General features: G+C 34.9%; 231 protein-coding genes and 3 riboswitches (1 of these 234 cut by a window edge). Of the genes, 43 read left to right on the top strand and 188 right to left on the bottom strand.

Translation table 11 applies throughout. The features are described from left to right. From I0Q91_RS01160 to I0Q91_RS01135, 6 genes are all read right to left on the bottom strand, one after another. Positions 1-62: the 5' portion of a potassium channel family protein gene (locus tag I0Q91_RS01160; protein ID WP_270452321.1), read on the bottom strand. The gene continues 607 nt to the left of window position 1, outside the view; 62 of the gene's 669 nt are visible here — the first part of the coding sequence; its start codon is at positions 60-62; its stop codon lies beyond the left edge, outside the window. A gap of 95 nt (positions 63-157) precedes the next feature. Next, positions 158-391 (bottom strand): hypothetical protein, encoded by a 234-nt coding sequence (locus I0Q91_RS01155; protein ID WP_270452320.1) that lies wholly within the window; start codon positions 389-391, stop codon positions 158-160. A gap of 29 nt (positions 392-420) precedes the next feature. Beyond that, positions 421-1,167, bottom strand: a complete 747-nt coding sequence (locus I0Q91_RS01150) for a M48 family metallopeptidase (RefSeq protein WP_270452319.1) — start codon at positions 1,165-1,167, stop codon at positions 421-423. Between the two features lie 65 nt (positions 1,168-1,232). Further along, positions 1,233-1,946: an ABC transporter permease gene (locus I0Q91_RS01145; protein ID WP_270452317.1), complete on the bottom strand. Its 714-nt coding sequence runs from the start codon at positions 1,944-1,946 to the stop codon at positions 1,233-1,235. Then, on the bottom strand, positions 1,933-2,808 hold the full coding sequence (locus tag I0Q91_RS01140) for an ABC transporter ATP-binding protein (protein WP_270452316.1): 876 nt from the start codon (positions 2,806-2,808) through the stop codon (positions 1,933-1,935). Before I0Q91_RS01140 ends, I0Q91_RS01145 begins: the two co-directional genes overlap by 14 nt. A 3-nt stretch (positions 2,809-2,811) precedes the next feature. Next, positions 2,812-3,135: a hypothetical protein gene (locus I0Q91_RS01135; RefSeq protein WP_270452314.1), complete on the bottom strand. Its 324-nt coding sequence runs from the start codon at positions 3,133-3,135 to the stop codon at positions 2,812-2,814. Between the two features lie 155 nt (positions 3,136-3,290). Between I0Q91_RS01135 and I0Q91_RS01130 the strand changes: the two genes are divergently transcribed. Genes I0Q91_RS01130 through I0Q91_RS01115 form a run of 4 tightly spaced genes read left to right on the top strand, consistent with a single transcriptional unit; the run spans position 3,291 to position 6,701 of the window. Beyond that, on the top strand, positions 3,291-4,433 hold the full coding sequence (locus I0Q91_RS01130; protein WP_270452312.1) for a betaine/proline/choline family ABC transporter ATP-binding protein: 1,143 nt from the start codon (positions 3,291-3,293) through the stop codon (positions 4,431-4,433). Further along, complete coding sequence (locus tag I0Q91_RS01125; protein WP_270452311.1) at positions 4,434-5,096, top strand: ABC transporter permease; 663 nt, start codon at positions 4,434-4,436, stop codon at positions 5,094-5,096. Between the two features lies 1 nt (position 5,097). Then, a complete protein-coding gene (locus I0Q91_RS01120) occupies positions 5,098-5,733 on the top strand; it encodes an ABC transporter permease (RefSeq protein WP_270452310.1) in 636 nt (211 codons plus the stop codon). A 23-nt stretch (positions 5,734-5,756) separates the two neighbouring features. Then, positions 5,757-6,701 carry an ABC transporter substrate-binding protein gene (locus I0Q91_RS01115; protein ID WP_270452309.1) on the top strand — a complete coding sequence of 315 codons (945 nt, stop codon included), beginning with the start codon at positions 5,757-5,759 and terminating at the stop codon, positions 6,699-6,701. 60 nt (positions 6,702-6,761) lie between these two features. On the opposite strand, the gene I0Q91_RS01110 is transcribed toward I0Q91_RS01115, so the two are convergent. The 5 genes from I0Q91_RS01110 to fdhF are packed head-to-tail and all read right to left on the bottom strand — an operon-like array spanning position 6,762 to position 14,344. Further along, the gene (locus I0Q91_RS01110) at positions 6,762-7,793 is read right to left on the bottom strand and encodes an FMN-binding protein (RefSeq protein WP_270452308.1); all 1,032 of its coding nucleotides are present in this window, start codon (positions 7,791-7,793) and stop codon (positions 6,762-6,764) included. 21 nt (positions 7,794-7,814) lie between these two features. Further along, the gene (locus I0Q91_RS01105) at positions 7,815-8,549 is read right to left on the bottom strand and encodes a 2Fe-2S iron-sulfur cluster-binding protein (protein WP_270452307.1); all 735 of its coding nucleotides are present in this window, start codon (positions 8,547-8,549) and stop codon (positions 7,815-7,817) included. A 23-nt stretch (positions 8,550-8,572) separates the two neighbouring features. Next, positions 8,573-10,447 carry an NADH-quinone oxidoreductase subunit NuoF gene (locus I0Q91_RS01100; protein WP_270452306.1) on the bottom strand — a complete coding sequence of 625 codons (1,875 nt, stop codon included), beginning with the start codon at positions 10,445-10,447 and terminating at the stop codon, positions 8,573-8,575. Beyond that, positions 10,434-10,934, bottom strand: coding sequence for an NADH-quinone oxidoreductase subunit NuoE family protein (locus tag I0Q91_RS01095; RefSeq protein ID WP_270452305.1), 501 nt, complete (start codon positions 10,932-10,934; stop codon positions 10,434-10,436). The genes I0Q91_RS01100 and I0Q91_RS01095 overlap by 14 nt, the downstream gene beginning before the upstream one ends. A 20-nt stretch (positions 10,935-10,954) precedes the next feature. After that, complete coding sequence (gene fdhF / locus I0Q91_RS01090; RefSeq protein ID WP_270452303.1) at positions 10,955-14,344, bottom strand: formate dehydrogenase subunit alpha; 3,390 nt, start codon at positions 14,342-14,344, stop codon at positions 10,955-10,957. A 190-nt stretch (positions 14,345-14,534) separates the two neighbouring features. Here fdhF and I0Q91_RS01085 point away from each other — a divergent pair, with 190 nt between their 5' ends. Continuing rightward, entirely contained in the window at positions 14,535-15,146 is a 612-nt protein-coding gene (locus I0Q91_RS01085; RefSeq protein WP_270452301.1) for a TetR/AcrR family transcriptional regulator, read from the top strand. Between the two features lie 119 nt (positions 15,147-15,265). On the opposite strand, the gene I0Q91_RS01080 is transcribed toward I0Q91_RS01085, so the two are convergent. The 14 genes from I0Q91_RS01080 to I0Q91_RS01015 form a co-directional block, all read right to left on the bottom strand. Beyond that, the gene (locus tag I0Q91_RS01080) at positions 15,266-16,243 is read right to left on the bottom strand and encodes a polysaccharide deacetylase family protein (protein WP_270452300.1); all 978 of its coding nucleotides are present in this window, start codon (positions 16,241-16,243) and stop codon (positions 15,266-15,268) included. A 21-nt stretch (positions 16,244-16,264) separates the two neighbouring features. Then, positions 16,265-16,906, bottom strand: coding sequence for a nitroreductase family protein (locus I0Q91_RS01075; protein WP_270452298.1), 642 nt, complete (start codon positions 16,904-16,906; stop codon positions 16,265-16,267). Positions 16,907-16,934: 28 nt separating this feature from the next. Further along, positions 16,935-17,636: a metal-dependent hydrolase gene (locus I0Q91_RS01070; protein ID WP_270452297.1), complete on the bottom strand. Its 702-nt coding sequence runs from the start codon at positions 17,634-17,636 to the stop codon at positions 16,935-16,937. A gap of 73 nt (positions 17,637-17,709) precedes the next feature. Beyond that, positions 17,710-21,768, bottom strand: coding sequence for a DUF445 family protein (locus I0Q91_RS01065; protein WP_270452296.1), 4,059 nt, complete (start codon positions 21,766-21,768; stop codon positions 17,710-17,712). A 100-nt stretch (positions 21,769-21,868) separates the two neighbouring features. Next, the gene (locus I0Q91_RS01060) at positions 21,869-23,086 is read right to left on the bottom strand and encodes a CD0519/CD1768 family membrane protein (RefSeq protein ID WP_270452295.1); all 1,218 of its coding nucleotides are present in this window, start codon (positions 23,084-23,086) and stop codon (positions 21,869-21,871) included. A gap of 85 nt (positions 23,087-23,171) precedes the next feature. Then, positions 23,172-24,392: an aspartate kinase gene (locus I0Q91_RS01055; RefSeq protein WP_270452294.1), complete on the bottom strand. Its 1,221-nt coding sequence runs from the start codon at positions 24,390-24,392 to the stop codon at positions 23,172-23,174. 72 nt (positions 24,393-24,464) lie between these two features. Continuing rightward, the gene (gene pyrE / locus I0Q91_RS01050; protein ID WP_270452293.1) at positions 24,465-25,040 is read right to left on the bottom strand and encodes an orotate phosphoribosyltransferase; all 576 of its coding nucleotides are present in this window, start codon (positions 25,038-25,040) and stop codon (positions 24,465-24,467) included. Beyond that, positions 25,037-25,972 carry a dihydroorotate dehydrogenase gene (locus I0Q91_RS01045; RefSeq protein ID WP_270452292.1) on the bottom strand — a complete coding sequence of 312 codons (936 nt, stop codon included), beginning with the start codon at positions 25,970-25,972 and terminating at the stop codon, positions 25,037-25,039. Before I0Q91_RS01045 ends, pyrE begins: the two co-directional genes overlap by 4 nt. Next, complete coding sequence (locus tag I0Q91_RS14380; RefSeq protein ID WP_270452291.1) at positions 25,962-26,738, bottom strand: dihydroorotate dehydrogenase electron transfer subunit; 777 nt, start codon at positions 26,736-26,738, stop codon at positions 25,962-25,964. Before I0Q91_RS14380 ends, I0Q91_RS01045 begins: the two co-directional genes overlap by 11 nt. Beyond that, the gene (gene pyrF / locus I0Q91_RS01035) at positions 26,731-27,696 is read right to left on the bottom strand and encodes an orotidine-5'-phosphate decarboxylase (RefSeq protein ID WP_270452290.1); all 966 of its coding nucleotides are present in this window, start codon (positions 27,694-27,696) and stop codon (positions 26,731-26,733) included. The genes I0Q91_RS14380 and pyrF overlap by 8 nt, the downstream gene beginning before the upstream one ends. Then, positions 27,680-28,978 (bottom strand): dihydroorotase, encoded by a 1,299-nt coding sequence (locus I0Q91_RS01030; protein ID WP_270452289.1) that lies wholly within the window; start codon positions 28,976-28,978, stop codon positions 27,680-27,682. The genes pyrF and I0Q91_RS01030 overlap by 17 nt, the downstream gene beginning before the upstream one ends. Beyond that, positions 28,962-29,903, bottom strand: a complete 942-nt coding sequence (locus I0Q91_RS01025; RefSeq protein ID WP_270452288.1) for an aspartate carbamoyltransferase catalytic subunit — start codon at positions 29,901-29,903, stop codon at positions 28,962-28,964. The genes I0Q91_RS01030 and I0Q91_RS01025 overlap by 17 nt, the downstream gene beginning before the upstream one ends. Before the next feature lie 252 nt (positions 29,904-30,155). Then, positions 30,156-32,480, bottom strand: a complete 2,325-nt coding sequence (locus I0Q91_RS01020) for an alpha amylase N-terminal ig-like domain-containing protein (protein ID WP_270452287.1) — start codon at positions 32,478-32,480, stop codon at positions 30,156-30,158. A 56-nt stretch (positions 32,481-32,536) separates the two neighbouring features. Continuing rightward, positions 32,537-33,160, bottom strand: a complete 624-nt coding sequence (locus I0Q91_RS01015; RefSeq protein WP_270452286.1) for a cyclase family protein — start codon at positions 33,158-33,160, stop codon at positions 32,537-32,539. A 175-nt stretch (positions 33,161-33,335) separates the two neighbouring features. On the opposite strand from I0Q91_RS01015, the gene I0Q91_RS01010 reads away from it, so the two are divergent. Then, on the top strand, positions 33,336-34,007 hold the full coding sequence (locus tag I0Q91_RS01010) for a TVP38/TMEM64 family protein (RefSeq protein ID WP_270452285.1): 672 nt from the start codon (positions 33,336-33,338) through the stop codon (positions 34,005-34,007). A 49-nt stretch (positions 34,008-34,056) separates the two neighbouring features. Here the strand turns inward: I0Q91_RS01010 and I0Q91_RS01005 are convergent, their stop codons facing one another. From I0Q91_RS01005 to I0Q91_RS00950, 12 genes are all read right to left on the bottom strand, one after another. After that, the gene (locus tag I0Q91_RS01005) at positions 34,057-34,266 is read right to left on the bottom strand and encodes a heavy-metal-associated domain-containing protein (RefSeq protein WP_270452284.1); all 210 of its coding nucleotides are present in this window, start codon (positions 34,264-34,266) and stop codon (positions 34,057-34,059) included. 118 nt (positions 34,267-34,384) lie between these two features. Beyond that, entirely contained in the window at positions 34,385-36,205 is a 1,821-nt protein-coding gene (locus I0Q91_RS14375) for an OmpA family protein (RefSeq protein WP_270452283.1), read from the bottom strand. A gap of 90 nt (positions 36,206-36,295) precedes the next feature. Beyond that, positions 36,296-36,559, bottom strand: coding sequence for a hypothetical protein (locus I0Q91_RS00995; protein WP_270452282.1), 264 nt, complete (start codon positions 36,557-36,559; stop codon positions 36,296-36,298). A 46-nt stretch (positions 36,560-36,605) separates the two neighbouring features. Further along, positions 36,606-37,376: a YdcF family protein gene (locus tag I0Q91_RS00990; protein WP_270452281.1), complete on the bottom strand. Its 771-nt coding sequence runs from the start codon at positions 37,374-37,376 to the stop codon at positions 36,606-36,608. Beyond that, positions 37,376-38,710, bottom strand: a complete 1,335-nt coding sequence (locus I0Q91_RS00985; RefSeq protein WP_270452280.1) for a mechanosensitive ion channel family protein — start codon at positions 38,708-38,710, stop codon at positions 37,376-37,378. The genes I0Q91_RS00990 and I0Q91_RS00985 overlap by 1 nt, the downstream gene beginning before the upstream one ends. A gap of 130 nt (positions 38,711-38,840) precedes the next feature. Then, positions 38,841-39,737 (bottom strand): aldo/keto reductase, encoded by an 897-nt coding sequence (locus tag I0Q91_RS00980; protein ID WP_270452279.1) that lies wholly within the window; start codon positions 39,735-39,737, stop codon positions 38,841-38,843. Positions 39,738-39,946: 209 nt separating this feature from the next. Next, positions 39,947-40,744 (bottom strand): sirohydrochlorin cobaltochelatase, encoded by a 798-nt coding sequence (locus tag I0Q91_RS00975; RefSeq protein WP_270452278.1) that lies wholly within the window; start codon positions 40,742-40,744, stop codon positions 39,947-39,949. A gap of 27 nt (positions 40,745-40,771) precedes the next feature. Further along, the gene (locus I0Q91_RS00970) at positions 40,772-41,506 is read right to left on the bottom strand and encodes a GNAT family N-acetyltransferase (RefSeq protein ID WP_270452277.1); all 735 of its coding nucleotides are present in this window, start codon (positions 41,504-41,506) and stop codon (positions 40,772-40,774) included. 90 nt (positions 41,507-41,596) lie between these two features. Next, positions 41,597-43,123, bottom strand: coding sequence for an ABC transporter substrate-binding protein (locus I0Q91_RS00965; RefSeq protein WP_270452276.1), 1,527 nt, complete (start codon positions 43,121-43,123; stop codon positions 41,597-41,599). Between the two features lie 62 nt (positions 43,124-43,185). Then, on the bottom strand, positions 43,186-43,884 hold the full coding sequence (locus I0Q91_RS00960) for a hypothetical protein (protein ID WP_270452275.1): 699 nt from the start codon (positions 43,882-43,884) through the stop codon (positions 43,186-43,188). Between the two features lie 34 nt (positions 43,885-43,918). Further along, positions 43,919-45,199 (bottom strand): MFS transporter, encoded by a 1,281-nt coding sequence (locus I0Q91_RS00955; protein WP_270452274.1) that lies wholly within the window; start codon positions 45,197-45,199, stop codon positions 43,919-43,921. Positions 45,200-45,322: 123 nt separating this feature from the next. Continuing rightward, on the bottom strand, positions 45,323-46,267 hold the full coding sequence (locus I0Q91_RS00950; protein WP_270452273.1) for a leucine-rich repeat domain-containing protein: 945 nt from the start codon (positions 46,265-46,267) through the stop codon (positions 45,323-45,325). Between the two features lie 111 nt (positions 46,268-46,378). Between I0Q91_RS00950 and I0Q91_RS00945 the strand changes: the two genes are divergently transcribed. After that, positions 46,379-47,245 carry a pirin family protein gene (locus I0Q91_RS00945; RefSeq protein ID WP_345790917.1) on the top strand — a complete coding sequence of 289 codons (867 nt, stop codon included), beginning with the start codon at positions 46,379-46,381 and terminating at the stop codon, positions 47,243-47,245. A gap of 28 nt (positions 47,246-47,273) precedes the next feature. Further along, complete coding sequence (locus tag I0Q91_RS00940) at positions 47,274-47,891, top strand: dimethylsulfonioproprionate lyase family protein (protein WP_270452271.1); 618 nt, start codon at positions 47,274-47,276, stop codon at positions 47,889-47,891. Positions 47,892-47,924: 33 nt separating this feature from the next. On the opposite strand, the gene I0Q91_RS00935 is transcribed toward I0Q91_RS00940, so the two are convergent. Continuing rightward, entirely contained in the window at positions 47,925-48,800 is an 876-nt protein-coding gene (locus tag I0Q91_RS00935; RefSeq protein WP_270452270.1) for a GLUG motif-containing protein, read from the bottom strand. A gap of 133 nt (positions 48,801-48,933) precedes the next feature. On the opposite strand from I0Q91_RS00935, the gene I0Q91_RS00930 reads away from it, so the two are divergent. Together I0Q91_RS00930 and I0Q91_RS00925 are read left to right on the top strand one after the other, a co-directional pair. Next, positions 48,934-50,964, top strand: coding sequence for a thioredoxin domain-containing protein (locus tag I0Q91_RS00930; protein WP_270452269.1), 2,031 nt, complete (start codon positions 48,934-48,936; stop codon positions 50,962-50,964). A gap of 23 nt (positions 50,965-50,987) precedes the next feature. Then, complete coding sequence (locus I0Q91_RS00925; RefSeq protein ID WP_270452268.1) at positions 50,988-51,752, top strand: 4Fe-4S binding protein; 765 nt, start codon at positions 50,988-50,990, stop codon at positions 51,750-51,752. 66 nt (positions 51,753-51,818) lie between these two features. Here I0Q91_RS00925 and I0Q91_RS00920 read toward each other — a convergent pair whose 3' ends face one another. Continuing rightward, complete coding sequence (locus I0Q91_RS00920; protein ID WP_270452267.1) at positions 51,819-52,703, bottom strand: formyl transferase; 885 nt, start codon at positions 52,701-52,703, stop codon at positions 51,819-51,821. 106 nt (positions 52,704-52,809) lie between these two features. Here I0Q91_RS00920 and I0Q91_RS00915 point away from each other — a divergent pair, with 106 nt between their 5' ends. Next, positions 52,810-53,784 carry a homocysteine S-methyltransferase family protein gene (locus I0Q91_RS00915; protein WP_270452266.1) on the top strand — a complete coding sequence of 325 codons (975 nt, stop codon included), beginning with the start codon at positions 52,810-52,812 and terminating at the stop codon, positions 53,782-53,784. A gap of 14 nt (positions 53,785-53,798) precedes the next feature. Here the strand turns inward: I0Q91_RS00915 and I0Q91_RS00910 are convergent, their stop codons facing one another. Continuing rightward, the gene (locus I0Q91_RS00910; protein WP_270452265.1) at positions 53,799-54,311 is read right to left on the bottom strand and encodes a cob(I)yrinic acid a,c-diamide adenosyltransferase; all 513 of its coding nucleotides are present in this window, start codon (positions 54,309-54,311) and stop codon (positions 53,799-53,801) included. 152 nt (positions 54,312-54,463) lie between these two features. Continuing rightward, a riboswitch (cobalamin riboswitch) is annotated at positions 54,464-54,624 on the bottom strand. 91 nt (positions 54,625-54,715) lie between these two features. Between I0Q91_RS00910 and I0Q91_RS00905 the strand changes: the two genes are divergently transcribed. From I0Q91_RS00905 to I0Q91_RS00895, 3 genes are all read left to right on the top strand, one after another. Further along, positions 54,716-55,540: a type 1 glutamine amidotransferase domain-containing protein gene (locus I0Q91_RS00905; RefSeq protein ID WP_270452264.1), complete on the top strand. Its 825-nt coding sequence runs from the start codon at positions 54,716-54,718 to the stop codon at positions 55,538-55,540. A 103-nt stretch (positions 55,541-55,643) separates the two neighbouring features. Further along, positions 55,644-56,204: a hypothetical protein gene (locus I0Q91_RS00900; protein WP_270452263.1), complete on the top strand. Its 561-nt coding sequence runs from the start codon at positions 55,644-55,646 to the stop codon at positions 56,202-56,204. 253 nt (positions 56,205-56,457) lie between these two features. Next, positions 56,458-57,999, top strand: a complete 1,542-nt coding sequence (locus I0Q91_RS00895; RefSeq protein ID WP_270452262.1) for a glutathione ABC transporter substrate-binding protein — start codon at positions 56,458-56,460, stop codon at positions 57,997-57,999. Positions 58,000-58,050: 51 nt separating this feature from the next. On the opposite strand, the gene scpC is transcribed toward I0Q91_RS00895, so the two are convergent. The 6 genes from scpC to I0Q91_RS00865 all read right to left on the bottom strand — a co-directional run bounded on the left by scpC (position 58,051) and on the right by I0Q91_RS00865 (position 64,507). Then, on the bottom strand, positions 58,051-59,535 hold the full coding sequence (scpC, locus tag I0Q91_RS00890) for a succinyl-CoA:acetate CoA-transferase ScpC (RefSeq protein WP_270452261.1): 1,485 nt from the start codon (positions 59,533-59,535) through the stop codon (positions 58,051-58,053). Further along, entirely contained in the window at positions 59,525-60,973 is a 1,449-nt protein-coding gene (locus tag I0Q91_RS00885) for an MFS transporter (protein WP_270452260.1), read from the bottom strand. The genes scpC and I0Q91_RS00885 overlap by 11 nt, the downstream gene beginning before the upstream one ends. 137 nt (positions 60,974-61,110) lie before the next feature. After that, on the bottom strand, positions 61,111-61,701 hold the full coding sequence (yedF, locus tag I0Q91_RS00880; protein ID WP_270452259.1) for a sulfurtransferase-like selenium metabolism protein YedF: 591 nt from the start codon (positions 61,699-61,701) through the stop codon (positions 61,111-61,113). A gap of 85 nt (positions 61,702-61,786) precedes the next feature. Continuing rightward, positions 61,787-62,548 (bottom strand): acyl-CoA dehydratase activase, encoded by a 762-nt coding sequence (locus I0Q91_RS00875; protein WP_270452258.1) that lies wholly within the window; start codon positions 62,546-62,548, stop codon positions 61,787-61,789. Between the two features lie 22 nt (positions 62,549-62,570). Then, on the bottom strand, positions 62,571-63,728 hold the full coding sequence (locus I0Q91_RS00870) for a double-cubane-cluster-containing anaerobic reductase (protein ID WP_270452257.1): 1,158 nt from the start codon (positions 63,726-63,728) through the stop codon (positions 62,571-62,573). 134 nt (positions 63,729-63,862) lie between these two features. After that, positions 63,863-64,507, bottom strand: a complete 645-nt coding sequence (locus I0Q91_RS00865) for a peroxiredoxin (protein WP_270452256.1) — start codon at positions 64,505-64,507, stop codon at positions 63,863-63,865. 223 nt (positions 64,508-64,730) lie between these two features. Here I0Q91_RS00865 and I0Q91_RS00860 point away from each other — a divergent pair, with 223 nt between their 5' ends. From I0Q91_RS00860 to I0Q91_RS00845, 4 genes are read left to right on the top strand one after another with little or no spacing between them, the layout of a single operon-like run. Next, positions 64,731-65,624 carry a carbohydrate ABC transporter permease gene (locus I0Q91_RS00860; protein WP_270452255.1) on the top strand — a complete coding sequence of 298 codons (894 nt, stop codon included), beginning with the start codon at positions 64,731-64,733 and terminating at the stop codon, positions 65,622-65,624. A gap of 23 nt (positions 65,625-65,647) precedes the next feature. Continuing rightward, positions 65,648-66,463, top strand: coding sequence for a carbohydrate ABC transporter permease (locus I0Q91_RS00855; RefSeq protein ID WP_270452254.1), 816 nt, complete (start codon positions 65,648-65,650; stop codon positions 66,461-66,463). A 36-nt stretch (positions 66,464-66,499) separates the two neighbouring features. Further along, on the top strand, positions 66,500-67,768 hold the full coding sequence (locus tag I0Q91_RS00850; RefSeq protein ID WP_270452253.1) for an ABC transporter substrate-binding protein: 1,269 nt from the start codon (positions 66,500-66,502) through the stop codon (positions 67,766-67,768). Between the two features lie 2 nt (positions 67,769-67,770). Beyond that, a complete protein-coding gene (locus tag I0Q91_RS00845; RefSeq protein ID WP_270452252.1) occupies positions 67,771-68,286 on the top strand; it encodes a CD3072 family TudS-related putative desulfidase in 516 nt (171 codons plus the stop codon). A 43-nt stretch (positions 68,287-68,329) separates the two neighbouring features. Here I0Q91_RS00845 and I0Q91_RS00840 read toward each other — a convergent pair whose 3' ends face one another. The 11 genes from I0Q91_RS00840 to arsB all read right to left on the bottom strand — a co-directional run bounded on the left by I0Q91_RS00840 (position 68,330) and on the right by arsB (position 79,714). Further along, positions 68,330-70,018: an EAL domain-containing protein gene (locus I0Q91_RS00840; RefSeq protein WP_270452251.1), complete on the bottom strand. Its 1,689-nt coding sequence runs from the start codon at positions 70,016-70,018 to the stop codon at positions 68,330-68,332. Positions 70,019-70,121: 103 nt separating this feature from the next. Continuing rightward, the gene (locus tag I0Q91_RS00835; RefSeq protein WP_270452250.1) at positions 70,122-70,925 is read right to left on the bottom strand and encodes a hypothetical protein; all 804 of its coding nucleotides are present in this window, start codon (positions 70,923-70,925) and stop codon (positions 70,122-70,124) included. A 145-nt stretch (positions 70,926-71,070) separates the two neighbouring features. Next, complete coding sequence (locus I0Q91_RS00830) at positions 71,071-71,829, bottom strand: alpha/beta fold hydrolase (RefSeq protein WP_270452249.1); 759 nt, start codon at positions 71,827-71,829, stop codon at positions 71,071-71,073. Between the two features lie 429 nt (positions 71,830-72,258). Further along, a complete protein-coding gene (locus tag I0Q91_RS00825; RefSeq protein ID WP_270452248.1) occupies positions 72,259-73,572 on the bottom strand; it encodes an acyl-CoA thioester hydrolase/BAAT C-terminal domain-containing protein in 1,314 nt (437 codons plus the stop codon). A gap of 17 nt (positions 73,573-73,589) precedes the next feature. Then, positions 73,590-74,894 (bottom strand): acyl-CoA thioester hydrolase/BAAT C-terminal domain-containing protein, encoded by a 1,305-nt coding sequence (locus tag I0Q91_RS00820; RefSeq protein ID WP_270452247.1) that lies wholly within the window; start codon positions 74,892-74,894, stop codon positions 73,590-73,592. A gap of 121 nt (positions 74,895-75,015) precedes the next feature. Next, positions 75,016-75,786 (bottom strand): ZIP family metal transporter, encoded by a 771-nt coding sequence (locus I0Q91_RS00815; protein ID WP_270452246.1) that lies wholly within the window; start codon positions 75,784-75,786, stop codon positions 75,016-75,018. Between the two features lie 29 nt (positions 75,787-75,815). After that, the gene (locus tag I0Q91_RS00810) at positions 75,816-76,424 is read right to left on the bottom strand and encodes a hypothetical protein (protein ID WP_270452245.1); all 609 of its coding nucleotides are present in this window, start codon (positions 76,422-76,424) and stop codon (positions 75,816-75,818) included. A 167-nt stretch (positions 76,425-76,591) separates the two neighbouring features. Then, entirely contained in the window at positions 76,592-76,759 is a 168-nt protein-coding gene (gene tatA, locus I0Q91_RS00805) for a twin-arginine translocase TatA/TatE family subunit (protein WP_270452244.1), read from the bottom strand. 19 nt (positions 76,760-76,778) lie between these two features. Continuing rightward, a complete protein-coding gene (locus I0Q91_RS00800; protein ID WP_270452242.1) occupies positions 76,779-78,011 on the bottom strand; it encodes a molybdopterin molybdotransferase MoeA in 1,233 nt (410 codons plus the stop codon). A 166-nt stretch (positions 78,012-78,177) separates the two neighbouring features. Continuing rightward, the gene (locus I0Q91_RS00795; protein WP_270452241.1) at positions 78,178-78,594 is read right to left on the bottom strand and encodes an arsenate reductase ArsC; all 417 of its coding nucleotides are present in this window, start codon (positions 78,592-78,594) and stop codon (positions 78,178-78,180) included. A 34-nt stretch (positions 78,595-78,628) separates the two neighbouring features. Then, positions 78,629-79,714 carry an ACR3 family arsenite efflux transporter gene (gene arsB / locus I0Q91_RS00790; protein ID WP_270452240.1) on the bottom strand — a complete coding sequence of 362 codons (1,086 nt, stop codon included), beginning with the start codon at positions 79,712-79,714 and terminating at the stop codon, positions 78,629-78,631. Between the two features lie 158 nt (positions 79,715-79,872). Here arsB and I0Q91_RS00785 point away from each other — a divergent pair, with 158 nt between their 5' ends. Continuing rightward, positions 79,873-80,136: a zinc ribbon domain-containing protein gene (locus tag I0Q91_RS00785; protein WP_270452239.1), complete on the top strand. Its 264-nt coding sequence runs from the start codon at positions 79,873-79,875 to the stop codon at positions 80,134-80,136. On the opposite strand, the gene I0Q91_RS00780 is transcribed toward I0Q91_RS00785, so the two are convergent. From I0Q91_RS00780 to thiD, 53 genes are all read right to left on the bottom strand, one after another. After that, the gene (locus I0Q91_RS00780; protein ID WP_270452238.1) at positions 80,137-82,668 is read right to left on the bottom strand and encodes an HD domain-containing phosphohydrolase; all 2,532 of its coding nucleotides are present in this window, start codon (positions 82,666-82,668) and stop codon (positions 80,137-80,139) included. Positions 82,669-83,254: 586 nt separating this feature from the next. Beyond that, positions 83,255-83,989 (bottom strand): DUF429 domain-containing protein, encoded by a 735-nt coding sequence (locus I0Q91_RS00775; RefSeq protein WP_270452237.1) that lies wholly within the window; start codon positions 83,987-83,989, stop codon positions 83,255-83,257. Between the two features lie 73 nt (positions 83,990-84,062). Further along, positions 84,063-84,944 carry a carbohydrate ABC transporter permease gene (locus I0Q91_RS00770; RefSeq protein WP_270452235.1) on the bottom strand — a complete coding sequence of 294 codons (882 nt, stop codon included), beginning with the start codon at positions 84,942-84,944 and terminating at the stop codon, positions 84,063-84,065. After that, entirely contained in the window at positions 84,934-85,818 is an 885-nt protein-coding gene (locus tag I0Q91_RS00765) for a carbohydrate ABC transporter permease (protein WP_270452233.1), read from the bottom strand. The genes I0Q91_RS00770 and I0Q91_RS00765 overlap by 11 nt, the downstream gene beginning before the upstream one ends. 95 nt (positions 85,819-85,913) lie before the next feature. After that, positions 85,914-87,224, bottom strand: a complete 1,311-nt coding sequence (locus I0Q91_RS00760; protein WP_270452232.1) for an ABC transporter substrate-binding protein — start codon at positions 87,222-87,224, stop codon at positions 85,914-85,916. A gap of 398 nt (positions 87,225-87,622) precedes the next feature. Further along, the gene (locus I0Q91_RS00755) at positions 87,623-88,183 is read right to left on the bottom strand and encodes a glycerol-3-phosphate responsive antiterminator (RefSeq protein WP_270452230.1); all 561 of its coding nucleotides are present in this window, start codon (positions 88,181-88,183) and stop codon (positions 87,623-87,625) included. Between the two features lie 10 nt (positions 88,184-88,193). Further along, entirely contained in the window at positions 88,194-89,144 is a 951-nt protein-coding gene (gene rnhC / locus I0Q91_RS00750) for a ribonuclease HIII (RefSeq protein WP_270452228.1), read from the bottom strand. Positions 89,145-89,170: 26 nt separating this feature from the next. Continuing rightward, positions 89,171-89,593 (bottom strand): type VII toxin-antitoxin system HepT family RNase toxin, encoded by a 423-nt coding sequence (gene hepT, locus I0Q91_RS00745; protein ID WP_270452227.1) that lies wholly within the window; start codon positions 89,591-89,593, stop codon positions 89,171-89,173. Further along, complete coding sequence (gene mntA / locus I0Q91_RS00740; RefSeq protein ID WP_270452226.1) at positions 89,556-90,017, bottom strand: type VII toxin-antitoxin system MntA family adenylyltransferase antitoxin; 462 nt, start codon at positions 90,015-90,017, stop codon at positions 89,556-89,558. The genes hepT and mntA (I0Q91_RS00740) overlap by 38 nt, the downstream gene beginning before the upstream one ends. Before the next feature lie 38 nt (positions 90,018-90,055). Further along, a complete protein-coding gene (locus I0Q91_RS00735) occupies positions 90,056-90,589 on the bottom strand; it encodes a hypothetical protein (protein ID WP_270452225.1) in 534 nt (177 codons plus the stop codon). Positions 90,590-90,799: 210 nt separating this feature from the next. Continuing rightward, a complete protein-coding gene (locus tag I0Q91_RS00730) occupies positions 90,800-91,576 on the bottom strand; it encodes an IclR family transcriptional regulator (protein ID WP_270452224.1) in 777 nt (258 codons plus the stop codon). A 23-nt stretch (positions 91,577-91,599) separates the two neighbouring features. After that, positions 91,600-93,393: an L-fucose isomerase gene (locus I0Q91_RS00725; RefSeq protein ID WP_270452223.1), complete on the bottom strand. Its 1,794-nt coding sequence runs from the start codon at positions 93,391-93,393 to the stop codon at positions 91,600-91,602. A 19-nt stretch (positions 93,394-93,412) separates the two neighbouring features. Further along, positions 93,413-94,945 carry an FGGY-family carbohydrate kinase gene (locus tag I0Q91_RS14370; RefSeq protein ID WP_345790926.1) on the bottom strand — a complete coding sequence of 511 codons (1,533 nt, stop codon included), beginning with the start codon at positions 94,943-94,945 and terminating at the stop codon, positions 93,413-93,415. Between the two features lie 61 nt (positions 94,946-95,006). Further along, positions 95,007-95,672, bottom strand: coding sequence for a deoxyribose-phosphate aldolase (gene deoC / locus I0Q91_RS00715; protein ID WP_270452221.1), 666 nt, complete (start codon positions 95,670-95,672; stop codon positions 95,007-95,009). 19 nt (positions 95,673-95,691) lie between these two features. Further along, positions 95,692-96,645, bottom strand: coding sequence for a phosphoglycerate dehydrogenase (locus I0Q91_RS00710; RefSeq protein WP_270452220.1), 954 nt, complete (start codon positions 96,643-96,645; stop codon positions 95,692-95,694). Between the two features lie 42 nt (positions 96,646-96,687). Then, positions 96,688-97,266, bottom strand: coding sequence for a glucose-6-phosphate isomerase family protein (locus I0Q91_RS00705; protein WP_270452219.1), 579 nt, complete (start codon positions 97,264-97,266; stop codon positions 96,688-96,690). A gap of 20 nt (positions 97,267-97,286) precedes the next feature. Then, positions 97,287-98,228, bottom strand: coding sequence for a shikimate dehydrogenase family protein (locus I0Q91_RS00700; RefSeq protein WP_270452218.1), 942 nt, complete (start codon positions 98,226-98,228; stop codon positions 97,287-97,289). 184 nt (positions 98,229-98,412) lie between these two features. After that, positions 98,413-99,384, bottom strand: coding sequence for an aldo/keto reductase (locus tag I0Q91_RS00695; protein WP_270452217.1), 972 nt, complete (start codon positions 99,382-99,384; stop codon positions 98,413-98,415). A gap of 6 nt (positions 99,385-99,390) precedes the next feature. Then, complete coding sequence (locus tag I0Q91_RS00690) at positions 99,391-100,077, bottom strand: transaldolase family protein (protein WP_270452216.1); 687 nt, start codon at positions 100,075-100,077, stop codon at positions 99,391-99,393. 31 nt (positions 100,078-100,108) lie between these two features. Continuing rightward, positions 100,109-101,635 (bottom strand): xylulokinase, encoded by a 1,527-nt coding sequence (xylB, locus tag I0Q91_RS00685; RefSeq protein WP_270452215.1) that lies wholly within the window; start codon positions 101,633-101,635, stop codon positions 100,109-100,111. 15 nt (positions 101,636-101,650) lie between these two features. Further along, entirely contained in the window at positions 101,651-102,577 is a 927-nt protein-coding gene (gene rbsK / locus I0Q91_RS00680) for a ribokinase (RefSeq protein ID WP_270452214.1), read from the bottom strand. A gap of 23 nt (positions 102,578-102,600) precedes the next feature. Beyond that, the gene (gene rbsD / locus I0Q91_RS00675) at positions 102,601-103,008 is read right to left on the bottom strand and encodes a D-ribose pyranase (protein WP_270452213.1); all 408 of its coding nucleotides are present in this window, start codon (positions 103,006-103,008) and stop codon (positions 102,601-102,603) included. Positions 103,009-103,024: 16 nt separating this feature from the next. After that, the gene (locus I0Q91_RS00670) at positions 103,025-103,978 is read right to left on the bottom strand and encodes an ABC transporter permease (protein ID WP_270452212.1); all 954 of its coding nucleotides are present in this window, start codon (positions 103,976-103,978) and stop codon (positions 103,025-103,027) included. Between the two features lie 37 nt (positions 103,979-104,015). Next, on the bottom strand, positions 104,016-105,506 hold the full coding sequence (locus I0Q91_RS14365; protein ID WP_270452211.1) for a sugar ABC transporter ATP-binding protein: 1,491 nt from the start codon (positions 105,504-105,506) through the stop codon (positions 104,016-104,018). 96 nt (positions 105,507-105,602) lie between these two features. Beyond that, positions 105,603-106,637, bottom strand: coding sequence for an ABC transporter substrate-binding protein (locus I0Q91_RS00660; protein WP_270452210.1), 1,035 nt, complete (start codon positions 106,635-106,637; stop codon positions 105,603-105,605). Positions 106,638-106,764: 127 nt separating this feature from the next. Continuing rightward, on the bottom strand, positions 106,765-107,790 hold the full coding sequence (locus tag I0Q91_RS00655; protein ID WP_270452209.1) for a sugar kinase: 1,026 nt from the start codon (positions 107,788-107,790) through the stop codon (positions 106,765-106,767). A gap of 16 nt (positions 107,791-107,806) precedes the next feature. Next, positions 107,807-108,454, bottom strand: coding sequence for a bifunctional 2-keto-4-hydroxyglutarate aldolase/2-keto-3-deoxy-6-phosphogluconate aldolase (locus I0Q91_RS00650; protein WP_270452208.1), 648 nt, complete (start codon positions 108,452-108,454; stop codon positions 107,807-107,809). 79 nt (positions 108,455-108,533) lie between these two features. Then, positions 108,534-109,289, bottom strand: a complete 756-nt coding sequence (locus I0Q91_RS00645; protein ID WP_270452207.1) for a GntR family transcriptional regulator — start codon at positions 109,287-109,289, stop codon at positions 108,534-108,536. A gap of 202 nt (positions 109,290-109,491) precedes the next feature. After that, positions 109,492-110,886, bottom strand: coding sequence for a phospholipase D-like domain-containing protein (locus tag I0Q91_RS00640; protein ID WP_270452206.1), 1,395 nt, complete (start codon positions 110,884-110,886; stop codon positions 109,492-109,494). Positions 110,887-110,909: 23 nt separating this feature from the next. Then, positions 110,910-111,995 carry a GGDEF domain-containing protein gene (locus tag I0Q91_RS00635; protein WP_270452205.1) on the bottom strand — a complete coding sequence of 362 codons (1,086 nt, stop codon included), beginning with the start codon at positions 111,993-111,995 and terminating at the stop codon, positions 110,910-110,912. 192 nt (positions 111,996-112,187) lie between these two features. Continuing rightward, positions 112,188-112,733 carry a peroxidase-related enzyme gene (locus I0Q91_RS14240; protein ID WP_282550528.1) on the bottom strand — a complete coding sequence of 182 codons (546 nt, stop codon included), beginning with the start codon at positions 112,731-112,733 and terminating at the stop codon, positions 112,188-112,190. Positions 112,734-112,744: 11 nt separating this feature from the next. Then, positions 112,745-113,164: an RrF2 family transcriptional regulator gene (locus I0Q91_RS00620; RefSeq protein ID WP_270452202.1), complete on the bottom strand. Its 420-nt coding sequence runs from the start codon at positions 113,162-113,164 to the stop codon at positions 112,745-112,747. Beyond that, positions 113,142-113,804, bottom strand: a complete 663-nt coding sequence (locus I0Q91_RS00615) for a flavodoxin family protein (protein ID WP_270452201.1) — start codon at positions 113,802-113,804, stop codon at positions 113,142-113,144. Before I0Q91_RS00615 ends, I0Q91_RS00620 begins: the two co-directional genes overlap by 23 nt. 14 nt (positions 113,805-113,818) lie before the next feature. Then, entirely contained in the window at positions 113,819-115,234 is a 1,416-nt protein-coding gene (locus I0Q91_RS00610) for a dihydrolipoyl dehydrogenase family protein (RefSeq protein ID WP_270452200.1), read from the bottom strand. 44 nt (positions 115,235-115,278) lie between these two features. Beyond that, entirely contained in the window at positions 115,279-115,770 is a 492-nt protein-coding gene (locus tag I0Q91_RS00605; protein ID WP_270452199.1) for a sterol desaturase family protein, read from the bottom strand. Between the two features lie 50 nt (positions 115,771-115,820). Then, the gene (locus I0Q91_RS00600) at positions 115,821-116,414 is read right to left on the bottom strand and encodes a CDP-alcohol phosphatidyltransferase family protein (protein WP_270452198.1); all 594 of its coding nucleotides are present in this window, start codon (positions 116,412-116,414) and stop codon (positions 115,821-115,823) included. 20 nt (positions 116,415-116,434) lie between these two features. Beyond that, entirely contained in the window at positions 116,435-117,124 is a 690-nt protein-coding gene (locus tag I0Q91_RS00595) for a TVP38/TMEM64 family protein (protein WP_270452197.1), read from the bottom strand. 69 nt (positions 117,125-117,193) lie between these two features. Continuing rightward, complete coding sequence (locus tag I0Q91_RS00590) at positions 117,194-117,352, bottom strand: hypothetical protein (protein WP_270452196.1); 159 nt, start codon at positions 117,350-117,352, stop codon at positions 117,194-117,196. Positions 117,353-117,574: 222 nt separating this feature from the next. Further along, positions 117,575-119,374, bottom strand: a complete 1,800-nt coding sequence (locus I0Q91_RS00585) for an aldehyde ferredoxin oxidoreductase family protein (protein WP_270452194.1) — start codon at positions 119,372-119,374, stop codon at positions 117,575-117,577. Then, on the bottom strand, positions 119,371-119,778 hold the full coding sequence (locus I0Q91_RS00580) for a 4Fe-4S dicluster domain-containing protein (protein WP_270452193.1): 408 nt from the start codon (positions 119,776-119,778) through the stop codon (positions 119,371-119,373). Before I0Q91_RS00580 ends, I0Q91_RS00585 begins: the two co-directional genes overlap by 4 nt. Positions 119,779-119,870: 92 nt before the next feature. After that, positions 119,871-121,151, bottom strand: coding sequence for an ABC transporter substrate-binding protein (locus I0Q91_RS00575; protein ID WP_270452192.1), 1,281 nt, complete (start codon positions 121,149-121,151; stop codon positions 119,871-119,873). 48 nt (positions 121,152-121,199) lie between these two features. Beyond that, the gene (locus I0Q91_RS00570) at positions 121,200-122,060 is read right to left on the bottom strand and encodes a carbohydrate ABC transporter permease (protein WP_270452191.1); all 861 of its coding nucleotides are present in this window, start codon (positions 122,058-122,060) and stop codon (positions 121,200-121,202) included. 29 nt (positions 122,061-122,089) lie between these two features. Next, a complete protein-coding gene (locus tag I0Q91_RS00565) occupies positions 122,090-123,004 on the bottom strand; it encodes a carbohydrate ABC transporter permease (protein ID WP_270452190.1) in 915 nt (304 codons plus the stop codon). A gap of 23 nt (positions 123,005-123,027) precedes the next feature. Beyond that, complete coding sequence (gbsB, locus tag I0Q91_RS00560; protein ID WP_270452189.1) at positions 123,028-124,200, bottom strand: choline dehydrogenase; 1,173 nt, start codon at positions 124,198-124,200, stop codon at positions 123,028-123,030. Positions 124,201-124,369: 169 nt separating this feature from the next. Further along, entirely contained in the window at positions 124,370-125,554 is a 1,185-nt protein-coding gene (locus I0Q91_RS00555) for a Zn-dependent hydrolase (protein ID WP_270452188.1), read from the bottom strand. Positions 125,555-125,605: 51 nt separating this feature from the next. Continuing rightward, the gene (locus tag I0Q91_RS00550; RefSeq protein WP_270452187.1) at positions 125,606-126,859 is read right to left on the bottom strand and encodes a metal-dependent hydrolase family protein; all 1,254 of its coding nucleotides are present in this window, start codon (positions 126,857-126,859) and stop codon (positions 125,606-125,608) included. Then, a complete protein-coding gene (locus tag I0Q91_RS00545; RefSeq protein ID WP_270452186.1) occupies positions 126,849-128,057 on the bottom strand; it encodes a M20 metallopeptidase family protein in 1,209 nt (402 codons plus the stop codon). The genes I0Q91_RS00550 and I0Q91_RS00545 overlap by 11 nt, the downstream gene beginning before the upstream one ends. Positions 128,058-128,096: 39 nt before the next feature. Then, positions 128,097-130,031, bottom strand: coding sequence for a TRAP transporter permease (locus I0Q91_RS00540; protein WP_270452185.1), 1,935 nt, complete (start codon positions 130,029-130,031; stop codon positions 128,097-128,099). Between the two features lie 70 nt (positions 130,032-130,101). Further along, complete coding sequence (locus I0Q91_RS00535) at positions 130,102-131,100, bottom strand: TAXI family TRAP transporter solute-binding subunit (protein WP_270452184.1); 999 nt, start codon at positions 131,098-131,100, stop codon at positions 130,102-130,104. 277 nt (positions 131,101-131,377) lie between these two features. Beyond that, positions 131,378-132,457, bottom strand: a complete 1,080-nt coding sequence (locus tag I0Q91_RS00530; protein WP_270452183.1) for an AI-2E family transporter — start codon at positions 132,455-132,457, stop codon at positions 131,378-131,380. A 233-nt stretch (positions 132,458-132,690) separates the two neighbouring features. After that, entirely contained in the window at positions 132,691-133,500 is an 810-nt protein-coding gene (gene thiM, locus I0Q91_RS00525) for a hydroxyethylthiazole kinase (protein WP_270452181.1), read from the bottom strand. After that, positions 133,487-134,152, bottom strand: a complete 666-nt coding sequence (gene thiE / locus I0Q91_RS00520; RefSeq protein ID WP_270452180.1) for a thiamine phosphate synthase — start codon at positions 134,150-134,152, stop codon at positions 133,487-133,489. The genes thiM and thiE overlap by 14 nt, the downstream gene beginning before the upstream one ends. After that, entirely contained in the window at positions 134,149-134,976 is an 828-nt protein-coding gene (thiD, locus tag I0Q91_RS00515) for a bifunctional hydroxymethylpyrimidine kinase/phosphomethylpyrimidine kinase (protein WP_270452179.1), read from the bottom strand. Before thiD ends, thiE begins: the two co-directional genes overlap by 4 nt. Positions 134,977-135,083: 107 nt before the next feature. Continuing rightward, positions 135,084-135,191: riboswitch (TPP riboswitch) on the bottom strand. 122 nt (positions 135,192-135,313) lie between these two features. On the opposite strand from thiD, the gene mntA (I0Q91_RS00510) reads away from it, so the two are divergent. Next, on the top strand, positions 135,314-135,745 hold the full coding sequence (gene mntA / locus I0Q91_RS00510; protein ID WP_270452178.1) for a type VII toxin-antitoxin system MntA family adenylyltransferase antitoxin: 432 nt from the start codon (positions 135,314-135,316) through the stop codon (positions 135,743-135,745). Here the strand turns inward: mntA (I0Q91_RS00510) and I0Q91_RS00505 are convergent. From I0Q91_RS00505 to arsM, 8 genes are all read right to left on the bottom strand, one after another. Next, a complete protein-coding gene (locus tag I0Q91_RS00505) occupies positions 135,727-135,849 on the bottom strand; it encodes a TrmO family methyltransferase domain-containing protein (RefSeq protein ID WP_270452177.1) in 123 nt (40 codons plus the stop codon). The genes mntA (I0Q91_RS00510) and I0Q91_RS00505 overlap by 19 nt on opposite strands. Then, positions 135,839-136,348, bottom strand: a complete 510-nt coding sequence (locus tag I0Q91_RS00500; protein ID WP_270452175.1) for a VOC family protein — start codon at positions 136,346-136,348, stop codon at positions 135,839-135,841. The genes I0Q91_RS00505 and I0Q91_RS00500 overlap by 11 nt, the downstream gene beginning before the upstream one ends. A 47-nt stretch (positions 136,349-136,395) precedes the next feature. Continuing rightward, positions 136,396-138,012, bottom strand: a complete 1,617-nt coding sequence (locus I0Q91_RS00495; RefSeq protein WP_270452174.1) for a proton-conducting transporter transmembrane domain-containing protein — start codon at positions 138,010-138,012, stop codon at positions 136,396-136,398. 58 nt (positions 138,013-138,070) lie between these two features. Continuing rightward, the gene (locus I0Q91_RS00490; RefSeq protein ID WP_270452173.1) at positions 138,071-139,225 is read right to left on the bottom strand and encodes a M20 family metallopeptidase; all 1,155 of its coding nucleotides are present in this window, start codon (positions 139,223-139,225) and stop codon (positions 138,071-138,073) included. Positions 139,226-139,297: 72 nt separating this feature from the next. Then, positions 139,298-140,242, bottom strand: coding sequence for an EamA family transporter RarD (gene rarD / locus I0Q91_RS00485; protein WP_270452172.1), 945 nt, complete (start codon positions 140,240-140,242; stop codon positions 139,298-139,300). 95 nt (positions 140,243-140,337) lie between these two features. Continuing rightward, positions 140,338-140,637 (bottom strand): HepT-like ribonuclease domain-containing protein, encoded by a 300-nt coding sequence (locus I0Q91_RS00480; protein WP_270452815.1) that lies wholly within the window; start codon positions 140,635-140,637, stop codon positions 140,338-140,340. A 43-nt stretch (positions 140,638-140,680) separates the two neighbouring features. After that, positions 140,681-140,974, bottom strand: coding sequence for a nucleotidyltransferase family protein (locus I0Q91_RS00475; protein ID WP_270452171.1), 294 nt, complete (start codon positions 140,972-140,974; stop codon positions 140,681-140,683). A 112-nt stretch (positions 140,975-141,086) separates the two neighbouring features. Continuing rightward, the gene (gene arsM, locus I0Q91_RS00470) at positions 141,087-142,220 is read right to left on the bottom strand and encodes an arsenite methyltransferase (RefSeq protein ID WP_270452169.1); all 1,134 of its coding nucleotides are present in this window, start codon (positions 142,218-142,220) and stop codon (positions 141,087-141,089) included. 178 nt (positions 142,221-142,398) lie between these two features. Here arsM and I0Q91_RS00465 point away from each other — a divergent pair, with 178 nt between their 5' ends. Both I0Q91_RS00465 and I0Q91_RS00460 read left to right on the top strand, forming a co-directional pair. Then, complete coding sequence (locus I0Q91_RS00465; RefSeq protein WP_270452167.1) at positions 142,399-142,665, top strand: type II toxin-antitoxin system Phd/YefM family antitoxin; 267 nt, start codon at positions 142,399-142,401, stop codon at positions 142,663-142,665. After that, the gene (locus I0Q91_RS00460) at positions 142,658-142,972 is read left to right on the top strand and encodes a type II toxin-antitoxin system RelE/ParE family toxin (protein ID WP_270452166.1); all 315 of its coding nucleotides are present in this window, start codon (positions 142,658-142,660) and stop codon (positions 142,970-142,972) included. The genes I0Q91_RS00465 and I0Q91_RS00460 overlap by 8 nt, the downstream gene beginning before the upstream one ends. Before the next feature lie 55 nt (positions 142,973-143,027). On the opposite strand, the gene I0Q91_RS00455 is transcribed toward I0Q91_RS00460, so the two are convergent. The 24 genes from I0Q91_RS00455 to I0Q91_RS00340 form a co-directional block, all read right to left on the bottom strand. Next, a complete protein-coding gene (locus tag I0Q91_RS00455) occupies positions 143,028-143,912 on the bottom strand; it encodes a class I SAM-dependent methyltransferase (RefSeq protein WP_270452164.1) in 885 nt (294 codons plus the stop codon). A gap of 21 nt (positions 143,913-143,933) precedes the next feature. After that, positions 143,934-144,542, bottom strand: coding sequence for a histidine phosphatase family protein (locus I0Q91_RS00450; RefSeq protein ID WP_270452163.1), 609 nt, complete (start codon positions 144,540-144,542; stop codon positions 143,934-143,936). A gap of 12 nt (positions 144,543-144,554) precedes the next feature. Continuing rightward, positions 144,555-144,755 (bottom strand): hypothetical protein, encoded by a 201-nt coding sequence (locus tag I0Q91_RS00445; protein ID WP_270452162.1) that lies wholly within the window; start codon positions 144,753-144,755, stop codon positions 144,555-144,557. A gap of 84 nt (positions 144,756-144,839) precedes the next feature. Continuing rightward, on the bottom strand, positions 144,840-145,235 hold the full coding sequence (locus I0Q91_RS00440; RefSeq protein ID WP_270452161.1) for a TspO/MBR family protein: 396 nt from the start codon (positions 145,233-145,235) through the stop codon (positions 144,840-144,842). 43 nt (positions 145,236-145,278) lie between these two features. Further along, positions 145,279-147,426: an HD domain-containing phosphohydrolase gene (locus I0Q91_RS00435; protein WP_270452160.1), complete on the bottom strand. Its 2,148-nt coding sequence runs from the start codon at positions 147,424-147,426 to the stop codon at positions 145,279-145,281. Further along, complete coding sequence (locus I0Q91_RS00430) at positions 147,416-150,163, bottom strand: chemotaxis protein CheB (RefSeq protein ID WP_270452158.1); 2,748 nt, start codon at positions 150,161-150,163, stop codon at positions 147,416-147,418. The genes I0Q91_RS00435 and I0Q91_RS00430 overlap by 11 nt, the downstream gene beginning before the upstream one ends. Before the next feature lie 144 nt (positions 150,164-150,307). Further along, positions 150,308-151,549 carry a GNAT family N-acetyltransferase gene (locus I0Q91_RS00425; protein WP_270452156.1) on the bottom strand — a complete coding sequence of 414 codons (1,242 nt, stop codon included), beginning with the start codon at positions 151,547-151,549 and terminating at the stop codon, positions 150,308-150,310. Between the two features lie 81 nt (positions 151,550-151,630). After that, positions 151,631-151,927, bottom strand: coding sequence for a putative quinol monooxygenase (locus I0Q91_RS00420; protein ID WP_270452155.1), 297 nt, complete (start codon positions 151,925-151,927; stop codon positions 151,631-151,633). 45 nt (positions 151,928-151,972) lie between these two features. Then, positions 151,973-152,290, bottom strand: a complete 318-nt coding sequence (locus tag I0Q91_RS00415; protein ID WP_270452153.1) for a nucleoside triphosphate pyrophosphohydrolase — start codon at positions 152,288-152,290, stop codon at positions 151,973-151,975. 28 nt (positions 152,291-152,318) lie between these two features. Continuing rightward, positions 152,319-154,727: a DEAD/DEAH box helicase family protein gene (locus tag I0Q91_RS00410; protein WP_270452152.1), complete on the bottom strand. Its 2,409-nt coding sequence runs from the start codon at positions 154,725-154,727 to the stop codon at positions 152,319-152,321. Between the two features lie 116 nt (positions 154,728-154,843). Continuing rightward, positions 154,844-156,196, bottom strand: a complete 1,353-nt coding sequence (locus I0Q91_RS00405) for an ATP-binding protein (protein WP_270452151.1) — start codon at positions 156,194-156,196, stop codon at positions 154,844-154,846. Positions 156,197-156,216: 20 nt separating this feature from the next. Further along, positions 156,217-158,190, bottom strand: coding sequence for a radical SAM protein (locus I0Q91_RS00400; protein ID WP_270452149.1), 1,974 nt, complete (start codon positions 158,188-158,190; stop codon positions 156,217-156,219). A gap of 124 nt (positions 158,191-158,314) precedes the next feature. Continuing rightward, the gene (locus tag I0Q91_RS00395; protein ID WP_270452148.1) at positions 158,315-159,964 is read right to left on the bottom strand and encodes a nuclease-related domain-containing DEAD/DEAH box helicase; all 1,650 of its coding nucleotides are present in this window, start codon (positions 159,962-159,964) and stop codon (positions 158,315-158,317) included. A 1-nt stretch (position 159,965) separates the two neighbouring features. After that, complete coding sequence (locus I0Q91_RS00390) at positions 159,966-161,837, bottom strand: DUF1998 domain-containing protein (protein ID WP_270452146.1); 1,872 nt, start codon at positions 161,835-161,837, stop codon at positions 159,966-159,968. A gap of 17 nt (positions 161,838-161,854) precedes the next feature. Continuing rightward, positions 161,855-165,229 carry a DEAD/DEAH box helicase family protein gene (locus I0Q91_RS00385; protein ID WP_270452145.1) on the bottom strand — a complete coding sequence of 1,125 codons (3,375 nt, stop codon included), beginning with the start codon at positions 165,227-165,229 and terminating at the stop codon, positions 161,855-161,857. 22 nt (positions 165,230-165,251) lie between these two features. Next, entirely contained in the window at positions 165,252-166,175 is a 924-nt protein-coding gene (locus tag I0Q91_RS00380; protein ID WP_270452144.1) for a hypothetical protein, read from the bottom strand. Positions 166,176-166,191: 16 nt separating this feature from the next. Next, positions 166,192-168,126 (bottom strand): DEAD/DEAH box helicase, encoded by a 1,935-nt coding sequence (locus I0Q91_RS00375; RefSeq protein ID WP_270452142.1) that lies wholly within the window; start codon positions 168,124-168,126, stop codon positions 166,192-166,194. A 408-nt stretch (positions 168,127-168,534) separates the two neighbouring features. Continuing rightward, positions 168,535-169,467, bottom strand: a complete 933-nt coding sequence (locus I0Q91_RS00370; protein ID WP_270452140.1) for an ADP-ribosylglycohydrolase family protein — start codon at positions 169,465-169,467, stop codon at positions 168,535-168,537. Positions 169,468-169,559: 92 nt separating this feature from the next. Continuing rightward, positions 169,560-169,634, bottom strand: a riboswitch (cyclic di-GMP riboswitch). 467 nt (positions 169,635-170,101) lie between these two features. Then, entirely contained in the window at positions 170,102-170,557 is a 456-nt protein-coding gene (locus I0Q91_RS00365) for a helix-hairpin-helix domain-containing protein (RefSeq protein ID WP_270452139.1), read from the bottom strand. Between the two features lie 168 nt (positions 170,558-170,725). Continuing rightward, positions 170,726-172,018 carry an NUMOD3 domain-containing DNA-binding protein gene (locus I0Q91_RS00360; protein ID WP_270452138.1) on the bottom strand — a complete coding sequence of 431 codons (1,293 nt, stop codon included), beginning with the start codon at positions 172,016-172,018 and terminating at the stop codon, positions 170,726-170,728. A 459-nt stretch (positions 172,019-172,477) separates the two neighbouring features. After that, positions 172,478-172,606 carry a hypothetical protein gene (locus I0Q91_RS00355; protein ID WP_270452137.1) on the bottom strand — a complete coding sequence of 43 codons (129 nt, stop codon included), beginning with the start codon at positions 172,604-172,606 and terminating at the stop codon, positions 172,478-172,480. Between the two features lie 214 nt (positions 172,607-172,820). After that, entirely contained in the window at positions 172,821-173,750 is a 930-nt protein-coding gene (locus tag I0Q91_RS00350) for an ADP-ribosylglycohydrolase family protein (protein ID WP_270452135.1), read from the bottom strand. Between the two features lie 23 nt (positions 173,751-173,773). Next, positions 173,774-174,625, bottom strand: a complete 852-nt coding sequence (locus I0Q91_RS00345; protein WP_270452134.1) for a CPBP family intramembrane glutamic endopeptidase — start codon at positions 174,623-174,625, stop codon at positions 173,774-173,776. Between the two features lie 124 nt (positions 174,626-174,749). Then, positions 174,750-175,370, bottom strand: a complete 621-nt coding sequence (locus I0Q91_RS00340) for a hypothetical protein (RefSeq protein ID WP_270452133.1) — start codon at positions 175,368-175,370, stop codon at positions 174,750-174,752. Positions 175,371-175,568: 198 nt separating this feature from the next. Between I0Q91_RS00340 and I0Q91_RS00335 the strand changes: the two genes are divergently transcribed. The 5 genes from I0Q91_RS00335 (at position 175,569) to I0Q91_RS00315 (ending at position 178,555) form a co-directional block, all read left to right on the top strand. Beyond that, positions 175,569-175,847, top strand: a complete 279-nt coding sequence (locus I0Q91_RS00335; protein WP_270452132.1) for a helix-turn-helix transcriptional regulator — start codon at positions 175,569-175,571, stop codon at positions 175,845-175,847. Positions 175,848-175,952: 105 nt separating this feature from the next. After that, on the top strand, positions 175,953-176,312 hold the full coding sequence (locus tag I0Q91_RS00330) for a nucleotidyltransferase family protein (RefSeq protein WP_270452131.1): 360 nt from the start codon (positions 175,953-175,955) through the stop codon (positions 176,310-176,312). Further along, complete coding sequence (locus I0Q91_RS00325) at positions 176,309-176,788, top strand: ribonuclease toxin HepT-like protein (protein WP_270452129.1); 480 nt, start codon at positions 176,309-176,311, stop codon at positions 176,786-176,788. The genes I0Q91_RS00330 and I0Q91_RS00325 overlap by 4 nt, the downstream gene beginning before the upstream one ends. Positions 176,789-176,860: 72 nt before the next feature. Further along, a complete protein-coding gene (locus I0Q91_RS00320; protein ID WP_270452128.1) occupies positions 176,861-177,265 on the top strand; it encodes a type IV toxin-antitoxin system AbiEi family antitoxin domain-containing protein in 405 nt (134 codons plus the stop codon). Between the two features lie 201 nt (positions 177,266-177,466). Next, positions 177,467-178,555, top strand: coding sequence for a Fic family protein (locus I0Q91_RS00315; protein ID WP_270452127.1), 1,089 nt, complete (start codon positions 177,467-177,469; stop codon positions 178,553-178,555). A 151-nt stretch (positions 178,556-178,706) separates the two neighbouring features. Here the strand turns inward: I0Q91_RS00315 and I0Q91_RS00310 are convergent, their stop codons facing one another. The 7 genes from I0Q91_RS00310 to I0Q91_RS00280 form a co-directional block, all read right to left on the bottom strand. Continuing rightward, on the bottom strand, positions 178,707-179,090 hold the full coding sequence (locus I0Q91_RS00310) for a hypothetical protein (protein ID WP_270452126.1): 384 nt from the start codon (positions 179,088-179,090) through the stop codon (positions 178,707-178,709). A 43-nt stretch (positions 179,091-179,133) separates the two neighbouring features. Beyond that, positions 179,134-179,499 carry a hypothetical protein gene (locus I0Q91_RS00305; RefSeq protein ID WP_270452125.1) on the bottom strand — a complete coding sequence of 122 codons (366 nt, stop codon included), beginning with the start codon at positions 179,497-179,499 and terminating at the stop codon, positions 179,134-179,136. A gap of 1 nt (position 179,500) precedes the next feature. Further along, positions 179,501-179,794 carry a hypothetical protein gene (locus I0Q91_RS00300; protein WP_270452124.1) on the bottom strand — a complete coding sequence of 98 codons (294 nt, stop codon included), beginning with the start codon at positions 179,792-179,794 and terminating at the stop codon, positions 179,501-179,503. Further along, positions 179,794-180,351 (bottom strand): N-acetylmuramoyl-L-alanine amidase, encoded by a 558-nt coding sequence (locus I0Q91_RS00295; RefSeq protein WP_270452123.1) that lies wholly within the window; start codon positions 180,349-180,351, stop codon positions 179,794-179,796. Before I0Q91_RS00295 ends, I0Q91_RS00300 begins: the two co-directional genes overlap by 1 nt. A gap of 175 nt (positions 180,352-180,526) precedes the next feature. Beyond that, a complete protein-coding gene (locus I0Q91_RS00290) occupies positions 180,527-181,081 on the bottom strand; it encodes a PIN domain-containing protein (RefSeq protein WP_270452122.1) in 555 nt (184 codons plus the stop codon). Beyond that, entirely contained in the window at positions 181,053-181,820 is a 768-nt protein-coding gene (locus tag I0Q91_RS00285) for an ImmA/IrrE family metallo-endopeptidase (RefSeq protein ID WP_270452120.1), read from the bottom strand. Before I0Q91_RS00285 ends, I0Q91_RS00290 begins: the two co-directional genes overlap by 29 nt. Positions 181,821-181,823: 3 nt before the next feature. After that, positions 181,824-182,174 (bottom strand): helix-turn-helix transcriptional regulator, encoded by a 351-nt coding sequence (locus tag I0Q91_RS00280; protein WP_270452119.1) that lies wholly within the window; start codon positions 182,172-182,174, stop codon positions 181,824-181,826. A gap of 318 nt (positions 182,175-182,492) precedes the next feature. Here I0Q91_RS00280 and I0Q91_RS00275 point away from each other — a divergent pair, with 318 nt between their 5' ends. The 3 genes from I0Q91_RS00275 to I0Q91_RS00265 all read left to right on the top strand — a co-directional run bounded on the left by I0Q91_RS00275 (position 182,493) and on the right by I0Q91_RS00265 (position 183,890). After that, positions 182,493-182,627 carry a hypothetical protein gene (locus I0Q91_RS00275; protein ID WP_270452117.1) on the top strand — a complete coding sequence of 45 codons (135 nt, stop codon included), beginning with the start codon at positions 182,493-182,495 and terminating at the stop codon, positions 182,625-182,627. Between the two features lie 62 nt (positions 182,628-182,689). Then, positions 182,690-182,872 (top strand): hypothetical protein, encoded by a 183-nt coding sequence (locus I0Q91_RS00270; RefSeq protein WP_270452116.1) that lies wholly within the window; start codon positions 182,690-182,692, stop codon positions 182,870-182,872. Positions 182,873-182,981: 109 nt separating this feature from the next. Further along, complete coding sequence (locus I0Q91_RS00265) at positions 182,982-183,890, top strand: hypothetical protein (protein WP_270452115.1); 909 nt, start codon at positions 182,982-182,984, stop codon at positions 183,888-183,890. A gap of 166 nt (positions 183,891-184,056) precedes the next feature. Here I0Q91_RS00265 and I0Q91_RS00260 read toward each other — a convergent pair whose 3' ends face one another. From I0Q91_RS00260 to I0Q91_RS00230, 7 genes are all read right to left on the bottom strand, one after another. Beyond that, positions 184,057-184,359, bottom strand: coding sequence for a homing endonuclease associated repeat-containing protein (locus I0Q91_RS00260; RefSeq protein ID WP_270452114.1), 303 nt, complete (start codon positions 184,357-184,359; stop codon positions 184,057-184,059). After that, positions 184,337-184,624: a hypothetical protein gene (locus I0Q91_RS00255; RefSeq protein ID WP_270452113.1), complete on the bottom strand. Its 288-nt coding sequence runs from the start codon at positions 184,622-184,624 to the stop codon at positions 184,337-184,339. The genes I0Q91_RS00260 and I0Q91_RS00255 overlap by 23 nt, the downstream gene beginning before the upstream one ends. A gap of 85 nt (positions 184,625-184,709) precedes the next feature. Then, positions 184,710-185,072: a single-stranded DNA-binding protein gene (locus tag I0Q91_RS00250; RefSeq protein ID WP_270452112.1), complete on the bottom strand. Its 363-nt coding sequence runs from the start codon at positions 185,070-185,072 to the stop codon at positions 184,710-184,712. An 89-nt stretch (positions 185,073-185,161) separates the two neighbouring features. Continuing rightward, positions 185,162-185,980, bottom strand: a complete 819-nt coding sequence (locus tag I0Q91_RS00245) for an ATP-binding protein (RefSeq protein ID WP_270452110.1) — start codon at positions 185,978-185,980, stop codon at positions 185,162-185,164. After that, positions 185,907-186,764, bottom strand: a complete 858-nt coding sequence (locus I0Q91_RS00240) for a DnaD domain-containing protein (RefSeq protein WP_270452109.1) — start codon at positions 186,762-186,764, stop codon at positions 185,907-185,909. The genes I0Q91_RS00245 and I0Q91_RS00240 overlap by 74 nt, the downstream gene beginning before the upstream one ends. Before the next feature lie 11 nt (positions 186,765-186,775). Continuing rightward, positions 186,776-187,216, bottom strand: coding sequence for a hypothetical protein (locus tag I0Q91_RS00235; RefSeq protein ID WP_270452108.1), 441 nt, complete (start codon positions 187,214-187,216; stop codon positions 186,776-186,778). A gap of 16 nt (positions 187,217-187,232) precedes the next feature. Then, entirely contained in the window at positions 187,233-187,838 is a 606-nt protein-coding gene (locus I0Q91_RS00230; RefSeq protein WP_270452106.1) for an ERF family protein, read from the bottom strand. 169 nt (positions 187,839-188,007) lie between these two features. Between I0Q91_RS00230 and I0Q91_RS00225 the strand changes: the two genes are divergently transcribed. Together I0Q91_RS00225 and I0Q91_RS00220 are read left to right on the top strand one after the other, a co-directional pair. Continuing rightward, positions 188,008-188,376, top strand: coding sequence for a helix-turn-helix domain-containing protein (locus tag I0Q91_RS00225; RefSeq protein ID WP_270452105.1), 369 nt, complete (start codon positions 188,008-188,010; stop codon positions 188,374-188,376). A gap of 95 nt (positions 188,377-188,471) precedes the next feature. Further along, positions 188,472-188,753, top strand: coding sequence for an ImmA/IrrE family metallo-endopeptidase (locus tag I0Q91_RS00220; RefSeq protein WP_270452104.1), 282 nt, complete (start codon positions 188,472-188,474; stop codon positions 188,751-188,753). A 344-nt stretch (positions 188,754-189,097) separates the two neighbouring features. Here the strand turns inward: I0Q91_RS00220 and I0Q91_RS14360 are convergent, their stop codons facing one another. The 3 genes from I0Q91_RS14360 to I0Q91_RS00205 form a co-directional block, all read right to left on the bottom strand. After that, entirely contained in the window at positions 189,098-190,186 is a 1,089-nt protein-coding gene (locus I0Q91_RS14360; RefSeq protein ID WP_270452103.1) for a M23 family metallopeptidase, read from the bottom strand. A gap of 295 nt (positions 190,187-190,481) precedes the next feature. Further along, a complete protein-coding gene (locus I0Q91_RS00210) occupies positions 190,482-192,035 on the bottom strand; it encodes an ABC transporter substrate-binding protein (RefSeq protein WP_270452102.1) in 1,554 nt (517 codons plus the stop codon). A gap of 155 nt (positions 192,036-192,190) precedes the next feature. Continuing rightward, positions 192,191-192,946 (bottom strand): gamma-glutamyl-gamma-aminobutyrate hydrolase family protein, encoded by a 756-nt coding sequence (locus tag I0Q91_RS00205; RefSeq protein ID WP_270452101.1) that lies wholly within the window; start codon positions 192,944-192,946, stop codon positions 192,191-192,193. A 340-nt stretch (positions 192,947-193,286) separates the two neighbouring features. On the opposite strand from I0Q91_RS00205, the gene I0Q91_RS00200 reads away from it, so the two are divergent. Together I0Q91_RS00200 and I0Q91_RS00195 are read left to right on the top strand one after the other, a co-directional pair. Next, the gene (locus tag I0Q91_RS00200; RefSeq protein WP_270452100.1) at positions 193,287-194,486 is read left to right on the top strand and encodes a trans-sulfuration enzyme family protein; all 1,200 of its coding nucleotides are present in this window, start codon (positions 193,287-193,289) and stop codon (positions 194,484-194,486) included. Positions 194,487-194,628: 142 nt separating this feature from the next. Next, positions 194,629-194,832, top strand: coding sequence for a cold shock domain-containing protein (locus I0Q91_RS00195; protein ID WP_270452099.1), 204 nt, complete (start codon positions 194,629-194,631; stop codon positions 194,830-194,832). Positions 194,833-195,141: 309 nt separating this feature from the next. Here I0Q91_RS00195 and I0Q91_RS00190 read toward each other — a convergent pair whose 3' ends face one another. Further along, complete coding sequence (locus I0Q91_RS00190) at positions 195,142-195,741, bottom strand: CDP-alcohol phosphatidyltransferase family protein (RefSeq protein ID WP_270452098.1); 600 nt, start codon at positions 195,739-195,741, stop codon at positions 195,142-195,144. A 385-nt stretch (positions 195,742-196,126) separates the two neighbouring features. Between I0Q91_RS00190 and I0Q91_RS00185 the strand changes: the two genes are divergently transcribed. From I0Q91_RS00185 to I0Q91_RS00165, 5 genes are read left to right on the top strand one after another with little or no spacing between them, the layout of a single operon-like run. Beyond that, positions 196,127-197,362: a rhodanese-like domain-containing protein gene (locus I0Q91_RS00185; protein ID WP_270452097.1), complete on the top strand. Its 1,236-nt coding sequence runs from the start codon at positions 196,127-196,129 to the stop codon at positions 197,360-197,362. Between the two features lies 1 nt (position 197,363). Continuing rightward, positions 197,364-197,786 carry a hypothetical protein gene (locus tag I0Q91_RS00180; RefSeq protein WP_270452096.1) on the top strand — a complete coding sequence of 141 codons (423 nt, stop codon included), beginning with the start codon at positions 197,364-197,366 and terminating at the stop codon, positions 197,784-197,786. Continuing rightward, positions 197,767-198,177 (top strand): CGGC domain-containing protein, encoded by a 411-nt coding sequence (locus I0Q91_RS00175; RefSeq protein ID WP_270452095.1) that lies wholly within the window; start codon positions 197,767-197,769, stop codon positions 198,175-198,177. Before I0Q91_RS00180 ends, I0Q91_RS00175 begins: the two co-directional genes overlap by 20 nt. Next, complete coding sequence (locus tag I0Q91_RS00170) at positions 198,177-198,545, top strand: CGGC domain-containing protein (RefSeq protein ID WP_270452094.1); 369 nt, start codon at positions 198,177-198,179, stop codon at positions 198,543-198,545. Before I0Q91_RS00175 ends, I0Q91_RS00170 begins: the two co-directional genes overlap by 1 nt. Continuing rightward, positions 198,535-199,233 (top strand): TVP38/TMEM64 family protein, encoded by a 699-nt coding sequence (locus I0Q91_RS00165; RefSeq protein ID WP_270452093.1) that lies wholly within the window; start codon positions 198,535-198,537, stop codon positions 199,231-199,233. The genes I0Q91_RS00170 and I0Q91_RS00165 overlap by 11 nt, the downstream gene beginning before the upstream one ends. 158 nt (positions 199,234-199,391) lie before the next feature. Here I0Q91_RS00165 and I0Q91_RS00160 read toward each other — a convergent pair whose 3' ends face one another. Then, a complete protein-coding gene (locus tag I0Q91_RS00160) occupies positions 199,392-199,664 on the bottom strand; it encodes a hypothetical protein (RefSeq protein WP_270452092.1) in 273 nt (90 codons plus the stop codon). A 224-nt stretch (positions 199,665-199,888) separates the two neighbouring features. Then, positions 199,889-200,383 carry a PIN domain-containing protein gene (locus tag I0Q91_RS00155; RefSeq protein WP_270452091.1) on the bottom strand — a complete coding sequence of 165 codons (495 nt, stop codon included), beginning with the start codon at positions 200,381-200,383 and terminating at the stop codon, positions 199,889-199,891. A 402-nt stretch (positions 200,384-200,785) separates the two neighbouring features. On the opposite strand from I0Q91_RS00155, the gene I0Q91_RS00150 reads away from it, so the two are divergent. Continuing rightward, positions 200,786-201,589 (top strand): methyltransferase domain-containing protein, encoded by an 804-nt coding sequence (locus I0Q91_RS00150; protein WP_270452090.1) that lies wholly within the window; start codon positions 200,786-200,788, stop codon positions 201,587-201,589. A gap of 110 nt (positions 201,590-201,699) precedes the next feature. On the opposite strand, the gene I0Q91_RS00145 is transcribed toward I0Q91_RS00150, so the two are convergent. From I0Q91_RS00145 to I0Q91_RS00090, 12 genes are all read right to left on the bottom strand, one after another. After that, on the bottom strand, positions 201,700-202,140 hold the full coding sequence (locus I0Q91_RS00145) for a VOC family protein (RefSeq protein WP_270452088.1): 441 nt from the start codon (positions 202,138-202,140) through the stop codon (positions 201,700-201,702). Continuing rightward, positions 202,137-203,042, bottom strand: coding sequence for a VOC family protein (locus tag I0Q91_RS00140; RefSeq protein WP_270452087.1), 906 nt, complete (start codon positions 203,040-203,042; stop codon positions 202,137-202,139). The genes I0Q91_RS00145 and I0Q91_RS00140 overlap by 4 nt, the downstream gene beginning before the upstream one ends. Positions 203,043-203,181: 139 nt before the next feature. Beyond that, on the bottom strand, positions 203,182-203,556 hold the full coding sequence (locus I0Q91_RS00135) for an iron chaperone (RefSeq protein ID WP_270452086.1): 375 nt from the start codon (positions 203,554-203,556) through the stop codon (positions 203,182-203,184). A gap of 340 nt (positions 203,557-203,896) precedes the next feature. After that, positions 203,897-204,910, bottom strand: coding sequence for an ester cyclase (locus I0Q91_RS00130; protein ID WP_270452085.1), 1,014 nt, complete (start codon positions 204,908-204,910; stop codon positions 203,897-203,899). 63 nt (positions 204,911-204,973) lie between these two features. Further along, positions 204,974-206,272 carry an MFS transporter gene (locus tag I0Q91_RS00125; protein WP_270452084.1) on the bottom strand — a complete coding sequence of 433 codons (1,299 nt, stop codon included), beginning with the start codon at positions 206,270-206,272 and terminating at the stop codon, positions 204,974-204,976. Positions 206,273-206,344: 72 nt separating this feature from the next. Further along, the gene (locus I0Q91_RS00120) at positions 206,345-207,556 is read right to left on the bottom strand and encodes an ester cyclase (protein ID WP_270452083.1); all 1,212 of its coding nucleotides are present in this window, start codon (positions 207,554-207,556) and stop codon (positions 206,345-206,347) included. A 24-nt stretch (positions 207,557-207,580) separates the two neighbouring features. Then, positions 207,581-209,125: a sodium:solute symporter family transporter gene (locus I0Q91_RS00115; RefSeq protein ID WP_270452814.1), complete on the bottom strand. Its 1,545-nt coding sequence runs from the start codon at positions 209,123-209,125 to the stop codon at positions 207,581-207,583. 141 nt (positions 209,126-209,266) lie between these two features. After that, entirely contained in the window at positions 209,267-210,274 is a 1,008-nt protein-coding gene (locus I0Q91_RS00110) for a LacI family DNA-binding transcriptional regulator (protein WP_270452082.1), read from the bottom strand. Between the two features lie 179 nt (positions 210,275-210,453). Beyond that, the gene (locus tag I0Q91_RS00105) at positions 210,454-211,335 is read right to left on the bottom strand and encodes an ABC transporter permease (RefSeq protein ID WP_270452081.1); all 882 of its coding nucleotides are present in this window, start codon (positions 211,333-211,335) and stop codon (positions 210,454-210,456) included. A 56-nt stretch (positions 211,336-211,391) separates the two neighbouring features. Continuing rightward, entirely contained in the window at positions 211,392-212,321 is a 930-nt protein-coding gene (gene nikB / locus I0Q91_RS00100; RefSeq protein WP_270452080.1) for a nickel ABC transporter permease, read from the bottom strand. Positions 212,322-212,451: 130 nt separating this feature from the next. Continuing rightward, on the bottom strand, positions 212,452-213,975 hold the full coding sequence (locus I0Q91_RS00095) for a glutathione ABC transporter substrate-binding protein (RefSeq protein ID WP_270452079.1): 1,524 nt from the start codon (positions 213,973-213,975) through the stop codon (positions 212,452-212,454). A gap of 176 nt (positions 213,976-214,151) precedes the next feature. After that, on the bottom strand, positions 214,152-214,532 hold the full coding sequence (locus tag I0Q91_RS00090) for an AIM24 family protein (RefSeq protein ID WP_270452078.1): 381 nt from the start codon (positions 214,530-214,532) through the stop codon (positions 214,152-214,154). A 297-nt stretch (positions 214,533-214,829) separates the two neighbouring features. Between I0Q91_RS00090 and I0Q91_RS00085 the strand changes: the two genes are divergently transcribed. Both I0Q91_RS00085 and I0Q91_RS00080 read left to right on the top strand, forming a co-directional pair. After that, on the top strand, positions 214,830-215,762 hold the full coding sequence (locus I0Q91_RS00085; protein WP_270452077.1) for an ATP-binding cassette domain-containing protein: 933 nt from the start codon (positions 214,830-214,832) through the stop codon (positions 215,760-215,762). A 34-nt stretch (positions 215,763-215,796) separates the two neighbouring features. Then, on the top strand, positions 215,797-216,501 hold the full coding sequence (locus I0Q91_RS00080) for an ATP-binding cassette domain-containing protein (protein ID WP_270452812.1): 705 nt from the start codon (positions 215,797-215,799) through the stop codon (positions 216,499-216,501). 255 nt (positions 216,502-216,756) lie between these two features. On the opposite strand, the gene mntA (I0Q91_RS00075) is transcribed toward I0Q91_RS00080, so the two are convergent. From mntA (I0Q91_RS00075) to I0Q91_RS00065, 3 genes are all read right to left on the bottom strand, one after another. Beyond that, on the bottom strand, positions 216,757-217,182 hold the full coding sequence (gene mntA, locus I0Q91_RS00075) for a type VII toxin-antitoxin system MntA family adenylyltransferase antitoxin (RefSeq protein WP_270452076.1): 426 nt from the start codon (positions 217,180-217,182) through the stop codon (positions 216,757-216,759). Positions 217,183-217,313: 131 nt separating this feature from the next. Then, on the bottom strand, positions 217,314-217,685 hold the full coding sequence (locus I0Q91_RS00070) for a helix-turn-helix domain-containing protein (protein WP_270452075.1): 372 nt from the start codon (positions 217,683-217,685) through the stop codon (positions 217,314-217,316). 553 nt (positions 217,686-218,238) lie between these two features. After that, positions 218,239-218,502 carry a hypothetical protein gene (locus I0Q91_RS00065; RefSeq protein ID WP_270452074.1) on the bottom strand — a complete coding sequence of 88 codons (264 nt, stop codon included), beginning with the start codon at positions 218,500-218,502 and terminating at the stop codon, positions 218,239-218,241. 417 nt (positions 218,503-218,919) lie between these two features. Here I0Q91_RS00065 and I0Q91_RS00060 point away from each other — a divergent pair, with 417 nt between their 5' ends. Next, complete coding sequence (locus I0Q91_RS00060; protein ID WP_270452073.1) at positions 218,920-220,713, top strand: SLC13 family permease; 1,794 nt, start codon at positions 218,920-218,922, stop codon at positions 220,711-220,713. 13 nt (positions 220,714-220,726) lie between these two features. Here the strand turns inward: I0Q91_RS00060 and I0Q91_RS00055 are convergent, their stop codons facing one another. The 11 genes from I0Q91_RS00055 to I0Q91_RS00005 all read right to left on the bottom strand — a co-directional run bounded on the left by I0Q91_RS00055 (position 220,727) and on the right by I0Q91_RS00005 (position 230,317). Beyond that, the gene (locus I0Q91_RS00055) at positions 220,727-221,377 is read right to left on the bottom strand and encodes a DUF47 domain-containing protein (RefSeq protein ID WP_270452072.1); all 651 of its coding nucleotides are present in this window, start codon (positions 221,375-221,377) and stop codon (positions 220,727-220,729) included. 59 nt (positions 221,378-221,436) lie between these two features. Continuing rightward, positions 221,437-222,216: a phosphatase gene (locus tag I0Q91_RS00050; RefSeq protein ID WP_270452071.1), complete on the bottom strand. Its 780-nt coding sequence runs from the start codon at positions 222,214-222,216 to the stop codon at positions 221,437-221,439. A 143-nt stretch (positions 222,217-222,359) separates the two neighbouring features. Next, positions 222,360-223,160: a phosphonate ABC transporter, permease protein PhnE gene (phnE, locus tag I0Q91_RS00045; protein ID WP_270452070.1), complete on the bottom strand. Its 801-nt coding sequence runs from the start codon at positions 223,158-223,160 to the stop codon at positions 222,360-222,362. Positions 223,161-223,190: 30 nt separating this feature from the next. Continuing rightward, positions 223,191-223,997 carry a phosphonate ABC transporter, permease protein PhnE gene (gene phnE, locus I0Q91_RS00040; RefSeq protein ID WP_345790915.1) on the bottom strand — a complete coding sequence of 269 codons (807 nt, stop codon included), beginning with the start codon at positions 223,995-223,997 and terminating at the stop codon, positions 223,191-223,193. Beyond that, a complete protein-coding gene (phnC, locus tag I0Q91_RS00035; protein WP_270452067.1) occupies positions 223,948-224,808 on the bottom strand; it encodes a phosphonate ABC transporter ATP-binding protein in 861 nt (286 codons plus the stop codon). The genes phnE (I0Q91_RS00040) and phnC overlap by 50 nt, the downstream gene beginning before the upstream one ends. 87 nt (positions 224,809-224,895) lie before the next feature. Continuing rightward, a complete protein-coding gene (gene phnD / locus I0Q91_RS00030) occupies positions 224,896-225,852 on the bottom strand; it encodes a phosphate/phosphite/phosphonate ABC transporter substrate-binding protein (RefSeq protein ID WP_270452066.1) in 957 nt (318 codons plus the stop codon). Between the two features lie 192 nt (positions 225,853-226,044). Next, positions 226,045-228,441, bottom strand: coding sequence for a response regulator (locus I0Q91_RS00025; protein WP_270452065.1), 2,397 nt, complete (start codon positions 228,439-228,441; stop codon positions 226,045-226,047). Continuing rightward, positions 228,434-228,736 carry an Hpt domain-containing protein gene (locus I0Q91_RS00020; RefSeq protein ID WP_270452064.1) on the bottom strand — a complete coding sequence of 101 codons (303 nt, stop codon included), beginning with the start codon at positions 228,734-228,736 and terminating at the stop codon, positions 228,434-228,436. The genes I0Q91_RS00025 and I0Q91_RS00020 overlap by 8 nt, the downstream gene beginning before the upstream one ends. A gap of 11 nt (positions 228,737-228,747) precedes the next feature. After that, a complete protein-coding gene (locus I0Q91_RS00015) occupies positions 228,748-229,731 on the bottom strand; it encodes a GGDEF domain-containing response regulator (protein ID WP_270452063.1) in 984 nt (327 codons plus the stop codon). A 303-nt stretch (positions 229,732-230,034) separates the two neighbouring features. Continuing rightward, positions 230,035-230,160 (bottom strand): hypothetical protein, encoded by a 126-nt coding sequence (locus I0Q91_RS00010; protein ID WP_270452062.1) that lies wholly within the window; start codon positions 230,158-230,160, stop codon positions 230,035-230,037. A gap of 31 nt (positions 230,161-230,191) precedes the next feature. After that, positions 230,192-230,317, bottom strand: a complete 126-nt coding sequence (locus I0Q91_RS00005) for a hypothetical protein (RefSeq protein ID WP_270452061.1) — start codon at positions 230,315-230,317, stop codon at positions 230,192-230,194. Between the last annotated feature and the right edge of the window lie 369 nt (positions 230,318-230,686).

Here is a 230,686-nt window from a genome sequence, read left to right as displayed (position 1 = left end):
TCAGAAAATAATTTAATTAAATTCTGCCCACTCTTATCTCCACCAGCAATAATTATCTTCAATAATAACACTCCTTCATTTAAATTTTATCATCGTGATATTTATTTCAATATTAAATAGTAATCTCCTCTATAATCTAAAAAACTTCACAGTTATTTTAACTTATTAACTCAAATAAATAACTGAATAGCCCAATCTCATTAACTATAAAAAAGACCCAGAATATAATAGAAGCCTGAATTGCAGAATCTTTGGCTTTACTTCTAGCTTTATCATCATCTGTGCCATCAGAAATCAATCTTTTTTTCTTAAAAAAATACCAGATCAAGCCAAATATAACAACTGCTATAACTAACTGAAATACGCCAACTGCATTAAAAGATCCAATCATAATTAAAAACCTCCTATTAAATTAGTTGTTTAATTTCCTGACTCAAGCTCAGCAATCCTTTCCCTGGTATATTCAAGCCTATTTTCTGGATAAGGGTGGGTATTAAAGAGCTCAAGTATCTGAGGGTCTCTTCTCCCCCTTAAATCATCTAAGGTTTCTAAAAGCCTAATCATTCCATCAGTACTATATTCAGAAGTTCTATGCAATAACTCTACAGCATAAATATCAGCTTCTCTCTCCTGCTCTCTAGAAAAACCTCTATCCATAAGATTCATAGCCAGACCTACGAAACGTTGGTAAAACTCAGACGAAGCAGCTTCTTCACCAAAAAGCCTATCTAATAAGAACCTCCCGGCAAATAAACCTAAATTATTCCTTAAATTCTCCTCTAAATGTTCATGAACACCATGACCCATCTCATGGGCTATCAGGGCCGCCAGTTCTTCTTCATCTAAAAGATCTGCCAGACCTGCAAAGATAACTATATTGCCATCGCCAATGTAGAGCCCATTTACTTCCTCGCTATCTGCATAGTGGAGACTAAATTCTAAATCAACACCATCTGCCCTGGCCTGTCTTGCAAGATTATCCAGCACATACCATTCAAAATCTCCATCTTCCATTTTTCTTAGATCATACTCTTCATGTAACCGCTCCAGATTTTCTTCAGCAACAGCCTGTTCATATGAAGAAGTGGCATCAACCCTGTGGCCGATTAGAAAAGGAGCAATTAAAACCAGCATTACCAAAACAGGTATATATATTCTTTTAAACATTTATTTTCACCTCAATAACATTATACCTGTTTTCGAGCAGAATTTAAATATAGAATTTAACAATTCTAGTCCAACAAACCCTTCCTTCGATAAACCAATAACAGCAATGCAAAAATCAAAGCTGCACTAATAGCTATTATAGAAAACTGTAAATATAAATCTGTAATTGCAACTCTTTCAATCAAAGTCAATTCTAAAACATTCAAATAATAATATGTTGGCAAAAATCTAGCTATAAAGTCTACTGCAGTAATACCCATTCCAGCAAGCTGAGGAATAAGCAATAATAATAAATATATCGGAAGTCCAACTACACCGGTAGACATCTGATTTGGCGATATTAAACCTACAATCATCCCAACAAATATAGCAAATAATGAAGTAAGCGCTGTAGCAAAAACAATAATCAGCTGAATATTAATACTTAACCCAACCATTATACTTAAAACCAGTGAAATTAATATGATAGAAACAAAGGTTAATAGTCCTTTACCAATAAATATTTCTACAGGTCTGGCTGGAGAAAGCATTAATACTTCCATAGTATTTTTCTCTTTTTCCTCTGCTATCATCATAGATGGAACATACATCCCAACCATCACAACTAAAAATATTAATCCAAAGGCTGCCCCAAAACCATCAGGCATTTCAGGAATAAGATTCTCCCAGATATAAGTAAATAAAATCGGCATCAGATACATAACTAAAAGGTTTGAATTCGATCTTATATCCTGAGCCTCTTTAATTAAAATCGCCAGAATCCTATTAAGAGCCATCATCTTCAAGATTCCTCCCGGTCAGTTTAACAAATATATCAGCAAGTGTCGGTTCCAGAGAATGGATTGATTTCATTCTTCCACTTTTAATTAAATCAGCAATAAACTCTCCTGCCTCAGGATCATCTAATTGCATGGTCTTTTCAATCAAATTCTGTTCACTCGACTTTTGATAGTAATATAAAACCCTAACCCTATTTTCACTATAATTCAGCTTTAAATCAAAGGGCCTGCCTGATGCAACTAATTCACCCTGATTCAAGAACCCAACTCTATCACAGAGCTTATCAACTTCCTCCATATTATGAGAGGTTAAAAGAATAGTAATCCCTTCCTCTTTCAGCTCAAGAAGTATATTGTGTAACGAATCAGCAGATGCCGGGTCCAATCCAGAAGTTGGTTCATCTAAAATCAATATTTCTGGCCGATGAATTAGAGCCCTGACCAGTAAAACTTTCTGCTTCATCCCTTTAGACAAATCCTTAACCTTAGTCTTCTTCTCACCGAGTAAACTGACTTTCTCCAAATAAAAATCAATTAACTCACCAGAACATTGGTATAACCTCTTAAAAAAATTTAAATTCTGCTCGATAGTTAAGCGTTCATAAAGATTAGCATCTTCAGGAACAATCCCAACATTACTTAATACTTCTTCCTGTCTCCCAAAGACCTTTTCGCCAAACAATAAAGCCTGACCAGAATCTGCCCTTAATTGCCCTGTTAATATTTTTATTGTAGTTGTCTTACCAGCCCCATTGGGACCTAATAAACCATAAATTTGCCCTGCTTCCAACTCAAAAGATATTCCCTTGAGAGCAGTCCTTTTACCAAACGACTTCTTTAAGTCCTCAACTTTTATTAACATAGATCAATCAGCCAGAAGTCCGCCAACAATAGCACCTACAAGTATCGGTCCTGCCTGAGTTAAACCAGCAGCCGCACCTCCAGCCCCGGCTAAAACACCAAATAATGGGATCCCGGTTAATAAAGAAGATACCAAAAACAGGAAAACACCTAGTAAGAATGCAGGTAAAAAAGCTGCCATAATTGCTGAACCAACACCGCCAGCTTTCTTGCCTCCAACGATTCCAGCTAATAATGGACCTGCAACTGGTAACCAGAACAATAATGTTGATATAATTAGCATCCAGATCATACCTCTAGTAATACTGTTTTTCCTTTCAGCTTTCATATAAATCAACCCCTTTATAGTTAAGTAAAATAATTAACTTTCATCTTTTATCCTACCATATTTTCACCATCAATACAAAGAAACAACCAGTAATTTGAAGTTGACAGAATTTTATGTTATAATTTTATGCTGGTAATTAATGGAGGTGGGATGCAATGATTGAATTAAAAAATATCAGTAAAACCTATCCTGGAGAAAAAACTCCAGCGGTAGACAATCTCTCACTCAAAGTTGAAAAAGGGGAAATCTGTGTTTTAGTAGGACCATCTGGCTGTGGCAAGACAACTACATTAAAGATGATAAATCGCCTAATTGAACCAAGCTCAGGGAAAATATTTATTAATGGAAAAGATGCTATTAAGCAAAACCCAAATGAATTAAGACAGGATATTGGTTATGTAATCCAGGATATTGGGCTTTTCCCCCACATGACAGTTGCAGAAAATATTGCAACTGTACCAAAACTTAAAGATTGGGAACAATCTAAAATAGATCAAAGAGTAGATGAGTTACTAAACCTGATAGGACTTGACCCTGAAAATACTAAAGACAACTACCCGGCCCAGCTCTCAGGTGGCCAGAAACAGCGAATCGGTGTAGCCAGAGCTATGGCTGTTGACCCACCAATCATGTTAATGGACGAACCTTTTGCTGCTGTTGACCCAATAACAAGAACTCAACTCCAGAATGAATTTCTCAGTCTTCAAAAAAAGATTCAAAAAACAATCTGTTTTGTAACCCATGATATCGATGAAGCTATCAAAATGGGTGATAAAATCGCAATTCTCAATCAAGGAAAGCTAGTCCAGTATGATACTCCAGAAAACATCTTATTTAACCCCAAAAATGAATTCGTTGAAGATTTTGTAGGACCAGACCGCTCTTTGAAAGTTTTAAATCTATTAAAAGTGAATGAAATCATGAAAGAAAATATTCCTACAGCAACAACTGATTCTTCAGCTGAAGAAGTTCTAGAAAAAATTAATGTATCAAGACAGAGTTATATTCTAATTATAGATAAAGAAGAAAAACTGGTTGGTTATGTCAATAAAGAAAGAATCAAAAATAACAACAAAGATAAGAACTGGAAAGACAATATAAAATTCAGTCAGGTTATCAGTTCTGATGCAAGCTTAATTGACGCTCTAACCAGGCTAATCCAGAATAATCAATCTATCCTGCCAGTAACATCAGATGAAAATAATTTAATAGGAATAGTTAGACTTGAAGATATCCAGGATAGAATCGCAGATAGCTATCAGGCTGAAGCTGAACTGGAAGAACCAGAGGTGGTATAAATGGATACCATTGAATATTTTATCGATAATTCAAGTCATATTGCAGATTTAACTATTCAACACCTCATATTAATTGGCATAGCTATCATCCTGGCTTTAATAATCTGGGTTAGTGTTGGAGTTGCAATCAGAAATAAAGACAAAACAGCAAATACAATCCTGAGTATAGGTAGTCTCTTTATGTCTATACCAAGTGTTGCTCTATATGGTATTCTAGTAACTATTCCTTTCTTTGGACTAAGAACTAGAAGTGCAGTTTTTGGCCTAATATTATATTCAATGATCCCTATAGTAAGAAATGTATACACTGCATTAAATGAAGTCGATCCATCTATTATAGAAGCTGCAAAGGGAATGGGGATGTCAGAAAAACAGATACTTAAAGAGATACAATTACCCCTTGCCTTACCTGTTATATTTGCAGGAGTTCGAGTTGCCCTGGTAATGATGGTTGGAATAGCGACACTTGCAGTCTTTATCGGCGAGCAAAATTTAGGTCAATTAATCCAACAGGGTATTAGCCGAACTAGAAACGATATGGTAATCACAGGTGCAATAATGGTTTCAATAATTGCAATCGGAGTAGATTTATTAATAGGCTATCTAAAAAAGAAAATCGTCTCACCTGGCTTACTTTTCAATGAAAATCAGGAAGGGAGATAATATGACTCTTCAGGAGATAATAGATACACTTATTAATAATGCCCCTTCATTAGTAGTAGAACATTTGCAACTCGTATTTTTATCAGTGGGATTAGCAGTCCTTATAGCTCTTCCTCTTGGTATTTTGCTCTCAAGAGAAAAATTTAAGCCCTATTTGCCAACTATAATAAGTTTCTTTAATATCGCTCAGGGAGTACCTAGCCTGGCTGTAATAGCTATTTTCATGCCAATTCTAGGTATCGGTTTTACATCTGCAGTAGTAGCCCTAACAATCTATGCATTACTCCCAATTATTAGAAATACATTAGCTGGTTTAGGAAATCTGGATCAGGATATCATAGAAGCAGCAAAAGGGATGGGCATGCCGGCTGGTAAAGTACTTTTAAAGATAGAACTGCCCTTAGCCCTTCCAGTTATAATTGCTGGAATTCAAACCGCAACAGTTGTAACTGTTGGAACTGCCATCCTTGCTGATTTAATAGGGGCTGGTGGTTTAGGAAGAATGATTTTTGCTGGCATCTCAATGTTTGAACCAGCTAGAATTCTTGTAGGTTCTTTGCTATCTGCTATAATTGCAATATCTCTAGATCAAGCATTAAAGTATATTAAGACAAAATTAACTGTTCAATTTCAATAATTAATAACTAAGGAGGGAGTTAAATGATTAATATCAGTAAAAAAATTACCATCCTAACAATTTTGATAATTTCTTTTGCAATAATCTTTACCGGTTGCGGAAATGGTCAGGAAGACATGTTAGAACTTGCTGCTTCCATTGAGTTTTTAGAGAGGGATGACGGAATTCATGCTCTAGAAGAAGAGTACGGTTTTGAATTTGGTGATGATAATATTCAAACAATGGAAGTTGGTTTAAGCTATTCTTCCTTAGATGAAGAAGAAGTTGATGTTGCAATGGGTTTTGCTACTGATGGAAGAATTCCTGCATTTGACCTTGTAATTTTAGAAGATGATAAAAATTTCTTCCCGGTATATAATCCAGCTCCAACCATAAATAATGAAATTTTAGAAGAATATCCAGAATTAGAAGAAATAATTAATCAATTGCCCCCTCTACTTGACGAAGAAAAATTACCTCAATTAAATCAGGAAGTAGATATTGAAGAAAGAGAACCAGTTGATGTTGCAAGAGAATTTTTAGAGGAAAATGAGTTATTAGGAGATTATGAGGATGAGAGAGATGGACCAACGATTGGAATTGGCTCAAAAGCCTGGACAGAACAACTTATCTTAGGCAACCTTCTGGTTGAACTTTTAGAAAGCCATGGTTATCCAGTTGATGATAGAACCGGTTTAGGTGAAACTCCCGTCTTAAGAAATGCAATGGAAAGTGGTGAAATTGATTTATACTGGGAATATACTGGAACTGTCTTAATGACTGTTATGGAAGACGAGGAAATAACAGAAGCGGAAGAAGCATATCAGCGTGTTAAAGACTGGGATGAAGCTGAAAATGATATCATCTGGCTTGATTATGCATCAGCAAATAATACCTGGACATTAATGATGCTAGAAGAAAAAGCTGAAGAATTAGGTATAGAATCCATTTCTGATCTTGCTGACCATATTAATGAACTCAGAAATTAAATAAAAATAATTAAAGCTGCCCGGTTAAGGGCAGCTTTAAATTTTTCTAATAATCAGTTTTTATTCTAAGGCAGATTTGACTGCTTCCATAATAGCCTCACTGGTTTCTGTAACTCCAGTCACTATATCAACATCAGTTGATTGAGCTTCTATAATAGCATCAGGAATTTCTTCAAATGCCGGGTCAGCAAATCCATCAGTTTCATTATGCTCAATAATATTTATTGCCAGGATTTCGTCACCAGGACCTAATTCAACCTCGACTATTATATCGCCACCATAACCTTCTGCAACTCCCTCTACAATTCTTGTTTCCTCTTCAGCTTCTTCCGGCTCTTCATCAACATCTTCAGCTTCACCTAATTCTATTCCTTCATCTTCAAGAGCATTAGCTACTGCTACCATGATTGCTTCACTGGTTTCTGTTACACCAGTTACTATATCTACATCTGTTGATTGGGCTTCTATAATAGCAGCAGGAATCTCTTCTAATGCTTCATCAGCAAAATCATCAGTCTCATTATGCTCAATAATATTAATCGCAATTATCTTATTATCGGCATCCAACTCAACTTCAACTACTAAATCTCCACCATAGCCCTCTGCTACACCTTCTATAACCCTTGATTCCTCTTCAGGTTCTTCAGCAGGCTCTTCATCTTCAACAGCATCAGGATCAAATCCTGCCTCTTCTAAGGCCTTTGAGACAGCTTCCATAATAGCCTCACTTGTAACTGTAACACCTGAAACAATATCAACATCTGTACTCTGGCTATCAACTATAGCTGCAGGTACATCTTCAATTGCAGGATCTGCTAGCCCATCAGTCTCACTGTGCTCTGTAACTCTAACAGCTATTATTTGATTATCAGCGATCTCAACTTCTACAGTTAATTCTCCACCATAACCTTCAGCAGAAGCAGTAAATATCTCACCTTCTTCATCTACCTCTTCAACCTCAGCTACCTCTTCATCAGGGTCTCCTGGAGATACAGCCCCATATTCAACACCTTCAATAACAAAGATAAATACGAAGGCAAAGATCAAAACTGCTGTAAAGAAGACAGCTGATTTCATATTTTTTTCAAACATTAAAGTTCACCTCCAACAATTTTATTTTGATTTTACCTTATCTTCTTTATAAAAGAAATCTGGTATTTTAATTCTTCCAGGACAGACAAAGGAGCAAAGACCACAATTGATACAATCATCAGGTGATAAACCTTTATATAACTCAGGCTGGTCATAAGCAACAGCCTCCATTATTAATACAGGATATAGATCATTTGGGCAGGCTTCTACACAATAACCACATCTGATACAATCTTTAGGTTCTCCTGAGTAAGAAGCGGTTTTTCTAGTTTCAGTCTGCTCATTTTCATCAGAATCATAAGTTAAATATTTTAATAATGGTAATTTCTTATGTTTCCCACTCACATCACCATATATTTTACGAAATTTTTCCGGGCTTAAACCCATTAATCCATATCTATAACCTAACTCCTGAAGTTCGCAATCACCAGCAGTATCACACATTACACAATCACACTCATGCCTACTTAACATGAGATCTAAAAGATTCGTTCTATGCCTCTCAATATCTGGATCAAATGCAGTAATATTCATATCTTTTTCGACTGTTAAAGTACATGCTGGTACAAGACCATCCTTATCATTAACCTTAACAACACATAGCCTACAACTAGCAGTAAAGGTTAATCTGGGATGATAACAGAGTCCAGGTATATCAATATCATTCTCCCACGCAACTTTTAGAAGATTTTCTCCTTCAGCTGCATATATATTTTTCCCATCTATTATTAAATTAACCATATTCTTTTCAGCCATTTATATTCCTCCTTTCATTTTCACTATTTATCTTCCTGACCAGGAATAATCTCTATAGCGTCAAATGGGCATTCTTCAATACATGTTCCACAACAGATACATATATCATTATCAATAATATATGGATCGCCTCCTGGTTCACCAGAAATAGCATCAACTGGACATGCCTTCCGGCAACGATCACAGGATTTACAGGCTTCATCCTGAACTTCATAATAGATTAAATCAGCACAGACACCTGCCGGACAGGCTTTATCATGTATATGAGCCCTGTATTCATCTTCAAAATATTCAAGAGTTGAAAGAACAGGATTTGGAGATGAATCGCCTAAACCACATAAAGCAGTGCTTTTAATTGTTTCAGCAATACTTCTTAAATTAGCAATATCGCCATCTGTGCCTTCACCTTTAGTGATTTTTTCTAATATTTTATACATTTCAGGCACACCGTCTCTACATGGCAAACATTTTCCGCAAGATTCATCTTTCAAAAAGTCTAGGAAAAACTTAGCTACATCTACCATGCAGGTATCTTCATCCATTACAACCATTCCACCAGAGCCCATCATTGATCCAGCTTTATATAATTCATCAAAATCTACAGGAAGATCGAATAAATCTTCAGGTATACAACCACCAGATGGACCTCCTGTCTGAATAGCTTTAACTTTTTTACCATTAGGAATACCTCCTCCAATATCAAATACAATTTCACGGAGTGTTATCCCCATTGGAACCTCAATCAAACCAGTATTTTTTACTTTACCTACTAATGAGAAAATTTTGCAACCTGTACTATTTTCAGTACCAATAGATTTAAACCAATCAGCACCATTCTGCATAATCAAAGGAACATTAGCAAAGGTTTCTACATTATTTAAAACTGTTGGTTTTCCAAATAAACCTTTCTGTACTGACCGGGGAGGAGTCTGTCTTGGCATAGGTCTTTTTCCTTCTATAGAATACATTAAGGCTGTAGACTCACCGGCTACAAATGCCCCTGCTCCTTCAACTACCTCTAAATCAAAGTCAAAGCCAGAGCCCATAATATTTTCGCCTAAAAGACCATATTTTTCAGCAATTTCTATGGCATGTTTAGTATGCTTAACTGCTAACGGATACTCAGCTCTAACATAAATATAACCTTTATTACATCCAATAGCATAAGCTGCTATAATCATACCTTCAATAACAAGATGGGGATTACCTTCTAAAATACTTCTATCCATATATGCTCCTGGATCACCTTCATCAGCATTACATGCTAGGTACTTTGGCTCAGCCTCTTCTATCCGGCAATACTTCCATTTCTTACCTGCCGGGAAGCCTGCTCCACCTCGTCCTCTTAAGTTAGCCTCAATTGTTTCATCAATAACTTCATCTGGGCTCATTTCATAAAGTACTTTAGCAAGACCGGAATAACCATCAACATTAAAGTAATCATCAATTGAAGTAGGTTCTATAAAACCATTATTTTTAAATACAAGTCTTTTCTGATTTTTATAGAAAGGTATATCCTCTTCTTTAGTTATCTTTTCAGAAGTTGATTGATCAACATAAAGCAATTCTTCAACAATACTATCCTGTTCAATTGTTTCATCAAGTATTTTTGAAATATCTTCAGGTTCTATTTGAACATAATAAATACCTTGCGGTCTTATAACCATTAAAGGCCCCTGTTCACAGAAACCCTGACATCCAGTTACTTTTACACCAACTCTATCTTCTAAACCTCTTTCTTTAATACCGGTTTTTAATGCATCTATAACTTTCTGGCATCCTGAGCCCTGACACCCAGTACCACCGCAAATTGTAATAAAAAGCTCTTTACTCTTTGCTGCTTTTTTAGCTTTATCCTGGAATTTTTTTAAAACTTCCGGGGAATCAATTTTCTTCATTTTCTCCCTCCTCCCTGAGTTCTTTCACTAAACTCTGTATCTCTTTTTTAGTTGCTTTTCCATGATACTCTCCATCAACTATTATGACTGGTGCAACTGCACAGGTACCTACACACCTTGCATCTTCAAGTGAAAACATTTCATCTGGAGTTACTTCACCAGTATTAATACCTAGCATTCTTTCTAATTCAGATATTAATAAAGGAGCTCCCCTTACATGGCAGGCTGTTCCTGTACAGACAACAAAATGATATTTACCGAGTGGTTTTAATCTAAATTCATTATAAAATGAAGCTACACCGTATAAAGATACAAGTGGAACTGATAGTTCCTGAGAAGCTCTAATAAGAGCTTTCTCAGGTAACCATCCATAGAATTTTTGAATATCCTGTAGAACAGGTAACAACGGAGATCTATTCTGCTTTTTTGCAATTTCTTTGTTTTTCTTAATTATATTATCTATACTTTTTGCTTCTTCTTTTTTCAATTAAGATCACCTCCAAATATTTATGAATACATCAAGGATTTTTCTTCTTCTGAAATTTTCTCAACCTGACAGATAGCACGTTTTAATGCAGGTGTTCCAGATTTTTTATCAAACTTAACATCTGTCAACTTATTTGCAGCTGATTCAGAAAAGTGAATCGGCAAGAAAACGCTACCTGGTTTAACTTTATGAGATAATTTTGCTTTAACAACAATTTCGCCAATTTTTGAACTCACTTTAATATCTTCATTATCTGATATATCAAGTCTTTCAGCATCTTCTGGATTTATCTCAAGATATGCTGTATTGACCTGAGCCTTTAAAACTTCTGATTTCCTTGTCATTGACCCAGTTCTAACATGGAATAAACTACGACCAGTTAGTAATAGATATGGGAAATCTTTTGTAGGCTGTACTTCAGGCTCTTTATAATTCACAGTTTTGAATTTAGCCTTTCCATTTTCTGTTAAGAAACGATCTTTGTAGAGATAAGGGGTTCCTTCAAAGCCATCTTTAATTGGCCATTGGATACCTTCAAGCCCTAACTTTCTATAACTAACACCTCTATACAATGGTGTGACACTGGCTATTTCATCCATTATATTTTCTGGTGCATTATAGTTTAATGGATAACCTAAAGCCTTGCTCATTGCAGCAATAATTTCCCAGTCAGCTTTAACTTTTCCTGGCTTATTCATTGCCTGTGATAATTTTTGAATTCTTCTCTCAGTATTTGTAAAAGTACCTTCCTTCTCCAGTGAAATTGCTGCAGGCAATATTAGATCTGCTTTTTCTGCAGTTTCTGTCATAAATGGATCAACTACTACTAAGAAATCCAGATTATCAAGGGCCATTTCTGTTTTAACTCTATTAGGCTCTGATAAGAGCAGGTTACTTCCCATAACAATCATTGATTTTAGATTTCCAGCTGCAGCTTCATCCATCATATCAATGAGAGTTAAGCCTGGCTCTTCTGGAAGTTTTATATCCCATTTATTACTGAAGGTAGAAAGAACCTCTTGTTTAGAGATATTGATATAACCTGGTAAATGATCAGGAAGGGCCCCCATATCATTTATACCCTGAATATTATTCTGACCCTGTAACTGATTTAAACCAGTTGATTCTTTACCAATATTCCCAGTCATTAGTGATAGGTTTGCTAAAGCTCTAACATTATCTGTACCGTTCTCCTGCTGAGTCATACCAGTTGCAAAAACTATTGAACTCTTTTCAGCTCCAGCAAATAATTTAGCAGTTTCTTCAAGCTCTTCAACTGGTACTTCTGACATTTCCGAAACTTTTTCAGGTGTATATTCGCTCAGACTATCAATAAAGTCTGCATAACCTTCAGTTTTTGAGTCTATAAACTCTTGATCTTCTAAACCAGATTCCTTAATAACATTCATCATACCATTAATAACAGCAAGATCAGAACCATTTTTTGGCCTTATCCATTTAGTTGCCCACTTAGTCAACTCAATTTCTTTTGGATCAATAACTATTAAGTCTGCCCCATGCTGGCGAACAGCTTTTTTAATATACTGAGCAACTACAGGATGAGAAGCTGTTGTATTAGAACCAATTACTAATATACAGTCAGCATATTCTAACTCTGTAATCGAATTAGTCATAGCACCACAACCAAAAGCTTCTTCTAACGCTTTAGCTGACGGAATATCACATAATCTGGTAGATGAATCTATATTATTTGTTCCAATAGCAGTTCTCATAAACTTCTGGAATAAATAACTTTCTTCATTAGTACTTTTAGCAGAAGCAACACCTGCTATAGCATCTGGTCCAAATTCTTCTTTAATTGAACTTAATTTTGAAGAGATAATATCTAAAGCTTTATCCCAGGTTACTGGAACAAATTCATCTCCTCTTTTCATCATTGGATACAATAATCTGTCAGTTGAATCAACATAGGTATTTCCAAACCTACCTTTTATGCATAAAGATCCATTATTAGGATCAGTAACAACTGATTCTACCCTTGTTAAGCGATTATTCTGTACGTAAGCTCTAATATTACAACCTGTTCCACAATTACTACAGATTGTATTAACTACATTTTCTGCCTCCCATTTTCTTGCTAAATTATCTGTATGTTTTTGAGCAAGAGCTCCAGTTGGGCATAATTCAAAGCACTGACCGTCTCCATCACATTCAGAAAAACCACGTTCACCTAAGCCAGCAGTTGTAAAAATATTAGAGCCTCTATCAGCCAGGCCTAATATACCCTTTTCATGGATCTCATCACATGCTTTAACACAACGCTGACACATAATACATTTAGACTCATCATAGGTCATAACTGGAGAGGTCTCATCTTTCTCCCTTGGCAAATTCTTGCCAGGACTAAATACATTTTTGCCTTTAGGAAATGGATCTTTCAATCCTATTCTATCTATATAAGGTGCATATGGATTTAAGATTACAAGAGCAACAAAAGATGCCCCATATAAACCTACCAGAGTTAAACCCATTGTTAATATTGCTAAGATACCACCAAATATATACTGGCCTTTAAAAGTAGATGGTGTCGTCTGAGGTTCAGTAGCCATATAAAAGGCAAGGAAGATAACACTACCTGCAAAAACATGGAAAGCTACTCTGTCAACAACAGAACCTCCATTAATTAATGCAATAGCTGTGGCCAGAACTGCCATACCGCCAAGAAAACTAACAGTTATACGCCATTTTAATTTTATCCAGTAGGCAAGTAAAACACCAGAAGCTATTACTGCTACACTGGATGCTCCACCAATCCAACCATGGCTTTTGAATAACAATAAACTCTCTGGAACACTTAGATTAGCTGTACCATATAAGCCCATTGCTTCAGTTAATGCTAGAGCTCCTTCAAAGCCTTCTTTTGTTAGAAGATTATAATCTAAATGTTCTGGATAAAAAAGCATTCCTGCAGACAAATTGTCTGGCAAAAACCACATAAATGTAATAAGTAATAAGACAAGCATTTTGGCTCCAGCAGCCGGATTAATAATCTTCCGACCAAAATATTTCTCCTGCCCCCATTTAAATCCAACCATGGTTACAGCAGAAACGATAGCTGTTATCCAGTATGGTGAAAACTCCCCCATACAGAGACCTACTATCATACCCGCCACTAGTGCAGAATATGGCGATTGATAAGTACTCTCATCTAGTTTTGTGTTATCCTGTAACTCTAACTTCTTAATAATATAATGACAAACTACTGCGGTTATAACTGCTGCTAAAATATTAAATAATGCCATTGTACCCATAGCAAATACTGCAAGTATTGCCGGGATACACATAGCAATAAATGTGCGCAGCATAACCTGGTCTTCTGTTAATTCTGAATAACTCAATGGATCTGGTTTTCTCTTAACAGAAGGTGTTACTCCAGTTGGTTCTTTCATCAATAATCCCTCCCAAATAATATTAAATAATAACTCCACTTGTGAATATTTAAACTTAACTTCACATATACATTTCTAGATAAAAGCCATAAATCCTTTTTTTAATGAGAAAAAATTAATTTATTTTGCAATTAATTTTTCTTGTATGTATGATATAATTATATTATGTTTTCAAAGGAGGATAAATATTATGGCACAAAGAACTGATATGGATAAAAAAATATTAAAAACATCATTGCATGCTTTTGCTGCTAAAGGATATGATGGAACTTCTATGAGGGATATAGCCTCATCTGTCGGGATTCAACAGAGTTCGATTTATAATCATTTTAAAAATAAAGAAGATATATTATTAAAACTATTTAAAAAATATGGTCCTGTAACTATCGCCACCAGACTCAGACAAGAAAAACTAATCAGAGATATGAAAGATGGTCGCGATTTTCTTGAAAAAGTTATAGAAGAATATTACAGGTTAAGCCTTGATAAAGACGAACGAGATTTCTTTAGAATTTTAATAAGAGAACATACTAGAGAACCTGTTCGTTCTATCTTGAGAAGGCGATTTTTAAAAGATCTGCGTTACTTTTTTAACAGAGCATTCAATAAAATGAAAGATTTTGGAGATATTAAAGATATTGAAACTGAAATCTTAACTGAAGAGTTTTTAGGCTATTTAATCTTTAATGAATTCGAACATATTCTTAGAAATTATTCTTTAGAAGAAAGCGAAAAATTAAAAAGAAAAACAGAGCAACATTTAGATTTTTTCTGGAATGCAATCAAGAAAACCGGGAATTAATCCCCGGTTTTCCCCTCTTTACCATATTCATCACTGTATCTAATTCTTATATCCTCTAGTTTAATTAAACTACTATATATTAACCATGGAGATAACCTTATAGAGAATACTTTACAGTATTAATCATCCTGTAATAATTCAGATACAGTAACCAATTCATAACCAAATTCTTCAATATATTCAATTAAATCAGGTAATACTTTAACTGTATTTGTCCTATCTCCACCGCCATCATGTAAAAGTATAATTGCTCCAGGATGTAATAATCTTTTAACCCTTGATGCCATTATTTCAGGATCATTAACATCTTCGTTCCAATCCATAGTATCAAGAGACCAATTAACAAACTTATAATTTTTATCACTAAAATAATCCAACTGAGAATCATTTATAGATCCATAGGGAGGCCTAATAATTTCAGGCCTATAACCTATTTGCCTTTCAATTATATCATTAGTTCTCTCTATTTCTTGAGTTACCTGCTCAATTGTAATACTGGCAAAATTAGCATGTGTATATGAATGGTTGGCAACCTCATGACCATTATGGTGAATATCTCTTAAGATTTCTGGATGATATTCAACCTGAGAACCTAAGACAAAAAAAGTTGCAGGGACATTATAATGATTTAAAACTTCTAAAATACCAGGAGTATGATGAGGATTAGGACCATCATCAAAACTAATTGCGACTTTTGGTTTAAAGCCTCCCTGAAGATAAAATATATCAGGAAATTCTTCAGCCTGTCTTCTTACTCTATCAACAAATTCATTTTCTCTATCTTCAGGCATAATAGCTTCTTCCAATATCTCATCTTCATCTGAACTAGTCATAACCTCATCAGCGGAACCATTACTCTTATTATTATCAGACATCTCTTTTTCTATAGTTTCTGTTTCCTTATTATCCTCTTTTTCAATAGCTGTATCATTACTACTATCAACAGCCTCATTAGAAAGGCTGGAGTTATAAACATTTTTCTCAGCCTCTTGAAAACGCTGAAACCTATAAGCCTGAATAAAATAGGTTGTAGTTGCAGCAATAAATATTGTGATAGTAAATATAATGAAAACTAATATAATTTTATTTTTATTCATCTAATACCTATCCTTTACAATTTAATATTCAGTAACTATCTGTTCATAACTAAGCCTTTCTTCCCTGGGCTTTAATTGGTGTGTAGAGTCATGATAGCCAACTGAAATCAACATATTGATTTCTATTTTATCTTCAATCTCAAATATCTCCCTAATTTTATCTGGCTTAAAACCAATCATTGGATGAGTATCAACTCCAAATGCTTTAGCTGTAAGCATTATTGACATTGCTAATAAAGAACTATTTCTAATAGCAAATGCTAGTTTTTTTTCTGGAGTGTTATAGGTTACATTATCATTATGCTTTATGATCTTTTCTATCTTATCCTCATCCACTTTTCCTAACTCTTTTTTCACTTCCCAGGCAGGATTTTCCCTGAAATAACCATCTTTATCTCCTAAAACAACTAATAAAACCGGTGCATCTAAGACTTTTTGCTGAGAACAGGCTTTTTCATAAACTTTCTCTCTCATCCTCTGGCTCTTTACAGCTAAAACTCTCCAGGGCTGAAGATTATAACTGGAAGGTGCTAATGTTGCTTTATTAATTATTTTCCGGAGTAAATCATCCTCTAAGTCTTTATCAGGATCAAAAGAAAAGACTGAACGCCTATTATTTAATACATCAAAGTAATCTATTTGAGGTAATTTTGACTGACTCATAAAATGCCATCTCCCTAATTATCTCTTTTTATTTTAATAAATAGCTCTCTCCAGGATTAATCGGTTCTACTACTGTTTCCGGGGCTTCTCTCTTAACCATCTCAATAAAACTATCTGCACTCTCAACAAGAATTGGGAAAGTGCCATAATGCATGGGTATTACAACATCAGCTTGCAACAAGCGAGTAGCAACAGCTGCTTGAGCAGGATCCATTGTAAAAACAGATCCTATTGGCAATAAAGCAAGGTTGATATCATAAAGTTCGTTAAACAGTTCCATACTTGAGAATACGCCAGTATCTCCTGCATAATAAATTGTCTTTCCATCGGTCAATCTAATTACAAAACCAGCCGGACTTCCTTCACCTGATGAATGGAAGGCCTGTACCATAGTTATTTTTATTCCTTCATGCTCAACAGTGCCACCAATATTCATACCAATACCTTCATTAACAAAATTACTATCTTCTAATTCCGGGTTTTCATTTTGAATTTTAGTTATAATTTCAGGTTGAGCAAAGATTATACCTTCAGGACCTAATAAAGATGCTACAGATTCAAGATGATCAAAATGGTCATGAGTAATTAGAATCATGTCAGCTTCATCTGGTATAACACCTTCTGGAGTTGCAGGATTCTCTTCAATGTAAGGATCAATCAATATTGTCTTATCATGTTGAGTCGTTATTTCAAAAAAAGCATGTCCTAACCATCTTACTTTAGTTGCCATAATAATCGCCTCCCTTTATAATTATTTCTTGATAAATATAATTAATCCTGCTATAAAGTACTAATTATTAATCTTAGATGCCAGTAATTAAACCAGTTAATAATCCAAAAACTGATCCTGACCAGCCATACATTTTAAGTCTAATAAGATACGAACCGGCAAAACTATTAAATAAATCCTCAATAGCCTCTGCTTCCATTAATTGTACCTGATTTATAGCAACATCTTTAATTGCAATGGAATTAAGTAATGATTGAAAATGATTTTCTAGACTATTAAAGCCTGCTTCAATAAAATAATCAGATAAATGATTTATTGTCTCAACAGAAAAATATCGATTTAAATGGCCTGCTTCATTAGAAATATAATTATCAAGTGAATCTATTATAGAAAGTTCTAGTTCATGATTTTTTGATATAATTTTACTCATAGCAAGAATGTCATCAATTAATTCTTCCTCTATAAACAAATTAGTTGGGCTTTTTAGTTTTTCTATATTCGCTATTGTTTTTATTGTATTATCTGAAACCATTTTAATTTCATTATTCCTTTTTTCAATTATTGGCTGTATAATCCGCTTTAAATTGCCTTTATTTAAGGGATTCAAGCCTGTCAGAGAGCTAAAAATTACGGCAGGGCTTTGACTATTAAAAATAGAACCAGATATTATTTCAAAAAGATTGATAATATGATTTTTAGATACCTGCTCATTATCTATTATATTAAAAACCAACCTGTTTTTAAAATCATTTAAAAAGTCTTCATAATTCCTCTCTGAATCAGCAAAATCAAATTCAAATTCCGGGAGTCTTATATTCCAGCAATTAGCAATAAATTCTTTAGTGTATACTGTGATTGTTCTTGCTAGTTCAGGCCTGACAAATAATTTATCTATCAATATTTGCCAGTCATCCCTGTTAGTTAAGTCCCAGAAATTTTTTGCCAGTCTATTTATTCCGTTAAAAATCAAAGGCCTAAAATTATTTTCTAATTCTTTTTGATTTTCATAAATAAAATAAGGCAATTTTTCATCTATTAGAATATCAACTAATTCATCAACTGTCTCTTTACTACCAGTAAATCGATAGGCACCTCTAAACAATGCCTGTGATAACCAATTACTTTCTTCATCTCCCGCTATTAATTCCTCTTCTAAAATCTCAGTAGAAAATTCTTTAAGCTGTCCTCTATATGATTTTATTAATCCTATTATTCTTTCAATAATAAATATTTGGATAGAGCTATATTCATCAGTAAGAAATTTATCAAGGCTTAATTTAAAAGCTCTCTCATTTTCACCTGCTGATCTATCCTTAATTTTCAAATTTGAAATAAGTTTAATTAATCCACCACTTCTTATAATGTTTAAGACATAATCTGTAATAAAATTATTTAAACTCCTCCGGGTACTTAATGGAAAAATTTCTTTTAATGATTTATTTGAGAAATAATCTTTGATTAACATCTCAATTCGATAATCCTTTTTGAAATTAGTAAAATCTAAAAACATTTCTTCTGAATTAAAATCATATTTTATTTGATCAAAAATATCATCTACTAAATTTTTTGTTATTTCATTCATAAAATCTTTATCAAAATACAAGCTCAAATTGTTATCATTATTCAAAATCGATTCAAGTAATTTTGATAAATAAGCTGCAATTTTCCCATCAGTATTTATAAATTCACTAAAAAAATCTCTTAAAAAATTATTTATTTCATCTGAACTAAACTCTAAATTATTAAATTCCTGTACTAACAATTCAAGATTACTATTAATAATAAATTCAAATTTATCTGTAATTTTTTCTGAAATTTTTAATGCAAAATCTGAGCTTAAAAGCTTTAAAATTGCTCTTAATCTTCTATAGTCTTTATCTATTATATTTTCCTTAAAAGCTTTCTGGTATTCATCTCTATCTTCTTTCAATAATCTATTTATTCGATATGGTTCCAGTAATTCGTTTTGAACAAAATCACCTAATGTTTCTGCAAATCTATCCTGATTCCTTGCAAACAAACCAGGTGTAAAGGGCATCTTTTTACCGGCTAAGCTTACAGGTTTATATGGCCTAAAAATCATCCAGATAGCTATAACGTTAGTTATATAGCCAACAAATCCAAATAAAAGCATAGCTGGTAAGATAGAGGTAATGCCTGCACCAGAGAAAATACCTCCACCAAAAATATTTAATATTAACCCTGCTAAGCCTCCAAGCATTCCTCCAAAATAAGTCAACGGTTTAAGCTCTTTCCCTATAAAACCTTCAACCACTTCTCTCATATCTTCTGCAGATAAATCTATTAAATTATCAGATACAACCTGGCTTATTTTGCCTGATAATAATTGATCAAGATTATTTTCTGCCATATCTATCAATGAATTTGCTAACTTGTCTGCAATTTGGTGATAACTATTACTCAACTTTGTTTTATCTAAGATATCGTTAATTTCTTCTGAACTATATTGATCAAAAATATCATTAACTCTATTATTTATATGAAAACTAATTTTTCTTGATAAATTAGAATAGGTTTGATCTGGTATTATAGAATCTAAATTATAAGTTCCAGACTTTTCATAAAGTTTAAAACTTAAGTCCTCAAAATTTTTGCCCCTTAAAATACTTTTAAAATCAATGTTTATAACAAAATTCTTTAACCACTTATAAATATCTATTTCATTTAAAAACTCAATCATAAATTCTTTGAATCTTTCACCTTGGAAAAATCCAGTTATCAAATTAATCATTAAATTATCAATTTGGTTAATAAAAAGTTGCAGTGGCGCAGGACCTAAAATGTTTTTTAAAGATAAACTAGTATATACTTTGTTAGAGGGGCTATTTTTAAACCATTTATAAATTATATTAATTATTTTATCATACCAATCGCCGGCATCTCCTAATTCTAATTTATTAATTCTGCTAACATACCAGCCTAATTCCCTATTTGATAGGACTACCCTGATTTTTTCTGCCAGTTCGAATGCTATTTTATCTAAATTATCATCTTCAGAAAATGATTTAAGCAATCTACCGATCAAACCATATCTCGAGGCTACTTTTCCTGATAAAGCCTTATATAAAACCTGTTTTAAATTATTTTTTAAACCTCTATTATTCTCTAATATTTCTCCAATTGTTTCATCCACTAAATCTTCCAGTTCATCTTTATGTTCCTGTAACCATTTTAAAAATTCATGAATTATAACTGGCAATTCATTTGCTAATAAAGGTGTCAACTCTTCATCCCATGTTTCTCCAAATATTTCTGGTAATGTCAGGTTAACTTTTTCTAATGAATTAATAAAAGCAGAGCTAACTTCAACTCCTAACTCTTTACCTTCCGGGCTTATCAAAAATTCATAAATATTATCCATTATGCCAAAGTCTGTTTCTTCATTTTCTTTTCTAAAATCATTAATAATAGAATCTAAAGGTCTTTCATAAACTTCATGTAATTTAGTTTCTATTATCTTTCTAATACCCAGTTCTTTTATTAAAGAATTTAAAGCTCTTTTTATTTCAACCTCATTTTTAATTAATTCTTCTTGAAAATCATCAATCAATACTCCATACTCAGAATCTTTTACTTTTATATCCAATAAAAATCCCCTTATAAAATCAACATATTCATTCATTAATTCTTCATCATTAGTAAGTTCTGCAAGAATTAAAAGAAATTCTTTGAAAATGTTATCAAACTGCTTATAACTAATAAATTGATCAAAACTGGTATTTTTAGATATACTAATCAATAAGTCAAAAATCATATCTTCATCAGATAATATTTCAACAAAACCATCTTTGGTTGATTCAACTTCAGGTAAATCCGATAACTTTATATCACTTATAACCTCTGGTAATTCATTCATAAGAAAATCTTCTATTAATATAACAAGGTTTTCTTTAAACTCTTTATTATTTATTTCTCCTGCCAGGGTATCATGATTGATAATTTCTCTTTCAACCAGTTCACTCAAATTATATATAAACTCTTCACGGGTCTTTTCAAGTACTCCTCCAAAGGGGCCAATCTTTTGAAATAACATTTTAACAGCAACATCATTTGTTATATATCCATTTGCTGCACCTGCTATTATATTTAAGAATAGATTTAATAAGCCCACAAAAATTCCCCCTGATAATAAATAAAAGTGGACAGCCTATGCCCACTCAAATAATCACTAAAAAGTTCTAATTATATTGTACTACTGTAAATTATATTAATCAAGCTAATAACCTAAATAATAGATTAGCTGTAATACCAGCCATTATTCCACCACAAAAATGGCTAAAGATTGCTCTTGATATTAAAGGCCTTCTATTTAAAGCATCTAACATTGCCACATGAGTACTTAAAAATCCACTCCAGCACATACCTATAGCAGTAAAAACCGCAATTTCATGGCCTGATATTAGCCCACTGGATAAAAATGTAGGAATTAAACTTAAAGCTGCTCCAACAGCACCAAGTGCAGTTATTGGAAAAGCAATAGCTTCAGGGCTTGAAAAGCCAAGTAAAGGTCTTAATATAGGTGAAAGTAATTCCCCTATTCTTGGAAGAAGTCTGACCCCTTCAAATGCTTCTCCCTGAAAGCCCGCAGATGGATCTGCTGGACCAAAAGTAAGAACCATAATTAAAGTACATATTACTAAAACGCCAGGAATTATACTTAAACCAATCTCTACCCCCTGTTTTCCACCTTCAAGCATTGCTGATAAAAGCCTTTCAAAAAAATTATTTAAGCCCTTGTTGTCCTCAGCCTGATTAAACTTATCCTTTGAAACATTACTGGTTTCAATGACTTTGAGTTCATTATCATCAACAGGTTTCTTTTTGATTTGATAACGCATTAACCTGACACTAACTATACTACCGGCAACTGCTCCGACATTACCAATTAATGCCTCTTTGAAAAATCCCAGACCAGCCATAAATGTTGTCAGAATTAATCCCATACCAAAAGCTGTCCCTAAATTGCAAAGCAGAGGGATATCTTCCTCTTTAAAATACCCAAGATAATCATCCTCTTTAGCCAGGGAAATTATTGCAGGATTATCAGATAAATAAGTCGTAACAATCCCTAAAAATGAAACCCCAGGTAATTTATATAGCGGTTTCATTAACGGTGCAAATATAAAATTTAATAATTTTATCACTCTAAATTCTGAAGCCATCTTACCAAATGCACCAGCTAAAACTGCTATCGCCATAATATAAAAAACAGTATCTATTAATAATTCATAGGAAGTATTAAATAAAGTTGAAAATAGATTATCAATCCCCATTATACTGCCTGTATAGCCAAAAAATACAGTTATTATTGACAAAAATAATATAGTATCGAGATAATCAACTAAAAAATATAAAAAAGGCAACTTATTTTTATTATCACCTAAGTCATCATATTTTTTTTTGAATTTACCAGTTTTATTAACTGACATTATTCTCCTCCTTGCAGGATCAAAGTTTTGTGAAAATCAACACTTTTATTATATCCTATAAACATTGATTACTGCAAGGAAAAATTTAATCTTTTTCTAAAGTTAAACCAAAATTATATCCAATAACTTTTACAGCCTCTTCTTCATATCCTGCTGGTACTAACCAGGAGATTTTAATTTCTGAAGTAGTTACCATTAAAATTGGAATCTCTGATTGAGCTAATAATTTAAAGACTTTTGCTGCCACACCAGGTTGAGTTCTCATACCCGGCCCTACAACAGAAACTTTAACAACTTCTGACCTAATCCACCAATCAGATACTCCCCAGTCTTTTCGATAAAAGGCAATCAGCTCTCTAGCCTTTTCTATATCCATTTCAGGAATCGTAAAACTTAAATTCATTCTACCTGATTTATCAAGTAACTGGGAAATCATATCAACATTAATTTCAGCTTCTGCTAAAGAGTTGAAAACTTCAGCTAAAATATAGCTATCAGCCTCCAAATCTCTCAACGTTATCTGAATATCATCTCTATTAACAGCTATACCTGTTACAAGACTTGCTTCCAGATAATCAATATTACCATTAATAATAGTTCCCTCTGCCTTCGAACAGCTTTCAGCAATATAAAGGGGCACCTGGTATTTTTGAGCTAGTTCAACTGCTCTGGGATGAATGACCTCTGCACCTAAGCTTGCCATCTCTATCAATTCTTCATAGGATGTATGATTCAACTTTTTCGCTCCAGGCAAAAGCCTGGGATCACAGGTATAAATACCCTCAACGTCAGTATAGATTTCACATCTAGCATCTAACTTAGCAGCAAGTGCCACAGCAGAAGTATCGCTACCGCCACGGCCTAAAGTTGTATATTCCTCATCATCAGTAACTCCCTGAAAACCAGCAACCACAACAATTCTTCCCTGGTTCAATTCTTTTTTTATTCTGGATAAATCAATATCTTTAATTCTTGCTTTCTGATGACTTGAAGTTGTTTCTAAATGAAGTTGAGCACCTGTTAACGAAACAGCTTTACACCCTAAATCTTGCAGAGCCATTGTCAATAAAGCTATTGAAACCTGCTCGCCTGTATTTAATAACATATCTAGCTCTCTAGAATCAGGCTTATTTGTAACAGCTCCTGCTAATTCTAGCAACTCATCAGTTGTATCTCCCATTGCTGAAACAATTACAACAATTTCATTAGATTCCTCTTTGCTTTTTTTGATTTCTTCAGCCACTCTTTTAATTTTTTCTGTGGTACCTACTGAGCTGCCACCATATTTTTGAACTATAATATTCATTATCTTATATCCTCCTGGAAGTCATGGGTTATTTCTATTTAATTTATCACATCGACAGCTTAAAATAAAGTTTTAATTTCTACTTCCAGGTTTAGAAGGAGCAATTTTTCCTTCTTTACAGATTGGACAATCTTTTTCATCATATGAAGGAACCTCTAATTGTAATAAAGGTTGAAATGGATATTTAAAATCAACTTTCCCATTACTTCTATCTACTATTGAACTAATGCCAATAATCTCAGCACCTGTTTCTTCGATGATTTTTAATAATTCTTTAACTGAACCTCCAGTAGTAACAACATCTTCAACCACTAAAACCCTCTGACCTTTTTCTAAATTAAATCCTCTTCTAAATTTCATCTCCCCATCTTTTCTCTCACTAAAAATAGCAGGTCGGTTTAAAGCCTGGCCAACTGCATAAGAAAGAACGACTCCCCCCATTGCCGGCCCAATAACAATTTCAGGCTGATACTCTGACCAGATATCTGCAATACCTTCTGCTAATTCTTTAGTATACCAGGGATACTGCAGAACCTGAGCACACTGTATATAACTTTCAGCATGTCTTCCAGAGCTTAATAGAAAATGTCCTTCAAGTAATGCTTCACTTTCTTTTAAAATTTTAATTACTTCTTTTTGATTAATCATAAATTAGCCCCCTTTTTATGAGCCAGTCCAATTATTTCCTGTAAATTCTCAAAATTATTCTTATTTAAGTATTCTGCAATACCAGTTTTAATTCTAATAGGTGCATATGGATCGATAAGCGTTGCAGTCCCAACCCCAACAGCCCTTGCTCCGGCTAAAAGATACTCAATAGCATCATCTGCTGTCATAATGCCACCTAACCCTAAAACAGGCAGAATATCATGTTTAACAATTTCATAAACCAATCTTAATGCAACTGGCTTAATTGCAGGTCCAGAAAGCCCACCAGATCCTGTAGCCAGTACTGGACTCTGACTTTCAATATCTATTTTCATCCCTGGAAGAGTATTGGCTACAGCCAGGGCATCTGCCCCACCTTCAGCTGCTGATTTAGCCACCGGGATTATATTGCTTACATTTGGGGTTAACTTGACCATGACAAATCCATTATATTCTTTTCTGACTAAATCAGTTATCTTGAAAACTAATTCTGGATCTGTACCAAAAGCAAGTCCCCCTCCTTTAATGTTTGGACAGGATACATTAACTTCAATTCCACCAATTCCTTCTTGTTTTGCCAGACCTGCTGCTAGTTTTTTAAAATCATCTAAAGAATGTCCAGAAATATTAACTAAAACCTTTGTATTTACTGACTTTAAAAACGGTAATTCTTCTTTAATAAAACCATCAAGGCCAGGATTTTCCAAACCAATAGAATTGATTAGCCCTGCAGCTGTCTCAGCTATTCTTGGCGTTGGATTACCCTCCCTGGGATCAACAGTTATACCTTTAACAATCAAACCACCAAGCTCATTTAATTCATAAAAATCAGTAAGTTCTCTTCCAAAGCCACAGGTACCTGATGCAGTCATAACCGGTGATTCAAGTTGTAACGAGCCTAATTCAGTCTTTAAATCAATTTTATAATCCACCTAACATCACCTCACTGGCCGGTAATACAGGCCCTTCCTTACATAGCCTTTTGTTCCCATCATTAGTTTTGCAACTACATGATAGACAGAGTCCATTTCCACAGGCCATTCTTTCTTCTAATGAAAACTCACCAGAAATCTCTTCTTCATGCAACCAGCTCTGTAACCATCCCAGCATTGGCTCAGGGCCGCATCCAAATAAATAATCATATTCTACTTCCTTTCCCAGGCTGCTATTATTAAGCAAGCAGGAAATAGTACCCTGGCTACCAAAACTACCATCATCTGTAGAAAGTTTTAATTCGACTGCAATATTAGCAAAATAATCTGCCAGCGGTTTTAAAACTTCTTTATTTGCTGCTCCCAGGCATAGAGTTAAATCATTATTAGCCTCTATATATTTCGCAAGATAAAATAATGGAACAATTCCCATACCTCCACCGGCTAAAATTAATTTCTTATTATTAAAATCAACTGTAAAACCATTTCCTAATGGTCCGTGTATATCCAGAGAATCTCCTTTAATATAATTGCTTAAAGCCCTTGTTCCTCTGCCCTTTATTTCATAAACAAAGCTAACCTCATTATTATCCTCATCAAAATCAAATACTGATAAAGGCCTCCGTAACAGAGGATCATAGCTCTCTTCACTACAAACTTTAATATTAAAAAACTGGCCAGGTTTAACATTTATCCCATCTTTAAACCTGACTTTTAATAAAAATATCTTATCTGCTAAAGGTTTGTTGCTTAATACTTTAGCCATTAATAACACCTGCTTTTTCCAATGCCTGATTAATATCTATTTGCATTTTCTCAGCAGCTTCAGCTGCCGCTAAACCAAATTCTTTCTCTTTGTATTTGTCTTTATATAATTCTTTTCTATAAGCAAAGATAATTGAACGGGCAGAATTAACTATGCCTCCGCAACCGTTGCTATCAAACCCGGCAACAACATCATCGGCTCCGCCACCTTGAGCACCATATCCAGGAATCAAAAAGAAAGTTCGGGGCATTAATTTTCTTAATTCAGCTAATTCTTCAGGGCAGGTTGCTCCCACAACTGCTCCTAAATTGCTATATCCCATTTCGCCACAGTAATCCTCACCCCATTTTTCAAACATCAAGGCCAGCTCCTCATAAAACCTTTTACCAGAGGCCATCATTAAATTCTGAATCTTTTCAGCCCCAGGATTAGATGTTCTCAACAAACCAAAAATCCCGGCCTCCTCATTTTCTAAAAAGGGTTCAACTCCCTCAAACCCTAAATACGGATTTATTGTCAGGGCATCTGCTTTAACAAAACCTAAAGCAGGTTTATTACTGTCATTTTCCTTATTTAAATAAGCATTATAATAACCTTTAGCAGAGCTTCCAATATCATTTCTTTTGCCATCAACAATAACCATTAAACCTGACTCTCTGGCAAATTTAACAGTCTCCTTAAAAGCCTTTAAGCCTGGGAGACCAAGCTGCTCATAAAAAGCAAGCTGGGGTTTTACGACTGCAGAAAATGGTTTGATATTTTCTATAATGACCTTATTAAAATCTTTAACTGCATGAGCTGCTGCCTCAAGATATTTAGTTTGATTATTAGCTTCTCTAGCACCAGCTTCAAGCATTAGATATTCAGGGATCTGATCTATATGAGGATCAAGACCAACACATATCCGACTATCTTTTTCTTTCATTTTTGTTATAAGTCGATCAATAAATAAGTTCACCCTGACCACCTCTATTATCATAAATTATCTTACCATCTTTTATAGTCAGCTTTACAGTTCCAGTTAATTCCTGACCATTATAAGGAGAATGCTTACCCAGGGACTTAAATTTATCAGTATCAACAGTCCAGCTCTCATTTTCAGCAAAGATAGTTAGATCAGCAATTGAACCAATTTTTAAGCCCTCTTTATCTAATCTTAATATTTCTGCTGGATTATAATACATTAATTCAATTATCTGATTCCAGTCTAAGTTACCCTTTCTAATTAAATAATGATGGAGGACAGATAGGGCTGTTTCTAATCCAGAAATTCCAAATGCTGCTGAATCGATCGTCCCCATTTTCTCTTCGTAGGTATGGGGAGCATGATCTGTTGCAATAACAGAAAGCTGTCCATCTTTCACTGCTTTTATCAATGTATCTCTGTCATCTACTGATCTAAGTGGTGGATTAACTTTCATAGCAGTATTATATTCCTGTAAATCTGCATCAGTTAAAGTTAAATGGTGAGGAGTAACTTCAGCTGTAACTTTTATTCCATTCTCTCTGGCTGCCTTTACAAGTTCAAAACCTCTAGCAGTACTTAAGTGAGCAATATGGAGTCTGGCTCCTGTTAGATCAGCCAGGGCAATATCCCTTGCAATCATAACTTCTTCTGCAGCTGCAGGTATCGGCTTTAAGCCAAGCTTTGTAGAATAAAATCCTTCATGCATTACCCCTTCTGCTGCTAGATTTAAATCTTCACAGTGACTTATAATAGGTAGATCAAAGGGCCTTGAGTATTCCATTGCCCGCCTCATTACTTCACTATCCATCACAGGATTTCCATCATCAGTAACCCCTTTAACGCCTGATCTTGAAAGAAAACCAATCTCAGCTAACTCTTTACCTGAACTGCCTTTTGTAATAGAGCCTAATGGCACAACATCAACCAGTGCCTCCTGAGCTCTAGCCTTAATCAACTCAATAGTCGCTGGATTATCGGCTATTGGATCTGTATTTGGCATTGCCGCTACTGTAGTAATACCTCCAGCTGCAGCCGCTTCACATCCAGTCTTAATTGTCTCTTTTTCTTCATAGCCTGGCTCTCTTAAATGAACATGCATATCTATCAAGCCAGGTAAAACTTTCGTTCCATCTAAATTAATAATTTCCGTATCATTCTCATCTATATTTTCAGCAATTTTCACGATTTTATTATTTTCTATTAAAATATCAACCTTTTCAGGCAATTCATTTCTGGAATCTACGGGACAACCATTTTTAAGCAAGAGCTTCATGCTTTACCTCCTTACCGGCCAGAAGATACAGTAGAGCCATTCTAATGGCTACTCCATTAGCCACCTGTTCAGTTATTACAGACTGTTTACTATCAGCAACATTTGATTCTATCTCAACCCCACGATTCATTGGACCAGGGTGCATTACTAAAGCTTCAGGTTTTAAACTTTTCTGCCTCTCCTTATTTATACCATATAAGTATCTATATTCTCTAAGAGATGGGAATAATCCCCGCTCCTGTCTTTCCAGTTGAATTCTTAAAATATTCACAGCATCTACACCTTTTAATGCTTCATCTACATCCTGATAAACTTTAACACCAGCCTGTTCGATTCCCATTGGAATAAGAGTTGCTGGTCCACAGAGCCTTATTTCAGCTCCAAGGGCTAATAATCCCCAGATATTTGACCTGGCGACTCTGGAGTGAGCAATATCTCCAATTATTAATATCTTCTTCCCTTTCAGTTCTCCAAGCTTATCCCAGATTGTAAAGATATCAAGTAATGCCTGTGTTGGATGAGCATGAGGGCCATCACCTGCATTTAATACTGCAGCCTGTAAGTTATCACCTAAATATTTTGCTGCCCCTGGATGACTATGTCTTACAACAACTACATCAGCTGCCATAACCTCCATTGTTCTAGCCGTATCAAGTAAAGTTTCTCCTTTAACAACACTGCTGGCCTTCTTTGAAATACTCATTACATCTGCACTTAATCTTTTAGCTGCAAGATCAAAAGAAGATTTTGTTCTTGTGCTAGGTTCAAAAAATAAATTAACAACAGTCTTTCCTCTAAGAGTGGGAACCTTTTTAACTGACCTGGTAAAAATATCTTTCATCGAACTTGCCGTCTCAAGAATTCCATAAATCTCTTCATCTGTTAATCCTTCGAGATCAATAAAATCTTTCTGCTTTAACATCAAGCCACCTCCATTGAATTTTGGGACGGCCTATCAGTCTGGAAATTACATAAAAAAACCTCTCCACCAACCGGCAGAGAGGTTATTATGCGAGGAATTACAGCTATACTTTTCCCAAAGTTTTCTGTAATTAAGTTAAGACCTTTTCCAGCCTCACAGGACCGGTTTAAAAGTTGATTTTATTCAGTTATACTAACCATATCAGATAAAAATTCTTTTGTAAAGAGCCAGTAACGAATTTTCTCCAATATATTTTTACTTAAGCTTAATTACAGCACCGTCCAGTGCAGGAATATCAACTCTTAATATATCATTAATAAAGAGATGATTACCTCCCTGATAGATATCAGAATAGGCCGAAGAGCTTAATTCAATCTCATTATTTCTTGAAGTATTCTCCATCCCTACTTTACTATAACTGGAATCTAATTGCTCAGATTTTATTCTAACTTCTTTATCTTCAGCACTATTATTGATAAGAACTAAAAGTAAATCATCTTGATATTCTCTTAAGAAAGCATATATCTCAGGGTCATCTAAATCTACTAATTGAATGGTCCCCTTTCTTAAAGCTTCATGCTCATTTCTCATAGCTATAAGGCCCCTAACATATTCTTTCATTTCCTGATCAGGACTTACATAACCCCGATCCTCCCAGATCATTGTTCTCCGATTATCAGGATCTTCTGAACCTTCCATAGCTATCTCATCACCATAATAGATCATTGGAGCACCTGGATAAGTAAATTGAAGTAATTTACTTAAGGCAAAGCGATCTTTATCCCCATCAAGCATAGTTAAATATCGCTGAGTATCATGGCTTCCTAGTAAGTTCTGTAATGAATAAACAGCCTGCTCTGGGTAATCGAAAAATAGCCTCATCATCTGATGGTGGAATTCATCTGCTGTTATTCTTCCCTGACCTGTAAAGTTATTAACTGCATCTCTAAAACGATAATTCATGACAGCATCAAACTCATCGCCTTCAAGATAATCTCTGGCATTTCCCCAGACCTCGCCAGTTAAATAAATATCCTCATCATAACTTTTTACAAAATCACGCCATTCTTTCCAGAAATCAGGGTTAGTTCCCTTTACATCCATTGGCACATCAAGCCTCCAGCCAGCTATGCCAGCATCAAGCCACTGTTCAGTTATTTCAAAAATATATTCTTTTACCTCCGGATTATTTAAATTCAACTCAGGCATGTGACCATAACCCCACCAGGCATCATAATTTGGCTCAACAGTTTCACTCTGTTCATATAAAGGGATTACTGGAAAGTCATGGATATTAAACCAGTCAACATATTCAGAATCTTCGCCATGCTCTACAACATCCTGAAAAGCCCAGTGTTCATAACCTACATGATTAAAAACTCCATCAAGTATTACTTTAATTCCAATAGAATCAAGTTTTTCAACTAAATTTACAAAGAATTCCTGGGAACCCTCCTGGTCACCATAATAAACCAGGCTCTCATCAATATACTCAAAACCAGCTGTATTATATCTATGATACGCACTTGCTTTAAAAATAGGATTAAAATAGATAGCATTTATTCCTAAATCCTCTAAATAAGGAATCTTTTCTTCGACACCTAATAGATCTCCGCCATAATAAGCAAAATATCCGGCTTCAGGATGAATTGAGTTATCTCCATCTACAACCCCATCAGGACCTAATACAGGATCATCTGAAGCTGCTATCCCCTGATCCCAATCTGGAATATAACTCTCATGACGGGTTTCCACATCCTGATAAAGTTCTATTTTACGGGGATCATTATCTGAGCTCCCTTTAGCAAAACGATCAGGGAAGATCTGATAAAAAATAGCATCATAAGACCATTCTGGAGTTTCAAATACATCTAACTCAGAAAGATCAACTGATATAGGTTCTACATCATCAAATTCTTGACCAGCCTCTTCACCATAATATAAAGTATTTGAACCATCTATAATTTCAAAGACATAACTAAATTTATCGTAGTCAATTTCGGTAACTGCTCTATAATATTCACCATTTTCATATATCATAAAAGGCTTAAGCTCTTCTATTCTCTCATTATTAACATCTAATATATGAACCTTTACCTCTTCTACTTCTTCTTTTCTAGTCTGAAACCTAAAAGAAAACTTATTATCAGTCATTAGATTAAAATAACGATGATCACTATTATTATGATGTAAAAGATCTTTAGTAATCTCTCCATCTCCCCTGGAACCAGGCCCTTCAGGGGCATCATCAACTTCGCCAACTCTAATCACAGCATTTTCGCCACCAAACCCATCTGGAGCATAGTCATCTGCATCTTCTGGTGTCTGCCAATTAGTTCCGTCTATGACAAACTTATATTCATATTCCCCAGGCTCAAGATGAACAGTTATTCTATAAACCCCATCTTCTTCTTCCATTAATGTTCTTTGTGGATTCCAATCATTAAATTCTCCAGCCAGATAAACTTCATCTACAGCAATTGGCGGTTCATAACTAAATTCAACCTCAATCAACCCAGGTTCAGGTTCTGTTATAGCCTGAGCATGAAAACCAATAAAAAAAGTTATTATTAACGCCAAAACCGGAACTGATAATTTAATATTTCTTTTAATAATTTTAATCGCCCCCAGTTATTTTATTTTCTTAAAACTGCCCTTACCGGTGCTCCATAGGCTCCTGCAATCTTTATGGGTAAGCAAATCAGCTCATAATTCCCTGGTTTAATCTCTCTAAGATCAACACCTTCCAGAGCAATAGTATCTCCAGCACCTAAAAATATTTCATGGGGTTCTATTAAATCATTAAATGGAGCTATAGAAAAATAATCAATACCTAAAAGTTTAACACCTTTTTTAAGTAGCCAGCTCATCGCCTCAGGAGTAAATGACTGATATTCTTCATGGAAAACGTCATCTCCAATAAAATCACTATTTGCTGTTTTAACAATTAATCTTCTTGTTTCATCAGGTACTTTTCCTTCAAGATCTGAAACTTTAATGTTTTCAGAGCCTTCAACTTCAATAACAAGAACATCACCAATCAAAAGATCTAAATCTAAGTCTACAAGCTTTTTACCTCCATCTACATAATGTCCAGGAGCATCTATATGTGTTCCAAAATGAGTTGAAGTCTTAATCTCACACAAGTTACAACGATCTTCCTTTTCTATCTCCTTTAAATATTTCAATTCATAAGAATCATGATCCGGCCATCCAGGTAAATTTTCATCTAAGGCTAAGGTTATATCATACAATTTCAAAATCTATTCCCTCCAGTAATTATATTTTGATAAAATTATCTTTCATCTAATATTATAGCATATTAAAACAAAGAATTAAGTATTTGACTTGTGAAATACAAAGAATTTTATTATAATTAGTTACAGGTTTATTTAAGACCCAAATTTATTGAAGTTAATTAAGGTGGTATTTTTGATGTTTAAAAAAACAGGTTTTAAAATACTTATCGCATCATTAATGTTCATTGCATTATATTTATTCTGGGATGACATCCAAGCCTTGCAGATACAGGAAATGGTTAATGATGTTGAAAATATTATGGTTGCTTCATTAATTATCCTTGGTACCTTTACACTAAAATCACTTTTTTTCTTTTTGCCATTATTCTTAATCTTTATATCCTCAGGAATGATTCTACCAATAATTCCTGCTGCACTTCTCAGTATACTCGGTGTAACAATTGAATTTTCACTAACATATTTATATGGTTACTTTCTAGGCACAGACCTGGTTGAAAGTATAGTCTCTAAATATCCTAAATTTGATGAAATATTATCTTACAGGTCCAGTAATAATATAAAAGTTGCTTTTTTCTTAAGATTAGCTCCTATGATGCCAGAGCCAGTAAGCCTGGTCTTAGGGGCTACTGGAAACAATTATATTGAATATATTTTAGCTTCAATAATGGGGGTTATGCCAAAATTATTAATCTTTACTTTAATAGGTAATGCTGTTATTAATCCAATTTCCCCAATTGATGTTGCTGTTTTTGTAGGGGCTATATTAATCTGGCTTGCAGCCCTAAAGTTATTTCAAATTCATGACAAAAACAATGGCCAGGAGAAAAATAGCCTTCAAACTGAATAGATATTAAAAACCCCCAGGTTTCTTAGACTGAGGGTTTCTTTATCATATATTAATTAATTTCAACAAAATTATAACCAGCTTTTTCCACTGCTTTTCTTAAAAGACCATAATCAACCTCTTCCTCAAGTTGAATAATAGCATTATCTGCATCAGCACTAACATCTGCCGATAGCACACCATCAATCTTTTCAAGCTCGTTTTTGACACGTCCGGCACAATGTTCACAGGTCATTCCTTTTACTATTACTGTTTTCTCCATTATATTTCCACTCCTTTATACCCCTTTCGGGTATCATTTAACTTTATTTTATCAATCAACTTTAAAACTGTCAAATATAAACCGCCCTATTCCAGGACGGTTTAATAAAATATAAGATTTAATCTTCAATTGTAGTTATAATTCTAAATTCAACTCTTCTCGACTGCTCTTTATCTTCTTCGCCATCAATATAAACTGGATTACTTGAAGACATACCAGTAGATATTAATCTATTTTTCAGCCACTCAAATTCTTCTGAAACCTCTGTTAAAGAAAGACAATATTCCAATGTATTATAAGCTCTGTCCTGAGATAAATTCAAATTATTTTTATATGCCTCAATTTCATCATCAGTTCCCAACCATTCGCTGGATGCATGACCATCAATCCTAATCTCAGCAATCTGTTCACTGTATTCAGAAGCAAGTAAAATATCTAAATACCTTGGAAAGAAATCAGCAATTATATCCTGGAATTCCTCTGTTAACTGGCTACTTCCTGTGGCAAACTTAGTATAAAGTTCATTAAATCTAATGATCAATTGGCCAGGTAAAATTTCTGCCTGCCAGTCATCAAGATAATCTTCAAATTCTTCTTCCATTTCAGCATATATGTTTTCTTGAAGCTCAGTTAACTCAACATCTACAACCTCTGATTCCTCTGCTAATTCTCTTTCTAGACTTTCAACTAGTTGTTCTAATTCAGACTTTTCTTCTTCCAATTCATCTATTCTAGTTAATAATTCTTCACTATCTTCAAGTTCTGATTCCAGCCTGGATTTTTCTTCTTCCAGCTCTTCAATCCTGGCTGTAGAATCTTCACACTCTTCAAGCGCAACCCTTAATTCAGCTCTTTCTGCAATTAAACTATCTCTTTCTGCATGTAAATCTTCAAGTTCTATCTCTAAATCAGAAATCTTCTCCTGACTATTTTCAAGTTCATCTTCTAACTGTTTTATCTCTTCTTCGAGTCTAGAAATTTCTTCTGAGGAATCAGAATAATCTTCTAGCTCAACTCTTAACTCAGCAAGTTCTGCAACCAAGCTATCTCTTTCAGACTGAAGTTCCTGTAACTGTTCTTCATAATCTAAAATCTGTTCCTCTGAATCAGCTAAATCTTCTGCAAGAGTTCTATTTTCTTCCTCAATTTCATCTATCCTTTCATTAAGGTCTTGATATTCCTCAAGCTCTACCCTTAATTCAGCTCTTTCTGCTATTAAACTCCCTCTCTCATCTTGAAGCTCTCGTATTTCTTCATCTTTCAAACTGATCTCATTTTCAAGTTCTGCTACTTTAGTCTCCATTTCTTCTTCCAATTGATTCAAGTCAGTTTCTAAATCAGAAATTCTATTTTCAGATTGCTCTAGCTCATCTAATAAAATATCCTTTTCTGATTCAAGTTCAATAATTCTTTCTTCCATTTCTTCATATTCTTCAAGCTCGACCCTTAATTCAGCTCTCTCAGCGATTAAAGTCTCCCTTTCTTCTTGCCATTCAGTTGCTTCTATAGTTTTTTCTTCTTCTATTTCAGCAAGTTGATTTTCCAGATCTTCAATTTCTGAATTTTTTTCAGCTAGTTCTTCATTTAGCCTACTTATTTCATTTTCAAAACTCTGTTGCTCATCGCTTAGTCTAGATTGAAGTTCATCTAGCTCAGCCTCAAGATCATTAAGTTCATCCTGAAGTTGTTCTCTTTCAGCCAGAACAACCTCAAGTTCTTCCTGATAATTTTCAAGTTCCTGCTGGATTTGTTCTTTATCAGTTTCTAACCTTTCTCGGGTTTCAGTTAATTCTGTTTGAAGTTCTTCAGCTTCCTGTTGACTGGTAATCATATTACTTGCCAGAAAGATTACTGCTATTACAGCTATTATAAAAATAATAATTGCAACTTTATTTTCCTTTAATCTCTCTGCAAAATCTTTGTTTTCGATAAAACTCACCTCCATATGTTTTTAAAGATAAATTATAAAAAATTCTGTAAATTATAAATATATTATATCTAAAGACTTAAAAATAATCAATCATTAATACTAAATTCTTATGTCTATTTCACTCGGATCAAGTCTGAACCATTTTGTATTATAAAACTTAAATTCCTGCCTTATTATTAAAGAAAATACCTTCTCTTTATCGGCTGAATTTAATTTATCAGACCTTGAAAGATCAGAGACTCTTCTGGCATTTTCTTTCTGAACAGTTTCCAGCCTAACATCTCTACCTGCTCTCTTTAATTGTTCTCTATATTCATCAGAAATACCCTTTTCATCAATACCAGCCAGATTATTAATTTCCAATGTTAGCCCCTCCTTTAATATATTATCGTCAGGAAGGAAAGATTATTTAATAGTAATTTAGTCTTAAGTAATACCAGATCATACCTATATATTCATGAATAGCCCTCGTTGACCTTCTTAAACCACTAACCTGAGGGAAGAAATTATAAATACCCCCTGGAAGATTATAGGAAATAAATTCTGCAGGTACAGGTGATATATTCTCATAATAATTATTAAATGCCAGTTCTGATCTTCTTAGATGCCAGGCAGATGTAACAACAGCAAGCTCAGCATCCTGAGCAATTAAATTTAAATTCCTTAAAAAATAAGGATGCTCCATTGTATTGGTTGATTCATGCTCAAGTATTATTTTATCCTCATCAACTCCAAGGCGAATAGCCTGCTCTGCCATTAATTGAACCATCCTATTTCCAGGGCCTTCACTTAATCGACCCTGCATTATCAGATATTCTGCCTCACTATCAAGGAAAAATTTGACCCCTCGATTAACCCTCTGAATTGTTGAATCACCAGGCAATTCAAATTCCTTAGCAGGCCCCTGATATATTCCTCCACTTAAAACTGTTACCGCCTTTATATTATCCGCTGGCAAAAGTAATTCTGAATATCCATAAGGAGTTTCAAGTGGTCTTGCAATTAAAACAGATACAGCTGGAGTACTTACAATACCCAGAACTAAGCTCAGTATGATAAAAGTCAATAAAACAAATTTTCCACCTTTTTCTCTAATATCAAACTTAAGTAAACCATAAAATCCTAGAATAATATTTAAAAACAAAACAATAAATAAAGGAGATAAAATTAATTTAGCCATTAACTATCACTACTATCCTGATTTTTAGAATTATTAAAAATTTCCTTTAATGATTCGACAGCTTCAGCAGAAAAAGATTCAAAATGAAGATCTCTTTGTGGAAAAGCAATATTCACATCATTTTCAGCAAGTAAATCCCACACCTCCATTAAAACCTCGCTTTTAATATTGGCAACTCCTTTTGCTGGATCTTCAATCCAGAACCTCAATTCAAAATCAACTGTATTATCATTAAATTCTTTAAGTAGGCAAACTGGCTCAGGATCTTTGATTATTCTATCATTATGATTCATTGTCTGTAATATAAGATTTTGTACTTGTTTTAAATCACTATCATAGCCAACCCCAACAGTTGTATCAAGACGGACTAAATCATCACTATAAGACCAGTTAATAACCTCATTAGTAATAAAACTTTCATTCGGAATCAAATATTCCTTGCCTGCCAGAGTGACTACAGAGACAAACCTGGTATTTAAAGTTTTAACACTACCAAAAACTTCTCCTATCTCAATAACATCACCTGGTTTAATAGACTTATCTAAAACAATTATTATACCACTAATAAAATTAGATACAATTTTCTGTAGCCCAAAACCTAAACCAACACCAATAGCACCACCGAGAAATGCAAATGCACTAAGATCAATCCCGATACTACTTAAAGCAAACACTAAAGCCGCTGCATATAATACAACCCTAATTGTCTTCTGCACTAAAACCCTAACTGAAGGTGTTAAACTATTAGATCTTTGAAGTCTCCTCCGAAAATATTTTTCAGACCAACTGGCTATCCAGAAGAAAATTCCTAGTATTATTACTCCTCTGATAATCATCATCAGCGAGATCTGAAAATTGCCAAGACTAACTTCTAAATCTTCAAAGAAGGCAACAAAAAGATCATATAAGCCAATTATATTTAAAACAGCAATTATCCAGATCAAATAAGATATCAGACGGACCCAGACAGTTGTTGGCAATAACCAGGTAATAGTCCTTATAATCAACCAGGCTACAAGTAAGTATCCTGCTATTAAAGTTAATGCTATAGGTAAATTCAAGACAGCTGCAATTAAATTATAAAATAATACAAAAATAGAAAGGCCAAATCTATAAGAAATCTCATCCCAGAAAGCAGGCCAGCCTGGCGGTAGATTAAATGGCACTGAGTTTAATATCAACCTGCCTTTATCTCGAATTTTAGTTTTAAATAAATATATAATTCCAGCCAGTATAACCAAAACACCAAGTGAAATCAAATTATGTAAAGCAAAGATCTCTATCTCTATCCAGGAAATTATATCATCTAATAGTCCCATAAATTCTGCTGGCAAATTAAATCCCTCCATTCAATAAATCATCTTAATTTATTATTCTAGCAAAGTATCAATAAGTCCTGCAAATATTAAAAAATAGCCGGCAAAAATTCTGCCGGCCAAATATACATCAAACTATTTCTTTACCCTACCAGTCATATTTAAAGAAATTACCTTTTTCTTCAAATTTTTCTGTCTTTGCTTCTATCTCAACCATCTCATCTACAGATAGCGGTTCAAATTCTCTAGCAAGCTCAATATTTTCTTCAAGCTCTTCAATACTCCCAATACCGATAATAGTTGTCGTAAGAGGAAGGCTCCAGACATAATATAAAGCTTCTTTAATAGAATCCAGTCCACCCTCAGGAACTAATTTACCTCTCCCAAGAGTTTTCATGCCAATAATCCCAATATTTCTTTCAATTAATTCTTCTAGCAAAACTTCCTGAAAAGGTTTATAATGAATATCTGCAGCATTCATAGAAATCAAAGCAGTATCAAAATCAAATTCCTGAATACCCTTTAATAATATCTCAGGATCTTTATGACCAGTTATTCCTAAGTTTCTAATAACACCCTGATCTTTTAATTCTTCAAGAGCTTTAATAACTCCATCCTTAGAAAACATTTCTGATAAATCCTCTTCAGTTCTCACATTATGAACCTGATAGAGATCCAGATAATCAGTCTGCAACCTATTCAATGATCTTTCAATCAATTCCATTGTACCTGAATAACTCCGCTTATGGGTCTTGCTGGCCAGAAAAACCTCGTCTCTTCTATTTTTCATTACCTTTCCAATATTTGATTCACTATCGCCATCTTTATATGCCGGGGCTGTATCAATATAATTAACACCTAAATCAATAGCCCTATTTATTATTTCAATTGCTTCTTCCTGCTTTTCTGAATCTGCAACAGTTATCTCTCCACCAAGACTTATTAGATTGATCTCTTCTCCAGTTTTACCAAGAACCCTTTTCTTTGAATTCAGATTATAAGTCCGGGCCAGCATATCCTTTAAAAAACTTCTTCTATCTCTCATAAATTAGCCCTCCCGCTTTGAATTAAAACCAGCTCATTAATAGACACCTTTTCAGAGTTCGGCCTTAACTTCTCCAGAATTCTTCCAGGATTGCTCCAGAATTCTTCCAGGATTGCTCCAGGTCTTCTCCGGGATTGCTCCGGGATTGCTCCGGGTTAAGTCCTATTACCTTCTGGATTTAATCTTTAATCTCCTTTAATTTTATAATATCAAACAATAATTTTATCAGCAAACATTGCCTGTATATCTTTATACTCTCCCAGCCCTTTCATAATAACTTCAACCTGATAACCTGCCTTTATTAAAGTAGTCTTCCAGCTATCTTCTTTTCCTGCTAAATCCTTCCTGGCATGGCTACCAGCTACCAGCATAAAGGGCGCAAGATATATTTTATTGATATCTAATTTTCCTATTCGAACAAGCAGATTTTCCAGCCTGGGATAGGCTTCTAAATTAGCAATATAAAAGTTCTCCATCCCTGAACCTTTAAATACATAATCTAAGAGTGCATATGAAGAATTTGCAGGATGGCTGGTCCCGTGGCCCATAAATACAACTAATTCATCATCTGCTAAATCTGGCATCTCTTTTTTAAAAATATCAGCAACCTGAAAGTAATCATTCTCTTTAAATAATAATGATTCACCAAATTTAATTGATCTAAAATCAACTTTAAAATCATTCAAAGTTGCCACCAATTCATGATAATCAGAACCAGGTATTATATGGAGGGGTTGGACTGCAACCTCTTTAATTCCTCTCTCGCGCAAATTTATTAGGGCATCTTTAAAATTAAAAGCCTTTAAATTTTTCCTCTTATTTAAAAGCCTTATAATTAAATCTGAAGTAAAGACTCTATTCACATTAAAGTCCGAAAACTTCCTGGCTATAAGATCTTCACAGGGTTTAATAGCCCTATCAATGGCATCAAGATGAGTAGTGCCATGACTGGCCACCAGGATAGACTTTTTTGAGCCCCGCTCATATAAATCAAATGCAAACTCCATTAGCAACCACCTGCTTTCTAACTCTAATTATTTAGTAGCAAACCAGACCACTTTGCCATTTCTCTTAAAGCCAAGCCTTTCAGCCAGTGAAATAGAGGCTCTATTATCAGTAACAATATGAACATAGGGCATCAAGCCAAAATCAATAGTTCTTTTTAATAACTCCATATTAACAGCAGCTGCATACCCCTGACGGCGATATTCCTCTAAAGTATAAGCAATTCCCATTGAACCATCATCACGAACAACTGACCAGGAAATAGGATTGCCTTCATCGTCCCTAATTACTGCAGTTGGCCTTTCCTGAATTGTCTTTTTAATATACTCAAAAGAGGTATCATCTTCAGATTGATAAGTATAATGCTCATCTACAACCTTAGCATCTTCAACTGTTAAACTTTCAATTTCATATTCAGGTTCCTTATAATTAAAGTCATCTGCTTCTAAATAATATAGATAACAGATCTCATGAAAATCAATCTTTCGCTTCTCCCTGATATCATCAAAGAACCTCTTATGCACACCAGAGAATTTTCTCGGCTTTTCTACAGCCATCTCTAAGACATCCTCCCTGGCTTCTTCTTTATAATAAACAATATACCAGTCATCCTTTGTAATTATATAACCATCAGGGTCCTTTAAATCATCAACGAATAAATCATAATCATCCTTTAATCTAATTATACCTGAAGTATTTAAATGAGCTATTTTATCATCTGCTATTAAACTATCTAAAATTTCTGGCTGCTTAACTTTATGCATAGTAATCTGCTCCTTCTTATTAAATTAATAAAGAAAGTTAAAACACCGGTTTTCACCGATGTTTTAACATCTATTATTCTAAATTATTTATTAGTTTCTAGTCATATTCGGCAATGAAAGCCAGGCATTACCTGGATAAGGATGTACCTGATAATTTTCAAATTCCGGTTGAATTAAAGAGACTTCTTCTTCGTAATTAATAAAAGCCTTTGGCTGATCATGATTTAATATCTCCTGGACCTCATGATATATCTCAATCGATTCTTCAGATTCAGGATCTACCTGTCTACCTTCCAGTAATAGTTCATCCATCCTATCATTACTATAATTAATGGTATTAGCAGAACCATCACTTAAATACTGTCGATAAGAAGCTCTATCTGGATCCATTAAACCGCTCCAGCCAAGAATATACATTTCATAATCATCAGTATCATAGACTCTGTCAAGGAATGCTCCCCATTCCTCTATTACAACTTCAACATTAATTCCAAGCTGTCCCAGCTCATATTCCAGCACTTCTGCAATCTGCATTCTAAATGGTTCTTCATTTGTAAAAATCCTCAATTCAACATCTTCTTCAGCAGCAATGGACTCCTCAAAATATTCATGAGCCTTTTCCGGATCATAATCAACAAAATCAAGCTCATCATGGTACCACTGCATATCAGGAGTTATATTAGTCTGGCCAGGCCTTCCGACGCCCTGAAGCACATGTTCAACAATGGCTTCCCTATTTATCATATGAGAAATAGCCAGCCTTAAATTTCTATCCTGCATATATTCATTAGTATTATTAAAGCCTAAATAATTATAACCAGTTCCAGCAACTCTTCTAAGATCAAAATCAGGCTCACTTTCTAAGCGTTCCAATTCCTCTGGAACAACACCGCCATGAAACATATCGATCTCTCCAGCTTCAAAGGCAAGTAACCTGGCTGAGTTTTCTGGAATAGGCCTAAACTCAACAGTCTCAAAATTAGGTTCTCCATCCCAATAATCATCAAAGGATTGTAAAACTAACTTATCATCTCTATCCCATTCATCAAAAGTATATGGCCCTGTTCCCACTGGTTCATCACCAAAATCATCGCCTAAATCTTCGGCAACATCATGTGGAACAATACCAAATCTAGCAATATTATTAATTAAAAATGTATTAACTTCATCTAAATGCAGAGTGACTGTATAATCATCAATAATTTCAACTTCTCCAATGGCTGTATATAGGTCCCGATTAGAAGCATCATTATCAGGATCCAATATCCAATCAATGGTATATTTAACATCTTCAGCAGTCATTTCTCTGCCATGATGGAAGTATACTCCTTCCCTTAAATAAAAGGTGAGTTCTGTATTGTCATCATTATACTCCCAATCAGTAGCCAGTTTCGGCTTTAAAGAAAGATCAAAATCAATATCAATCAAAGGTTCATTAATTAAGTTAATTCTCTCAAATGCAGGCGTATCAACCTCAACCCTGGTATCAAGTCCAGGAGCTTCAGCTCCAGAACCTATAACAACAGTATCTTCTTCAGCCTGCAGACCTATACTCCCTGCCAGAATAAAGGTCAATGCTAATAAAAAAACTAAACTACTCCTCCAGAAATTCTTCATTAAATTAATAGCCTCCTTTAAATTTTTTGAAAATTATGATCCAAAGAAATTATAACATTGACTTACTGACTATTCAAATCTAGCCAGGGACTTTCAGGATAGATCTCGGCAGCCTTAGCCTCTTTTTCTAAAATATTATAGATTATAAAGTTAAATACATGATGTTCTTCCTCAGTGATTTCCAGGAGGATTTCTCGGCCTTTATCAGGATCGCCTCCACCAATCGAGGGGGCATTTAACAGATAATTTCCTTCTAAAAATCTGGCTAATAAATCATCAGGTGCCAATTCCAGAGATCTCTCTAGATATCCTAAAGCCCTATTACCATTTCTAATAGCAAAGAAAGCAGATTTATAATTAAAGAGATGAATATAGGCTTCAGCAATCAACCTATTTGTTAAAGCATTATCCTCTAATTCAACAGCTCTTTCAGCAAATTCTAAAGCATTTTCTAAATGATTTTCTGCCTGATTATTCCCAATCCTCTCTGCTACCTCTGCTCTAAAAAGCTCCAATTCAGCCATCTCAATATTATACTCTAAATCTGATTTATCACTTATATTCTCTTCCATGAGATCGAGCTCAGCTTTTATCTCTTCAACATTTCCTGTACTATAGAACTCCCTGGCAAGTTCATCTAAATCTCTCCGGTATCTATAATCAGATTCAGCCTGAATCCCGGTAGTTGCCATTAAGACAAATATAATAATAAAAGATAAAATATATTTAAATCTAACCATATTAGTATTATACTTTCCCATTGTATTCACCTCTTAATATTATATTTGTCTATAATCAGATTAACTCCTGCTTTAAAGCAGGTTCTTTCATAGAAGAATTAAGACTATCAAATTCTGAAAGATGGATAATTGAATAAGAAATTAAAACTGCCAGAACACCTGAAACTATAAATAAAATACTTGGAGAAATATGATCAAATAATATCCCCATAAGTCCCATAGAGATCGGTGTTAAACCCTGAGTAAAGGTACCTAAAAGCCCAAATACCCTCCCCCTTAAATTATCTGGTATCATCTTCTGAAAAATAGTTATAATCGGGATATTAGCCATTGCATTTAATATACCTAAAAGAACAAGTAATACTGTTAATATAATATATATATTCATAACAGACAAATTATTTAATCCATAATAGCTTAGTGGAAGCCCCATTAAAACCAACAGGCTGCTCTGGGCAGTCAATGTCTTTCCTAAAAACTTAATATTATTTTTAATAGCAATATAATTAATCAGAATCGATCCTAAAATAGCTCCAACAGGGAATGTTGATTTAGCTAATCCAAACAGCATTTCATTAATTTCAAGTATCTGATTATAAATATATGGCAGGCCTACTGAAAATAAACCACCAAATAAAAAGTTTAAAAATAAGAAGATAATAAATAAACCTAAAAGTTCTCTCCGATCAGTTAAAAAGTTAATTCCAAATTTAAAATCTGCTATAAATGACTCTTTCGTATCTGCTTCCTGGCTGATTGGAGGAATATCAATAAATAATTCGGATATGCCGGATAAAATAAAACTTATGCCATTAAAGAAAAATGCCCCTGCAATCCCTAAAGTACCAATTAAAATCCCCCCGGCAGCTGCACCGATAATTTGTGTGAAATTCATACTAATATTTTCCAGAGAGTTTGCTTTCTCTAAGTTTTCTGGCCTAACTAAATTAGGGAAGACTGCACTTACAGCTGGATTGAAAAATGCTCCACTTATTGAAATTAAAACAGTTGCAAATCCTAAAAGAAAAAAGCTGGTCTGTCCTGAATAAATCGCCCATCCTAAAATAAGTACAATTCCGCCTCTTAAAAAATCATTACCAACAATCAAAAGCTTACGATTCACCCTATCAGCAATTAGGCCTCCAAATGGTCCAATCAAGACAGCAGGCAATGTTGACAGAGCCAGTAAAATGCCAGTTGTTGTACCACTACCGGTTAGCTCCAGGACAAACCAGACAAGGGCAATATTATGAATCCCACTGCCTATTCTAGAGACAAACCCACCAGTAAAAAGCAAGATAAAATCTTTATTCCTCCAGATACTTTTGTTTTCCATTATTAATCCCCCTAATTATTTCAATATATTAATATTATAAAACTAATATTTAATAATGTCAAGATTTTAATTAAATATTTTAATATAAAAATTAATATTATTAATTAAGGGGATGAATTTATTTTAATTCTGCGGCCTATACCTGACAGTATTTACTCTCGCCTGAAGCTCTTCTATCTGAGCTAATACATCAGAGTCAGCCAGATTAATATTATTTCTTCTAAAGCTTAAGACCTCTTCAATATTATGATTATTAACAACTGGAGAAATATCTTCAACAAAATTCTCTCTAAAATATACTTCATTAAGGGATTCTAAATATTCCAGTACAGAAATATCTTCAACCTGGTTCTGAGCAAAATTCAATTCCTTTAAATTATTCATACCTGATAAATAAGAAATATCAGAGATATCATTACCTAACAGAAAAAGTATCTCAAGGTTGTGGAGATTATCTAATGCTTCTATATTATCAAAATTATTTCTGCTTAAATGAAGCTCTTTAAGATTAACTAAATTTTTGAGAGAGGTAATATCTTTCACCCTATTATCTGAAAGCGTTAAAATCTCTAGCTCCTCTAATTCATCTAAACCAGAAGTTGTTTCAACCTGATTACCCCAGAGTCTTATAACTCTAAGCTTACTTAAATTATCTAAAGGTCTTAAATCATAAATCTGATTATATCTAAAATTAAATATTTCTAAATTATTAAGGTTAGAAAGAGCTGATATATCTGAGATATAATTATGCTCAAATACCAGTTCTTCAAGCTTTTCTAAAGAGGCAAGTTCAGCAATTGATTCTATCTCATTATCATAGAGATTCAAATATCTCAGATTAACTAAATATTCAATGCCAGATAAGTCTTTAATCCCAGCTTCTATAGCAGTTAAAGACTCAATCTTTTCAACCTGATGTAAATAGACCGGCCCCTCCTCTTTATCTAAAGCCTCAATAACTGCTCTCTTAAGATTTGCATCTTCAAAATCAATAACCTGATCAGCCAGTACAGAACTCTGGCTCATTAAAAGCAGACCTAAAATAATTAAGACTATCATCTTTTTCATTTGTATTACCCCCTGGATAATCAATAAATATTATTAATAAATTAGCTAATTTTGGCTGACTTAATTACCATTTTATGATATAATAAGTCCAGCAAGTCAGAAAAAGAAAGGATGATAAATTTGAAATCTCGAGATATTAAAAAAATTGTCGCAGGCACTCATACAGAAGATGGTGCCGGTGTAAAATTACAAAGGGTGCTCAGCCGAAATACTGTTGTCCATTTCGACCCTTTTCTTCTATTAGATTCCTTTGATTCTGACAACCCTAAGGATTATACTCAAGGCTTTCCCTGGCATCCCCATAGAGGAATTGAAACTGTAACCTATATTATTAAAGGCAATGTAGAGCATGGTGATAGCCTTGGCAATGAAGGAACCATAAAAAATGGTGGTTGCCAGTGGATGACAGCAGGTGGAGGAATTCTCCATCAGGAGATGCCTCAACCTTCAGATAAGATGCTCGGCGTTCAGCTCTGGCTAAATCTCCCATCTAAAAATAAGATGACAACACCACAATACAGGGATATTACAGCTGAAATGGTACCGACAATCAAAGAAAAAGATGCAGAAATAAAAGTTATTTCAGGCAATTATAATAATCAACCTGGAGCTATGGAAGCTGATTATGTTAAAATGTCCTTCCTAGATGTTAAATTAAATAAAGATAAGGCATGGGAATGGCAGCCTCCTGAAAACGACCGGGTTTTCATTTTTACAATTAAAGGCACTGGTGAATTTGGCAATGAATCTAAAGAAATCAACCAAAAAAATGCAATTCTTTTTGAAGATGAAGGCGACAAAATTACTGTTAATGCCATCGATAATGAACTAAGATTTCTAATATTCAGCGGTGAACCATTAAAAGAACCAGTCGCCTGGGGTGGTCCAATTGTTATGAATACAACAGAAGAATTAAATCAAGCTTTTGCAGATATAGATAATGATAAATTTGTTAAAAAGCCAGAAAAGAAAATATAAATCGAAACAATAGAAGGAGGGTTACCCTATGAAAAATGATTGGGAAGCCTTACTAGTTAATTATTTAAGGTTATATCAAAACTTTAACTTGAATGAAAATCATAAATATTATGAACACCTAAAGACAACAATCATTGAAATGGAAAACTTGCTGGAGAATTTAGAGATTGATCCTAATTCAAAGAAACCTATGTCAAAACCGGTCTGTCGCTATTTGAATAGTATTATAGACAGATCACTATATGTTTTTCCGTCATTAGGTTATAATATCCGGGAAATAATGCAGGGACTTCACTGGGAACACGGTTATGAAGAACTCCCTCAAGAACTTGCTGATAATTATGCTTATGCCGAAATTGCAAGTCCAGAAGGGCCAATTAAATCCCAGGAATTAATCTTAGGAATGGTCTTGCTTGGGCCTAACTGTAATTATCCTGAGCATAAACATGAAAAAATTGAAGAATCCTATATTGTAATTAGCGGAGATATAATTCATAATGGTAACGCAGTCTTTCCACCAGGGGGTTTAATCTTTAATGAAGAAGGCAAAAATCATCAATTAGTCACTTCAGATAAAGGAGCTTTATTAATATATTCCTGGACAGCAAAAAAGGATGTCCTGGAAAACTTTGAAATGTCGTTTTAAAAGGCCGGTAAAGCCCGGCCTTCCTTTTGTATTCTAACTATTATTCTTTAATAACATTTCAGAATTATTTGCTGGTGTCCCCTTATCTGTATCACACTGTCCTGAAGCTTCTTTATTGTAATAACAATTTAATATCTGGCCTTCATTAACCCCGGCAAAACCACCAACATGAACTTTACCTTCAACTCTGCCAATTGAATAAGAATAAGTTATCATGCCAAGATTACCGCCAATAAGACCGCCAACAAACTCCTGGCCAGAAATATTACTTTCAGAAAAACTTCTGCTAATTGTTCCATCATTGCCACCAGCCAGACCACCAACAAATTTATCACCTTTTATATCGCCTTTAGAATAAGTTCCAATTATTATCCCGGTATTACCGCCTACAAGTCCACCAACAGTTTCCTTGCCATAAACATCAACTCTTACCCTGGATTTCATTATTACATTTAAATTAGAACCTACTAAACCACCAACATCTTTATCTGCTTTAATTATACCCTGAGCTGAACAGTTTGATAATTCACCTTCATTCCAACCAACCAATCCACCTGAATATGAATTACCAGAGATTTTTATCTTTTCAAGTTTTATATTTTCAAGTCTTGAATATTCAGAAATAGCCCCGAAAAGTCCTAGATCCTGACTTTCTGGTGAATCAATAATAAGATTAAAAATAGAATAATTGTTCCCATCATAAGAACCAGAGAATTTTTCTTGCTTGTAACCAATTGGTTTCCAGCCAGATCCAATTATAAATGCAGATAAATCTATATTTGCAACCTGCTTAAAAGCTCTATTTAAATAATATCTCACATTATATAATTCCTGGGCATTAGCAATTAAATAGGGATTCTCTCTTGTACCCTTACCGCCTGAAAAATTATAATCATCAAATTTAGTCATATTAATCACCTGCTATCACTGAAATTTCAGATAAGGCTTTACTTTCTTCATTTAAACTAGTAATATAATTATATCATAAACTGATTTAAAAAGGAAAAATTTTATTAAGAATCAAATGTCAGGAGGAATAAGAATGGATAATAGTAAACAGAATAGATTAGCCAGTGAAAAGAGCCCCTACCTTCAGCAACATGCAGATAATCCTGTTGATTGGTTCCCCTGGGCTAATGAAGCCTTTGATAAAGCTAATAAAAAAGATAAACCTATCTTCCTCTCAATAGGCTACTCAACCTGCCACTGGTGCCATGTAATGGAAGATGAATCCTTTAATGATAAAAATGTGGCTAAATTTTTAAACGATCATTTTATTTCTATAAAAGTTGACAGGGAAGAACAACCTGAAATTGATTCTATTTATATGGAAGTCTGTCAGGCTATGACAGGTCAGGGAGGCTGGCCCCTTACCATCTTAATGACCCCTGATAAAAAGCCATTCTTTGCCGGTACCTATTTTCCTAAAAAGGGTCTGCTTGATATCCTGGCCCAGGTCAAAGATTTATGGCAGAATCAGAGAGATAGATTACTTGATCAGGGTAATAATGTAACTAACACCTTAAAAAAAGCTCATTCAAGCAGAGGTTTTAAATCTAATTTTAAAATCAATTCTGAAGAAAAAAAAGAGCTTATAAAAGAAGCTGCTATAAACTTAAAAAATGATGCCGATTCCAGGCATGGTGGTTTTGGTTCAAAACCAAAATTTCCTCAACCACAAAAAATATTATTTTTACTCCAGTATTATAAATTATATAACCAGAAAGAATTCCTGGAGTTAGCTGAATTAACTCTAAGCAAAATGGCCAGAGGTGGTATTTATGATCAAATAGGCTATGGTTTTGCCCGCTATTCAACTGATAGAAAATGGCTTATACCTCACTTTGAAAAGATGCTTTATGATAATGCTTTACTTTCCCTGGTTTACCTGGATGCATATCAGGCAACTGGCAATATCGATTATAAAATAATAGCTGAGGAAATACTTGAATACCTTGAAAGAGAAATGCTTTCTCCAGAAGGAGGCTTCTATACTGCTGAAGATGCCGATGTAGATGGCGAAGAAGGCAAATTTTATCTCTGGAAAAAACAAGAAATCGTCGATATATTGGGCCAGAAAAGAGGAACAGAATTCTGTCAGGATTTTGATATTACCGGTGGAGGAAATTTTGAGGGCAAAAATATTCCTAATCTAATTCACTCAAAACAGAGCCTTCAAAGTATTCGTAATAAATGGAAGCAAGAATTAAAAGAGTTATATAAAGCCAGAGAAAAAAGAAAAAGGCCATTTAAAGATGACAAGATATTAACTGGTTGGAACGGCCTTGCCATCGCAGCTTTTGCCAGAGCCAGCAGAGTCTTAGGAAATGATAAATATTATTCTATAGCAGAAAATGCATTTAAGTTCATAGATGATAATTTAAAGAAAGAAGATGGTTTATTATTAAATCGCTATAGAGATGACGAAGCAGCTCATCCAGCTCAATCAGAAGCATATTCATTTCTCATTTTTGGTTTAATAGAATTATACCAGGCAAAATACCAGCCCCAATTCATTAAAGAAGCCATAAAATTAAACAAAAGTATGCTGGGTAAATTCTGGGATGAAAATTCTGGAGGCTTATTTGTAACTAATAAAGATCAAAATGAGCTCCCCTTTAATAAAAAAGAAATCTATGACGGGGCCATTCCTTCAACAAATTCAATCTCAGCATTTAACTGGTACCGTCTATTCTCATTAACTTACGACAATAAATTCAAAGATTTACTTGAAAAACAGCTAAAATATTTTTACAGTCAGATAAAACAGCAGCCTCAGGAGTTCACTGCTTATCTCTCTGCATTAATGCTGGAATTAGACGGTTTAAAGGAGATAATAATTGTAACAGAAGAAGAATCCTATATTACCCAACTTAAAGCAGAAATAAACAAAAAATATCTCCCCTTTTCAACTATTATATTAATAACACCTGAACTAAAAGATAAAATAAATGATGTAAATAAACTTGCTTCTGAAAGAAAGAATAAAGATAACTGGACTGTCTATATCTGTCAGAACCAAACCTGCCAGCAACCAATAACCACTTTAGATAAATTCAAAAATATGATATAAATATTTAAGGAAGGTGATATTGTATGGCAGAAGAATTTACCCCTAAAAAGACTGAAAGGTCTTTTAGATTTATTAGGAAGCACGGTTGGATTATTGCATTTATCATAGGCCTTGGTGGTCAATTCATTCCTGAAATAGGACTTTTAGTTCCTTTAGTAATTTTAACCCTATTAGGAATGAGCCTCTTTAAAGGTATGTACTGGTGCGGTAATTTCTGTTTCCACGGAAGTTTTTTCGATCAATTAGTTATGAAAATCAGTCCTCATAAAAAAGTTCCAGATATTTTCAAGTCTAAAACTTTTGTAGGCCTAATTCTTATTCTTTTCATCTTAAATTTTTCAAGACAACTTTATTTTGCAATCACAGGTGATACAGGGACTGTTTTAGCAAGAGTTGGCTCAGTTATGGCAAATACTTATTTAGTCGTAATCCTTATCGGATTATTCCTGGGGATTGTAATCAATTCTAGAACCTGGTGTCATTTCTGTCCAATGGGTACTATGGAAAAATTCATGTATAAGATTGGCAAGAAAACTGAACTAACTAAAAATTATGATCAAAAAGTCACCATTACTGAGCCAGAAGACTGTATCGAATGTGGACTCTGCAGCCAGGTCTGCCCCTTTGAATTAAGGCCATACCCGACTTTAAAAGAAAATGCTCTTGCAGATAGCTCAAATAATCAATATGATGAAGAAAGATGTATTCGCTGCAGGGTCTGTATTGAAAACTGTCCTGCAGACGTACTAACACTGGCAACTGAAGATGAAGCCAAAAAACTCAACTAATATTTTATAATATTAATTATTAAAGGGTTGGCTCGAAATTATATTGAAAGCCAACCCTAAATATATCTATTTTCTTAGTAGTTTTAATAAATCCCTGATACTTCTTCCACCTACAAGAAGATCATTTTCTCCATCAGTATCTGTAGCAGCCAATTCCCAGTAATGGGTATGAACACCTCTTCCAGGGTAAAAGTCCAGCAATCCTGGATGAATCCCTGCTAGAGTAACTGGCGGTGTAATCTGTGGTGGAATATAAAAGCTAAAATCCTGCCAGCCGTAGGTCTGAAAATCAGGTAGAGGATCTTCCATAATAACAGTTAAAAATCTATCTGGATTATTACCGGTCACCAGAGGATAAAATAACTGTTTTGAGACAGTCCTCCAGGACTCTATATTAACTGCAGGTAGATCTGAACCAGTTATTTCAAGGATAGAAAAATGGAACCAGCTATAGTTCTTTTGATAATAATCAGTAAGCTTGCTTATATCTAATTCATTAACTTCAATATCATCTAAGCCGGCTTCAGTCAGAAGTTCTTCCAGGAACTCTTTTATCTGTTCCTGGTTCTCAAACTCTACAATTTCAGATTTTTGCTTATCCATGGTGGAGAAATCAGCTCTATCTTCATAGAAGTATTCAGGCAGGGTCATCCCCCGTCTTCTGGCTATAAAATTTTCCTGGGATTTATAGATTACATCTTCATTCTGATAGGTATCAGTTGGTGGAGAAGTAAGTGGCATAATAGCTAAAAGCTTTCCTGGTCTATTAACTTCCAGACTCAATTTTTGAACAGTAATCAGTTCTTCTGTATTCCAGAGCAGCCCGGCATATTCCTGATGATTATTAAATTCTAAAGCGTCATCTAACGGTATTAATATTCTTGACTGACCAGGGAGACTAAAGATCAAAAGAAAAGTTATCAGTAACAGAGGTACAAGAACCTTTTTCATAGTATCTTACCTCCCAATTGATTTGATTTTGTTAACATAATTATACAACAATAATTAATAAAATAAAACAACTAATACCTAAAAAATATATTAAGGAGAAATCATAATGAAAGCAGTCAATACTTTTAATAATTTAATCAAACATAAGAACAGCTCGAAAAATAAAAATCAAACAGTAATAATTGGAGATGGTGGTCTTGGCACAGAATTTATTAAAAAAGATTTAAATAATAAACAGGCTCCTTTTACCTATAATCTAAATAAGCCTGAGCTAGTTGCAAATATACATCTTGATTATCTTAAAGCTGGCTCTAAGATCATAACAACCAATACCTTTTCAGCAAACCAATTATATTTAAAAAAAGATAAAAATTATTCCAATCTTTCAACCAGTGAATTAAAAAATGAGGTAATAAAAATCAATAAATCCGGGGCAAAAATTGCAGTTAACACCAGAGATAATTTTATAGAAGAAAATCCAGATCAATATCCAGCTTTAATTGCAGGTAGCATTGGCCCAACTGGTTCTGAAGAAGCCATCTTTCCAGATAAAAACAGTAATCAAGAAAAATTAGTGGAAACCTTTGATAACCAGATCAAGGCCCTCATTAGTGGAGGGGTCGACCTTATTTTATTTGAAACTTTCTCATATCACCTTGAATTAAAGGCAGGGCTGGAAGCTTTAGAAGAATATGACCTGCCAGCTATAGTTAATATGTCATTTGATAATTATACCAACACTAATTATGGAACAGATATTGATGATTTCGCTAACCTGATTAATAATTCAGCGAAGAATAAAATCCTGGCAGCTGGATTTAATTGTATCACACCTGAACCTGGCTACCAGGAGACAATCAGAAGTTTTATTGATAAAACAGAGATACCTTTAAGTATATATTTCAATGCAGGTAAACCAGAGTTAAATATGAAAACCGGTCAGACAGTTTACAAATCTAAAGATAATTATTTTCAGGAGATAAAAAGTATACTTAAACTAAATAAGCCTGAAACCCTGATAATTGGCGGTTGCTGTGGAACCAGTCCAAATACTATTAGGAAACTCCAGAAACTAATATAATTTCTAGGTCATAATTACTTTTCTATTCCAGTCCTGGCCATAATCCCCTGCTGATAATAATGCTTAACCTCTTTCATTTCAGTAACTAAATCTGCCCTGTCAATTAGAGATTCCTTAGCCATTCGGCCTGTTAAAATCACTTCTACATTATCAGGTCGATTATTTATTATTTCAAACAGATCATCTTCATCAATGAGATCAAAAAATAAAGCAATAGCTATTTCATCAATTATCACAACCTGATAATCGCCAGAATTGATAGCTTCTTTAATCTCTTTTAAACCTTTTCTGGCAGAAGCTTTATCTTTCTCATCAGGTTGACCATTGATGAAAGCCTCTTCACCATACTGGCGAATATCAATATTCTCAATGTTTTTCAAAGCTTTTATTTCACTATATTCACCATTTTTAATAAATTGACTAAAAAATACCTTCAAATCTGCCCCAATTGCTCTGATGGCAAGGCCAATTGCTGCAGTCGTCTTGCCTTTACCATTTCCAGTATATAAATGTACCTGTCCCTTCATTTTAACTGCCCCTTTCGAAAATTATTTAAAAATAAAAATACTGCTCCAGTTAAGAAGCAGCTGCTAAGAATAGTCTGTTTAAGAAGGAATTAAAGACATTCTAACCCCTATAAAACAAGTTATCCTTCGCCACTTCTTTCGCCGGAAGTCGTTCGAAGTACTTAATAATGGCAGGTCTTCTGGCTTCAGCCTGAATAAGTTTATATCCCTTCCCGTATTAAACAGTGGAATATAAAAAAGGCTGTTACAGCTGCGGCTACAGCAACGGTTTCTCACCGTTTTCCCTATTAAAACCATTATTAGAACTTAATCATATTAAATTTTTATTACGACTCTACTATAACATTTATATTGAAAAAGTCAAATTATATTTGTGATATAATATTAGTTAAGAGGTGATAAAGATGGCAGATAGAATCCTAATTATAGTTTTAGCAATTGCATTATTCTTAATATCTTTACCTAAAATTTTAAGGCTATTAGGTTTTCATCCAGATTATAAAAGGAAAGATTATAATTTTGAAGATAGAAAAGCTTTAATTATTACAACCAGTCATGATACTTTAACTAAAAGTGGCAAACCAACTGGAGTTTATGCTTCAGAAATGACTGTACCCTATTATGAATTCAAAAAAAATGGCCTGGAAGTCGAACTAGCAAGTATAAATGGAGGAAAGATTCCTATAGAACCCTTTTCTTTAAAATGGCCCTTAAAAACTGAGGCTGATCAGAAATTTTTAAACGATCAGGATTTTTTAAATAAAGCGGAAAATTCTATCCCCATCCATGAGATTAATATCGATGATTACGATTTAATTTTTCTTGCCGGGGGCTGGGGAGCAGCCTATGATCTTGGCCAATCAGAGGAATTAGGCCAAAAAATCACAGAAGCCTACAGCCAGAATAAGATTATTGGAGCAGTATGCCACGGACCCCTGGGATTATTAAAAGCTGTTGATGAAAATGGAAATGCTCTAGTGAAGGATAAAAAAATAACAGCAGTAACAGATAAACAGATTAAAGAGCTTAGGATTACTGAGACTCCATATCATCCTGAAACAGAATTAAAAAAGGCTGGTGCTAACTTTAAGAGTAATAATAGATTATTTGATACCTTGGCCAACAATATCGAAGTTGATGAAAATATAATTACCGGGCAAAATCAAAATGCTGCTGGCGAAACTGCTCAGATAATGATGAAATCTTTATCTGAAAAGCCAGATTCATAATTAAATAATTTAACTTTTATTTTATAAATTTTGATTTTAATCAATAATTAGTTTATAATATATAATAAGTCGTTGATATTTTCTAAATAGGAGGTGGCCTCATATGAAAGAAAACTTGGAAATCAAAGATAGTAAAACTATTGAGCTCTTATGTGACCCCTTTACTATCGATATTCTTAATACTTTAGAACTCAACCCACTAAAAAAAGAAGAGATTGCAGAAAATTTAAATGAAAGTCTCAGTTTAATCTCAGAATATGTTGATAAAATGGTAGCAGGTAACTTATTGGTAAAGACTGATAAGGGCTTTAAACTAACTGCTAAATCATTTACTGCAGATGGTTCTTTAAACCTTTCTTCAGTTAGAAATGCTAAGAATAATATGTCTGGATTTATTAATCATTTAGAAAACAATATTAGAGATCAAATAGAAAATCTTGCTGACTTAAAAATAATTAATCCAGAAAAAACAAAAACATACACTGACCAGCAGTTAGTCGGTTACTCACCATTATATTTGTCAGACGATGAAATTGAAGAACTCCATAACCTATTGCAGAGTTTTATTAAAGAAAAATCTAAGGAAGAAAGAATAAATAACCCTGAATATAAAAAATGTCGTTTTTATCATTTCTTTTATCCAGAAGTAGAGCTAGAAGAATAGTCTTTCTAACAATAAAGCGGGGCTATTAGCCCCTCTAATTTTTTATATAAAACTAATTTGCCAGCTCCTGATATCATCTCTTCATTAGTTTTACACCTTCTTAATAAAACCGGTTTTTCTAATCCAGTTAAATAACCCTCTCTTAATATTTATCAACATATTTCAATATTTATTTTTAGTTCTTGCAGGAAATATTGACTTCTTGTCTAATTATATATTATTCTAATAAAAATTTGAGAGGAGTCGAGAAGAGATGAAGAAAGTATTATTAAGTTTAATAGTTATCATGGTCGCTGTCGTTTTATTATCATCTGGTAATGTTCTGGCAATGGAGGAGGGTGGAGACTTAAGGATTGCAATCGGTGCCGATCCAGAATCACTTGATCCAGTCCTGGCCTCATCATCACCTGCAGCTATGGTAATGGTTCATATGATGGAAACATTATTTGAAATGACCCCTGACGGAGATATTGTTCCCTTACTGGCTGAGGATTATTCAGTATCAGAAGATGGTTTAACCTATGAATTATATCTTAGAGAAGGCGTTTATTTCCATGATGGAGAACCCTTTAATGCAGAAGCTGTAAAATTCAACCTGGAAAGATTAATCGAAGATGAAGCAGTCTTTTCATTCTTAATCAACAGAATAACTGAAATTGAAGTAATAGATGAGTATACAATCAGTTTATCAACTGATGAACCTTTCGCACCAATTCTTGCCCATCTATCCCATGATTTCATATCAATGATCAGCCCTGCTGCAGTTGAAAGATATGGCGATGATGTTGGCAGTAACCCTGTTGGTACCGGCAAATTTAAATTTGAAGGCTGGTCCAGGGGTGAGGCAGTTATCATGAGTCGTAATGATGATTACTGGGGAGAGCCAGCTTATCTGGATACTGTAAGAATCCTAATTGTCCCAGAAGAGTCAACCCGGGTTGTTATGTTAGAAACTGGAGAAGCTCATGCTATTATGAGTGTGCCTCCAAGAGACGTTGATAGACTAACAGAAAATCCAAATATTAATATTGAAAATGTTCCAAGCCTTAGAACTCTATATGTTGGCCTCCATGCCCAGAGTGAGCCCTTTGATGATGTTAGAGTTAGACAGGCTGTTAATTACGCTGTCGATAGTGAGTCAATTGTTGAAAATATTATCGGTGGCGCCGGTCGTCCTTCAGATGCCCCAATTTCACCTGATATTTTTGGCTATTCAGGCCAGGAGATTTACCAGCATAATCCGGAAAGAGCCAGAGAATTACTGGCCGAAGCCGGATATCCTGATGGTTTAGAATTAGAGTTTTATTATCCAGTTGGAAGATATCCAATGGATAATATCATTGCTCAGGCTATTCAGAGTCAGCTAGCTGAAGTCGGCATAGATGCTAATATGACAACAATGGAATGGGCCACTTATCTTGAAGTTATTAATGTGCCTCCAGATGAAAGTCCTCATCATATGTTCTTCTTAGGATGGGGTACTGTCACCGGTGATGCTGATTATGGTCTCTATGCTTTATTCCATTCTGATGAATGGGCTCCAACAGGCAGTAACAGAAGCTTTTATGGCAACTCTGAAGTTGATAACCTTTTAGAGTTAGCCAGAATAGAGACTGATCCTGATACCAGGAGAGAAATTTATGCAGATGCCATCGAACTGCTCTGGGACGATGCACCATGGATCTTCCTCCACAGTATAGCTCAAATTGATGGTGTCAGAACTAATGTTGGCGGCTTAATCCATCACCCAAGAGAAAGTATACTTGCTCATGAAGCATACTTCATTGATGATTAAAAATTTTATAACTCAAACAGGACCTGGCCTCTGGCCAGGTCTTTTTTATCTCTATTTCATTGTTCCAGTGTCAATATAGCGTTGATGCCAGCTTAAAGCCTCATTTAATTTAACAGGGGTATGGCCACCTCTGTTTTTTGCCCTCTCAAAATAATCCAGCAACTTATCTTTATATAATGGAGAGACAGCTTTAGTTATTATCTCAACTGCCCTTTCCTGAGGTGACAGACCTCTTAAATCAGCCAGCCCCTGTTCTGTAACTATTATATCAACATCATGCTCTGTATGATCAACATGTGAAACCATTGGTACTATAGATGATATCTTGCCACCTTTGGCCACTGAACTTGTAACAAATATACTGAGATAAGCATTCCTGGCAAAGTCCCCGGAACCACCAATTCCATTCATCATTCTACTGCCCATTATATGGGTAGAATTTACATTACCGTATATATCAGCTTCAATAGCAGTATTAATAGCTATAGAGCCAAGTCTTCTTATTATTTCAGGATTATTACTTATTTCCTGGGGCCTTAAAATAATCTTATCCTTATATAAATCTATATTTTCTTTAAATTGTTTTTTCCCGGATTCAGATAGAGTAATCGATGTTCCTGAGGCAATATCTATCTTCCCACAATCAATCAATTCTAGAACTGCATCCTGAATAACTTCAGAATAAAACTTTATATTTTCAAAGTTTGAATTACATAAGCCTGAAAGAACAGCATTAGCAACTGCTCCCACACCTGATTGGAGAGGCAATAACTCCTTTGGTAGCTTACCGGCCTGTTGCTCTGCCTCTAAAAAATCAATAATATGACTGGCAATCTTATTACTAATGTCATCCTGATAGGCTGCAAAGCTAATTTCGTCTTCAATTTCTGTAATAACTATTCCTTCAATCTTTTTAGGATCTATTTTAATATAGGGACTACCTATTCTCTGATCAGCCTGTACCAGTGAAATAGCCTCTCTTTCTGGTGGGTCAGCTAATTGATAGATATCATGAACTCCTTCTAAATCCAGTGTTTGCTTTAAATTTAATTCAACTATTATTTTTTCAGCCTCTTTTAAAAATGTAGGCGCTGCTCCAACAGAACTGGATGGTACTATCCAGCCTTCCTCAGTTATTGCTATAGCCTCAACAATTGCTAGATCAATATCTCCATAATGACCGTACCTAATATTTTGAGGAAAATGACTGAGATGAATATCTGAATATTTTACATCTCCACTGTTAATTGATGACCGAAGGTTTTTATCTGATTGATAGGGATATCTTCTATTTATCAAACCTGCTTCAGCAAGTGCCCCATCAAGTTCACTCCCTACAGAGGCACCGGTTAAAATATTAATATTAAAGTCTTCACCCTGAGCTTTTTCAACCAGAGCAAGAGGCACTGCTTTAGGATAACCAGATGGTGTAAAGCCGCTGCAGCCTATAGTCATTCCACTTTTAATTATTGCAGCAGCTTCATCAGCAGATATTATTTTATCTCTTAATGATTTATTCCTGATTCTATTCTTCATTAGTACCCTCCTGATATCTTAATTTTTCCTGAACATTTCTAACAATAGAACAGGTCAATCTATAATTATTATAAAACTTAAAGGCAAATCCGATAGTGATAATTCCTCCTATCCCAAGGATCAGTCCAATAAATAATAATGTGAATTCAGGTTGTTCTGCAAGGGTTGGGTCAAACCCGATTAAATCTAATAGTATCCCTAAAAATAAGATGGCTATAGACTGTGAAGTTTTATAAGAAAATGTTAAACACCCAAAATATATCCCTTCCAGTCTTGTACCTGTTTTTAATTCTTCAACATCAATAACATCTGCCACCATTGAAGCCGGCATTGTAAAAAGACTCCCATTGCCAAAGCCAGCAAAAAATGCAAAAGGCATTAATAAAAGGTGATGCTCTGCTATATAGGCCCTATTAAATACAGAAAAAAGAAATATAACAGCTGCAATTAAAGAAAAACCCAGACCTATTAAGATTGTAGGCCGTTTATCAAACCTGGCAGCTACGGCAACCCAGAAGGGTTGAGAAATAATGCTTATTAAAAATTGAGTCCCTATAATAATTGCGATTTCCGTATTATTCATATTAAAAGTATAGGTAAATACATGGAGCCCAACAGCAGTAAAAAGGGCTACTGTTAGATTAGTAGCAAGATATCCTAAAACTATAGATCTAAAATCATAATTATTTAAAGCATTTTTAAAATCAATAATTATCTGTTTTACTTCTTCAATAGGATTAAATGAAATAGTTTTTTTATCTCCACTGAGTTTATATAAATATGGCAGATATTTATAAGTTGAAATAAATGCTATAATCCCTGAAATAATCATAACTAGAGAAGAAACAATCCCCATATTTGCATAGGCAGCTGGATTCAATTGGCCAAGATGGTACTCCTCAGTCGGCTTAAAGAAAATATATAAAACCAGGGCAGTTGCAGAAAAGACTCCGAAAATAAAAAATACTGTTCTGATTGATTGAATTAGGGTTCTCTCATTATAATCACTTGAAAGCTCAGCCCCTAGAGCAACATATGGCGTTCCAAAGACTGTCAAAAAAGTCTTAACTAAAATTATATTGGCAAAAAACCAGCTATATTTAAAAAACAGAGACTGTTCTGGATTAATAGTCCAGAGATAAAAATTAAATAACCCAGCAAATAAAGCCCCTAGAAGTAAGTATAAATGCCTCCTGCCAAAATATTTAAAGGTAGTTCTATCTGAAATGTAACCCATAAGTGGATCTGTAAGAGCATCCCAGATTATACTCAGGCTAACTGCAATACCAACCATAGTGCCAGGAATATTTAAGACAGCAGTTGCATAAAAGACAATATAAGTATTTACTACCTGCAGGATAATTCCGGCACCTAAATTGCCGGCACCATAACCAAATTTATTGATTAAAGCAATATTCTTTAGTCGCTTTTCAGCCATCGGCTTCTCCTGCTCTCTATTTAAAATATACTCTATAGTAAATAGTTCTTTGTGAAAACTTTAATTCCTGCAAAAAAATAAAGAATATAACAATGGCGCCACCTTCTTTAAGATGCCGCCATCAAAAATATATTCTTTTATAAATGAACAGTTGAGTTTGAAGTTATCAGCTCAAGTATCTCATACATATTACTTATCTGACCAACTTTTAAATCATCTTTTAATTCTAAAAACTCAAGACAGGTTCCACAAACCTTTAATTCAAGACCTTCAGCAAGTAATTTCTCTAAAATCTTAGCTGTCTCCAGATTAGTCGTCGCCAGCTTAACCCCATTATTCATTAAAATTAGAGTATCCGGTCTGTTTTTTAAATCTGCAATAGTCTTAAGCAGACCATTCATCAATAATTCACCTAACTCTTCTGGACCTTCTCCTAACCTGTCAGTCGTAATCAGCATTACTTCTGTATTTTTATTTATTGCAGAAATGTTATTAGTTGTAGTTTTAGCCTCCTGGTTACTTTTCCCATAAATCAATAATTCATATTCCTGGTCAGATATCCTGGTCTCATCAACCTGATAACCCTGTTTTATGGCCATCCTGGAAACATTATTAGCAGCCACTTCATTATCAACAATTATCGTAATCTTATTATTTTCCTCTAAAGCCTTTTTAGCCTTCACTACTGGTTCAGGGCAATCAAGTCCTGAACAGTCTATCTTTTTCATTATACCGCCTCCCTGATTTAACATAATTAAATTATAACATTATTATAAATCATAATCATTATATCAGGTCAAAATATTTCTCAAATTATAATTCGCTTGCAATAACTGCAGCACCAATAGCTCCAGCATATAAAGAATCTCTAGATGTTATAATATTTTCATTTATTTTTTTGCTTAAAGTATCTTTTATAACTGAACTTTTAGCTAATCCGCCAGTAAAAAGAACTATGTCTTTAACTTTGATTTTTTTCAATAAGTTTTTACCTTGTTCTGCAATTGCATTTATAACTCCCATTGCCACTTCTTCTTTATTCTTTCCAGCTGAAATCAAGGATATTATTTCTGATTCTGCAAAGACAGTACACATACTATTGATTTTAACAGGTTCTACACCTTCTGTAATTTCATCTATTTCATCTAATGAAGCTCCTAAAGAGTTAATAGTTACTTCTAAAAATTTACCTGTACCTGCGGCACATTTATCATTCATAATAAAATCTTTAACCTGTCCATTAGAATCAAGAGAGATCACTTTACTATCCTGACCACCTATATCAATGATAGTGCGAACAGAGTTATTTAAATAATAACCACCTTTTGCATGACATGTTATTTCGGTTACTACTTTGTCTGCAAAATCAACGGCTACTCTTCCATACCCTGTTACAACAACATTTTCAATATCTTTTTCTGATATATTGCTATCATTTAATAGTTTATAATATAAATTTCGCCCGGTCTCTTTTGGTTTCCAGCCGGTTGGCATTATTTCTCGACAAATAATATCATCTTTGTACAGAACACCTTTGGCACCAGTTGACCCAATATCTATTCCAATGTAATACAATGAAGTTGCCTCCTAAAATCAATTATAACATTTCTAAAAATGCAGTTAATCTTGTTTCTAATTGACCTACATCAGACTGAGAGTAATCAGTTTCAATATTAATATATGGAGTATTACTTGCTTCTTTTAATTCTTCTTTAATTCTATGGGATTCAACATTATAAGTATGACAGGCCTGTAATATCATATCTACCACACCATCAACCTGATACTCTTCTACTAATCTATTTAAAAGTTCCACCCTATTATCATTAGGACTCATGCATGAGCAAGGAGTATTTAAGTATTTTTCTGTAATAGCCTCAATTGGATCAATATCTTCATTAACTAATTGATCATTTGGCTTTAACCCTGTGCAACTTTCAAGACAAACAACTGAACCACCATTATCTTCAATAGCTTTTATTACCTTTTCTGTAGCCTGACCCATAGGACAACCAGTAATTAAAATCCTTGGAGCATCTTCAGAAATCCTCTTATCACCATTATTATACCTCTCTAAAACTTCTTCTGAAATTTCATTAATTCTATCAATTGCAATTTCTTTATCAAAGGTATAATTAGTAATATTTATAACTTTAAAGATTTCTGTTCCATATAAAGGTGAAGGGTTTAATTTACCTAACTCATAAAAATTTTTTATCGCTTGTCTTTCTTTATTCTTATTTTCAATTTCTTCTTTCAATCTCTCTTTAGTTATTTCTGTATCATATTTAGCTTCTAGCTTTTCTTTCAATAAAACAACTTCATCTTTCCAGATTTCAAAATCTATATCTCTATCATTTGATTGTGGCAGATTCATAACATGAACTGGAGTAACATCATCAAGGTATTCATACATTTTCTTCTTTCCATCACAGGTAGTTTCTCCAACTATTATATCTGCAAAATGAAAATACGGGCATTTATCTGTAATAGCAAAACCATAGCTTGATTTAATCAATGGACATAAGTTTCTTGGAAGATCTTCTTCTCCATCTTCAATAGTAGCATCACTTGTACTACATAAAGTTACTGGAATAGCATCAGCAGCCCTTATTACTTCATATGGTGTGAAAACACAGTATGTACCAACAACATTCTTATTATCCTCTTCAACTAAATCTTTCATTGCGACTGGACCATGGCCATCTAACGTTTCAGGATCAAGGTTCTCAAAAAAATCATTCAAGCTATTCATTATAAAGCCTCCTAGATAATATTAATTTATTTTTTCTATAACTAAAATTAATATTATCAAATCGTGATTATAATGTCAAACTTAAAAAGGCCTATAACGAGATGTTATAGGCCTTTTGAAATTCTTTTATTTAATTATTGATCTAACTCTTTATGACAGAACCACCAGTCATAGCAGTCATACTCTTTTAGTCTTTCTTTAGCTGTTTTCTCATCACTGGCTGGCTCAATAATAACCCTATCTTTTAGCAATTCATTATTTGGCCAGTTAGCTGGAATAGCTACACCTTCTTTTTCATTAACCTGAAATCCTTTAATCATTCTAACTATTTCATCCATATTTCTACCAAGTTCTTGAGGATATAATAAAATAGCCCTTATTACACCTTTTGGATCTACTATATAAACACCTCTTACAGTATTGGTCCCTTTATTTGGAGCAACAAGACCTAACTTATCAGCTACCTTGCCACGATCATCTGCTATTACAGGAAACTTAATTTCTTCCCCAATTTCATCATTAATCCATTCAACCCACTTAATATGTGAAAAAACCTGATCAATACTTAAACCAATTAGCTCAGTATTCAATTTTTCAAATTCTTCATATCTCTTCTGAAAAGCCACAAACTCTGTAGTACAAACAGGAGTAAAATCAGCAGGATGGCTAAATAATACAAACCATTTACCTTCAAAATCTTTAGGTATATTCATCTCACCATGTGTTGTCTTAACCTGCATCTCCGGCATTTTGTCTCCAATTAACAGTTGATTTTCCATAATTTTTATCTCTCCTTTTTGCATTATTAGTAATTCTTATCATTTATATTATAATTTATTATAAATCTAATGTCAAGCGAATAATATCTAAAATTGACCTTTGTAAAAAAGTTACCGCTACAAAAAATATTTTTGACTGTATTAAGCTATTGTGTTATTATTAATAAGCGAATAAGAAATAATTATATTTAATATAAGTATTGCTGATTTGAGGTGCGGTATTTTGAATAGAAATAAAACTATTTCTTCATTTTTAAACGGTGTTTTGTATTTAACTCCAGCATTAATAATATTAATTACATTTAGAATTTATCCAATTATAAAGTCATTTACAATGAGCTTTTATACAAGCTATAACTATTTTACAAATGAAGTATATGAATATGGTTTAGATAACTTTAGATATATTTTTTCAGATCCAGAATTCTTTAGAGCTCTTCAAAATACTTTAGTTATTGTTTTAGGTGTAGTCCCGATGAGTATAATAATATCTATTTTTATTGCTTATTTTCTAAATAAAAACATAAAATTTTCTGCTCTATTTAGAGGTATTTATTTTATGCCATTTGTAACCTCAGCTGCGGCTATTGCTGTAGTCTGGAGGTGGCTTTATAATTCAAGGTTTGGTTTAATAAATTATTTCATATCTATATTAAATCTCGATCCTATTGGATGGCTAATAGATCCAAATTGGGCTTTGATAAGTTTAATAATTTTAACTATCTGGAGAAGTCTTGGTTTTAATATAATTATTTTATTGGTAGGTATGCAGAACATTAACAAATCATATATTGAGGCAGCAAAAATAGATGGAGCTAATGAAGGAAAATTATTTATGAAAATCATATTACCATTATTATCTCCTACAATATTATTTTTGGTTTTATTAAATACCATAGATGCTTTTAAAATCTTTTCTGAAGTATATACCCTATTCAATAAAAGGCCTGGCCCATTAAATAGTGCATTAACAATGGTCTATTATATTTATGATAAATTTAGTCATCAATATGCTTATGGTGTTGCATCAGCAGCTGCATTAGTTTTATTTATAATTATATTATTAGTCACTTTAATCCAGTCAAAATTCGCTAAAAGAAAAGTTCATTATCGTTAAAAAAAAAATAGGAGGTGTTCTTTTTGATAAAAAGGTTTTTAATCTACTTAATTATTATTTCTGGTGCTATTATTACATTACTTCCATTTATCTGGATGCTTACGACAGCTCTTAAAACATCTGGAGAAGTATACTTAATGCCTCCCAGATTCTTACCAGCTGATCCACAATGGCAAAATTTTTTAATTATTCAAGAACAAGTACCTATTATAAGATATTTATTTAATAGTACAATAGTTGCTCTATCAGTCACAATAGGCACTTTAATTACTTCAATTTTAGCTGCTTTTGCTTTTACATATATTAAATTCTGGGGAAGAGATATTTTATTTGTAATATTCTTATCTACGATGATGGTCCCAGGAGAAATTTTAATGATACCTAATTTTGTAACACTAGCTCAATTAAACTGGCTAAATAGATATCAGGCCTTAATAGTACCCTGGTTAATAGGTGTTTTTGCTATCTTTTTATTAAAACAACAATTTTTATCAATACCTATTGAGTTATATGAATCAGCCAAAATAGATGGTTGTAAAGATTTTATGTTTCTATGGAAAATATTAGTTCCTTTATCTAAACCAGCACTTGTATCAATAGCCTTATTAAAAATAATATACAATTGGAATGCTTTTCTATGGCCTCTTTTAGTAACAAATACTCCAGAGATGAGAACATTACCAGTCGGCTTAGCTTCTTTCATGACTGAAGCTGGTTCTAATTATGAACTTTTAATGGCTTACTCAACAATAATAATACTACCCATCATTATTGTTTATATAGTTGCTCAAAAAGAAATAATTAAAGGTGTTTCATCAAATCAAGGAATTAAGGGTTAACCCTTATTCAATAAAATACACTAGGAGGAATAAAAAATGAAAAAATTAGTATTACTAAGTTTAATTTTTATGTTTTTATTGACATCAGGTACAGTTTCAGCAGATGTAGTAGAATTTGAATTCTGGCATGCCATGTCAGGTGCGAATGGTGAGATACTAGAAGAATTAGTCGAACAGTTTAATGAAGAAAATGACAGCATTGAAATTACTCCGATATTTCAGGGGCATTATCGTGACTTATTCGAAAAACTTTCAGGTGCTGCCCAGGCCAATCAGTTACCTACTTTAACACAAATCTACCCTAATAGACTTACAGCTTATATAATGAATGATTTTGTTGAAGATTTAACTCCTTACATTTTTGATGAGGAAATAGGTTTTACTACAGAAGAATGGGAAGATATCCCTGAATTCTTCAGAAACGACGGCATATGGAACGATAACCATTACTCCCTGCCATTTAATAAAGGTGGATATTTAATGTTCTACAATAAAGATATGTTTGAAAAACATGGTCTTGAAGTACCTGGTAACTGGGATGAATTAAAAGAAAAAGCTAAAAAACTTACTAATGATGATATAAAGGGAATTGCTTTTAATCAGAGCGTAGGTATTGATTCTAGTTTCTGGGTTGAACAGGCAGGCGGTGAGTTAATTGATGAAGAAAATGATAAAATTAAATTTAATGAAAAAGAAGGCGTTAAGGCATATGAATTTCTAACAGGTTTAATAAATGATGGTTATGCTATGATTGCAGAGGAAGACGGCTATATGTCAGGACCATTTGTAAGAGAAGAGGTAGCAATCGGTTTTTCTTCAACTTCACATTTACCATATATAAAAGAAGCAGCTGAAGAATATAATGTAAATTGGGATACAGCTGTATTACCTAAAGGAGAAAGAAAAGCTGCGTTATTTTCAGGTACTGATATAGCAATGTACAATACATCTACCGAAGAGCAAAAAGCAGCTGCATGGGAATTTATTAAATACTGGTTTAGAGAAGATGTCACAGTTGATTGGGGTACAAATTCTGGATATCTTCCACTAACCTATTCTGCTGCAGACTCTCCAGATTTTGTTGAGTATCTTGAAGATAATCCTGCAAAAGGAAATGCCATGAAACAATTCCCTTATGGTTATCAGGATCCAAAAGTTTTAAACGGTTATTCAATTCATAGCAATATGCAGCAAGCATTAGAAGAAATAGTTAAAGAAAATAGAGATGTTCAAGAAGCTTTAGACGATGCCAGAGATAGAGCCAGGCAAGAATTAGACGAAGCAATGAGAGCATTTGGACAGTAATTATGATTGTCTTAACAGTTCATTGCATTTTAAATACAGAATCAATAATAAAAGGTTTAGGTAATAATGTAAATAAATCTAGAGAACTAACTAAAAGTCTAATTGAAAATAATGTTAATATAATACAACTGCCATGTCCAGAATTAAATTGTTTTGGATTAAATCGCTGGGGTCATGTTAAAGAACAATTCGACAATCCCTTTTACCGAGAACAATGCCGAAACCTTTTTATACCATATCTAAATAGAATAAAAGAATATATCAATAACAACATTGATATTATCGGGATTATTGGAAAAGATATGAGTCCCACTTGTGGAATCAATAAAACTTGTTCTGAAAAGAACTGGGGAGGAAATATTGAAGGCAGAAAAAATTTATCAGTCATACAAAAATCTGTTGAAGTAAAAAATGAGTCTGGAATATTCATTGAGGAAATAAAAAAATTATTGGCAGAATCAGATATTAATTTATCATTCTATGACTTAAATGATAAAGAAATAATAAATCATATTTAAGACTAACAATAAGACCTCTACAAAATTGTAGAGGTCTTTTTCATTAAATAAAATTATGATCATATATCTTTTCGATAGCTGCTGGACTAACCGGTCGGCTAAATAAATAGCCCTGAATATAATCACAGCCCCTATCAGATAACTTTTGGAAATTTTCCTTCTCTTCAATACCTTCAGCAACAACAACTAAATTCATGCTATGAAATAAAGAAATCAAACCTGCCATGGTATCTGTATAATTATCCTGTAAGAATTTATGATTTAAAGACCGATCAAATTTAATCTTATCAAGTTCAATATAGGTTAAATAGCTTAATGAAGAATATCCTGTTCCAAAGTCATCAAGGGAGATCTTAACACCTGACTTTTTTAATTTATTTAAAAAACTAATCGATTTATCCTTCTTCTCAAGCAGCACAGTCTCTGTTATCTCAATCTCTAAAAGGTCTGCCGTCACCCCATGTTTCTTAAGTTTATCATTTAAAAAATCAACATAGGATAAATCATTTAACTGCTTGGCAGAAAAATTAATGGAAATTGGTTTTGGCTCAAGCCCTTTACTCTGCCACTCTGCAAGTTGAATAATTGCCGCCTCTGTTACCCAGCGACCAATATCAATTATTAAATTACTCTCCTCAGCAACAGAAATAAATTCACCAGGAGAGATATCTTCATCCTTTAATCTAAGCAAAGCTTCAAATGTATCGGCTTTACCCGACTTTAAGTTTATCTGGGGCTGATATACAAGCTTAAAACCATCATTCCTTAATGCATCTTTTAATAGCTCACGGATCTCCTTCTTTTTTATCAGCTCCTGAAACATCCTGTCATTATAATATAATTTATTCTGATCAAAAAGGCCCTTTGCCCTATGCATTGCAGTATCCGCAAAGGTTATTAAATCATAGGTTTTTTCAGCATCTTCAGGAAAAAGCGCAATCCCTATACTGTACTCAATATTTAATAAATCATCATTAATATTAAATGAGCTATTCAAACAATTTTCGACTGACTTTAAATATCTTTCAACCTCGTCTATTTTCACAACATTTTTCAATAAAATCAAAAACTCATCTCCACCATATCTGGCTATGAAAATATTGCTGTCATTAAGATCAAGGAAGCGATTGCCAATCTGACTTAATAGAATATCTCCATAGACATGTCCTAAAGTATCGTTAACTTCTTTAAAATTATCCAGATCAATTAAAATTACTGCCCCTGATCTGCCTGCTTGCAGTTCAGTTTTAAGATTGTTTATAAACTGTCGACGATTCGGCAACTTTGTTAAAGGGTCATATAATGTCCTGTATTCAAGCTTTTTATTTAATTTGGTTACCTCATCATTATAACTCTTGATCTGCTGAGAACTAATCATTATTTCTTGCTCTTTTTGATCAAGTTCTTTTTCTTTATGCTCAATCTTTTCTGCAAGCTTCTTTAAAGAATCAGAAATAGTATTTAACTCTTCATAACCTGGATTAACAGGACAGGCTTCATTATATCCATCTGCCAGCCTGTCTGCCCAGACAGTAATCTTATCTAAAGGTCTAATCATTTTAATTGAAAAATATCTGGCTACATATATCCCGGTTAAAAATATTATAATTACAGGCAAAAAGTTAAGCTGATTATTCATTGAGTAATACAGAAATAAACCAAAAGTTGATATTAAAAATGTAAAAACTAAAACAAAATATATTCTATTTAAATCTTTGCTTATCTTTTTCATTTAGTTCATGCAACTCCATTATTTAATAGATTATTTATTACAGTGAGATAATTATATCATAAAAAATACAAAGGGCCAACCAGGCCCTTTGCAAAGTTTTAAGCTATAAATTTAGCTCCCAGAAGAATGTATAAATTAAAATAGTATCAAAAAAATCTGTCAGTTCAGGTTCAATTTCTTTTAAAGTATCTGGTCTTGTCAGCCTTGGTGGGATATAGTTTATAAAGTCAGTAGCATGGTAATCATAAAAGTTTAAATGGGGTGAAGGCTGGATTAAAGTAAAATGCAAATTACCAGTTAAATTAGTATCCAGTGGGTAAAATAAAGTATCTGAATTAAACTGCCAGTGATCTATTCTGGAGGCTAAAGTCTCAGGTACAGAGATTAATCTGAAATGAAAATATTCTATATCTCTATTTAAATAACCTTCAATAAGATCTGCTTTAGTATCAGTTATTTCAATAGCATTAAAATCTCTGGCTGTTAAAAAATCATTAATAGCCTCAATCACTAATTCTGTCTCATTACTATGAACTAATTCCTGATCAATCAGTTCCATCTCAGCGAAATCCCCGGGAGATGCAAAGAAGTAATCTGGATGTTCAAAGCCACGCTGGCGGTTAATAAAAGCTTCTCTAGTAATGGAAAAAACATTGTCATTCCAGGTATCATTAAAAGCTGGTTCTGCTGGTAGAGGCATTAAATCCAGAAAATTACCAGATGAGCCTGTCTCAATTATCATCTTCTGAATAATCATCTCTTCATTACCATTCCAGATAAGTCCGACTTCCTCATTAAACTCAGAGATCTCTAAATCATCCAGTGGAATTAAAATCCTGGCCTGAACTGGAGCACCAACAACTAAGACCAGCAAAAGAATCAAACCTGATATTACCAGCCTTTTCATAATAATTACCCCCATTCTATTTTTTGTTAACTCTTAAATTAATTATACCATTATTTCATTACAGGGGCTCTAATAAAATACAGGTCTATTTTCTTATTTTAACAGAATAGTCAGGCTAAAGAATTTAATGTAGTTAAACTGGATTTTATAACCAGTTAATTATCTCTGCTAACATCTTATCGATTATATAATGATTTAAATTTTCATAGGACACCAGAGATATCCTCTCCTCGTCCTCATATGTCTCCTTAGCCGCCTGATAATACTCTTTCTGGGCCTCTATTGACACAGAGCTATCAGCATCACCATGCAGGAGCAAAATAGGCCTATCATTGATTTTATCAAGGTTATAATAGGGGTCATAGTCTTTAAGGGAATAGCTAACATTATCAATAACCAGTTTATCCTTGATGGGCTGATTAAAATCAATCTCATCCAGCCAGAGATCTCTGGTTTTAAGCCAGGCTGAGGAGCCATTAATATTTATCATTCTGGAGATTTCCTGGTTATCTGTAAAGACACCGGCAGCAATAAAACCTCCCATTGAATGGCCGGCGGTAATAATAGGTTTATCTCTGCCTATATAGTCTATTAATTTTTTAGATTCCAGGATAGACCTAATTAAAGTTTCAAAAAAGTAATTGGCCAGTAAGTCTTCGCCATTTCCAGAATTAAAATCAAGCTTATTTCTCTGGCCATGGTAAGGTGCATCTGGCAATATCACTCTATAGCCATGGCTGGCCAGGATTTTGCCTCTAAAAACCTGATTTTCTTTCCTCGATGACCAGCCGTGATAAAATATTATATTACCCTTAAATTCTGGTGGTGAAATTTCTATGCATGGTATATCTGAAATATTAATTTCAGCTATCTCTAAACTATCTATTAATTTATTGAATCCCACAATATCTCTTCCTCCTCTGATATCCTTCAATTAGCTCTAATTAAAAATAATATCTCCTGCCGCTGCAATCTCAACATCTGCCTTACAATTATCAAGTAAATATCTCTGCCCCTGAAAGCCTGTACAATTTTTTAATCCAGAATGCTATCCCATGTTCAGCTATTAATTTTTTCTGATTCACCCGATTGGCTACTAAAATTTTTATTTCCACTGGTTTCTCTCCTTTTAATATATTACTAAGCTATTTTAAATCACCAAAAATCTGGCTGAATTCTATAGAATTAGTGACTTCAGTATTTCCAAAGATAAAATCTATTATTAAATCAGCTAAACCTGAGTAATAAAGGACAGTTACAATCATTAAAATTATAAAGATAATAATAAATAACTTCTCCTGTTTATCTTTATAAAAGATAATGAATCCCCCCTTTATTCACCTCTAAGAGTATTTAAGACCTCTGGCCAGTGTTCGGCATCTGCCCTGGCAGAGCCTTTCTGGTTGCCGCCATAAATATAGTGCCCAATCTTATCTCTATTAGCTGTCGGCATATATGGAGTAATAATGGTATGGCCGGCTTCTTCAAAAATTAAGTGCCTGAAACTCTCATGGTGGTCATATTCTTCAAGCCTTTTTTCTGCAGGCTGCAATAGTTTTTCAGAATCCCACATCTTATCATCTGCACCTGAGACCATTAAAATTGAGCCGTCAATATTTTCAACCTGAATAGTTGCTGCATCAACAGTTTGGTTATCAGCCTCCTCTAAAGCCTTTGTAAAAAAGGAAGCAAATCCATGCTCATATGCATTACTGTAAACTTCATAATCTCTTAAATTTGGAATATAGTCAAGAGGTTTATCCTGATATGACCAGGAAGATCCAGGAGAAATAGCCGAGCCTGAACTTCCTTCCATTACTACACCACTGGGTACCATAGCTACAACATTTTTAAAGATATCAAATTTGCTGCCTGCCAGTAGAGCCAGCTCTCCACCTTTAGAAACCCCATAAAGGCCTACTTGATCTCCATCTGAATAATTATTTTCTATTAGCCAGTTACCTGCATCTTCAACAATTTCAATGGGGACTTCAACTAATTGGTCAGGTAATTCATTATGGGGGCCAAAATATTGAATCGCCAGTGCATTAAAACCATGTTCAGCCAGCATTAATGCCCTTAATTTTGCTTTCTGACCCTCGGATCCATGGAGAACTACAACACCAGGGGCAGTTTCAGAATCTGGAGCCTTAAAGAGTTCCCCAATCAGACTGCCATCATTAATTTCTCTGGTCTCAATATCTGCTATACTATAAGTTCTATTAATAGCTGACTCTTTAACCAACTGATTATTTTTCTTTAGCAGGATTTCAGTATCCCAGCTATCTTTTAAATCATCTATTGGTGGATAATACATATCAGTAATTTCAGGTTCAGGTTCCATAAACTGAATTAATTTCATCATCTTATCTTCAGCAATAAGATAATCTTCAGTTTCTGGTATAAACTCTTTTTGATTAATCCATTCTTCTCCCTGGTGATCCTCTGCCCTAATTATCAATTCATATGATTTTTCAGGTTTTAGATTTAAAATCTCAGCCTCAAATTCTTGATCAATCCGAACTTCTTCTGGATGATCTATTATCACCTGATCAGACACCTGGCTGGCCTGGATTCCAGAATTCAAATATATAATAACACTTATCAATAATATTATGAGCATTAATGACTGCATAAATTTTTTCATTATTTTAGCCTCCTATATTATTGGTTATTAAGTTTTAAAAACCTTAAGACTTCTGGCCAGTGGTCAGCATCTGCCCTGGCATAACCTTCCTGACTACCTCCCATATAATACGATCCTAAAACTTCTAAATTTGCAGTCGGCAGATAGGGAAAGCTTATAGTATGACCGGCATCTTCATATATTAAATGTTTGAATTCATAGGGATGTTTATATTCATCAAGCCTTAATTCAACATATTTTTGGAGTTCAACTGAGTTCCACATTTTATCGTCCTTACCAGAAACCATTAATACCGGGCCATTAATATTTTCAACCGATACTGTTGCTTGCTCGATCTCTTTTTCAGTGGCCTCCTCATAGGATGCAGAATAAAAGGGCTCTAATTCCTGGATAGGACCTGAGGGAACTACTTCATAATCCCTGGTATAGCTTATATAATCAATTGGTTCATCCTGATAAGACCAGGCAGCTCCAGGAGAAATTGCACCCATGGCAATTCCCTCAAATACCAGACCAGATCCTGCTATCACAACTGTGCTCCCAAATATATCAAAATAACTGGCAGCAAGTAGAGCAAGTTCTCCACCTCTGGAATTACCAATTATTCCAAGCTGATCCCCTTTAATCCAGTCATGACCAAGCATCCACTCTCCGGCCTCCGCAATATATTCCAGTGGGACCTCAACTAAATCATCAGGAATTTCTGGTTCCATCCCAAAATATTGTATTGCCAGAGTTGCTATCCCATTAGATGCAAGCATATAGGCCAGAGAATCAGCCGGCGAAGGCTCTGAACCATGTAAGACCAGGGCTCCTGGGACACCTTCTTTTGATGGTGGCTTATATAAGTTTCCAATTAAATCAGGATGATCAATATTAATTTCCTCTACTTCAGGATCACCTAGCCAGCGAATAATTTGTGAGCTTGCTATAGTTTCGCCTTCTTCCTTAATCAAAATATCAGTCTCAAAACTTTCTCTAAAATCGACTGGTGGAACAAAGGGTTCTTCATAATCAGAAGTTGTCGGCTCCATTAGCTGAATTAATTCCATAGTTGAATCTCTTTCAATAATAAAAGTTTCACTTTCTGGTACAAATTTTTTCTGATTCATCCATCTTTCGTCAGCTTCATCATAACTAGCAAGCTTAATTTGATATTCCTGACCGGCCTCTAGATTTAAAATCTCAACCTCAAATTCCTGATCAATCCGGACTTCTTCTGGATGTTCAATAACTGGCTTATCCTCGTTAGCTATAGCCCCTGTAGACAAAACAAGAACCAAAATTACAGCCAGATATAAATGCAACTTATTTAACCTCATAATTTTAACCTCCAGGATTAAATTAATAAAATAGCACTTTATTAAATAATTAATTATCCCGGATAAAATTCCTGCTTTTTCATAAAAATTTCAAAAATAATATAAATCAATTCAGAATTATCTAATGCAAAAATTCAATAAGTGCTATTCCGGCAATAACCCCAACAACTATGCCGACAATTGCTGTATGCCCGGTTGTCCGATCATGGCAGTCAGGAATTAATTCATCATAAACAATATAGAGCATGGCTCCCCCGGCAAACCCCAGGGAAGACGAAAGAAATATTGGAGAGATACTACCAAATAAGCCACCTGTAAAGGCTCCCAGGCCCATAGGAACTCCTGCCATAATAGTATAAATTAAAACCCTGATCTTACTGATCCCGGCCATACCTAAAGCTGTTGCCACAGCCATTCCCTCTGGGAAATTATGGAGTGCTATTAGGATTGCCAGGCCAATCCCTATATTTCTATCAGCAACATAACTGGCCCCAATTGCAATACCTTCAGGTATATTATGGAGGGCAACTCCAAAGGCAAGTAGAATTCCCATCTTTAATAATTTCTGCTCCTGAAACATTTTCTCTGTTAATTCTCTGCCTGCTTCCTGCTGATCAAAATGATGATGGGGAAAGTTAATATCTAATAACATTATTAAAACTGCACCTAAAACAATACCAATCAGGGCAGATAACAGAGTCCCCTCTTCAATAGCCTCTGGAATCAATTCTATAAATATAATGGAAGTCATAATACCGGCAGCAAAGGCCATTAACCAGGCTAAGGCATCATCCCTTAATCGCTTAACCAATAAAACTGATGCGCCTCCTGCCCCTGTCCCGATTGCACCACTTAGCAAACCTATTATTGTAACTGTCAACAAATTATTCATATTTAAGTAACCATCCTTTATTAATTAGATTATATAAATACTTTAAATAAATTCACCAATAACAGAACTAAAAAGGCTGCTAGAATACCTCTTTTATGGGTCTTTTCTAGCTCAGGTCTATTCTTTTCTGGAATCCGTTTTGAACTGGCAGTCAGGTTTTCAGCATAGAAAATATTAAGATCATAGGTAGATACAGCCATGATTGAAGCCGCAAGAATTTCATGCAACCCTGCCTGGCCAACGATTGCCAGAGATGGGGCCATAGCTATCTCCATCGGAACTGCAAAAGAATTAGTCCCAACAGTTAAGCCATATAAAACCATCCAGGCCAGTGGAATTAAATAGCCATAGGGAAAATACTTAACCTTCATAATAAAATTCCCTAAAAGTATAAAGCCAAAAACCCCGATATAAAATACAGCATAATAGATATAATCCTGGGCAGATTCCAATAATGAGAGGTCTCTGGTTAAATAATTGATAATTCTAATATCCTGTAGAACCCCCTCAGGCAAAAGATAATAGCCAATCACCCAGCTTAAAAAGAATAATATCAGGCCAAAATGGAATAGGGTAAATAAGCGGATATATATTTTATCATGATCAAATCCTCTAAAAAACTTCTTAAGTATAAACACTCAGCGAACCTCCTGAATTTTAATAAATCAATATAATTATACTATATTAAGCAAAAAAATAAAAATCCCATGATGCCTTTAAACACCATGGGCTAAAACTTTGTGAAATTTGTTAAGAGATACCGCTTGGTAACCGTCGGGTAACCGGCAGGTCCAGTCTAAAATTCTTATTCATCATCAAGGGAAACAGATTCTTCAACTTCTTTTGTAGCCTTTTTTAATTCTCCAAGTCCTGAACCAATAGCTTTACCGATCTCAGGGAGCTTACTTGGACCAAATATAATCAGCACAATCACTAAAATAATCCCTAATTCAGGGGCACCTAAACCAAACATTTAACCCACCTCCAATTTTCTAATTATATATTTCTGGTAATCTAAAGATTTCCACCTCTGCTCCTGATTCTACAGGCGGTGAACCAGCTGGAATATCTATAAAACAGTTGCAATCAAGGGTTGTCTTAAGTACTCCAGGACGCTGATTGCCCTTGCTCAATTTAACAATATTTCCTTTTTCGGTCCTTACAACCCAGGCCCTCAACATTCTTCGGGTACTGCTTGATTTATTGAAATCATCAATAAAGATAGCCTTCTCTTTTCTCAAGTTTTCTTTCTCCAGACCATTAATTTTAATCAATGTCGGCCTGACCAACAAATCAAAAGTCGTAATACAGGCTGCTGGATTTCCTGATAAACCAAAGATTATAGTATCATCCAGGCGGCCGCAAACTACCGGGGTTCCTGGTTTAATTGCAAGTTTCCAGAAGAATATCTCAGCTCCCATCTCTTCCAGTACTTCCAGAATTAAATCCTTTTCACCAACTGATACTCCACCAGTTGTCACTAAAAAATCAGAGCCTGGGATTAATTCAGCCAGCCTATCTCTTAAAATATCCTTCTCATCAACAGCAACCTGGCTATTAATGACTTTAGCTCCACATTCCTTTAATCTGGTTGAGATCATATAATTATTGCTATTATATATCTTGCCAGGTTTTAATTCCTGGCCAACCTCCTGCAATTCACTGCCAGTAGTTAAGACCGAAACTTCTGGTTCTGGCAGGACTAAAACCTCTTCCAGGCCCATACTGGCAAGGACTCCTAAATGTGGCGATCTTAAAAGAGTCCCCTTTTCACAGAGCAGCTCGCCCTGCTTGATATCTTCACCTGCCGGGGCATAATTCTGGCCAGGTTTTAAAGTTGCCTTAATCTCAACTTCCTCATCATTCCAGTCAGTCCTCTCCTGGCGAATTACAGAATCTGCCCCCTCTGGAATCGGAGCACCGGTCATTATCCTGGCTGCCTCACCAGGGCCAATTTTCTTCACTGGACTATCACCAGCATATAACTTGCTCACAATTTTAAGACTTACCGGCGTTTCAGTGCTGGCACCAGTTGTATCCTCTGCCCTGACTGCAAAGCCATCAAGTGGCGAACGATCAAATGGCGGCTGGTGCATTGGAGCTCTAACATCTTCAGCCAGCACCCTGCCAGAGCTATTTACCAGTTTTACTGTCTCATTTGAAAAACTTTTTAATTTATCAGCTACCAGTTCACAGGCAGCCTCTAACTCTATCCGCTGTTTCATATTAGATTATTAGCCTGCCTTTCTATAAATCATCTAAATTCATTTATCTATATACTATATTCTTTAAGAAATTAACTTTTCCTGCTCACAAACTAAAAAAGCTAATATATTCACATTTTAAAAAGAAAAAACCTGCAGATAAAACTCTGCAGGCAATTTCGAGTAATTATGCCTTTAAATCAAGCTCTCCAGTTTTAACCTTTTCAATTAAATCCTTAACCTTATCTTCAATGATATCCCGGGTCTCCCTAAAGACCTCAATCGGATGGCCGGCTGGATCATCAAGACCCCAGTCTTCCCTGAACTTACAGGGAATATAAGGACATTCAACATTACAGCCCATAGTTATTAGAATATCCAGCTCACCAGGAATTTCTTTTAAAAGCTTTGGATACTGATCGCTAATATCTATACCCTTCTCTGCCATTGCCTCAACAGCATTAGGTTTAACCTCTGGAGCAGGATCTGTCCCGGCACTGTAAACTTCAAGTATATCGCCACCATAATCCCTGGCAAAGCCCTCTGCCATCTGACTCCGGCAGGAATTGCCTACACAGATAAATCCAACTTTTATTTTTTCCATAATAGCCTCCTTATATTTAACCCAGTTCTTGTATTTAGCCTGTAACCTCTCCTTTAAACCAGTGCTTCGTTCTATTGGCTATACCGACTAGCATCAGCATAACTGGAACCTCAACTAAGATACCAACAACTGTGGCCAGGGCAGCTCCTGAAGTTATCCCGAATACAGAGATTGCTGTAGCAACAGCCAGTTCAAAGAAATTACTGGCACCTATCATCGAGCCTGGAGCGGCTATCTCATGCTTATGGCCAAAGCCTTTAAAAGCAAAATAAACTAAGAAGAAGATAAAGAATGCCTGAATTGTAATAGGTATAGCAATTATTAATACATGCAGGGGATTATTAATTAATGCATCACCCTGAAATGAAAAGATTATTATTAAAGTCAGTAATAGACCAATAATCGTAACATTATTTAATTTATCTAAAAATACATTCTCAAACCACTCTATCCCCTTATTTTTAATTAAATATTTTCTAGAAATATAGCCTGCAACCAGAGGGACAACAACATAGAGAACAACCGATAATATTATTGTATCATAGGGGACTGCAAAATCAGTAACTCCTAAAAGCAACATTACAATCGGGGCATAGGCAAACACTAAAATTGAATCATCCAGTGCTACCTGTAACAATGTATATTTAGGATCACCATCAGTTAAATAACTCCAGACAAAGACCATCGCCGTACATGGAGCCGAGCCTAATAAGATAGCACCTGCTATATATTGATTGGCCAATTCTACTCCTAAGAAACCACCAAATACCTGTCTGAAAAAGAACCAGGCAAAAAACGCCATCGTAAATGGTTTAATCAACCAGTTACTTATAGTTACAATTGTCAAAGGTTTGGCCTGATTTTTAATCTGTAATAGACTGCTAAAATCTATCTCTACCATCATCGGATAAATCATAAACCAGATCAAAATCGCCACAGGTATAGAAACCTGAGCATATTCCAATCTATTTAATGTTGCCGGAATTCCTGGAAGATAACGACCTATTAATATCCCTGCTACTATACAGAAAATCACCCAGACTGTAAGATACTTTTCAAAAAAACCTAAACCAGAAGACTGTTCTTCAATTTCAAATTCTTCTGCTACTTCATTTTCCATATCTATAACCTCCAATTATTCTAATCCTTAACCACTAACCCTATATATTACTATAACCGAATATACTAATAATGTCAAGATAAAATATCTCTTTTTGGTGATTATTTATTAAGTTAGTGGTATAATTATCTTGTAAGATATAAAAAGGAGGAGATAGCATGACTACAATCAATTCATGCCAGAGCTGTGGGATGCCACTGGCAGGAGCAGATAATCTCTGCGGGACAAACAGGGATGGGTCTATTAACAAAAATTACTGTAATTACTGCTATCAGGACGGGGAGTACACTTCAGATATTAGCATAGAAGAGATGATTCAAATCTGCATCCCCCATGTCGTCAATGCCAATAAGGAGATGGACAAAAAAGCAGCACAGGAGATGCTAGAAGAATATTTACCGACACTGGATAGATGGAAATAATTAAACCTGGTTTTCAAAAACCTCAATAAATTTCACAGCCAGTTCCGGGTCAAACTGACTACCAGCACAATCCTGAATTTCTTTTAATGCCTCTTCCTCTGTCATAGGCTCTTTATAGGGCCTGCCATTGGTCATAACATCAAAGGAATCAACTATTGTTATGATTCTGGCAAGAAGAGGTATATTTTCACCTTCAATCCCTCTGGGATAACCAGTTCCATCCCAGCGTTCATGATGGGATAATACATCCAGAGCAATATGGGAAAAATCATCAATCGATGAACAGAGCCTAAACCCTACAACTGGAAGTTGCCTGATCTTCTCCCATTCCTCCGCAGTTAAACTGCCAGGTTTTTTTAATATCGATTCAGGAATTGAGGTTTTACCGATATCATGGAGTACAGCCAGCAGGGATAGCCTGTTTAACTCAACATATGATAACCCAACCTTCTCACCTAATTTTATTGCAAGATCTTCCATCCGCCGGGCATGGGATTCAGTCTCCTGGCTCTTTTCATGTAAAGTTGAAAGCAAAGTTCTGACAATCTTATTTGTCGAACTCTTATCAGTCAATAATTTATCCTGATACATCTTATCCTCTGCATTATGAAGGACATCATAAATATCCACCTCAGAATCAAGCGAAGTATCAAAGCCAACAGCCAGAGATACAGGCAGGTTTTCTCCACCAGGAATACTTACTTCCAGATTTAAGTTTCGAATCTGGTCAATCATATTCTCAATTTTCTTTTCGTCAGTTGCCGGCATTAGAACCACAAATTCATCTCCACTCCAGCGAACTATCGTATCCTTTTCTCGAAAGATCTGCTGCAGAGTCTTAGAAACTTTAACCAACATCTTATCGCCAATTTCATGACCATAACTGTCATTAATAAATTTTAAACCATTCACATCAAGCATTAAAATACTAAAAAATTCATCGCCAGAATTAACCTGACTCAACTTCTCTTCCAGATAAGTCCTATTATATAATCCAGTTAATCTATCATGATAAGTCATATATTCAATCTTTTCCTGCTGCCTTTTTCTTTCTGTAATATCAATATAGATACCATAACCACCGACCAGCTCGCCCCCTACTATCACAGGAATCCCTCTAATCAGGCATTCTCTAGGATTTCCATATTTATCATAACGGGTCGCTTCGGTCTCAACCTGCCTGCCCTCTAAAAGTTCTTCAGTAACCCTTCGGTTGGCAGTACCTGCTTTAGAGCTATCCATGACATCATCTAAATTCATACCCTTAATTTCCTCTAGCTCATACTTAAAAACTTCAGTGAACCTATCATTAATATCAATGACCCTGTGCTGCTCATCTAATTTAGCCATCGGATCTGTACCAGTTTCAAAGATAGAGCTCAACCATTCCTGTTCCAGTCTAAGCTCTTCTTTAAACTTATATTCATCTGTTACATCTGAAAAGACCAGAATCACACCAGTAATCTCATTATTAAAATCCTTAATCGGAGCAGCAGAATCAGCTATCTGATATCTCTTGTCTGACTTACTAATAAGAGTAGTGTCATTGGCCAGACCAACAATTTTTCCTTCTTCTATTACCTTTTCAGCTGGGTTCTTAACTTTCTCGCCGGTTCTGGCATTTTCAATCTTAAACACTTCATTTAAATGCCTGCCCTTAGCCTCAGAATATGTCCAGCCAGTCATCTTTTTGGCAGTAAAATTCATCATAGTTATCCTGCCATTCATATCAGTAGTTATAACCCCGTCACCTATCGAATATAGAGTTGTATATAATTCATTTCTTGTATCAATTAATTCCTGTTCAATATTAATCCTTCTGATAATAGTTGCAGCATGGCTGCCAACAGATTCAAGCAGCTTTCTTTCCTCTGGCAAGAAATCAACATCTGGATTTTGCCCATTATAATATATCTCCACTTTAAGATAGTCCTCGCTAGAAAGCTTGACCTCTTCAACCAGCTTCTTACCAGCAGGTTTCTCTAACCTTTCAGAGATAATCAAATTATTATAAATTATCCTGCAACGGGCCAGTTCAGGATAGGCAAAATGCCGGGGCAAAATCTTAGTAATTTCCAGAAGCACATCCTCAAGCTCCATCTTATTCTCAAGAAGCAACTGGCTTATTTGATATATACAGGCCAGCTCCTTCACCCTTTCAGTCAGCCTCTTCTTATTAACAATCAATTCAAGATCAGATTCAATCATATCCTTAATAATCTCAAACGCCTTATCCAGTGATTTTAAATCATAATCTCGATCTTTATCCATTAAAATAATAGCACCAAACAACCTGTCATCTGGCCAATTAAGTGAATATGTAAAATCCTTGCTCCCATCTATAACTGTATCCAGAGCCGGAGGTTTCTTTAATTTATTCTGAGAAATCAAAATAGCAAAGAAATCAGGATTATCCCTTGTAATCGTAATAACATTCTTATCCAGTAAATCTGCCATATTCTTACTCGCACTTTTCCATCTATTCATAATTTCAACTGGAATATTTGAAAGATCTCGTTTATTATAAGGCATATTTTTGCCTCCTGCATAGCATTTTAAAATCATTCCATAAAACTGCTTACATATTCTATAATTAGAGATAAAAAATTATTTTCCTGCATGTTTTAATTAAATAAAAAAATCTCAACCAGATTTGTTAATCCAGCTGAGATTTCTAATAATCATATGACTATATTTAAAATAATTTTGATTAAATTATACCTATTTTTCTCCAGATCAAATTCGCTCTAAATCCGGTCGTTCTTCGGTCTGGCTTCGGTCTGGCTTCGGTCTGGCTTCGCTTTAGATTCGTTATAGCTTCGATATTGATTCGGTATAGCTTCGGTCTAGCTGTATTATATTTTCACTCTAATTACTTTCTAAACTAAAAAAACTTCCAACAAAAATTCTACCTTTAATTTATTATATAAAACTTATCTATATAAGTAAATAGGCGAGTAGTGCAAAGAAGAAAATATTTTATAAAACTTTTGCAGGAATAATTACAACTTCAAACCTAAATAATCTGCAGCCAATCAACAGTTTTGCCCCTGGCTAATGAGACTATCAATTAAAGGCTTTAAGACACCACTCTCAGAGGATAATAATAAATATTAAACTAAATTATATTTTTTATTGGATAAACTATTTCCATTCTAATACCCTCTGGATCAAATTCTGGCTCAGCTGGAATAGATACTAGCTCCCAATTATCTATGGCAATTTGTTTTGCAGATAAGTACAATCCAAGAGCATCCAGTATATCATCTCTGGCCAGATCTTTTCGGTAATAATCATTAAGAATAGAATCAACCAAATCCTGGATATCAGGCAGATAACTTTCAAGAAGCTCTAACCTCTCCTGGAAACCTTCCTCTGTCTTCTTATTAAACTCCATTTCCTTTTGATCAGCCAGTGCCTGAAAGACCAGCTCTGGATGGGCTTCTCTAAAAAGGTTATCAACCTCAGGTACAGATTGAATTAAATTATCAACCTCCAGGATCTTACTGGATATATTCCAGCTCTGCTTGCTTAAGCCTTTTCCTCTTACTTTTTTATTGATTTCATTTGCCTCTTCCCAGAATTCAGCATCTAGAGCCTGGCGACAGGGGGCAGGAAAGACACTATATTTTCTTTTATCCAGTATTTGCCTGGCCAGTTTATCACAGCGCCTCTCCTCTGGACCAGACTCTTTTAACCCTATTGGAATGTCAATCAAGGCCAGCTTTAGACCCTTATTATCCAGCCAGAGAGCCTCAATATTATCATATAAGTTATATCCCACTTTTCCATCATTACCTTCGCCAATCATAAACCAACCGCCACTACAACCATCTATTCCAAGATAATTCATGAACTCACTCCCTGCTATCACAACGTATTAAAAGCCCTGGTCTCCCAGGGCTTTAATGAATTAATATAAATATCTATTTTTCATCACTTAGAGCAAAGCCTTTCATAAACTGTTCCTGCAAGAGAAAGAATATAATCAAAGGCGGAATCAGTGCTGTTAAAGCACCAGCCATCGCCACACCCCAGTCCACTATCTGTTCCGGACCGGAGGTTGTCAACTGCTGCATCGATAACTGAACAACCTGTCTGCTTCTAGTTGTAATAATCAGCATCGGCCAGAGGTACTGATTCCAGACATAAACAAAAGTAATTACAACAAAGGCACCAATTGTATTCTTAGACATAGGTGTCAAAATCTGAACTAAAAATCTGACCGGGCCTATTCCGTCAACTCTGGCAGCCTCAGCTATTGATGTTGGTATACTCATAAAATGTTGCCTGAATAAAAAAGTCCCTGTAGCCGAGGCAAAAAACGGGACTGTTAGAGCCCAGTAACTATTAGCCCAGCCTATATCATTAACAATATCAAATAAAGGCACTATTCTAACTGGAACTGGCATTAATAATGTTAATAGTATAAAGAAAAATATTCCGGTTTTTATTGGAAAGTCATAATAGACCAGCGCCATAGCTGAGGTCAATGCTAAAATAATCTTAACAAATGAAACTACAGCTGCAATATAAAATGAGTTTAACATTCCTCTACCTACATTATATCTGTGCCAGGCTATAGTAAAATTCCGAACAAAGGCATTACCTGGCAACAATCTCGGTGGATACTGATAAATCTGTCCTGGAGATTGAGTGCTGGCAATAATAGCCCATAGTAAAGGTATCATCAATACTAAAACAGCCAATACAATTAAAATATGAATTATAATTTTCTTTAATGCTTTTCGACGCCGATATTTATTACTTGTAAGGTCTTCCCAGAGACTTGCAATATTATTGACCATAATGAACTCTCCTTCCTCCCAGTTTAAACTGAACTATCATTAAAATTGTTACAATACCAAACAGGATAAGAGATTGAGCAGCTCCCATACCTAGATTATCATACTGGAAGGCATCTCTATATAAGTTATAGATCAAAATATTAGTTGCATCAATCGGTCCACCCTGAGTCATGACATTGATCATACCAAATGTAGTAAAAAATGCGTAGATAAGATTCATTGTAAATAAGAAAAATATAGTTGGTGACATGATAGGGATTACAATCTTCACATATTTCTGGATAGGATTAGCTCCATCAATAGTTGCAGCTTCAAGCATATGACCAGGAACATTTTGCAGTCCGGCCAAAAAGAAAACTATGTTGTAACCTAATTGTTTCCAGACAGCTGTTAATGTAACCATTATAAATGCAAACTGCCTGCTGGAGACCCAGTCCGGTCTAATCCCAAATAATTCTCCTAGAACAAAATTTAAAATACCAATCGTTGGGTTAAAGATAAATAGCCAGATGACACCTGCAATCGCCGGTGAAAGTGCATAAGGCCAGATCATTGCAGTTCTAAAAAACTTACCACCTTTAATCTTCTGGTTTGCTAAAATACTCAATAAAAAGGCGATAGGCATTGTTAATCCAACAACCAAAAATGAAAAAAACATAGAAATTCTAAAACTATGCCAAAAACTTCTTGAAGAAATTAAGGTCTGAAAATTTTCAAGACCAACAAAAATTCTCCTGGCTCCCATAAAAGCAGTCTGATGTAAACTTGTTTCTACTGTTGCAATCATGGGATAATAGAGAAATAATACCAGCACAATCAAAGTTGGCATAAGAAATAGCCATGGCATTATTTTGCTCTTGAATTGATGACTCATTTATTTCAACTCCCGCTCTATCTAATATTTTATAGCTTTCAGTTTATAAAAGCCCGGGATTTCTCCCGGGCAATATCAATTAGCCTGGTTTATATTTAGTCTACTATTATACGTTGATAGTTACTTAAAATACCTTCTGAGTCTGCTTTAGCATCCATCAATGCTTCTTCTACAGTTTTCTCTTCTCCCCAGACATACTGCATAGCATCTGTTATCTGGGTTCTTATTTCAGGGAATGGACCAATTAAAGCTCCCTGAGTTGATGAAACTGACTGAGTATCAAGAAGCTGATCTAAAGCTGTTTTATGATTTGGATTTTCATCATACCAGCCTTCATCTTCTAGTATATCAATGGCATCTTCATGGACAGGGAAATAACCAGTTTCTTTATGCCATTCAGCCTGCTGTTCAGCACCTGATAAGAACATCACTAATTCACCTGCTGCTTCAAGCTCTTCAGCTGTATGTCCATCGATAACCCATAATGATCCTCCGCCTATAGTTGTTCCATGTCTTTCATAGTCATCATGAATTGGCATATAACCAGTCTTTACTGAAAAGCCCTGCTCTTCTGCAGAAGCTAATTTTGGAGCTATCGCTGCAGTTGAATCTATTGCTATACCAGCGCTCTCACTTGCAAAAATTGATCTTGATTCCTGCCAGGCCTCTACACCTGGGTTAACATATAAATCGTTCTGATAATTATAGTCCCACCATTCAAATATGTCCTGAGCTGCCTGTGACTCTAAATGTACAGAATCAGGTCTCTCTGTTCTACCATTTTCATGGTTGGCAAAATCCTGACCCATATTGGCCATCCATTGTTCAAAGAACCAGCTGTGTAAAGGCATTACCCAACCATAATCTGCAGCTCCACTTTCAACAATCTGCTCACTATGCTCAATCATTTCATCAAAGGTTTCTGGAGGACTATCTGGATCTAACCCTGCCTCTTCATAAATATCCTGATTTATATAAAGAATAGGATTAGAAGAGTTATATGGCATTGAATATAGCCTGTCATCTACATTATAATAATTTGTGACTGGATCTAAAAATACATCCCAGTCTACCCCTTCTAAAGTATCCTGCAATGGAACAAAAATATCCATATCAATAAGCTGTCTTGTGGAGATTTCAAAACTCTGAATTACATGTGGAGGATTACCGCCTCTATATGCTGCTTGTGTAGCATCCAGAACATCACGATAACTACCCTGATACTCAACATTTACATGAATATTATCATGGAGTTCATTAAAAGCTTCTACCTGCTCTTCAATCATGTCCTCTGTCATACCTGACATAGCATGCCAGTATTCAATTTCAATTACATCAGCAGCTACATCTCCTGCAGCAAAGAATACTAAACCAAGAACTAGCATTAATACGATTGTTTTACGCAATTTTAATATACCCCCTTAAGTTTTTTAAAAAGCACTTCTTTAATAATATTATGAAAATTAAAAACCAATCTTAAAAGCTATCTCCACCCTCCTTTCATTAGATATTAATGAAATTAGCTTTCAAGTAACTTCATTATATAGAATCTATTTAAAACTTCTATTAAATAGATTACTATCTCAAGATTAATATATTGTAAAATTGATGTTAATATTATGTTAAAAAACCTATAAAGACAAAAATATGGCTCAAACATCATAACTCTCAAGACATAAAAATCCCTGGTGATGTTAAAGCCATTCTCTTATCTCTGACTAATATATTCTACTGATTTAATTATATATATTAGAATTATAATTGTCAAGTATTGTTACATGTTTAACGACTATAAGTCCAATAACTACCAGAGACTCTTTTCCCCTGTAGAAATTGCAAAAACTCCCTGGTCAACAAGGTCATCGACTTCCTCTTTAGTTCTAATTAAACCACCGGCAATTATTGGACATGAAATTCTTTCATCTATCCTTTTAATTAAGTATGGGGCAGCTACTCCAGGCAGAACCTCAATGGCTGATGGACTATTATTATCAAGCATACTTCTGCCAGTTCGTAAAGCTTCAGAATCCAGTAAAAATAATCTCTGAATTCCCATAAGATCATATTTCATTGCCTCTTTAACCAGCTGGCCCTTTGTCGAAATAATGCCATCGCAGAGTTCATTATAGGCCAGATATTTAACAGCTTCTTTATCCCGGCCAAGTCCAACCATTAAATCTATATGGATAAAGACAAGCTTATCATGATCCTGAATTTTTTTAACGATCTCATCCAGCTTCAAAATACTAATCTTCATAATTACTATTGCATAAACATCACTTTTTAAAGCCTTCTTTAAATCCTTCTCATTTCTAACTGCTGCAATCACCGGGTTTTTAGAAAAATAATGACTTAAATGTCTCATTCGACGCCTCCTAAAATAACCTTAAATTAAGTATCTTATCAGTAGTTTTAAAATGCAACTTGGCCACCTGGTTTAACTCTTCCTGGCCATGCTTCTTAACAAATTTCTGGCCAACATCGATTATATGATTGGCCGCACCTTTAGGCAGTTCAATCTCATATTCATCTGATAGCTGTTGGAGTTGAGACACAAACTCTGCCCTGGCCAGAATGCTTGCAGCTGCCACAGCTAAATTGCTTTCAGCCCGAACTCTCTGCTCAAGCCCTATCTCCTTGCCCTTCTCCATCAGGGCATTCTCAATCAAATATTTTTTCGCAAATTTATCAGATAAAGCATTATCACAATTAACCTTATCCAGCAAATTCTCAATAACCCGGGCATGACCCCAGGCCAGAATTTTATTCAGGTTGCCAATTTTCTTATGTAATTGATTATATCTAGGATTTTTAATTGTAACTACTGAATATTCGCAATGCCTTTTAATCCTGACAGCCAGCTTCTTAATTTTCTTATCAGATAAATTCTTGCTATCGGCAATACCATAACCGGCCAGCTTTTCAGCAACCTCTTTATCAAGATAAACTCCGGCAATAACCAGGGGGCCAAAATAATCGCCTTTACCGGATTCATCGACACCAATCAAACTTTCATAGCCATCAAGATTATAACCTGGCTCAACTTCTCTGTCATTTCCATCTCCTCCAGATCCAGCTGCTTTCCCTTTTTTATAGGCAGCAGTCTCTGCTCTCCGGATTAGCTCAGCAATTTCATCATCCTTAACCTGAGAAAGGTCAAGCCTGGTCCCTTTCTTTTTGCTCTCAAAAATCCTGACGAGCTCAGACTTCCCCTGAAAATTCACCTTGAACTGAAGACCGTAATTTATCTCCTTATAATTTTCAACATCAAACCCCTGGCCGAGGAGATGAAATCTCATCTCCTCAAATAACTCAAATTTATCCACCAAAACCACATCCTATTTCACTGTATCTATTCTTTAAAACAATATTCCTCTATTTCTTTCACATATTGCCTGTATAAGTTCAAAGCATCATCAATACTTTCATAAACTATTTTATCAATTATCTCATCATATTCATGAACAATTCTATTCCTGAGCCCTGCTGATGGAGCAAGGTTTTCAGCAAGTTCAGAACTAATTATATTTAATCTACCTAAAATAATAAACGAGTCGTAATAAGTTTCAGGAGGCTTTCTGCCAGCTTCAATTATCAGATGACCATTAATATCAGTTGCAGTCTCTACGATCAACTGAATTAAACGCTCAGTAGTCCTGCTTATAAAGAAATTCTGCAAATACTCCTCAAGACTATATTCTTCAATTTCAGAAAGTTCATCCAGAGATTGAACCAATTTACTTAACTTCCGGCGGATTAACTTTTCGTCTGTCATCTTTTCTATCTCCTTTTATAAAGCTTCTGATATAATCTTTTTCTAAGTCATAAAATTTACTGGCATCCTGATGTTCCTTCATAGCCCTGACTTGAAATCTTCTGAAAATCCCTGAATCTCTTTCATATATAGCTTTTCCATTTTGAGCTACTTTAAACTTTAATAAAGGACTGGCAAAGTTTAGAATAGAGAGATCTATCTCTCTTACTTTTCCAGCAAAAATTTTAGATAATTCATTCTCCAATTTGGCTAAAAAACTCATATCCTGATAATTTTCTAAAGCCTTGCCCTCATTTAGAAAAACCCCTATATCTATATCACTATCAGCAGTCATTTGACCAGTAATAGCCGAACCATAGAGTACAATTAACTTAAATTCAAATTTTTCAGCAAGCTCATTAAGTTGCTCCTGTGAAAACTCCATGGTTTACCGCCTCCGCTTATAAATTATATTTTTCCTAATTAATGTAAATTACCCTCACGATGGACAACATCATAAGCAAACAATGCATAACCAATTTCAGCAACTGTAAGCTCAGTATCAGCTGCCAGCCTTCTAACGACATCAATAATCTTTATGTAATCTTCAGGTTTAAAGCTCTCTTTCTCTTTCACAAAATACCCCAGTCTCCAGAGCGTCGCCCAGACCCTGGTATCAATAACACAATGAACCTCATCATCCAGGCTGGTCAAAATTGCTGATGCAGTTGGGGTGCCAATACCAGTTAAACTTGTATAAAGAGCCAGCTGACAGAATTCATCATCTAAATTATAGGCAACCTCGGTAACCTTTTCCACCCTGGCATCAGGATTTTTCTTAACATGATATGAGCTCCTGGTTGAATTAAGATGGGCCAGATCATATAATTCTTCCTTGGTCAGATAACCTTTATCATGATACTTCTCCCCGATTTTCTCTAACCCCTCAGGATAAAGCCCTGTCGTCTCATCATATTTTTCTAAGTATTTTTCATAATCAATAGTATTAATTGTCATCCCCCCTAAAATCAACCTGCCTATATCTATAATATCACCACAGACTGTTATTATCAATTGAAGTAACAACCTTTTAATTATCTAAAAAATAATCTCTAATAATTTAATCATAGTGCTTTAATAATACTAAGATACGAAAAAGATAAACCCCTGTATTCACAGGGGCAATAAATAATTCTTATTGGCTAGCTTAATTATAATATAAACAGATCAACAAAATCCATTACAGCCAAATGATTCAGAAATCTTCTTAGAGTATTCTTTAATCACCGGCTTTAGAGATTCTACTTTTTCTTTGGTCATCCGCATAGTTGGGCCTGAAATACTAAAAGCTGCTATAACCTCTCCTGTATGATCGAAGATTGGTCCAGCAATACAGCGAATCCCATATTCCTGTTCCTCATTATCAATTGCATAACCCTGACTTCTAACCTTTGCTAAATGCTTTTTGAACTGTTCCTCATCAGTAATTGTATTCTCAGTAAGCTTTTTTAAACCTTCTTCCCTGATTACTTTATCAACAACTTCACGATCTGAATAGGCTAAAATTACTTTGCCCAGACTTGTACTGGAAGCATGATTCCTTCTGCCAATTTTTGAATACATCCTAATTGTATTTTCACTTTCAACTTTATCAATATATACCACCTGATTATCATCTAAAACCCCGAGATGAACGGTTTCTTCAGAGATATTCATTAGCTCTCTTAAAAATGGTTTAGCATCTGAACGTAAATCAATATTATTAATTACTGAACTACCTAATTCAAACAATTTAAATCCTATTTTATACTTTTCATGATTATCTTTCTTAACATAGCCACGATACCTTAATGTAGCCAGCAATCGATAAACAGTGCTTTTATGAAGCTTTGTTCTTTCACTAATTTCAGTTACACCCATACTTGAACCTTTTTCAACTAATAATTCCAGTATATCAAAAGCTCTATCTATGGATTGAATTAACTGATCTGGTTTCTTGCCCATTAACATTCACCTACTTATACTTATTATTTATACAATGGCCCTAAATTATCACAGGCCCTGTAATCCGCACCTTCCTGATCTTTAGTTCCAAAAGAACTCCAGAAACTTGGCCTGAATACCCTCTGATTTTCAACATTATGCATTGAGACCGGTATCCTTAACATTGAAGCCAGGGTTATTAATTTATCTCCAATATGACCATAACTAATAGCTCCGTGGTTGGAGCCCCAGTTATTCATAACCTGATAGGCATTTTCAAAGGGGAACTCTCCGCTTAGCTTTGGAGCAAACCAGGTTGTCGGCCAGCCCGGGTCTGTTCTATCATCCAGCTCTTTATGAACCTCATCCGGCAGGTCAATAGAATAACCTTCAGCAATCTGTAATACAGGTCCTAGCCCTTTGATAATATTAATCCTGCTCATTGTCATTGGCATGCCGCCCTCTGACTTATACTTGCTGGAAAAACCACCTGCAGGGAAATAATCCCTTGAAGCAGGACACCATCTAGTCGCATCCAGACAGGCCTGAGCCTCATCATCAGAAATCTCCCAGTAGGGTTTCATTACAGGGTTGCCATTCTCATCTTTTTGCTTGCCAGCACCATCTAATGTAGCCGGTCCTGAATTCTTAAGATGAATAATTCCAGTCTCTGCTTTTCCTGATAGCTCATAGCCTGTTGCTTTCTTAACCGATTCCAGGCTCCAGTATGTCCGCACATCTGAGAATATCTGGGCTCTATTAGATAAAAGATGGTTAAATAACATTGAGATTCCATTTAGAGAATCATTTTCTGTTGCCAGCAGGTAAGGCTGTCTGATACCATTCCAGTCAAAGGATGAGTTAAGAATCGCCTCTGTGAAGTCTCCAGTCGGCATATGATCTGTCCAGTGTCTTTGCCCCTGAAAACCAGCTGCTATGGCATTATGGCCATGGGCTTCCTCTTCATAACCCATTTCTTTTAACTTTGGATTGCCTACCATTAAATCCCTTGCAATTAAAGTCATCTTAACTACTGTCTCCCAGGTTTTATCCTTTTCAGCCTCAGATGCCTTAAATTCCTCTGGATTATAATCCTTGCCTTCCTGGCAGTTTTCCTTAGTCCATTCTAAAGCTTTCTCAAATTCATCTTTATCATAAATATCATTATTTAACCTTCTAATAACTTCTGACATATCAACATATTCTGTCCGCATGCCTAAGTAGTCTTCAAAAAATTCATCTTTAATAACAGAACTGGCTATACCCATTGAGACTGAGCCAATCGATAGATATGACTTCCCCTTCATTCTGGCTACTGCCAGGCCTGCTTTTGTAAATCTTAATAATTTCTCTTTTACATCATCAGGGATCTCATTTAAATCATTCTGAATATTCTTGCCATAGATCGGATAGATCGGCTGTCCCTTCTGATCATGGGCTGATTTTAAGGCTGCCAGGAAGACTGCACCTGGACGCTCAGTTGCATTAAAGCCCCAGACTGCTTTAGGAATCTCTGAAGTTGTATCCATTACCTCTGAGCCATAACACCAGACAGGGCTTACTGTAATCGATACTCCAACATCATTCTTTTTAAACTTCTCCTCAGCAGCTCTGGCCTCGGCTACTCCCCCGATACAGGTATCTGCTATAACTGTTTCAACTTTAGCACCATTTGGATGCCTCATATTATTTTCTATAAATTCAGCAGTCAATTTAGCCATCTTAATAGTTGTGGCCTCTTCAGTATCTCTAACAGCTTTCCGGCCATCAATTGCTGGCCTGATTCCAACTTTCGGAAGTTTAGCTTGATATCTATTTCTAACTTTTATCTCTGACATACTTTAACCTCCAGGCATATTATATATCACTTAAAATTTCCATTTCTTCTTTCAATTTTGGGTATAACTCTTTATACTGTTCAAATAACTTATCATAAACCTCTTTATTATCCTTATCGGGAATAAAGGTCTCCTCAAACTCTATCCAGTCGAGTAATACTTCCGGGCTATTAAATACTCCGGTTCCAAGTCCTGCCAGGACTGCATCTCCAAGAGGGGCTTCAACATCATTTTTAATTATCTTCACAGGAAAGCCAGTAACATCGGCAATGATCTGCGGAAAGATATCTGATTTAGTTATTCCGCCAACTAGTAATAATTCTTTATCAAGTTCTATCTGGTCATTATCCACCATTATCTCCATATTATGCCTTAAAGCATAGGCCACACCTTCCATAAAGGCTTTAAATATATGGCCTTTGGTATGATAGAGGCTTAAACCTAAAATATTACCTCTGGCCTGACTGTCCCAGATAGGGCTTCTTTCCCCCATAAAATAGGGTAGCACAATTAAGCCTTCAGAGCCTGCAGGGATATCTTCAGTCTTTATCTCAAGGAGCTTATAGGCATCTAACCCGAGTTTTTCTTCTGTATTTAACTCTTCCTGGCCAAATACATCTCTAAACCACCTGATAATAGCTCCTGCAGTTGCTGCCCCGCCAAAACTATAGACCTTATCCTGGGCTTCGATAACATTGGGCATGCTAACTAGTTTTGAAGAAAGATTGGTCTTTTCAGTGACAAATCCCCAGCACATTGAGGTTCCTATCATGGCAACGTGATTACCTTCAAATACAGCTCCAGCACTTAATGTAGCCACAGCTGCATCAACACCGCCTGCTATTACTGGGGTGCCTGGCTTTAAACCTGTTTCTTCAGCAACAGCCTCAGTGATTTCTCCAACTATTTCATCAGAACCAACCAATTTCTCAGGCTGTTTATCAACAGGAATCCCTAATTTATTACACATCTCTTCCGACCAGGTTTTTTTATTGATATCAAATATTCCACCGATATTGCCTGCAGAAGAATAATCGACTGCAATTTCACCAGTCAGTTTATAGATTATATATGCATTTGGGGGCAGAAAGAGGTTGGTATTATTCCAGATCTCAGGCCAGTTATTCTTTATCCAGAGCATCTTGGTATAGCCGTAATATGAATCGACTGTATTGCCTGTTATCTGATAGAGATTATCTAAATCAAGATTAGTTTTCACCCAGTCTGTCTCTTCTTTAGCTCTTCTATCCATCCAGATTAAGCAGGGAGCTAATGGTTCAATCTTATTATCGACTGGTATTCCAGCCCCACCATAAAGGCTGCTTATTGCAATACCTTCGATATCATCTGGATTAACATTATTTGCTGAGACTATATCCTTTATTACTTTTTTAACTGCATCAAGCCAGACTTCAGGCCACTGCTGAGCCCAGCCAGGATTGGGCTGTTCAACTTCATAGCCATGATAACTACTTGCCAGCTCTTTACCATCTTTATTTATCAAGATTCCTTTAGTTCCCTGGGTTCCTATATCTATGCCTAGTAAAAGGATATTAAAAACCTCCTATCAATATATTTATGAGGCAGGATACAATTAGCCTGCCTCACTTTAATTAACTATTTATTATCTGAACTCCAGAGCTAACTCCAATTCTATCTGCGCCAGCTTTAATCATTGCCAGTGCATCCTCTTTAGTTCTTATACCTCCTGATGCCTTTATTTTAAGATCATTATCTGTATTCAAATCAGCCAGAAGTTTTACCACTTCCAGACTTGCTCCACTTTCGGCAAAGCCAGTTGAGGTTTTAATATAATCAGCTCCAGCTTCATAAACCAGTTTGTTTACCTCTTCAATTTCTTCAGGATCTAATAGACAACTTTCTATGATAACCTTCAATATAAAATCTTGATCAAGCTTATCCTTTAATTTAACTATTTCATTTATATCTTTAAAAATATAATCTCTATCATGATCTTTTAATGCTGATATATTTATAACCATATCTAATTCTTCAGCACCATCTTTTAAAGCCTTTATTGCTTCTTGAACTTTGCTTTCAGTATTGGTATTCCCCAGTGGAAAACCAACTACAGTTCCAACTTTAACATTAGATCCCTTAAGTTCATCTACCATGGTTTTCACATAATAGGGAACGGTAAATACCGAGTAAAAACCATATTCTTTTGCTTCATTGCATTTATTTATAACCTGATTCTTATTGATATCCTGACCAAGAAGAGTATGATCCAACATTTTTGATAATTCATGATTTTCCAAAATCAACAACCCCTTTTATTTAAACAACCTGACTATTTAGTGTTTTATTTTCAAAGAAATCTATTAAATTCTCTGCTGATTGAACCCCCATTTTATCAACTGCTTCATCTGTATGGGCTCCCATATGAGGGGATAAAATTATCTTATTATTAATTTTAGGATTATCATTAATAATATCAATTAATTTTTCATTAAAAACATCTAAAGCTGCCCCTCTAATCTTATCATTTATAAGAGCTTCAATTAAATCATTCTCATTTATAACTCCACTTCTTGCTGTATTAATTAATATAGCATCAGTTTTCATCATATTAAATTCTTTTGAACTTATCATGTTTTCAGTCTTACTATTTAAAGGTAGATGACAACTAATAAAATCTGATTCTTTGATTAAATTTACAAAGTCAACATATTTCACATTATATCTGTCGGCAAATTGATCGTCCTCATTAATATCACAGGCCAGTACATTCATATTTAAGCCTTTTGCCATTCTAGCAACTGATTTTCCTATTTTTCCTAAACCAAGAATCCCAATTGTCCTGCCGTTAACTGTATTACCAACAATTTTACCCTGATATTTTTCCTTGGTTTTTTTGTCAGCTTCAATTATTCTCCTGGAATGAGCAAATATATAAGTAATAACTAGCTCAGCAACTGATCTTGAATTAGCAGACGGAGTATTTGTAACAGTAATATTATTATTTTTAGCATAATCGAGATCTATATTATCTGTACCAACACCATACTTAGAAATCACCTTAAGTTTATTAGCTTCCTTTAATACATTTTCATTTAAAGGATCTGTGCCAATTATTACGCCATCCACATCTTTAATTAATCTCATCATCTGAGTTTCTGAATAGTTCTCCCCTGTATCATTTATAAGCAACTCAAAACCTTTACTCTTTAAGATCTCAATTGGTTCTTTTGATATTGACGCAAATGATCGGGGTGTAATTAATATCTTCAATAGAATCCACCTCTTAATTATTATAATCTTATAAACTTATATTTATTTGTAGTTCGGATTATCTATAATAGTCGGCTCCCCATCTTTTTCAATTAATAATTTCATAAATCCTTTTGCTTCAATCTCCCCATAAACATGGCCGGCTTCACCTGGATAAATTCCTATAAATGCCAGTGGTTCCTCACCGGTATTTATTGTTCTATGAGCCCAGTACGGCGGAACATAACTTAAGGTACCTTTTTTCATTTCAAGGGCCTCAAATTCAGGCTCCCCATCTGTAACTGACTGCATAAAAAGCATGCCTTCGCCCTGAATAGTATAATAAATTTCAGCAGTTCCTTTAATTTCATGAAAGTGACCTTTAGTCATATTATATTCATTGCCAACTTTCCCAGGATTAATAATACTAATGCAGTGCTGTAAGTGGCCTTCTTCCTCTGGAATATCAACATTATAATATCTATAAATCTGCGGATCTTCTTTTAATAGTTCTTGAACTGCCTCCTGATCCTGGTACATCCAGTCCATATCACTTAAATTTCTGGTGATCAAATCACCCTCTGGAACCATTTTTATGTTTTCAAAATCATAATAACTATTTATTGGTCTAAATAATTCCATATCTTCAATACCCCCATAAACTATTTCTTTAAATCTGATGCGGCTTCATCTAATACCTTAAGCTTTTCATCTGTCAATTCAATATCAAAGACCTCACTTATATGCTCAGACCAGCCATGAATAAAGTATTTCCATCCATCTTCTACATATAAATTCTGTTCTTCTTTCTGATCTAATGCCTGATGCATGAATTTTAAGCCACCTCGATAATTCAACTCCCAGACTAAAGAGTTTTCTGGAAAAGTACAATCATCACTTAATGGCGAGCCTGGCCGATCTTTCCCTAAACCAGTTGCATTTATAACCAGGGAATACGGCTTGACTTCAGCCAATATTCTATCATTATCTTCAATATCTGGAGTTAAATTATATTCAACATTCACATCATCATTTATTAACTTAAACATATCAGCAAACTTGTCTAGCCTTGGCTTGCTTCTGTTATTTACAATCAATCTTGATGGAATATTATCTCCATTTTCTGGATCAAAAAGATATGAGGCTATGGCCCTGGCGCTGCCTCCTGCCCCAATAATTAGGACTTCTCCACCATGCTCTGCCCAAAAATTTTCAGGAATAAACTCTTCCATAGATCTACCACTGGTTATCGGGTCTTTGGCAAAACCATAAACTTCGTTATCTTTTTTAGATATACAGGATAATTCCTGCTGAATTGCAGCGTGAGGATCTAAGAAATCAAAGTAATCCCAGGCTGCATCGAAAATATCAATTTTATGAGTTGTAACTAAAGCTCCTTTAGCCCTTTCATGCTCTCTAATAAATTGAACTGCCTTAATATAATCTTCCTTTGGGGCGTGAATATCAATATCTATACCAATTAATTCTGCATTTAAATTTAAAATTTCATTCCATTTAGGAAAAACATCCATAATCGATGATTGCTTGGTTGTAACTCCAATAAAATACATAGTTTCTTTTTCTGGTTTTTCAGGTAATTTCATTTTATCATCCTTCCTTATATTATTATAAAGCTAATAAAGGATTATTTAATGAGATGCTTATTTTTATAAGACCTGTTGAAACAATTATTTTAGAATTAATTTCATAACTTACTATATTTGAAACTTCACTAATTAATTGCTCCAACAGGCTGACATAAACTATTAAATCCCTTCAATAAATTTATTACTCTTTGTTTAACATTATCTCATCAATTTTGTCCATATCTTCATCAGACAATTCCCATTCAACAGAAGCTACATTATCTTCTATTTGGTAAATCTTTGTAACACCAGCAATTATACTAGTTATCTCATCCTGTTTTCTTAGCCAATTAAATGCCAACTGGGCAAGAGGTTTATCATATTTTTCAGCAATTTTTTTGATTTCCTGAACTTTTCTATAATTCTCTTCACATTTCTCATTCCATAATTCAGGATTGGCATACCTGACATCTCCCTCTTCAAGTTTACTCATATCAAAGGAATCTGTTAACATGCCCTGACAGACTGGGCTATAAGGGATTACTGACATACCGGTTTTTTCAGCATAAGGCATTATTTCATCTCTAGTCCTATATATTAATGGAAGACCATGGTAATGTTCTGAGTTCTGGTCTAAAATACTATATAATACCTGGTTACTTACTATTTCTTCAACAGCAGAAGCCTGTTCCAGTAGAGGTACATTAAAATTGCTAGCTCCAATATATCTAATTTTACCTTCTTCCTTTAACTTAGATAATTCTTCCATAGTCTCTTGAATTGGAGTATTTGGATCAGGCCAGTGCATTTGATATAAGTCTATATAATCAGTATCCAACCTTTTAAGACTATTTTCAATCTCTTCTCTAATACTTTCAGAGGAAAGATTTCTAACAATATTTTTCTGGTCGTCCCAGCGGAGACCAACCTTCGAAGCAATAAAAACATCTTCTCTTCTATCAGAAACGGCTTCACCTAAAACTTTTTCTGCATGGCCAAAACCATAAACTGGCGCAACATCAAAAAAATTAATACCTAAATCATATGCTTTATGAACTAATTCTATTGATTTTTTATCATCATCCATCCCAGTCCATTCCTGGCCTAACTGCCAGCAACCAAGACCTATAACTGTAACTTCTTCTCCAGTATTACCTAATTCTCTTTTCAACATAGACTATTACCTCCTAATAATTTGTGAAGTTAATTCCTGAGACTTAAAAACATTAGACCAATCATTTAGAAAATCAGTTTCAGCCTGATCAGTTAAATCACTCTGAAAAGCTTCCTCGATTAAATCCGGTGCAAGAGTAACAGAATCTACACCTATTTTTAAAATTTCTTTTAACTGATAAGCATTTTTTATACTAGCAGCTATGATTTTACTTTCAAGATTATATTTATTTAATAAAACTTTAATATCAGCAACAACGTCTAGTCCAGAATGCTCTAGTCTATCAATCCTGCTAACATAGGGAGCAATAAAATCTGCCCCTGCCTCAGCAGCAATTAAAGCCTGATTAGCATTATAAACTGCTGTAGCAGTAATTAATCTAGATTCATTTTCACTCTTAATTTCTTTAATTGCTTTCAAGCCATTTTTAGTCACTGGAATTTTAGCAGAAATATTATCTAATTCAAGACTCCATAAATATTGAACATCATCAATTATTTGTTTTGTTTCTGTATGGGTCACCTGGATATGAGTACATTTAGGGCTTAAATTTTTAACTTCATGTAAAAAGTCTGAAATTGTAATCTGATCTCTTGCTAAAATTGTTGGGTTTACTGTAACTCCAGTAATAGGTAACCAGTCATAAAGTTCTTTTATTTTTTTAATATTAGCAGAATCTATATATAAATTCATTTAACTATTGACCACCTTTCAATAAAGACAATTAGTCTAGCTGGCTCAATTTATGGTTAATAGGTTTCAGGGAATGATAGGCCTCTTTGAAAATTGGAAATAATTCATTATAAATAATAATATTATTTTGATTAGGTTTAACTTCATCTACTACTGGATTTAATTCTTTTGCTATTGAAAAATCATCAAAAATGCCAACTCCAACTCCACCAATTATTGCCCCTCCTAATGATGAAGCTTCATCTAATAACTGTAATCTTAGAATATCTTTATTATAAATATCAGCCATTATCTGTCTCCAAATATCTCCTTTTGCTCCACCACCAATTACTTTTATTGAGTCAAGTGAAACTTTTTTTGTAAATGATTCTAAGATAATTCTTAAATTAAAGGTGACTCCTTCTAAAACAGCTCGAAGCATATCACCTCTATTATTATTCATATTAAGACCAATAAAAGCACCTTTGGCTTCTGGATCCCAGTGGGGACTTCTTTCTCCCATTAAATATGGTAAATATAAAAGATTGTTTGCTCCAGGATTACTTTTTTCTATCATTAGATTCATTAAATCATATTCATCAATACCCAATTTCTCTCCAGCGATCTTCTCAAGAGGACTTAAATTATCTCTTGCCCAGCTATAAGATGCACCAGCCGTTTGCATAGTTCCGCAGGGTACATACATTCCAGGAACAGCATGGGCCCAATTAAATGTTTTCTTTTCCTCATCAAATATAGGCTCAGGTGTGGAAAGAGCTATCCAGGAAGATGAGCCAATAACATTATAAGCTTCTCCCTCTTCTATTATACCTGCACCTACTGTTGCTGTTGTACCATCACCAGCGCCAATTACCACAGGTGTACCTTTTTGTAAACCAACTGTTTCAGCGACATTGGCATTTACAGTGCCTGCAACATGAGTTGATGGTAAAGCATCTGGCAACTTATTAATATCAATCTCTGCTGACTCAATTATTTTTTCTGACCATTCAAGTTTATTAATATTAAAAATATTAGTTCCAGTAGCATCTGAATAATCAGTAACAAATTCTCCAGTCAATTTATAAATAATATAATCTTTAGCTTGTAAAAACTTATAAGTATTTGAGTAAATTTCAGGCTTATTCATTTTAAACCATAATATCTTCTCACCAGAATAAGCAGGACTAACTCTATGGCCAGTAATATTATAAATCTGATCGTTACCAACTTTACTTGATAATAAATTAGCCTCACTAGTACTACGCTGATCAGCCCATATAATCGAATTACTTAAAGGTTGACCTTTTTCATTTACAGGTAAGGCTCCCATCATCTGACCACTAAAACTAATTACTCCAATAGAGCTTTTATCTATTTTACTATCCTTTATAAGCTTTTTAGTACTCTTACAAACAGCTTCCCACCAGTCTTCTGGGTTCTGTTCAGCCCAATTGGTTTTAGGATAATCGGTTTCATAACCAAAAAACTGACTATTAACTAAATCTCCATCGGCATTATATAATGTGGCTTTATTACCTGTTGTACCTAAATCATGGGCAAGTATATATTTTCCCATTGGTTAACACCTCAATTAACTTAAATAATTTGATAATCTATTCTCAAAATCATCTCCTGATAGATATGATTTCTGTGTTCCAGGTTTTAAAGTTGAAAGACCAGCATAAATAGTTGCATATTTTACAGCTTCCACTAGAGAGCTCTTTTGTAAATAATAGTAAGCTAAGCTGCCTATAAAGGCATCCCCAGCTCCAGTCGTATCATGAGGATTTATATCGATAGACTCAACCAGTAATTGTTCTTTCTCAGTTGCTACAAATGCACCTTTTGAGCCCAGGGTTACAATTATATTTTTTAAGCCTTTAGATTGCAACTTATTTATTGCCTTTTTAACATCTTCAAGATCATTAACTTTTTGATTACTTATATCTGCTAGCTCGGTCTCATTAGGAACAAATATATCTACCTTTTTAACCATTTTAAAATCTAATGAATTGGCAGGTGCAGGGTTTAAGATAACTTCTATATTATTTTTATTGCCAAAGTCGATTGCATAATAAACAGTCTCAAGAGGAATTTCCAGTTGTAATATAATTAAATTACATTTTTTTAAAGTTTCCGCCGCTTCATCAATATCCTCTGGTTTTAAGTCTTGATTTGCACCTTTAATTATGAATATTCTATTTTCCCCATCCCTATCAACAAAGATAGGAGCAACACCGCTAGAAGTATTTTTAGAAGTTTTTATATGGTCAGTATTTATACCCATCTCTTTCATATTATTAATAACTTCAGGACCAAATAAATCATCTCCAACCCTGGATACAAAGGTAACATTTGCTCCTAATCTGGCTGCAGCTGTTGCCTGATTAGCACCTTTCCCACCAAAACCAAGATCAAATTTATCTGTTTCCAAAGTTTCTCCAGGAGCAGGCAATCTATCCATATAAGTTATTAAGTCCATCATGTTGCTTCCAATTACAGCAATCCTGTTATCCATAAATACACATCCTCTTAAATGGTTTAATAGAAAATTCCATCTACACCTGATATTAAAACTAAATTAGCATATGGAGTTACATCTCCAGTTCTGACAACACCTTTAGCTTTCTCGGTCTCTTCATACATCTCCCACCAGAGTGGGATATATTCAATTTCAGCACCTTTAAATAATTCCAGATAATACTCATGTAATTCAGGGCTTTCAGTTTTGATCTCTTCTGCAAGCAAAACTTTTTCTACCTGCATTTCAGATAAAATAACATCAAGTACTGTTTTAATATCAGGCAAATTTTCTTTAACAGCTAAATCAACTTTTTTAGCATCTTTAGGAATTGGAAATCCTAAATCAGTAACAGTTAGCCTATCTTTATGTCCCATTGATGCTACAATTTCTGCCAGTGGATGATTAAAAATCCCTTTCTTTTTCATTAATTATTCCTCCTACTTATTCTCCTCGTTTTCTAAGCTGATCAACAAATACAGCCACTACAACAACTACACCAGTTGCAATCTGCATATAAAATGGATCTAAACCAAGTAAATTTCCACCGTTTCTAAGTGTTCCCATTAATAAAGCACCAAGTAAAGTACCATATACTCCACCAGCTCCACCTGAAAGACTGGCACCACCAATGATTACAGCAGCAATTGCGTCTAACTCATACATTTGGCCAGCAGATGGAACACCTGACGAAAGTCTTGCAGCAAGCATAATACCAGCTAGACCTGAAATTAAGGCATTTATAATAAATATTGCATACGTATTTATTCTTAATCTAACACCTGATAATTTTGCAACTTCAGTGCCACTTCCTAGAGTATATAAATTTCTACCAAATTTGGTTTTTCTTAAAACGAAGTCTGCTAAGAACATTAAAGCTAATAATACTAAAAATAAACCAGGAATCCCAAAAACATCAGTTCTGGCTAAACCAGTAAACTCCATAGGCAAGCCTGAAATTATTCTTCCACCAGTAATAAGTAAGGCAAATCCCCGAGCTGCGCTCATCATGCCAAGGCCAGCAATAAAAGAAGGCACTCCTCCTTCATGGACAGCCACAGCAACAATAGTACCAAGTCCTGCCATTAATAATAAAGTTAATAGAAATGCCACTGGTATTGAATATCCGGCAGTAAGTAATAAGCTTATTGTTACTCCACTTACTGCTACATATGAACCTACAGATAAATCAATATGACCAGCAATCATTACCAGCGTCATACCTATTGAAACCACACCAATTACAGCACTCTGTCTGGCCAGATTGAAAAAGTTTGGATAACTTAAAAATACTGGTACAGCAAGCCCCAACGCACCCCATATAACTGCAATAACAAATACTAAAGTAAACTCTGTTGAATTCCTACTAATAAAGTCTTTAACATTTTCTATATTCATTTAATTTTACACCTTACCTTTCTATATTAAATATACATTATTCTCTAGTAGCTAGATATAGAAGTTCTTCCTGATCAAAATCTTCTTTTTCAACTATGCCTGTCATTTTACCTCTTGATAAAACCATAATTCTATCACAGATCTCCATAAGTTCAGGTATATATGAAGACACAAAAATAATACCTTTGCCTTCTTTTAAAAGTTCTGACATCAGAACATAGATTTCTTTTTTTGCACCAACATCGATTCCGACTGTTGGTTCATCAAATAATAAAATATTAGAATTTGCATTAATCCATTTTGCTATAACAACTTTCTGCTGATTTCCTCCACTAAGATTCTTAACCAACTGATTAATTGATGGGGTCTTAATATTTAAGTCTTCAATATTTTTTCTAGTAGTTTCTCTTTCAACCTTTTTATTTAAAACACCATATCTTGCAGAAAACTTTGAACTAACTACATTACAATTATCATTTACCGACTGTAAAAGAGCTACACCTTCTTCATGCCTATCCTCAGGCAATAATCCGATATTATTATTAATAGCCTGGCTTGGATTATCGATTTTTACTTCTTCACCTTCAATAATTATTTTACCACCAGTGATTGGTTCGGCCCCAAATAAGCTTCTTACTAATTCAGTCCGGCCTGCTCCTAATAAACCATAAACTCCTAAAACTTCTCCTTCATGCAATGAAAATGAGACATCACTTAATTCTGAATCCCTCTCTAAGTTTTCAACCCTTAATAATTCTTTTCCTTTTTTAATATCTTCTTTATAATAAAGTTCCCCAACATCACGACCTACCATCATTGCAATTAAATCATCTTCTGTGATATCATCAACTTTTTCTGTTCCTACATGCTCTCCATCTCTTAACACTGAAACTCTATCACATATTTCAAAAACCTCTTCTAAGTGATGAGAAATATAAATAATACTGATTCCTTTTTCCTTTAGCATTTTAATTTTATCATGTAACTCCTCTGTTTCTTCTTCAGCTAACTGAGCTGTCGGTTCATCAAATATAATTACTTTTGCGTCTTTTGAGATTGCCTTAGCTATTACTACCATCCTTCTTTGAACATTACTTAGCTTATTTAGTCTTACTTTTGGATTTATATCCATATTTAAATCTTCTAGTATTTCTTTTGCATCTTGATTCATTTTTTTCCAATCGATCAACCCATTTTTTTTAGGTTGTCTGCCAAGAAATATATTTTCAGCAACTGTTAATAATGGAGCTGTTATCATATGCTGATAAACAGCCGCAAGACCTATTTTATCAGCTTCAAGGGGGTTTTTAATATTTACTTTATCTCCCTCAAAAAATATATCTCCTTTATCCATCTTATGAACGCCCATTAATATTTTAATGAATGTAGACTTTCCAGCCCCATTTTCACCAATTAAAGCATGTATCTCTCCTTTTTTTAATTTAAAATTGACATTATCAAGAGCCGTAACTCCAGGAAATGTCTTCCTTATATTTTTAGTTTCTATTATTAAGTCATTATTTCCCACAATGTTACCTCCTAAATAAGAAGTATATTTAATAATTCACCCTCTACTTTAAAGCAGAGGGTGAATTATTTTAATTTAACTCATTAATGATATATTTTACATACCATATTCTTCTAAGATAGCTTCGGATCTTAAGTCTGTATCAATTAATTGCTGAATTTCATCATCATCTAGATTATCTTGAGTTACAAGTGTAGCACCTGTATCGATAAAGTCAGGTAGTTCTTCACCTTCAATAGCTTTAATTGCATTCATAACACCATCAAAGCCCATGGCAAATGGATCCTGAACAATAGTAGCATCAAGGTAGCCATCTCTTATGGCATCAATCTGTTGTGGATCAGCGTCAAATGAAATAGCCGGGAATTGATCTCCTGCATCAGCATCTGCAATTGCCTGAGCAACTCCTACACCAGTATGATTGTTATTAGCCCAAAAACCACCAAGATTATCTCCTTCTCCCAATATAATATCTTCTGCTGCTGACATTGCATCAGGAATTCTATTATCAACATATCTAGGATCTAGCATTTCTACATCAGGATTCAATTCAGTTATACGATCAATAAAACCATCACTTCTATCTATTAATACCTGAACTCCAGCCATCGCATTAATATGACCGACAACTTTTTCATTTAAGTCAATATCATATTCCTCTTCTGCTAACCTGGAGAATTCTTCTGCTGCTATTGCACCACCTTCAATATTATCTGTTGCCATAAATGTGTGATACATATCTGTTTCAATTAAGTTATCAACCAGCACAACTTTAATTCCTTGTTCATATGCCATTTCAACTGCTCCTACCGTTGCATCAGAACTTGTTGAAGCTAAAACAATTGCATCTGGTTGACCAACAACTGCATCTTCAACTATAGCAACCTGCTGAGCAATATCAGCTTCAGATGGTGGTCCTAATAAGTCAATAGTTACATTTTCGTTAACCTGTTCTGCAACTTCTGCACCTGTCATCATTTGCTGCCAGAAATCTGAATCTGTAGCTTTAACTATTACTGAAATATGATACTCGTCTTCTGCCATTGCTTCCATTTCAAAAACAGTTGTAAAGGAAAAAGCTAAAACAAATGTTAATGCAATAATCATCATACTTTTTGTAAGTTTTGTCATTAGTAAACTCCCCTTTTTTGAGTTTATTTTGGTTTTTAAGTCAAATTCCTAAGCCGACAAATGATAAAAATTGTGTCATTGCACTTCTTTAGTTATCACCTCCTTATAATATTCAGTTTAATTAATCTTATCTCTTAACTCTCCCGGAACCTGAACCTTTAGCAAGGCTTTCAACCTCTTCCAGGCTCATATGGTTAAAATCTCCAGGTATTGATTGCTTTAAACTTGAAGCTGCTGCTCCAAATTCAGCAGATTCTTGTAAAGACTTGCCTGTTAACCTGGAATATATTAAACCCCCTGCAAAGGAGTCTCCGCCACCGACTCTGTCAACAATATGAACTTCATACTCTTCAGATTGAACAAATTCATTGCCATCATAGAGAACAACCAACCAACCATTAACTGAAGCATTATAACTTTTTCTTAAATGGCTTCCAACTAATTCAAGATCAAACCTCTCCATTAACTGATCAGCAACCTCCCTATAACCATCTATATTAAGCTCACCACTATCAATATCTGAGCCACTTTTTATTTTAAAAATCATTTCAGCATCTTCTTCATTTGCAATACAAACATCAACATATTCCATTACTTCTGCCATAACTTTTTCGGCTTTGTCTCTACTCCATAATTTAGCTCGATAATTCAAATCACAACTTACCTTTAAGCCCTGTTTTTTAGCCTCTTTTACTGATTCAATTGTAACTTCAGCCATATTATCACTTAACGCTGGAGTTATACCAGTTACATGATACCAATCTGCACCATTAAAAATTTTTCCCCAATTAAACTCACCTGGTTTAGTTTCTGCTATGGCAGAATGGGCTCTATCATAAATAACATTTGATGGTCTTTGACTGGCCCCGTTTTCACAGAAATATATCCCCAGTCTATCTCCACCTCTTTTAATAAACTCAGTGTTAACTCCATACCTTCTTAATTCATTTAAAGCAGAATCTCCTATTGGGTTATCAGGAAGTCGTGTTACAAATGAAGCATCTAAACCATAATTAGCAAGTGATACAGCAACATTTGCTTCACCTCCACCATAAATTATGTTAAAATTATCAGCTTGAATAAATCTTTTATTTTCTGGTGGAGTAAGTCTTAGCATTATCTCTCCAAAGGTTATAACTTTTGCAGTATTCAAAATAATACCTCCATTTCTATAATTCTTTTTTGATTAATGCTACTTTTTCTTTGAATTGTTTTGCCTGCTCTGTAATTTGATCAAACTTTCCTTCTTTCCAACCTTTACTCAAGGCACTCCCAACCCCGACTGCACATGCTCCAGCTTCAAACCAGTCCTGAACATTGTCAAGGTTAACTCCACCTGTTGGTAGTAATGGTGCATGAGGAATAGGTCCTTTTATAGCCTTAATAATTTTAGGTCCAAATAAAGTTGCAGGGAAAATTTTTACAATATCAGCACCTGCCTTCATTGCATTTACAACCTCAGTCGGTGACATGGCACCTGGTATCACCGGAACCTGAAACTCATTACATATGTTAACAACATCCTGATCAAATGTAGGGCCTACAATATATTTTGCACCTGCATCAATTGAATTTTTAGCAGATACAGCATCTGTAACAGATCCAGCACCAACTAATACATCTGATCCCTGATACTTTTTGCTTAGCTTTTTAATTAAATCAAAGGCATTTGGAACAGTCATTGTCACTTCAATAGCTGTTATTCCACCTTCCACTATTGCTTCAACAATTTGTTCTGCTGTCTCAATCTTATCAGCCCTAATAACGGCAACAACTCCAGAATCTTCCAAACCTGAAATAACCTCTTGTTTTGTCAAATTATTGGCCTCCTTGATTATGTTTTGTATTGTGAAACGATGTTTTTGCTAATTGGTAAAAAAATTTGTTTTTATTTTATTATATTCCATTATCACATAAGTTTACCTTTATCTCGCCTCTATCACCACGAAATCTGGATTCAAAGTAGTCCATTGGTATATTATCTTTTGTATAAGAGATTGTTTTAATGTGATGAATGGGAGAGCCAGCATCTATTTCTAACAGCTTTGAATCATAATGATTAGCTAATGCTGGTGCAATAGACATTTCTGCACGATAATTCTCTAAACCACATTTTTCATACATAGAATTATATAAGGACTTATCACTTAAATTAATGCTAATTATATCTTCACATAAATGATATGGAATATGATTTTCAACAATTACAATCGGTTCACCTTTTATACTTCTTACCCTTTTAATATAAATGTATTTATCCCCTACTGAAATAGATAGTTTTTCAGCTAAATCCCTATCAGCTTCCTTTAATTCTTTAGTAATTACATTAGTTTTAGGCTTAAATCCTTTAGTTACCATATCATCATAAAAAGTCATTAATTTTTGAACAAAGCTAAATTCAAATTTAGGCTCAGACACAAATGTCCCTTTACCTTTTTCTCGATTTAAAAGCCCCTCATTAACAAGTTCAGATAATGCTTTTCTAATAGTAGGCCTACTTACATCATAACTCTCAGCTAAAATTCTTTCAGGAGGAACAGTATCTCCTGGTTTTAAATAACCTTTTTCAATCTGTTCCTTAATAATATTCTTTAATTGATAATATAACGGTACAGGTGTATCCTTATCTAATTTATTATCAATCAAGTCCATATTAAAACCTCATTTTCGTAGTTATTTATAAGATAATTAATTGTTTGAAAATTGTCTGTGTTTTTAATATAGCAGAATAATATAAAAATTTCAAGGGAAATCGGTAAATTAATTAAAATGTTTTTTGGTCATTACCAATTTTCTTATATTTATTCTTTTTATGCTCATATTATTCTCCCTATAACACATTTATGGCCAAAAATCAGAGCATAAACTTAAAAAACCTGCTAAAATAAGATAAGCCGCGCAAACTAATTTCCTTAGCAGTTGAAACCTCTTCCTCTGGAGCTTCCTGATATGGGTAGGACTGTTCTATCAACCCATCAACCTGACTTAAAAAGTTCTCAGCAAATGGTTCACTCTCTATAATGACCATAGTCTCTGTGCTTAAAAATGCACTCCTGTGGTCAAGGTTAAAGGAACCAATTGCGCTGATCCTCTCATCTATAACATAGGATTTAGCATGAATAGCTCCATTATTATAATACTCGTAAAGCTTACCTCTATCACCAATAAAATCTTTCAAGTCATCCTGAAAGAGGCTATAACCTGAGCCAGCTAATGGATTTGAACTATTTGTTAATGAATTAGTCAATAGATTAATCTTTCCAGCTGTAATTTCTTCCTGGTCCAAAAACTTTAACATCTGATCAGTTGGAATAATATATGGACTCTGGGCCATAATGCTATCTTCAGCCTCTTCAAAAAGTCCAGCTAAAACCTGCCAGACCCTGGGTTGCTTATTAAACCTCTCCAGGGGATTATGGACTAGCATTACCTGATCTGTTGGATATGAATAATTCTGCCAATCAAGATCCTGGCCAAATAGTTCACTATATTTATCCTGCAATTCCTGATGACTATTATTTATCTCCTCAACCCTCCTTCTGGCTAGCCGCTCCCTGGCTGAGTTCAAATCACTGTAATTTTTATTAAATTCACTTTCCCATAATTTATCATAATAATCATCAAACTGAGTCAATACAGAGTCAGCTCCAGGCTCTTCATTTACTAAAAGAACATCCCTATCAATCGATGGAGTTTCAATATCTGGATCAAAGTATTTGTCACCTATGTTCCTGCCACTAATTAATGCATAATTGCCATCCGCAATAACAATTTTATCATGGAGACGGTTCTGGACAGCCCAGGGCCTTAACGGATTGATAGGCTCATATGTTTTAAACTTTATATTTTCATGGGAAGTCATGGCATAAATATAACTTCTATTTTGAGGCTGAGCTGAATAGATTCCATCAATTATTAGCCTTACCTTAATACCACGGTCTGCAGCATCTAAAATCTGGCCATAAAAGATATCTGCAGCATCACCTTTATGCACCATGTAATATGCTATATCCAGGCTCTCTTCGGCATTCTCTATCAGATTAACTCTAGCAAGCTTGCCAATCTCTAGCCCTTCAAGCAATAAAGCTTCATCCTGACCATTACTAACTGAAATCGACTCATCAAGAGAATAATCCATAGCCGATTCAACTCCTGGAACTGGCAAAAAGCCAAACACAATTATTCCAGCCAATAAGAAATATATTATATAAGCTAAAATTAATTTTTTCATGATTTTATTAATCTTCATTTTAAATCCTCCAGTACAATCACCTATGAAATACCTTGATTATAAACAATAACTCTATTCTTGCCAGTTGATTTGGCCTCATAAAGAGCTTTATCAGCCCGGTTGATCAATTGATAAACTGACTCTTCATGATTATAAGTAGCTACACCAAAGCTTGCAGTTAATCTCTCTGGTTTACCAAAATCATTATTATTAATTAATTTTTTTAACTTTTTAGCTAGATTCTCTGCACCTTTCTTATCTGTAGCTGGTGCAATTATTAAAAATTCCTCCCCGCCCCAGCGACCTGGCTTATCAAGTTCACGAATATTAGATTTTAATATTTCACTAAAATTGACTAATACTTCATCCCCTATATTATGTCCGTAAGTGTCATTGACATTTTTGAAATTATCAATATCTAAAATTATAACTGAAAAAAACTCATTAGTTCTCCCTATTCTTTTAATCTCATCAATCAATAAGTCATTCAATTTACGTCTATTATATAGGTCAGTCAAAGGATCCCTTTCTGATATATATCTTAATTTACCATTCATATCAGAAATCTTTTTGCTTTTAATAAAACCATTGAAATAACTATTAAAGTTGAGAACTGAAACAACCCAGGCAATTATATTGTTTGAGATTATATCCTGGACATATGAAAACTCCTGAGCAATAGGCTGGCCAGATAATAAAAATATCAAAAGGATAGATGAAGAACTGTATAATGCAAAGCTCAGTATTGGTGGAAAGTAAAAAGCAACTGCCATGCCATAAATTACAGCTAAATAAATTGTAGGCAATGAATAGAGTTGTAATTGTAGTAATGATGTTCTCACTATGGCTATAAGCAATCCACTCAAAACAAAAATAATCACAAACTTTTTGTGATATTTATTAACTTTTGTAAAATCTTTTTGATAAATATAAGTTGCAATTCCAGCAAATAGAATCATTAAAAGAGCAGTTATAAAATGTATTTGTTGATAGGTACTGCCTGGTTCTCTAACAAAAAACGCATAAAAAAGTTGTTCAAAGAAAAGAAAATAGCCTAAAATAATAATAATAAAAGTATTATGATTAAAAGTTTCTTTATCAAATTCAGATTTTAACTTTTCAGTCATTAAAAAATCTTCCTGTGATAAGATATTATTTTTCAAATTAATCAGATATTCTGTTAGCTTTTTAACCATGAGAATTCCCCATTTTTATTTCATTTAATTTCATATAAAATTTATTTACATATAAATAGTTCAATATCCCTTAGTATATTCCTTTAAAATAATAAGTATATCACTTTTAATTTATAAATATAACTACTCTAACTCTATCCCCAGGCCATCTGCCACTCTATTGACATAATTAAAATAAGCCACCACCTGATTTAAATCAAGAATATCCCGATCACCAAGTCCATATTCTCTTAAACTCTCAATATCTGTTATATCAATAGATGCCGGTTTCCTGGTTAGCTTCTCAGCATATTCCAGCATAGCCTTCTCTTTATCAGTAATTTCAGCAGCCCTGTAATCATCAATAAGCTGATTTAAAATCTTCTCGCCTTCACTTTTATCTCTAATCAGTTTCTGGAGCGCCGCTCCATGATGAATTACTCAATAATGGCAGTCATTAATAGCCGAAACTACCGTTGCAACCATCTCCCGCTGTTTCCGAGAAATATTCGAACTAGCAAACATTATTGTCTTATATAAGTTAAGGTGATCCTCCAGCACCTGAGGATTTAAAGAATGAACCTTTAATATATGGGCAACCCTTGAGCTACCTCCTCCAGTAATTCTTTCATATACTTCTTTTAATTTCCCCTCTGCTTTATCTTCATCAACCATATCAATCCAGGCCATAATTCCCCCCCTTATTTGACGATACCCTTTATTTCTGGATCCAATAGATCTGCAATAGTTGTTGCCTCAAGTTCTGCCAGCATTTTCTGATAGGCCTTTCTGAAGACAAAATGAATTTTACACCTATCTCTGATATTACAACCATGGAGATCATCAACACAATCAAATACTCCTTCATCAGTTTCAAAAATATCTGTTACCTGGGCCAGGGTTATTTCTTCAGTAGGAAGGTTGAGCGTATAACCACCCTGTTTACCCTCTGAAGAACTGACAATATTATAATTTGAAAGTTCCTGCATAACCTTGGCCAGATAGGAAGTTGAAACATTTTCAATCTCAGCAAGATCATTAACCGATAGCTCTTCACCATCCTTTTTTGCTAAAATCATTAAAGCATGAATCCCATAATCAGTTTTCCTTGATGTTTTCATTATTATCACTTCTATCTTTTAGTAATGAGCCAAGATTTCTAGCAATCATTTTAGCTTTTAACATTTTATCTGGTTGATCAGAAAATTTATCAGGCAGATGCTCAGTCTTAATCTCATCTAAAAAGCCATGTCTCTTAACAACTGTGCCAGCTGCACAGTCCTCACCATAACCACAGGTAAAACACTGAGAATAACCTTCGACATGTAGTTTATCCATAATTGCCATCTGATTTGAATCCATCATCCTTTTGATGTAAGTTTCAACTCTGGAAACCTCTGGGTCACCATCAACAGCCACTGCCACACCTAATTTACCTGCCAGCTTAAATTTCTCTCTATGCCGGAAACAATAAGTTCTTTCAAGACAGGCATGAGCCAGAGCATTTAAGGTGTCATAATAATCCGGTGCACCAAAAACTATTGCATCAGCTTCCAGCATCTTATAACCAATTTCCTGCCAGTCATCTTTCACCTTACAGAAACTATCAGCTGCACATTCAGTACATCCTATGCAGCCATTAATCTGCTTACCTGCCAGTGATATGTACTCATATTCTTCTCCTGTATTCTCTAAAATATACTTAATTACACCTGAAGTGGTTCCATTTTTACGACCACTTCCACTAATACCTAATATCAAGTTATCACTCCTCCTTATTTCCACCAGGCTAATTTATTAACTAAATTCAATCTATCTTGCCAGTCACCTATATAGGCCAGTTTAGCTCCGTCCCTTACAAGTTCAGAATAAGTCGGGTATGAATGAATCACAGATTGTAATTTCTTAAAAGGCATTCCCATCGTTTTTATAATCTGACAGCTATGAATAATCTCACCTGCTCTAGCACCAAAGATATGAGCTCCTAACAATTTACCTCTTTTATCGCAGATAAATTTAGCCTGGCCTGCCTGGCCATCTGTCATAGCCCTATCCAGCTCAGAATAGTCCATATTATAGACTTTTATGCTATCGCCATATCTATCCCTGGCCTGTTCCTCAGTCAGGCCTAAATGGGCTAATTCTGGGTCTGTATAGGTAACCCATAATACATTATCATAGTTCATTTTCTTAACAGGATAAGGTAAGATTGCATTTATTGTTGCAGTTATACCTTCATGATATGATATATGACTAAAACGATAGGGGCCTACAACATCACCACAGGCATAAATATTAGAAATATTGGTCTGCATCTTACTATCGGTTATAATCCCCTGGCTGCCAGTTTCAAGACCTATCTTATCAAGATTAAACCCAGTAATATTAGCTTTTCTCCCGGCTGCTATTAAGACTTTTTCCGCTTTTAATTCTTTTTCCATTTTCCTATTACTCACAGTTAGTATTAATTGATTTTCTTCTTTAATTTTAACAGCCTCATAACCGGTTAATAGCTCAACGCCCTCCTTGCGTAACTTTTCAGCCAGAGCCCCACTTAAAGCCGGTTCTTCCTTCTTTAAAATTCTTTCGCCTCTCTGCACAAGTTTAATTTCTACACCTAATCTATTTAAAGCCTGGGCCATCTCAATTCCTATTGGACCACCACCAATAATTATTAATGATGCTGGCAACTTTTCCAGGCCAAATAAGGTTTGATTGGTTAAATAAAAAACATCTTCTATACCCTCTATTGGCGGAATAGCTGGAGAGGAACCTGTTGCAATAACTATCTTATGAGCCCTAATTTTATTCTGGTTTACACTTAATGTATGGCTGTCTATAAATTCGGCTTTTCCGATTAAAACACCGATCCCATCTGCTCTTAATACTTCTGGCTTCTCTTTTTGATAGATTTCTTCCTGAACTTTATGGACATAATTCATTACTCCACTCATATCAATATTACAATCATTGATAATACCATACTTGCTGGCATGTTGGCTTTGATAAGCAACTCTGGCAGCTTTTAGGAGAGCCTTACTGGGCACACAACCTGTCCAGGTACATTCTCCACCTAATCTATCTTGCTCAATTATCACGACATTTTTCTTTACCGCATTGGCTGTAAAAGCAGCTGTTAAACCAGCTGAGCCCCCTCCGATTACAGCTATATCATAATCAAATTTTGCCATCTCAACCTCCCCGCCATAAGCTAACCATTAACAATCCAAACATATCAGTTCCAACCTTTTCTGCTTGTGCCCAGTATAATATCCCAGATACTTGAACCAATCCCGAAATTGAATTTATATAAGGCATGATGAATCTTATGATTTGATTTTAAATAATTAAACAATTTAAATCTTTCAAATTTTATCCCATCGATATGATGATAATGATAGTGAACAATTTCAATCCAGGCTGAATATAAAAGTCCACTTAATAAAAATACTAAACCTAAATTGAAAGAATAAATACCTATTATAATGCCAATTGGAAGATACAGCAGAAAGTTTGCAAGTAAATATTTAATCCCAGAAAAAACTTCATCTAACTCAAAACTCTCCCGGGTAAATGTACTCTCTTGAGGCTTAAAATTTTTATGATGCTCTAAAAGGTGAATATGGCCTTCCTGATGAAGGAATAGCTTATGTAATATATATTCTACAAAAGCTGACGCAATTATTCCGGCCAAAATAACAATCAATATAGCAATAGTAAATAACATTATTTCACCTGCCTTCTTAATAAAACTTTTATCTAATCCATCAATAAATATTAATCAGCCCTACTCAATAATTTGCTGGCCTCATTAAAGCGCTGAATAGCAGTAAACAACACCAGAACTGCATATAGTATAGTCAATCCATAAATAAAATCTGGTAATACTAAAAATACTGTAAATAATATAAATCCTTCTGTTCTCTCCATCAATCCTGATTGATAATGAAATGACTTTATCCTGGATTTTTCAGAGACAGCACCAACAGTTAAAAATACAGTTAATGAAAGAATTATACTGACTGTCATAAATAATAAATTTAATCTAATCTCAGGAAACCTAAAAGCCAGACCGATAATAAATGATATTTCAACAACTCTATCTAAAGTAATATCTAGAACAGTTCCCCACATAGACTCTTTATTATTTAATCTGGCAATTGCCCCATCAACTGCATCTAAAAAACCTGATAACCATAATACAATGATAGCAGCAATAAACTGATCCAGATAGACCAGTAACCCTGTAAAAACACCAACTGCTGCAGCGATAATAGTAACCTGATTTGAATTCAAGCCGAGATCTGCTATAGATTTAGCAGTGAAATTAATAATCGAGTCAAAATATTTTCTTGCATGAGTGTCCAACACCTGTATCAACTCCAGTTAGATTAACTATCCTGAATATAACCTTTGCTCTTAAACCATTTTGGTATTAATGACAATATAAAAAATATCAGACCAGCAATTCCGAGATAAATAAAAGTTTGAGTTAAATCCCCTTCTCCTCTATAAATTGAAGAAGCTGTTAGAATATAGGCAATGGTAGCAGGTAACATACAGACCCAGGATAAAAACATATAAGTCTTTAATTTAATAGAAGTTAAACCATAGATGTAATTCTGAAGATTAAATGGAAATAATGGTACCATCCTTGTTACTATAAGCATTCTCCAGCCATGGTTTTTAACTCCTTTATCAATCTTATTTAACTGTTTTTTATCTTTTATCCAGTTAGCAACAAAATCTCGAGCAGCATATCTGCCAACTACAAATGCCAGGGTTGCACCTAATGTAGAACCGATTGAAGTATATATAATGGCCTGTAAAGGTTCAAACAAGAAGGCTGAAAGTATTGTTACAGGCAGACCTGGCAAAAATAAGAGGCAGACTAAAAGCCAGAGTAAAATATAAGCAATAGGAGCTAAAAGCCCAAAATCTGCAACCAAATCCTGCAGCAACTCAATATTTTCAATACTTATATATTCATGTAATCCTAAAAACCGAATAAAGATTATAGCTACAATTAAAATCACTAATATAATTAATGATTTGAACCGATTATTCTTATTAGCTTTCATTGTCATATCCCCTAATTTTTAAGACTGCCTGGATTTATTGTACATACCTTCATCTCTTGTAATCCAGTTTTACCGCCATTTGAAAGGTAAATCTACAATTGTTCCAGGCTTTTTAGCTGTCTCTATCAGCTTTAAAGCTGCTTTTATAACCTCTATCTGTTGCATTTCATTGTCAGGTTCACCAATCAGACTACCAAAAGGAAATGTAAGATGAGCTGCTCTAGGCAATTTATTAAGTTCTGCCCGAAACCCTATTATATCTCAATTACAACTCCCACATAAATTAACACAGATTTTTAAAATCTGTGTTAATTATAATATAATTTTCAGACTTTTACAAACTAAAATATGGTAAATCCAACCCGGGTTAGTCTTTCCTTGACCTTTCCAAAAAATATTAATTTATCACATAAAAAAAGGCGGCCAGAAGCCGCCTTGCTAATCATTATATTAATTTACTTCACCATCAGAGTTCCAGCCTCTCAGCCTGTAATATTCAGTCAGCATTTCTTCCCGATCTTCCTCAGTAATCATATGACCTTCAACCGGGCCATCAGGCAATGGTTCTTCCATAAACCGGGCTGGCAATGTATCATCTTCCTTATCGAAGCCGTGCATTATATTTATCTTTCTGGTTTCATCCCAGATTTTAGAACCAAGCTCCTGCCAGGGATTATCGCCGGACAATTCAAGATCGGTAGCAGCCTCCAGCATCAACTTATAACTTTCCTCGCTGATGCCATAGGTGCCAAAATCACATTTAACCAGAGTATCAAGGGCCGCCAGCTTGTTCTGCTGGTAAACAACCAAACTGGCCTTGCCATCAGTCGAAAGCCGCTCCAGCTTCTTGCCCTGCCATTCCAGACCACCAACTTCATGAGATACAGGAAATGAACGCTGGTGACAGCCCCCTCTATCTGCTGTCATTAAAGCCAGCCCCATCCCTGGTGCTCCCCGGGGCGGCCAGGCCGGTGTCTCAAGGCCTTTAATATGAATAGCAAATTTATTGCCACCAACAATCTTATCAGAAAATTCTTCAACACCTTCTGCCAGTAAGCCTGCCGTCCGACCTTTTCTAAAGGCTATTAGCTTAATCATTTCTCTGATTGCTTCAGCTTTACCAAAATCCAGGCTTCCAAGTTCAGGATCAGAATAAAGATTTCTATCTATTGCTTCAATCAAAAAACCGATTGCACCACCAGCTGAAATTGTATCAAGGCCTAATTCATCACAAAGATTGGCCAGTTTAGTGACTTCACGGATATCACCAAGCCCCAGATTTGAACCTAATAGACCCAGAGTCTCGTATTCTACAGTATCTGTCAGCATGCCACTATACTTGCCATGGCGAATTCTACCAATTTTGCCACAGGCAATCGGGCAACCACTACAGGCTAAATCTCTATTCCAGAAAAGCTCTGATTGTGGCTCTGTTTCAAGGTTTTCAGCTTCAGAAAATTGTCCTTTATTATAATTACATGCTGGCAGCATTCCAATTTCATTGGCAAAGGGAATAGATGATGGTGTCCCATTCTCACGGAAATTATCGATATCAGCAGATTCATCAAGTTCCTGCCTGGCTTTATCTACAGCTTCAACAAACTTAGACCTGTCAGCCACTTCAATCAAATAATCGCCTTTTACTGCTATAGCTTTAAGATTCTTGCTACCCATCACAGCCCCGGCACCACCACGACCAGCCTGACGGTTATTCTCACAGGAAATTAGACTATATTTAACCAGTTCTTCACCGGCCGGACCAATGGTAGCAACTCTGTAATTACCGCCATGTAGTTCTTTAACTCTAGCAGCAGTCTCAGAAGTTGAAAGATTTTTTAATTTTATACCAGATTTGACCTCTACTTTCCCATTATCTATTACTAAATATGATAAATGATCTGCCTTTCCCTTAATTATCAGACCATCATAGCCAGCATATTTAATAGCCTGACCAAAATAACCGCCAAAATAGGAATCGAGCCAGCCACCTGTCAACGGCGATCTAGTCACAACAACTGAACGCATAGCTGGAGCAAATGTTCCAGTAAGTGGACCGGTCAGAAAGAAAAGAACATTATCAGGACTTAGCGGCCCCACTGAATCATCAATATAATCCTGATAAAGCTTTACACCAAAGCCCTTCCCGCCAACATATTCTTCTATCAACTGATCATCAAGCTCAATTTCTTTTGTAGCATTAAATGTTAAATCAATCTCCAAGAAGCGTCCCATATAACTGCCATATTTCATCTGCTATACACCCCCAGAGCATCTGCAGGGCAGGCTTTAACACAGGGAACCTCACCCTGGCAGAGCTCACATTTTAGGGCATAGTTAAGATTTTTGTCTACCTTAACCATATCAACAGGGCAGGCCTCTTCGCACTGACCACAGGCTATACAGCTAACCTGATCTACCCTAACAACACCAGCTTCTCTATCAACCTGCATTGCCCCTGTAGGGCAGACCTGACTGCATACAGCTCTGCTGCATTGATGACAGATCTCTGGAAAATTAAAGACTCCATCTGCAAATAGATTCAAGTCAATGCAGGATCTATCAGGATTAAATCCTCCTAACCTGGTAAAGGAGCAGACTAAAGCACAGGTCTCACAGCCAGTACAGAGGTCAAAATCTGCCACTATCCTTTTCATTTCAATTCCTCCAACAAGATAATTTTTATTTGGTGTTGATGAAATATTATCTATAGATATTATCTAAAAGCTAAATAATTAATCTGAAGAAATTAATTTAACCGGTCAAGTGCTCTTTGTGCTCTCTCTTTAGCCTCTTGAAGGGCTTCTTCTGCAGGAACATTTTCAATCTGAACAGCATCTGCTGCATCATCCAGGGCCTGCTCTATATCTCCACCAGTTGGATCAATAAAGTAAGGTGAGGCAACTTCTAATTGATCCAGTGGAACCCTTGCCTGTGGATTATCCTCTAAAAATTCGGCAAACTCAGGAATGTCCTGGGCTGAGTCCCTTACAGCTAAATAACCTGTCCGCATATTCCATTCAGCAGTCTTTTCCGGACTTGAGAAGAATGTTAACCAGCGATAAGCGGCTTCTTGCTTTTCTTCACTGATATTTGCAGGGATAACGCCATATCTAGCTTCACCAACTGGGGCAGGATCTCCATAGCCTTCCCAGCCAGGCTGAATTGCTGCGGAAACAATATCAAAATCAAGGTCTCCCTGATCACCACTGGAACCAGTATAACCAGCAGCATTACCTTCTAAAACATCATCAATTGTGTCATACCAGTATTCCCAGCCGACACCACTGTGATGGATACCCATAATTTCATCATCATGGATCCACCTTCTAAATGCCTCCCAGGTCTCAACCCATTCTTCGCTGTCAATTAAAACTTCTGTGCCATCATCACTGATCATCTGTCCGCCACGGGCAAAGGCCGCATCCATCATATTATAGCGCCCCCACATTGGCATCCAGCCATACTGAACATCATCCCTGGCTGCTAAAATTCTGGCCGCCTCTTCCATACCTTCCCAGGTTTCTAACATTTCAGGATCTACACCTTCTTCTTCAAAAAGGTCATGGCGATAATAAAGTACCTGGGTAGTACCGAATAATGGAATAGCATACTGTTCTCCATCAATCATTGACATTTCAAAGAAAGCTTCATAATAATCATCAGCGTCAGTATCCTCATCGGCAGCTAATAAATCACTTACAGAAGCCAATATACCTCGACCAGCAAATTCAACAGTAGGGGTAGGTTCAAGCATTACTGCTGCAGGAGGGTCTCCAGCGGCGACACCAGCCTGAAAAGCCTGAAGTGCCTCATCAAAATCACCATAGGTTATTCCTCTAACATGAATATCTGGATTGGCCTCATTAAATTCTTCTATCATCTCTTCTGTAACTTCTCCAAGATATCCGCCAAGCCCGTAATAGTAATCTATTTCTACAACATCAGCCTGAAGATTAAATGAAAGACCTATAACCAGTGCGAATGCCAGAATACCAACTAAACCTGTTCTTAATAATTTTTTAAACATTTTAGCCTCCTTTTAAAAAGTCTAAATTCTAAGTCCAGGTCAATAGATTTAACCTTTAATTCCTGAGCCGCCAACGCCTTTAACAAACCATTTCTGAGTAATAAAGAAAAGTATTAAAAGTGGAGTAACAACAATCGTACTGGCTGCCATTATCAACGGCCAGTTAACACCATAGGCTCCCTGTTCAATAAAGAACTGACGCAAACCAATAGTAATTAAATAGAGCTCACGACTTCTAATAATCAACAATGGCCAGAGATAATTATTATACATCAGCACAAAATTAATCAGACCAAAGGTAATAAAGATTGGCTTTGTAAGTGGAAAAAATACTTTCCAGAGTATTGTCCAATGACTTGCACCATCAACCTTAGCAGCATCTACCAGTTCATCAGGCACCTGTAAAAAAGACTGTCTTGCCAGAAAAATTGCAAACACACTAACAGCATTAGAAAAAATAATCCCCTGATAACTATCAAGCCAGCCAAGCCTTGAAAGGATAATATAACTGGGTACATATGTTACCGGCACCGGTAACATATAAGTCGCCATTACAATTCCAAATAATATTTTTCTGAATCTAAATTCCAGCTGTGTAATTGCATATGCAAAAAATGCGGTCGTAATGACATGGAGTGCAACTATTGCTGATGCTGTAAAGAAACTATTGAAAATATATAAATTAAATGGCGCAGCCTGCCAGGCTTCTAAAAAATTACCCCACTGAGCTGTTTCTGGAAATATTGATGGTGGAAAAGCTCTGATTTCATCATGGGTTTTCAAAGCGCTTGTGAACATCCAGAAAAAAGGAAATACCATAAGAAAGCTCATTATTGCTATAAATAAGTTTAATGTTATTTTAGATATTCTTTCCTTTAATTTATAATTTTTTCTTGAGTCTATTTCCATTTATATTATCACCTTCTTTCTAAATCTAATTACTGATAGTGAACAAACTTTTTAGAAATTATAAACTGAGCGATTGCAAAAACTCCTGAGATAAGGAGGATAACTATTCCAATTGCAGCTGCCTCACCAGCATTAAATCTTTGAAATGCAGATTGATAATAATGATAGAGCAATGTTCTGGTAGCTCCTGCTGGACCACCCTGAGTTATTATATCAATCTGATCAAAAGCCCTTAAAGCTTCAACTGTGAGAACTACTGATAAAAATAAGGTTGTTGGAGAAACAAGTGGTAGGGTTATATATCTCAGCTTTTTCCAAAAAGTTGCTCCATCTATTTTAGCGGCATCATAAATTGTCTCTGGGATTTTATCCAGTGCTACCAGGTAGAAAACCATAGCCCAGCCTAATGTACGCCAGACACTTACAATAATTACAACTGGCATAGCCCAGGTAGAACTAGAAGCCCAGGGCAGAGCTGGAAAATTTAAAGAAACCAAAATGAAATTAATCAGCCCTCTTCTAGGATTAAAGAGCCAGGACCAGACTATAGCCATCGCAACAAGTGGTGTTACCCAGGGAGAAAATAAAAGGGTTCTATGAAAAGTCTTAGCGATAACTTTTCCTTTAAGCAAAACAGCTAAGAGAAGACCTCCTAAAACAGCCGGTATAACAGAACCAACAGTAAAATAAAGGGTATTCCAGAGGGTATCATAAAACCTGGGATCTGTGAAAAGATCCTGATAATTTTCAAGACCAACCATATCATAAACAGGCATCATAAGATCCCAGTTTGTCATACTTAAATAAAAAGCAAATATCATTGGTCCTATCCAGAAAACAATTAAAGGTATTAATGCTGGCAAGCAGAAAAAGAAAGCTGTGATTTTCTCATTTTTCATTTTATCCCAAATAGATAACTTGTTTGAACTATTAGTATCTGCCATAAGCAATATCTCCTTAATTTATATTATTGATTAAAAGCATTGTAATATATCTCTTCATAAGAATTGCGATCGATATCTCTAGGATTACCGATTGTTTGTGGATCTTCTTCAGCTGCAACTGCCAGTTTTGGAATCTCACTTTCTTTAACTCCAAGTTCTTTAAGAGTTGGAATATTAATATCATAAGCAAGTTCTTTTACAGCCTGAACTGAAACCAGAGCTGCTTCCCGATCAGTTAAATTCCAGACATCTTCTCCTAATGCTATAGCTATTCGCTTAAACTTTTCTGGATAACCAAGCCAATTATATTCCATGACTGGAGCCAATAAAGTTCCAACGGCTGCTCCATGAGGTATATCTGGCTTAATGCCTCCCAGACTCTGTGTCATTGCATGGACAGCACCTGCACTTTCACTGCCATATGAAAGTCCAGCTAACATAGCTGCCTGTGCCATGTAATATCTGGCCTCAAGATCAGATGAATTAGCAACTGCTCTTCTTAAATATTCACCGCAATACTCTATGGCTAAAAGAGCGACTGAATCTGTCATCGGTTGAGCATAATGGGAAGTATAACATTCAACTGCATGGGCTAAAGCATCCATTCCAGTTCCTGCAGTTATATGAGACGGCATTGACATATGAAGTTCCGGGTCTATTAGAGCTATATGGGGAGCTATCAGTGGACCACCAACATTATACTTAACCTGTCGGTCATGATCAGTAACAACAGACCACATTGTAACTTCACTCCCAGTACCAGCAGTTGTCGGAATAGCTATCAACGGCGTGATTCTTTCTGTTAGAGGCTTTCTGCCAAACTCATATTCCAGAATAGAACCGCCATGGGTTACAATTACACCAATACCCTTAGCTGTATCAATAGAGCTGCCGCCTCCTAGAGCAATTAATCCATCACAACCTTCTGACTGAAAAAAGTCTCTACCTGTATCGATTAATTCGACATCTGGATTGGCAAAGACTTCAGCAAAGAGTGCATAGTTATAATCAGCCTTTTTAAGTACTTCCTCTAGTTTTTTCAATAAGCCGGCATCTTTTATTCCTGGATCAGTAACTATTAATGGACGATTAATTCCCTCTTCTTCCAGAAATTTAGGTAGTTCTGCTATTGAACCAGCACCAGCAACTACCTTTGTAGGCATCTCAAAACTTTTAATTTTTCTAAGATCGAGCAAAATAACCCCTCCCCTTCACTTTAATTATTTAACTATCTAAAATAATTATACATTTAATCATGGTTAAATGTCAATATAGTCAGAAAATTTATTATATTATTCCATTAAAAAAGACGGCCAGAGGCCGCCTGAATTAATAATTATAATTTATTTGTTAGTTTCTAAAAAATTAAATAGATAATATAGTTTCTAGCAAGACTTCTGTTCCCAGGTAAATATCTTCCCAGCTGGTTTTTTCTTCAGGGCAGTGACTCTTACCTGCTATACTTGGCACAAATATCATACCTGTGGGAACCTTCCTTGCAATCTCTTTAGCATCATGGCCGGCTCCACTTATAATCTTTCGGCCTGAAATTCCAAGCTTCTTGCACGCTTTTTCAATTATATTAACTATATCTGGAGCTGTTTTTACTGGTGTCTTATTGACAATCCTTTCAATCTGGATGTCCTTGCTGATCTGATTGAGATAATCTGTTATCTGCCCACCTGCGACATCTATCTTAGTCTGATCTAAATCCCTTATCTCAATGATCAATTCAACTTCTCCTGGGATTATACTGACTGCACCAGGCTTAATTTCCAGGGTCCCAATTGTAGCCACGAAGGGCTCACCTAATTCTCTTGCTATATTCTCAACCTCAAGTATTAATTTAGCAGCAGTTACCAGGGCATCCTTTCTTAGCCCCATAGGTGTAGTTCCTGAATGGTTAGCCTCACCAATAATTTCAACCTGATAACGGGTGATCCCGGCTATTCCAGTAACAATTCCAATTGGAATATTCTCGCCTTCAAGAACTCTGCCCTGTTCGATATGCAATTCTAAAAATGCCTTAATTTCATTAAGATTACGCCGAGATGCCAAAAGGTCTTCTGGTCTTAAATTATAATCTGGAAGATGATCCTGTAAAAAACTCTTATCAGGGGAAATTAAGCCTGCAATAACTCTACTGGCAAAGGTCCCTCCCATCGCGCTACCTTCTTCAGCATTAAAGGCAACCAGTTCTAGAGGGTTTTTAGTAGTTATTCCCAGGTCATTTAAAGTATTAATAACTTCGAGACCGGACATAATTCCAAGCAATCCATCATAGAGACCGCCGTTTTTAACTGTATCAAGGTGGGAGCCAAACATAATAGCTGGCAGGGTATTATCCTCTCCATCTCGGCGACCATAAATAGTAGCTAATGGATCCTGCTTCACCTCTAAACCAGCATCTTCCATCAACTGGCTCAATCGCCAGGCTGCAACCTTATATTCATGGCTAAATGCCAGCCTGGTGATACCTCCAGTCGAATCTTTTCCAATATTGCCAATCTCAAGCATACTAGTCTTAAGTCTCTTTTTATTTATTCTCATTATTATATAATCCCCTAACTTGTTTGCTGATTAAGATCTTTCCTGGTTTTCTTATCCGCAAGTATATTCGCCTCTTTTTATTACTGGTTCTCCTGATTTAATGATCATTTCAATATTATTAATCTCTGATAAGACTTCAATATTTTTAATAGGGTCACCATCAACTATTATCAAATCAGCATCTTTGCCAGGTCTTATTGAACCTGTTCTATCTTCAATTCCCAGGGCTCCAGCTGCAATAATGGTAGCTGATCTGATTGCATCTAAATTAGACATACCTGCCTTAACCATTTCAATTATCTCAATAGCATTGGTCCCATGAGGGACAAATGGCATCCCAGAGTCTGAACCCATGGCAATTTTGACTCCGGCCTGATAAGCGGCCTGAAAACTTTTAAGCCGTTTTCCCCGGCTGCTCAAAGCCTTATTTATAGAATAATCAGGAATGCCTGAATCACCCTTTAGCCTCTTTAAATTGCTACTATATGAAAAGGTAGGAACCAGGTAAATATTATTCTCCAACATGAACTCAATATCAGCCTTGTCCAGAATTGTCCCATGTTCAATTGTATCACAACCAGCTTCCAGAGCTAACTTAACCCCGGCAGCACCATGGGCATGGGCTGAAATCTTAAGACCATTATCATGGGCAATCTCTACAGCAGTCTTCACCTCTTTTAAACTATAAACTTTAGTATCAGGAGATGAAGTTTTACGGAATGTCCTGCCACTGGTCATAATCTTAATCTGATCGACACCGAGAGCTACTAGTTCTCTTGTTGCTCTTCTGATTTCACTTGCTGAGTCCATTGTATACTGGCCTGAAATTTTAACTTCAGGCGGATAAATTCTAAAATCTGCCCCTGTTGGTGCAATCTTATAGCCACTGGCCAGAACACTGGGGCCAATAATAAAACCATCATTTATAGCATCTCTAACAGCCAGGTCGACTAGATGCTCTGCACCTAAATCTCTAATTGTTGTAAAGCCTGCCTCCAGGGTCTTTTGGGCATTACTTGCAGCTTGAATAGCCTTCAATGGCACTGACTTTATTAGAGTTTCATGCTCATTTTCAGCCGGGACCAGCTGCAAATGGGTATGGGCATCAATCAAACCAGGCAAAGTAGTCCTGCCTGACGCATCAACTTTGATTATATCAGCACCAGTTGGCAGCTCTATATCATTGCTACTGCCGGCTGCTGTAACCCTGCTATCTTCAATAATAATAACCGAATCCTCAATTATATCTCCAGCCTCTACATCGATTAACTTGCCTCCTGTAATAATAATTTTACTAGCTCCCATTTTCGACCTCCTGCATTTTCAACCAATTGATAGCAAGTAATAATAAAGCCTGAACCCCATTTAATAGGATTTCTTCTGGAAAATCAAAGTAAGGGCTGTGGAGCCCAGGTGAGTCTTTAGATTCTGCAGCCCCTAACCAGAGAAACAGTCCTGGCACAGCCCGGGCAAAATAGGCAAAATCCTCGCCGGTAGGTGCCGGTCTTTCTTCTAATACTAGCTCTGTTAAGCTGTCAGGCCTGCTTAAAGTTTTTTCAGCCAGTTGAACTAGCCCCTGGTTGTTAACTACTGGGGGATAGCCTCTGATATAATTAAATTCTGCTCTGCCCCCTAAACCTTCAGCTGTCTTTTCAATAATTTCTTTCATCCTTGCTTCTACTTTATCTCTAACTTCCTGATTAAAAGTTCTAACTGTCCCTTTAAGGGTTACCTGATCCGGAATGGTATTATAACGGGTTCCACCATTAAAAACTCCAACTGAAATAACAACCTGCTCAAAGGGGTCAGTATTTCTACTGACGATTGTCTGCAGGTTGTTGACTATCTGGGAACCGATAACTATCGGATCGACTGTGAAATGAGGCTGGGAAGCATGGCCACCCTGACCAGTGATTTCAATCTGGAATGGGTCTGATGCTCCCATAATCACCCCGGAACGAGTAGCAATCTTGCCGACAGTTAAATTAGGCCAGATATGCATACCCAATATTGCTTTAACTTCAGGATCTTCAAGCACACCTTCTTTAATTAAATACTGGGCTCCACCGCCACTCCAACCATCTTCTTCAGCTGGCTGAAAGATCAATTTGATACTCCCTGGGAATTCAGCCTTTAAGCTGGTCAGAATCTTTGCTGCACCGAGTCCCATGGCAGTATGACCGTCATGGCCACAGGCGTGCATTAAACCCTGATTTTGAGAGGCAAAGGGTAGGTCAGTCTTTTCTTTCATCTCCAGGGCATCAATATCAAATCTAAGCCCAATTGTCGGCCCTGGCCGACTGCCTTTGATTAAGCCAGTAACCCCTGTATTATAAAACCCAGTTTTAATTTCATAGAGATTTAAATCCTCTAAAATAGAAATTATATACTCTGAAGTCCTGAACTCTTTCTGGCTGGCCTCTGGAAACTGATGAAGATGACGACGCTGTTCAACAATCCAGTCTTTACTTTCCTGTAATAAGTCTTTTATTTGCTGGAGCATAGATATACCCTCTTTCTTTTAAATATATTAGCTTTTTAATCAAGCAAGGTCTTCAGCCAATTCTGGATCTGCTACCCAGTCTGATTTGCTGGCAAGCCCTCTGTGCCGGATATAAAAAACTACTGCTAAAGCCAGGCCTGACAGTCTAATTGTAGGATTAGGAATTATAAGCAAAAGAGAAGCTATTCCAAATAAAAGCCTCTCAAATAAGCTTAAAGGAATCTTGAGCATACCGATGATTACTGCTGCAGCAAGATAAAGGCCAACAAATAATGAAAAAGACGAATAAACATAATTAACCCAGCTAAAGTCTATCATTAAGATTACCGGATTATAGATAAACATATATGGCAGTAGCATTCCAGCCGCCCCGAGTAAAAACCCGTATTTGGCAACAAGGTTAGTATCAGCTTCGGCAATGGCCCCCGCCGTAAACGATGTTAGAGCTACTGGCGGTATAACAGCTGACATTATTCCAAAGTAAAAGGCAAAGAAATGGGCTGCCAGCACTGGTATACCAAGCACCATTAGCGCTGGAGCTGCTATAGTAGACGTAACTATATAACATGCTGGTCCAGGCAGACCCATGCCTAAAATAATTGCAACTATCATACAGAGAAATGCCGTTAAAAATAGTTGTCCCCCTGCCAGACTAACAATATTATTACCGATAGTCTGGCCAATCCCTGTCATACCGACTGAACCGATTATAAATCCGACCAGGCCACAGATTACAGCTATTGATATAGCATTCTGGGCTCCTTCAGCCATGGCATTTAAGATGTCCATAAAAGAAAGCCTGGTTTCCTTTCTGATTGCACCTGCGACAATTGTTGAAATGATACCAATAAAACCAGCCATAACCGGGCTAAATCCAATAACTAGGGCTGCAATAATTAAAATCAGGGGTAGAATTAAATAGCCCCGCCCAAGGATAACTTCTTTAAGATCAGGCAATTTATCTCTATCTAAACCGACGATGCCCATTTTAGCTGCCCTTAAATCAACCATATTATAAAGGGTAAAATAATATAAGATTGATGGTGTTAAAGCAGCAGCGATTATTGTTGAATATGGTATTCCAATTAAAGAGCTCATAATAAAAGCAGCAGCTCCCATGATCGGCGGCATTAAAACTCCGCCAGTGGAGGCTATCGCCTCAACTGCCCCTGCAAAGTGTGGAGTATAGCCAGTCTCTTTCATTAATGGAATCGTAAATGAGCCGGTTGTTGCCACATTGGCCTGGGAACTACCATTAATTGTTCCAGTTAGTGCACTGGCAAAGATTGCAACTTTGGCTGGGCCACCTCTGGCTTTTCCAGTTAAAGCCTGGGCAAAATCATTGAAAAACTTTGAAGCCTGTGTCGCCTTTAAAAAGCTGGCAAACAAAATAAACATAAATATATATGAAGCTGAAACCATTAAGGCAACACCCAGGACCCCTTCAGAAGTCATTGTCATCCTCACTAGAATTCTCTGGAGATTAAAACCTCTATGAGCCAGCTGGCCAGGCATATAAGGCCCAACATAGATATATACAACAAATAGAGTTGCCAGAATTGTTAATGGTAGACCAACTAACCTTCTTGATGCCTCAATTAATAATAATGAAAATACAATTCCATAAATAAAGTCAGACCTGATTGGGACAAGCATGGCCTGGGTTAATCTTAAATAGCCAAAATAAAAGTAAACACCACAGCCAAGAGTGGCCAGGAATAAGGTCCAATCAATAATAGAAGGCCTATCCAATGGCGATCTTTTAGTAGCTGGGGTTAAGAGAAAACCCAGCGACATTAATAAACTAAGATGGATTAAGTTCTTTTGGACAACTCCAATCAACCCAAAGCTATTCATGTAGAGGTGAACTGCTGAAATACCTATTGCATAAATCCAGACGAAAGTTTTTAACCTGCCTGATAAAGATCTAGACAATTTCTGTTTATATTCTTTTCTCTTCTTTTTAGCAGCCATAATTTCACTCCTTCAAATTAATTCAGAAAGAGGCCTAACAAATCGTTAGGCCCCGGGATTATCTAAGATTTTAGAGCTCAGGTGGAAGTAATTCTTCTGGAATTTCAAAGCCCTGCTCTTCATAAAATCTTACTGCTCCTGGATGAAGAGGAGCACCACTCAGACCTGCAATAGCTTCTTCTAAAACAACTGGCTTTAATGCACTCTGTCTCTCGTGAAGTTCTTCTAACTCTTCTAGATAAAAAGCATTAAGCATTGCGTATATAATATCCTCGCTGACATCTTCAGTAACAACTATTGCTGTTTTGAAACCAACAACTGATAGGTTTCTATCCTGACCTGGATAAGTCCCCTCAGGAATAACAACCTTTGTAAAATATGGTGCTAGCTCCTGGAGATCAGCGATCTCATCATCGGTAAATTCTATGATATCAACATTGACAGGGCTAGCAAATAATTCTGAAACCGCAGCAGTTGGGTAACTGGCACCTAAATATGCTGCTGAGATTAGATTATTCTGCATTGCCTGGGCTGAATCGGAATAACCCATATACTCGGCCCTTAAATCTGCTTCAGTAAAGTCACCGACAGCCTCAAAGATTGGAGGAGTATAGAATGTTCCTCCACCACCTGGAGGCCCTAAAGCAACCCTTTTACCAACAAGGTCATGGACAGTCTCAATGTCGCTATCTAGCCTATAAACAAACTGGATAACTTCTGGATAAAGGGCAGTAACATATCTTAAATTCTTGATTTCTGCTCCTTCATACTGCTCTACTCCAAGATAAGCCTGGGAAGTCGGAACTGCACCAACAATAGCCATTTCAATTTCATTATAAGCAAGCATTTGGAGATTATCAGCACTACCTCCTGAGGTGTGAGCTGAGAACCTGACATTCATCTCTTCTCCAATAGCATCTTCGATAACTGTGGCAATTGTAACACCTACTGGATAAAAAGTTCCTCCGGTTGAACCTGTTGCAATCCCAATAAATTCACTAGCAAAGGTCGCAGTACTAAATGCCATAATCAATAAGACTACAATAAATACTGTTAATAATTTTTTCATATTATCCTCCCTATTTGTCTTTATTGTTTTGGTAAATCTTCCTATATAATTCCCCCCTCACATTAAGTAATTTAGTGCTTTAAAGACTTAAATTAAATATACTATATATATTCTATGTATATGCATAAAATCCTTTAAATATTAAAAAATATTGTCGAAAATAATCAGAAATAATTCATGAACTCCATGAATTATTAAATCAAAAAGATAAAAAAAGACGGCCAGAGGCCGCCTGAATCACTTATAAAGTATTTATCTGATATGAATAAATATAGCTTTAATTATTTCCTATCTCTGAGAACATACCACCTTTTCCGCTGAGGATAACTTTGCTGCTCTCTCTGATAGAAACATAGACAGGAACTGCTACCAGAGCTCCCAGGATTCCAAATGAAAGGGAGGCGATGACAATACAGAGAATTACAGCAATAGGATGGGTGTTTAACATGCCACCCTGGAGAATTGGCCTGACAACATTGTTTTCAAACTGCTGGACAATCGTCATCAAGACAGCCACCTGGAGTAACATTACCCAGCTGGTCGTTAAGGCAATAAAAACAGCCGGGGCAACACCAATTGCCGGTCCGATAAATGGTATGATAGATGCTACTGCCAGTATAAAAGCCAGACCCAGGGCATTGGGCATCCCGATAATCATATAGCCTATGAACATAATAATACCGGAGATAGCTCCAACTAAGAGCTGACTGGGTATATAAACACCGAAGGTTCGATCTATTTTACCTATAATTGCTTTTACAGTATCTCTTTTCTCCTTAGGGATCAATCTGAGAAACTTCTTGAATAATAGTCTATCATCTTTAAGAAAATAAATTACCAGAAAGGGTGTTAAAAAGACTATAATAAACATCTGGGCCAGGGAATCAAAGATCCCTATAAAATCAAAGCCTGTAACCCTATTACCAACATCTCTGGCAATTTGAACTAACCTACCCTCTATATCAATTTCTGCTAAAAATTCTATCTCCTCTACATCACTTATTGCCTGACTGATTCGGACAGCGATATTTTCATAATCACTTAAAAATCTAATCAGTCTTTGAACTTCTGTATAAATGATATTACCAGCAAAATAAGTTATAAAGGAGATTAGAACAAGCAGTGCTAAAATTGTTAAAAGAATCGATAGATTCTTATGCTTAATATTTTTATACAAAAATCTGACTGATGGTCTAAGTAGATAATAGAAAAATGTTGCCAGTAGTAATGGTATTATTACTAACTGAAAGATACCGCTAAAAAAATCAACTAGCTGTGGTATCTGGTTTATAATAAAAAATATTGCTAAGAGCATTATAGTAGCTGCTGTAAATTTAAAGAATCGGTTCTGAAACATTTTTGGCCTCCTAAATACAATGGTAAATTATATATCTATATATAATATAACATATATAGGGCCTTAAATGCTAGTAATATAAATAAATGCCGGCAGGCATTTAACATTCTAGCTTATGGGGAAGATCTTGTATGGGGTTGCCTGCCGACAAAAGTTAGTTTTCAACAAGTTATTAACAATTAGTCCACAATTTATCCACATTGTGCACAGGTTATCCACATATGATCATCAGTTTATGAGTCTGGATTACTGCTTTTATGATAAATGCTATCTAAAAACTCAGTTTTAAAAGCAGTCGGTGAATACTTAATTCTGCCTGCTTTTTCCCCGGCGACATTATATAAATGAACTGCCGCTACAACTCTTTTAAATAAGTCAGGTTCATGATCACTGACAGCTGCAAAAACTGCCAGGCTGCTGCCAAGCATACAGCCTGTACCAACAACAGCTCCAAGCATTTCATCTCCACCTGCTAGACTGATAGCTCTATCTGAATCAGCGATGTAATCTTCCGGGCCTGTGACAACTGTGATTGCAGAATGGCTTTCGGCAAGCTTTCTGGCTGAATCTTTATAATTATCGCCTGCAGCCATTGATTCTACTCCTCTGATCTCTGAATCAACTCCTGCCAGAATATCTATCTCACTCTGATTTCCTTTAATGACTGCAAAATCAAGCTGGTCCAGCAGTATATTAACTGACTTTATCCGATAATCTGTGGCCCCGGCACCAACTGGATCTAAAATAACAGGAATTCCTAATTGATTGGCTCTCCTGCCTGCATTGAGCATAACTTCTAATTTATGATCATTGAGGGTACCAATATTAATCAGGAGGGCAGCTGCTGACTCGACCATTTCAGCTGCATCTTCTTTGCCGCTTGACATTACTGGCAAAGCACCCCAGTTTAATGTTATGCTGGCAGAGTCATTCATGGTAACTTCATTGGTCAGCTGTAATATTAACGGCTTCTGTTCATTGATTTCATTTAATAGATTCTGGCCTGTTTTATTTAAATCTGAAAATAGATCAGTTAATTCCATTTTTAATAGCACCTCTTTTGGCTGAGATTATTCTGTCTTTAAAGATTTTAGTCTCTTCAGAAATATTTGCTGCTTTTGTAATTGCTGATATAACAGAGATAGTATCTGCTCCAGATTCAATGACCTGGCAGCAGTTATCTTTATTAAGCCCACCGATTGCAATGATTGGAAGGTTGCTCTTTTCGCTTATTTTTGTAATTCCTGCCGGCCCAATTCCATCTTTGGAGCTATCAACCTGCTTGGAATCAGTTGAAAATACGGCACCTACTCCAAGATAATCGGCACCATCTCTTTCGGCTAATTCTATTTCTTTAAAGGTATGTCCTGAGATTCCAATGATCTTATCTTCTCCGAGAATTCTTCTGGCTTCAATCAGGGGGAGATCTGACTGGCCAAGATGAACTCCATCTGCATCAAGAGCCAGGGCAAGATCGACCCTATCATTTACAATGAAATCTATATCTGTCTGTTCAGTTATTTTTTTAATCTCCTGGCCAAGTCTAAACCTTTCTCTTAATGGCAGGTTTTTCTCTCTTAACTGGATTACATCAACGCCACCATCAACTGCCTCTCTGACAACTTCAAGGGTTGAGCGACCAGCTGATAACTTCTCCTCTGTGATTAAATAGAGATCCCAGTTCAATTTCTTCAAGTAGCTTCACCTCGCTCGATACATTTAACAAGATGGTTAACAGGATTATTACCTGAACCAATCTCAATTTCATCTTTAATAGCCCGGGTAATATACTGCTTTGAGGCCTCTAAAGCCTTTCCGACTTCCAGACCCAGGGCCAGGTTACTGGCTATTGAGGCTGAAAGTGTGCAGCCTGTACCATGGGTATTATTAGTTTTAATATACTGGCCACTTAATTCTGTGAAGTTTTTGCCATCATAAAGGATGTCAGTGACCTGGGGGGGCCGGCCACTGACAGTTGCCTCTATGTTAGAGTGGCCTCCTTTAACCAATACATATTCAGAGCCAAAATCATATATCTTTCTGGCCAGCTCTTCTGGATCAACTTCTGCATTAGGTTCATATCCTGCCAGAACTCTGGCTTCATTTAAATTTGGGGTGACCACCTTTGCCAGGGGCAGGAGTTTTTCTCTATATGCATCAACGGCTGTGCTCTCAAGGAGCAGGTCACCGCTGGTAGCAACCATTACTGGATCTACAACAAGATTAGCCTGATTATATTCTTTGAATTTTTCTGATGTTAAAATAACGATCTCTTTAGTTGCCAGCATTCCTGTTTTGGCAGCATCAAAATTAATATCCTGGAAAACTGAATCAAACTGGCTGGCAATAAAATCTAAATCTACTGGACTAACGTCCTGAACACCAAGGGTATTCTGGGCTGTTAAGGCTGTTATAACTGAGGCGCCATAGACATTATGGACTGTCATGGTTTTTAAATCTGCCTGGATACCGGCGCCTCCACCAGAATCAGAGCCAGCAACTGTTAGAACTTTTTGCATAATTAATCCCCTTTCATATAAATGTTTTGGCATATAAAAAAGCACAGCCCGGGAAGGACTGTGCCTGAAATACAAATTATTTTAAGTCTATTATAAGTGAAAATAATAGCACTTAATCTACACATCCCTCCGCTGGTATTATCCAGATCAGGTTTCAAGGGTCTAGAGGTCAATACCTCATTCTCAGCTATATAATAGCTCCCCCTGTGCTTTATTTAGTTTTTGCTAATACGGCTATATTATAACATAAATACTGGAATTAAAAAAGAGGAATATAAATTAAGATTAACTTATGTTATAATAAACTAAAGTAATTGTAGCCATTAGAGGTGATAATATGACCGAGTTGATTGATGATCTAAAAGCTGTTAAAGATTATTTTGTAAATTTAGATGATATAGAGAATATCCAGGCTGCTTATTTGTTTGGATCCCATGCAAGTGGGAAGGCCAACCGTTTAAGTGATCTTGATATTGCTATTTTGCTAAGGGAAGAAAAAAATCAATCAGAAATCAAGTTGAAGGTCTTAAAAGAACTAACTGATCTAGGTTATGATAATATTGATCTAGTAATATTAAATAACCTTTCAATTGTTGCAAAATACGAGGTTGTAAAACATAACAATTTATTATATGCAGCAGAAGACTTTGAACCGAACAGTTATTTTTCTTTAACTATTCGAAAATACCTGGATTTCAAGCCTTATTTGAAAGTACAGCAAAAATATTTAAAGGAGAAGATACTTAATGATCAGGATGGACAGTCATAGTTTTCAGCGAATGGCCTGATATCCAGGACTGGGGTTTCATTAATGGCATCGAGACCTTTAACTTTCAGGATATTATCATCCCTGCTCAATAATTTATTCTTCATCCAATAAATCCATTATTTCTTTTTCGGATAGACTATCATCAATATTAAAATTTTCTTTTCTCTTCTTGATAATTTCATCTATTCCTGGTCCTTCAAGATTAAACTGCCAGAGTATACCGAATTTATCTATTACTGCACCGAAACATTTGCTCCAAAAGGTCTCTTTAAGTGGCATCAGGACCTGACCATCCTCTTCCAGCCGCTGAAAATATTTTCTGATTCTATCAATACTATCAGAGGTAATAACCAGGCTCATATTTGTCCCAAAAGTTACAGGATCGTCTTCTATGGCATCTGAGAACATTACGACACTTCCTTCAATCTCAAGACTGGTATACATAACTCTCCTGATGTCAGCTTCCGATAAATCTATCTCAATATCTTCTAAGTTTTCCTCAAAGGTATCAATCTCTGGACTGTCAGTTTCAAAAACCTCTGCATAATATTCGACTGCCTCTCTACAGTTGCCATTAAAAAATATAAATGGATCGGCTGGCATGGTTTACATCTCCTTTATTTTTATTATTGAGGCTAATAAAAACTGGTTTAGAATAAGTTGATTACGTAAAAGTTGAGTAAGAGTAAGACCAGGGTGAATAGAACCCAGGTGACGTATCTGACTGTGTCGCCGGTATGGATTTTCGAGACATTGTCGTCAAATTCGATAAAGTAGTTACAGGCATTGCAATAAAAATCTGGTTCGATTGGCTTTTCTGGATGGGGTGAAATGGCTCTTTTTACGACTGGAAATAATGCCAGGGCAATTAAATTAGGCTGAAGGGCACTCCAGATTTCATAGCCTGAGAAATAGTTAATGCCAGTTGAGATATTATAGAGGGATTCCATCTGATCCGGCAGTATAGCGGTAGCCATCATAATAATGGTTAAGAAGACCATTGAGAATCTCATTGAAAATAATGGCTGTTTCTTTATTTCAGGGTTGTCCCCTTCTCTTATGAAGCCGAAATAGATAACCTTAATAAATGTTAAGGCTGTGCCAATTCCTGCTATAATCATGCCGTAATATAATATCTGATTGTCGGTGCTATGTTTGATCATTGTTTTACTGAGATAGCCATTAAAAAATGGAAATCCGGCAATAGATAATGAGGCAATCAGACCGGTAATAAAGGTTAAGGGCAACTTTTTCCAGAGGCCGCCTAGATGTTCAAGGTTATCATGGCCGATGGAATAAATAATCGTTCCAGCCATTATAAAATGGAGCCCTTTATATAGAATATGATTAACGATATGAAAGCCACCACCAACTATGCCTAATTCATTGCCGATGCCGATTCCAACAATCATATAACCTATCTGGCTGACAATTGAATATGACAGGATCTTTCTTATATCAGAATGGGTTATGGCCAGGGCAACTCCTAAAATGGCATTAAAGACCCCGAAATAGGCAAGCAGGATGTTATCTATCTCTATTAATCTGTAGAGGCCATAAACACCTATTTTTGAGGTGTAGGCAGATAGAATAACGCTGACATGGAAGGGAATATTGGCATAGGTCCTGGGCAGCCAGGTATGGACGCCAACAAAGGCCAGTTTGATTCCGATTGATAACAGGAAGAAAATCATGCCTCTTTCCGGGACTGCAAGGATCACAGAGCCTGATTCTGTTACATGGAGGATTATTCCCCAGAGAAGCATCAGGCCACCAAAGACATGCATCAAAATATAATACTGGGCTGTATGCTGTCTGACACCGTCATAAATATCATATATTAGAAAGAATGCAGAAAGAGTTATGAGTTCCCAGGCAATAAAGAAGCTGATAAAATCGCCGACAAATAAAATTATAAAGGAAAAGCCGAGATAGAAATTAACCAGGGGAAATTCTTTTCTAGTCGAAAAATTATATGAGAAAATAAAGGCACTGGTGCCGAAGGCGACAAAGACAAGGGCAATATTTCTGGAGATTGCATCTACCTCAAGCAATATTATCTCAAAATCAAGAAAGACAAATGTTAATAGTCGCTCACCTTCAGGTAATCCCAGGAGAATAAATAGAGCAGTCGCCAGACCAGTAAGAGAAATTATCAGGCGCTGCTTATTATTTTTTAAAAAGATAGATATAAACCCGGTAATTATCAGGATAATACCAGGGTTAATTAATGTTAAAGGCAATATATCTGTAAGTGTTGAAGGCATATTAAAACCTCCTGGAATCGACTAATTTGAGTAGATTGCCAACTTAAAAACTTTAAGATCAGTCTAATTTGCTGGCCAGTTCTGTCAGGCCGCCTGCCAGGATCTGAGCCCGTTCGACTAATGTTGAGAGCTCAATATATTCCTGATCGCTATGATTACCGCCACCAACTGCTCCTAAGGCATCAAGGGTTGGTACTCCTAAACCGCTGACAAAGTTGCCGTCTGAGGCTCCACCGGTTAACTTTTCTTCCAGTTCAAGTCCCAGGCTTTTACCGGCTTCTGCAAAGATGTTAAAGAACTGCTCTGACTGCTGGCTCGGCTCCATTGGAGGCCGGTTGAGTCCGCCTTTCAGGATAGTTTTGGCACCTGGCAGATATTCTTTAGCTGCTATTGCTTTAAGCTGCTTTTCTATTTCTTCGGCCTGTTCAGCTTTCACGATTCTTAAGTCTATTTCTGCCCGGGCATTATCAGCTACGATATTAGGGCGTTCTCCGCCTGCAATTACGCCAACATTAAGGGTTATACCCTGTTCATAATCGGTCAGTTTATGGACATCCTGGATCTTATAGGTTAGTTCCTCGATTGCACTGACCCCATCCTGATGGTTGGAACCGGCATGGGCTGCCTGGCCACTAACTATAAGTTCATAGATACCGACACCTTTTCTGGCGATAACCAGCTCGCCACCCTGGCGGCCTGGTTCTAATACAAAACAGGCTGTAACCTCTCTGGCAGCATCTTCTATAAGTTCTCTGGAGGTTGGAGAACCGATCTCTTCATCTCCATTTAAGAGAACAACCAGGTCAGGGAGTTCAGTACCTGAGGTTATCAGGGTTTCTAATACATTCTTTAGGATAACGACTCCAGATTTCATATCGCAGACACCTGGGCCATAGGCTCTGTCGGCTTCTCTATCGAGTTTAAATGGCCGTTTTTCTGCTGTTCCTTCAGGGAAGACTGTATCGACATGGCCTAAAAATAGCCAGCTGCCATCAAGCTCTCCAGTTCTTCTGGCAATCAGGTTATTGCCATTTTCATCATTTTCTTTGATTTCTGTTTCAAAGCCGAGACCGGTATAGATATCATCGTATTTTGAGATGATTTTGTCGATCCCTGCTTTAGTATATGAACCACTATCGATATTGACTAGCTGCTCCAGTTCTTTGATCATTTCATCTTCTCTGGCTGCTATCTGCTGAAATATATTCTTCATTACTTAATTATACCTCCTAAGGTCGTTTTAATTCTATAAAAGATTTTACATTTTAAGATTATTCTCAATCTTTTATACTCTGGTTTCAGATTTGCTGGTTCGGACCTGACCCTGCTCCTTTTTGGTGCCTCTGGTAATTGCCAGCGTATAAACAATCAGGGCGGTCCAGATAAAGCCGAAACTGATCAGGTGGGTTATTGAGAAGTCTTCTCTAAAGAAGAATACTCCTAGGAAAAAGCTGATTGTTGGGGCAATATACTGTAAGAACCCGATCGTTGAAAACTCAACTAGCTGGGTTCCTCTGGCAAACCAGAGCAATGGTGTGGCAGTAACTATACCTGAAAGTAATAAGATGACGAGAACTGAGAAAGGAATTACTGTCAGGCTGCCTGTGCCGCCAAGTTCAATCCGGCCAATATAGAATAATGCTATTGGGGTAATCATTAAGGTTTCCAGGGCCAGGGCTGTAATAGTATCGATATTGACTATCTTTTTGACCAGGCCATAGAGTGCAAAACTAACTGCCAGGATTAAGGCCACCCAGGGAACACTTCCGTATTGAACTGTCTGGATCAGGACACCGATGGTGGCCAGGATAAGTGCTGTTATCTTGCCTTTATTAAACTTCTCCTTAAGAACAACCATGCTCAAAAGTGAGACAACCAGGGGGTTGATATAATAACCCATACTTGTCTGGAGGACAAAATTAGAATTTACTGCCCAGATATATGTATACCAGTTGATACTGATCAGGACTGCTCCGGCAAAGACAAGCAGAGATTTCTGCCTGCTGGCCAGGATTTCCTTCAGGGTATTGAATTTGCCCTTAACTATAAGGAGGGCTGTTACAAAAATAAAGGACCAGACTATCCGATGGGCCAGGATTTCAAGGGCAGGTATCTGATTTAATAAATCCCAGTATACCGGCAAAAAGCCCCAGGCTGTAAAGGCCATGACGCCATAGATTATACCTAATTTTTTATTATATTTATTCTGTGAATCTGACTGATTTTCCAACTTCATCACCTGTTTCATTTGATTTGTTAAATTTATTATAATTTTAATCTCAAAATAAGAAAAAGCCCAGGGTTTTATTAATCCCTGGAGATATTTCATTCATTCATATTTTCTAACATTTTATTGATTTCTTCTAAAATTAAAACCAATTCATCATTAACCGTATCCCAGACAAGCTCTATATCTATTCCATGATATCTATGAATTAATACATCTCTCATGCCAGCCATCTGCCGCCAGGGAATACCAGTATACTTTTTCTTAACAACTTCATCAATGTTTTTCACTGCTTCTCCAATAACCTGCAATCTATTTACAACTGCATCCTGTTTTTCTTGATTGCTCAAAAACTCTTCTTTATTAATGCCTGAAATATATTTATTAATCAACTCAATAGAAGTCTTAATATCTAAAAGGTAATCTCTATTCTTCCATCAATCATATTATTTTAACCTCATCTTTTTTTATCTTGTCTTTAATACCTTCTCTTGGAGAGTTATCAAGTCCATGGTATGTTGTAATGTCTACCTTTAGGCCAGTTGCATCTTCAATATCCTGTTTCAAGCCCACTAACTCAAAAAGACTTCGGCGATTTAATTCAACTACAATATCTATATCGCTATTTTCATTAGCTTCTCCTCTGGCATAGGAACCATAAATGCTTGCTCTAGTTATATTATGCTCTTTTAAAATTTTAATTATTTTGTTTTTAACATAATCTCTTAATTCCATGGCTATCCCTCCTGAGAAAAGTTTATGATAAATGATTTACTTTTCTTATTTATATTTTAGCATATTAAAAGGATGTTTTCATCTTTTTAAAAATAGGGTTAGAGATATGAACTTAACTCAAAAGGCTGTCAGTTAGTTGCTTAAATTGGTTGGCGGTATTATCATTTAAGCAGTAGCAGACTTTAGGGCCATCTGTCTGACCGATAATCCAGCCGGCTTCTTTTAAGATTTTAAGATGCTGGGATACTGTGGATTGAGAGATCGGGAGTTTATCAACTAAATTACCGACCATACACCTGTCATCTGCTGGCTGGGCAGCAAGGATTTTCAGAATCTCAATCCTGTGAGAGTTACCTAAAGCATTAGCAAGCTTTGCATACTCCTCTGGAGAAACTTCTGGCTTCGGTTTGTTGGGCTTACTGGTCTCACCAGGCTTGCGAGCTGTTATATAGCTTGAGAAAATATAATCTGAAAGATTATATTCATCAGACCAGCTATCAACGATCTCATCACTATTTGCTTTTGTTTTGATTTCAATGTCGGAATAATTAAGCTCAGTTAGTATTCTTTTTAGCTCGGCTTTAGTTATCGCACCGGCTATACATTCTATATAATTTTTAATATCGGCCATTAATTTCTCAGGCATTTCTTTAGCCTTGAGAACATCTGCGATTGCAATTCTGCCACCTGGTTTTAAAACCCTCAGGGCCTCTCTATAAACGGCCTCTTTATCAGGCGTTAGGTTAATGACACAGTTAGAGATTATAACATCGACTGTATTATCCTCCAGGGGTAGATCTTCGATATCTGCCAGATAGAAATCAATATTGGTTAAATTATTTTTGGCAGCGTTGGCCTTAGCTTTCTCAATCATCTCCGGTGTCATATCGACTCCGATTAGATAACCAGATTCGCCAACTTCTCTGGAAGCAAGCAATAGATCAAAGCCTGCTCCACAGCCGAGATCAAGGACAGTCTCACCTGGTTTGAGCGAGGCAATTGCTTTAGGATTGCCACAGCCTAAACCGAAGCTGGCATCAGCTGTATCCTGATTTAAATCTTCCTCAGAATAGCCTATCTTAGTTTCTATATTGGTTTCAACTGCAGAACCATCACAGCAGCCTCCACCACCACCTGAACAACAATCTGCTGACTGATCATTATTATCCTCTTTGTTCCTGTCTTCTCTGGCAATGCCACCATATCTTTCTTTTAAAGCTTCTTTGATTTTTTCTTTATCATGCATTGTGATCACCTCTTATATTGATTATAGCAGGTTTAATCGTATATTGTCAATATAAGATATGATTACAGTTGATCTAGCCGAAAATATTTTTTAAGTAAAAAGTTTAAAGTAATTTTACTTAATATATTATCAATATTATGATATAATTAAGATATAAAATTGATAAGAGGTGATATAAATGCCAACCATTAGACCTGTTTCTGATTTAAGAAATAGCTTCACAGAGATTTCAGATGTATGCCATAAAGAAGGTGAACCTGTATTTTTAACCAAAAATGGTAGAGGTGATATGGTCGTAATGAGCATTGCACAATATGAAAAACAACAGGCTTTGCTTGAGCTTTATAAAAAATTAGGAGAGGCTGAAATAGAAAGCCAGAATAATGCCGAAACCATTTCCCATGATGAACTTATGCAGCAGATGAAAGAAAAATTAAATGAGTAATAAAAAATATAATATAAGATATTTACCGTTAGCTCAAAAAGATTTAAATGAGATAGTTTCTTATCTTCAAACAGATTCACCTGATTATGCAGAAAAGTTAATAGACCAATTTGATAATGAAATATCTCAACTAATACTTTTCCCTTATAAAGGTAAAGTCCCTGAAGATGAAAGTTTAAAGAAAAAGAATTACCGTATGTTAATAATAGATAATTATATTATATTTTATGTTGTTTTTGAAACCAATAATCTTATCGAAATCAGAAGAATTATACATGGCAAAAGAAAATATAAATTTTTACTTTGAATTAACTAAACCCTTTGCAAATATTTTGATTGTGGAGGGTTTTAAAGTGGTTTTTTTAGTAATCTAATATGGTTTCGCTGATTGCCAGGGCAAACCACATATCTTTAATTGGAATTAGATCATTTTTGTTATTGCCACCGATACCTTCAAATATCTTTTTAACATTGATCTTGTAATCATCGGTGAGTTTATGTGATTGGCGAAAATATGATTCAGTAAATTGGTCCAGTCTAATATCATAGCCGGCCTTCTTTAGTTTTTTATTGATTGACGGAATTTCAGGATTGTCATCTTTAATAATATAGCCTGTATTGATTAAGCCTTTTTTGCTCACTCTAACTCCTTCTTTAATTCCTTCAGGGATTAAACTGCCCATATTCTGGATACCAAAAAATGAGACTGATAAATCAAGGCTATCTTTTAAAATAGGCAACTCTGTTGCATCACAGGCAATAAAATTTATTCTTGCTTTAGGATTGAGTTCTTTGCATTTAAGCCTATCATATTTCAAAACTCTAGCGCTGAGATCAACTGCTACCAGGCTAATCTTACTGCCAAATTCCTGAACTAATTCTGTCAATAACATACCTCTGCCTGTTGCAATATCAAGTATTTTAGTTGAGTCTTTCTTTTTAACAATATTAATGATTTCTCTGATGCCTTCTTTTTGAGCTGTTAATTCTACCTGAGGGGTTGAATCTTTTATTTTAGTATCTAATTCTTGATAACTTATGTCTTTATATAGTTCATTCCAATTATTAACTTCTTTCTGCTCCTGTGCTTGAAAGATAATAATGCCATCTTCTACCTGCCATTGATGATAGTTTGTACAGGTTAATAATCCTTCAATCACTTCACCGTTGCTCTCTTTTTCTGCTTCAATTTGTAACTTTTCCTGACATCTCGGGCAGGTTAAAATCTCTAAGATATTTTTATACATAAATATAATTCCCCTTTTTAACTATTCTTGATAGTGAGAGGTATCTCCATGTAAAATTATATCTATCTGGTCATCAGTTACTTCAATTACATTTAAGCAGGTCTGATGAATAAAAGGAGGATCCCAGAGTTCTGAGGGGGCTCTTTGTTCAAAGTATGCCATTATAGTTTTTATTATAACTGTATGGGTAACAATTAAAATATTATTGGTGTGATTTGAAATGATTTTGTCTATTACTGGTATAACTCTATTTCTAACATCATCAAATTTTTCGCCAGTTTCTCCATTAAATAGGTGGGGCTTCTCCCAGAACTTCTTATACTGGTCGAAGTCTTTAGATTTAATTTCAGATGATGTTTTGCCTTCCCAATCACCAAAATTCATTTCTTTTAGGTTTTGATCAATTATTATTTCTGTTTCTCTATTATCGGTAATTATCTCGGCTGTATTTAATGCTCTCCCGAGAGGGCTTGAATAAATGGCTTCGAAGTTGATATCTTCTAATCTGTCTCCCAGCCATTCTGCCTGTTTTTTACCCTTTGAAGTAAGTTTAGATTCTTTCCAGCCCTGCATTTTATTATTTAGGTTCCATTCTGTTTCACCATGTCTGGTTATATACAGTTTTGTCATTTTAGCCTCCTATTACTCGTAAAACCACATTATGTAGCTACAGTTATCACAAATATAGTTTTTGGCCTGTTTATTGGCAAAATCAAAACCAAGAAAGGTTGCCCCAGGTGTATTCATTAGAGTTTCTCTGGTCCAGAATTCTTCATGAGAACAGATCGGGCAGATCAACTTATTCCCCTTAATTTCATGTTCCTGCGCTTCTTTGTTAGCCATTATTACCACTCCTTTTCGATGATATTAATACTAATTGTTTTTTAATAATAAGTTAATTTTTAGGTTTTGACTGTTGTAATTGTTTTACCTGTTCAACCAGGTGATTGTTAGCTGGAGGGCTGTTGCAAATGAGACCCATAAGAGATATGGAATATTGATATAGGCGACCCATGAAATATAGGGTCTGATAGCAACTATTGCCCAGATTAATGTTATAAGGATTAATATAATATCGACTGATGCTAAAAGATTGTTTCTCAGCTTAAATTGCAGTGGTGTAAAGGCAAAATTAAAGATTAGATTGAGGGCAAAGGGCAGGGCGACCTGCCAGGTTAAAACGCCCCGGGCAAACTGGATAAAGACATTGCCGAAAGAGATCGCTATGAAGATATACAATACTGACCAGACAGGCCCAAAAACCCAGGAAGGTGGCGACCAGCCTGGTTTATTTAAATTTGAGTACCAGTTGCTATTGTCCATAATTAATGCTCCTTATCAATCATTATTCTGCTGCCATCCTAATTTAATCGATACCATTCTCATCTTCATATAACTCCAAAAACAGTTCTACCAGTTCCGGGTCAAATTGGCTGCCTGCATATTCTTTTATTTCGGCAATAGCTTCCTGGTGAGTTTTAAGCTGACCTTTATTATAGGGTCGACTATTAGTCATGGCGTCATAGGCATCGACAATTGCTGTTATCCGGGATAAAAGAGGGATTTTTTCTCCTTTAAGTCTATCAGGATAACCGGTGCCATCCCACCATTCATGATGGTGGAGAATTTCATTTGCAACATGGGAAAATTCATCTGTTGCTGAGGCAATATGGTATCCGCGTTCTGGATGTTTTTTCATGATCTCTAATTCTTCTTTATTTAACTCACCGGTTTTAACCAGGATCTCCTCTGAAATACTGGCCTTTCCTATATCATGCATTGTAACCAGAAGAAATAATCTGTCCAGTTCAGTGGATGGAAGATCCATTTTTTCACCCATCTTTCGAGACATCTTTTGTAGACGCCAGGCATGTTCTTCGGTTTCATGGCATTTAGACCTCAGGGTATTAAGTAATGCCTTTAAGACATTACCCTTGACACTCCGGCTTTCCACCAACTTATTTTTATACATAACTTCATCGGCTTCATCAATAGAAGAGTAAATATCATCATCAAGATCTTCTTTTATTGAATGACCTAAGGCAATAGAGATAGGTATTTCAAGATCATTAGCCTTAGAACAATTTTTTCGTATCCTATCACAGATTTCTCGTGCTTCCTTCTCTCCAGTCTGGGGCAGAAGGATTAGAAATTCATCGCCGCCCCAGCGGGTAATAATATCTTCTTCCCGGCAGGTATTTTGAAAAATCTCTGCCACTTTTTTAAGGAGTTCATCACCTTTTTCATGGCCAAAGGTATCGTTAATCAGTTTCAGGCCGTTCACATCAGCAATTATTAGACCTATTGGCAGCTGTCTTTCTACATTTAAGCGTTTGCTTTCTTCCTCAAAAAATGTGCGATTATAAAGACCTGTTAATTGATCATGGAATGTTTGATGGATAAGCTCTTTTTCTGTCTTGACCCTTTTAATTGCACTGGCAACAATGCTTGCAGCTAGCTGCATGGTCATAATATCGTTATCAGTCCATTCTTTTTTAGCCTGAACAGAATCAATTCCTAAAAATCCTATGACATAGCTTTCAACGATCATTGGTGCCCAGAGAATTGAGCGAAAAGATTGGCTTTTGAATTTTTTTCTGTCACTTACAGCTTTTTCAGGCAGGTCATTGATGTCTGTAATTGAAACAGGTTTATGATCGAGAATCTGTCCATAGACCCAGGTTGAAATTTCAACAGGTTTATTCATGTTATTATCAGGCCGATCTCTTAAGTTGCTGGCATACCAGGTATATTTACACTCCATAATTTGATTCTCGCCTGTTGTCTCATATATATAACTTCTATCTGCCTCCAAATTTTTGCCGATTTTCGCCAGACCATTATCAATCGTTCTATCCATCTGGTTAATAGGGTTATTCAGAAAATCAGAAGCTATTTCTACAGCCAGTCTCTGTCTTTTTTCCCGCTGTTTTAAATCTCTTTCAGCCTGTTTTCGGTCAGTAATATCAACCAGCACAATCCGGCAGATATGATCACCTTCATCATTACGAGAAATAGTGGCATACAACCAGGCCCAGAACTGGTTGTCATCAGAACCGACCATCCTGAGTTCACTCTCCTGGGGCTGTTCGGTTTCAAAAAGTTGTTTCCGGAAAAAATAATATTTATCCTGATCTTCAGGGAGTATAAACCTGGAAATAGGCTTATTAATAAGCTCATCACGGGTTTTGCCCAATAATTTAGCAGCAGCCAGATTGGCCCTAAGGATAAGATTTTGTCGGGAAAGAGTACAATATCCTACTGGAGCCAGGTCATATAAATCATAATACCGGGCCCGGGCAGTCTCCAGCTCTGACTGAGTCTGGCGCAGTTCCTCATTCTGAAGCTCTAGCTCTATTTGATGTACATGCAGTTCATGGAGGAGCTGAAATATTTCCCCTGATGACATAGACTCCAGCTCTTTTGATTTGCCAGCACCATTTTTTTGTAGAATCCATTCAGCCTTTTCACGGAGTTCAGCACCATCATTCCAGCGGTTGTCATCACTTCTCATTTGGTTCCACCTCTCCTGGCTCCTTTTTTGCTTTCTCGTCTCTATCTCCATCGGCCTGTTCAGAAAGCAAGCTGGAGACTTCAGCAAGCTCATCCTCTAATTTCTTTCTTTCGCTGATATCTCTAAAGGTGATTACTGCTCCCTTAATTACATTCTCTGCCGTTCTATAAGGTTGGATGCGCATCATATACCATTTTCCGTTATTGGTCTGTACCTCTACCTCTTTAGGAACTAATGTGTCTAAAACCTCCTGGGCATCCTCTGATAGACTGTCGTATTTTTTCAAATTAGAAGCGATATGGCCTACAGGTCTGCCAATATCACTATCAATTAAATTAATAAATTCTGTAACAGTAGAAGTAAACCTGATGATCTCTAAATCCAGGTCAACAAAGAGAGTGCCAATCCCGGTACCTGATAACATATTATTCATGTCATTATTGGTCTGGGTCAGCTCATCCACTTTATCTTCCAGCTCAGCATTAACAGTTTTTAATTCTTCGTTTAATGATTGCAATTCCTCCTTGGAAGTCTCCAGTTCTTCATTGGTAGATTGCATTTCCTCATTCACAGATTGCAGCTCTTCATTAGAAGATTTTAGTTCTTCATTTGCTGTCTGCAGTTCCTCAACGGTATTCTGGAGAGACTCTTCTTTAGCCCGTAATTTTCGGCGGAGATCAGCAATAACCTTTCTGCTTTCTGGGCCATATTTCTCTTCCTCTTCACTAGCTGACTGCTCGGTAATCAGGATAGGAGATTCATTCTTAGATGAAGAAATCCTTTCCAGGACAACCAGATATAAAGCTTCATCATATTTAGAACTGGGAACATTTTTTATTGGACATACAGTTAGATTGGCCTGGGTTATATTATTATGACTATTGATATGCAGATTGGGGCAGAAGACTTTTTTCTGATCTTTTACTGCTTTATGGAGAGCTGTAGTCAACTCAGACTGTAAGCCGTCCCGGGCCATTTTGAGAATATTATTGACACCACTCAAGCCTGGGAAAAGTTCAAGATACAAACCGGTATGACCGTGAATATAAAGCAATTGACCATAACTATTAACAAGGACTGCAACCGGGCTGAAATCTTCCAGGAGCTTCTGTTCAGTTAACTCTCTTAATGTTCTTCCCACACTCTCCTCTTTAGCTGGTGTAACAAGGGGTGGTTGGCCTGCATCTGTTGCTGTCATCGGAGGCAGGAAATCATATTCTCCCTCCTGTTGACTGCTCTGGATATTTTCTTTTAGTTGATAGAGTTTTAATTTATTGTCTAGAGTAGAAAAATGAACATGGGAATCACCTAATGTTTCAGAAGACCCTAAAAAGAGATAACCCCCTGGGTTCAGGGCATAGCTAAAGAGCGAAATTATTTTTTTCTGTAAATCCTTTTGCATATAAATTAAAAGATTACGGCAGCTGATAAGGTCCAGTCGGGAGAAAGGTGGATCTTCAATTAGATTTTGTTCAGAAAAAATCACCATTTCCCGAATTCTTTTCTGGATGCGATAGGTCTTACCACCTTCTGTAGTCTTAAAAAAGTTAGATAACCGTTCCTGTGAGACATCTTCAGAAATACTTGCTGGAAAGAGACCACGGCGAGCTACAACAATAGCCTTGCTATCAATATCGGTTGCAAAGATCTGCACCTTTAAATTCTGATTATGCCTGTCCTGACACTCAGCAATCAAAATAGCAATAGAATAGGCCTCCTCGCCAGTAGAACAGGCCGGTACCCAGAGCCGGAGTATACCAGACTCACGTTTATCAGCTAAAAGACTTGGAATAACTTTATCCTCAAGAGCTTTAAAAGCCTCTGAATCCCGAAAGAAGCTGGTCACACCAATAAGTAGATCACGGAAAAGACTTTCTACCTCTTCTGGTGTCTGCTGGAGATATTTAACATACTTATCCATTGTCTCAATCTGTTGAACAGACATCCGATGCTGAATACGTCGCTGAATTGTACTCCGTTTATACTGAGAAAAATCATGGCCGGTCTGGTTACGGAGGGCAATAAAAGTCTTTTTTAATAATTTTTCTTCTCCCTCTTGACTCTGTGTAGACCGCCGGAGATCGCCAAAAGCATGAGTTATATAGGCAATAAGCTTTTCAGGCATTTCTGCCGGTGGCAGTTCATAATCAACTAAGCCAGTGGCAATAGCACTGCCTGGCATTCCTTCATACCTGGCGGTATCTGGTTCCTGAACCATGGCCATCCCGCCCTCGCCTTTAATGGCCCTAAGTCCGAGAGTTCCGTCGCTCCCGGTTCCTGAAAGGATAACACAGACAGCCTGCTCGGACTGCCCGCTGGCCAGAGAACGGAAGAAAACATCGATTGGCATACGATGGCCCCTGGGCTCATCAGGTTCCCTCAAATGAAGGGCACCATCGCGAAAGGTCATTTCATAGTTAGGTGGAATAATATAAATAGAGTTAGCTTCAACTTTCATCCCATCCTTGACCTCTAAAACCCGCATACTGGTGAAATTACGGATAATCTCAGTAAGAGAACTTTCGTGGTCAGGGGCCAGATGCTGTACCAAAACAAAGGCCATGCCTATTTCAGAGTCATCAGGCATACCAGAAAAAAACTCTTTGAAAGCTTCAAGTCCCCCGGCTGAAGCTCCGATGCCAACTATAGGAAAGCTGGCAGTATTAGTTCTGTCAGCATTTTTCTTAGTTTTATCTTTCTGCTTTTTCTTTTCATTTTTTTCTTGCTTCTCTGTCATAATATCCCCACTTTTCTGAAAAATTAAAAGCTTAGATAAGTTAATATAACAACAATCTAAGCCGTCAAAATCTTTATATACATACCATAATTATACCATACAAAATGAGCTAAGTGAACAAAGACCACCAGAAGACATATCCAGTTAGATATTAGCTAAAACCTCTCTAATCTGGTTTAACCTCTCAGTACTTACTCCAAACTGTTTCTTAAGCTCAGGATCGCTTACATTATTTACTACTATCCTATCTGGTGCTATCTTTTCTATAAGACCCTTCAATCTCTGAATAGAAACCTCATCATCATTGTACCCTTTAAGCATTGCAATATCCAGGATAAAGACCCCATCATATTGCTGATTAAATTTAACCATATTAAATATATATTCTTCAAGGTTATAGCCAGTCATAGGGCGCTGCAGTTTCTGGAAATCAGCTTCAGTTACAGCTGCAATTTCACCGATAACCTCATCGCATTTGCTGGCTATTTTCAGATATTTATCCACACCTAGTAGATAGCCATTAGATAAGAGGCGGACTGAAATTCCTTTAGCCTTAATCATATCAATAATAGGACCAGCAGCTTGATTTAAGATAGATTCACCTGTGGAACTCAAATAAACTAGATCCAGCTTATTTTCTTCCAGCAGCTCTCCAAACTCTTCTATAGCAGAATCCAAACCCTCAAAAGACTGCTGCTGATCAACTTTATTATCAGTCCTGCTAAAGGGACAGAATACACAGTCAAAATTACAGTACTTACCTGGCAGGATGCCAACTTCAAGCACCTTCCTGCCACCTTCTGTATAGACATCTTTATAATCAATTGTCTTCATTAAAATATTGCTCCTGAATCTAACTAATTTACTTGAATAATCAATTTCCTGCCAGTCAGCTTTTGTTAATTCCCAATAAGGATCTTCATTTATCAAATCAGCAGGTCTTTCCTTTTCCTGGAGACCTGCCCTGGTATATAAATCCCTGGCAGCTGTATTCTGCTCTGCAGGTTCAGCCCAGACAGCCTCAACATCCTCTATTATATTAAAAATATACTCAATAAATAATTGTAGAGCCTCAGTAGCCAGACCTCTGCCCTGGGCCTCAGGCAAAAACTTAATATCTAGCCCGGCCCGTTTATCTTCTGGGTCCTTCCTGTATAATAGCTCGCCACAAAAATTATTATCTTTGTCTAAAACGACATAATGATTGGCCAGGTCAGTCTTTTTTAAATTTTTAAACCAGATTCCCATCTGGGCATAAGTCTGGCCAAGCCCATCAGGATAGCCAACTGATTCCATAACATCACCGTTATTCCATAAACCCTGGATATTTTCCAGATCTTTATCCTCAGTCGGCCTGATTATTACCTTTTCCCCGATAATTTTCATGACAGCCTCCTCTCTGTATTCCCATAATTTTAATATGTTTTTAAAATAAATAATTATAGTTACTTAAATAAAACAATTACTCTATTTAAACAGCTTATAAATATTGATTTCTACCTCGTCCATTTCCTCGATTAATAAATCTTCCAGTTCAGGTACTGTCTCCTGGAAATGATCAGTCCCCATATGTTCCTTTAAAGCCTCCTGGCTCTCCCATTCTTCAATAAATGTTAAGATCTGAGGATTATTTGCATCCTGATATAACTCATAAAAAATATTGCCCTCTTCCTGCCTGGTTTTTTCTATTAAGTCCACTACCCTGTCTTTAAATACCTGAATTTTATCTTCCTGTACAATAAATTTTGCCACAACTTTAATCATTTTATAACCCCCTTGTTTGATATAACTCAACTTTAAAACTATTTATTATTCTTTAGCTTCAACCCCGATTAAAAATAGCTTTTTAGCAAAGCCGCCTCTGGCTTCAGCTTTTTCCTGGCGAATCTGCTCTAGCTTTTCTCTAGAGATATCCTTATAATCTAAAATTGCATAGATTATCTCCAGAAGATCGGCCAGTTCTTCGACCTCACCTGATTCCTGATATTCGTCTAACTCCTCCTGGAGCTTGGCATTAAGGGATTTAAGGTATTCTTCATCCTCAAGTTTTTTGACTTTGTAATCTTTGCCGTCGGTTTCGATTATTTCAGGGATTTTATCCCGGATAAGTTTGTTGTATTTGATCATATACCTGCGTCATCCTTTCTTTAATCATTTATTTAAAACGTCTCTTAAAATATCTGGTCTTCCTATATTTTATTATATCAAGTAAATGCTCTTTAAGACAGTCTGTTAAATATGGTGCCAGATCATCATGTAATCTAAACTCTTTATTTATTTCGTCATGAATAAAGAATTCCCTTTTACTTAAAAATTTAACTGGATTCCTGACTGCTTCTTTAATGAATTTTTCAAGATCCCAATTTTGCCAGTTTTTATGGCGTTTATTATTTAAATCCTTCTGATGCTGCTTATTATTCTTATAGAAATCCATAAAACTTTCGCCGACCTTTTTAAGACTAACAGACTGTTGTAGTTTATCTTTTTGAACAAGTGCCAGCAGAACTGGCATTTTATATGATTTTGTCATGCTTGTCTTCTCCAGTTCAATCAAAAATTCTTCTGCAATTGTTCCTAGCCAATTTTCTTCTTCAGAATTTAATTCATCTAGATCATTTAAAAACCGCAGATAACCTTTAACATCATTATATTTTCTCCTGATAAAATCTTTAGTATCTAGATCTGAGCCGGTGTATATGTCATAACGGAGTGGCCTCCGGCCAAGACTTTCTTTTAAACGATAATATTCATCAGCCATTCTCTTTTCCAGAGGATCGTTCTTTTTCATCTCTTCAAATAAATCAATAGCTTCAAAATCAATATTAATCTCACAGTTTTCAGGATATTCAAGGTTATCAAGTCTCTCCCCTTTTTTATAATCCCTATCCAGTGGATTAACTCCTGCCAGTAAATAAGGCAAATAATGAGCCCGCTTATAATTACCTATAAAATCAATCACTTTCAAATGATCCTTGCCCTGATATTTTCTTAATCCCCGGCCTAGCTGCTGTAAAAAGACAACATAAGATTCTGTAGGCCTGAGAAATAAAACAGTATCAAGCACCGGTATATCAACGCCCTCATTAAAAATATCAACTGCAAAGATAATATCTATATCCCCATTCTTTAAGGATATAACTGCTTCTTCTCTATCCATAAAAAATTCACCTTTTTTCGGCGAACTATGGACAGTTGCAGCTTTAACTCCTTTCTGTCTGTTAAAATAATTAGCCATATATCTGGCATGAGCTATAGAAGCACAAAATCCAAGAGTACTTTCGCCACCCAGTCGCCTGTAATTCTTATATACCAGATCACCTCTCCGATGAGTCGATAATTTTTCTTCAAGCTCTTTGACAACATATTTACCCTGGCTGGTACTAATATCCTCATAATCAACTTCTGGGTCATATATTCCATAATATTTAAATGGTACCAGTAAGTCACGATTAATTGCGCTTTTAAGATCTATTTCATAAATTAAATTATCATTGCAGAGGGCAAAAACATCCTGGTTATCCATCCGATATGGTGTAGCAGTAAGTCCGAGTAAAAATTCTGGCTCAAAATAATCCAGAACATTCAAGTAGCTATCGGCCGCAGCATGATGAAATTCATCAACTACTATGTAATCAAAGGTATCTGGCTCAAAATATTTATTTAAATATTTCTCTTTTCTAAGTGTCTGAACACTGGCGAATACGACATCACCAGAAGCATCTTTCTCCTGACCATTAAAAAAAGTATAATTTCGGTCAGGCTCTATTGTCTGATAGGAATCTCTGGCCTGGCGCAAAATTTCTTCACGATGAGCGACAAATAAAGCTTTATCATACTGAAGTGAATCAAAAGCTGCCAGATAGGTCTTCCCAACCCCGGTTGCTGCTGCAACCAGGCCTTTTTCAACACCTTCTTCCCTTGCCAGCTCTAATTCATAAAGGGCTTCATGCTGGGCGCCTCTTGGTTTAATTTCATCTTTTCCATCACCTAATAACTCATCCTCTTCGTCTTCAACAATCTTTATTAATTCATGCTTCTTCCAGCCGCTGGCATATTCCCTGAGTAATTGATCAGTTAATTCAATTGAATTATTTTCAAAGAGATCATTAAAATCCTCAGTAAATTCTTCAAATGCCTGAGGATCCTGTTCTTCTTCAAGCTTATAATTCCATTCAATACTGTGATTTAAAGCTGAGTATGAAAGATTAGATGAGCCTATATAAAGTCTTTTCTTTTCACCATCTCTGAAAAAGTAAGCCTTAGGATGAAACGGTATTTCTTCAAGATCAATCATTCTAATTTCAGCCAGCTTGCCTAATTTATCTTTCAGTAAATAAAGAGCTGCTGGTTCAGTTATATTTAAATAATCTGACGTTAAAATTTTAATTCTGGCACCTTTTAAAGCAGCCTTTTTAAGATCATCGGCAATAAGAAATGCCCCTGATTCACGAATAAATGAAACCAAAAATTTTATTTCATCTGCACCATTAATCTCTGCCTTTATTCTATTATATAGATCATTATTTCGGCCTGTTATGGCGTTGGTTAGGTTTATTGGAACCATTGTCTCACCTGCTTTCGAAATGAGAATATAAGGTTATATAGATTTATAAATTAATATATAAAATTTAAGCACCACCTAATCCTGATAAATAAGAATATAGATGATGCTTTCAATAATTAATAGTTTAATAAAATTTTATTTATTATTTTTTCAGTTTGATTATCATTAATATCAGAATCAGAGTCTAAAATATTGAGGATCTTATTTATTACTTTTTTATCTTGTTTAGGAATATGCTTAAGCAAAGCCAAAATTTTATAATCAATATCTAAAGTTTTTTCTCCTGTTAGAATATCTAAGTCATTAAATAATTCTTTATCTTTTTTTATTTTATTTCTCTCTTGAGAAATCTTTCTAATTTCTTTTGATAGACTATTACCCACTTTAGAAAGTTGATCAATCAAATAATAATAGAGTTTGCTTTTTTCAAAATTATCTCTTCTTGAATTAGGAATAAACCTGTCATCTACCACATGGACTTCCCCTTGAAACCAACCACTAAATCTATCTTCTTTAAACATTGAAGTTAATACAAATCTATCGCCTATTTGAAAATTCCCTTTCCTTAAGCGTATACCTTTAATATTGTTATTAGAAATTGTCCCATAATAATTTGATTTTGCATACCATAACCCTGCAATAATTACCCCATTTTCATCTTCAATAAATTTATATCCTATATCTTTAATTGAATCATTTACCTTTTTAGACCTATTCGATGAAAATGAATCACAAAAGCTTTTATTTATTAATTCTTTTTTTTCTTTATTGGATATTAAAATCTTATATTCAGGTATTATAATTCCATTGTCTTCAAACTTATCTTTTATTTCATTTGCAAAACTAAATTTACCAGAATCATAAGAAACCGGGGCTATTTGAGATAAGTAATTTTTAACTTCTTGAAAATCTAAAATTTGATCATAATTTTCTACATCTTCAAGAATTACTTTAAAAAAGTGTGTGTCTTCTTTATCATCAACAAATTTATAATCTGTAATATCCTTTATAACTGAAATCAAGTCATAATCATTATATTTTCCTGGTTTCATATATTCATTCAGTTTAGCTGAATCAAATTTAACAATTGACTTATCTGTCTCACCCTCATAAGAAGTAACGAATTTTAAGTTCTGACAGTAACTCAAACCAGCTAATCTACCAATACCTCGGAACCCATTAGAACTTTCTATATCTTTATTAGAATTGCCAATATCTAATAATGTCTTTAAAACTTGCCCTTGAGGGATTGCAATACCATTATCTTTAATTGTTATTCTAGCATTATCTTTGTCTACAATGATTTCAATCTTACCTTCATCCTTATTAATTAAACCATTATTAATAGCTTGATTTATAGCATCAACACTATTTTGTATATATTCTCTATAAATAACCATAGCATTAGAATACATACCCATGGTTAACGACTCTAAAGTATATTTACCTACAATTATTTCTTCATTCATTTATATCACCTACAACCCTCTCAAAAAAGAGACATTTGCTCATTTAATGAAGCAGTAATAACATCAATCTTTTTTTCAATCTCATCATAACAAACTTCAAATTCATTATTCTTTTTTAATTGATTCTTGAATTTCTCAAAATTATCTTCTAAAATTCTAGTGATATTATCTTCATTTAAATCTAAAATAAAGTTTTTGGCATTTTTAACTTCATTTTGGTTTAAACAGCCTGAATCAATATACCTTTTTAAACCCTTAAGTTTATTTATATTAATTATCTTTTTATCTAAGAAAAATGCTGCCTCTTTTATTTTATCTAATATAATATCATTTTCTAAATCATCGTTCACCCAAATTTTAATAATATCTTTTACAAACTGATTACCATAAATACTGAAAATACCTTTAAGTTTTTTCCAGGAGCCATTATTATAATAAATATAATTTAAAATATCATTATATAAATTAATAGAATCATCATTAATAACATCCAAAACTATATTGATATCATTATCTTTATTCATATTTCTCAGTTTATTTAATAACAGCAAAATCTGATTATTACTCAAATAAAAAAGATATATTTTTTTTGTAAGATCAGAAGCTATATTAAAAAAACTATTATACCTAAAAGAGTTAGAGCCAATTACTTTAATAAGTTCATCTTCTAAATCTTTCTTTTTTATTTTATTATATAAATCAATCCATTTATCATAATATTTCTTTGCATTAATTGCTTCTGGATCAGAATTGATTCTCTCATTCCACTTTATTTCATCTTCATTGTCTCTTCTTAAAAACTTACCTCTTTTCATTAAAATAGATTCTGGCATTTTAATGTTCATTAAAAATTGTCCAACATTTTCACCAAAAGCTTTTCTAAAAAAAGTTTCGCTAACTCCCCCTACGCCTTGCATTGGCAATAACATAACCTGAATAGACCTTAAATATTTTTTGTTCCAATTTGGTTCTGAAATATAGTTTCTATCCTTTGATTCTAAAGGAATATACTTCATTGGAAAAGAATATATTTGAATTTTCTCTTCTTCACATTTATTTTTATTATATTCTTCTTGAAATTCTAATGTGTATTTAATTCTATTATATAAATCTTCGGGAGCATCTGCTTTATATTTTTGCCCTTTTCCTTCAAAACTATCAGCATTATAAAGCATATAATTAGAAAAATATCTAATATCATATTTAATGCAATTATTTATTGCTTGAAAATAAACTTCCTTATCTTCAATATGGTCGAAAGCTATCCTAGCAGGCTTTATCTCTATTTCACCTAAAAGTTTAGCCTTATTCTCATTTTTAGCAAGTATATTAGCATCTAACCCCTGGTTAAAGTCAACTATTCCTTTATCATTACCCTTATAATAACCAAGTTCTTTTATTTCTTTGATTATCTCTTTAAAATATGGAGAAACTAAAACATTATTATCCATTAGTAAAAGGTCCTTTTTCTCTCCGTATTTATCATCAATGTCTCTTATTTGTTCTTTAATAGAAATATAGGGATTATACTCTGGTTCTAATGTATCTACTGCACAAAACTCACAATGCATACCACAACCTCTAGTCATAAAAGCAAAATATGAATCACTATAAGAGTAGTCATATTCTATCTGGCTTAATATATCATAATCAGGTGTATAATTATCTATTATATGCTTGCTATCATACCCAATTCTTCTTTTAGCTTCTTCATTACAATTATCAAGTCTTTTTAATATAGGCTTAATACCCGTTTCGGCTTCAATATCACCTGGCATAAGGGTTGATGCTATTCCTCCAACAAAAATCTTAGGTATATCATTAATTAACTCTTTTGCATATTCTATAGTTGCAATTGTTTTATTCCATTCAAAAGTAAATAAGGTAGTAATATATACCCTATCATAAGTTAACTTTTTTAAGTCAGAAGATAATTTGCCTTTTGAAAAAACAACTTTATCACCAATATCTTTATGATAAGCAGATATTTTCATCAAGCCTAAAGGGGGGTATTTATTTTTATATGATGGTTCTAATAAAAGTATCGTTGACATTCAATACACTCCTAAGTATCATTATATTAATAATTATAGCATACATTATTTTATAAGTCGATCTTTAGTTATTAATATTTAAAACATATAAATAAAATCTTGCTCTGGTATATGCAACATACTCATATTTCTTAATATCATAATCCAAGTTATAGCTTTCCTCAGAATGATTTAAATAAATAACTACATCTGATTCTAACCCTTTAAAACTCTGTAAAGTAATATAAGATATTTCATTTTCATTATTTAATTCCCATGGCAATTTTTCTTTTATTTTAAAGCTTCCTATTTCTGTCTTGTTTGATAATATAGAATTTTCTTTTAGCCTATTACTTAATATTACTAATGATTTATTAGATACTTTTTCATTCAATATTAACTGATTCAACAATTGGTTCAAAAATCTTCTAGCTTGATTGTTTTTATTAAATGAAGAAACTTCTGGCTCAGCACCTTCTAAGATATTTGGTTTTTGATTTTGCCCATATCCAGTCTTTTTTGCTGTCCAATTGAAAATATTTGAAGTGTTTCTTAAATTTTCATTTAAAATAAATGGAGGATTATCAATCATGAACTCTTCACCAAAATCATTCCCAAAAATATTTTGGTCAAAATCATAAAAAACATATAACTCAGAGTTTTTATTATCTTCCAATAATCCTTTAACAATAAATGCCCAATCTTCTTTAAAGTCTTGACCTTCATCAATAATTATTGAATCATAATTTGTAATTACATCAAAATCAATATGACTTATAACATCAAAATTTTTATCATTCATCATTTTATTATAATTTTTATTTCCTAATATATTATATAAAAGTTTATTTATAGTTAAAACTTTAATTTTAGTATCTCTTAATTTCATATCAATAAAGTTAGCAAGTTTTGAATTATAACATAAAAATAAAACTTGATTATTCTTTTCAATCAAATTTCTCGCTTTCTTCATAGCTATCCATGTTTTACCTGTTCCTGCTCCTCCAGTTATAAAAGCTTGATTATAATTTTTAATGAAACTAATAAACGCATCTTGAATTCTATTAATTTCCTTCAACTGTTTTTGTTTATGATCTATTAAAGCCCCGGCTGCAGCTGATAGAGCAATTCTTTTATTTACTAACTTTATAAATTGTTTCTTTTCTGAAGAGGATAAATAAGTAAATCGATTTCTATAACCTTTCCAATAATGGTAAATCTGATTTAATTTAGTTTCTATATTATCTAAATCATTATAATCAATGATTATATTGTCAACAGCTTCACTATTTAAATCTTTAGCTTCAACAGAATAAAAGGGAAAAGCCACAGCATATCCATAAACTCCTCTATAATTCTCATTATATTGTTCTTGATAATAATTTTTAAAATAATACATACTTTTTCTTGATTGTTGAAAGGGGCTTTTTTTTAACTTTCTATAATCATTAATATTATTATTATCATCATAATCATAAATCAACTTCCAATTTCCATTCTTATATTCTATACCATGTCCACCTTTAACCTCAATTGTTATAAAGCCGTATTGAGAATTAAAAATCAAAAAATCACATTCACTATTTTCTCTAACTCCATCTACTTCATCTAACCAGCTAATTGAAAAAAACACATGATAATCGTCACTTAATTGATTTTCTAATGTATTATAAAAAACTTTTTCAGATTCAGTATATTTCATGCTTTCAATATCTTTTGGATACATTATTGCCATATTAAATATCCTCCCAGAAACCAAAAATTCTTTCATCTTGTTCTATATCATATCTCCCTATCAAAAAACCTCTATTTAAATCCTTATTAAAATGAGAACATGAGATTTCATTTAAGAATAAGCAACCTGAACAAGCTTGAGTTTTTTCAATACAAATAGGATCAAAAATACATTTATCAATTTCATTCAAAGCTGATTTCAACCATTTTTCAAAATAAGCCTCAAATAAGTTAAACAAAGCTCCTAAATTAAAACCTTGTGAGTTTTGGCAATAAATAAAAATAGCTGGTATATTAGGAAAAAGATACTCAGATAAAGAGTTTTTATCTAATCCACATAATTGTGAAGCTTGATTTATTAATGCATGAGATATAGAGTGAATTAAGTTGTACACATAATATGTTATTGGGTTTTCTTCACTATCTATTTCATTAAACGGCGTTATTATTTCTGTATTAATATTATTTAAAAACCACAACCTCAATGTATCTTCATCATAATTTAATGGTTGATCATTTTTATCAATAAAATTATTTTTTAAAAGCCAATTAATAATTTTTTCTTTATTAAATTCAAATAAAACCCCTTCAGTCTCTAACTTATTTGCATAAACATTATATTTATTGTTCATTTCTCTAGTAAAACCTCTTAAATTGACACCTTCTCCTTCAATTTCTCGCCTTGTATATCCATAAGAAACCGATACAAAAGGAACTGAACCACTTACCTGAGTATGTTCAATACCAAAATCCTTAGCAGTTTCAAAATATTTTTCTGGATTAGCATTAGTATTTAATAACTTAGCAGTCCCTATTGCATCTTTTAAATCTGAAGAATCAAAACTATCAAGAATAGTTTTATATTCTAAAATTATTTCAGCTTGATTTAAAAGCTCTGCTTCTGAATTTTTTATAAGACCACTTCTTACAAAATCAACTGATTCAGTTATTGTTGAATCACCAAATTGAGTTTCTAAACTATCCTTTGCTGCCATCACAGCAAACTTTTTAGGCATTCCTCTTTTGATAAAATCTTGTACTTTTTGTTCTAAAAGCTTTTTCCTTTTTGCTTCACTTATTACTTTAGAATTGTTTTGCATTAATTGGTCTAATTGATCATCATCTATTTTTTTCAGTCTGTTTGCAATTATAATCTCTGCCCCATTATCTGTAGTAGACATAAATTTTTCATAATCATTTTCAACTAAATCTATTAAATTCAAAGAAAATGGTATATACATTTCCCAGCCCAAAGCATTTTTCGGAAAGACTTTACTATTACAATCAGGACATGTAGTTACCATTTGATATTCTGAATTGCAAATCCCACACCTGAATTTGAATTGACCAGGAACTATTTTAATATTTTTATATCCGTGTGCTCTACAACTTTTCTTCTGTACAGGACCGGCCCATCCACATTTACATGCATAAATAAGTCTAATTTGTTTTAATGGAATATTACATTCACTACAAAATTGTTTGTGATTATTATTTAAATAATCTTCACTATTTTTAAATGAATATACAGAAAAACATTTATTACAAAAAAACGTTAATGGACTCACTTTCGCTTCTACCCCATAATTTTTCCCTTTTTTAGGTGTTAATACTTCATAAGTTTCTTGATTAATTTCTTCTCCGAAACCAATAATTTTATTTCTACCACTCTTATAAGATTCAATTGCTCTATTTACAGACTCTAATAATCTTCTTTTATTAATTTTATTATCTGATATAGGCACACTATTCCAATGCTGAACTTTAGCAGTATAACTTCTTCTCATTTCAGTTATATAGAAATCTATCCAAGAGTCTGGTAAATATTTATATAATACCTGATTTAAGCCTCTTTTCATTTCATAACTTGACATATAATATCCTCCCTTTTTTATCTTAATGCCACCTTAACATCCTCATCTGTATCTCTTAAACTAAACATTGGTTTATAAGTGAGTAATTCCCCAATGCCCTTTGTAATATATGGATTCTTTTCTCGAGAATAATTTTCATGTGTTACCTTATCAAAAAATTCATCAACAATTTTAGAAATTCTTTGTCTATATTGTCGACCTATTTCTTTCTCCCCTTCTGAATCAATACATCCATAAATTTTATATATATGATTTTTAAATTCTTGTTTTTCTATGAGTTCATTTTGTATTGCACTTTGAAGACTTTGCATCATATATATTTTATGATCTTTTAATTCTTCTTTAGAATCATAATAATTTATCAATAAACCAGATATTATTCCAGGTAAAGTCTTATCTACGGCTTTAGTTGCCCATCTATTTACTGGAACTGGTTCTACAAGTATATCTTTAAATTCGTGAAATTTAATAAAGTTTCTTAAATAACTTTGGTCCCTTTCTCTAGTCGGTCTCATTATCATAATTATAAACCCTGGATACTTTCTTCCTACCCTACTATATGCCTGAATATATTCAGCTGTATGTCTTGGTATTCCAAAAAATAACATCTGATTAAATCTATCTGCATCTACACCATGAGATATCATACTAGTTGCTGTAATCATATTAAAACCTTCAAACATAGATTCTTTATTTTCTATTTCAGCTAATATCCTCCTAACATCTTGAAACGTATCATCTCCCGTCATTTTTCTAATCTCAAATGGTTGAACTTTTTCATTTTCTAACTCAACATTAATAGGATCATCAATAGCATTTATTACTCTATTAGCATCAGATTTAACATTATTATATTGAAGAATCATCCAATAAAAATCTAAAATTTCTTTTGCTTCCTCTTCATCTGATAGTTCCATTCCTTCAATACTTAATACTTTACTTAAATCATTATAGTAATTCCATAAAATCTCTTTTAAATATTTTAATGAATAAGCCACACTATTTACTATAGCTTTTCCAAAAGGTGCTAAACCCAAAATAATTCTATGCAACTCATCTTTATCAACATATGAGTAAAAATCCTCATCTAAAAATGGTGATTCAGATGGAAATCTAATCGGCTTCCCATTATATAGATGATAAATTTGTTCGTGATATGAAGTAATAGTAGCTGTAGCTCCAATAATTTTCAATGGTCTTTTTGATTTAGATAAATTATTTATATAATACTGCATAAAAGTTTCATAATGAGCATCATAAACTCCAAGAGATTCCCTTAATAAATGTAATTCATCTTGAATCATCAATGATGGTGCTGGATCATGAATATTAATTGTTTTAAAATCTTCAAAATTATTTTCACAACCTTTTACTAAACATTTATTTTTACTTGTAAAACCATGGTCTGAACACTCAAATAATTTAGGCTCTCCTAAAACATTTCGGAAATTTGATTGATATCCTAAAGCAGCTTGTTTATCTATAGTACTAACTATAACTGATGGCAAATATCGATAAATCTCTTGATCAACTATATATATAGGCAAAGGCCCATCATAGCTGCAGCTACTATTATCGCATTCATGAATTAACCTATTCTTATTTTTCAAGATTTTAATATTTATGTTTTCGGAACCACAATTAGGACATAATTCTAGTATTTTATAATCTTCATTTAATTGTTCCTGACCTTTTCTTAACTCTGCTTCAATATTTTTTTCTAGTCTATTTGGAGTATTTTGACTGCCAACATAATAACCTAATGAAAATTCTTTACCTTTTATATTGTTTTTATTTTTAATATTATTAGCAGTTGCCAAAATATTAGCTATTCTTTGAACCTGCTGGATTGATAATAATCTCAGTGGATATTTAATTAAAGAAGTAGTTCCCATTAGTTTCTGTCTGATTCTATCAAAAAACAAATTAAAAACTACCACTCCTAAAAAGGCTTCTGTTTTACCTCCTCCAGTTGGAAAATAAAGAAGGTCTACATTTTCTAAATTAGATTTATCTTTTTCACTATCTAATAATAAACCATCTTCACATTCTGCTATATCTGGAATTAAAGAAACAATAAAAACAATTTGAAACAATCTCCAGCTATCAAAATTTTTATTTGTATTAAAAAAAGTTTTATTCATTAATAAAAACGCAGATTTTATTTCTTCATAGTTTTTAATTATCTCAACACCATGCTTAAATCTATTTTTTTCCAATTTAAAATCTTCAATTTCTTGTTTGAACTGCTTTTTTCCTTCTATCGTTAAAGAGCTACTAATATCATCATATCTTTCTTCCCACTTTGCTAACTCATTTATCATTTCTTGATATATATTATTTAAAGTTTTATTAGTATTATTAATTAAGTCTTCAAATTTAACTGATAAATCAACTTTGGGCTTAAGTCTATATTGTCTGTAAATAGGTAAATGTGTGGTTGATAATGTGTTTGAATTATCTTTTTTAATTACTGTACAATTTGTTCCTATTCCATACTGTTCTTTATTATATTTATAATCATCTTTAAAATAATCCAATATTAATGGTTCAAATTCAGAACCAATTATTTCAACTTCTAATCCCGAGTTAAATAAAGTATTTATTTTAAGGTTATTTTCTGGAGTATCATTAACTAATGTTACTGAAACTCTATAATAATTATTTTTATATGGTTTAATTTCCACTCTAATTTTTAAAGACCACATTACTCGCCCATCTATTGAACTTTCATTTTTCTTAATAAAACTTTCCCAAGTATCACTTGATATCAAATCTTTTAAATACACTTCTTCACGAATATATTTATAAACTTCACTATCATTTGAAATTTCTTCTTCAATATTATTTATATCTTCAGCAAACCTTTTATTTATATCATGTTTTTCGTCAACAATCCCAATTTTTTTATTATTGTTATATAGTTTATCTAAATTCAATATGTAATTTAAATTATAATCTAATAAAGAAAAACTTTTATAGACTTCTACAACTTCACTTTTATACTTAGTTAAATCATTTTCTTCACTTAAAATTTCCTCAAAATCATTATAATTAACATCGTCATTATTTTGGTTGATTTCATTCAGTGTATAATGCCTTTGTTCCTCAATTTTAGGATTAACCCTATAGTACAAGTCTCCTTTAGGGCTAATACTTATTTTTGTGTTACTTAAATCCTCTTTATTTATTAAGAAATCAATGCCAATTTGATTAATAATTACATTGGAATCTAAATCACTTGATTTAACAGTAGATAATTTACCGACATAAAATTTATCTTCAGGCTTCTTCCCAATTACTCTTTTAATGTTTTCACCAGTAATTTTTTCTTTATAATCTTTTAGCAATTGTTCAGTAAATAGTTGCATATTATTATATTTATCCACCATATTATTCGCCCCCTAAAATAAATTAATTTAAATAATTAATAGCTTCATTTAATAATTTATCACTTAAATTTTCGTATAATTCATTATCCAAATTTTTTTTGTTCTTTTTTAATAAATATATCATTTTGCTTAATTTTTTTATATCAATATTATCTAAATTAATCTTCTTGATTTGAACATTATTTTTATTTTTAATAAAGTGATTTAAGACATCATTTACTAGACCAATATTAGAAATGAATTCTGGAATTTCTTCTTGAATAATTAATAAATCAAACAAATCATTAACCTCGGTAATTTTGTTTAAGAAACTTAATTCAGAAACTTTTGAATAAAACTTATAAGCTTCTTTAAATTCATGATTGAATTTGGATAACTTTTTTAATAATATATTTATCCCATCAAACTCTAAATCCCCTTCAGATCTTTTTATATATTTTTTGATTTTATTTTGTAATAATAGAGAATTATCAAGAGAATAATTAAGACTACCCTGACCTTTCAAAAACTTTTGAATATCTTCATAACCAAAATCAAGCTTAAAATTTTTACACTCTCCATTATCATCTCCTTTAACAATATAATTTGAATTAATATTAGTGTTTTCTAAAAAACAACTACCAACAAAAACGATATCAGCTTCTATAATCCCTTTTTTAATATCCGATTTTCCAAAAACACTAAGTTTTCCACCAACATCAATATATCTATCAACTTTTAAATCACCTAAACAAATCATATTTCCATTTACTTGAACTTCTTTAGCGTAACAATCTCCTAAAATTACCATGTCATATCTTGCTGAAACATTTTCCGAAGTAATTAAATCTTTTAAAAATATTATGCTATTTTCTACAATAATATTTTTTTTACAATTAACAGATTCACTCATTATATAATTTTCCCCAGATTGAATAACATCAATATCATAATCATTAATATTCAAATAAATCACCCTTATCTTATTTTATAGACATTTTCACTTTTGCTTTTTTTAATAAATATGAGTATATTGACTCATCAATAGTTTCAGGTAATATTATACTTAAGTAGTTTCTAGCCCTAGTACAAGAAGTGTATAAAGTAGTTATATTTTCATGAAAATTTTTCTCAATTTCTAGTCTTTCATCAACTGGATTGCTTTTATCAAAAATAATTTCTGCGTCTTTAGTATTATGATAAAGGCCCATAGGTTTTAGTCCACATAAAATAACAGCATCAAAATCTAAACCTAGTGCACCCTCTGAACTAATTAAATTAATTCCTTTTCTTTCAGCATAATCACTTCTCAATTCATTCCCATAATCAAACAATATTGTATGTGAATATTTATTATTATGTAATAATCTTATTAAAGGATTAAAGATATTGTAATGCCTATCTTCCCAATTAGGAATGCCAGTCCTACTTCTAAATTGTTTATGAAACATAACAACTGCTATTTCAGATATTGATACTCCTTTTTTTATTAAACAATCAATTTCTTTGATTATCATTTTAGCTTCAGATTTATTATTATAATTTTTTAACTCTAGAATTTTTGGTAATTCTCCTTCTCTAAAAGCTTTACCTCTTAAAAACAAATCTTCACTACCATGTTTAAATCTAAGTCTACTTAAACAATTTCTTGCTAAGCCAATAAAACTATTTATATAATCATTAATTTGCTTAGTATTTCTATAATTCTTTTCAATTCTAATTATATTCTTTTCTTTATTAAAATCAGGTAGTTTTTCATCTCCTTGCCATGGTGCTTTACCCTGCTCTAATTCCAGTTTTACCCTTTGGGATAAGTCTCCACAAACAACAAACAAATGGTCATTACTGTTTTTGTTTTCTAACAAATTGAAGCAAAACTTATACCATTCTGATTTAAAAATTTGAACTTCATCAATAAAAATCCCAAAATATCTTTCATTTATTTTGCCTTCCTTTAATGCTTTCTTTACTGTTTCAAATATCTTATCAAAATCATCTCTTTTCCCATTATATTTTAATTTATTATTTTTAATTAATCTTTTACACAAAGCTAAAAATGTAATACATTCAACATTTTTTTCTCTGAAACCAGCTACTTCAATCTGCCATTCATAATAGTTTTTTAAATTTACATTATAACAAGTTAATAAAAATTTTCTATCTGGATGTTTACTCGCCGCCTTAAAACATTTAGACAATAATAAAACACTTTTACCACTACCTGCACATGCTAGTAACAATTGGTTACCTTTAGAAATATTATTAATTATATTAATTTGTTCTTCATCAAGGGTATAAATATTTGCAATTCTATCATTTGATTTAACATAATAATCCTTATCATCCGTATTGGAATGATTAATAATCTCCCCAATATTAGGTTTTGAAATAGTATATTCTGGAGATAATTTTTGCAAAATCACTTTTTTCATTTCGTGAGTAATTATTTTTTGGTCATTGGATACCTTAAATTCTTTTTGAGGATTTGTTATGATTTTTCGGAATTCATTTTGAAATATACAATCATCAAGAAAATATTTTATTTCTTTATTTAATTTAGTGTATTCATAATTTTTGATGTTGAAATCAGGTAAATAATACTTTATTTGTATATCAAACCTTAGTAACTGATTATTTTTATCTTTAACTAATTGTCTATGATTATTTAGTCTTTGTTTTAATCTTTTATAATCATTTTTCTGACTATCTTTTAAAAAAAATTTAACTGTTTGAATGAAAGATTCTAATGAATCAAAATTTAACCTTTTTAAAAAAATTAATTTATTATTTAAAATCAAAATATGATATTCTCCATCTTTAATTTTAAGTGGATTAACATCAAGTAAAAGTATATTTTCTTCAGTCAACTTATTTTTTAAAGAATTAACTAAAAGTTTATCATGTTTATCTAAATTCAAATTACTATAATCACTTGGAAATACTTTGATTATAACCACCACCAAATAATTAATTGTTTTAAGATATAATCTAACATATAAATTCTACTTTCATCAAAGAACTCCTGCTAATTTACTCCAATAATTCTTTATAAGAAAATAATATTTCTAAATAACTACTGAAATACAACGTCTGCCAGTAAAATCTCAACAGACTCAAAATATACCCCTATTTTAACACCTGGCAGATTAATCCAGGCAATCTATTCAGGCTTAAGTCAAAATAAGAAAAAACAGCTATCTGATAGCTTAAAACCTATTTAAAATATCATCTACCATATAATTAAAGATTCAACTCATAATCTCCTGCAATATCTGTGATTAAGCCTGGATTAATTAAAATATTTTATAATTAGGTTGGAGTTAAAATTAAACTCTGGATTCTACAAAGAGATCATCGATTATCTCAAAAATTTTATCTTTTAAAGCCAGCTGCTGGATCCAGCTTTCCGGGATGTTATCTCTGCCATAAAAGGCTCCGGCAATTTCTCCGGTGATTGCACCTACGGTATCGGCGTCATGGCCCAGGTTGACAGCTTTTAAGACGGCTGTTTCAAAGGTATTGGTATTTACAAATGACCAGAGGCTGGCCTCTAATGAATTGATGACGAAACCATCTGAGGATATTTCAGAATCTGAATCTTTGGCCAGGGCTCCAGTGATTGCCCCGATGACTCTGCTATCCAGGGAAAGTTGCTCAGCAGTTGATTTAATTACCTCTGCTTTACTGACTGCTGGATTATTATTCAAATTGATAAACTGCTGAATAAGCCCTCCAGCAAAAGAACAGGCATCAACTGCCATGATATTATTATGGGTTGTCAGTGAACTTTCGCCAGAATATTTGACTGCTTTCTGAAAGCTGTTCCGATAATACATGGGAACAGGTGCCAGGCGCATTAAGCTGCCATTGCCGGCGGCTCTTTCTTTTTTAGGAGGTAACTCCCTGGTCTTATCATAATTATCCAGGGAATGGGCAGTGTTAATCCCAATATCAAAGCAGCTGCCAGTAGAACTTAGATACCCTTCTTGATACCATTTCAGGTATTTATCCAGCTGGTCCTTTAAGTCAAAGCCTGATTCGATGAGACTTTCGGCCAGGCAGAGGGCCATACTGGTATCATCGGTCCAGTAACCAGGGTCTAGATTATGGGGGCCGCCACCTCGCATACCTGTTACTTTCTTAAATACACCTCTTGGCATAAATTCTACAGCTGCTCCCAGGGCATCGCCAATAGCCAGGCCAAGCAGGGTTCCACTGAATTTATTATATGCTTCCTGTTCGTTCTGGTTTAATTTCATGATCAATTATTACCTCCTTCTTAAGCCTTATTAACTTTGAAGTTTTATTAATTATAACTAAAAAAACTATAGCATAAAGCTATAGTCACTAAAAATGCAACCTGGCAATCTCATAAAGACCCATAGCTTTGCGCCACTACTTCTCAGTAGTTTTGCCCATAAAGTATTAAATTATGATATTTAATTACTAATTCTTGATTAAGTAGAATTATCCTGCCCTTATTTAGAAATTAATTATGCTTTATTTTTATATTTAAGGATTTAAAATAAATAACACCTGGAATCTCACCAGGTGTTATTTATTAAAGCTATTTAATTATATTTTCCGCTAAAAATAAAATCTAAATCATTAAATAATTTTAACTAAGCACTCTTGTTGTTTTGCGGAAGGACTGCCTTAACTTTTACTCAATTATCTCATTCTCGTCTTCTGTGATCAGGCTAGCCCTGTCTGGATAATCTAGCTACTCGCTACTCAATCTACTCCTATCCAAATTAGTTGCAGCCAACTTTATTTTTGTATTTCATCAGCAATTGAATAAATTCCGGCAGTTATTGCCGGCTGATATGCCCTGGTCTGCTCGACTGCTAGTATTCTTAATGGGCTGCTGATGGAAAATGGCTGACAAATAAATTATTCTACAACAAGATTACTGCCATAATAGCCAACATGTTTGTCCTCTTCCCAGCTGGAAGAGTCATACATAATCTTATATTCAGCTCCCTCCTTTAATTTAAATGTGTTTTTCCAGACCTCACCCTCTCCTTTTTTCAGAGGATAACTCTTATCGGCTGGATCCCAGTTATTCATTGAGCCAACCAGATGAACCTGTTCAGGCTGATCGAGATCATATTCTTCAGGATTGAATTCAATAGTCGTATTTTTAATATCATCTCCTTCTCCAGCAGTAATTTGGGGCTTTATGCTTTCAAGTGTTTTTGCTCCTATACCGTTAATTTCAAGTAGATCTCTTAAATATGAAAATTCACCATTATTATTGCGATATTCTATAATACTTTCAGCGGTTTTTTGACCAATTCCTTTTACATTCTGTAACTCTTTGAGATTCGCAGTATTTATATTTATCATTATATTAATTTACCTCCAATTAGCAGCAAGCAGACAATAGATAAAAGATAATTAAATCTTTTATTGTTCCTATTATATCCAATTAAATTGTTAAAGTAAAATATATCCAGAGTTGAAACGTGATACTGGCTGGATGTAAGGTTTAATTAAAGCAGTGAAACTCCGAGCTTAGTCATCTAATAAGTGCTCTGTTGTCCAGTGTTTGCAATTTATTATTAGGCCTATTGTTCTAACAGAAACCCCATAATCATTTGCGAGGACCTTTTTCTTTATATTATTATTTTTATATTTATTATAAATCTCTAAGCCGGCTTCTTTATCAATTTTAGCGCTGTGATTATAAACACCTTTATTCTCTGTAGTATTGGGAATCGGTGTTAAATCCCTGGTTGTCCAGTGTTTGCAATTTGCTATTTGATATACTATATTATAAGAGACTCCATAATTATTAGCAAGTTCCTTCTTTTTTAAATTACTAGTTTTATAATCATTATAAATTTTTAAGGCAGTTTTTTTATCTATTATAGCTTTGGGATGAGAAATACCTTTTTGACTAGAAGTCTTTGAGATTGGTGTTAGATCTTTAGTTGTCCAGTGAGTACATCTAATTATGAAGCCTATAGTAGAAATGTGAACTCCATATTCTTTTGCTAAATCTTTTTGTGTAAGATCGCTATTTTTATATTTTTTATAGATTTCTAAGCCGGTTTCTTTATTTATTTTAGACCTGTGATGATAAATACCATTATTCTCTGTAGTAATGGGAATCGGTGTTAAATCCCTGGTTGTCCAGTGTTTGCAATTTACTATTTGATGTACTATCTTATAAGAGACTCCATAATTATTAGCAAGCTCTTTCTTTTTTAAATTACTAGTTTTATAATCATCAAAAATTTTTAAGGCAGTTTTTTTGTCTATTATAGCTTTAGGATGAGAAATACCTTTTTGACCACAAGGCTTTGAGATTGGTGTTAAATCTTTAGTTGTCCAGTGTTTACAACTAACTATTGAATGAATAATTTTCATTGAGCGCTTATATTTATCTTTTAAACTTTCTAACGATATATCGGTGTTTTTATATAAATCATAAATTTCTAGAGCTATATCTTTGTCTAATGGATTAGTATTACAGTATTTTGTTCTGGCTTCACTCATCTTTTTTCTCGTTTCAACTGAAGCCTTCTTCCCATAATTAGGGCTATTTTCACCGGACATAACGGGTATATCCAACATACCACTTTCATATAATTCCTTAAACTTGCGGCTGCTTGTTTCAACACTTGCTTTAGTCATACATTCATTACTTTCTGTAGTTGGTGGTCTAACAGGGATATTATATTTTTTAAAATGCCTGTAAATTGTAGATTGACTACATCCTAACTTATCTGCAATAATATACGTTCCCATTTCAGTTCCTGGTTCTCCCCAATATAATTCTTCTAATTCTTCTTTATTTATCATAGAAATTTCCTCCTATCTACTTTTTAAAGTAGATTAATTATTTAACTTTTTAATACTTGACTCCTGGATAAAGCTCCAGTTAATATGAATGATATCACATTCACCTATTAACTTATACATTATACCATTTATAGCAAATACTTTACAAATGAAGTGGTTATATGGTAAAACAAGCTTGCTGCCTGTAATATCAATAATTATAGCGATTTAGATGGTTTTGTTGCTAGAAAAAATTTAAAAATATTTTTAAATTTAATTGTTTTTAGTTTACCCTGGAGACTTTGTGAAATTTGTTAAGAGATACCGTTTGGTAACCGTCGGGTAACCGTTGGGTCCATTAAATATTTTTGCATTAAAGCAGAAAAACCACCGATAGCTATTGCCACCGGTGGTCTTTCTTTTGAACTTAAGATTTAACTGTTTTTCCGCATAAAAATTGGTTCTAAATAATTTGAGGTTTTAACTAAACACTCTTGTGGTTTTGCGGAAGGACCGCCTTAACTTTTCCTCCATTACTTCCTTCTCATGTTCTGTCAACTGGCTGGCCCTGTCTTGACTATCAACCTGCTCAATGCTCAATTTGCTCACTTAATTATAGCCTCCTTTCCTGTGAAATTTCCATCAGCAACTTAAAAATACCGGCAGCTATTGCCGGCTGGTAAGCCCAGGTTTCCTCGACTACTAATATACTTGTTGGGCCGCTGATGGCTTATGCACTATTTATTATACCTTATTAAAGTGGTAAAGTAAAATATATCAGGACTTGAATACCTGTATACAGGTATTTTTGCAGGCTGCTAAGTTAGAATCTGATGGAGAAGAGATCGTCTATGATCTCATAGATTTTAGCTTCATCAGCCAGCTGCAGGATCCAGCTTTCAGGAATTCCGTCTCTGCCATAGAAGGCCCCGGCGATCTGGCCGGTGATAGCTCCTGTTGTATCGGCGTCATGGCCTAAGTTGACAGCTTTTAAGACTGCCGCTTTAAAGGTGCTGGTATTTACAAATGACCAGAGGCTGGCCTCTAATGAATTGATGACAAAGCCATCTGATTTTATCTGCTGGTCTGACTCTTTAGTGAGGGCGCCTGTGATTGCCTCTTTTACCCTGCCATCCAGGGATAGTTGATCTGCTGTGGATCTGATACTGTCCTCTTTACTGGCATTTGAGTTATAATCTGAGCTGATAAAGGTCTGGATAAGTCCGCCGGTAAAGCGGCAGGCATCGATGGCCATGATATTATTATGGGTTGACAGTGAGCTCTCACCAGAATATTTGACTGCCTTTTGAAAGCTATTGTGGTAATACATGGGGATTGGGGCCAGGCGCATTAAGCTGCCATTGCCGGCAGCCCTCTCCTTTTCTGGCGGAAGCTCTCCGGTCTGCTCGTAATTAGCCAGTGCATTAGAGGTATTGATGCCAATATCAAAGCAGCTGCCAGTTGAGCTTAAGTAGCCGTCTCGATACCATTTCAGGTATTTATCGAGCTGGTCTTTTAGATCAAAGCCTGATTCTATAAGACTTTCAGCAAGGCAGAGGGCCATGCTGGTATCATCGGTCCAGTAACCTGGCTCTAGATTATGGGGACCGCCACCTCGCATGTCTGTGACCTGCTGGAAACTGCCCCTGGGTTTGAATTCTACTGCTGCTCCCAGGGCATCGCCGACTGCCAGGCCTATTAGGGTTCCGCTGAACTTGTTGTAGGTTTGCTGTTCTTTTTGGGTAAGTTTCAAGGTTTATGATGCCTCCTTACAGGTTATCCTGGATTTACAGTTAGCTGATTTCCATATCTCTTTATAAGGACAAAGACGACAAGCCAGGTTGCCAGGCCAGGAATTATACCAAGGGCCGGATTAACGATAGTTATCTCGCCTATGATAACTGCAGCTGAGGTATTTAGCCAGGCATGGAGTAAGATGGCCAGAAATATACTTCTAGTGTTTACATAGAACCAGCTGATTATGAAGGTCTGGCCGATAATTGCCAGGGTGAAGCCTAGCAGTGACGGCAGCAGCACCTGAATCCCGCCACCCCAGTAGAGATAAAATAGATAGGGAAAATGCCAGATAGCCCAGACCAGCCCTAAGATCCAGCTAGCTTTATCGGCAGGATACTTTTCCAATAGATTCTCCAGGACAAAACCCCGCCAGCCTGGCTCCTCCAGGCCGCTGGTTATGATCTGATAGATAAAAAGGAGGATGATATATGATACTGGCAGACCACTGGCAAAGAAGGCTGACAGTTCAACACCTATTAGCAGGCCAATAAGGACAACGGCCAGGTTAATTAAGACCGGGAGGAGAAAGACAAAGAGATACCACCTGACCGGAATATGCCATCTGGTTAGCCGCTGCCAGAACTCTTTTAATCCCCTGGTTTTATAGAGGTATCCGGTGGTAATAAGAGCTGCCAGAAGCGGACCGTAAACCCCGATCCTGAATAGGATAAAGGTGGCCAACTCCTGGCCTGACTGGAACTGGCGGTTGACTATCTCTATGAAAGTCTTATCCTCGTAGCCGAGTAAAATCGCCCCGATCCAGCAAGTCCAGGTGAATATAAATGCGATTAGATAATAGGTGTTCAGCGGTCTTCTAGCCCTGGAGTCCATGGCTTCATCCTCCTTAAAATTTTTCAATTTAAGTCCGGTGGAATTATTATATTTGTATAATTCTCTAAGATAATGATTATTCCTGCATGGATTAGGGCTTCTAGGAAATTAGCTGTGAGAATAATTATCTGTGAGAAGTTTCCTCTTCATCTACCCAGTCAGGTTCTTCATAGACCATACCTTTTCTGCCTGGTACTTTTCTGTTAGGTCCGGCTTTATAATAGTCACAGGATTTAGGTCCATAACAGAAAGTTTCAGTCCGGTATTTTACTTTACCTGGGTTCCAGTGATCAATTATCATCTCTACAGCCATCCAGGCTCCCCAGATACAGGATGAACATTTAGATTTATATGTTATCTTTGCCAGCCTTCTATGTCCTCTGGCTCTGTATTCTTCTAAAGTCGGAGGTATTCCATGCCAGGGTGGTGGAGTATTCAATTCTGAACTTTTCTCAAGTATTTTTAATTTTGAGGCTTTGTAATAATCTGCTGGTTCAGCTTCAGGGTTTGAAGGTGGCAGGCATTCCCCGGTAATTATATCACCGGCTTGAAATTCTTTCTTTGCCTGTGTGGCCTTCCCTATGCCTATAGTAAATTCTTTAGTTTCATTTTCAATTTTCCCGTAAATTCTAAGAATAAAGCCAAGATAATTGTGATACCTTTCGTCAAAAGACCTGGTTAATCTAATTCGAGGCTGAACTGAAATTACTCTGCCTTCCCATGATAACTTTTTAGTTTTAGGCATTATTAAGACCACCTTCTTTTTATTTTTTCTGCTTAACTTTATATTAAAGTATTATTCCTATTTTGTCTATGAGTTTTTAAAAAATGGTTTTATTGGTTAGATTATAGTTTGGGTTTAAGGAATCGTATTTATTAAACATGGCTTTCAATAATAACATATACGTGATATGATATATTTAGTAGATGGGAGTTGAATATAATGGAATTAATAGATCATAAAGATTTAAAAGAAGAACTTTTTGAATCTGAAGAAGGTAAAGAGGAATATGATAACCTTAATGTTATATATGAAATTAAAAAGCAGATAATAAGGTATAGGATAGAAAATGATTTAACTCAAAAAGAATTGGCAGATAAAATTGGTACCAGGCAGTCAGCCATCTCCAGACTAGAAAATGACGATTATAATCCCAGTGTTGAATTTTTAAATAAAGTTGCTAAGGCTCTAGATAAAAAACTGGAAATTAAGTTTAAGTAGATGATGATTTACTAATCATACTCCACTTTTTTTACAGAAGAAGACAAAGACAAGTACATGAACATGCCAGAAAAGCAAATAACCTAAAAGAGCAGGTGAATTATTATGGTTAAAATCAAAAGTGATGATTATCCTCTTCTCTTTCATAAATCAACTAAAACTGATAAGTATCTGCTCAAAAGGCAAAAGAAGGCAAGAGAAGAAGCAGAAAAAGCAGCTAAAATTTTAAAGGAACAATTTAAGGCTGATAAGGTCTGGATTTTTGGCTCATTAACTCAAAAAGAGAGGTTTCATGCAGGATCAGATATTGATCTAGCAGCCAGTGGGATACCACCAGAAAAATTCTATAAAGCCTTTGGAACTATCACTAGAGAGATAAAAGACTTTCAAATTGATCTGGTTGATATTGATGATTGCAAAGAGTATTTAAAAGACGCAATCAAAAGGGAGGGAGAGTTAATTTGAATAAACCTTACTTTACATTGATTAGTAGAATAGAAAATGAGTTAGATGAGCTAGATAAAGTTGTAGAAAAAATCAATTCTGGCTGGGAAAGAATTGAAAATACCTATGATGAGCTCATACTTGATAGTATAGCCCTTAATCTACATGATTATTATGCCGGTCTTGAACGGATTTTTGAATTGATTGCTACAGAAATTGATGACAATATTCCTCAGGGTGAATCCTGGCACCAGGACCTTTTAAATCAAATGAAAATTTCAATTAAAAAAGTACGGCCTCAAGTCATAAGTAAAGAAATTGCTAATAAACTCGATGAATATAGAGGGTTTCGACATATTGTAAGAAATGTTTATACCTTTAACCTTTCTAAGGAGCGAATTAAACCCCTGGTTAAAAACCTCTCTCCGCTCAAAGAAGAGATAAGAAAGGATATAGAAGAATTTATTGATTTTTTAGAAGACAGAGCTAATAGCTAAAAATTATTAACTCTTCGAGAAACTAATATGATTTAACTAAAAGTGCTGGAAATAATCCAGTGCTTTTTATATTTGTATTGTCTTAAATATAGGCTAATCAGCCTGCTTTCAGCCCTCTCCTATTATGAACTGACAACCAATAATCCCTGGGAGTATTATGTTGCCATCCACAGGGATCATTTCAAGCCTACTCTGCCTGATTATCCACCTATTTCTATCTATTATTTTTCTGATAAACAATATTATACAGGCATAACTGAAATAAATATTAAAGGTGAGAAAATTAAAATATATGACAGAGAAAAAATTATCTGTGACTGTATTAGGTACCGGAAAAAAATAGGTGTTGATGTAATGAAGGAAGCACTTCAAGAATATTTAAAGCAAAATTATAGAAATATAGATAAACTGATTAAATACGCTGAGATTACAGGTGTTAAGACACTAATGAGTAGATATCTGGAGGTTTTAATATGAGTGAAACCCCTAAAAACATGGCAGCCTCAGTTAGAGCCAGGCTTTTAAATATTGCAAGAGAATATTTTGTGCCATATCATTAAACGTATTATCTTAACTTCTTTATTTTCATTTAAAACATAATTGAGAACAATTGCAATTATATGCCGTTTATATTATAATAAAATGTATAAAGTGAAAATAAAAGAAGGGATGATTTCAATGAAGCCGTTTAAGCCATACGAATTACCAATAGATGAACAGATTAATCCTATGGAATTTTATAATGAACTAATTAATGCCAGTACAAATGTGGGTAAATATCAGGTTATGTTGAAAAAAACTAAAATAAATGAATATTTTTTAATTACGCCCTTTAGTTTACAGGAGGCTGTACAATCCAGCAAAATAGAGGGTACACAAGTGACTTTAGATGAGGTTTTAGAATTTGATATTGATAAAAACAAAAAAAATAATGATGCTCAAGAAGTTTTGAATTATTATAATGCTTTAAATTATGGAGAAAATGCTTTAGAAAGATATCCTATTTCAACTCGTTTATTCAAAAAACTACACAAAATCTTAATGAGCAGTGGAGTTAGAGGTCAAAATAGAGCTCCAGGAGAATATCGTTCTATTCAAAATTTCATAGGCCCAGAGGGTTGCACTCTAGAAACTGCTACTTTTATCCCGCCTCAACCGCAGTTAGTTGATCAATATATGTCTAATCTAGAGAAATATATTAATAATCCAAAAGATAGTTTGCATCCATTAGTTAGGGTTGCAATTATACATGCCCAGTTTGAAACTATCCATCCGTTTTTAGATGGGAATGGAAGAATAGGACGCATATTAATTCCATTATATTTATATGATGTTAACCTTATTGATTACCCTAATCTATTTATTAGTGAAGTTTTAGAGAAAGATAAACATAAATATTATAGAATGCTTAATGGAACTAGAAAAGAAGGTAATGGATGGAATGAGTGGATTAAATTTTTCTTAGAAAGTGTAAATAAGCAAGTTACCAAAAATATTAATCTTGTTGAAGAAATCGATAAATTATATAAAAGAGATCTAGAAAAAGCAATGGGCTTGATAAACAGTACCAATGTAGTAGATCTAGTAAAAACAATGTATCAAAAGCCAATTTTTGATGTAAAGACAATAAGTTCTCTAACAGGAATACCTGATACTACCTGTAGGAGATATCTTTCTACTTTAGAAGAAGAAAAAATCATATTCTCTGATAATAAAATGAGAAATAGAAAATACTATTATTATAATTTGCTTGATCTATTAAGATAAATTGAACTTCCCCATTAAATTAGACACATAGTTTAAATAGTTTTCTCCCTTTTTCGTAGTCTTCTGGGCTTCTGTAATCCAGGGTTAATTGAGTATTTAATTAAATATTTTTGATTTCAAATATTAGGGCCGCCTAAAGGCGGCCTGAATCTTAAAACTCTCTCTTAAACTCAACCTTCAGGTCCCCGGCCTGATTCCTGCTCAAGCTTAACCCCTCTGGTTTCTCTGCCTCTCTTTTTAACTTAGCCTTTGCATGATTGATTACCTTCTCTTCTTCTGCTGGATCCAGCTGATAACCGGCTCTTCTTAGGTCCTGCCGGAGCTGACCGATTATATCATTAACAGTTTCTAGCCTGGATGATTGCCATTCCAATAAAATTACATCCAGGAGGTCATCGATCTCAGCAATAACCGGCTTAGCCTTAGCCAGATAAGGATCTATCTCAGGAAAAAACCTTCTAGTAATTATTAATATTATAAAAAAGACTGGAACACCACCGGCAAAGATAGCTAAAACATTTAGAAATAACTCCATCTATTCATTCCTCCAGTTAATAGTTAAATTTAAGCTCAAAAAATCAAACCTCGCCTGAGATCTTTCTCAACCTGTGAGTGATATCCACCAACTGCCCCAGGATAAAGACACCTAAGCCGATAAAGACAAAGATACCCACTCTCACCAGCCAGGTTAAACCTTCGATTATCTCAATATTTTTATTGATTCCATTGATATAGATCAAATCTAAATAATTTAAATCCACCTCTACCTCTATTCCATTAAGCAACTCAACCTTTTCAGCCTTTAATTCCTCATGATTAAGCAAGTTATTCTCCAGGACTTCTAAACTGGCTGCCAGGTAAAAGACACCGACTGCTAAAACTATCATAATAACCATAAAAAAGTAGGCTGTCAGCTTTCTTTTCCGATCGAATAATTCCACCATATTAGCCACCTCCCTCCAGTCTATTCTGGAGGAAGACCAATGCCTTGCCCTCTGCAAAATCGCTGCCGAAATAGCCGATAAGACCGCCTAAAAAGGGAACCAGTTCTTCTTTGCCCCTCAAATAATAAAAGATATATCCCAGGCTAAATCCTAAAAAAGCACTGGCGATAAAATTAAAGGAGAAAACAATAATTTCAAAGCTCTCTTCTATTAATGACCTCTTAGCCTCACCGGCAAAGGTGCCAATAGCCACCATCACCAGCAACTTTTCAAAGATCATGTTGCCGGCAAACATTATTTAACTCTGCCCAGTTCTTTATTTAACTGGATAATTGAATCAATAATAATTTCAGCTAAACCTCTATAATAATCTTCCCTGCTGTAAATCATTTTATCTTCCTCGCCGGTCACAAATAACGGCTCAATCAAAACTGCCGGCATTGAAGTTCTTCTTAAAACATATAAACTATCTGAAGTCTTAACCCCTCTGTCCCTGGAGCCTAAAGCATCTAACATCCCCTGCTGGATATATTCAGCATACAATACACCGAACTTGCTCCCTGGAAAGTGAAGAGTCTCCGTTCCATTAGCTGCAGAACTGGCAGCCCCATTGTGATGGACTGACAAAAAGAGCTCTGCCCCGGCAGCCTCAGCTAAATTAACCCTCTCTTCCAGCTGTAAGTTGTAATCTCCACCTCTTAGCAAAAATGGATTCAAACCTCTATTCAAACAGGTTTTAAATAGATAAGCCGACAGATTAAGATTTAGGTCCTTCTCATATATATCACCGGCAACAGCTCCTGGATCTCTACCTCCGTGGCCGGGGTCAATTGCAATTCTAAATGGTTGCATATAAAAACCTCCTCGTGTTTAGGATATGTTTATCCTATCAGAGGAGGTTGGTTATTTATATGGGGTTTGTTTGCAATATTGAATAATTTCCTGGATCATTAATATTATTAACTTTATATGTATTTAAGCGATTATTAATATTTTTTTAATAATCCAGGCATTCAATTATAACCTCCTAAAATAATTCTCTTCCTTCTTCATTTTCAAACCAGTTGATAACATCTTTAAATGTATTAACTGGTATCTTATTGCCATCTTTAATAATATTTTTTATCATTTCCTCGCCTTGGCTCTGGTCAATTATTTTCTGAAAATATGCATCGAAAAGGATACCTAGAGTTGTTTTTAACTCCATCTTATGCCTATTTATATAAGGCTTAACATCACTGATATTATCACTACAGACAGTGCCTTTAGTGATCTCAGCTATTGTTAAAACAGCAGCTTCCCCCTTGGCCTGTGCCTCTCCATTATCTTTAAACCTTCTTTCTAGTTTGGCAAACCTACGCATTTCACTTATATCATCAATAGTATATATTTGAAATACTTCCCTTTCTTTTAATAACTTTAATTCTTGAAACAATCCGCTTTTCAATGTTGCTTCTTCTAATACCTGGGAAGGGATAATAATCTCTCCAGGATATAAAAGGTCTAAAAGATATAACCCTTTTGCTGAATGGAGATTTCCTAAAACACAGTTATCAATAATCAAAGGAGGTTTCTTCAGCAAGATCCTCTACCTCCTCTTCAATTTTTAAATCTTCAATTGATAAGCCTACATCTGATAGATACTCTTTATAAGCTCTTTCTGTAATCTGATTTTTATCGTAGTTTTCATATAAGATTTCCAAATAGCTTTGAGGGATATAGGTTTCTTCTGTTGGTCTAATTAGCTCTCTTGTATACCCCAGTCTGGCAAAGGTTGAATTTAAATGGATAGTTGAATATCTATCATATTCGCTTTTATCTATTAATCCTAGAACTTTTAAACGAACAAGCATAGCTTTGAAACTAACTTTAAAATAATTTTGAGCTTTAATTATTTTATTTATATCGATATCCTCGCCGACTAGATTAAAGAATTTATAGATGCCGTCTTCAGGCATTAAAAAATGGACTGCAAAATAATCAGCCAGGGTTTCACTTTCATTCCGCTGATTTTTAAATTTAAAAGTATCACAGATAGTCCCATTTAAATTTTTGTCATAATAATAATGATAGAGTTCATGGGCAGCAGAAAAATGCTGCCGCCCTAAAGTATGAGCACTATTTATAAAAAACAAGTAGTTATTTTTATAATGAATGAAATAAGCTGAGATATTTGAATCATAAATCGGCTTTTTAGTCAATAAAATTCCTAAAGATTCAATAAGGCTAAATATATTAGCCACCGGTTCTTTGGAAAAGCCTAATTTATCCCTTATTTCACTGGCACGAATTTTGGCTTTAGTTTCTAAAGTGTTTGCCATAGATTATTCACCATCTTTTTTGATCTCTTTTAAGTCATTAAAATTAAATAGAATTTTCTTTGTCCAATTAATATTTTCTTTTTCGTTATCATCTAAACCCTCTGTTCTAAAGGCTATTGATACTTCTTCAAATTCCTCTGGCTCTTCTAGAAAATACATAAGAGAATATCCATATAATCTGGCAAACTTCTTTAATAATAACGAGTCAATCTTTTTTTGACCTCTTTCAATATTAGATATTGTGACTCTATTTATACCTGTCATCTCTTCAACATCAGACTGGGTGAAACCTGATGATTCTCTAGCTTTTCTTAACCTTTGACCGATCTCTTCAAATGTTAATTTTGAACTCACCCTAATCCCCCCTCTGGATTAAATGTTTAATATAATTACATTTAATCTATCTGTTAATTTAATTGTAGCATTTTAATTACAATAAAGCAATGTTATTTATAAGAAAAACACCGATTAACTCTTTAGACTTTCGCAGGTAACTCTCCACGAGGTCTTCCCTCCTGTAGGTCAGCTGCATTCCCCCTTTTATTTATTGATATATCCATTATATCTGCTACTGGTAGAATTTACAACTCATTGATTTTGCAAACGCTAGGCCTTCTTTTTTAGTTCTTAAGCCATATAATAAAACCATAATCTTAAAAGGAGGTAATGCCGGTGGCTGACTATATCTACTGCGAAAACTGCGAACAGCTGACCAGAGTTGATGAGATGCCCTCTAACCTCTTAAATAATGTCTTCTGTATGATCTGTGGTGCCGAGGGCAAGGACTTAATCTATTATGCCAGTTAGTATGTTGATTAGATAATATCTTAAATCTAACTGGCTTTATAATATAAAAGGAGCTGATGCTAATGTATGTAGTTAAATGCCTGGAATGCAGGCAGCAAAAGGTCATGGAGATAGCCGGTGAATTGACTGATGAAGTCTGCCCTATCTGCGGTTCTACTGGCGACAGGCTGGAAGTTGTCGCACCTGTAGAAGAAATGCTGCCTGATAGAGGGTTGATTGCAGAAATGATGGCTAAATGCAGGTAAACAGAAAATATCATCTTTTGCAAACACCCATTATACCTTTAATTACTCTATTATGCTATTCTTAAAAGGTATTAAGCTTCAAAAATTAAATTTAAAGGAGGCGGTTACTTTGGCTAAAGTAACTGGACCACTATTTTCAATAGATGCTGCTGGAAAGTTTGGAGACTCGATGGTCTTCGCTAAATGGAAGGGGATCAACTATGTAAGAAGGCATACAAAGGCTACCCAGCCTAATACTGCCAGACAGAAGAGTGTCAGGAGCAGATTTACTGAAGCTGCTGCCATGTATCAGCTATTAAACGGAGCTGACAAGGCTGCCTGGAAGACCAGGGCTGCTGGCAGGCCTCTCACAGGCTATAACCTCTTCATGAAGTATACCTGTGATACCTTAAAGCATATGCCGATGTATAACCTGATCTCAAAGGTAGAGGTTGAAAATATCACTGCTGATACAGTTCAGATCAGCTTTGATGTCTCAAAGGACGGCCCTGTCTACCTGCAGTACGGCGAGAGAGCAGGCTCCTATCCTGAAAGCATCTTCGTTGGTGCCGAGGCCGGAGAGAGAAATATCGTCCTGCTAGAAGACTTAGAGCCTGAAGGGGAATACTTCTTCAGAATCACCCAGGAGACCCAACAGCTATTCTCACCAACGACTATCGACTCCTATGTCGTCGGTACTGAAGGCGATAATGCTGTCCTCTATGCCGTTACAGCTGTCGTTAATGGCAAGGAGACCAACCCGAGCATGGCTCACATGAGCTCTGTTCCAGACTTTGCTGACCTTAATGATGACAACTTTGTAGAGATCAACTGGCAGCCAGTTGACGGTGCCGATGAATACTATATCTACAGAATGGAATCTACAGGCGATCATTCATTAGGCCTTGTAGCCATCAATAGGTATTCCAGCTTCCAGGATACCGGTTTAGATCCCATCAAGCCTGGTATAATCCCTGAAAAAGAAAACAGTGCAGACCTCTTTAAAGGTGAAACTGGCGACTATAGTTTCGTCCTTTAAGGATTAATATAGATTAATGGTGGAACGGCTGGCAAAATGCCAGCCGTTTTATTGTTTATCGCTATAAATTTGTCTTTTTATACAAGTCTATATTATCTAAAAAGAAAAGACTTAAATATAAGACAGAAAAAAGGCCCCTACCATTTATATGATAGGGGATTTTGAGTTATCTGGCTGTAAAATAAAGTTCGGCCTCCCTGGCACAGTCAAAGGGATTTCTGCCACAGTTGCTGCTGTCATAAAGGCAATCAGCGCAAAAGAGATAATAAATAGTAGCCGGTATATTACTGATCTTTAGTTGGTTACAGATATCCTCTTTTAAACCGATATGACGATAGTAAGACCAGTAAGAGGCCATCTCTGGGTCCAGATTAATTTCTTTAACTGTTGGAGGCCGGCCTAATTCTTTAGCCTTCTGGCGGTAGCTTTCTACCAGAAACTTTCTGCTATAGGCCAGGTTCTGCCTCACTAACCATTAATGATTTTCCTAAGAGATCGTGATAGAGCACTATCAGCTCTCCTGAATTCTTACATTCTAAACATTTATAATAAGCACCAGTTTTGCTATTGGTTTTCAACAATAATGTCTTTTTATAACAGCTAGGACAGATTATTTTTCTTTCCCAGCCGATATCGGGGCTATCAGTCGGTGTCATCTCTTCAATATCTAGAATTAAATTCATCTTTTCAATTTCTTTATCTGGTAATCTATTAATAAGGTTTCTAATTGTCATTTAGTCGCCATCACTGCTAGCTTGCGGATGGCTCCCTCCTCTATAATTTGTTTTTAAAATTAATATTTAAGCTTTGAACTAACTATTAAAATGGTACTTCAATGAGTTCTTCTGCTGCATTTTGGGCTGGTGCTGGCCAGTCGAGAAAATTAATCTCTCTGGCAATAACCTGGGCATTCTCATAGGTCTTACTACCTCTGGTATTCTTACTTATTTGGAGCCTGCCAGCAACGGCAACAAGCCTGCCCTTGCGGAGATTATCGGCACAGACTTCGGCAAGTCTCTGCCAGGCCCGAACTTCTATGAAATCAACATCTTTCTTTCCTTCTTTATTCTTGAATGAACGCTGTACTGCCAGGGCAAAACTTGCCAGCGGCTGACCAGTAGCTGTATAAAAAAGTTCTGGGTCTCCTGTCAGGCGTCCAATTAAATTTATTTGATTTAACATTTAAGCACCTCCATATCAAGATTTATTGGCAGCCACCAGATAATCTAATGGCTGCCACCCTGTTATCAGTAACTTACATTTGCCCCATTTTAAGACGATTTCATTCGATAGCTCTCTCCATTCAGCTGCCAGATATACCTGCCATTATCAGTTGCCTCAATGATTCTATCCAGCAGGCGTTGAGTAATCTGACCCTTTAGTTCTGCTGAATCCAGGTTAGTTGTAATGATTGTTGGCAGAAGATGATTATAGCGGTAATTTAAGATGAGATGAAGTTTCTCTTTCTGCCAGTCACTGGCCCGCTCAGTGCCAAGGTCGTCAAGAAGAAGCAGATAGGACCGCTTATACCTGGAAAGTGTAGCTTCTTCAGTCTGCAGTTCAGAATCATAGCTATTCCGGAGCTCCTGGATTAGATCTGAACTGGTAATAAAGTGGAAAGTTCGACCTAAATCTGGTCTGCCAGGATAATAGGGATTGCTGGACTTTTCTGCCATATGATAGGCCCACTGAACTGCTGCTTCTCTAAAGGCTGCAACTGCCAGGTGGGTCTTACCCAGGCCATAGCCACCAGTAAATAGGGCCCAGTTGTTTTTCTTCCGTAATTTCACAAAGGAGCTGGCGTAGGACTGGATTTCTTTAATGGTTTTATCGGCACCATCACCTAGCAGGTCGGCCTTGAAATTATCAAAGTCTTTGCCCTGATACCGATCTGGAAGTTCCAGACTCTTTAACATATTCTTTTTAGCTTCTGCCAGTTTATCAAATGGCTTGACAGGTTTAACAGGCACGGCTAGATGAGCAGAGTCCTCTCTTGAGACATTCTCCTTTGATTTCTTAGAAGTATTTGCCATATTCATTCGCTGTTTTCTTGTCTTTGCCATTGTCTCCTGAAATATTTCTCTGCCCATTACTTTTACCTCCCTTTCTTTTATTGAATTGAATAACATTATTCTTTTCATGTTTTGCAATCATCTCTCTGGCTTCTTCAACAGTTCGAATTCCGGTGTTATGCCAGTTATTTAAAATGCCCTTGAGATAGGCAAAGTTTTTCGAGCCATGAAAACCAGTCTGTTCTATTGCCAGGACTATCATATCTTTGGTTAAACCTTTATCAAGGTAACCCTGAATAGCCTGGAGATAAGTCGGGGTTAAGGGGAACCCAAAGATCTCATTGAATTTAAGAGAAATTTCGTCAGGTTGATTTGGAGGCTGAACTGGCAGGTCTCCTCCTACAACTTCAGAAGTTCTTAAGTTCTTTAAGTTCTTGTTTGTATTTTCCTCCATTTTTTCAGTATTTTTTTGCCGTTTTTTATTCGTTTTTTCTTCGTTTTTTTCTGAAGAAATATACACCTGATAATCCTCATAGTTACAGACCTTGATCAGGGTTTTTCGGCTGTCTTTTTTTAGAGATATAATTTTATCTTTCTCTAAAAGTTTTAAAAAGTTATTTAATTTAGTAGTCGACCAGCCCCAGCGTTCAGAAAGAAATTTTAGAGAGGTTATTCTCTCGCCTCTTTTGACAATGATTAATTTATTGCCAAATTCAATTTCTTTATCTTCTTTATTAACCAGCATTAATAGATCAACAAATGCTGCCCTTTTGCAAAAAGCCTCTCTTACATCCCAGATCCAGTGGTTCATGATTGAACGGTATAGTTTTATCCAGCCAAATTTTTTGTTTTGATTTTCCATCTGATCACTTCCTAGGCTGATTTATCAGAGTCTAAATCTGCCAGAGCTCTTTCAAGTTTTTCAGCATAACAGTAATCTATTAACCAGCAGATAAAATCATCGGCAAGTAACTGAGAGCAGTTATCTAAGGAAAAATCGTGTTTCCAGGGATTATTCTTATCCTGGACAAATCTATCCTTCATAATTAGGTGGGTCTTTTCAAGGTCAAACCCGAACTGCTGGCTGATAATTTCAAAGTAATCGACTATTTCTCGCTGCTGGCTTTCTGTTATTTCGTTTAATTGTTTATTTCTAATTTCCTGATCTAACTCAATCTTTACCTGCAGGGGCTGATTAATTAATTTATGGATATTCCTTAAGGCCTCTACCTGGTTTTCCTCGCTGACCTGGACAGTTAACTTCATTCCCTCTTTTAAACTATTTACTGAAATTCTATTTGCTTTAAAAATCATATTATGAATTCTCCTCTCAAGATTTCTTATTATTTTTTTCAATAGTATCTAATAAATAAAGTTTTCTGGCAGTAGAAAGTGAAGCTAAGCTGCCTTCTTTTGCTATAATTTCATCTATTAATTTTCGGGTATTTCCTTTGTTTTCCCGGTAATACTTCCTGAGTTTATCGACTGGTGGCTCTATCGGCTCAGAATTAATTGTAACTTCAGCTATATCTTTTAGCCTCTGGCCATCGTTATCCTCTTCTGAGGCAATACCTAAGGCAGCTGCCAGACTGTAACGCCGGGCATAGGTTATGGCTGAACCGGTCTGCTGAATTTTATTCATATCCCTGCCATTATCTGCCGGTAAAACCAGGGGTCCAAATGAAAGCCACTGGCCAGAGGTATGATAGATTCTGGTCATTAATTCGATATCGCCATTATCGCCAGAACGGACTTCCTGGGAGAAACTTAAGCCCAGGCCGGCCATGGCTTTTCTGGCATGGTCTATTAAATCATCCAGGGTCATGTATTTATAGCCCTGACCTGCAGCTGTCCTGGCCTTTTCAGGAAATTTGACTTGCTGTTGAAATCTATGAAATTCAGAGATTATTTTATCAATTTCGGGACTTTGATGCATTATGAATGCTCCTTTCTATGGATTGTATTTTGCAATTTTTTAATATTAACTTAACTATACTATAATTTTTGTAACTTGTAAAGCTTTTTTTAAATTATTTATACATTTTTAATAATTTTATTGCTTTTATTTTATTATTGATGTATAATCAATTTAAGAGGTGATTTAAATGGTAAATTTCTCAAAAAGGTTAAAGCAGTTAAGAATTGAGTATGATTATACCTTACAGGAATTAGCCGAAGAATTAGAAACAACTGAAGCTACTTTATCCCGTTATGAAAATGATAAAAGTTATCCTAATACCATGATGCTATTAAGATTGTCTGAGTTATTCAATTGTAGTCTTGATTATCTCTTAGGTGAAAGTAATGAAAAAAGAAAAGTTGAAGAGTTATTTAATAAGTATTATGAGGAAGGAGCTGAATTAGAGGATATATTAAATAAATTTAGAGTAGAATATAAGGGAAAGAAGTTATCTAATCAAGAAATAGCAAATTTGATCAAAATACAGGAAATGATGAGAAACACAAATAATTAGAGAGGAATAAATATTATATGATAAATTATAATTTTATTATAGTATATTTATTTAATAAATATAAAACTATGTGCCCAAGGAAATTATGTGAATTAATGGATATCAAAATAAATTTTAATTTCCTTGATGGTGAAAATATTAGCATTCTCTATTATAATAATGCTAATAACCAGCTATATATACTTTTATCAAATAACCCTGATGATGAAGAAACAGATAGATTAATTGCTCATGAATTGAGTCACTATTTACTGCATCCTAATTGTTATAATCATAATATTGAAATTAAATCTAAATATATTACAAATTTATTAGATTCTGAAGCTAATACCCTGGCAGAAGAAATATTAAAAAAGCATAATAGTCATATAACTTAAAAAAACCTCTGAAAAATAGGTTAGATTATAACCTTCTTCAGAGGAGCTTTGTATTTTAAAGATTCCTCTGAAACTCAACCTCCAGATCCCCAGCCTGATTACTGCTCAAACTTAATCCCTCTGGTTTCTCTACTTCTCTTTTAAGCTCAGCCTTATTGCGGTCTCTTAATTTAAGGAGTATGAAGAAGGCAGGACAAGAAACTCACGAGAATATGCTAAGGAAAAGGATAGATAGATAGATAGATAAGTAAGTGCAAGGGTTTATTTAAAAGTGCTAGGAGTTAGACCCAGCACTTTAGTTTGATAGTATAAAATTAGCTGATAACAAATAGTTCTAAAAGCTATTATATGGATTTAACTTTAAACTCCTCTAAAGGGGCAACTCTTTCTTCTTTTTTTATGTATGACTCTGATTTAGCCTCACCATCAATTTTTAAATCTTTAAATTTAATGGGAATGCCCCGGCCTAAATAAAAGTTAGGGTGGTCTTGAAAATGAAAATGTAGATGTGGCTCAGTTGAATGTCCTGAATTCCCACATTTTCCAATTATCTGCCCTCTCTTAACAATATCTCCTTCTTTTACTTTAAAACTACCAGGTATAAAATGGGCCATAAAGGAATACTCTTGATCGTTATGCTTTATCATTACAAAATTACCTCTAAAGTCTTTAGCCAAAAAATCTAGCATCATATTACCTGGATTCGGATAATCTCTAATGCCATCTTTAACTTTTATAACTTCTCCATCTGCAGGAGATAAAACATTCTTACCATAACAATAATAATCTTCTAGATTATCTCCATTATTTTTATAACTTCTATTTTTTGAATCAACCACTACAAAATCATAGGCGTAACGTTGATTAATAACCTCCCATGAATGAGAATCTTTTTGCTCAACTCCACCATTAATAACTATCCATTCCTCTTCAAATGGCAAAGTATATTCTCCCTGTTGTTGAAAACTTTCTGGTTCAGATAAGCGTGTGTTCTGTATTGTATGCCAGATCATTTGCAATAATTGAAATGGATTTAAATATATTAAGATTGTTGAAAGATAATATTTTAGTGGAAGAGTTTCATTTTCCTCCTCTTCTTTTTTAGTATTATTCCAGGAATCACTTATAAATAAGGTTATACCGCCAAGTATAATTGCTGACCCTGCTAGCAAACTAAAGTCTAAAAATACTAAATCAAAAACATATAAACTAATTCCGATTACACTTAAAGATTTAAATATAATTTTAGCATTTATAACCCAGGGAAGAGATAATGTTATAAAAACAAATGCTGTCACAGTTATTAATCTAGTTATATTCACTAAATCCTGAGGTAAATTAATAACTATCTCCATTATTGTTACTAGCAGCAAAATTACTAAAGCTAGATTAGATATCTTTTTTAGATTTAAAAATGTTTCTTTTCTATTCACTATAATAATCTCCTCTCTGTTATTTAATGTTAGTATTAAAAAACTACCCAAATTATTAAGTAGTTGTGTCAAAGTACAATTGTATTCAGGAAGGGAAGAATATTAAGTTAATTATATCACTATTTATTAATAGCTGTAAAGGCGGTTTGAGAGGATATTATTTCTGATTTGGATTCTGTTTTAATTTGATAGAAAAGAAAATTAAACAGATATTTTATTTAATAAAGCCAGTAAAATAAAAACCCCACAGCTGCTAACTGTGGGATTGATTTATTAGGTATTTAATTTTTGTTGTTTATTCGACTCTTTCAACTGAATCTATAAGTTGTAACCAGGTTATTGAGCTGTAAGGATAGGCTTGAAAACCTTCAAACTCTGGCTGAACTATTGCTATTTCTTCATAATAATAAAGGAAGTTGGTTGGTACCTGATCAATTAAGATTTCCTGTACTTCTTTATAGATTTCAATTGATTCATCGCTTGTTGGATCAACTGTTCTTCCTCTTTCAAGTAATTCATCCAGGCGTTCATTACTGAAACTGGTATGGTTTGCATTACCCTGACTGTGGAACTGACGATATGAGGCTCTATCCGGATCTGTCTGACCGGTCCAGCTACCAAAGTAAAGATCATAATCGTTGGACTGGGTAATTCTATCTACTAAAGCTCCCCACTCTTCAGATATTATTTCAAGTTCAATATCAAATTGTTCAAGTTCATAGGCCAGTATTTCAGCTATTGATAGGTTTACTGAATCTTGATCTACATATAATTCAAGACTGTCACCAGGTTCTAGAACTGATTTATCGAGATACTCCTGGGCAGTTTCTGGATCATATGCGGGGTAATCTATCTCATCATTAAAGTGAGGCATCTGAGGAGTTAGATTGCTTTTGCCTGGAGCTCCTATTCCTTCCATTACCTGCTCAACGATTGCTTCTCTATCAATTAAATGGGTAAAGGCTCTCCGGAAATATCTGTCCTGTAATAGTTCAGGGTTTCTTTCTGTTGTAGTATTCATTGCTAAATGTACATAGCCGGTACCTGGGGTTCTATAGACGTTTACATCATCTGACTCTTCCAACCTTTTTAGATCCATTGGCACTATACCGCCCTGGAACATGTCAATTTCTCCTGCTTCAAAGGCTAAGAGACGGGATGAATCTTCTGGGATAGGCACAAACTTTAGCCTTGAGAAATTAGGTTCTCCCTGCCAGTAATCTGTAAAAGCTGTCATGGAGTGATGTTCGTCTGCTCTCCATTCTTCATGTACGTATGGGCCAGTTCCGATTGGTTCCTGACCGAATTCTTCATAACCGACTTCTTCATGATAATCATAAGGAACAATACCGGCTCTAGCAATATTATTAATCATAAAGGCAAATGGTTCGGAAAGGTGGAAGACTAAATTGTAATCATCAATAACTTCAACTTCTTCAATGTTGTCAAACATATTTCTATTGGCAGCAGGGTTATCTTCATCTAATATCCAGTCAAAAGTATATTTTACATCTTCTGCTACTAGCTCTCTACCATGATGCCATTTAACACCTTCTCGTAATTCAATATCAATTCTAGTGGCATCTACTAGTTCCCAATTGCTGGCCAGGTGGGGCTGAAGTTCTAAATCAGCATTGAACCTAATCAATGGCTCATTAATAAGATTTAGTCTTTCAAAGGCTACACTATCTATCTCGACTAAAATGTGAAGCCCTGAGGCTTCAGCACTCTGACCTATAATAACTGTATCATCTGCTAAGGCCTCTTCTGAAACGGCTGACAAGGTTAAAAGAAACACCATTAAAAGGATACTTGCTACTTTAACTGTTTTTGTTGTTTTACTACTCATATTACTCGCTCCTCACTTTTGTTTGATAATTTAAAGTTTTATTTTCTGGTTCCATCATTACTGGGTTTAGTCTGATCTTAAAAGATAAAACTAATGTTTTTAAATCACCTCCATGATATTATTTTCCATTCAAATTGCAGTTTATTTTAAAATATTCAATTTGAAAGCTTTTTAATATAATCAATAAAATAAGTGAATATTTGTTTTTGTTCATTTGATTTTTTAAACATCATCTCTGGATGCCACTGAACAGCAAATGTCATTTCTTTATCTTTAACTTCAATACCTTCTATTAGACCATCCTCTGACTTTGCTATTACTGAGACTCCATCGCCTAATTGATTTATTGCCTGGTGGTGTAAACTATTTGTTTTGATTTTTTCTTTTTGTAAAGCTTGATAGAGATGTGAATCCTGATAAACTTCTACCTGATGAGCTTTATAATCTTTTCCTTTATTTAAATTAAAATGTTCAACTGGTAGCTTTAATAAATCTATATTCTGATAGATGCTGCCACCATAATATACATTGATTAACTGCAAACCTCTGCAGATTCCAAGGATTGGCTTGTTACTTTTAAGTGCCATATCTAAGACTTTTAATTCAAATTCATCTCTAAAATTATTAACTAGCATGCAGGTATCTAATTTATTCTCTTGATATAATTCTGGATCTATATCTCCACCACCGGTTAAAAGCACTCCATCGCACCTCTCTAATGCTGAAGCTATATATTCTTCATCATTAATTGGAGAGATTATAAATGGCATGCCACCTCCTGCTTTTATTCCATTTAAATAATCAACTGTGCACATGACCATGTCCTGGGTTGGAAATCCTCTGACTCTTTTATCTTCATCGAGTTCTTGATTGAAAACATAGTACGAAGTTACTAGAATTGTAGGTATCATTACAATAATCATCCTTTGATTAGTTAGAGTAAAAAATTAATATATGTATTTTATCTTATCACATCGCTAAAATATTTCAATGGTATTTTTTGGTGCAAGGTTTGAAATTGTATATTTTATTCCTGTTAGAAAAACTCCTCACGCAATAAATTTAGACCCTTCTGCTTCGATAGAGCAGTTAGAATTATATTTTTAGGCCTTAAGTTCTTTGTAAAAAAGAAGGATTTCTCAAAGATATATATAAGAGTATATGTTAATGGTTATTTAAATTTATCACATAATTTATATCAATTAATTTAGTTTTATTGAATATAAGCAGTTTAAAGGAGGATATATTATAATGAATATGAAAAAAGTAGGGTTCGGTTCTAAAGCAGTCCATCTAGGGCAGGATTTTGATTTAAAAACCGGAGCCCACAATAGTCCAATTTATCAGACATCTACTTATGTATTTGATAATGTGGATGATGCAATCAGGTTTAATAAGGATCAGGAGTCTGGATATACTTATACAAGGTTTCGGAGTCCATCTGAAGCTGAATTAAGTAAAAAAGTGGCTTTATTAGAAAATGGTGAGGCAGGTATTTCTTTAGGCTCTGGATTAGGAGCTATTTCAACTGCCATTATGACTCTGGTTAAAGGTGGAGATCATATTGTTGCCAGTGATGTTCTTTATGGTTGTACTTTAACGTTAATTGAAGAAATTCTTTCAGATTATGGTGTAGAATTTACTTTAGTAGATACGACTGATCATGATGCAGTTAAAGCTGCAATCCAGCCAAATACTAAAATAGTGTACTTAGAAACACCGTGTAATCCGACTTTAAAAATTACTGATATTAAGCGAGTTTCTGAAATTGCCCATGAACATGGGGCAAAGGTTTTAGTTGATAGCACATTTGCTTCTCCATATATTCAGAATCCATTAGATTTAGGGGCAGATGTGGTAATTCACAGTGCCACTAAATACTTGAGTGGACACGGGAACGTTGTTGCTGGTGTAGTTGTTGGTTCTAAAGAGTTTATTAGAAAGGTAAGAATGCCTCATCTGCAGACTTTAGGTGCAGTTATATCTCCATTTGATGCCTGGGTAGTTATGCAGGGGATGAAAACTCTTGAGTTAAGAATGGAAAGGCATTGTGAAAATGGAATGAAAGTTGCTGAATATTTAAATGATCACCCTGCAGTAGAAAAAGTATATTATCCAGGGCTGCCAGAACATCCACAGCATGAACTGGCTAAAAAGCAGATGAATGGTTTTGGCGGGATGATTAGTTTTGATCTTAAAGGCGGCTTTGAAGCCGGTAAGGCTTTAATGAATAGCGTAGATATGATTTCTATTGCTACAAGTTTAGGAAATGTTGATACTTTAATCCAGCATTCACCTTCAATGAGCCATTTTGATATGACTCCAGAAGAGAGAGCTGCAGTTGGTATTAATGAGGGCCAGGTAAGGCTTTCTGTTGGTGTTGAAAATGTTGAGGATATTATTTCTGATTTGGATTCTGCTTTAGATTTGATGGAGAAGAAGATTAAGTAAAGCAGATCTATTTAGGAGTTACCTGGTTAAGACTCTAAAATTAAGTTATTTGACAGGATCCTCAACCTGTGCTATACTTATTTGCGTTGGACACAAAATCTAGTTTCATCGTCCAATGTAGAAATAGGAGGAATTTATTTAAATGATTTACACAGGTACAGTTAAATGGTTTAATGATCAAAAAGGTTTCGGTTTTATTGAAAGAGAATCTGGTGACGACGTATTCGTACATTTCTCAGCAATTCAGGCTGATGGTTTCAAAAGCCTTGAAGATGGCCAGGACGTTGAGTTTGAAGTAGCAGAAGGCGACCGCGGTCCACAAGCTGAAAACGTTGTTGCTATATAATAAGTATATAATGCTTTAATATAAAGCGAAAACGTGAGACCCCCTATCATTAATTTGATAGGGGGTTTTTTGATTTATAAAGTTGAGTTTATGCAATATTAATAGATTAATTAATATGCTTTTTATTTTCAAGCAGGCTATTGCCTAAGAAGTCATGCTTAAGTATATTTAGTAGAATATGGGCCTATACTATTTTATTATGAAAATTAGTGGAAAAAGCCTTATATAAATTATCAACAAAGACAGGCAGATTGCTAATACTTTTTAAGTTATGGCTAGAATCTGTCTGGCTTAATATGACAGGATTAACTAGTTTAATCCAGGACTTTTTAATAGTTTTCTGGCTTCTTGAAAACGCTGGATAGCTGTATATAAGACTAAAACTGCATATAATATAGTCAGGCCATATATTAAATCTGGTAATACTAAAAATACTGTAAATAATATAAATCCCTCTGTTCTTTCCATCAATCCTACCTGATAACGAAATGATTTTTCTCCGGATTTTTCAGAAACAGCACCGACAGTTAGAAATATAGTCATTGAGAGGATTATGCTGGTTGTCATGAATAGTAAATTTAATCTAACTTCAGGGAATCTAAAAGCCAATCCAATAATAAATGATATCTCTACAACTCTATCAAAGGTTATATCTAAAACGGTCCCCCATAATGACTCTTTATTATTCAATCTTGCAATGGCTCCATCTACTGAATCTAAAAAGCCTGATAGCCATAATAAAATAATGGCAGCAATAAACATATCCAAATAGACTAGCAGTCCTGTTAAAATGCCAATTGTTCCAGCAATTATAGTAACTTGATTTGAACTTAAACCTAAACCTGATAAAAATTTAGCAGCAGAATTAATTATGAAATCGAAATATTTTCTTGCATATGTATCTAACATATTTATCACTCCAGTTAGATTAATTATTCTTAATATGGCATTTAAGCTTAAACCACTTAAGAATCAATGAAAATAAAAGAATTTATGCCAGAATATTTGCCAACTATAAATTTCATAGGTGTTATTATCTTGTAATGGATGTTCAATTTATTAAAATAAAAATACTAAAACCAGTATAATAAACTAAAATTTTTATTGCAACCTCTTTTTATTTAATTCTGGGCTATATTAAAGTATAGTTTCTGGCTAATAATCTAAAGTTTCAAAAATCACCTCCGGAGATGAAGATATAATATAAGATATTCTTATTTGACATATTACAAAGTATTATATATAATACTTTTGGACAATCGTGATTACAAATCAAAAATAGGAGGAAAATCAAATGAAAAAGACATTTTTTATTTTTACTTTAATGCTTATATTCACGAGTTTGATTGTTGGGACCGCAGCTGCTAATACTTTAGATGAGATTATTGAAGATGAAAACATGGTTTTAATTGATTCACGGAGCCCTTACTCTTACAACGGGTGGGAAATTGATGGTGAACCTGGAGGACACATACCTGGTGCAGTATTATTTTCTAAGGGATGGCTCAATCATTTAGAAAGCGATACTGAAATAATATCTGAACTTGAAAGATTCAATATCAATGAAGATCAAGAGCTATTCGTTTATGGGCCTGAGGCAGACGGGCTGGCTGAAGAGTTAAGTAGTTTAGGTTATATGGCTGAAACTATTTCTGTTGACCTTGAGGAACAGGATGAGCTACAAAAACTCGACCATTATGAACTTCTGGTTCATCCTGACTGGTTAAATGAAAAGATAGAAAATGATGAGGTATATGTTTTAGAGGCTTCCTGGGGAGATGATTCTGCACATATCGAAGGACATATTCCTACCAGTGTTCATATGAATACCGATGCTATTGAAGAAGGACCTTTATGGAACAGAAGAAGCGATGATGAAATCATTAATGCTCTAGGTGAACATGGCATTACTTATGATATGACAGTTGTTGTATATAGTTTAGATGACATAACCCCTGCAACTAGAGTGGCTTCTATTCTTATGTATGCAGGTGTAGAAGATGTAAGAATTTTAGATGGTAACCTTCCTGCCTGGGAGAATGCTGGATACGATTTAGACAGCGGTGAAGTGGAACCAGATCAAGTTGATTTTGGATATACCGAGCCTGCTAACCCAGATTATATTATAGACCTACCTGAAGCTCAGGAGGCTTATGATGATTCTCAATCAAGTTTTGTTGATATTAGAAGCTGGGAAGAATTTATTGGAGAAACTTCTGGCTACGACTATATTCCAAGTGCCGGAAGAATTGAAGGAGCCATCTATGGTTATGGTGGAAAGGACGCTTATGATATGAGTGATTTCCGAAATCCAGATGACACCATGGTCAATTTCAATTATATGGAAGCCAGATGGTTGGACCAGGGCATAAATCCAGATAATTATAACATTTTTTACTGTGGAACAGGATGGAGAGCTGCAGAAACCTGGTTATATGCTAAAGCCTTAGGCTGGCAAAATATAACTGTCTTTGATGGCGGTTGGTTCGAGTGGAGCGAAGAGGAACTACCGGTTATTGTTGGTGAATAAGATGAAATATTTAAAATATCTCTTATTTTTTCTAGGATATTTATTTTTTACAGCGAGTTTAGTCTTTGCTAGACTGGCTGATATTTATCAGGGTGTCAATAGAAGTTTATTTAACCGGAGATATAATTTAGACCAGAATTACTTCACAGCAACTAACATTAATATCTACCGAGTAATAATAGTTGTCTTATTGTTAATGCTAATCTACAACTTTTTAAAAAATAGAGATAAAATGTTACAGTTTATTTTATCTTTTAGCTGGGGACTTTTTACTTTCATCTTATTACTTAACTATAACAGCATTGACATTTTAAGCCTTCCCTATTTAACAATGGCTGGAGCTATACTTTTCGGCTTTCATTTGATGGCTTTCTTCTTAAAAAAATCTAAAAGAGGTGAGACCAGTGAAGCTAGCTCTGGTTAGATGTTTGCAAACTGAAGAGATTTGTAACGGCCGACACTGTTTGGAGTATATCAATAATAAGGAAGGCAGCCTTCACGGGTTTGAAGAAGAAATTGAATTGGTTGATGTCATTACCTGTGGAGGCTGCCCTGGCAATAAATTTAAAGCTCGGGTAGAAAAAATGCTAGCAAACGGAGTGGATAGTTTTATATTTGCTTCCTGTACCAAACTAGGTACTCCTATCGATTACCCATGCCCCCATTTTTCAAAATTAAAATCAGTGGTCAAAGACTTATCTGAATCGGTAGATATATATGAGTGGACCCACCAGAAAACTTATAAGGATATGGTGCTTTACCGATTAAAAAACAAAAAAATATTAAACCAATTTAAGAGGGGGTATAAAATTTAATGAGAATAGGAGTTATCCGCTGCTTTAAAAATGAGGGTAATAGCAATAGTGAAATTTCTTTGGATAATCTAAATCAAAAAATCAAAGATAATATTGATAAAGATTATAATAAATTAGCGATCGTAGGCAGCTTAACCTGTGGCGGCTGTCCAGGCAAAAAGGCAGTAAAAAGGGTCAAGAAATTATTAAAGGAATATGCTGATTATGTATATTTGGACGAGGTGATTTCTGGTAGTTCTGCTGAGCTTAACTGTATTTACTCAGAAAAAATTCTAGATGCTATTTATAACAGGACTGCTGAGGAAAAAATTATTATCTCTTCAAACGAAAAAGTACATCAGATTGATGAGGCAGAAGATGAAGTTTGAAAAGAAGAAATTAGCTAGACTAATAATAATATTAGTTTCATTAGCCACAGCAATACTCTTGATCCGTTTAACAGGACTGAATAAATATATAAGCATCGATAATATAGAGCTACTTCAGAAATTCGTAGCAGATTTTGGTATACTTGCCCCTCTTGCTTATCTCGGGATATGGGTCTTAGCATGTATCCTGTTTTTGCCTGGATTACCGGTAACAATTCTAGGTGCTTTCTTATTTGAGCCGGTTTTTGCTATTATTTACACCTCAATTGGCTCTACATTAGGAGCAAGTTCTGCCTTTATTTTGGGGAGATATGCCGCTAGAGATCTTGTTACTAGCTTAATCAGTAATAAAGAAATGCTACAGAAGATTGATTCTGGAGTAGAAAAGCATGGCTGGAGAATGTTAATAGTCACGAGGATGGTTCCTCTTTTTCCCTTTAATCTTCAAAACTATATATATGGGCTAACTTCTATGAAGTTAAAGGTATATGCACCTCTGTCCTGGATATGTATGCTGCCGGCAACTGTCGCATATATTTTAGCAGCCTCTTCAATTTATAGAGGCGAGGGAGATCTGACTCAGACTTTTATATATCTTGGTCTGGCTGGAGTAATATTTTTTATCCTGTCTCTTATACCAAGGTTGCTTAAAAATAGAGGTTATATTCAAAATGAAGATGATATTTAATCTTTGCACTCTTGATATATTAGTATTTCAGTACGCTTAAGCTAAAAATCTAAAATATAAAATCAAATAAATTAAAAAGCCAGACTGGCTGCCACTGCTGGTTAGAAGGATGGCAAAAGCCTGTCTGGCTTATACAGGAATTCTAATGAAAATATTTTTTAATGCTCTAATATATGATTAGAACCGCAGTAATGACAATATATTTCTTCTGCAACTTTAAGAACTTTTAAATTTTCATCACAGCATTCTAATTCAACTATTTTAAATGGATTGAATATATCTGGTTCCATCTTAGGATAATTAGATTCTAATTTTTCCTCTTTAAATTCGTCTAAGTATTTTTCATTTATTATTTCAGTTATTAAATAATCAATAATGCCAGTTAAATAATCTGCTTGACCATCAGTCCACCAGTAAAAATCATCTGCCACTTGTCCACAGTATGGGCATTTATAATAAGTTTTTATTCCTGCAAAATTTTGTTATTAATTTAAAAACCACCTGTTTCCCGGTGGTTCGATTATATCTATATTAGTTTAAAATGCTTCGCCGTTTTCCAGCAGGGCTTTGCCCAGGAAGTCATGATAAAGGACATTAATGATATTTATACTATTAATTAAAGAAGTCCTAAATTAACTTAACTAAATAGTAAATCTCAATATTTGGTTTTAACTAGCTTAATAGCTTCTTCAGCCAATTTATTACTAATCCAAACTCCATTTTCTCTCATATTTCTTATTACAGATTCAATTGCTAAATCTTCACCAATTTTTATAGCTGATATAATAACTCCTAATGAACCTGTAACTTTTAAATCATTTAGTCTAGCTATTCTTCTGCCAGCAGCTTCATCTATGCACACTGTTTTTATACCATTATCAATAGCTACCTGAATTACAGATGCTTCTCCTTTATCTAGAGAATTAGACAGAAATGAATTTAACTTTACAGGTCTATTTAATTTATTTAGCCAACTATTTTCATCAAAAATTTTAGCATCATTAGTAATATTTTTCTTTGCCAACATTTCTTGTCCTACTTCATATGGTACCATAACCTCTTCATATAATTTTTCTAAAACTTTTAAATTCCCTAAACCAGCTATAATAGCTATTAATGGGTCCGTATTTATAACAATCTTTTTAGACATTTTCAACATCAGAGGCTAATTCCTCTGGCCTTTCGCTGTAATGACAGGTGATATAACTCAACATGAGATTAGAAAGTATTTACATATCAGATTCGTCTGATGTTGAAATTTTAAAATATTCTACCTGAAATGTGTATTGATGTTACTGAAATGGTTTTTGGACTTTGTGAAATTTGTTAAGAGATACCGCTTGGTAACCGTCGGGTAACCGCTGGGTCTATTAAATTTAGTGCTATCTATCGATAAAGTTGAGCTTTGTGGTCTGCTATACTAAAAGGCTGTTTGTGGGGTGATATAATATAATTAAATTTAAAGTTTTGACAATTTGAGGCTTTTTGGTAATATTCCTGGCAGATTAGTAGCGTCTATCAGCATAATTAACTAACTGAAAGGATGTTTAAAATGAGTGAGCTAGATATTCAAGAACTCAAGATGGTTGCTGAATCCTATGAAGAGTTACTTGCCCCTGCTCTATTCGATGAATGGACTTCCCGGCTGATAGATGCTGCCAATATTGAGCCTGGAGACAGAGTGCTGGATGTTGCCTGTGGAACTGGAATCCTGGGCCGGACTGTTGCTGAAGAGGTGGGGTCTGCTGAGTTAGTCTCCGGGGTTGATATCAACCCTGGTATGCTGGCTTTAGCCGAGGAGATTTCTCCTGAAATTGACTGGCGTGAAGGTGAGGCTGAAGATCTACCCTATAGAGACAATAGTTTTGATGCTGTTATCAGTCAATTTGGCTTGATGCTTTTTTCTGACCCTGAGGTTGCTGTTAAGGAGATGTGGCGGGTATTAAAGCCTGATGGCCAGCTGGCGGTGGCTGTTTTTGATTCCCTTGATAAAATACCGGCTTATGGTGTTATGGCCAGAGTTTACGACCGGATGGTAGATAAAAAGGTGGGAAATGCTCTCCGGCTGCCTTTCTCGATGGGTGATACTGATGAACTTTGCTCTATTTTTGAGTCTGTAGGTCTAAGTTCTATTGATATTAGGACTGAGAAAGGTCAGGCATCTTTTTCAAGTGCCAGACATATGGTCTTAGCTGATGTTAAGGGCTGGTTTCCATTTGCTCAAATCTTTTTAGAGAAGTCTAAAATTAATGAGATTTTTGAGGAGGCAGAAACTTTTCTGGAGCCATTTATGACTCCAGATGGTGCGGTGGAGTTTCCGGTTCCTGCGCATATTATTACTGCAGTGAAGGCTTGAATAATTGCTGACAGGTTATTGATATTAAGATAAGGTGATTTAATAAGCCCCTGGTGAAGGCCAGGGGCTTAAAGATTTTAGGCTCTTAGGGATTTAAAGATTTAAGATTATTAGCATTCCTGCTGCATTTTTTCTTCCCAGATGCCGACTCTTTCTTCGTGGCTTACTTCTCTTGTGATTTCATGGAGCATCCTCTGATACCCAAAAGGATCATTGAAGATTGCATTGATGACTCCGAAGTCTGGAATCTCAGTTACTGGCTGCAGTTCTGTACAGCCTGCTTCCATGGCTTTTTGATAGACTTCATTAATATCCGGGACCATTATATTAAACCAAATTGTCTGATGGGTATCCTTATCCGGTGCCAGCATGTTGTATTCAGGGTTTTCATCTAGCATATGAAAACGGACTCCATATAGACTAAAGATAACTTCATTCTGGCCCTTTGGAAAGTCTGTGACTTCAACTGGTTCGACCTCAAAGATCTGTTTATAGAGTTCCAGGGCTTTTAGGCTGTCCTTAACGATAAAATCGATTTCTACTCCAGTCATTTTAATTCCCCCTTGTAGGCTGTTTCGATTTCTGCCAGGTTGAGTTTTTTCATCTCCATAAAAGCATTCATGACTCTACTTGCCTTTTCCGGGTCTGGATCTCTTAAATATCCATTCAGTACCTCTGGAACAATCTGCCAGGAGACGCCAAATTTATCTTTTAGCCAGCCACATTGTTCAGCTTCTGGATCTGCAGAAAGCTTATCCCAGTAATAATCTATCTCTTCCTGGGAGCTTAAATTAACCAGTAAAGAAATGCCTTCTGTAAAATTAAATTGATGATCCATTGCGCTATCCATTGCTGAAAACTCCTGATCATATAAGGTGAATGCTGCATAATTTATATCTTGTTCTCTATTCGGCTCCATACCTTCTCCATATCGGGAGACCTCTTTAATTTCGGAGTCCTTGAATACATCTGTATAAAATTTAATTGCCTCTTCTGCCCGGCCGCTGTTTTCATTTACAAATATTAAGGAGGGTACAATTCTTTGTTCGCATTCGCTGCAGATCATTATCTGCCATGAAACGCCGTATTTATCTTCAATCCAGCCATATTTATCATTAAAGGGGTATTTATCAAGGGGCATTAAGACCTTGCCCTGCCTGGATAATTTATTCCAGAGCCGGTCAACCTCTGTTTCAGTCTGGCAATTTACAAAGAACGAGATTGAGGGATTTATTTGAAAGAAGGAGCCACCATTAATATTATAGAAACAAAAACCCTCAATTTCATATTCAACACCTAATATACTTCCAGCAACTTTTCCTGAGACTTCGGCACTTTGCTTATCATAATAATCTACTGCCAGTTTCTTTGAATTATTAAAGATAGAGATATAATAATCTGCTGCCTCTTCTGCCTTATCATCAAACCAGAGATGGGGTATAATCTTTTGCATAATTGTTACCTCCCTTTAGGCCTAATAAACTAAAAAGAAATTTATGAACTATTAATAACATATATATTTGAGTTAATCAGTATAGTAATTACTTTTTAATAATTTAAGCCCCTGGTGGGAACCAGGGGCTAATAATACTTCAGGATTTACGCCAGAAGGTCTGGCAGTCTGCTTTATCTTTAATATTAAATTCGATGATCTCTTTCAGGAGTTTGTAGTTAACTGGCTGGTCCCACTTGATTCTGAATATTTCGCTGGTGGCGTTATAACCGGATTCTGCAATTTCTTCGGCAAATTCTTTTAAACATGCTTTTTCAGGGGCCACACTTATATGATTTTTGGCCTTGCTGAAGCCGATGATGAATGTTCCATGGTGAGTAAACATTGGCTGGTTCCATTTGATCTGGAATTCCAGTTCTGGAAATTCAGTTTCAACCCAGTTTAAGATTGTTTCTAATCTCTGGCGGTGATCAGGGTTATCGATGATTGCTAGATATTCTTTAAATGATGGCATGGCTAGCCTCCTTGTTGATCGGTCTAAATATCAGCAGACTTGATAGGCAACAGAGTTTTAATCGGTAACAGAAATAATAAGCTTATTGCAGGTGATTGCATTTATTTTTTGGCAGAAAATTTCTGCCTGGTTTTGAAGCTATTTTCAGTAAAGATAATTTTATAATACAACTATTATTTAATGCAGTCAATAATTATGTAAAAAATATAGTTTATTAATTTAGTCTAATATTAAAGCCCCTGCTGATCGCAGGGGCCTGGTGTTATTGGTTGGATATATTTAAAATTTGTGAGTTGAATGGAAGAAGCCAGAGCGGTTAGGCTCTGGCCTTGCTATCTTTTTATATTTTAGGGTTTTTAATTTCCTGGGTTCTTTCAATTATATCGAGACCCTGCTGTTTTAGCCAGTAAGGAATATCAATGAAAACCCAGTTTTCTGATAATTCCTCTCCTTTACGATAATAAACATCTACAACCTGCATTTCTGCATTGATTTCTCCTCCAGGCAGTCCTAAAAACCCACCAGTTGGAGTGTTTGAAAGATTTGGCCAGCCAAAGAAACAGGCAAAATTTCCTTCAGCCAGGCGGCATACATGACCATTAAATCTTTTATCTTTTAAGTTCTTTCTAAAGGGTAATTGATGTTGTTTCTGATACCTTGGGATTGTATAACTTGCCCCAATACCTGCCGGTCCATACCAGATCATATCGCTAGACCAGGTTTTTTCTAATACTTCTGGCGGACAGTCATTTGATTTGCTTTGATTTAATTTGGAAAGATCATCAACCATTTCATTAACTAATGCCAGTGTTTTCTCCCCTTCTTCTTTAGGGGCATCATCAAAGAGAAGGCCATTATGATCTCTAGGACCAGGATAAACAAAATATTTGCCAGTAGAGGGTGGCAGAAGGTTAATACCTGCTTCCTGCATAAATCCTATAATATCAACAAAAATACCACTCTCTACAATTTTTCCGTCTTCGATACAATTAAATTCTGCATATCTTAAATGATGCATCTTGCCAGTTGGCCTTACACCAAGCCATTCTTCATCGAATAGTCCCATGAAATGACCCATACTAAATACCCACACTCTTTCGCCAAGTTCATTCTGGCCTGCAAAGAAAATATCCTGTCGTCTTTGCATATGCTTTAATGACTTCTTTAATGGCATCCAGAATTCTTCAGCTACTTTATTTTTTGAATTTATTTCCCTAAAAGGGTATACACCTCGCCAGAAATAATTATCTCCTGTATAATTGTTTAATACAGATTCTACTTCTTTTCCACTGGCATTTTCTAGTTCTTTAAAATATTCTCTTACTAGATTTTTTTCATTTTGAAAGCTATTCATTATTTCCCTCCTAGTTTAAATTATAATTGAAATAGTATGACGTAATTGTATTTATCGATTTATTTAGGAAACTGCTTTAGTTGCTGCATTTGGCTTTTTAGCTTTTTCTAAAGTTTCAGGCAGGAACATCCAGAGAACTCCTCCGGCTATAAATACTGCCATAACAACGCTAAATACTCCAGTCATACCGGCAGAAGTATCGGCGATGCCTGTAACAAATGGTAGTGCAAAGGATGAAATGATTCTACCACCATTAAATGAAATCCCAGGTGCCAGGGCATTGAATCTTTTTGGGAATAGTTCTGTATAATATGCTCCCCAGGCTCCAGAGAATCCAAAGTTGAATCCTAATAACAATGATACAACTTTAAATGCAAATTCATTATTAAGACCTAACTGCATATATACGAAAACAAATGCCGCACTCATAATCATACCAATCAGTGGTTTTTTACGCCCAAACTTATCAGCAATGAAACCCCAGACATTATATCCAATAAGCTGTCCTATTCCCTGAAGACTGTAGATGGCACCGGCGGTAGTGGCTGACATACCCAGAACACTAGTTAAATATGTTGTTGCATTATTAGAAAAACCTGAATAGGCAACAAAATTAGCTCCTGATAGTATTATAACACCGATTCCAATCCATAAGTATTTACCCTTATACATATTTAGATAATTTATTTTTTCACCTTTATCACTAGCTTTTTTCTGCATCTTTTCTGTATGGCCTTTATCATCAGGGACAAATAAAAGGATTAATATAGCGCCAACTAACGGTGGTATAACTGCAGTTAATACTAAGAAAAACCAGTTTGAATTACCTAAAAACCCATATAATCTTCCTCCAAAAATCATGGCCAGTGAAAATGTACTTGTCATAATTGCAGTCAATTTTCCACGGTATTTTTGTGGGAACATCTCAATTACTAAAGGAACTGCCGTTCCAAAAACCCCTCCAAGAGCAAGTCCTGTGCTAAAGCGAGCAATTCTCCAGAACCAGAAGCTGGTCGGATGTAAAAGGGGCATGTAAGTTGTTGTACCAATCAGTAATGCTATCCCAATTAATGTTCTTTTCTTGCCAAATTTAGCAGAGAGTTTTCCGAAAATAATTGTTCCAGGAACAGTTGCAAATGACATTACAGCAAAGATTGAGGAGGCCTGTCCCATTGTAAATCCAAAACCACCATCGGCAATGGAAGTTGTCATTATCGGCCTAACAAAGGTATCCAGCATAAAGTTATAACAATAGAAGAAATAGACAACTAATATTGCTCCAAATGCAATAAATCTCTGGGCTTTAGATCTGTCTTTTCCAATAACTATATGTTCTCCATCATATTTTTCTTCATTACTCATTTTTATTATCTCTCCTTTATTTTTTTGTAACCGGTTACATAAGTTCTAAAAAAAAGCCTTTACGGCCTTTTTTTATTCTTCGCTATCTAAATCAGTTGTTTTATCTTCTTTATTTAAATAGATCTGTTTTAAGACATCAAGCCCATCAAAGGTAACCCATTCTTCAAGTACTTTATTATTTTTTACATGAAAGTGTGAGATACCAAGGATTTCAACTGGTTCACCAGTTGGTTCTCCAAAAAAGCCTCTGCCTTCATTTAAGCCTCTTAATTTCCATCTAACTGCTACATCCCACTCATTTTCATCACCTTTTTGATTACAGGTAATTCTATCAATACTATAATTAGCAGAAGGAAAAGATGCAAATAGGCTTACCAGCATACCCTGGATTTGGTCATAACCAGACAGATCTTTATTGCAGATATAATGGATAACTGCATTTTCAGCATAATAATCTTTTACCTGATTAAATAATTTGCATTTATAAATTCTATTAAGCATCTCTTTCATAAATTCTCCAACTGATTCATCATTAGCTTCATATCTCTCAGGGAATAGTTGACCATCTACAGATTCGTCAATTCCAAAGTTGTCCTGGAAATTATCGCTTTGTCTTTCTTTATCTGCCAGGGCTTTTGCAACTTCATGGGGATCGAATCCAAGTTGTTTTATAATCCAGAGATTGTCTCTTACAAGCCATTCTTCATAAATTCTATTGTTTTTAGCAGCGCAGTCAACAGCTGTTCTGAAGTTAACTTTTTTATTGGTTGCTGGACCGAAATTGCTATCTCTTAAGTTTGTAGCAGTTGACATAATTCTATGTGATGATAGATATCCATCTTTTTTATCTTTGGACCAGATAACATTTTGACCTATTAGCTTTCTATCAGGAAATGAATGTAAGGTCTGCAGGGTTCCAGAGATTACTGATTGGATGCCCTTAATATGGTTTGAGCCTGTATGCATTATTACATTATTATGATAAGTGTCATAAATGATCCCGATACCTTTTTCCTCCCAGATATTATGAGTTATTGTTAAAATATAATCAACAAAATCATTATATCTATCATCGAAGCCTTTTAAATTCTGAGAACTTTTACCTCTCTTTATATGATCATTATAATCAAAGTCATCAACTGCATTAACCTTTGAGCTATCGCCATAAAATACAATATTATCTTGATTCATGTTTTCACTCCTATCTTTACTTTTAATTTTATTAGACTCTTTTTCAGGCTCTTTTTTAGTTTCTTTTATTTTATTAGATTTTTTTTTGCTCATGATATCCCTCCAATAATATTTACTTTAAGCACCTAATAGATATAGCAGTATAAATGCTATTACAAAATAAGCTAAAAGTGCATAGGATGCTTTTTCAAATTTTCCTGGCATGATATAGATATTATCCTTAGATTCTTCTAAATTTTCTTCTTCAAAGTATTGTTTTTGTCCTTTAATAGTTAATTTACCTATTTCTTTTTCTTCACCTCCAGTTATAAGACTAATTAAATAACCAATAACTAAAGTAACAGTTACTCCGATTAGATTATTCCACATCCAGAAGACTTCAGTGTTTTGGGCTACCTGTGCAACGACTAAAATTCCTGAAATTAGACCGATAGAGCTTCCAATCTGATTTGCTTTTTTTGTATAAAAGCCGAGAATAAAAACACCTAACATTGAACCTAGCATATAGGAGCCATACTTACTAATTGCTTCAAGTATTGAAAGTTCGGTATTACTGACTAAAAAAGCAAAGAAGGCAATAAATATACCCCAGACAAGAGTTATAATCCTTGATACTCTAAGTGAATCGTTACTTTTGGCTTCTGGATTAATCCATTTTTCATAGATATCTTTTACAAATACTGCAGATATAGAATTTAGAGCAGAATCGATACTGGACATAGCCGATGCAAAAATAGCAGCAACAATAAGTCCTAATACTCCAGAGGGTAAATTATTAATAGCAAAATCTAAAAAGACATTATTTGGATTACTAAATGCCTGGCCTTCAAAATAGACATATAAGATTGACCCCATAAGTAAAAAGATAAACATCTGGAAAAGAGCAACTACACCGCTAAACCAGAGAGAATATTTAACATTCTTCATTGATTTAGCTGTTAATACCCTCTGTACCTGTGCCTGATCGACACCAAAATAGGATAGGTGGAGGATTGTTCCACCCATTAAACCTGCCCAGACAGTATTAGGAGTACTGAGGGAAAGATTAAAGTCTAGAGCACTTAACCTGCCAGCATCACTGGCTAAACTCATGACCTCCATGAAATTATAAGGTACTGTTCTAATTACGATAATAAATGAGAGTATTAAACCTGCCCAGAGAATTAACATCTGAATAACATCAGTCCAGATTACAGCTTTAATTCCTCCCAGGATTGTATAAGCAATTGAAATTACTGTCATTATAGCAATAGTAGCATTAAGAGGCAAAATGGTTATTGAAGACAATACTAAAGCTGGAGCATATACTAGTGTTCCAACAACCATAATCATTTTAAAAATAAAGGCTACAGACATAAGGGTTCTTGTTAATGGTCCAAACCTTTCTTCTAAATACTCATAAACAGATGTTACTCCACTATTGTAAAAGAATGGAGCTAAAACTCCTCCAATAAACCACATAACTAAAGGAATATTAAGATTTAATACTATTGAAAATAATCCTTCCTGGTAAGCCCAACCTGGTGCACCAATAAAGGTTACAGCGCTAACCTGAGTTGCTATTACAGATAAGCCAATAGCCCACCATTTAAAAGTTCTCCCACCTTTAAAATAGTCATCCTTTGTTTCATTGCTTTTGCCTAATTTAACGCCTAGCCAGATTATAAATACTATAAAAAAAACAATTACTAGCCAATCTAAATTACTGATTGAGATTACCTCCTTTTTATGTGAAACCGGTTACATTATTTAGTAAAAAAATACTGGGTATTGTAAAATTAAACTTAAAAAGGTTTTATGGTTTTATGATTTTATTAACTTTTCTGAGCCTTTTAATTCAGGAGCAAGATTAAGTTCAATATTTTTTCTTTGACCTTCAGGGTTTTTAATTCTTTCAAGCAATAACTCTACTGCGAGTTCTGAAACTTCATGTACTGGAATCGATACAGTAGTAATGTTATAACCGATCTTATTATAATAACTTAAATCACCATGACTTACTAGAGATATATTATCTTCTACTGGCATATTTCTATCTTTATAAGCTTTTAAAACCCCCATGGCTAATATGTTACTGGATGTATAGATAGCAGTATAATAATCTTTATCAATTATTTCTTTAGCTATAGAGCAACTTTCTTCGATTGTGATATCATTGACAAAGTAAAAGTCTGTCATATCAATCTCTTTTCCGAATTCCTGTAATGTATTAATTATGCCCTGATACCTCTTCTTTTCATAATTTAACTTTAAAGGAGTACATAAGTAAGCGATTTCTTCATGGTTCTCTTTTATAAGTATTTCAACACACTTTGAACTGATCCTTTCTTCTGAATAATAAATATGATCATATTCATTATTTGTCTCATCATCAGAAACTATTACTACTGGAACATCTAGCTTATTAAGATTACTCATGTTATTAAAGTTTGTTTCAGGTGATTTTACATAAATAACGCCTCCAATACTTTTATTTTTCAATTTACCAATAAGGTCTTCTTCTAATTCTGGATTATGATCTGTAATATAGAAAAGCAGGCTCATATTATTTTCAAATAACCTGGTATTGATCTCTTTAATAATATTAATATATAAGGGGTTATCAGAGGGAACAATTAAAGCAATATTATTATTTAAACCTAAAGATAGATTGCGAGCCCTTTCATCTGGAGAATAACCAAGCTCTTTAATTATTTCTTTTATCTTTTCCCTGGTTTCATCGCTAACATTATCTTTATCATTAATGACTCTGGAGACAGTTGCCTTTGAAACATTAGCTTTTTCTGCTATATCTTTAATTGATATTTTCATAATATCACCATTTCAAGTTTATAATAAAAAGATTCAGAATTTATGATCGTGAAATATGTTTGTGTAACCGGTTACACAAACGAGAATATCATATTTATTTTTATTTTTCAAGAGAAATGATAAAAAAATTTAAAAAGTTTAATAAAAAAACCAGAGCGGTTAAGCTCTGGCTTTTAGCTTTAGTCTTTAGTTTTTGGGTCTAGTACGTCTCTGAGGCCATCACCGACTAAGTTGATTGAGAGGACTGTTAGAACTATGGCGAGGCCGGAGAATGTGACTGGAAAGTGGTTTACCCGGATGAATTCTCTGGCCTGAGCGATCATGTGGCCCCACTCTGGTGTTGGTGGCTGGACTCCAAGTCCTAAGAAGCTTAAGCCTGCAGCTACCAAAATTGAGGAGGCCATATAAAGGGTTGCCTGGACTATTACTGGATTGATAGTATTTGGAATTATATGTCTGACTATTATTCTTAAATCTGAGCTACCAATAGCTTTTGCCGATTCTATAAATTCGTTCTCCATTACACTTATTACTGAGCCTCTGATTAAGCGAGCAAAATGGGGGATAAAGGATATTCCCAGTGCTATCATTAGATTCCAGATACTGACACCAAGTGCTGAAACTATTGCCAGGGCTAAAAGTAATGACGGCAGGGATAACAGGACATCCATTAAGCGCATGATGATATTGTCAATGATCCCGCCATAAAAGCCTGCTATTAAGCCCAGGGCGCAACCTATAATTACGCCGATACCTACAGATACGAAACCTATATTTAAGGATATCCTGGCGCCAAAGATCAGGCGACTTAGGACATCCCGGCCATAGAGATCGGTTCCTAAAGGATGTTCCCTGCTCGGTTCTTCCAGTCTCTGCATCATATCCTGCTCGATTGGATCATGGGGTGCTATAAATGGAGCGAAGATAGCAGAGAGTGCAATAATTATGAGGATAACTAATCCTAATACTGCTTTTTTATTTCTAAAAAATTGTGTTCTTAATGCTCTTAGCCTGCTTTCTGTTTCTGGAGCAGTCCGGCCTTCCTGACTATCTCTTCTCATATTACATCTCCTCACTTTTAATATTAGCGTCTATGATATTTATTTTCAGATTAATTTTATTCATATTTCACCTGTACCCGGGGATCAAGATAGGCGTAAGCTATATCGACTGCTGTATTGACCAGGGCATATGCTATTGCAAAGACCAGAATTGAGCCCTGAACAACAGGGAAGTCGTTGGCTCTAATTGAGTCGACGATTAATCTACCCATTCCTGGCCAGGCAAAGACTGTTTCTGTTAAAACTGCGCCTGCTAACATCTGGCCAAACTGGAGGCCTAAAATTGTAACTACTGGTATTAAGGCATTTCTAAGGGCATGTTTATAGTTAACCAGGCGTTCAGATACACCTTTTGCTCTGGCTGTTCGGACATAATCTTCATTTAAGACATCTAACATGCTTGAACGGGCAATCCTGGCAATTGTGGCTGTTGTTACCGATGCCAGGGCGATTGTAGGCATGATAAAGTTACGGATATCCCAGGCCATACCTGACGATGGCAGCCAGCCCAGGGTTACTGAAAATATTAATATTAACATAATTCCTGTCCAGAATACTGGCATCCCGACCAAGACAAATGCCATACCCGTGAAGAGGTTGTCAAGCCAGGAGTTCCGGTAAACTGAAGATATTACTCCGATTGGTATGCCTACAAATATAGCAACTAAGACACCTGCTGCTGCTAGTATCAGGGTATTTGGAAATCTCATCTGGATCTCCATCAGGACCGGCCTTCTTGATCTTAGGGAACGGCCGAAATCACCCTGTAAGATCTGGCCTGCCCAGTTTAGGTACTGGACTGGAACTGGTTGGTCCAGGCCCATTCTGGCCCTTAGGTTTTCTACCTGTTCTTCTGGTGCCCGTTCACCGAGCATTAATAGTGCCGGGTCACCTGGAGTTATGTGCATTAATAGAAATACCAGGATTGATACTGCGATGATTACTGGTATTAAAGAAAGGAGTCTTTTTACTACATATTTCCACATGGATAAACCACCTTTCAAGTAATTTCAGTTTTTATAATAAGAGTAAAGCGATAGACGAAAATACATGCCTATCGCTTTTTTATATTTAATTTTAGGTTGATTTTTTTATTTTAATTTCTTGTATGATCCCTTAGTCTAATGTGACCTGACTTAGATCATGATGGCCTGCTGGATGTGGCTCAAAGTTCTGAACATTATCCTGAAGTCCGTGGACATCATCTTCATTGACTAAGAAGATCCAGGGTGCTTCATCTCTTATGATTTCCTGGGCTTCGATATAGGCAGTTTCTCTTTCATCTTCATCGACTAAGAGTCTACCGTCATCGAGATAATCGTCTACATCAGGATCAGACCAGAAAGTTCTGTTTCCTGGATGGCCGTACTGGCTGCTATGGAATAGTGAATATAGACCATAATCTGCATCACCGGTTACTGTAACCCAGCCAAGTACGAACATGTCATGTTCACCTTCGCCAGTTCTTTCCAGATAATCTCCCCATTCTAATACATCAACGCTGATGTCAATATTAAGATCACTCAGGTTATCCTGGACAAGTTCTGAAACCTGAAGTCTCTGGGATTCATCATTAGTATAAATTGTTGCTGAGAAGCCATCTTCATAACCTGCTTCTTCCAGTAATTCCTGGGCTCTATCTGGATCATGCTCATATGGCTCCAGATCTGGATGGGCTCCCCAGACTAGTTCTGAAATTGGACCGGTGGCTCTGCTGGCCTGGCCTTCATATACCTGGTCAACTATTGGATCTGTATCTACTGCGTAATTGATTGCCTGACGGACTCTAACATCATCAAATGGTTCTCTATCTGCGTTAAAACCGATATAGGTTGTTGAAAGGGTTTCGGACTGGATAATTTCGACACCTGGGTCTTCATCGAGTCTTTCTACATCAACTGGTGGAACGTCAAAGGCGATATCGACTCCGCCTGTCTCTACTTCGATTGCTCTAACTGTACTCTCTTCTACTGTTCTAAATGTTAAATTCTCTATATTGGCTTCTTCGCCCCAGTAGTTGTCATTTCTTTCAAGGGTTATATAGTCGCCACTCAACCATTCTGCAAATTCATATGGCCCGGTACCTATTGAGGTTGTGATTCCATAATCTTCGCCGGCCTCTTCGACTGCTGTTTCATTTAAAATGCTGGTTGAGGTATGAGATAAATGACTTAATAAAGGTGTGAATGGCTCTTCTAATTCTAATCTAATGGTATAATCATCGACTACTTCAATATCGCTTAACATGTCAAGAAGGAAAGCAGAGTCTGACGCCATATCTGGATCAATCAGGCGTTCATAGGTGAATTTTACGTCATCTGCTGTAAATTCTTCGCCGTTATGGAAATAGACGCCTTCTCTTAGTTCAAATTCCCAGGTTACATCGTCAACCTGTTCCCAGTCAACTGCTAAACCTGGTTCTAATTCTAGATCTGGAGTCTGATGAATTAAAGTATCATAAATATGAGCTCTAACCTGTGCTGAAGGCTGATCATTTTCGCCCTGAGGATCCATGGTGGTTCTGGTTGCACCCTGGGCGACTGTCAGTTCGTCATCCTGAGCCTGAACTTCTTCTCCAAGCATAAAGCTAAGAGACATTACCATTACTGCTGCTAAAGCTAAAACTAAGATTTTCTTCAAGTTCATCCCTCCTTAGAATTTTTGAGCATGGTATCTTGAAATTTTAAGCTAATAATAGCTTAAACTATTGCGACTATTATTATACCAAAAATAGTTATTTAGCACAAATAAATCTTAAGTGCTATATTATTGCTATTTGTTATTGATGTTAGTTGTTTTTATTTAATTAATTTTTGTTAATTTGGTTTATTTAGGTGTCTTGATCTGGCAGTAAAAACATTTAGCATTCCGCTCTCCTGCATTAGCTTTCTCTTTAAAAACCCGCCAATTCCTCCATCCATTGATGTATCCATATCTACTGAATCGTCCATCCATTTCATTGAACCGGCAGTTGATTTGAGTTTTTCTCCCCTTGACAGAGTAAAGGTCACAACTGGCATTGTCTCTCCAAAGATTTCATATTTAATTTTGATTACCTCCCTAATTTTATGTGAGATCATATTGATTGTAATTTTAAATCTGCTGGTTAATATATAATTAATTGCTAATAGGTTTTCTACTGCAAACCTATTCTCTTCTATTCTTTCATTCAAATATTTTTCCTGAACTTTAAGCACTGGCAGGAAATCAAACTAAGATTTCTTTGATCTGCTTTTATTTTTTATTAATTTATGTTAATATTAATTAAATGGATAATTTTATTGTAGTAATTAGAGGTGAAATTTTAAGCAGATGTTCAAATATACTTTAACCATCAAGTAAATTAAAATTTTTAGCAAACTGGTTAGAGTATTATACCTATATACTTCCATGATTTAACATTTTATAATAAAGAGGGATTGTAGTTCTCTCCTATTGTTTAACTCTTAACTGGTTTGCAGACCGGTATAGTTAGACATTAAGGAGGGATTTTTTTGTTATTATTAGAAGCAATAGAAATTGAAAAATGGATTGGAGCTAGAAAATTATTTTCAGGTATAAATTTCAAGATTAATCAGGGTGATAGAATTGCCTTAATTGGCCGTAATGGTACTGGTAAGACCACCCTGCTAAAAATATTATTAAACCAAGAAAATGATTATAGTGGCAGGATAATAGATAAATGCAGAACTGCCTATCTACCACAGGAATACAATTATCTGCAAGGCCAAACAGTTGAAGAGTTTATGACTGAAAAGACTAATAATTATGGTAAGTTTATTAAATTAATGAAGAAGTTTGGATTTGAGACTGATTTTTTAGATAGAAATATTGCTGACTGCAGTGGTGGCGAGCAGACGAAGCTTCAATTGGTTAGACTCCTTGCTAAAGAGGAAGTAGATTTATTAATTTTAGATGAGCCAACCAATCATCTTGATTTAAAGACCCGGGACTGGCTTACTACTTTTTTAGATCAATTTCAGGGAGCCGTTATAACAGTTTCTCATGATCGCCATTTCCTGGATAAGGTAGTTGATAAAATCTGGGAGTTAGACCAACAAGAAATTAAAACTTACACAGGAAACTACAGTGATTATAAAGAGCTTAAGGAACTGGAAATTCAAAAGAAATATAAAGAATATGAGAAATATCAGGCAGAGAAAAAACGCCTGGAGAAAAGAAAACGCAAACAGCAGCAACTGACTCAAAAGACTGACTCGAAGGGTAAAAGAACTGATTCTTTCTGGCGTGTAACAAAGGGAGCAGATAGTCGTAAAGGTCGCTTTGCTAAAAGGGTTAAAAGTTTAAAAAGTCAGCTGGAAAAGCTTAATGAGAAAGAAAAGCCATATGAACATCGCAGGATCAATCCAGATTTTGAGCGACAGGTGATTCATGATTCTATCATTGTTGAAGTAAAAAGGTCTTAGCAAGTCTTTTCCCAATCTCAATCTTTTTACAGATATTAATTTCAGAATCTATAAAGATAGTAAAATTGCTCTATTAGGTGCGAATGGCACTGGAAAATCAATATTATTAAAAATAATTCTAGGTGAAATCAATAAAAATTCTGGCTTAATTAAAAGAAGTGGTCAGCTGAAAATCGGGTATTTCTCTCAAAAATTAGAAAACCTGGACCCTAATAAATCTTTGCTAGATGAACTTAAATCTAAAAATCCTGATAAGGATGAAGAAATTATTAGAACATTTTTAGGGTCTATGCTCTTTGAAGGCAAAGAAGTTTTCAAGCAGATAAAGGATTTAAGTACTGGTGAAAAGGTTAGAGCTGCATTTTCTAACCTCCTATTAGGCAAATTCAATCTACTTTTATTAGATGAGCCCTTAAATCACCTTGATATAAATTCAAGACAGATTATTGAAGAGGCATTAAATAATTATAATGGTGCTTTTCTGGCCGTTAGCCACAACCGTTATTTTATTAAAAAAGTTGCCTCAGAGATCTGGCATCTTGATCAGGGTGGCCTTGAAATATTCAAAGGTAGTTATGATGAATATGAGAAATATAGAGGTGGTAATGTTAATAATCAAAAAAACCTTGATGAAATTGTCATTAAGATGAAAAGAGCTGAACTCCTATCTAAGCTGGAGGATGCAGGTCCCCAGGAGAAAGAAGAACTTATCATCAAACTAAATAATTTAAATAAATAAAATCAAAGCTAGTTTTATTCGGATTTTAGGCAAATATCAACTAATTACTGGCTGGCAAGTTTTTGAAATGGTTTTTCACAAGGGACCTATATATATACTGATTATAAGTCAAGGGATCTTCTTTCTTGGAAGACTATTTCCAGGGGGACCGGCGAGAATTTGCCCCCCGGTTTTTAGATGACGTCTACTTTCCGCTGGAAGTATTTTTACTTAATGCAATTCTTTGCCAGTAATAACTTGCCCTTGACTAATAAATCAGCTCCCAAACCTGTTCTCTTCGATTCTTTCATTCAGATATTTTTCCTGAACTTTAAGCATTGGCAGGAAATCCAGGTATTTATCAACAGTTTTTGCATGGACTCTGGTCCGGAGATCAGGATCTTTGTTAAATAAGAGCTGACCTTCTTTAAATACTTGATAGGCCAGTAAATTAGGGGCTTCATTTAGAATTATAAGGTCAATATCATTGCCTGCCAGCGGCTGGAGTTCGACGATTAGATCACTTCTATAGCCGAAGGGGCCAGCTGCTGGCTTTTTATCTTCATCAATGTAAATTGCCAGGTCGATATCGCTTAACCTGGTATCCTGATTTCTGGCCACAGAGCCATATATATATGCAAATATTATTTCGTCTTTTTGATAGAGATGATCTTTAAGCTGCTCTAACCGGGCTTCTTTCATATTGCTGACACCTCTTTCTGATTATGGCTTTTTGTTTTAGAGGACTTTTGTATGAGTTTATTATATCACAATTATTTTGAATTACTGAAAATTATTTATAAGCAAATTTTTATTAGGTTGATAGTTTTTAATTATTGTCCATAATCTGCATCTGGATATATCTTTGCAGGGTCTTTTAGATAATAGAGATTGGACAGGCCATAGCGATGTGCTTTCTTGATTAGGCCATATTTCTCGAGGCTTTTTAGCCAGGTTCTGATACTTCTATCAGATACTCCTAATTCACTGGCAAGCTGCATCTGGCCCGGGTAGCAGTAGCCACTATCCCAGCAATAGCTAACCAGTACTGCATAAAGAATTTTTGCCTGGGCTGTAAGGTTCGGGTCTTTTAGAATATTATTATCTAATTTTGTAAAGTTCTTCATAGGAGAGCTATATTCAATTGCTTCTGATATTTTTGCCTCTGGATTAGTTGTTTCTTGCTCGATATTAATTTTTATCACCCCATGATATTTTTGATGGATTAATTATAAACTGGACCAGTTATTATAATAGTAACAGACCTGGCTATTATTTGGAATAATAGGTGGGAGCATTGAATGAAATATTTATTGCTGGTTTAAGTTGAGGTGGGTGGCTTAATGAATTCTGATGATAAAAAAATAGCCAGGTGTCTGGACCTGGTGTGGGTTGATAGTGGGTTGGTACTGGGTTAATACTGGGTGGCTACCGAGGTGATACCGGGGTGATATAATACTGGAGTAGGGTTGATGTAGGGTTGGTGTAGGGTTGATGATGGGATAGTTATATTTCAGGATCAGGATTGGTTTTATCTGTAATTAATTCTATCAGGTTTGATTGGGATTTAATAGGGGTGGTGGGAGCATTGAATGAAAATTTATCTGGCAGGTTTATAATGTTAGCTTTCTAGAATTTATTTTTAAGTAACAAGCAGCTTCCCTTATAAAAACTTTTCTCCAGGTTTATTAAGGAGTCTTATAGATTTTATTGAGGCTGCTTGTGAGCAAATTGATTGAGTTGTGAATTAATGAATAATTACGATTTCCGCATCAACAACGCCGAACCAACAGCGCCAATGATTAAGCCTGCAAACCCTGATATAATAATTTGTTGGCGAATCTGACGGATACCTGTTAGGCTTTCACCAATTTCTTCAAGCAAGTTTTCAGGTACAGTTATTAAATTACTAATTCCTATATAATCTCCAGCTACTCGACCGAAAACTAAATATCCAAAGACCAATCCGACCAAACCAAAAATAAGACCCCAGACTATAACTTTTTGTACCATCTTACTCATCTCCTTTTCCTCAATCTCAGTTGGACAAGCATTTGTAATACACAATAGAATTATTGCTATACACTCTAATAATATCCCTGATTTTGGAATTTGTCAATATAGCTAAGGTATTATTTTTAGTTAATTCATCTGGAAATTAAGTTGAATATATTTAACATAGTTAGCACACCTTAAATATAATTGATCTTTATTATATAACTACTCCTGCCACATCTTTAAGCAATGTTGAACATGCCACTGGTAATAATCCTCTTTACTATCTTGCCTCATTTTAATTTGGTATATTGAATGGAGTTATAAATTTATTATTTATAGCTTGATTAAAAATTAAAATTAATTTATAATTAACTCAAATTTCAACTATTGAGGTATCTATTGAGAGTAACGCAATCCTTTTTATAACAGGAGGATAAATACATGGATCCAGGAATAATTTTTATTATATTTTTCTTAATTTTTTTAATTGTAATGTTTATCATAGAACCTATTCGGATAGATATAATTGCCCTATCTATTCCTGTAATTTTAGTGCTGACTAATTTCTGGACAGAAGTTAGCCCTACAGAGGCCATATCAGGGTTTTCTAGCTCGGCAACAGTCACCATTGGGTCTATGTTTATCATTAGTGCAGGTGTAGAAAAGAGCGGTATTATCCAGGCTCTAGGAGATAAAATATCTAAATGGACTGGAGATAGTGATTTTAAACTGCTTTTTTTTATTATTTTATTTGCAGGTTTAATTGCAGGGGTCATTAATAATACTCCTGTTGTGGCATTATTTATCCCACTGGTAATCGGAATTGCCAGACGTAAGAATAGTTCGCCTTCTAAGTTTTTAATACCTCTTTCCTATGCTGCAATGATGGGAGGTTTAACAACCTTAATTGGAACATCTACTAATATTTTGGCCAGTGATATCTTAGCTAGAAGGACAGGAGAAGGTTTTTCCATGTTTGAATTTACTCACCTGGGATTATTAGTGTTATTCATCGGGGCTATTTATATGTTGTTTTTAGGTAGAAAAATACTTCCAGATAGAATAAAACCTGAAGTTGAGGTGACAGAACAGTTTAAAATGGGAGAATATCTGACTGAAACTATAATCAGAAAAGATTCTCCACTGATTGGAAAGACTCTGGAAGAAACTGAGCAGAGAATGGATTTTGATTTGAATATAATTCAATTAAATCGATCTGGAGAAAAATTTTTAAAACCTCTTACTAATAAAACTATTCAAGAAGGCGACCATCTCATTGTAAGGACCGATCCTAAAAATCTTGTCAAATTGATCAGGACACATCGCATGAAAATAAGTTCGGAAACACCTACCCGAGAAAGTTTAAATGTCAAAAAAGAAAGCCAGAGTCTAGTGGAAATTGTATTGCCATATGGTTCTTTTCTGGAAGGCCAAACTCTGGAGGAAGTTAATTTTTTGGAAAACTATGAATGTGATATATTAGCTATTCGTCAGGGCGAAGAATTAACACATAAAAGAATGGGAGATATCACTTTAAAGGCTGGTAATGTGTTGCTGCTGACTGCAGGAGAAAAGACCATTGAGCGGTTGAAAAAAGATAGAAATTTTATTGTTTCCAGTGAACTTATCAGTAAGGAATATCGCCCTTCCAAAGTAATAACATCTCTGGCTATTCTGGCCGGAGTTGTTTTGTTAGCTGCTTTAAATATTGTACCGATTGTAATTTCTTCTTTAGGTGGAGTGATTGCGATGGTAGTAACGAATACTTTAAAACCAGTTGAATTATCAGAAGCAATTAACTGGAATGTAATTTTTCTTTTGGCTGGTTTAATTCCTCTAGGAATCGCTATGGATAATACTGGTACTGCTGAATTCATGGCCAGACAGGTACTGCGGTTGGAAGGCATGCTCTCACCACTAATGTTTTTGATGGTATTTTATTTTCTGACTGTTATTTTTGCAAATTTAATTGGTAATAATGCCAGTGTCATCTTGATGTTACCTATAGCTCTAGATGCTGCCGGCCAGCTAGGATTAAATCCCCTGGCATTTGCCCTGGCAGTTACTTTTGCAGCCAGTTCAGCCTTTTTAACTCCTATGAGTTATCAGACAAATATGATGGTATACGGTCCTGGAAATTATAAATTTCAAGACTTTTTCTGGACAGGATTGCCTTTACAGTTAATCCTTCTGTTTGTTGTTCCTCTATTGATAAATCTATTTTGGGGGTTATAATGTTACAACTTTTTTACCCATGTCTAACAGATACTATAACTTCCATAACATCTCCAACTTTCTCGATAATATCAGCCAGGTCAGAAATATTTTTAATCAGATTGCGATGTGAAAGTTTTTCTGCTGCATCTAATTCTTGGTTTTGACCAATTTCTCTAATCATTTCTTCTTCTATATCATCAAGTTTTGATTCAATTTCTTCAAGTTGTCGGGCATAAACTAGAGCCTGATTCATCTCTATAAATAAAAGTTTTAGGCCATCAATTAGTTTTTCAAATTGTTCCAGGAGTAGTTCCTGCATTTGCCTGGCTCTGTCTAAATCAAGATAGGTAAACTTTAATCTTAAAAATATAATTTCATCAATAATATCTTCTGAGAAATCAGCTATATCATCAATCGACTCTACTAAATTTAAAATATCACTTCTTGTATTAGGCATTAACCTGCCATCTAAAATACTGGTGATTATTTCCCGCCTTAGTTTATCAGCCTTACTTTCATATTCATGCACAGTATCGATAAGCACCTTAACTTCATGGCTTTCTCCCTCTTCTAAATATAGAAAAAGGGCCTCTAAGGAATTGGCCATACATTTGCCTACTAATTCTGTTAAATCAACTAAATTTACTTCCAGTTTATCAGATTCTTTGAATAGTTTTATCATTTTTAAACCCCCAATCACATATATCCCAAAATAATTAAGAAAACTAACTTCCTATTATGCTAAGCCTTGATTAAAACTTGATTGCTATCATTAAATGAAGGCATTGAAATTTGATTTACTGTGCGATTATAAATGTATGATATTACTTTATCTGCTGAAGTATTTATTACATCCTCTGGTTGCAAATAGGTTTCTCTAAATATTCCTTTAAGATATGAGATATTACCGACCTGTTTACAGAAGTGGGCATCACTGTTGAATGCCAGGGGAACATTATTCTTTCTGGCCAGGTTAATTAATTTTACAGTAGCCATTCTATCAGCCCTGCTAAAGTTCTTGGCCGGGTTATAACTGCTTGCATTAATTTCTAAGATAACTTCATTATTTTTACAGGCCTCAACTATTTCCCCAAGATCCAGCGGGAAATTACTATTGACTGGATGACTGAGCATATCGATATAACCTCTTTCCACTGCTTTAATCACTGCCTCAGTATATTCAACTTTATCTTTTAGATTATGGCCTGTTTTATCATGGATACCGGCTGCTACAAAATCTAATTTATTTAGATACTCCGATGAAAGATCCAGTTTACCTCCTTTTAAGATATTAGCTTCAACTCCCTTTAATATCTTAACGCCATATAATTCTTCAGGTAAAATACATAGGTTGCCAAAGTAATATTCATGGGGACCATCTGGCATTGCCGGTCCATGGTCTGTGATTGCAATTAATTCCAGACCTTTTTTTGAAGCTTCTCTAGCTATTTCATCAAGGGTCGAATAGGCATGGCCGCTATGAACTGTATGGGTATGCAGATCTGCTTTTATTTCTATCATTTTAATCTACCTCCTTTTTATCTTGATTTTATTATAACCTATTAATGTTACGCTTATATTTAATTGGTGTTAACATAATGTTAAATAATGGTTTCAGCTATTGAACAAGTTTTCAATTTTTTTAATCTATATATGGGTTATAATTAAATGATGATCTTTCTGATCCTGGCAGAGAAGAATTCTGAAAATAAAACTAAAGATAAAATCATCATAAAAATAATTATTGCATCTGGCCATTTAAGACCTAAGATTGCTTCATTTAACTGCAGGCCTATGCCTCTAGCTCCAACAAGTCCGACTACTGTAGATTCTCTAATATTTATATCCCAGCGATAGATTGATGTCCCAATAAAAGTAGGAAATACCTGAGGAACTACTGAATAAATCAGAGTAGAAAACTTGGATGCTCCTGTTGCCGCAACTGCCTCTACCTGGTTTTTATCTATCTCTTCTATGCTTTCATAGAGCAATTTCGAGACAAAACCAATTGATCTAAATGAAATAGCTATTATACCTGCCAGAACACCTGGACCTAAAATTATTACAAGTATAATTGCCCAGATTAATGAACTAACAGATCTAGATGTTACAATTATTAAAAGAGCAAAATACCTTAAAGTTGGGTGGGGGGTTGTATTTTCGGCTGCTAGATAAGCAACAAATAATGAAAATATTACTGCTGCCAGTGTTCCAATAGTAGCTATTGTAATTGTATCCCAGATTGGCCGTAAAAGTTCAAAAAAATAAGGCCAATTTGGTGGAAACATTCTAAATAATAATTTGGAAGCCTGTTCTGCTCCATCATATACAAAGGGCCACATGGTCCGGGCTGATAGTATGTTCCAGCAATAAATAAAAAGCCAGATTCCTGCTGCCCAGAATAATAATTCTTTTAATACTCGGCTAATCCCCTTTAGTTGCCAGTTATAATCATTACTCGACATTTTAAAACTCCTTTCAATTTAAATAATCCCTTACTCATTAACTTTTTTTCTTATAAAAGAAGAAAATAATTCTCCTAGCATTACAATTGCAATCATTACTATTAAAATTGCTGAGGCTGAGTCAAATTCATAACGGTCAAAAGCAGCATTTAAAGTTGTGCCAATTCCACCAGCCCCGACGACTCCTATTACAGCTGATGCTCTAAAATTTATGTCAAGTCTATAAACTACCAGACCTATAAACCGGGGCAGCACCTGGGGAATAATTGCATAGTTCATTAATTTTGGCCAGGAGGCACCGGTAGCTTTTATAGCCTCTACCTGGCTCCAATTTATATCTTCAATTTCTTCTGCTAAAAGTTTAGCTATAAACCCAATACTGCTAAAGGTAAGTGTTAAAACTCCAGCCATTGGTCCAAAACCAATGATTACTACAAAAAAGATGGCAATAACAACTTCTTGAAAACTTCTTGAAATTACAATTACTGCCCGGGAAATATAATAAATTGGTTTAGGGGAAATATTTTCAGCTGCCCCAAAGGCAAAGGGAATAGAAATTATAACTCCAAATACTGTTGCAATATAGGTCATTGTTAAACTTTCTAAAATACCATCAATAATAGAGCTGCCCCTGGAGAAAAAATCTGGTCTTAGAAAATCTGCAAAGTAACTCTGGCTTCTACTCAAGCCCAGTAAGATCCGCTGGGGATCAATCCTTAATGAAATAAAAGTTAAAATTAAATATGCAGTAAGCAATGAAAAAATTAAATATCGTAAATTTTTACTTTTAATTAGACGAGGACGCTGCCAGGTGTAATCTTCGTTGTTCTTCGTCAACAATATCATTACCCCCTTGTTGAGCTCTTTCGTCATCATTACTGTCATCATCATCTTCACTTAATTTTTCCCAATCTTCTTCTCCATAAATAGTAGTCAGTGTTTTCTTATTTAATTCTGCAGGGCTACCATCGAATACAATTTCACCCTGTCTCATCCCAATTATTCTACTAACATATTCTTTAGCCAAACTGACATCATGGATATTGATTAAAGCTGCAAGTTCTCTTTCTCTGGCTAATTCAGTAATTAAGCGCATGATCTGTCTTGAAGTTTTAGGATCAAGGCTGGCAGTTGGTTCATCAACTAATAGAAGTTTTGGGTCTTGAATTAAAGCTCTAGCTATACCAACTCTCTGTCTCTGGCCTCCTGAAAGTTGATCGGCTCTTTTAGTGACATGATCTTTTAAACCTAATCTTTTTAAGAGTTGATACGCCTGATTAATATCTTTCTGAGGAAATTTCCTGAGCCAGGCTCTCCAGAAAGACACATATCCAAGCCTGCCTGATAAAACATTTTCCATTACAGTTAATCTTTCTACTAAGGCATATTCCTGAAAAATCATCCCGATTTCTCTTCTTTTATTCTTAAGTTCCTTTTTGTCTAGCTCTTTAATGTTTTGATTCTGAAGAACTATATCTCCAGCTGTTGGCTCAACTAAGCGATTAATACAGCGAATTAATGTGGATTTGCCGGCACCAGATGGACCGATTACTGCTGTAATTTCTCCTTTATTTAATTTAATGTTAACACCACGAAGAGCTAAATCTCCTCCTGGATATTCTTTATGCAAACCATTAATCTCAAGCATAATTTTCCCCTTTCTATATTAAGGTTACCGGATACCCTAAGAGGTAAGGCATCCGGCAACTAAAATCAGATAGTTTTTAATTAATAATTACTTGTATTCTACTCCATTTGCCTTATCAATAGTTCTAATTACTTCCCAGTATGTCTTATAATCTATTGGAATAAACTTATCTTCACTAAATTCTTCATCTAAGCTTGTATCTTCCCAGTCAAAGGTCATGAAAGCTTTTTTGATTTCTTGTGCTAAGCCTGGATGCAGGTTATTGACATATGTGTAAGCTGTAGTTGGAAAGGTCTGAGATTTATAAATTGTCTTTATTTCTGAAGTATCAATTGCTCCATTGGCAGCCATTCTATTCATAACTGAGTTTGCAATTGCTGCAACTTCATAATCTCCATTATAGACACCCATAATTGAGTTATCATGACGGCCACTAAATGTTGTTTCATAGTCTTCGCCTGCTTCAAAGCCCATTTCAGATTTTAAAATTGCAGAAGGAGCTTTAAATCCTGAGTTAGATGTCTGAGAAACAAAGGCAACTGTCTTGCCTTCAAGATCCTCTAAACCTTCCAGTTCACTATCTTTTTGGGTAATAACTTCCATTTCATAACCAAAACTGCCATCCTCATTTGCCATCATTGCAAAGGGGACAACTCCTGCAGTATTTACAGCAAAAGGAACACTTCCTGTATTAACCCCAGCAATATGAATTCTACCAGCCCTTAAAGCTTCTAACTGAGCAGCATAGTTTTCAACTGCATAAAACATAACTTCTTTGCCAGTTACTTCAGCCAGATGATCTAAAAAATCTGACCAGGCGGTTTTATAAACTGATGGTTCTTCAACTGGTGTGTAGGAAAAAATTATTTGGTCTGGATTAATCCATTCTGACTCATCAGCAGGGACATCAGCAACTAAATCACCATCATAATCAACAAAACCTTCTGCCAGGTCACCATGATCTACCTGTTCTGCAATAACAACGCCAGTAAAAATTAGAACTGAAAGAACTAAAACTGTAAATATTCCACCAAATTTTTTCATCAATTAATACCTCCAATTAGTTTTGTTTTTCTTATTTCACTTATAATTATTTCATCTTAATGTTTCAATAAGATTTCGTATTTGTTAACAAATTGTTAATTAAATGTTAAAAACCTGGCCTAATATAAAAACGGCCAGGGCTTTTTAAGCCTGACCGCAAGGGTTTAGAGAACTTTTGATGTAGTTTAAATTTTAGCGATAATTATCTATTGTCTTAAATAATAGATTTTTCTTTATTGGTTTAGCCAGGTGATCATTGAAGCCTGCAGCTAAAGATTTTTCAACTTCATTATCTAAGGCATATGCTGTCAGGGCAATAATTGGGGTTAGATTCTCTCTATCTCTTTCTAACTTTCTGATCCTTTTTAGGGCCTGATAACCATCTACTTCTGGCATTTGAATATCCATTAAAATTAAATCAACTTTATTTTCTTTAAATTGATCGATTGCCTCCTGGCCATTAGTAGCAATTATTAAGTCATCGCCAGTCTTTTTCATATATAATTCAATCAATGTCCTGTTGTCTGGATTATCTTCTGCTAATAAAATACTTAATTTTTTATTTGAATTAACTATATTCTTTTTAGCTTCTTTTTTCTCTGGTGATTTTATCTCGCAGGACAAAACCTCACAGATAGAATTATACAATGCCTGTCTTTTTACTGGCTTTGTTATTTTTATATTTAAATATTTTTCAAAATTAGTATACTGGTATTCTTGTTCGTAATCAGATGTCAGCATGATTATTGGTATATTAATCAGCTTCAAATCTTCTTTAATCATTTTTGCTAACTGATAACCATTAATTTCTGGCATAAAAAAGTCAGTTATTATTAAATCATAATCCTGATCTGATTTTAGATGTTCTAAAACTTTCCCAGGATCCTGAAATTTTTCTATTCTAGCATTTAAAAAGCTTAGATTTTTATCAAGGATCATTAAATTTGTGTTATTATCATCTACAATCAAAATTCTTTTTGAGGTAAGATCAAGGTTTTTATAAGTAGAAAAAATCTTGTTATCTTCATTTGATAATTTAAAGGGAACTTTAAATGAAAAGGTACTGCCTTCTCCATAGGTACTTTCTAATTCCAGGCTGCCATCGATCATTTCTATTAATCTCTTTGAAATTGCAAGTCCTAGGCCAGTTCCCCCGTACTGCCGGGTATTAGAGGAATCAACCTGGGTAAAGCTAGAAAAGATTTTTTTCTGATCTTCAGGCTTAATCCCGATCCCTGTGTCCCTTACTTTGAATTCTAAAATTGCAAAGTCATCCTGGTTTTTGCTCATATATTTATCTAAAGATATTTTTAACTCAACTTCACCTGCATCAGTAAATTTAACTGCATTTCCTAATAAATTAATCAAAATCTGTCTTAACCTATTTGCAGGTCCTTTCAAGTTTTTAGGTACATCATTATCAATAAAGTAGAGAAATTCTATCCCCTTATCAAAGGCCTGCTTGGCAAATAAATCTACTAGAGAATCTGTTAATTGATTTAAACTAAATTCTAGTTCTTCTATTTCGATCATTCCTGATTCTATCTTAGATAGATCAAGGATATCATTAATCAAGTTCAATAAATTATCACTGGCATTGATTAATATTTCAAGATAATTTTTTTGCTGATTATTTAAATCTGTATCAGATAAAATTTCAGCCATACCAATAATTGAGTTCATCGGTGTTCGAATTTCATGGCTCATTGTTGCTAAGAACTCAGATTTAGCCTTAGAAGCCTGAACTGCCTCTTCCTGGGCCTGCTTCAGTTCAAAATTCTTTAACTCCAATTCTTTAGCGTATTCTTTCCGTCTTTTCTCAGCTTTTTTCTGCTGGGTGATATCATAATTTATCCCGACCATAATTTTATCTGAGGTTTCAAAATCAGTAAAGATCCTACCAAAGGCTTTAATATATTTAATTTCTCCAGCAGGGGTTAAGACTCTAAATTCATCCTGATAATCTTTATTTTGACTAACTGCATTTTTAAATTTATTATTAGTTGCTTCTCTATCCTCAGGATGGATATTATCTACCCATTGTTTATACTGATTATTTTCAGTTTCCTTCGCCATTTCATATAATTCAAACATATTGTCATTCCAGTAAAGGTCATCACTTTTTAAGTTTAATTCCCAGATGCCGATACCTGCACTGCTGGTAGCTAACTCTAATCTATTCTTTAATTTTTTAACCTGCTTTTCTGATTTTTTTCTGCTGGTTATATCTCTTGCGGTACCAACAATCTTGACTACTCTTCCATTTTGAATTACTGGTGATAATGATGTCGACCAGTATTTTTTGCCCCTGGGCAGGTCTAATTCCTCTTCATATTTAATATTTTCTTTTTTCTTTAAACATAATCGATAATTTTTTTCAAGGATACTACCAAATTCTTCTCCAAAGACTTCAATCGGTGTTTTACCTTTAATATCTTCAGTCTTAAGCCCTGTTAATTCCTCATGGGTTCTATTTAACTTAAGAAATCTTATTTGATCATCTTTATCCACATCTAATAAGAATATGGCATCATTGGTATTATTAAAAATTATTTCATATTGCTGCTCAAGGGTTAAATTCTCAGTCATAAGAAATCTCAACCGTATTTACATAAGATTCCAGTTCGTTGATTAACTGCCTGATTTCTATAGTATTACTTTCACTTGCCAGATCTTCAATCTTTTTACCGATTTCACTGATATAATCAAAGCCATAACTTCCACCGGCACCTTTAAGCTGATGGCCAATCTGTTCTATTTTTTCATATTTTTTATTGGCCAGACTTTCTTTTAAAACTTCAATATCTGATTCTCTATTCTTAAAGAATAGGGGAATTATTCCTTTTAGGTCAGAATCTACAACAACGGTTTCTTTTTTCTCCATTATTATCACCTCTAATTATTTTGACTGGCAATAACCGTCTGGTTTCTACCATTTTCTTTTGCCTGATAAAGAGCATCATCTGCTAATTTTACTATAGTTTCTCCGTCCTCATTATTTTTAAGATTAGAAACTGCTGCCCCAATACTGACAGTTACATGACCTGCTACCGGGGAATCATTGTGCTCAATCCCAAGATTTTCAATCGCCTGTCTAATCCTTTCAGCCACTTCATATATACCTTCTCTATCAGTATCAGGTAGAATCACAACGAACTCTTCACCGCCATAGCGAGCAGCTAAATCCCCTGGCCTAAAAACAGTCTCTGAGATAGTTGAAGCTACCTTTTTTAAACAGTCATCTCCTGCCTGATGTCCATATAAATCGTTATAATTTTTAAAGTTATCAATATCAATCATTAGTATGCCTAACTTTTTATCTTCCCTTGCCATTCTTGCTGCTTCCTTTTCTAAAGCTTTATCGAAATATCTCCGATTAGAAAGCCCTGTAAGCCCATCAATCGATGCTAATTTATTTAGTTTTTTATTAGCATTTTGAAGCTCTATTGTTAACTTCTCCAGTTCTTTTTCTCTAGCTATTCTCTTTTTCACAGCCTGCCTTAACTTGAGAGCTGACCGTACCCTTGCTTTTAATTCTACAGTAGATATTGGCTTAGTAATATAATCCATTGCCCCTGCGGCAAAGGCATTCTTTAAGGTTTCCTTATCTTCTCTGCCTGTGACCATTATAATTGGAACTTCATCTAGTTTATATTCTTTTTTTAATATTGAGCAGATCTCAATACCATTCATTTCAGGCAAAATAATATCTAATAATATTAAATCATATTCTTCACCAGATTGTAGCTTTTTATCTACCATGGCAAGGGCTTCCTGGCCATCAGTAGCAAAGCTTAAACTGTCATAATTACAGCTCTTTAAAATTTGCTCAAGAAATACCCTGATACTTTCAGAATCATCTACTATTAGTATATCCATTTATATCTCCTCGTATAATATTACTCTACAAAATTTTTAGTAGTTCAATTGTATCATTATTGATAATCGATAGCAATATATTTAGGTGAATTAATAATTTAACTGGCAAGCCAGAGTGATTATATAATTAAAATCTAACAATAAAATTTGTAGTCCAAATAAAAAAAGTCCCCTTGATAGTTTATCACTAAGGGGACTTTAAGTATCTTTCACTAATTTAGCTGTCTTAGACTCAAGTTTTATTAGAACCTGACCAGTTTTCATATCTTAATCATCTCACAACACCTCCTGATAACTTTTTATTTAAAAGATCTGACCCTGATAATTCTTTAAGCCGTTCTGGATATGCTCTTCTCGAATGTCTTCGCCGTTGTTTAGCTTAATCTTATCATCTCTTTTTAAATTAAATAGATTCATTATATTTAACATATTTATCACTCCTTAAATTTTTATATTTTTATTATAGAAAATTCTGACCCTGCTTTAGACAATCTTGAACATGCTGCTGATAGAAATCTTCTCTGTGATCTTCTTTCAGTTTAATTTCTTTATTGTCTAACTTTAAAATATTGTTTAGGAAACCCACTTCGATCACCTCCTTAAATTTATTTTTACTATTTGTCTATATTATAAACCTAAAAATTAAATTTGTCAAGTATTAAATTAATATTTTTAATAAAATAATTAAGATATTCAATTAGCTATTTAACAGGTTAAAGCGTTTGGGGTTGATTAATTTACATGTAAAAAGCCTATAAACCTTTAAAATACAGGGTTTACAGGCTTTTTATAAAAGTACAGATAGGATTAGCATTAGTTCTAATATTAATAAAATAATTTTTTAAAATTAATTTTTTAAATATATAAATTAATTATTTTGCTTAATTGTAAAATGAACTTGAACTAATTAAAAATTTAATAAAAAAGTGCCCATAGTGGCCCAAACTGTAATATA

The sequence above is a fragment of the Halonatronomonas betaini genome (assembly GCF_015666175.1).
GTDB classification, from domain to species: Bacteria; Bacillota; Halanaerobiia; order Halanaerobiales; family Halarsenatibacteraceae; genus Halonatronomonas; species Halonatronomonas betaini.
Note: the sequence above shows the minus strand (reverse complement) of the source record. Positions and strands in the feature narration are given on the sequence as shown.

Bases quoted from the DNA above. Each gene is read 5' to 3' on its own strand.
- I0Q91_RS01155 (WP_270452320.1), bottom strand. From the start codon at position 391: ATGATTGGATCTTTTAATGCAGTTGGCGTATTTCAGTTAGTTATAGCA.
- I0Q91_RS01150 (WP_270452319.1), bottom strand. From the start codon at position 1,167: ATGTTTAAAAGAATATATATACCTGTTTTGGTAATGCTGGTTTTAATT.
- I0Q91_RS01145 (WP_270452317.1), bottom strand. From the start codon at position 1,946: ATGATGGCTCTTAATAGGATTCTGGCGATTTTAATTAAAGAGGCTCAG.
- I0Q91_RS01140 (WP_270452316.1), bottom strand. From the start codon at position 2,808: ATGTTAATAAAAGTTGAGGACTTAAAGAAGTCGTTTGGTAAAAGGACT.
- I0Q91_RS01135 (WP_270452314.1), bottom strand. From the start codon at position 3,135: ATGAAAGCTGAAAGGAAAAACAGTATTACTAGAGGTATGATCTGGATG.
- I0Q91_RS01130 (WP_270452312.1), top strand. From the start codon at position 3,291: ATGATTGAATTAAAAAATATCAGTAAAACCTATCCTGGAGAAAAAACT.
- I0Q91_RS01125 (WP_270452311.1), top strand. From the start codon at position 4,434: ATGGATACCATTGAATATTTTATCGATAATTCAAGTCATATTGCAGAT.
- I0Q91_RS01120 (WP_270452310.1), top strand. From the start codon at position 5,098: ATGACTCTTCAGGAGATAATAGATACACTTATTAATAATGCCCCTTCA.
- I0Q91_RS01115 (WP_270452309.1), top strand. From the start codon at position 5,757: ATGATTAATATCAGTAAAAAAATTACCATCCTAACAATTTTGATAATT.
- I0Q91_RS01110 (WP_270452308.1), bottom strand. From the start codon at position 7,793: ATGTTTGAAAAAAATATGAAATCAGCTGTCTTCTTTACAGCAGTTTTG.
- I0Q91_RS01105 (WP_270452307.1), bottom strand. From the start codon at position 8,549: ATGGCTGAAAAGAATATGGTTAATTTAATAATAGATGGGAAAAATATA.
- I0Q91_RS01100 (WP_270452306.1), bottom strand. From the start codon at position 10,447: ATGAAGAAAATTGATTCCCCGGAAGTTTTAAAAAAATTCCAGGATAAA.
- fdhF (WP_270452303.1), bottom strand. From the start codon at position 14,344: ATGAAAGAACCAACTGGAGTAACACCTTCTGTTAAGAGAAAACCAGAT.
- I0Q91_RS01085 (WP_270452301.1), top strand. From the start codon at position 14,535: ATGGCACAAAGAACTGATATGGATAAAAAAATATTAAAAACATCATTG.
- I0Q91_RS01080 (WP_270452300.1), bottom strand. From the start codon at position 16,243: ATGAATAAAAATAAAATTATATTAGTTTTCATTATATTTACTATCACA.
- I0Q91_RS01075 (WP_270452298.1), bottom strand. From the start codon at position 16,906: ATGAGTCAGTCAAAATTACCTCAAATAGATTACTTTGATGTATTAAAT.
- I0Q91_RS01070 (WP_270452297.1), bottom strand. From the start codon at position 17,636: ATGGCAACTAAAGTAAGATGGTTAGGACATGCTTTTTTTGAAATAACG.
- I0Q91_RS01060 (WP_270452295.1), bottom strand. From the start codon at position 23,086: ATGTCAGTTAATAAAACTGGTAAATTCAAAAAAAAATATGATGACTTA.
- I0Q91_RS01055 (WP_270452294.1), bottom strand. From the start codon at position 24,392: ATGAATATTATAGTTCAAAAATATGGTGGCAGCTCAGTAGGTACCACA.
- pyrE (WP_270452293.1), bottom strand. From the start codon at position 25,040: ATGATTAATCAAAAAGAAGTAATTAAAATTTTAAAAGAAAGTGAAGCA.
- I0Q91_RS14380 (WP_270452291.1), bottom strand. From the start codon at position 26,738: ATGGCTAAAGTATTAAGCAACAAACCTTTAGCAGATAAGATATTTTTA.
- I0Q91_RS01030 (WP_270452289.1), bottom strand. From the start codon at position 28,978: ATGAAGCTCTTGCTTAAAAATGGTTGTCCCGTAGATTCCAGAAATGAA.
- I0Q91_RS01010 (WP_270452285.1), top strand. From the start codon at position 33,336: ATGTTTAAAAAAACAGGTTTTAAAATACTTATCGCATCATTAATGTTC.
- I0Q91_RS01005 (WP_270452284.1), bottom strand. From the start codon at position 34,266: ATGGAGAAAACAGTAATAGTAAAAGGAATGACCTGTGAACATTGTGCC.
- I0Q91_RS00990 (WP_270452281.1), bottom strand. From the start codon at position 37,376: ATGGCTAAATTAATTTTATCTCCTTTATTTATTGTTTTGTTTTTAAAT.
- I0Q91_RS00980 (WP_270452279.1), bottom strand. From the start codon at position 39,737: ATGAGAGATAGAAGAAGTTTTTTAAAGGATATGCTGGCCCGGACTTAT.
- I0Q91_RS00975 (WP_270452278.1), bottom strand. From the start codon at position 40,744: ATGGAGTTTGCATTTGATTTATATGAGCGGGGCTCAAAAAAGTCTATC.
- I0Q91_RS00970 (WP_270452277.1), bottom strand. From the start codon at position 41,506: ATGCATAAAGTTAAGCAGCCAGAAATTTTAGATAGTTTAATAGCAGAT.
- I0Q91_RS00965 (WP_270452276.1), bottom strand. From the start codon at position 43,123: ATGAAGAATTTCTGGAGGAGTAGTTTAGTTTTTTTATTAGCATTGACC.
- I0Q91_RS00960 (WP_270452275.1), bottom strand. From the start codon at position 43,884: ATGGGAAAGTATAATACTAATATGGTTAGATTTAAATATATTTTATCT.
- I0Q91_RS00955 (WP_270452274.1), bottom strand. From the start codon at position 45,199: ATGGAAAACAAAAGTATCTGGAGGAATAAAGATTTTATCTTGCTTTTT.
- I0Q91_RS00950 (WP_270452273.1), bottom strand. From the start codon at position 46,267: ATGAAAAAGATGATAGTCTTAATTATTTTAGGTCTGCTTTTAATGAGC.
- I0Q91_RS00945 (WP_345790917.1), top strand. From the start codon at position 46,379: ATGATAAATTTGAAATCTCGAGATATTAAAAAAATTGTCGCAGGCACT.
- I0Q91_RS00940 (WP_270452271.1), top strand. From the start codon at position 47,274: ATGAAAAATGATTGGGAAGCCTTACTAGTTAATTATTTAAGGTTATAT.
- I0Q91_RS00935 (WP_270452270.1), bottom strand. From the start codon at position 48,800: ATGACTAAATTTGATGATTATAATTTTTCAGGCGGTAAGGGTACAAGA.
- I0Q91_RS00930 (WP_270452269.1), top strand. From the start codon at position 48,934: ATGGATAATAGTAAACAGAATAGATTAGCCAGTGAAAAGAGCCCCTAC.
- I0Q91_RS00925 (WP_270452268.1), top strand. From the start codon at position 50,988: ATGGCAGAAGAATTTACCCCTAAAAAGACTGAAAGGTCTTTTAGATTT.
- I0Q91_RS00920 (WP_270452267.1), bottom strand. From the start codon at position 52,703: ATGAAAAAGGTTCTTGTACCTCTGTTACTGATAACTTTTCTTTTGATC.
- I0Q91_RS00915 (WP_270452266.1), top strand. From the start codon at position 52,810: ATGAAAGCAGTCAATACTTTTAATAATTTAATCAAACATAAGAACAGC.
- I0Q91_RS00910 (WP_270452265.1), bottom strand. From the start codon at position 54,311: ATGAAGGGACAGGTACATTTATATACTGGAAATGGTAAAGGCAAGACG.
- I0Q91_RS00905 (WP_270452264.1), top strand. From the start codon at position 54,716: ATGGCAGATAGAATCCTAATTATAGTTTTAGCAATTGCATTATTCTTA.
- I0Q91_RS00900 (WP_270452263.1), top strand. From the start codon at position 55,644: ATGAAAGAAAACTTGGAAATCAAAGATAGTAAAACTATTGAGCTCTTA.
- I0Q91_RS00895 (WP_270452262.1), top strand. From the start codon at position 56,458: ATGAAGAAAGTATTATTAAGTTTAATAGTTATCATGGTCGCTGTCGTT.
- scpC (WP_270452261.1), bottom strand. From the start codon at position 59,535: ATGAAGAATAGAATCAGGAATAAATCATTAAGAGATAAAATAATATCT.
- I0Q91_RS00885 (WP_270452260.1), bottom strand. From the start codon at position 60,973: ATGGCTGAAAAGCGACTAAAGAATATTGCTTTAATCAATAAATTTGGT.
- yedF (WP_270452259.1), bottom strand. From the start codon at position 61,701: ATGAAAAAGATAGACTGTTCAGGACTTGATTGCCCTGAACCAGTAGTG.
- I0Q91_RS00870 (WP_270452257.1), bottom strand. From the start codon at position 63,728: ATGAATAGCTTGAATGATTTTTTTGAGAACCTTGATCCTGAAACGTTA.
- I0Q91_RS00865 (WP_270452256.1), bottom strand. From the start codon at position 64,507: ATGGAAAATCAACTGTTAATTGGAGACAAAATGCCGGAGATGCAGGTT.
- I0Q91_RS00850 (WP_270452253.1), top strand. From the start codon at position 66,500: ATGAAAAAATTAGTATTACTAAGTTTAATTTTTATGTTTTTATTGACA.
- I0Q91_RS00845 (WP_270452252.1), top strand. From the start codon at position 67,771: ATGATTGTCTTAACAGTTCATTGCATTTTAAATACAGAATCAATAATA.
- I0Q91_RS00840 (WP_270452251.1), bottom strand. From the start codon at position 70,018: ATGAAAAAGATAAGCAAAGATTTAAATAGAATATATTTTGTTTTAGTT.
- I0Q91_RS00835 (WP_270452250.1), bottom strand. From the start codon at position 70,925: ATGAAAAGGCTGGTAATATCAGGTTTGATTCTTTTGCTGGTCTTAGTT.
- I0Q91_RS00825 (WP_270452248.1), bottom strand. From the start codon at position 73,572: ATGAAAAAATTTATGCAGTCATTAATGCTCATAATATTATTGATAAGT.
- I0Q91_RS00820 (WP_270452247.1), bottom strand. From the start codon at position 74,894: ATGAGGTTAAATAAGTTGCATTTATATCTGGCTGTAATTTTGGTTCTT.
- I0Q91_RS00815 (WP_270452246.1), bottom strand. From the start codon at position 75,786: ATGAATAATTTGTTGACAGTTACAATAATAGGTTTGCTAAGTGGTGCA.
- tatA (WP_270452244.1), bottom strand. From the start codon at position 76,759: ATGTTTGGTTTAGGTGCCCCTGAATTAGGGATTATTTTAGTGATTGTG.
- I0Q91_RS00800 (WP_270452242.1), bottom strand. From the start codon at position 78,011: ATGAAACAGCGGATAGAGTTAGAGGCTGCCTGTGAACTGGTAGCTGAT.
- I0Q91_RS00795 (WP_270452241.1), bottom strand. From the start codon at position 78,594: ATGGAAAAAATAAAAGTTGGATTTATCTGTGTAGGCAATTCCTGCCGG.
- arsB (WP_270452240.1), bottom strand. From the start codon at position 79,714: ATGGAAAATGAAGTAGCAGAAGAATTTGAAATTGAAGAACAGTCTTCT.
- I0Q91_RS00785 (WP_270452239.1), top strand. From the start codon at position 79,873: ATGACTACAATCAATTCATGCCAGAGCTGTGGGATGCCACTGGCAGGA.
- I0Q91_RS00780 (WP_270452238.1), bottom strand. From the start codon at position 82,668: ATGCCTTATAATAAACGAGATCTTTCAAATATTCCAGTTGAAATTATG.
- I0Q91_RS00775 (WP_270452237.1), bottom strand. From the start codon at position 83,989: ATGAATTATCTTGGAATAGATGGTTGTAGTGGCGGTTGGTTTATGATT.
- I0Q91_RS00770 (WP_270452235.1), bottom strand. From the start codon at position 84,944: ATGGTCAATAATATTGCAAGTCTCTGGGAAGACCTTACAAGTAATAAA.
- I0Q91_RS00765 (WP_270452233.1), bottom strand. From the start codon at position 85,818: ATGAGTCATCAATTCAAGAGCAAAATAATGCCATGGCTATTTCTTATG.
- I0Q91_RS00755 (WP_270452230.1), bottom strand. From the start codon at position 88,183: ATGAGACATTTAAGTCATTATTTTTCTAAAAACCCGGTGATTGCAGCA.
- hepT (WP_270452227.1), bottom strand. From the start codon at position 89,593: ATGACAGACGAAAAGTTAATCCGCCGGAAGTTAAGTAAATTGGTTCAA.
- mntA (WP_270452226.1), bottom strand. From the start codon at position 90,017: ATGGAGTTTTCACAGGAGCAACTTAATGAGCTTGCTGAAAAATTTGAA.
- I0Q91_RS00735 (WP_270452225.1), bottom strand. From the start codon at position 90,589: ATGACAATTAATACTATTGATTATGAAAAATACTTAGAAAAATATGAT.
- I0Q91_RS00730 (WP_270452224.1), bottom strand. From the start codon at position 91,576: ATGGGCAAGAAACCAGATCAGTTAATTCAATCCATAGATAGAGCTTTT.
- I0Q91_RS00725 (WP_270452223.1), bottom strand. From the start codon at position 93,393: ATGTCAGAGATAAAAGTTAGAAATAGATATCAAGCTAAACTTCCGAAA.
- I0Q91_RS00705 (WP_270452219.1), bottom strand. From the start codon at position 97,266: ATGGAATTATTTAGACCAATAAATAGTTATTATGATTTTGAAAACATA.
- I0Q91_RS00700 (WP_270452218.1), bottom strand. From the start codon at position 98,228: ATGAAATTACCTGAAAAACCAGAAAAAGAAACTATGTATTTTATTGGA.
- I0Q91_RS00695 (WP_270452217.1), bottom strand. From the start codon at position 99,384: ATGTTGAAAAGAGAATTAGGTAATACTGGAGAAGAAGTTACAGTTATA.
- I0Q91_RS00690 (WP_270452216.1), bottom strand. From the start codon at position 100,077: ATGAATTTATATATAGATTCTGCTAATATTAAAAAAATAAAAGAACTT.
- xylB (WP_270452215.1), bottom strand. From the start codon at position 101,635: ATGGGAAAATATATACTTGCCCATGATTTAGGTACAACAGGTAATAAA.
- rbsK (WP_270452214.1), bottom strand. From the start codon at position 102,577: ATGGATAACAGGATTGCTGTAATTGGAAGCAACATGATGGACTTAATA.
- rbsD (WP_270452213.1), bottom strand. From the start codon at position 103,008: ATGAAAAAGAAAGGGATTTTTAATCATCCACTGGCAGAAATTGTAGCA.
- I0Q91_RS00670 (WP_270452212.1), bottom strand. From the start codon at position 103,978: ATGAATATAGAAAATGTTAAAGACTTTATTAGTAGGAATTCAACAGAG.
- I0Q91_RS00660 (WP_270452210.1), bottom strand. From the start codon at position 106,637: ATGACAAAACTTACAAAAAGTATGATGATTATTGCATTAACATTTGTT.
- I0Q91_RS00645 (WP_270452207.1), bottom strand. From the start codon at position 109,289: ATGGACTTGATTGATAATAAATTAGATAAGGATACACCTGTACCGTTA.
- I0Q91_RS00640 (WP_270452206.1), bottom strand. From the start codon at position 110,886: ATGAAGATTAATAAAATCATGAAAAAATTAATTTTAGCTTATATAATA.
- I0Q91_RS00635 (WP_270452205.1), bottom strand. From the start codon at position 111,995: ATGACTGAAAAGTTAAAATCTGAATTTGATAAAGAAACTTTTAATCAT.
- I0Q91_RS00620 (WP_270452202.1), bottom strand. From the start codon at position 113,164: ATGAAAACATCAAGGAAAACTGATTATGGGATTCATGCTTTAATGATT.
- I0Q91_RS00610 (WP_270452200.1), bottom strand. From the start codon at position 115,234: ATGGCAAAATTTGATTATGATATAGCTGTAATCGGAGGGGGCTCAGCT.
- I0Q91_RS00605 (WP_270452199.1), bottom strand. From the start codon at position 115,770: ATGTTATTTACTATTGCTATATTGATTGTTATTTTGGCCGGAATAATT.
- I0Q91_RS00595 (WP_270452197.1), bottom strand. From the start codon at position 117,124: ATGAAAGCTAATAAGAATAATCGGTTCAAATCATTAATTATATTAGTG.
- I0Q91_RS00585 (WP_270452194.1), bottom strand. From the start codon at position 119,374: ATGAAATATGGCAGTTATATGGGACGCTTCTTGGAGATTGATTTAACA.
- I0Q91_RS00580 (WP_270452193.1), bottom strand. From the start codon at position 119,778: ATGAAAAGGATAGTGGCAGATTTTGACCTCTGTACTGGCTGTGAGACC.
- I0Q91_RS00575 (WP_270452192.1), bottom strand. From the start codon at position 121,151: ATGTTTAAAAAATTATTAAGAACAGGTTTAGTTGGTATTCTGGCATTC.
- I0Q91_RS00570 (WP_270452191.1), bottom strand. From the start codon at position 122,060: ATGGAAATAGACTCAAGAAAAAATTATAAATTAAAGGAAAGAATATCT.
- I0Q91_RS00565 (WP_270452190.1), bottom strand. From the start codon at position 123,004: ATGGCAGATACTAATAGTTCAAACAAGTTATCTATTTGGGATAAAATG.
- I0Q91_RS00555 (WP_270452188.1), bottom strand. From the start codon at position 125,554: ATGAGAATAAATAAAAAGAGACTTAAGACTAGTATGCTTGAGATTGGC.
- I0Q91_RS00550 (WP_270452187.1), bottom strand. From the start codon at position 126,859: ATGGGAGCTAGTAAAATTATTATTACAGGAGGCAAGTTAATCGATGTA.
- I0Q91_RS00545 (WP_270452186.1), bottom strand. From the start codon at position 128,057: ATGCTCCAGCAAATAAAAGACTTATTACAGGAAAGTAAAGACTGGATT.
- I0Q91_RS00540 (WP_270452185.1), bottom strand. From the start codon at position 130,031: ATGGCTGCTAAAAAGAAGAGAAAAGAATATAAACAGAAATTGTCTAGA.
- I0Q91_RS00535 (WP_270452184.1), bottom strand. From the start codon at position 131,100: ATGAAAAAATTATTAACAGTATTTATTGTAGTCTTATTGATTATGGCA.
- I0Q91_RS00530 (WP_270452183.1), bottom strand. From the start codon at position 132,457: ATGTTTCAGAACCGATTCTTTAAATTTACAGCAGCTACTATAATGCTC.
- thiM (WP_270452181.1), bottom strand. From the start codon at position 133,500: ATGGAATTAACTGATCTATTTTCAGATTTAAATAAAACAGGCCAGAAT.
- thiD (WP_270452179.1), bottom strand. From the start codon at position 134,976: ATGCAAAAAGTTCTAACAGTTGCTGGCTCTGATTCTGGTGGAGGCGCC.
- mntA (WP_270452178.1), top strand. From the start codon at position 135,314: ATGACCGAGTTGATTGATGATCTAAAAGCTGTTAAAGATTATTTTGTA.
- I0Q91_RS00505 (WP_270452177.1), bottom strand. From the start codon at position 135,849: ATGAAGAATAAATTATTGAGCAGGGATGATAATATCCTGAAAGTTAAA.
- I0Q91_RS00500 (WP_270452175.1), bottom strand. From the start codon at position 136,348: ATGCCAGCCGATCCATTTATATTTTTTAATGGCAACTGTAGAGAGGCA.
- I0Q91_RS00495 (WP_270452174.1), bottom strand. From the start codon at position 138,012: ATGCCTTCAACACTTACAGATATATTGCCTTTAACATTAATTAACCCT.
- I0Q91_RS00490 (WP_270452173.1), bottom strand. From the start codon at position 139,225: ATGAAGAATATATTTCAGCAGATAGCAGCCAGAGAAGATGAAATGATC.
- I0Q91_RS00475 (WP_270452171.1), bottom strand. From the start codon at position 140,974: ATGGAATTAAGAGATTATGTTAAAAACAAAATAATTAAAATTTTAAAA.
- arsM (WP_270452169.1), bottom strand. From the start codon at position 142,220: ATGCATGATAAAGAAAAAATCAAAGAAGCTTTAAAAGAAAGATATGGT.
- I0Q91_RS00465 (WP_270452167.1), top strand. From the start codon at position 142,399: ATGCCAACCATTAGACCTGTTTCTGATTTAAGAAATAGCTTCACAGAG.
- I0Q91_RS00460 (WP_270452166.1), top strand. From the start codon at position 142,658: ATGAGTAATAAAAAATATAATATAAGATATTTACCGTTAGCTCAAAAA.
- I0Q91_RS00455 (WP_270452164.1), bottom strand. From the start codon at position 143,912: ATGTATAAAAATATCTTAGAGATTTTAACCTGCCCGAGATGTCAGGAA.
- I0Q91_RS00450 (WP_270452163.1), bottom strand. From the start codon at position 144,542: ATGACAAAACTGTATATAACCAGACATGGTGAAACAGAATGGAACCTA.
- I0Q91_RS00445 (WP_270452162.1), bottom strand. From the start codon at position 144,755: ATGGCTAACAAAGAAGCGCAGGAACATGAAATTAAGGGGAATAAGTTG.
- I0Q91_RS00440 (WP_270452161.1), bottom strand. From the start codon at position 145,235: ATGGACAATAGCAACTGGTACTCAAATTTAAATAAACCAGGCTGGTCG.
- I0Q91_RS00435 (WP_270452160.1), bottom strand. From the start codon at position 147,426: ATGAGAAGTGATGACAACCGCTGGAATGATGGTGCTGAACTCCGTGAA.
- I0Q91_RS00430 (WP_270452158.1), bottom strand. From the start codon at position 150,163: ATGACAGAGAAGCAAGAAAAAAATGAAAAGAAAAAGCAGAAAGATAAA.
- I0Q91_RS00425 (WP_270452156.1), bottom strand. From the start codon at position 151,549: ATGAAAATTATCGGGGAAAAGGTAATAATCAGGCCGACTGAGGATAAA.
- I0Q91_RS00420 (WP_270452155.1), bottom strand. From the start codon at position 151,927: ATGATTAAAGTTGTGGCAAAATTTATTGTACAGGAAGATAAAATTCAG.
- I0Q91_RS00415 (WP_270452153.1), bottom strand. From the start codon at position 152,290: ATGATCAAATACAACAAACTTATCCGGGATAAAATCCCTGAAATAATC.
- I0Q91_RS00410 (WP_270452152.1), bottom strand. From the start codon at position 154,727: ATGGTTCCAATAAACCTAACCAACGCCATAACAGGCCGAAATAATGAT.
- I0Q91_RS00405 (WP_270452151.1), bottom strand. From the start codon at position 156,196: ATGAATGAAGAAATAATTGTAGGTAAATATACTTTAGAGTCGTTAACC.
- I0Q91_RS00400 (WP_270452149.1), bottom strand. From the start codon at position 158,190: ATGAAAATATCTGCTTATCATAAAGATATTGGTGATAAAGTTGTTTTT.
- I0Q91_RS00395 (WP_270452148.1), bottom strand. From the start codon at position 159,964: ATGGCAATAATGTATCCAAAAGATATTGAAAGCATGAAATATACTGAA.
- I0Q91_RS00390 (WP_270452146.1), bottom strand. From the start codon at position 161,837: ATGTCAAGTTATGAAATGAAAAGAGGCTTAAATCAGGTATTATATAAA.
- I0Q91_RS00385 (WP_270452145.1), bottom strand. From the start codon at position 165,229: ATGGTGGATAAATATAATAATATGCAACTATTTACTGAACAATTGCTA.
- I0Q91_RS00370 (WP_270452140.1), bottom strand. From the start codon at position 169,467: ATGAAATTAAACCAGAACGAACAGGAAGCATATAATAAATTCAGTGGA.
- I0Q91_RS00365 (WP_270452139.1), bottom strand. From the start codon at position 170,557: ATGATAAATATAAATACTGCGAATCTCAAAGAGTTACAGAATGTAAAA.
- I0Q91_RS00360 (WP_270452138.1), bottom strand. From the start codon at position 172,018: ATGATAAATAAAGAAGAATTAGAAGAATTATATTGGGGAGAACCAGGA.
- I0Q91_RS00345 (WP_270452134.1), bottom strand. From the start codon at position 174,625: ATGGACTCCAGGGCTAGAAGACCGCTGAACACCTATTATCTAATCGCA.
- I0Q91_RS00340 (WP_270452133.1), bottom strand. From the start codon at position 175,370: ATGCCTAAAACTAAAAAGTTATCATGGGAAGGCAGAGTAATTTCAGTT.
- I0Q91_RS00335 (WP_270452132.1), top strand. From the start codon at position 175,569: ATGGAATTAATAGATCATAAAGATTTAAAAGAAGAACTTTTTGAATCT.
- I0Q91_RS00330 (WP_270452131.1), top strand. From the start codon at position 175,953: ATGGTTAAAATCAAAAGTGATGATTATCCTCTTCTCTTTCATAAATCA.
- I0Q91_RS00315 (WP_270452127.1), top strand. From the start codon at position 177,467: ATGAAGCCGTTTAAGCCATACGAATTACCAATAGATGAACAGATTAAT.
- I0Q91_RS00310 (WP_270452126.1), bottom strand. From the start codon at position 179,090: ATGGAGTTATTTCTAAATGTTTTAGCTATCTTTGCCGGTGGTGTTCCA.
- I0Q91_RS00305 (WP_270452125.1), bottom strand. From the start codon at position 179,499: ATGGTGGAATTATTCGATCGGAAAAGAAAGCTGACAGCCTACTTTTTT.
- I0Q91_RS00300 (WP_270452124.1), bottom strand. From the start codon at position 179,794: ATGTTTGCCGGCAACATGATCTTTGAAAAGTTGCTGGTGATGGTGGCT.
- I0Q91_RS00295 (WP_270452123.1), bottom strand. From the start codon at position 180,351: ATGCAACCATTTAGAATTGCAATTGACCCCGGCCACGGAGGTAGAGAT.
- I0Q91_RS00285 (WP_270452120.1), bottom strand. From the start codon at position 181,820: ATGGCAAACACTTTAGAAACTAAAGCCAAAATTCGTGCCAGTGAAATA.
- I0Q91_RS00270 (WP_270452116.1), top strand. From the start codon at position 182,690: ATGTATGTAGTTAAATGCCTGGAATGCAGGCAGCAAAAGGTCATGGAG.
- I0Q91_RS00255 (WP_270452113.1), bottom strand. From the start codon at position 184,624: ATGACAATTAGAAACCTTATTAATAGATTACCAGATAAAGAAATTGAA.
- I0Q91_RS00250 (WP_270452112.1), bottom strand. From the start codon at position 185,072: ATGTTAAATCAAATAAATTTAATTGGACGCCTGACAGGAGACCCAGAA.
- I0Q91_RS00245 (WP_270452110.1), bottom strand. From the start codon at position 185,980: ATGGGCAGAGAAATATTTCAGGAGACAATGGCAAAGACAAGAAAACAG.
- I0Q91_RS00240 (WP_270452109.1), bottom strand. From the start codon at position 186,764: ATGGAAAATCAAAACAAAAAATTTGGCTGGATAAAACTATACCGTTCA.
- I0Q91_RS00235 (WP_270452108.1), bottom strand. From the start codon at position 187,216: ATGATTTTTAAAGCAAATAGAATTTCAGTAAATAGTTTAAAAGAGGGA.
- I0Q91_RS00230 (WP_270452106.1), bottom strand. From the start codon at position 187,838: ATGCATCAAAGTCCCGAAATTGATAAAATAATCTCTGAATTTCATAGA.
- I0Q91_RS00225 (WP_270452105.1), top strand. From the start codon at position 188,008: ATGGTAAATTTCTCAAAAAGGTTAAAGCAGTTAAGAATTGAGTATGAT.
- I0Q91_RS00220 (WP_270452104.1), top strand. From the start codon at position 188,472: ATGGATATCAAAATAAATTTTAATTTCCTTGATGGTGAAAATATTAGC.
- I0Q91_RS00210 (WP_270452102.1), bottom strand. From the start codon at position 192,035: ATGAGTAGTAAAACAACAAAAACAGTTAAAGTAGCAAGTATCCTTTTA.
- I0Q91_RS00205 (WP_270452101.1), bottom strand. From the start codon at position 192,946: ATGATACCTACAATTCTAGTAACTTCGTACTATGTTTTCAATCAAGAA.
- I0Q91_RS00200 (WP_270452100.1), top strand. From the start codon at position 193,287: ATGAATATGAAAAAAGTAGGGTTCGGTTCTAAAGCAGTCCATCTAGGG.
- I0Q91_RS00195 (WP_270452099.1), top strand. From the start codon at position 194,629: ATGATTTACACAGGTACAGTTAAATGGTTTAATGATCAAAAAGGTTTC.
- I0Q91_RS00190 (WP_270452098.1), bottom strand. From the start codon at position 195,741: ATGTTAGATACATATGCAAGAAAATATTTCGATTTCATAATTAATTCT.
- I0Q91_RS00185 (WP_270452097.1), top strand. From the start codon at position 196,127: ATGAAAAAGACATTTTTTATTTTTACTTTAATGCTTATATTCACGAGT.
- I0Q91_RS00180 (WP_270452096.1), top strand. From the start codon at position 197,364: ATGAAATATTTAAAATATCTCTTATTTTTTCTAGGATATTTATTTTTT.
- I0Q91_RS00170 (WP_270452094.1), top strand. From the start codon at position 198,177: ATGAGAATAGGAGTTATCCGCTGCTTTAAAAATGAGGGTAATAGCAAT.
- I0Q91_RS00165 (WP_270452093.1), top strand. From the start codon at position 198,535: ATGAAGTTTGAAAAGAAGAAATTAGCTAGACTAATAATAATATTAGTT.
- I0Q91_RS00155 (WP_270452091.1), bottom strand. From the start codon at position 200,383: ATGTCTAAAAAGATTGTTATAAATACGGACCCATTAATAGCTATTATA.
- I0Q91_RS00150 (WP_270452090.1), top strand. From the start codon at position 200,786: ATGAGTGAGCTAGATATTCAAGAACTCAAGATGGTTGCTGAATCCTAT.
- I0Q91_RS00145 (WP_270452088.1), bottom strand. From the start codon at position 202,140: ATGACTGGAGTAGAAATCGATTTTATCGTTAAGGACAGCCTAAAAGCC.
- I0Q91_RS00140 (WP_270452087.1), bottom strand. From the start codon at position 203,042: ATGCAAAAGATTATACCCCATCTCTGGTTTGATGATAAGGCAGAAGAG.
- I0Q91_RS00135 (WP_270452086.1), bottom strand. From the start codon at position 203,556: ATGCCATCATTTAAAGAATATCTAGCAATCATCGATAACCCTGATCAC.
- I0Q91_RS00130 (WP_270452085.1), bottom strand. From the start codon at position 204,910: ATGAATAGCTTTCAAAATGAAAAAAATCTAGTAAGAGAATATTTTAAA.
- I0Q91_RS00125 (WP_270452084.1), bottom strand. From the start codon at position 206,272: ATGAGTAATGAAGAAAAATATGATGGAGAACATATAGTTATTGGAAAA.
- I0Q91_RS00120 (WP_270452083.1), bottom strand. From the start codon at position 207,556: ATGAGCAAAAAAAAATCTAATAAAATAAAAGAAACTAAAAAAGAGCCT.
- I0Q91_RS00110 (WP_270452082.1), bottom strand. From the start codon at position 210,274: ATGAAAATATCAATTAAAGATATAGCAGAAAAAGCTAATGTTTCAAAG.
- I0Q91_RS00105 (WP_270452081.1), bottom strand. From the start codon at position 211,335: ATGAGAAGAGATAGTCAGGAAGGCCGGACTGCTCCAGAAACAGAAAGC.
- nikB (WP_270452080.1), bottom strand. From the start codon at position 212,321: ATGTGGAAATATGTAGTAAAAAGACTCCTTTCTTTAATACCAGTAATC.
- mntA (WP_270452076.1), bottom strand. From the start codon at position 217,182: ATGAAAGAAGCCCGGTTAGAGCAGCTTAAAGATCATCTCTATCAAAAA.
- I0Q91_RS00065 (WP_270452074.1), bottom strand. From the start codon at position 218,502: ATGAGTAAGATGGTACAAAAAGTTATAGTCTGGGGTCTTATTTTTGGT.
- I0Q91_RS00060 (WP_270452073.1), top strand. From the start codon at position 218,920: ATGGATCCAGGAATAATTTTTATTATATTTTTCTTAATTTTTTTAATT.
- I0Q91_RS00055 (WP_270452072.1), bottom strand. From the start codon at position 221,377: ATGATAAAACTATTCAAAGAATCTGATAAACTGGAAGTAAATTTAGTT.
- I0Q91_RS00050 (WP_270452071.1), bottom strand. From the start codon at position 222,216: ATGATAGAAATAAAAGCAGATCTGCATACCCATACAGTTCATAGCGGC.
- phnE (WP_270452070.1), bottom strand. From the start codon at position 223,160: ATGTCGAGTAATGATTATAACTGGCAACTAAAGGGGATTAGCCGAGTA.
- phnC (WP_270452067.1), bottom strand. From the start codon at position 224,808: ATGCTTGAGATTAATGGTTTGCATAAAGAATATCCAGGAGGAGATTTA.
- phnD (WP_270452066.1), bottom strand. From the start codon at position 225,852: ATGAAAAAATTTGGTGGAATATTTACAGTTTTAGTTCTTTCAGTTCTA.
- I0Q91_RS00025 (WP_270452065.1), bottom strand. From the start codon at position 228,441: ATGACTGAGAATTTAACCCTTGAGCAGCAATATGAAATAATTTTTAAT.
- I0Q91_RS00020 (WP_270452064.1), bottom strand. From the start codon at position 228,736: ATGGAGAAAAAAGAAACCGTTGTTGTAGATTCTGACCTAAAAGGAATA.
- I0Q91_RS00015 (WP_270452063.1), bottom strand. From the start codon at position 229,731: ATGGATATACTAATAGTAGATGATTCTGAAAGTATCAGGGTATTTCTT.
- I0Q91_RS00010 (WP_270452062.1), bottom strand. From the start codon at position 230,160: ATGTTAAATATAATGAATCTATTTAATTTAAAAAGAGATGATAAGATT.